This is a genomic window from Streptomyces sp. NPDC039480 (assembly GCF_055597165.1).
Genome location: NZ_JBVITX010000002.1, coordinates 699,669 through 930,354, shown reverse-complemented (window position 1 = coordinate 930,354; position 230,686 = coordinate 699,669). Strand labels below are relative to the sequence as shown.

General features: G+C 71.8%; 168 protein-coding genes, 3 tRNA genes, 1 pseudogene and 1 riboswitch (1 of these 173 running past the window's edge). Of the genes and pseudogenes, 75 read left to right on the top strand and 97 right to left on the bottom strand.

The window, feature by feature from the left end; translation table 11 throughout:
• A protein-coding gene (locus tag ACZ56E_RS10115) for a response regulator (protein WP_471212923.1) crosses the window boundary here: on the bottom strand, positions 1–441 show its 5' portion. Its footprint begins 87 nt before the window's first position; only the first 441 of its 528 coding nucleotides appear in the window; it begins with the start codon at positions 439–441; the stop codon falls past the left edge of the window.
• A 201-nt stretch (positions 442–642) separates the two neighbouring features.
• On the opposite strand from ACZ56E_RS10115, the gene ACZ56E_RS10110 reads away from it, so the two are divergent.
• The 5 genes from ACZ56E_RS10110 to ACZ56E_RS10090 all read left to right on the top strand — a co-directional run bounded on the left by ACZ56E_RS10110 (position 643) and on the right by ACZ56E_RS10090 (position 4,551).
• Positions 643–714 (top strand) — tRNA-Arg (locus ACZ56E_RS10110).
• A 120-nt stretch (positions 715–834) separates the two neighbouring features.
• Positions 835–1,536 carry a hypothetical protein gene (locus ACZ56E_RS10105; RefSeq protein WP_471212921.1) on the top strand — a complete coding sequence of 234 codons (702 nt, stop codon included), beginning with the start codon at positions 835–837 and terminating at the stop codon, positions 1,534–1,536.
• 95 nt (positions 1,537–1,631) lie between these two features.
• Positions 1,632–2,672: a helix-turn-helix domain-containing protein gene (locus tag ACZ56E_RS10100; RefSeq protein WP_471212919.1), complete on the top strand. Its 1,041-nt coding sequence runs from the start codon at positions 1,632–1,634 to the stop codon at positions 2,670–2,672.
• A 350-nt stretch (positions 2,673–3,022) separates the two neighbouring features.
• Positions 3,023–3,652, top strand: a complete 630-nt coding sequence (locus ACZ56E_RS10095) for a YceI family protein (protein WP_471212917.1) — start codon at positions 3,023–3,025, stop codon at positions 3,650–3,652.
• Between the two features lie 59 nt (positions 3,653–3,711).
• A complete protein-coding gene (locus ACZ56E_RS10090; protein WP_471212914.1) occupies positions 3,712–4,551 on the top strand; it encodes a thioesterase II family protein in 840 nt (279 codons plus the stop codon).
• Positions 4,552–4,590: 39 nt separating this feature from the next.
• On the opposite strand, the gene ACZ56E_RS10085 is transcribed toward ACZ56E_RS10090, so the two are convergent.
• The 9 genes from ACZ56E_RS10085 to ku form a co-directional block, all read right to left on the bottom strand.
• The gene (locus ACZ56E_RS10085; protein WP_471212912.1) at positions 4,591–6,759 is read right to left on the bottom strand and encodes a beta-ketoacyl synthase N-terminal-like domain-containing protein; all 2,169 of its coding nucleotides are present in this window, start codon (positions 6,757–6,759) and stop codon (positions 4,591–4,593) included.
• Entirely contained in the window at positions 6,756–10,181 is a 3,426-nt protein-coding gene (locus ACZ56E_RS10080) for a non-ribosomal peptide synthetase (protein ID WP_471212911.1), read from the bottom strand. Before ACZ56E_RS10080 ends, ACZ56E_RS10085 begins: the two co-directional genes overlap by 4 nt.
• Positions 10,182–10,185: 4 nt before the next feature.
• Positions 10,186–14,571 (bottom strand): non-ribosomal peptide synthetase, encoded by a 4,386-nt coding sequence (locus tag ACZ56E_RS10075; RefSeq protein ID WP_471212908.1) that lies wholly within the window; start codon positions 14,569–14,571, stop codon positions 10,186–10,188.
• Positions 14,572–14,597: 26 nt separating this feature from the next.
• Positions 14,598–19,427, bottom strand: coding sequence for an amino acid adenylation domain-containing protein (locus ACZ56E_RS10070; protein ID WP_471212906.1), 4,830 nt, complete (start codon positions 19,425–19,427; stop codon positions 14,598–14,600).
• Positions 19,424–20,512, bottom strand: a complete 1,089-nt coding sequence (locus tag ACZ56E_RS10065) for a MupA/Atu3671 family FMN-dependent luciferase-like monooxygenase (RefSeq protein WP_471212903.1) — start codon at positions 20,510–20,512, stop codon at positions 19,424–19,426. The genes ACZ56E_RS10070 and ACZ56E_RS10065 overlap by 4 nt, the downstream gene beginning before the upstream one ends.
• Positions 20,497–24,744, bottom strand: a complete 4,248-nt coding sequence (locus ACZ56E_RS10060; protein ID WP_471212901.1) for an amino acid adenylation domain-containing protein — start codon at positions 24,742–24,744, stop codon at positions 20,497–20,499. Before ACZ56E_RS10060 ends, ACZ56E_RS10065 begins: the two co-directional genes overlap by 16 nt.
• The gene (locus ACZ56E_RS10055; RefSeq protein ID WP_471212897.1) at positions 24,737–26,098 is read right to left on the bottom strand and encodes an MFS transporter; all 1,362 of its coding nucleotides are present in this window, start codon (positions 26,096–26,098) and stop codon (positions 24,737–24,739) included. Before ACZ56E_RS10055 ends, ACZ56E_RS10060 begins: the two co-directional genes overlap by 8 nt.
• 109 nt (positions 26,099–26,207) lie before the next feature.
• The gene (locus ACZ56E_RS10050) at positions 26,208–26,414 is read right to left on the bottom strand and encodes an MbtH family protein (protein ID WP_471212895.1); all 207 of its coding nucleotides are present in this window, start codon (positions 26,412–26,414) and stop codon (positions 26,208–26,210) included.
• Positions 26,415–26,636: 222 nt separating this feature from the next.
• The gene (ku, locus tag ACZ56E_RS10045; protein WP_471212892.1) at positions 26,637–27,668 is read right to left on the bottom strand and encodes a non-homologous end joining protein Ku; all 1,032 of its coding nucleotides are present in this window, start codon (positions 27,666–27,668) and stop codon (positions 26,637–26,639) included.
• Positions 27,669–27,764: 96 nt separating this feature from the next.
• Between ku and ligD the strand changes: the two genes are divergently transcribed.
• Both ligD and ACZ56E_RS10035 read left to right on the top strand, forming a co-directional pair.
• Positions 27,765–28,652, top strand: coding sequence for a non-homologous end-joining DNA ligase (gene ligD, locus ACZ56E_RS10040; RefSeq protein ID WP_471212890.1), 888 nt, complete (start codon positions 27,765–27,767; stop codon positions 28,650–28,652).
• A gap of 111 nt (positions 28,653–28,763) precedes the next feature.
• Positions 28,764–29,192 (top strand): nuclear transport factor 2 family protein, encoded by a 429-nt coding sequence (locus ACZ56E_RS10035; protein WP_471212888.1) that lies wholly within the window; start codon positions 28,764–28,766, stop codon positions 29,190–29,192.
• 60 nt (positions 29,193–29,252) lie between these two features.
• Here ACZ56E_RS10035 and ACZ56E_RS10030 read toward each other — a convergent pair whose 3' ends face one another.
• The gene (locus ACZ56E_RS10030) at positions 29,253–30,062 is read right to left on the bottom strand and encodes a nuclease-related domain-containing protein (protein ID WP_471212886.1); all 810 of its coding nucleotides are present in this window, start codon (positions 30,060–30,062) and stop codon (positions 29,253–29,255) included.
• Positions 30,063–30,325: 263 nt separating this feature from the next.
• Here ACZ56E_RS10030 and ACZ56E_RS10025 point away from each other — a divergent pair, with 263 nt between their 5' ends.
• From ACZ56E_RS10025 to ACZ56E_RS09995, 7 genes are all read left to right on the top strand, one after another.
• Complete coding sequence (locus ACZ56E_RS10025) at positions 30,326–30,844, top strand: hypothetical protein (protein WP_471212884.1); 519 nt, start codon at positions 30,326–30,328, stop codon at positions 30,842–30,844.
• A 32-nt stretch (positions 30,845–30,876) separates the two neighbouring features.
• Positions 30,877–31,527, top strand: coding sequence for a class F sortase (locus ACZ56E_RS10020; protein WP_471212882.1), 651 nt, complete (start codon positions 30,877–30,879; stop codon positions 31,525–31,527).
• Between the two features lie 71 nt (positions 31,528–31,598).
• Positions 31,599–32,363, top strand: a complete 765-nt coding sequence (locus ACZ56E_RS10015) for a hypothetical protein (RefSeq protein ID WP_468608903.1) — start codon at positions 31,599–31,601, stop codon at positions 32,361–32,363.
• Complete coding sequence (locus ACZ56E_RS10010) at positions 32,360–33,667, top strand: ATP-binding protein (RefSeq protein WP_471212880.1); 1,308 nt, start codon at positions 32,360–32,362, stop codon at positions 33,665–33,667. Before ACZ56E_RS10015 ends, ACZ56E_RS10010 begins: the two co-directional genes overlap by 4 nt.
• Positions 33,668–33,824: 157 nt before the next feature.
• Positions 33,825–34,310 carry an SH3 domain-containing protein gene (locus tag ACZ56E_RS10005; RefSeq protein WP_471212879.1) on the top strand — a complete coding sequence of 162 codons (486 nt, stop codon included), beginning with the start codon at positions 33,825–33,827 and terminating at the stop codon, positions 34,308–34,310.
• A gap of 62 nt (positions 34,311–34,372) precedes the next feature.
• A complete protein-coding gene (locus ACZ56E_RS10000) occupies positions 34,373–35,746 on the top strand; it encodes an FtsW/RodA/SpoVE family cell cycle protein (protein ID WP_471212878.1) in 1,374 nt (457 codons plus the stop codon).
• A complete protein-coding gene (locus ACZ56E_RS09995) occupies positions 35,743–37,203 on the top strand; it encodes a penicillin-binding transpeptidase domain-containing protein (RefSeq protein WP_471212876.1) in 1,461 nt (486 codons plus the stop codon). The genes ACZ56E_RS10000 and ACZ56E_RS09995 overlap by 4 nt, the downstream gene beginning before the upstream one ends.
• Positions 37,204–37,226: 23 nt before the next feature.
• On the opposite strand, the gene ACZ56E_RS09990 is transcribed toward ACZ56E_RS09995, so the two are convergent.
• Positions 37,227–38,330, bottom strand: coding sequence for a ferritin-like domain-containing protein (locus tag ACZ56E_RS09990; RefSeq protein ID WP_471212873.1), 1,104 nt, complete (start codon positions 38,328–38,330; stop codon positions 37,227–37,229).
• 124 nt (positions 38,331–38,454) lie between these two features.
• On the opposite strand from ACZ56E_RS09990, the gene ACZ56E_RS09985 reads away from it, so the two are divergent.
• The 4 genes from ACZ56E_RS09985 to ACZ56E_RS09970 all read left to right on the top strand — a co-directional run bounded on the left by ACZ56E_RS09985 (position 38,455) and on the right by ACZ56E_RS09970 (position 42,412).
• The gene (locus ACZ56E_RS09985; protein WP_471212871.1) at positions 38,455–39,393 is read left to right on the top strand and encodes an AurF N-oxygenase family protein; all 939 of its coding nucleotides are present in this window, start codon (positions 38,455–38,457) and stop codon (positions 39,391–39,393) included.
• Between the two features lie 162 nt (positions 39,394–39,555).
• Entirely contained in the window at positions 39,556–40,281 is a 726-nt protein-coding gene (locus ACZ56E_RS09980; RefSeq protein WP_468608916.1) for a TetR/AcrR family transcriptional regulator, read from the top strand.
• Between the two features lie 35 nt (positions 40,282–40,316).
• A complete protein-coding gene (locus ACZ56E_RS09975; RefSeq protein WP_471212868.1) occupies positions 40,317–40,589 on the top strand; it encodes a hypothetical protein in 273 nt (90 codons plus the stop codon).
• A gap of 644 nt (positions 40,590–41,233) precedes the next feature.
• A complete protein-coding gene (locus ACZ56E_RS09970) occupies positions 41,234–42,412 on the top strand; it encodes a C40 family peptidase (RefSeq protein ID WP_471212866.1) in 1,179 nt (392 codons plus the stop codon).
• On the opposite strand, the gene ACZ56E_RS09965 is transcribed toward ACZ56E_RS09970, so the two are convergent.
• From ACZ56E_RS09965 to ACZ56E_RS09945, 5 genes are read right to left on the bottom strand one after another with little or no spacing between them, the layout of a single operon-like run.
• A complete protein-coding gene (locus ACZ56E_RS09965; protein WP_471212864.1) occupies positions 42,382–43,620 on the bottom strand; it encodes a styrene monooxygenase/indole monooxygenase family protein in 1,239 nt (412 codons plus the stop codon). The two genes, ACZ56E_RS09970 and ACZ56E_RS09965, sit on opposite strands and share 31 nt — an antisense overlap.
• A gap of 13 nt (positions 43,621–43,633) precedes the next feature.
• Positions 43,634–44,251 carry a GTP-binding protein gene (locus ACZ56E_RS09960; RefSeq protein ID WP_468608923.1) on the bottom strand — a complete coding sequence of 206 codons (618 nt, stop codon included), beginning with the start codon at positions 44,249–44,251 and terminating at the stop codon, positions 43,634–43,636.
• On the bottom strand, positions 44,232–44,657 hold the full coding sequence (locus ACZ56E_RS09955) for a DUF742 domain-containing protein (RefSeq protein WP_471212862.1): 426 nt from the start codon (positions 44,655–44,657) through the stop codon (positions 44,232–44,234). Before ACZ56E_RS09955 ends, ACZ56E_RS09960 begins: the two co-directional genes overlap by 20 nt.
• Positions 44,654–45,253 (bottom strand): roadblock/LC7 domain-containing protein, encoded by a 600-nt coding sequence (locus tag ACZ56E_RS09950; protein ID WP_471212860.1) that lies wholly within the window; start codon positions 45,251–45,253, stop codon positions 44,654–44,656. Before ACZ56E_RS09950 ends, ACZ56E_RS09955 begins: the two co-directional genes overlap by 4 nt.
• Positions 45,254–45,261: 8 nt before the next feature.
• A complete protein-coding gene (locus ACZ56E_RS09945; protein WP_471212858.1) occupies positions 45,262–48,231 on the bottom strand; it encodes a sensor histidine kinase in 2,970 nt (989 codons plus the stop codon).
• A gap of 359 nt (positions 48,232–48,590) precedes the next feature.
• Between ACZ56E_RS09945 and ACZ56E_RS09940 the strand changes: the two genes are divergently transcribed.
• Positions 48,591–49,436 carry a hypothetical protein gene (locus tag ACZ56E_RS09940; RefSeq protein ID WP_471212856.1) on the top strand — a complete coding sequence of 282 codons (846 nt, stop codon included), beginning with the start codon at positions 48,591–48,593 and terminating at the stop codon, positions 49,434–49,436.
• A gap of 48 nt (positions 49,437–49,484) precedes the next feature.
• Here ACZ56E_RS09940 and ACZ56E_RS09935 read toward each other — a convergent pair whose 3' ends face one another.
• On the bottom strand, positions 49,485–50,000 hold the full coding sequence (locus ACZ56E_RS09935) for a MarR family winged helix-turn-helix transcriptional regulator (RefSeq protein ID WP_471212854.1): 516 nt from the start codon (positions 49,998–50,000) through the stop codon (positions 49,485–49,487).
• Positions 50,001–50,259: 259 nt separating this feature from the next.
• Between ACZ56E_RS09935 and ACZ56E_RS09930 the strand changes: the two genes are divergently transcribed.
• Positions 50,260–51,093: a lysozyme gene (locus ACZ56E_RS09930; protein ID WP_471212852.1), complete on the top strand. Its 834-nt coding sequence runs from the start codon at positions 50,260–50,262 to the stop codon at positions 51,091–51,093.
• Between the two features lie 57 nt (positions 51,094–51,150).
• Here the strand turns inward: ACZ56E_RS09930 and lon are convergent, their stop codons facing one another.
• Complete coding sequence (lon, locus tag ACZ56E_RS09925; protein ID WP_471212850.1) at positions 51,151–53,571, bottom strand: endopeptidase La; 2,421 nt, start codon at positions 53,569–53,571, stop codon at positions 51,151–51,153.
• A gap of 260 nt (positions 53,572–53,831) precedes the next feature.
• Between lon and ACZ56E_RS09920 the strand changes: the two genes are divergently transcribed.
• Together ACZ56E_RS09920 and ACZ56E_RS09915 are read left to right on the top strand one after the other, a co-directional pair.
• Positions 53,832–54,836, top strand: coding sequence for a methyltransferase (locus ACZ56E_RS09920; RefSeq protein ID WP_471213154.1), 1,005 nt, complete (start codon positions 53,832–53,834; stop codon positions 54,834–54,836).
• A gap of 478 nt (positions 54,837–55,314) precedes the next feature.
• On the top strand, positions 55,315–55,941 hold the full coding sequence (locus ACZ56E_RS09915) for a GNAT family N-acetyltransferase (protein WP_471212848.1): 627 nt from the start codon (positions 55,315–55,317) through the stop codon (positions 55,939–55,941).
• Here ACZ56E_RS09915 and ACZ56E_RS09910 read toward each other — a convergent pair.
• The gene (locus tag ACZ56E_RS09910) at positions 55,856–56,683 is read right to left on the bottom strand and encodes a rhomboid-like protein (protein ID WP_471212846.1); all 828 of its coding nucleotides are present in this window, start codon (positions 56,681–56,683) and stop codon (positions 55,856–55,858) included. The two genes, ACZ56E_RS09915 and ACZ56E_RS09910, sit on opposite strands and share 86 nt — an antisense overlap.
• Positions 56,684–56,889: 206 nt before the next feature.
• Between ACZ56E_RS09910 and ACZ56E_RS09905 the strand changes: the two genes are divergently transcribed.
• The 4 genes from ACZ56E_RS09905 (at position 56,890) to ACZ56E_RS09890 (ending at position 63,569) form a co-directional block, all read left to right on the top strand.
• Positions 56,890–57,567, top strand: a complete 678-nt coding sequence (locus ACZ56E_RS09905; RefSeq protein WP_471212843.1) for a spermidine synthase family protein — start codon at positions 56,890–56,892, stop codon at positions 57,565–57,567.
• A 65-nt stretch (positions 57,568–57,632) separates the two neighbouring features.
• Positions 57,633–58,373: a response regulator transcription factor gene (locus ACZ56E_RS09900; protein WP_398301110.1), complete on the top strand. Its 741-nt coding sequence runs from the start codon at positions 57,633–57,635 to the stop codon at positions 58,371–58,373.
• Between the two features lie 13 nt (positions 58,374–58,386).
• Complete coding sequence (locus ACZ56E_RS09895; protein ID WP_398301108.1) at positions 58,387–59,466, top strand: HAMP domain-containing sensor histidine kinase; 1,080 nt, start codon at positions 58,387–58,389, stop codon at positions 59,464–59,466.
• A 275-nt stretch (positions 59,467–59,741) separates the two neighbouring features.
• Complete coding sequence (locus ACZ56E_RS09890; RefSeq protein WP_471212841.1) at positions 59,742–63,569, top strand: multifunctional oxoglutarate decarboxylase/oxoglutarate dehydrogenase thiamine pyrophosphate-binding subunit/dihydrolipoyllysine-residue succinyltransferase subunit; 3,828 nt, start codon at positions 59,742–59,744, stop codon at positions 63,567–63,569.
• Between the two features lie 105 nt (positions 63,570–63,674).
• On the opposite strand, the gene ACZ56E_RS09885 is transcribed toward ACZ56E_RS09890, so the two are convergent.
• The 4 genes from ACZ56E_RS09885 to ACZ56E_RS09870 all read right to left on the bottom strand — a co-directional run bounded on the left by ACZ56E_RS09885 (position 63,675) and on the right by ACZ56E_RS09870 (position 71,177).
• On the bottom strand, positions 63,675–67,589 hold the full coding sequence (locus ACZ56E_RS09885) for an SAV_2336 N-terminal domain-related protein (protein WP_471212840.1): 3,915 nt from the start codon (positions 67,587–67,589) through the stop codon (positions 63,675–63,677).
• Positions 67,590–67,593: 4 nt separating this feature from the next.
• Positions 67,594–68,595 carry an AAA family ATPase gene (locus tag ACZ56E_RS09880; RefSeq protein WP_468608947.1) on the bottom strand — a complete coding sequence of 334 codons (1,002 nt, stop codon included), beginning with the start codon at positions 68,593–68,595 and terminating at the stop codon, positions 67,594–67,596.
• Between the two features lie 82 nt (positions 68,596–68,677).
• The gene (locus ACZ56E_RS09875) at positions 68,678–70,708 is read right to left on the bottom strand and encodes a VMAP-C domain-containing protein (protein ID WP_471212836.1); all 2,031 of its coding nucleotides are present in this window, start codon (positions 70,706–70,708) and stop codon (positions 68,678–68,680) included.
• Positions 70,701–71,177 carry a CU044_2847 family protein gene (locus ACZ56E_RS09870; protein ID WP_471212834.1) on the bottom strand — a complete coding sequence of 159 codons (477 nt, stop codon included), beginning with the start codon at positions 71,175–71,177 and terminating at the stop codon, positions 70,701–70,703. The genes ACZ56E_RS09875 and ACZ56E_RS09870 overlap by 8 nt, the downstream gene beginning before the upstream one ends.
• A 185-nt stretch (positions 71,178–71,362) precedes the next feature.
• On the opposite strand from ACZ56E_RS09870, the gene ACZ56E_RS09865 reads away from it, so the two are divergent.
• A complete protein-coding gene (locus ACZ56E_RS09865) occupies positions 71,363–71,545 on the top strand; it encodes a DUF6104 family protein (protein WP_003961784.1) in 183 nt (60 codons plus the stop codon).
• 21 nt (positions 71,546–71,566) lie between these two features.
• On the opposite strand, the gene ACZ56E_RS09860 is transcribed toward ACZ56E_RS09865, so the two are convergent.
• Positions 71,567–72,478: a TIGR03620 family F420-dependent LLM class oxidoreductase gene (locus ACZ56E_RS09860; protein ID WP_471213151.1), complete on the bottom strand. Its 912-nt coding sequence runs from the start codon at positions 72,476–72,478 to the stop codon at positions 71,567–71,569.
• A gap of 181 nt (positions 72,479–72,659) precedes the next feature.
• Between ACZ56E_RS09860 and ACZ56E_RS09855 the strand changes: the two genes are divergently transcribed.
• Complete coding sequence (locus ACZ56E_RS09855; protein ID WP_471212833.1) at positions 72,660–73,253, top strand: TetR/AcrR family transcriptional regulator; 594 nt, start codon at positions 72,660–72,662, stop codon at positions 73,251–73,253.
• 644 nt (positions 73,254–73,897) lie between these two features.
• Here the strand turns inward: ACZ56E_RS09855 and ACZ56E_RS09850 are convergent.
• The gene (locus tag ACZ56E_RS09850; protein ID WP_471212830.1) at positions 73,898–74,755 is read right to left on the bottom strand and encodes a hypothetical protein; all 858 of its coding nucleotides are present in this window, start codon (positions 74,753–74,755) and stop codon (positions 73,898–73,900) included.
• A 192-nt stretch (positions 74,756–74,947) separates the two neighbouring features.
• Here ACZ56E_RS09850 and ACZ56E_RS09845 point away from each other — a divergent pair, with 192 nt between their 5' ends.
• Positions 74,948–75,937 carry a DUF4097 family beta strand repeat-containing protein gene (locus tag ACZ56E_RS09845; protein WP_471212828.1) on the top strand — a complete coding sequence of 330 codons (990 nt, stop codon included), beginning with the start codon at positions 74,948–74,950 and terminating at the stop codon, positions 75,935–75,937.
• 1 nt (position 75,938) lies between these two features.
• Positions 75,939–77,021: a PadR family transcriptional regulator gene (locus ACZ56E_RS09840; RefSeq protein ID WP_471212826.1), complete on the top strand. Its 1,083-nt coding sequence runs from the start codon at positions 75,939–75,941 to the stop codon at positions 77,019–77,021.
• Positions 77,022–77,496: 475 nt separating this feature from the next.
• Here the strand turns inward: ACZ56E_RS09840 and ACZ56E_RS09835 are convergent, their stop codons facing one another.
• The 4 genes from ACZ56E_RS09835 to ACZ56E_RS09820 form a co-directional block, all read right to left on the bottom strand.
• Positions 77,497–78,078 carry a Clp protease N-terminal domain-containing protein gene (locus ACZ56E_RS09835; RefSeq protein WP_471212824.1) on the bottom strand — a complete coding sequence of 194 codons (582 nt, stop codon included), beginning with the start codon at positions 78,076–78,078 and terminating at the stop codon, positions 77,497–77,499.
• Complete coding sequence (locus tag ACZ56E_RS09830) at positions 78,078–78,287, bottom strand: sigma factor-like helix-turn-helix DNA-binding protein (protein WP_362990112.1); 210 nt, start codon at positions 78,285–78,287, stop codon at positions 78,078–78,080. Before ACZ56E_RS09830 ends, ACZ56E_RS09835 begins: the two co-directional genes overlap by 1 nt.
• 57 nt (positions 78,288–78,344) lie before the next feature.
• Complete coding sequence (locus ACZ56E_RS09825; RefSeq protein WP_471212821.1) at positions 78,345–79,307, bottom strand: zinc-binding dehydrogenase; 963 nt, start codon at positions 79,305–79,307, stop codon at positions 78,345–78,347.
• A gap of 153 nt (positions 79,308–79,460) precedes the next feature.
• Entirely contained in the window at positions 79,461–80,684 is a 1,224-nt protein-coding gene (locus tag ACZ56E_RS09820) for an NAD(P)-dependent malic enzyme (protein WP_468608964.1), read from the bottom strand.
• A 580-nt stretch (positions 80,685–81,264) separates the two neighbouring features.
• Here ACZ56E_RS09820 and ACZ56E_RS09815 point away from each other — a divergent pair.
• Genes ACZ56E_RS09815 through ACZ56E_RS09805 form a run of 3 tightly spaced genes read left to right on the top strand, consistent with a single transcriptional unit; the run spans position 81,265 to position 83,961 of the window.
• Entirely contained in the window at positions 81,265–82,221 is a 957-nt protein-coding gene (locus ACZ56E_RS09815; RefSeq protein ID WP_471212819.1) for an ABC transporter substrate-binding protein, read from the top strand.
• A 40-nt stretch (positions 82,222–82,261) separates the two neighbouring features.
• Entirely contained in the window at positions 82,262–83,203 is a 942-nt protein-coding gene (locus ACZ56E_RS09810) for an amino acid ABC transporter permease (protein WP_468608968.1), read from the top strand.
• Positions 83,200–83,961, top strand: coding sequence for an amino acid ABC transporter ATP-binding protein (locus ACZ56E_RS09805; protein ID WP_468608970.1), 762 nt, complete (start codon positions 83,200–83,202; stop codon positions 83,959–83,961). The genes ACZ56E_RS09810 and ACZ56E_RS09805 overlap by 4 nt, the downstream gene beginning before the upstream one ends.
• Positions 83,962–84,077: 116 nt before the next feature.
• Here ACZ56E_RS09805 and ACZ56E_RS09800 read toward each other — a convergent pair whose 3' ends face one another.
• A complete protein-coding gene (locus tag ACZ56E_RS09800) occupies positions 84,078–84,857 on the bottom strand; it encodes a methyltransferase (RefSeq protein WP_471212816.1) in 780 nt (259 codons plus the stop codon).
• Positions 84,858–84,958: 101 nt separating this feature from the next.
• Here ACZ56E_RS09800 and ACZ56E_RS09795 point away from each other — a divergent pair, with 101 nt between their 5' ends.
• Positions 84,959–85,609 (top strand): CGNR zinc finger domain-containing protein, encoded by a 651-nt coding sequence (locus ACZ56E_RS09795; RefSeq protein ID WP_471212813.1) that lies wholly within the window; start codon positions 84,959–84,961, stop codon positions 85,607–85,609.
• Here the strand turns inward: ACZ56E_RS09795 and sodX are convergent.
• Complete coding sequence (gene sodX, locus ACZ56E_RS09790; protein ID WP_471212810.1) at positions 85,492–85,926, bottom strand: nickel-type superoxide dismutase maturation protease; 435 nt, start codon at positions 85,924–85,926, stop codon at positions 85,492–85,494. The genes ACZ56E_RS09795 and sodX overlap by 118 nt on opposite strands.
• Before the next feature lie 144 nt (positions 85,927–86,070).
• Here sodX and sodN point away from each other — a divergent pair, with 144 nt between their 5' ends.
• Both sodN and ACZ56E_RS09780 read left to right on the top strand, forming a co-directional pair.
• Positions 86,071–86,466, top strand: coding sequence for a superoxide dismutase, Ni (gene sodN, locus ACZ56E_RS09785; protein ID WP_055699600.1), 396 nt, complete (start codon positions 86,071–86,073; stop codon positions 86,464–86,466).
• 249 nt (positions 86,467–86,715) lie between these two features.
• Positions 86,716–88,776 carry a GTP-binding protein gene (locus tag ACZ56E_RS09780; protein ID WP_471212805.1) on the top strand — a complete coding sequence of 687 codons (2,061 nt, stop codon included), beginning with the start codon at positions 86,716–86,718 and terminating at the stop codon, positions 88,774–88,776.
• 4 nt (positions 88,777–88,780) lie between these two features.
• Here the strand turns inward: ACZ56E_RS09780 and ACZ56E_RS09775 are convergent, their stop codons facing one another.
• The 11 genes and pseudogenes from ACZ56E_RS09775 to ACZ56E_RS09725 all read right to left on the bottom strand — a co-directional run bounded on the left by ACZ56E_RS09775 (position 88,781) and on the right by ACZ56E_RS09725 (position 127,873).
• On the bottom strand, positions 88,781–89,713 hold the full coding sequence (locus tag ACZ56E_RS09775; RefSeq protein ID WP_471212803.1) for a sigma-70 family RNA polymerase sigma factor: 933 nt from the start codon (positions 89,711–89,713) through the stop codon (positions 88,781–88,783).
• Between the two features lie 71 nt (positions 89,714–89,784).
• A complete protein-coding gene (locus tag ACZ56E_RS09770; RefSeq protein WP_471212800.1) occupies positions 89,785–91,224 on the bottom strand; it encodes an MFS transporter in 1,440 nt (479 codons plus the stop codon).
• Positions 91,208–92,311 carry an alpha/beta hydrolase gene (locus ACZ56E_RS09765; RefSeq protein WP_471212797.1) on the bottom strand — a complete coding sequence of 368 codons (1,104 nt, stop codon included), beginning with the start codon at positions 92,309–92,311 and terminating at the stop codon, positions 91,208–91,210. The genes ACZ56E_RS09770 and ACZ56E_RS09765 overlap by 17 nt, the downstream gene beginning before the upstream one ends.
• Complete coding sequence (locus tag ACZ56E_RS09760) at positions 92,308–95,178, bottom strand: thioester reductase domain-containing protein (protein WP_471212795.1); 2,871 nt, start codon at positions 95,176–95,178, stop codon at positions 92,308–92,310. The genes ACZ56E_RS09765 and ACZ56E_RS09760 overlap by 4 nt, the downstream gene beginning before the upstream one ends.
• Positions 95,171–103,336, bottom strand: a pseudogene (locus tag ACZ56E_RS09755) (HAD-IIIC family phosphatase); the annotation flags it as partial. The gene ACZ56E_RS09760 and the pseudogene ACZ56E_RS09755, both read right to left, overlap by 8 nt.
• A 106-nt stretch (positions 103,337–103,442) precedes the next feature.
• Positions 103,443–123,581, bottom strand: coding sequence for an SDR family NAD(P)-dependent oxidoreductase (locus ACZ56E_RS09750; RefSeq protein WP_471212792.1), 20,139 nt, complete (start codon positions 123,579–123,581; stop codon positions 103,443–103,445).
• A gap of 191 nt (positions 123,582–123,772) precedes the next feature.
• Positions 123,773–124,405 (bottom strand): response regulator transcription factor, encoded by a 633-nt coding sequence (locus tag ACZ56E_RS09745; RefSeq protein WP_471212790.1) that lies wholly within the window; start codon positions 124,403–124,405, stop codon positions 123,773–123,775.
• A gap of 117 nt (positions 124,406–124,522) precedes the next feature.
• The gene (locus ACZ56E_RS09740; RefSeq protein ID WP_223828508.1) at positions 124,523–124,741 is read right to left on the bottom strand and encodes a ferredoxin; all 219 of its coding nucleotides are present in this window, start codon (positions 124,739–124,741) and stop codon (positions 124,523–124,525) included.
• 4 nt (positions 124,742–124,745) lie between these two features.
• Positions 124,746–125,972 (bottom strand): cytochrome P450, encoded by a 1,227-nt coding sequence (locus ACZ56E_RS09735; protein ID WP_471212788.1) that lies wholly within the window; start codon positions 125,970–125,972, stop codon positions 124,746–124,748.
• A 144-nt stretch (positions 125,973–126,116) separates the two neighbouring features.
• Positions 126,117–126,884: a thioesterase II family protein gene (locus tag ACZ56E_RS09730; protein ID WP_471212785.1), complete on the bottom strand. Its 768-nt coding sequence runs from the start codon at positions 126,882–126,884 to the stop codon at positions 126,117–126,119.
• A gap of 53 nt (positions 126,885–126,937) precedes the next feature.
• Positions 126,938–127,873, bottom strand: coding sequence for an oxidoreductase (locus ACZ56E_RS09725; RefSeq protein WP_471212779.1), 936 nt, complete (start codon positions 127,871–127,873; stop codon positions 126,938–126,940).
• A gap of 86 nt (positions 127,874–127,959) precedes the next feature.
• Between ACZ56E_RS09725 and ACZ56E_RS09720 the strand changes: the two genes are divergently transcribed.
• Entirely contained in the window at positions 127,960–128,589 is a 630-nt protein-coding gene (locus tag ACZ56E_RS09720) for an acyl-CoA-like ligand-binding transcription factor (protein ID WP_471212778.1), read from the top strand.
• A 50-nt stretch (positions 128,590–128,639) separates the two neighbouring features.
• Here ACZ56E_RS09720 and ACZ56E_RS09715 read toward each other — a convergent pair whose 3' ends face one another.
• Positions 128,640–128,954 carry an HGxxPAAW family protein gene (locus ACZ56E_RS09715; RefSeq protein WP_471212775.1) on the bottom strand — a complete coding sequence of 105 codons (315 nt, stop codon included), beginning with the start codon at positions 128,952–128,954 and terminating at the stop codon, positions 128,640–128,642.
• 85 nt (positions 128,955–129,039) lie between these two features.
• Between ACZ56E_RS09715 and ACZ56E_RS09710 the strand changes: the two genes are divergently transcribed.
• Positions 129,040–129,546 carry a MarR family winged helix-turn-helix transcriptional regulator gene (locus ACZ56E_RS09710; RefSeq protein ID WP_471212773.1) on the top strand — a complete coding sequence of 169 codons (507 nt, stop codon included), beginning with the start codon at positions 129,040–129,042 and terminating at the stop codon, positions 129,544–129,546.
• Positions 129,547–129,568: 22 nt separating this feature from the next.
• Here the strand turns inward: ACZ56E_RS09710 and ACZ56E_RS09705 are convergent, their stop codons facing one another.
• The 5 genes from ACZ56E_RS09705 to ACZ56E_RS09685 form a co-directional block, all read right to left on the bottom strand.
• Positions 129,569–130,198 carry an HAD-IA family hydrolase gene (locus tag ACZ56E_RS09705; RefSeq protein WP_471212771.1) on the bottom strand — a complete coding sequence of 210 codons (630 nt, stop codon included), beginning with the start codon at positions 130,196–130,198 and terminating at the stop codon, positions 129,569–129,571.
• Between the two features lie 217 nt (positions 130,199–130,415).
• Complete coding sequence (locus ACZ56E_RS09700; protein WP_471212768.1) at positions 130,416–131,402, bottom strand: hypothetical protein; 987 nt, start codon at positions 131,400–131,402, stop codon at positions 130,416–130,418.
• Positions 131,403–131,871: 469 nt separating this feature from the next.
• A complete protein-coding gene (locus tag ACZ56E_RS09695) occupies positions 131,872–132,510 on the bottom strand; it encodes a GNAT family N-acetyltransferase (RefSeq protein ID WP_471212766.1) in 639 nt (212 codons plus the stop codon).
• 449 nt (positions 132,511–132,959) lie between these two features.
• A complete protein-coding gene (locus ACZ56E_RS09690; RefSeq protein ID WP_471212764.1) occupies positions 132,960–134,096 on the bottom strand; it encodes a family 2 encapsulin nanocompartment cargo protein polyprenyl transferase in 1,137 nt (378 codons plus the stop codon).
• A 102-nt stretch (positions 134,097–134,198) separates the two neighbouring features.
• Positions 134,199–135,605, bottom strand: a complete 1,407-nt coding sequence (locus ACZ56E_RS09685; protein WP_468608991.1) for a family 2B encapsulin nanocompartment shell protein — start codon at positions 135,603–135,605, stop codon at positions 134,199–134,201.
• Between the two features lie 245 nt (positions 135,606–135,850).
• Here ACZ56E_RS09685 and ACZ56E_RS09680 point away from each other — a divergent pair, with 245 nt between their 5' ends.
• The 3 genes from ACZ56E_RS09680 (at position 135,851) to ACZ56E_RS09670 (ending at position 137,882) form a co-directional block, all read left to right on the top strand.
• Positions 135,851–136,087 carry a hypothetical protein gene (locus tag ACZ56E_RS09680; protein ID WP_362996280.1) on the top strand — a complete coding sequence of 79 codons (237 nt, stop codon included), beginning with the start codon at positions 135,851–135,853 and terminating at the stop codon, positions 136,085–136,087.
• 138 nt (positions 136,088–136,225) lie between these two features.
• A complete protein-coding gene (locus ACZ56E_RS09675; protein WP_468608993.1) occupies positions 136,226–136,816 on the top strand; it encodes an N-acetylmuramoyl-L-alanine amidase in 591 nt (196 codons plus the stop codon).
• Positions 136,817–136,937: 121 nt separating this feature from the next.
• Positions 136,938–137,882, top strand: coding sequence for a 1-aminocyclopropane-1-carboxylate deaminase/D-cysteine desulfhydrase (locus ACZ56E_RS09670; protein WP_471212760.1), 945 nt, complete (start codon positions 136,938–136,940; stop codon positions 137,880–137,882).
• Positions 137,883–137,888: 6 nt separating this feature from the next.
• On the opposite strand, the gene ACZ56E_RS09665 is transcribed toward ACZ56E_RS09670, so the two are convergent.
• Positions 137,889–139,487, bottom strand: a complete 1,599-nt coding sequence (locus ACZ56E_RS09665; protein WP_471212758.1) for a Na+/H+ antiporter — start codon at positions 139,485–139,487, stop codon at positions 137,889–137,891.
• A 46-nt stretch (positions 139,488–139,533) separates the two neighbouring features.
• Between ACZ56E_RS09665 and ACZ56E_RS09660 the strand changes: the two genes are divergently transcribed.
• The 3 genes from ACZ56E_RS09660 (at position 139,534) to ACZ56E_RS09650 (ending at position 141,483) form a co-directional block, all read left to right on the top strand.
• Positions 139,534–139,794 carry a UBP-type zinc finger domain-containing protein gene (locus tag ACZ56E_RS09660; RefSeq protein WP_365358711.1) on the top strand — a complete coding sequence of 87 codons (261 nt, stop codon included), beginning with the start codon at positions 139,534–139,536 and terminating at the stop codon, positions 139,792–139,794.
• Positions 139,795–140,041: 247 nt separating this feature from the next.
• A complete protein-coding gene (locus ACZ56E_RS09655) occupies positions 140,042–140,455 on the top strand; it encodes an ATP-binding protein (RefSeq protein ID WP_030780840.1) in 414 nt (137 codons plus the stop codon).
• 17 nt (positions 140,456–140,472) lie between these two features.
• A complete protein-coding gene (locus ACZ56E_RS09650) occupies positions 140,473–141,483 on the top strand; it encodes an RNA polymerase sigma factor SigF (protein WP_398301042.1) in 1,011 nt (336 codons plus the stop codon).
• A gap of 64 nt (positions 141,484–141,547) precedes the next feature.
• Here ACZ56E_RS09650 and ACZ56E_RS09645 read toward each other — a convergent pair whose 3' ends face one another.
• Positions 141,548–142,006: a hypothetical protein gene (locus ACZ56E_RS09645; protein ID WP_468609002.1), complete on the bottom strand. Its 459-nt coding sequence runs from the start codon at positions 142,004–142,006 to the stop codon at positions 141,548–141,550.
• 80 nt (positions 142,007–142,086) lie between these two features.
• Here ACZ56E_RS09645 and ACZ56E_RS09640 point away from each other — a divergent pair, with 80 nt between their 5' ends.
• On the top strand, positions 142,087–143,055 hold the full coding sequence (locus tag ACZ56E_RS09640) for a diacylglycerol/lipid kinase family protein (protein WP_468609004.1): 969 nt from the start codon (positions 142,087–142,089) through the stop codon (positions 143,053–143,055).
• Between the two features lie 316 nt (positions 143,056–143,371).
• Positions 143,372–143,629: a WhiB family transcriptional regulator gene (locus tag ACZ56E_RS09635; protein ID WP_016639615.1), complete on the top strand. Its 258-nt coding sequence runs from the start codon at positions 143,372–143,374 to the stop codon at positions 143,627–143,629.
• Between the two features lie 166 nt (positions 143,630–143,795).
• On the opposite strand, the gene ACZ56E_RS09630 is transcribed toward ACZ56E_RS09635, so the two are convergent.
• Both ACZ56E_RS09630 and ACZ56E_RS09625 read right to left on the bottom strand, forming a co-directional pair.
• Positions 143,796–145,262 carry a sensor histidine kinase gene (locus ACZ56E_RS09630; RefSeq protein WP_471213149.1) on the bottom strand — a complete coding sequence of 489 codons (1,467 nt, stop codon included), beginning with the start codon at positions 145,260–145,262 and terminating at the stop codon, positions 143,796–143,798.
• A 336-nt stretch (positions 145,263–145,598) separates the two neighbouring features.
• Complete coding sequence (locus ACZ56E_RS09625; protein ID WP_471212754.1) at positions 145,599–146,216, bottom strand: TetR/AcrR family transcriptional regulator; 618 nt, start codon at positions 146,214–146,216, stop codon at positions 145,599–145,601.
• Between the two features lie 105 nt (positions 146,217–146,321).
• On the opposite strand from ACZ56E_RS09625, the gene ACZ56E_RS09620 reads away from it, so the two are divergent.
• Both ACZ56E_RS09620 and nagB read left to right on the top strand, forming a co-directional pair.
• Positions 146,322–147,116: an SDR family oxidoreductase gene (locus ACZ56E_RS09620; RefSeq protein ID WP_471212752.1), complete on the top strand. Its 795-nt coding sequence runs from the start codon at positions 146,322–146,324 to the stop codon at positions 147,114–147,116.
• 187 nt (positions 147,117–147,303) lie between these two features.
• A complete protein-coding gene (gene nagB, locus ACZ56E_RS09615) occupies positions 147,304–148,089 on the top strand; it encodes a glucosamine-6-phosphate deaminase (RefSeq protein ID WP_468609010.1) in 786 nt (261 codons plus the stop codon).
• Positions 148,090–148,578: 489 nt separating this feature from the next.
• On the opposite strand, the gene ACZ56E_RS09610 is transcribed toward nagB, so the two are convergent.
• The 4 genes from ACZ56E_RS09610 to ACZ56E_RS09595 all read right to left on the bottom strand — a co-directional run bounded on the left by ACZ56E_RS09610 (position 148,579) and on the right by ACZ56E_RS09595 (position 153,279).
• Complete coding sequence (locus ACZ56E_RS09610; RefSeq protein ID WP_471212749.1) at positions 148,579–150,087, bottom strand: glycoside hydrolase family 3 protein; 1,509 nt, start codon at positions 150,085–150,087, stop codon at positions 148,579–148,581.
• A 6-nt stretch (positions 150,088–150,093) separates the two neighbouring features.
• On the bottom strand, positions 150,094–150,924 hold the full coding sequence (locus tag ACZ56E_RS09605; protein ID WP_471212747.1) for a carbohydrate ABC transporter permease: 831 nt from the start codon (positions 150,922–150,924) through the stop codon (positions 150,094–150,096).
• Positions 150,921–151,910 carry a carbohydrate ABC transporter permease gene (locus tag ACZ56E_RS09600; protein WP_471212745.1) on the bottom strand — a complete coding sequence of 330 codons (990 nt, stop codon included), beginning with the start codon at positions 151,908–151,910 and terminating at the stop codon, positions 150,921–150,923. The genes ACZ56E_RS09605 and ACZ56E_RS09600 overlap by 4 nt, the downstream gene beginning before the upstream one ends.
• 94 nt (positions 151,911–152,004) lie before the next feature.
• Positions 152,005–153,279 (bottom strand): extracellular solute-binding protein, encoded by a 1,275-nt coding sequence (locus tag ACZ56E_RS09595; protein ID WP_471212742.1) that lies wholly within the window; start codon positions 153,277–153,279, stop codon positions 152,005–152,007.
• 325 nt (positions 153,280–153,604) lie between these two features.
• Between ACZ56E_RS09595 and ACZ56E_RS09590 the strand changes: the two genes are divergently transcribed.
• The 8 genes from ACZ56E_RS09590 (at position 153,605) to ACZ56E_RS09555 (ending at position 163,148) form a co-directional block, all read left to right on the top strand.
• A complete protein-coding gene (locus ACZ56E_RS09590; protein ID WP_398301448.1) occupies positions 153,605–154,387 on the top strand; it encodes a GntR family transcriptional regulator in 783 nt (260 codons plus the stop codon).
• A gap of 99 nt (positions 154,388–154,486) precedes the next feature.
• Positions 154,487–156,637 carry a carbon starvation CstA family protein gene (locus ACZ56E_RS09585; protein WP_471212730.1) on the top strand — a complete coding sequence of 717 codons (2,151 nt, stop codon included), beginning with the start codon at positions 154,487–154,489 and terminating at the stop codon, positions 156,635–156,637.
• Complete coding sequence (locus ACZ56E_RS09580) at positions 156,634–156,831, top strand: CstA-like transporter-associated (seleno)protein (protein WP_471149532.1); 198 nt, start codon at positions 156,634–156,636, stop codon at positions 156,829–156,831. Before ACZ56E_RS09585 ends, ACZ56E_RS09580 begins: the two co-directional genes overlap by 4 nt.
• Before the next feature lie 110 nt (positions 156,832–156,941).
• Positions 156,942–157,196, top strand: a complete 255-nt coding sequence (locus tag ACZ56E_RS09575; protein WP_398301018.1) for a DUF3311 domain-containing protein — start codon at positions 156,942–156,944, stop codon at positions 157,194–157,196.
• A complete protein-coding gene (mctP, locus tag ACZ56E_RS09570) occupies positions 157,193–158,821 on the top strand; it encodes a monocarboxylate uptake permease MctP (protein WP_471212727.1) in 1,629 nt (542 codons plus the stop codon). Before ACZ56E_RS09575 ends, mctP begins: the two co-directional genes overlap by 4 nt.
• Before the next feature lie 80 nt (positions 158,822–158,901).
• A complete protein-coding gene (locus tag ACZ56E_RS09565; RefSeq protein WP_471212724.1) occupies positions 158,902–159,402 on the top strand; it encodes a GNAT family N-acetyltransferase in 501 nt (166 codons plus the stop codon).
• 61 nt (positions 159,403–159,463) lie between these two features.
• Positions 159,464–159,586: riboswitch (cobalamin riboswitch) on the top strand.
• Between the two features lie 131 nt (positions 159,587–159,717).
• Complete coding sequence (locus ACZ56E_RS09560; protein ID WP_471212722.1) at positions 159,718–162,126, top strand: ribonucleoside-diphosphate reductase subunit alpha; 2,409 nt, start codon at positions 159,718–159,720, stop codon at positions 162,124–162,126.
• Positions 162,126–163,148, top strand: coding sequence for a ribonucleotide-diphosphate reductase subunit beta (locus tag ACZ56E_RS09555; protein WP_471212720.1), 1,023 nt, complete (start codon positions 162,126–162,128; stop codon positions 163,146–163,148). Before ACZ56E_RS09560 ends, ACZ56E_RS09555 begins: the two co-directional genes overlap by 1 nt.
• Before the next feature lie 89 nt (positions 163,149–163,237).
• On the opposite strand, the gene ACZ56E_RS09550 is transcribed toward ACZ56E_RS09555, so the two are convergent.
• The 10 genes from ACZ56E_RS09550 to ACZ56E_RS09505 all read right to left on the bottom strand — a co-directional run bounded on the left by ACZ56E_RS09550 (position 163,238) and on the right by ACZ56E_RS09505 (position 173,336).
• The gene (locus ACZ56E_RS09550; RefSeq protein WP_471212719.1) at positions 163,238–164,614 is read right to left on the bottom strand and encodes a bifunctional albaflavenone monooxygenase/terpene synthase; all 1,377 of its coding nucleotides are present in this window, start codon (positions 164,612–164,614) and stop codon (positions 163,238–163,240) included.
• Positions 164,611–165,735 carry an epi-isozizaene synthase gene (gene cyc1 / locus ACZ56E_RS09545; RefSeq protein ID WP_471212717.1) on the bottom strand — a complete coding sequence of 375 codons (1,125 nt, stop codon included), beginning with the start codon at positions 165,733–165,735 and terminating at the stop codon, positions 164,611–164,613. The genes ACZ56E_RS09550 and cyc1 overlap by 4 nt, the downstream gene beginning before the upstream one ends.
• Before the next feature lie 315 nt (positions 165,736–166,050).
• Entirely contained in the window at positions 166,051–166,701 is a 651-nt protein-coding gene (def, locus tag ACZ56E_RS09540; protein ID WP_471212714.1) for a peptide deformylase, read from the bottom strand.
• Positions 166,702–166,762: 61 nt separating this feature from the next.
• Entirely contained in the window at positions 166,763–167,743 is a 981-nt protein-coding gene (locus ACZ56E_RS09535; RefSeq protein ID WP_468609036.1) for a tetratricopeptide repeat protein, read from the bottom strand.
• A 138-nt stretch (positions 167,744–167,881) separates the two neighbouring features.
• On the bottom strand, positions 167,882–169,174 hold the full coding sequence (locus ACZ56E_RS09530) for an HD-GYP domain-containing protein (protein WP_471212711.1): 1,293 nt from the start codon (positions 169,172–169,174) through the stop codon (positions 167,882–167,884).
• Entirely contained in the window at positions 169,171–170,526 is a 1,356-nt protein-coding gene (locus tag ACZ56E_RS09525) for an HD-GYP domain-containing protein (protein ID WP_471212709.1), read from the bottom strand. The genes ACZ56E_RS09530 and ACZ56E_RS09525 overlap by 4 nt, the downstream gene beginning before the upstream one ends.
• A gap of 129 nt (positions 170,527–170,655) precedes the next feature.
• Entirely contained in the window at positions 170,656–170,964 is a 309-nt protein-coding gene (rsrA, locus tag ACZ56E_RS09520) for a mycothiol system anti-sigma-R factor (protein WP_362996335.1), read from the bottom strand.
• Positions 170,961–171,644 (bottom strand): sigma-70 family RNA polymerase sigma factor, encoded by a 684-nt coding sequence (locus tag ACZ56E_RS09515; protein ID WP_468609042.1) that lies wholly within the window; start codon positions 171,642–171,644, stop codon positions 170,961–170,963. Before ACZ56E_RS09515 ends, rsrA begins: the two co-directional genes overlap by 4 nt.
• Positions 171,645–171,874: 230 nt before the next feature.
• Positions 171,875–172,516 (bottom strand): alpha/beta hydrolase family protein, encoded by a 642-nt coding sequence (locus ACZ56E_RS09510; RefSeq protein ID WP_471212706.1) that lies wholly within the window; start codon positions 172,514–172,516, stop codon positions 171,875–171,877.
• A gap of 1 nt (position 172,517) precedes the next feature.
• Positions 172,518–173,336 carry an SOS response-associated peptidase gene (locus tag ACZ56E_RS09505; protein WP_468609046.1) on the bottom strand — a complete coding sequence of 273 codons (819 nt, stop codon included), beginning with the start codon at positions 173,334–173,336 and terminating at the stop codon, positions 172,518–172,520.
• A gap of 49 nt (positions 173,337–173,385) precedes the next feature.
• Between ACZ56E_RS09505 and ACZ56E_RS09500 the strand changes: the two genes are divergently transcribed.
• The 4 genes from ACZ56E_RS09500 to ACZ56E_RS09485 all read left to right on the top strand — a co-directional run bounded on the left by ACZ56E_RS09500 (position 173,386) and on the right by ACZ56E_RS09485 (position 176,952).
• A complete protein-coding gene (locus tag ACZ56E_RS09500) occupies positions 173,386–174,108 on the top strand; it encodes a M50 family metallopeptidase (protein WP_468609048.1) in 723 nt (240 codons plus the stop codon).
• A gap of 32 nt (positions 174,109–174,140) precedes the next feature.
• Positions 174,141–175,490, top strand: coding sequence for a 3-phosphoshikimate 1-carboxyvinyltransferase (gene aroA / locus ACZ56E_RS09495; protein ID WP_471212701.1), 1,350 nt, complete (start codon positions 174,141–174,143; stop codon positions 175,488–175,490).
• A gap of 16 nt (positions 175,491–175,506) precedes the next feature.
• A complete protein-coding gene (gene rsgA, locus ACZ56E_RS09490; protein ID WP_468609052.1) occupies positions 175,507–176,517 on the top strand; it encodes a ribosome small subunit-dependent GTPase A in 1,011 nt (336 codons plus the stop codon).
• Between the two features lie 111 nt (positions 176,518–176,628).
• Positions 176,629–176,952: a DMT family transporter gene (locus tag ACZ56E_RS09485; RefSeq protein WP_362996345.1), complete on the top strand. Its 324-nt coding sequence runs from the start codon at positions 176,629–176,631 to the stop codon at positions 176,950–176,952.
• Between the two features lie 8 nt (positions 176,953–176,960).
• On the opposite strand, the gene ACZ56E_RS09480 is transcribed toward ACZ56E_RS09485, so the two are convergent.
• The gene (locus tag ACZ56E_RS09480) at positions 176,961–177,566 is read right to left on the bottom strand and encodes a TetR/AcrR family transcriptional regulator (protein WP_471212697.1); all 606 of its coding nucleotides are present in this window, start codon (positions 177,564–177,566) and stop codon (positions 176,961–176,963) included.
• 159 nt (positions 177,567–177,725) lie between these two features.
• Here ACZ56E_RS09480 and hisN point away from each other — a divergent pair, with 159 nt between their 5' ends.
• Entirely contained in the window at positions 177,726–178,526 is an 801-nt protein-coding gene (gene hisN, locus ACZ56E_RS09475) for a histidinol-phosphatase (RefSeq protein WP_471212695.1), read from the top strand.
• Positions 178,527–178,751: 225 nt separating this feature from the next.
• On the top strand, positions 178,752–179,159 hold the full coding sequence (locus tag ACZ56E_RS09470; protein WP_468311304.1) for a CBS domain-containing protein: 408 nt from the start codon (positions 178,752–178,754) through the stop codon (positions 179,157–179,159).
• Positions 179,160–179,226: 67 nt separating this feature from the next.
• On the opposite strand, the gene ACZ56E_RS09465 is transcribed toward ACZ56E_RS09470, so the two are convergent.
• Positions 179,227–180,696, bottom strand: a complete 1,470-nt coding sequence (locus ACZ56E_RS09465) for a catalase (RefSeq protein WP_471212692.1) — start codon at positions 180,694–180,696, stop codon at positions 179,227–179,229.
• A 139-nt stretch (positions 180,697–180,835) separates the two neighbouring features.
• Here ACZ56E_RS09465 and ACZ56E_RS09460 point away from each other — a divergent pair, with 139 nt between their 5' ends.
• The 4 genes from ACZ56E_RS09460 to ACZ56E_RS09445 all read left to right on the top strand — a co-directional run bounded on the left by ACZ56E_RS09460 (position 180,836) and on the right by ACZ56E_RS09445 (position 184,267).
• Positions 180,836–181,252, top strand: a complete 417-nt coding sequence (locus ACZ56E_RS09460) for a Fur family transcriptional regulator (protein WP_362996355.1) — start codon at positions 180,836–180,838, stop codon at positions 181,250–181,252.
• Positions 181,253–181,434: 182 nt separating this feature from the next.
• Positions 181,435–182,214, top strand: coding sequence for an ABC transporter ATP-binding protein (locus tag ACZ56E_RS09455; RefSeq protein ID WP_471212690.1), 780 nt, complete (start codon positions 181,435–181,437; stop codon positions 182,212–182,214).
• Positions 182,211–183,107, top strand: a complete 897-nt coding sequence (locus ACZ56E_RS09450) for an ABC transporter permease (RefSeq protein ID WP_471212688.1) — start codon at positions 182,211–182,213, stop codon at positions 183,105–183,107. The genes ACZ56E_RS09455 and ACZ56E_RS09450 overlap by 4 nt, the downstream gene beginning before the upstream one ends.
• 20 nt (positions 183,108–183,127) lie before the next feature.
• Positions 183,128–184,267, top strand: coding sequence for an ABC transporter substrate-binding protein (locus tag ACZ56E_RS09445; protein WP_471213146.1), 1,140 nt, complete (start codon positions 183,128–183,130; stop codon positions 184,265–184,267).
• Positions 184,268–184,336: 69 nt separating this feature from the next.
• Here ACZ56E_RS09445 and ACZ56E_RS09440 read toward each other — a convergent pair.
• The 4 genes from ACZ56E_RS09440 to ACZ56E_RS09425 form a co-directional block, all read right to left on the bottom strand.
• Positions 184,337–184,410, bottom strand: a tRNA-Met gene (locus ACZ56E_RS09440).
• 79 nt (positions 184,411–184,489) lie between these two features.
• Positions 184,490–186,307: a tetratricopeptide repeat protein gene (locus tag ACZ56E_RS09435; RefSeq protein WP_471212685.1), complete on the bottom strand. Its 1,818-nt coding sequence runs from the start codon at positions 186,305–186,307 to the stop codon at positions 184,490–184,492.
• 233 nt (positions 186,308–186,540) lie between these two features.
• Positions 186,541–186,614 (bottom strand) — tRNA-Met (locus tag ACZ56E_RS09430).
• A 50-nt stretch (positions 186,615–186,664) separates the two neighbouring features.
• On the bottom strand, positions 186,665–189,634 hold the full coding sequence (locus ACZ56E_RS09425; RefSeq protein ID WP_471213144.1) for a UPF0182 family membrane protein: 2,970 nt from the start codon (positions 189,632–189,634) through the stop codon (positions 186,665–186,667).
• Positions 189,635–189,782: 148 nt separating this feature from the next.
• Between ACZ56E_RS09425 and ACZ56E_RS09420 the strand changes: the two genes are divergently transcribed.
• Complete coding sequence (locus ACZ56E_RS09420) at positions 189,783–190,322, top strand: PPA1309 family protein (RefSeq protein ID WP_362996365.1); 540 nt, start codon at positions 189,783–189,785, stop codon at positions 190,320–190,322.
• 79 nt (positions 190,323–190,401) lie between these two features.
• Here the strand turns inward: ACZ56E_RS09420 and ACZ56E_RS09415 are convergent, their stop codons facing one another.
• The 4 genes from ACZ56E_RS09415 to ACZ56E_RS09400 form a co-directional block, all read right to left on the bottom strand.
• Positions 190,402–191,493 carry a YlbL family protein gene (locus ACZ56E_RS09415; protein ID WP_471212683.1) on the bottom strand — a complete coding sequence of 364 codons (1,092 nt, stop codon included), beginning with the start codon at positions 191,491–191,493 and terminating at the stop codon, positions 190,402–190,404.
• Between the two features lie 62 nt (positions 191,494–191,555).
• Positions 191,556–191,726, bottom strand: a complete 171-nt coding sequence (locus ACZ56E_RS09410; RefSeq protein ID WP_468609067.1) for a hypothetical protein — start codon at positions 191,724–191,726, stop codon at positions 191,556–191,558.
• Between the two features lie 139 nt (positions 191,727–191,865).
• Positions 191,866–192,330 carry a molybdenum cofactor biosynthesis protein MoaE gene (locus ACZ56E_RS09405; protein ID WP_471212680.1) on the bottom strand — a complete coding sequence of 155 codons (465 nt, stop codon included), beginning with the start codon at positions 192,328–192,330 and terminating at the stop codon, positions 191,866–191,868.
• Between the two features lie 171 nt (positions 192,331–192,501).
• A complete protein-coding gene (locus tag ACZ56E_RS09400) occupies positions 192,502–193,614 on the bottom strand; it encodes an SDR family oxidoreductase (RefSeq protein ID WP_471212677.1) in 1,113 nt (370 codons plus the stop codon).
• A gap of 191 nt (positions 193,615–193,805) precedes the next feature.
• On the opposite strand from ACZ56E_RS09400, the gene ACZ56E_RS09395 reads away from it, so the two are divergent.
• Both ACZ56E_RS09395 and ACZ56E_RS09390 read left to right on the top strand, forming a co-directional pair.
• Positions 193,806–195,263, top strand: a complete 1,458-nt coding sequence (locus ACZ56E_RS09395) for a zinc-dependent metalloprotease (protein ID WP_468609073.1) — start codon at positions 193,806–193,808, stop codon at positions 195,261–195,263.
• The gene (locus tag ACZ56E_RS09390) at positions 195,260–195,784 is read left to right on the top strand and encodes an NUDIX hydrolase (RefSeq protein ID WP_471212673.1); all 525 of its coding nucleotides are present in this window, start codon (positions 195,260–195,262) and stop codon (positions 195,782–195,784) included. Before ACZ56E_RS09395 ends, ACZ56E_RS09390 begins: the two co-directional genes overlap by 4 nt.
• Positions 195,785–195,886: 102 nt before the next feature.
• On the opposite strand, the gene ACZ56E_RS09385 is transcribed toward ACZ56E_RS09390, so the two are convergent.
• The 4 genes from ACZ56E_RS09385 to ACZ56E_RS09370 form a co-directional block, all read right to left on the bottom strand.
• Positions 195,887–196,642, bottom strand: coding sequence for an AIM24 family protein (locus ACZ56E_RS09385; RefSeq protein ID WP_471212671.1), 756 nt, complete (start codon positions 196,640–196,642; stop codon positions 195,887–195,889).
• 16 nt (positions 196,643–196,658) lie between these two features.
• Positions 196,659–197,339 (bottom strand): AIM24 family protein, encoded by a 681-nt coding sequence (locus tag ACZ56E_RS09380; protein ID WP_384541677.1) that lies wholly within the window; start codon positions 197,337–197,339, stop codon positions 196,659–196,661.
• Between the two features lie 11 nt (positions 197,340–197,350).
• The gene (locus ACZ56E_RS09375; protein ID WP_471212669.1) at positions 197,351–199,027 is read right to left on the bottom strand and encodes a TerD family protein; all 1,677 of its coding nucleotides are present in this window, start codon (positions 199,025–199,027) and stop codon (positions 197,351–197,353) included.
• Positions 199,028–199,144: 117 nt separating this feature from the next.
• A complete protein-coding gene (locus ACZ56E_RS09370; RefSeq protein WP_468609083.1) occupies positions 199,145–199,768 on the bottom strand; it encodes a M48 metallopeptidase family protein in 624 nt (207 codons plus the stop codon).
• A 278-nt stretch (positions 199,769–200,046) separates the two neighbouring features.
• Here ACZ56E_RS09370 and ACZ56E_RS09365 point away from each other — a divergent pair, with 278 nt between their 5' ends.
• Together ACZ56E_RS09365 and ACZ56E_RS09360 are read left to right on the top strand one after the other, a co-directional pair.
• Entirely contained in the window at positions 200,047–201,180 is a 1,134-nt protein-coding gene (locus ACZ56E_RS09365) for a TOMM precursor leader peptide-binding protein (protein WP_471213141.1), read from the top strand.
• 41 nt (positions 201,181–201,221) lie between these two features.
• Positions 201,222–202,622: an ABC1 kinase family protein gene (locus tag ACZ56E_RS09360; protein ID WP_471212667.1), complete on the top strand. Its 1,401-nt coding sequence runs from the start codon at positions 201,222–201,224 to the stop codon at positions 202,620–202,622.
• Positions 202,623–202,634: 12 nt separating this feature from the next.
• Here ACZ56E_RS09360 and ACZ56E_RS09355 read toward each other — a convergent pair whose 3' ends face one another.
• From ACZ56E_RS09355 to ACZ56E_RS09335, 5 genes are all read right to left on the bottom strand, one after another.
• Positions 202,635–202,826, bottom strand: coding sequence for a hypothetical protein (locus ACZ56E_RS09355; protein ID WP_471212666.1), 192 nt, complete (start codon positions 202,824–202,826; stop codon positions 202,635–202,637).
• Positions 202,827–202,943: 117 nt separating this feature from the next.
• Positions 202,944–203,267: a hypothetical protein gene (locus tag ACZ56E_RS09350; protein ID WP_471212664.1), complete on the bottom strand. Its 324-nt coding sequence runs from the start codon at positions 203,265–203,267 to the stop codon at positions 202,944–202,946.
• Positions 203,264–203,632: a WhiB family transcriptional regulator gene (locus ACZ56E_RS09345; protein ID WP_055565619.1), complete on the bottom strand. Its 369-nt coding sequence runs from the start codon at positions 203,630–203,632 to the stop codon at positions 203,264–203,266. Before ACZ56E_RS09345 ends, ACZ56E_RS09350 begins: the two co-directional genes overlap by 4 nt.
• A 169-nt stretch (positions 203,633–203,801) precedes the next feature.
• A complete protein-coding gene (locus tag ACZ56E_RS09340) occupies positions 203,802–204,143 on the bottom strand; it encodes a hypothetical protein (RefSeq protein WP_471212662.1) in 342 nt (113 codons plus the stop codon).
• Between the two features lie 162 nt (positions 204,144–204,305).
• Complete coding sequence (locus ACZ56E_RS09335; RefSeq protein ID WP_471212659.1) at positions 204,306–206,579, bottom strand: ATP-dependent DNA helicase UvrD2; 2,274 nt, start codon at positions 206,577–206,579, stop codon at positions 204,306–204,308.
• A gap of 90 nt (positions 206,580–206,669) precedes the next feature.
• On the opposite strand from ACZ56E_RS09335, the gene ACZ56E_RS09330 reads away from it, so the two are divergent.
• Complete coding sequence (locus tag ACZ56E_RS09330; RefSeq protein WP_398300955.1) at positions 206,670–206,912, top strand: mycoredoxin; 243 nt, start codon at positions 206,670–206,672, stop codon at positions 206,910–206,912.
• 5 nt (positions 206,913–206,917) lie between these two features.
• On the opposite strand, the gene nudC is transcribed toward ACZ56E_RS09330, so the two are convergent.
• The 6 genes from nudC to ACZ56E_RS09300 all read right to left on the bottom strand — a co-directional run bounded on the left by nudC (position 206,918) and on the right by ACZ56E_RS09300 (position 218,006).
• On the bottom strand, positions 206,918–207,865 hold the full coding sequence (nudC, locus tag ACZ56E_RS09325; RefSeq protein WP_471212657.1) for an NAD(+) diphosphatase: 948 nt from the start codon (positions 207,863–207,865) through the stop codon (positions 206,918–206,920).
• A gap of 66 nt (positions 207,866–207,931) precedes the next feature.
• Positions 207,932–209,335, bottom strand: a complete 1,404-nt coding sequence (locus ACZ56E_RS09320; RefSeq protein WP_471212655.1) for a dipeptidase — start codon at positions 209,333–209,335, stop codon at positions 207,932–207,934.
• Between the two features lie 10 nt (positions 209,336–209,345).
• The gene (locus tag ACZ56E_RS09315) at positions 209,346–212,996 is read right to left on the bottom strand and encodes a UvrD-helicase domain-containing protein (protein ID WP_471212653.1); all 3,651 of its coding nucleotides are present in this window, start codon (positions 212,994–212,996) and stop codon (positions 209,346–209,348) included.
• 82 nt (positions 212,997–213,078) lie between these two features.
• Complete coding sequence (locus ACZ56E_RS09310) at positions 213,079–213,777, bottom strand: hypothetical protein (RefSeq protein ID WP_471212650.1); 699 nt, start codon at positions 213,775–213,777, stop codon at positions 213,079–213,081.
• Positions 213,778–213,912: 135 nt separating this feature from the next.
• The gene (locus ACZ56E_RS09305; protein ID WP_471212648.1) at positions 213,913–217,404 is read right to left on the bottom strand and encodes an ATP-dependent helicase; all 3,492 of its coding nucleotides are present in this window, start codon (positions 217,402–217,404) and stop codon (positions 213,913–213,915) included.
• Between the two features lie 167 nt (positions 217,405–217,571).
• Positions 217,572–218,006 (bottom strand): MGMT family protein, encoded by a 435-nt coding sequence (locus ACZ56E_RS09300; RefSeq protein WP_471213139.1) that lies wholly within the window; start codon positions 218,004–218,006, stop codon positions 217,572–217,574.
• A gap of 164 nt (positions 218,007–218,170) precedes the next feature.
• Here ACZ56E_RS09300 and ACZ56E_RS09295 point away from each other — a divergent pair, with 164 nt between their 5' ends.
• The 3 genes from ACZ56E_RS09295 to ACZ56E_RS09285 all read left to right on the top strand — a co-directional run bounded on the left by ACZ56E_RS09295 (position 218,171) and on the right by ACZ56E_RS09285 (position 224,286).
• Entirely contained in the window at positions 218,171–220,966 is a 2,796-nt protein-coding gene (locus tag ACZ56E_RS09295) for a lysylphosphatidylglycerol synthase domain-containing protein (protein WP_471212646.1), read from the top strand.
• Between the two features lie 104 nt (positions 220,967–221,070).
• On the top strand, positions 221,071–222,618 hold the full coding sequence (locus ACZ56E_RS09290) for an alpha/beta hydrolase (protein WP_471212644.1): 1,548 nt from the start codon (positions 221,071–221,073) through the stop codon (positions 222,616–222,618).
• 90 nt (positions 222,619–222,708) lie between these two features.
• Positions 222,709–224,286 (top strand): alpha/beta hydrolase, encoded by a 1,578-nt coding sequence (locus tag ACZ56E_RS09285; RefSeq protein WP_471212641.1) that lies wholly within the window; start codon positions 222,709–222,711, stop codon positions 224,284–224,286.
• A 45-nt stretch (positions 224,287–224,331) separates the two neighbouring features.
• On the opposite strand, the gene moeZ is transcribed toward ACZ56E_RS09285, so the two are convergent.
• The 5 genes from moeZ to ACZ56E_RS09260 form a co-directional block, all read right to left on the bottom strand.
• Positions 224,332–225,510 (bottom strand): adenylyltransferase/sulfurtransferase MoeZ, encoded by a 1,179-nt coding sequence (gene moeZ / locus ACZ56E_RS09280; RefSeq protein WP_471212639.1) that lies wholly within the window; start codon positions 225,508–225,510, stop codon positions 224,332–224,334.
• A gap of 63 nt (positions 225,511–225,573) precedes the next feature.
• Positions 225,574–226,323 (bottom strand): spherulation-specific family 4 protein, encoded by a 750-nt coding sequence (locus ACZ56E_RS09275; RefSeq protein WP_471212637.1) that lies wholly within the window; start codon positions 226,321–226,323, stop codon positions 225,574–225,576.
• The gene (locus tag ACZ56E_RS09270; RefSeq protein ID WP_471212634.1) at positions 226,311–227,270 is read right to left on the bottom strand and encodes an NAD-dependent epimerase/dehydratase family protein; all 960 of its coding nucleotides are present in this window, start codon (positions 227,268–227,270) and stop codon (positions 226,311–226,313) included. The genes ACZ56E_RS09275 and ACZ56E_RS09270 overlap by 13 nt, the downstream gene beginning before the upstream one ends.
• A 175-nt stretch (positions 227,271–227,445) precedes the next feature.
• Complete coding sequence (locus ACZ56E_RS09265) at positions 227,446–228,726, bottom strand: hypothetical protein (protein ID WP_471212631.1); 1,281 nt, start codon at positions 228,724–228,726, stop codon at positions 227,446–227,448.
• Positions 228,723–230,477 carry a DUF3492 domain-containing protein gene (locus ACZ56E_RS09260; RefSeq protein WP_471212629.1) on the bottom strand — a complete coding sequence of 585 codons (1,755 nt, stop codon included), beginning with the start codon at positions 230,475–230,477 and terminating at the stop codon, positions 228,723–228,725. Before ACZ56E_RS09260 ends, ACZ56E_RS09265 begins: the two co-directional genes overlap by 4 nt.
• Positions 230,478–230,686: the final 209 nt, after the last annotated feature.

Below are 230,686 nucleotides of genomic sequence, written 5' to 3'. Positions count from 1 at the left end.
GCACTCGGCCGCTTCCAGAGCCCCATGGTCACGCTCACGTCCGACCTCACCGCTCCCCTCCCCCCTCGCCCCGAACATCAACTGCCGGACTATCCCGACCAGTTCGTTCGGCTCGAAGGGCTTGGCGAGGAAGGCGTCGACGCCGACCTCCAGGCCGCTCTCGACCTCGTACTGCGTGCAGGCGCTGATGACGACGATGGGCACATCACGCATGCGCGCGTCGGCACGGAGCCGGGCGGCGGTCCGCAGTCCGTCGAGCCGGGGCATCACGACATCGAGGGTGATCACATCGGGCTGGACCTGGTGCACGATGTCCAGGCATTCGACACCATCGGCCGCGGTCACGACCTCGAAGCCCTCCAGCTCGAGGTTGACCCTGATCAGCTGCCGGATGACCTTGTTGTCGTCCACAACAAGCACGCGGCCGGGCACGCCTGGCACACCTCGAGAGTAGGTCCGCGCCCGCCACCGCGTCCCGGTTTTCCCTACTTCCGCCACCCGCGGACGAGCCGGCGCCGCCTCCCACCCCCACCCACGGGAGGCACCCACCACGCCCCCGCACGAGCACCGAAATACCTGTTCATGGGGAGCCCCGAAGAGCTGGTAGGGTTCTACCCGTCGCCGCGCAACCCGCGACGATACGCCCCCGTAGCTCAGGGGATAGAGCAACGGCCTCCGGAGCCGTGTGCGCAGGTTCGAATCCTGCCGGGGGCACACTGTGCGAGTGTGTCCAAGACCCCGTCACCAGCGGAAACGCTGAGGTCGGGGTCTTCGCGTATGTGCAGGCGTATGCGGGTCGAAGCGAGCCGACCTCCACTCCTTAGCCTGGCGGAGGTGATCCGGCGCCGCGGCCTTCAGCCGCTGGCTGCAGTCGGACGACTGGAGGAGTTGGAGGATCTCGTGGACGTCACCACGCTTGCCGTCGCGCTCATCACCGTCGGCGGAACGCTGGGGGGCACCCTCGGCGGGGCCGTGCTCAGCCGGCGCGCCAGCCAGGAGCAGAACGAGCGGGCCGACCGCGAACGAGAGCAGGAACGCCGCGAGCAGGCGATACAAGCCCGCCGGGATCTGTATGCCCGTCTGAACACCACTGCTCGCGCTTACCGGGTCGCCGCCCGGGACGCCTTCTTGGCAGCGAAACGCGGCGAAAGCATCGACCCGGCTCCGCTCGAAAGCGCGAAGGAGGCCTGGGCGGGCGAGTACTCCCAGGCGCAGATGGCGCTGGCCAAGGACGTCCTGGACGTCGCCTCGACACTCAACAGGTCTCTTGGGATCGGGTACGCGGTCGTCAAGCATCTACCGAGCAGCCCTGACCTCGACGTGGCGTACCAGCGGGCCGATACGTGGTTCAGCGGCCCGCTGTCCGACGGCGTGTACCTGCTACGGGTCACGCTGCGCCAAGACCTCGGAGTCGAGGTCGACCCCGATTTCGATGAGACCCGTGCGCAGCTGCTCGCCGCACTCGACAGCGCACGGGACAGCCTGGCGCGTCTGCTGGCCGCAGAAGGGGCCCGGACAAGCGACCCAGCTGCCTGAGCTCCGGCCCGACGGTCGTGGAACGGGTGCCGCGGGGTATGGCGTCGTAGGGGAAGGGAAGAGGGGAAGGGGAGGGGGGAGGGAGAGGGGCGAGGGTGATTCGGTCTTGGTTGAGTAGTGAGGGTGTGCCGCCCTCGGAGCGGTTCGGGTGGTGGGGTGGGCTCAAGTCTGCTTCGCCCATCGCCACGACTCTGCGGAGTGATCACACCGATGACTTTCCCGTTGCGGTCGACCATGTCGATCTCGGGGCCGCGACGGTCACCACCATGTCGTATCCCTCGGCCGAAGTGCGGCGTACGGAGCGGCATATCCGTCGAGGGGATCCCGGGAGTCTGCAGGTGTCGTTGACCCTGGCGGGGCTCAGTGGGTTCGAACAGGCCGGGCGCAACGTGAAGTTCGGGGCCGGGAACTTTCTGTTGTACGAGTCCTCCTCGCCCTTCGAGGGGTGGATGCGGCAAGGCGGTGGCGGGAGCGATCCGACGCGGAGCATCGTGGCCACGCTGCCCATGCACCTGTTGCCCTTCCCCGTCGACCGGCTCTCCGAGATCGTCTCCCGGCCGATCTCCAGCCAGGAGGGGTTCGGGGCTCTGCTCGCCCAGTTCATGCGGCAAGTCACCGAGGATGTGGGGCAGTTCGGGGAGTCGTGTGACGTGTCCGATCGGCTCAGTCAGACCCTCGTCGACCTTGTCGGGCATCTTGGGGCCCAGCACCTCGACCGCGTGGCGGAGTTGCCTGTCGAGAGTCGTAAGCGTGCCCTGTTGCTCCAAGTACAGAGTCACGTCCGGCGGCATCTGCGCGATCCCGGGCTGAATCCGGACAGCATCGCCGCCGCGCACCACATCTCCACCCGCTATCTGCACCGGCTCTTCCAGGAGCAGGGTCTGACCGTCTCCTCCTGGATCCGGCGGCTGCGTCTGGAGCGCTGCCGTCGGGCGCTCGCCAATCCGGCGTTCGCCGCCGTGCCCGTCGGCGCCATCGCGGCCCGGTGGGGCTTCACACAGCCCGCCGTCTTCACCCGCGCCTTCCGTGCCGCGTACGGGCTCACACCGAGCGACGTACGCGCGCGGGCGTTGGCGGGCTACGAGAGTGCGTTGGCGGTCAACGGGTGTGCGCCCATGGTCAATGACGTCGGGTGAGGGGCTGGGAAGACTGTTGCGCGGCGGCGAGCTCGGGGGCGCCGCCGGTGTCCGCCACTGCGCCCGTTGAACGGGGGATAACGGGGGAAACGGGGGAGGGTGCGGGGGCGGGCACCGGGGGGGGAAGCTGGGGGGAGGTAGCGGGGAGGGCGCGTGCGGTGGTTTTGGGTTTTGTGACCGTGCGTGATGCTTCTCCGGCCGTCCGTGCATCCACATCATGTCGATCCTGTGCATCTTTGCCGTCGGCACCATGGAAGCCGGACCAGGCGGTCCATCTTGCCGGGGGCTCCTTCGCATGCCGTGATAGCACGGGGTGATCACTTTCGAAGTTCGAAGGAGGGGACGACCTCGTGGGCATCTTCAGCCGTCGCCAGACCGGCACCACCGCCACCGTCGAGCCGACGCCGGCCGGCGGTGTCGCGCTCGACTCCGCGTTGCGGGAGCTGACGGGGCAGTGGACCATCGACCGGCCGCACAGCCGTGTCGGGTTCTCCGTGCGGCACGCGATGGTCACCACCGTGCGGGGTGCCTTCGCCGACTACGACAGCACGCTGTACTTCGACGGCGACCGGCCCTCCGAGTCGCGCGCCGAGATCGTCATCCGGGTCGGGAGCGTCGACACCGGTGTGGAGCAGCGGGACGCGCATCTCGTCGGCACCGACTTCTTCGACGCGCGGCGCTATCCGGAGATGGTGTTCCGCAGCACCTCCACCGTCCATGAGGGCGGGGAGAGCTTCCGCATGTACGGGGATCTGACCATCCGGGACGTCACCCGCCCCGTCGACCTGCAACTCGACTATCTGGGGTCGGTCGTGGATCCCTTCGGCTTCGAGCGGGTCGGGTTCGACGGCACCACCACCATCGACCGCACCGACTGGGGTCTGGTCTACAACCAGCGGCTCGCGGCGGGCGGCACGATGGTGAGCGAGAAGGTGCGGTTGCAGTTCGACATCTCTGCGATTCGGTTCGCCGCCGCATAGGCGTTTCGGTGTCGTCGGTGTGTCAGTGCGATGCTGGCGGGCGTCGTACGTAGAACGCCGTGATCGTCGTGATCACGGTGAACACCGCCGTGAACACCGCCGCCGTACGCGGCACGCGAAAGGAGGGCGCGCTCGTGGGCGACTGGATACGTTGCTTCCACCCCGCACCCCACGCCGGGACCCGTCTGCTCTTTTTCCCGCACGCGGGCGGTTCCGCCAGCGCCTACCACCCGCTGTCGGCCGCTGTCAGCGGGGTCGTCGACCCGCTGGTCGTGCAGTATCCGGGGCGCCAGGAGCGGTTCGGTGAGCCGTTCGCCGAGCGGGCCGACGACGTCGTGGACGCCGTGCTCGCCGCGCTCCCCCGGTGGGACGACGGGGTGCCGACGGCGCTGTTCGGGCACAGCATGGGCGCGGTCCTCGCGTTCGAGACCGCGCGGCGCATGACCGCGGCGGGGCATCCGCCCGCGGCCCTGTTCGTCTCCGGGCGGCAGGCCCCCTCGCTGCCCTGGCGGCCCGCGGCGGTGGTGCGGCCGGTGGCCGAGATGTCCGACGGCGAGCTCGTGGAGGAGATGCGGAAGCTCTCCGGCACCGCGAACGAGCTGCTGGCCTCCCCCGATCTGCTGCCGGTCATCCTGCCGCCGGTGCGCGCCGACTACCGCCTCCTGGACAACCACGTCCACCGGAGCGGTCCCCCGCTCGACTGCCCGGTCGTCGCCCTGACCGGCGACGCCGATCCCCGCGTCGCGGTCGAGAACGTACGGGCCTGGGAGAGCGAGACCCGCGGCGCCTTCTCCTGCCATGTGCTGGAGGGGGGCCACTTCTTCCTCGACCGTCATCGGGCGTACGTCACCGAAGTCGTCGCCTCCACGCTGGCGGGGCGCAACGCGTCGACCCGGTGACGTCCACGCGGTCCCCTCGCGGGACCGCGTGCCTCGCCGCTACTCCGCCTCGAACTCCGCGAGGAGCGCGTCCAGCGAGTCCTCCGCCTCGTCCGGCTCCTTCGACTCGACGATGCGGTCGGCCAGTTCCTGGAGGGTCAGCTCCTCCAGGAACAGCGTGATGGGGACCTCGATGCCGAAGTCGTCCCGGAGCCTGCCGACCAGGTGGACGGCGGTCAGCGAGTCGCCGCCCGCCGCGAAGTAGGTCATCTCCGGGGCGACGGGGGGCTCCAGGCCGAGGGCTTCGGCAAGGAGTTCGGAGATGGCCCCGGTTGGCTCCCTTGTCTCCGTCGCATCTGTCGGCGTCTGTTCCGTCTGTTCCGTTGGGGTGTGCGTCGTGGGGCGCGGCAGCGTCAGTGCTCCGTGCCTCTCCCCCGCGAACGGGTACGTCGGCAGGCTCACCCTGCGGCCACCGCCCGCCTCCTCCGGCCAGAGGACCGTCCCGCCCTTCAGCCACACTTCGCCGAGCTCCCTCAGCCCGTCGGTGTCCGGCTCCCCCTCCACATCGTCCGAGGAGCGGCCCTCCGCGAGTGCCGTCAGCCGCTCGGCGGCTTCCGCCGGGTCCGAGGCCAGGACGTACGCGCGTACGTCCATGGGGGTGCGGCCGGTCCGCAGGGTGTGCGCCACGTCCGCGAGGGGCGGGGCGCCGGGGGCGCGGAGTGCGGCGGCCAAGGTGCCCGCGAGCGTGGTGAGGGCCGACTCCGTGCGGGCGGAGAGAGGCAGGAGCTCGGGGCGGGGGTGGGGGCCGGATGGGGTGGTGGTGTCCGGGGGTGTGGGGCGGTCCGGGGCCTGTTCCACGACGACGTGGACGTTCGTGCCGCCGATGCCGAGCGAGCTCACTCCCGCGCGGCGCGGGCCCTCGGCCGGGCGCGGCCACGGGGCGGGGCGGTCCACCACGTGGAACGGGGTGGCGTCCAGGCGCAGTTCGGGGTGGGGGCGGGTGACGTTGACGGTGGGTGCCAGCGTGGCGTGTTCCAGCATGAGGACGACCTTGATGAGCGAGGCGACGCCCGCGGCCGCGTCCAGGTGGCCGATGTTGGACTTCACTGAGCCGATGCCGATGCCGATGCCGATGCCGATATCAGTCTCTGGCTTCGGTTCCGCCCTCGTGAACGCCTCCGTCGCCGCCGCCAGCTCGATGCGGTCGCCCAGTTCCGTCGCCGTTCCGTGGGTCTCCACGTACTGGGCCTCGGACGGTCGCAGGCCCGCCGCCGACCAGGCCTCTACGACGGCCGCCGTCTGCTGCTCGACTCCGGGGGCGGTGAAGCCGACCTTCGTGGCGCCGTCGTTGGTCAGCGCGGTGCCGCGGACGACCGCGCGGATCGGGTCGCCGTCGGCGAGGGCGTCGGAGAGGCGGCGCAGCACGACGACGCCCACACCGCTGCCCGGCACGGTGCCGGCCGCCCGTTCATCGAAGGGGCGGCAGCGGCCGTCGGGCGAGAAGATGCCGCCCGCGTAGTGGACGTAACCCTGTCTGCGTACGGTGTCGACGCTCACGCCGCCCGCGAGCGCGGTGTCGCACTCGCCGAGGAGCAGTGCCTGGGCGGCGAGGTGCACCGCCGTCAGTGAGGTCGAGCAGGCCGTCTGGACGGTCAGGCTCGGTCCTTCGAGGCCGAGGCGGTAGGAGATCCAGGGGGCGAGGAACTCGCGGTCGGTGAGGATGCGGATCTGCATCGCGCCGATCGAGGCGGCCAGGCGGCGGTCGGTGTGGGCGGCGAGCATGTGCTCGGTGGGGCTGCCGCCGACGTACACCCCGGTGCGGGCGGGTGTGGCGAGCGGGTCGTGGCCGGCGTCCTCCAGGGCGGCCCAGGCGGTCTCCAGGAGGAGCCGGTGCTGGGGGTCGAGCGCGGCGGCCTCGGTGCGGTTGAAGCCGAAGAGTTCGGCGTCGAAGCGGTCGGCGCCGGCGAGGTGGCCCTTGGCCGGTACGTGGTTCGGGTCGCGCAGCTCCGCCGGGTCCGCGCCGTCGGCCAGCAGCTCCTCCTCGGTGAAGTCGACGATGGAGCAGACGCCGTCACGGAGGTTCGCCCAGTAGGCGGCGAGGTCGGGGGCGCCGGGGAACCGTCCGCTCATGCCGACGATCGCGATGGCCGAGTCGAGGTCGCCGGAAGGGTCGGAGTCCGGACCGGAGTCCGGACCGGAGTCGCGGTCCCAGGGTGCTGGCTCGGTCATCGTGACGTGCCCTTTCTGGAGCGGAGCCGTTGTGCGGCGGCGTTCTGGCGTGCGCGGCGGTCGCTTCCACGGCGCTCGGCGGGGGTGGCGGGGACACCTTCCCGGTCGGATTCCGGTTCGGGGTCCGGTTCGGGACCCGGTCTGTACGAAGAACCGTGGGCGGCCCCGTCCAGGTGTGCCGCGACCGCCGCGACCGTGGGGTGGCGGAACAGGTCGACCAGCGTCAGGTCCTCCGCCGTCTCCCTGAGCGCTTCGAGGACCCCCAGCAGGCGTACGGAGTTGCCGCCCAGGTCGAAGAAGTTGTCGTGGACGCCGACCCGGTCCAGGGTCAGTACGCGGGCCCACACCTCCGCCACGCGCCGCTCGGTGGGAGTGCGCGCCTCGGCGTACGTACGGGCCGGCTCGCGCCGCTCCGTCGACGGTTCGGGCAGTCGCGCCCGGTCGATCTTGCCCGAGCGGTTGAGGGGCAGCTCGTCGAGGTGGACGTGGACCTCCGGCAGCATGTAGCCGGGCAGGCGTGCGGCGAGGTGGGCGCGGAGGGACTCGTCCGAGGGGGTCGCGCCGTCCCGGTGCACGACGTACGCGACGAGGCGCTGCTCGGCCCCGCTCCCCCGCACGGCGGCCGCGGCGACCGCGACGTCCGGGTGGCCGGCCAACAGCGCCTCGATCTCGCCGAGTTCGATACGGATGCCGCGCAGTTTGACCTGGGAGTCGGAGCGGCCGAGGTAGTGGAGGCGGCCGCAAGCGTCGGTGCGGGCGAGGTCGCCGGCGCGGTACATGCGGGAGCCGGGCGGGCCGTACGGGTCGGCGACGAAGCGTTCGGCGGTCATGCCGGGGCGGCCGATGTAGCCGCGGGCGAGCGAGGCACCCGCGATGTGGACCTCGCCGGTCACGCCGGTCGGCACGGTCCGCAGCCGGGCGTCGAGGACGTACACGCGCGAGCCGGGCACCGGGCGGCCGATCACCACGGGCTCGCCGGGTTCGAGGTCGGCGGTGGTGGCGTAGACCGTCGCCTCGCTCGGGCCGTACGCGTTGACGATGCGGCGGCCCGGCTCGCTGAGCCGCTCGACGAGTTCGGCGGGGCAGGCCTCGCCGCCGACGGCGAGCGTACGCAGATGGGGCAGGCGGCCCGTCACGTCGGGCAGCAGCATCGCGGCGGACGGCGGGAGGAACACGTAGGTGATGCGGGAGTCCCGCAGCCGGGCGTACAGGGCGTCGCCGAGCCGTTCGTCGTCGCCCGCGATGTGCAGCTCGGCGCCCGCGACCCAGGGGAAGAACAGGTCGGAGACGGCCACGTCGAAGCCGAACGACACGAACTGGAGCACGCGGTCGTCGGCGGTGACGGGGAACGCGGGCCGCACGCCCACGGTCAGGTTGAGCAGCGCGCGGTGCTCGACTGCCACGCCCTTCGGCACGCCCGTGGAACCGGAGGTGAAGAGGACGTAGGCGAGGTCTGTCGGGGACGGAGACGGCGACCGGTCGTCCGTCTGCTGCAGAGGGGTCACGGGTGGCGTCACGGGTGGCGTCACGGGTGGCGTCATTGGCGTGCCGGGGTCGTCCGCTCGCAGGCACGGCACTCCCAGCGCCGCCCCCTTGGCCGCGGTCTCCGCCGCCGTCACGAGCAGGCCCGTGCCCGACGCCTCGACCATGTGCGCGAGGCGCGCGTGCGGATGGGCCCGGTCCAGGGGTACGTACGCGCCGCCCGCGCGGAGCACGGCGAGGGCCGCGATGCCCATCTCGGGCGAGCGGGGCAGCAGCAGGCCGACCCGGGAGCCGGGCCGCACCCCGGCGGCGCGGAGCCGGGACGCCAACGCGTCGGCTGCGGCGAGTAGTTCGCGGTAGCTGAGCCGCACGTCACCGCAGACGAGGGCGGTGGCGTCGGGTCGGGCTGCGGCGACGTCCGCGATCAGGTCGGGGACCAGGCGGTCGGTGGGCGCGGCCTCGGCGGTGCGGTCGGCGGCGGCGAGGGCGCGGGCGCGTTCGTCGGCCGGGACGGGGTCGAGGGTGGAGAGTGGCACGTCGGGGCGGGCGAGGGCCGCGCCGAGGAGGGTCTCGAAGTTGCGCACCCAGCCGCGCACGGTGGCGGCGTCGAAGAGGTCGCTGCGGTAGATGAACTGTGCGGCCAGCTCGCCGTCGTCGGCGGCCGCGTGCCGGGTGCCGCTCCACCGCTCCACGTGCAGGTGGAAGTCGAACTTGGCGGTCGGCAGGGCGAGTTGTACGCGCTGCACGCGGGCGCCCGCGAGTGCGAGGGAGAGGTCGGTGTCGTCGTCGTACGCGAAGACCAGCTGCACCACCGGGTCGTGGCTGGTCTCGCGGGCCGGGGCGAGCGCGTCCACGACGGACTCGAAGGGGGCGTCCTGGTACGGCTGTCCGGCGAGCAGCTCGGACCGGATGCGTCCGATCAGTTCGGTGTACGACGGGTCGCCCGCGAGGTCGACGCGGAGGGCCAGGGTGTTGGTCAGCATGCCGACCATCTCCTGGAGCTCGGGCCTGTCGCGCCCGGAAACCGGATATCCGACGACCAGGTCGTCGCGGCCGCTGAGCCGTCCGAGGAACGCGGCGTACGCGGCGAACAGCGCCATGAAGGGGGTGGCGTCCCGGGTCCGGGCGGTCTCCGCGAGGCGGGCGCGGACCTCGCCGCCCAGCAGGAAGCGTTCGCTGCCGCCCGCCGCCGAGCGCACGGCGGGGCGCGGCCGGTCGAGGGGCGGCGAGACGACCTCGGGCGCGCCGCGCAGCCGGCCGGCCCAGTGCGCGACGGCCTCGGCGTAGGCGCCTGCGGCCTGGCGTTCGCGCTGCCAGACGGCGAAGTCGGGGTATTGGAGGGGGGGTTCGGGGGTGGTGGGGGGCGCGGCTTCGGGTGCGGGCGCGGGCTCGGTGTCGTACCCGGGCTCGGTCTCGTACCCGGGCTCGGTCTCGTACCCGGGCTCGGTCTCGTACCTGAGGTCGGCCTCGTCCGCGTACCCGGCGGACAGGTCGCGCAGGATGACGCCGAGGGACCAGCCGTCGCAGATCAGGTGGTGGGCGACGAGCAGGACGCGGTGGCTGCCGTCGTCGACGGCGTACACGGTGCACCGCAGCAGCGGTCCGGTCGCCGGGTCGAAGGGGCGGGCGGCGTCGGAGCGCAGCCGCGCGTCCGCCTCGTGTGCCCGCACGTCCTTCTCGACGGTGAGGTGCGCGCGGCCGGTGGCGGCGACGATCTGCGCCTGCGTGCCGTCGGCCGCGGTGCGGAAGACGGTACGCAGGGACTCGTGCCGGGCGACCAGGGCGTCGAGCGCGCGCGTGAACGCGCCCAGGTCGAAGGGGCCGTGCACGGCGAAGGCGGCGGGGACGTAGTACTGGGCGGTGCCGGGGTTCATCCGGTCGAGGACCAGGAGGCGGCTCTGGGCGTCGGAGACGGGGAACTCGTACTCCTCGATGTCCACTGGTTCACTCTCCCTGGAGGGTGTGTTCAAGGACGGCGGCGATGCGGGCCGCCTGTTCCGCGTCGAGCACCTCGGCGTGGGCGCAGGCGAGCTCGTGCACGTCGACTGCCGCGGCGGCGCGCCGCCAGCCCGCCGCCTTCACCTCGGTGGGGATGGCCTCGGGGTCGCGGGTGGCGGCGAAGAGGGTGACGATGCCGTCGTACGGGGACGGGGTCCAACTCCGTCCGAGGACGACGTGGTTGGCGACCGCGCGGGTCAGGGCGGCGAGGCGGTGCTCGCCGATGCCGTCGAGCGCGGCCCCTTCCTCCCGGATGATGCGCCGCGCCTCGTCCGCCACGACGTCGCCGGGGAGAGGCGTGCGGGCGGTCTCCGGCGGCTTCGGCATGGCGTCCACGACGGCGAGCAGGGCGACCCTCTCGCCGGCGGCCCGGAGCCGCACCGCCATCTCGTGGGCGACGGGCCCGCCGAAGGACCTGCCGAGGAGGAGGTAGGGGCCGTGCGCGCGGACGGTACGGATTCGCTCCACGTAGGCGTCCGCCAATTCGGCGATGGTGGCGTGGCGTTGGGGTCCGGCCCCGCCCCCCTCCCCCTCCGACAGGGCGGAGGCTTGGAGGGCGTAGACCGGGCGGTCGGGGTCGAGGTGGGGCAGCAGGGCCGTGTAGGCCCAGCTCACGCCGAGCCCGGGGTGCACGCAGAACAGCGGGGTGCGGTCGCCCGCCGCGCGCAGGGCGAGGAGGGGGGCCAGGCTGTCGGCGACGTCCGGCCCGGGTTCTGGGCCGGACGTCGCGTCCGATCCTGGTCCCGGTCCGTCGATGCGGGCGATGAGTGCGGCGGGCGTCGGCGCGGCGAAGAGCGTGGCGACCGGGACGCGTACGCCCCACTCCCCCTCGATGCGGCCCACGAGCCGCAGCGCGCTCAGCGAGTGCCCGCCGGCGGCGAAGAAGTCGATGTCGGTCCCGGTATCCGCGATCCCGAGCACCTCCCCGAACAGCGCGCACAGCTCCTTCTCGCGAGCGGTACGGGGAGCTTGCGGGGCCCGCGAGGGCGCCGTTCCGGCACCGGGTTCGGGCAGCGCGGCGCGGTCGGTCTTGCCGTGCGGGGTCAACGGCACGGCGTCGATACGGGCCCAGGCGGTGGGCAGGAGATGGGCGGGGAGAAGCCGGGCGGCGGCCGCGCGGACGCGGTCCAGGGGGTCGGGGGCATCGGGGTCGGGGACGGGCTCGGGGGCGGGGGCGGGCTGGGACTCGGGCGCAAGCTCAGGGCCAGGCTCGGGCTCGGGCGCCGGCCCGGTTTCGAGCGCAAGCCCATGCCCAGGCTCGGGTGCTGGCCCAGGCGCAGCCGCAGCCGCAGCCGCAGGCCTAGGCGCAGGGGCGGGCGCGGCTCCGCGTTCCAGTGCAGCCGCGGCCCCGGGTCCGAGTGCAACCGCGGGCCCGGACTCGGGCACAGCCGCAGGCCTAGCTTCAGGCGCAGGGGCGGGCGCGGCACCGGGTTCGAGTGCTGCCGCGAGCCCGGGGTTGAGTGCAGTCACGGGCCCGGGCCCGGGCCCGGGCCCGGGCGCGGGCGCGGGCGCAGCCGTGAGTGCAGGAGCCGGGGTAGCGGGGGCGGAGTCGGGCGGAGTTGTCGCGGTCTCCGACAGGACCACCCACGCCGCCAATCGCTTGCCGCCGTCCGGGGCCGGTACGGCTGCGACCACCGCGCGGGTCACCCCGGGGCAGGTGTTCAGGGCCGCCTCGACCTCCGCCGGTTCGATGCGGAAGCCTCGGATCTTCAGTTGGTCGTCGGCGCGGCCGGCGAAGACGAGGGTGCCCGAAGGGGTTCTGTGGGCCAGGTCGCCGGTGCGGTACATGCGGGTGCCCGGGGCTCCGTGTGGATCGGCGACGAAGCGTTCCGCCGTGGCGCCCGGTCGGCCGACGTACCCGTGGGCCAGGCCTGCCCCGGCGACGTACACCTCCCCCACACAGCCGTCCGGGACGGGCCGCAGCCGCGCGTCGAGTACGTGGACGTACGTGCCGTCGAGCGGCCGGCCGATCGGCACCGGGCGGCCGCTCCGCACGGGTCCCGTGACGCGGTGGGCCGTGGCGAACACGGTCGTCTCCGTGGGGCCGTAACCGTTGACGACGGTCGTGCCGGGGCAGTGCTCGCGGACCCTGCGTACCGCCTCCGGAGCCACGACGTCACCGCCGGTCCACACCTCTCGCGCCCCGCGCAACGCCTCCGGCGACAGTTCCGCGACCGCGCGGAACAGTTCGGCGGTGAGCCACAGCGCGGTGACACCGCGCTCGGGCAGCACCCGCGCCAGCAGGGCCGGCGTGACGGGCTCGTCCGGGCAGATCACCACCGTGCCGCCGGTCAGCAGCGGCACCCACACCTCGTAGGTGGCGGCGTCGAAGGTGTGCGGGCTGTGCAGCAGTACGCGGCGATGCGCCGGGCCCGCGAAGCGGCTGTCGGCGGCGAGCTCGACCACGGCCCGCTGCGGGACGGCGACCCCCTTCGGCGCGCCGCTCGACCCGGACGTGTACATCACACAGGCGGTGGACTCGGGGCGTGAGGCGTCAGCGGGGAACGGCACCTCTGGGGATGTTCCGCGTATACGCAAGTGGTGTATGTGGGGCGGTAGTTCGGCGACCGCAGGCTCTGCTGCCTGCCCGTCGCCTTCCACCACGACCAGCTCCGCCGATACCGCGTCGAGCAGCCGCGCCAACCGCTCCGGCGGGTGGGACGGGTCGAGCGGCAGCCAGCACGCGCCCGCCTTGAGCACCGCGAGCTGCGCGACGATCAGGGACGGCGAGCGGCGGAGCAGCAGGCCCACGGTGGAGCCCGGGGTGACGCCCGCCGCGGCGAGGCGACGGGCGACACGGTCGGACTCCGCGTCCAGTCGGGCGTACGTCATGACGTCACCGTCGGCCTCGACGGCGGGCGCGTCCGGGGTCCGGGCGGCCTGCCCGGCGAATCGCGCCGTGACGGTCGCCGGCTCGGCGGGCCCGCCCCCCGGCGCGCCCGCAGCCCGTGCCAGCAGCTCTCGGTGTTCTCTCTCCGGGAGTACGTCGATCCGGCCGACCGGGGCGGCGGAGTCGGCCGCCAGTTGTTCCAGGGCCCGCTCCATGCGGGCCGCGACAGCCGCCGCGGAGATGCCGAAGCGGCAGCTCACCGCTAGGAGCATGCGCTCACCCGCGACGACCGCGAGCGTCACCGGGTAGTGCGTGGCGTCGCGGACGTCGATCACCCGGACCGTGTCGGCCGGGGCCGGGCTGCCCTGTGTCCCTTGCGCTCCCTGTGCCGTTCGGGGGAAGTTCTCGAAGGCCAGGACCGAGTCGAACAGTTCACCTGCGCCCTCCCCAGTCCCCGCGCCCGCCGCCCTTTGCACCTCCGCAAGGCGCACATAGTGGTACGTGACCAGGCGCGACTGCTCGTCCTGGATGCGGGTGAGCAGTTCGGTGACGGACTCGCCGACGCGGAGGCGGACCCGTACGGGCAGCGTGTTGATGAACAGGCCCACCATCTCCCCGGCTCCGGGCAGATCGTGCGGGCGGCCCGACACGACGCCGCCGAAGACCACGTCCCGGGCGCCGGTCATCCGGGCGAGCACCAGGGACCAGGCGGCCTGCGTCAGGGTGTTGAGGGTGACGCCCGCGTCGGCGGCGCGGCGCACCAACGCGGCGGTCAGTTCGGCGGTGAGGTGGACTCGGACGGTGTCGGGCTCCGCCCTCGGCACGGGCTCCTCGCCGGAAGACAGTGCCGGGGGCGCCAACCGTGCCGGGCGTTCCAGGCCGGTGAGCGCCTCGCGCCAGGCCGCCTCGGCCCGGCCCTGGTCCTGGCGGCTGAGCCACAGGGCGTACTGGCGGTAGGGCACGGGAGGCGGCAGTGTCCCGCCGGTGACGAGTGCCGCCAGGTCGCGCTCAAGGATGGGGATCGACCAGCCGTCGAGAAGGATGTGGTGGAAGGAGAGGACGAGTTCGTGGCCCGCGTCGTGCCGCACGAGCGTGGCGCGGACGAGGGGCGGGCGCGCCGGGTCGAAGCGCCGCGTACGGTCCGTCGCGAGCAGCTCCGCCACGCCCGCCTCGACGTCGTCGGGCGCGCGACCGGTCAGATCGACGTCCGTCCACGGCACGGTGACGGCGTGCGGGATCACCTGCACGGGCCGTTCGAGGCGTTCGTGCCGGAAGCAGGCGCGCAGGTTGGGGTGGCGCTCCAAGAGGGCGCCGAGTGCGGCCCGTACCTGGTCGGGGGCGACCGCGGGGGCGATACGGAAGCGGGCCTGGACCACATAGGGGTCGGGGCCCTCGCTGTCCCGCACGGCGTGGAAGAGCAGGCCTTCCTGGACCGGGGTGAGCGGCAGGACGTCCGCGATGCGTCCGTTCGTCGGGCGGCCTCTCGTTGGGCGCCCGCTCATCGGTCGTCCACTCATCGGGCGCTCGCTCATCGGGCGTCCTCCACACCGGGCTCGCCGTCGAGGAAGCCAGCCATGTCGCCTTCAAGCATGGCGAGTTGGTCGGGCGAGAGGCTGACGAGCGGGAAGTCGGAGGGCGTCGCGCCGACCGGGCCGCCCCGCTCCGTCTCTCGTACGAGTGCGTCGAGCGTCTCGCGCCACAGCGCGACGAGCTGACGGATCTCCTCCTCCGACAGCACCCCTTCCGCGTACGAGAAGGTGGCTTCGAGGCGCAGCCCGTCCGCGCCCTCCCTGGCGAGGGCGTCGACCTCGACCGCGTGGCCGAGCGGCACCGCGTCGACGCCGCCGTCGAGCAGTTCACCGCCCGCCGCGTCACCGGCGGCGAGGCGGCCCAGGTAGTTGAACCGCACGTCGGGGGCGGGGAGTTCGGCGAGGGCGACGGACGTACGCGGGTTGAGGTGGCGGAGCAGACCCCAGCCGATGCCGCCGTTCGGCACGGCCCGCAGCTGCTCCTTGACGGACTTGAGCGCCTCACCCAGCGCGGCGCCACCCGTCACCGCGTCCTGCCCGATGTCGAGCAGCACCGGGTACTGGGTCGTGAACCAGCCGACCGTCCGGGACACGTCCGCGGGCCGGGACAGCGTCTCCCTGCCGTGACCCTCCAGGTGCACGAGGAGCCCGGTGCCCGCGCCCCGGTGACGTACGGCCGCGACCGTCAGGGCGGTGAGCAGGACCGCGTCGGGGCCGCAGTTGTAGGCGGCGGGCAGCGTGGTGAGCGCGGCCGCGGTGAGGTCGGCGGGCAGCTCGACGGTGAGGGTCGCGCGCCGCGCGCCCGCACTCGAAGCCGACCCCAAGCCCGACCGGCCGGCGGCCACTTGCCGCCGCCAATACGGGAGTTCGGCCTCAAGCTCCTCCCGTACCGCCTCCTCGGCGAGCAGTTCCGCCCACCGCCGGAAGGAGAGCCCGGCGCCGTGGTCCTCCTCCACCGCGAGCGCGGCCGCCAGTTCCGGGCCGATGATCCGCCACGAGACGCCGTCGACCGCCAGATGGTGCAGGGTCAGGAGCAGCACGCCGGACCGCTGCGGGCCCGCGTCGAACCAGACGGCCCGCATCATCTCGCCGTCCTCCGGGGCGAGCCGGGTCGCCGCCGCCCGTTCGCGCGCGGCGGCCATCGCCTCCGCCTCGCCCTCGACCCCGACGCGTACCGGGTGAGCGCCGGCCGGGACCTGGTCCGTGACCTCCGCCGCCAGGTCCTCCGGCAGGAGCCGCATCCGCAGCACCCCGTGCCGCTCGGCGAGGCCGCGGACGGCTTCCTCGATCCGTCGCCGGTCCGTGCCGGGCGGCACGGGGAAGGCCATCGACTGGGTGAACGCGCCCGCGTCACCGCCCTGTTCGAGCCACCACCGCATCACGGGGGTGAGCGGGAAACGCCCGGTACCGGTGTCGGGACCGGCACCCGTACCCGTACCCGTACCCGCACCCGTCTCGATGAGGTCTTCGGCCGACGACCTTGCGTGAAGGGCTAGTTGGGCGGGCGTACGGAGGGTGAAGACGTCGCGCGGAGCCAGTACGAGCCCGACGGCGGAGGCCTGTCCCGCCAGCTGGATGGCCATGATGCTGTCGCCGCCGAGCCGGAAGAAGTCGTCGTCGGCGCCGGCCTCCTCGACGCCGAGGATCCGTGCGAAGAGGGCGCACAGCTCCTTCTCGCGCACGGAGACGGGCGCCCGCGTCGCCGTGGCGTTCCGGGGTGCGGGCAGGGCCGCGCGGTCGAGCTTGCCGCTCGGGGTGAGGGGCAGTTCGGGGAGTTCGACGAGGTCGGAGGGGACCATGTGGGAGGGCAGCCGGGTGGCGGCGTACGCGAGGAGCGCGTTCGGGTCGACGGTGTGCCCCGGGGCGGGCACGGCGTACCCGATGAGCTGCGGCCCGGAGCGCAGCCCCATCCGTGGCCTGCCGGGGGCGTCACCGTCGTCGCGTACGGCAGCGGCGGCCGCGGCCACCGTCGGGTGCTCCGCGAGGACTGCCGCGACCTCGCCCGGTTCGATGCGCAGCCCGCGCAGTTTCACCTGCTCGTCGGTGCGGCCGAGGTAGTGCAGGGTGCCGTCGTCGGCGCGGTGCGCCAGGTCGCCCGTGCGGTACATGCGGGAGCCGGGAGCGCCGTACGGGTCGGCGACGAAGCGTTCGGCGGTGGCGCCGGGGCGGTTCAGGTAGCCGCGGGCCAGGCCCGCCGAGGAGAGGTAGAGCTCGCCCGCGACCCCGGTGGGCACCGGGCGCAGCCGCGCGTCCAGGACGTGGGCGGTGGTGCCCGCGACCGGGGTGCCGATGGGCGGGGGTGTGCCGTCGCCGGTCAGCGGCCCCGAGAGGGTGGTGGCGACGGTGGCCTCCGTGGGCCCGTACGCGTTGTGGAAGCGGCGGCCGCCGACGGCCCAGCGGGCCACGAGGGCGGGTGGGCAGGCCTCCGCGCCGACCGCGAGGGCGCGCAGCGCCGGGTACGCGCCGTCGGGCACGGTCGCGAGGACGGACGGCGGCACCATCGCGCAGGAGATCCGCCGCTCGGCGAGGACCCGGCCGAGCGCGTCGCCGACGAGCGGCCCCGGCGGGGGCACGACCAGTGTGGCGCCGGGCCCGAAGGCCATGCACATCTCGGCGACGGAGATGTCGAACGCGGGTGAGCCGAGTTGCAGGACCCGGGCGTCCGCGTCCAGCGCGAAGCGGTCCTGGAGGCTGCGGGCGAGCGCGGCGACGCCCGCGTGGGTGACCACGACTCCCTTGGGGGTGCCGGTGGATCCGGAGGTATGGATGACGTAGGCGGCGTGTGCCGGGTCGATGGGCCGGGCGGGGGCCGCGGGCTCGCCCGCGTACGTCGTATGCGTCGCGTACGTGTCGTCGTCCAGGACTATGCGGGGCACGCCGGTGTGCGGCAGGACGTCGGCCTCGGCCGTCCGCGCGTCGGTGACCAGGAGCGCCGGGGCCGCGTCGTCGAGCGTGCGGCGGACGCGCTCGGCCGGGTAGTCGGGGTCGACCGGCACATAGGCGGCACCGGCGCGCTGCACGGCGAGCGCGGCGACCGGGAGGTCCGCGCCGCGCCCGAGGGCGAGCGCGACGGTCCGCCCGGGCCCCGCCCCGTGGCGGGCGAACAGGCACGCCAACTGCTCGACGCGCTCGGACAGTTGGGCGTACGTTAGACGCACCCCCTCGCCTTCGAGAGCGACCGCGTCCGGGGTACGGGCCGCGTGCCGCGCCACCGTGTCCGGCAGCGTCTCGGGCGCGGGCGCGGCGGGGCCCGCCGACAGGGCGAGGACGCGGCGGCGCTCGGCGGCGGACAGGACGTCGAGGTCCCGTACGAGTGCCGTCGGATCGGCGGTGACCTGCTGGAGCAGCGTGAGGTAACTGTCGGCCCAGCGGGTCACCGCGGCGGCGGAGAACAGGTCGGTGCGGATCTCGAAGCTGCCGTCCATGCCGTCGCCGCTGTCCCGCACGACGCCGACGAGGTCGTGCTCGCCGCCGGTGTGGATGCGCTCGGGCTCGGCGAACTCGCGTACGGCCGACACGCTCGACTGCTCCGTGAGGTGCATGAACACCCACTGGAACAGCGGGGAGCGGCCCGCGCTGCGCTCGGGCGCGACGGCCGACACGATGCGGCCCACCGGCAGGTCGGCGTTGCCCATCAGCGCGGCGAAGTCGGTGCCGAAGCGGGCCAGGACGTCCGCGAAGGAGTCCCTTTCGGCGATGCGCCAGCGGGTCGGCACGGCATTCATGACGTAGCCGATGACCCGGTCGAGGCCCTTGGCGGAACGGTTGGCGACGGGGGTGCCGAGCACCAGGTCGTCGGCGCCGGTGACGCGGTGGGCGAGGACCGCGAAGGCGGTCATGAGGACGACGTACACGGAGGCGCCGCGCTCGCGGGCCAGCGCGCGGACGGCGTGGGCGGTGGGGGCGTCGACGCGGAAGCGGATCTGGACGATGCCGTCCGTGTCGGCTTCCCCCGCCTGCTCTCCCTCACCGGTGCTGGGGCTGCCGTGGCCCGGCACGGTCAGGGGGACCGGCGGCTCGGCCAGATAGCGGCGCCAGAAGTCGAGGCGGGCGTCGAAGACCCCGGCGGACTCCAACTCTCCCTGCCAGGATGCGAAGTCGGCGTACTGCACGGCGGGGCGGGTCAGCCGCGGCTCGACGCCGTCGCGCACGGACCGGTACGCCTCGGCGAACTCCGTCTGCAGGACGTCGAAGGACCACCAGTCGGTGATGATGTGGTGCAGGCTCAGCATCAGCGTCGAGCGCCGCTCGTCGACGCGCACGAAGCGGCCGCGGATCAGCCGCTCCGCGCCGAGGTCGAACGGGCGCCGGCGGAAGGCGCGAAAGGCCTCCTCGATGGTCGTGCCGGTGCCGCGCAGGTCGTCGCGCTCCAGTACGAAGGGGCCCTCGTCGGGGAAGTCGACGCGCAGGTCGTCCGCCGTGCCGGTGATCCGGCTGCGCAGGATGTCGTGGTGGCGCTGGAGGAGCGTGAGCGCGGCCTCCAGGTGGGCCGGGTCGACGAGGCCGGCTGAGCCGTCGGACCCGTCGGGCTCCTCGAAGTGGTAGGCGCAGCAGAGGTTGAGCGCCGGGGTGCCGGGATAGAGCGACTCGTACACCCACAGGTCCCGCTGCGCGGAGCTCAGCCGCACGGGCCCGGCGGTGGTGTCGCGGGGCGGCACGACCGCGGGGATCTCGCGGGCGCGGCCCGCCTCGACGAGGCGGCGCATGAGCCGGACCCGCTGCTCACCGGTGAGCGCGCTGAACCGGTCGGCCATGGAGGGGGTACTCGAAGTCTGCGGAGTCTTCGGGGTCTTCGGAGTCTGCGGGGTCTTCGGGGTCTTCGGGGTCACAGTGCGGCCTCTCTCAGTTCCGCGAGGCGGTGCAGTCCCGTGAGGACCTCGTCCCGTCCGATGCCGAAGTCGATGAAGCAGGCCACTTCGTCGCAGCCCAGGTCGCGCAGGTCGGCGAGCATCTTGGCGCAGGTGCCGGGCGAGCCGAGCAGACTGCCCCAGTTGAGGTACCGCTGGAACGCGAACTCGGCGAGCATGCCGGTCTGTTCCTCCGTCAGCGGCTCGCCGTCGCGGCCCTCGGCCGCGCGGTTGGCGGCGGTCTGGCCCAGGTACTTGGCGAGGTACGCCTTGAGGGGCGCGGCGGCCAGCCTGCGCACCTCCGCGTCGTCCGCGCCGACGTAGGTGTGCGCCATCAGCGTCACGCGGCCGTGGGCGTCGGTGCCCGCCTGGTCGGGGGCGGCGGCGCAGGCCGCGCGGTAGCGGGCGATCTTCTCGGCGAGCTCGTCCCTGCTCTGGCCGACGGTCGCACCCAGGACACCGGCGCGGAGCCGTCCCGCGGCCTCCCAGGTGGCCGGGTTCCCGGACGTGGTGACCCACAGGGGCAATTTCTCTTGTACGGGGCGGGGTTGGGGCACCACGCTGACGGGCTGCCCGGTGCCGTCCGGGTACTGGCCCGGCTCGCCCGCCCACAGCCGCCGCAGCTCGGGGATGGCGCTGAGGGTGCGTTCCCTGCGGTCCTCGTAGTGGCCGGGGGCGAGGGCGAAGTCGGCGGAGTGCCAGCCGGTGGCGACGGAGAGGCCGACCCGGCCGTGCGAGAGGTTGTCGACGACCGCCCAGTCCTCGGCGACCTTCAGCGGGTGGTGCAGGGGCAGGACGACGCTGCCCGCGCGGATCCCGATGCGCTCGGTCGCGACGGCGAGCGCCGCGCTGAGCACGGGCGGGCTGGGGAACACCTGGCCGACCTGCTGGAAGTGGCGTTCGGGCGTCCACACGGCGTGGAAGCCGAGCCGGTCGGCGGTACGGGCGACGGTGAGGATGTCGTCGTACGTGTCCGCGTGCCGGACGCCTCCTCCCGACGCACCGGAGCCGGCTCCCTGCGCGGGGGCGCCGCTGTCGGCGCCGAAGAACATCACGCTGAGGTCCACGGCTTCTCCTCCTGGGTCGGGCGGGGGCGGGGCGAGGGGGACTGGGGCGGGGGCGGCTCGGGCGGGTCCAGCCGGTTCTGACGGTCCTGACGGTTCTGACGGTCCGGCTGGCGGGGGACGCGGGGCACGCGTGGGCGGCGCGGGATGGGTGTCGGGGCCGGGCCGGCCTGGGCGGGTGCCCGCGCCAGTTCGGCGGCGAGGGCGGCGACGGTGGGCGCGGCGAAGAGCTGGGCGGCCGTGACGGGCCGGGACTCGGTGGTGAGGCGTGCGGCGACCCGCACCGCGCGCAACGAGTTGCCGCCGAGGGCGAAGAAGTTGTCGTGCCGGCTGATGGGCGGGCCGCCGTCGGACTCGGCACCGGGTTCGGCGGCCTGTCGGCCGAGTACGTCGCGCCAGACCGCGGCGATCTCACGCTCCAGCGCGTTGGCCGGGGCATCGTCCGTCGGCCCCGCGGGGGGCGGGGCGGACGGGGCGGGCGGTACGAGTACGTCCCGGTCGCCCGCGCGGCGCGGCGGCTCCATGGGGACGAGCCGCGAGAGCGGGGTGTCCGGCGCGGTGACCACGGCCTCCAGTGCCCGGGGCAGCGCGTCCGCGAGCCACGTCACGAAGCGCTTCTCCAGGGATTCGGTGCGGTACTCGAAGGTGAGGGTCAGTCCTTCCGGTACGCCGCCGGGGCCCGTCGCGTCGGTGACGTCCACGAGCAGTTCGAAGCGGGCGGCGCCGGTCCGGACCACCTCGACGCCCTGGTCGGCGCCGGGGAGGCCGACCTCGGCGCGCGCGTTGTTCTGCAGGGCGAGGACGACGTCGGCGAACGGCTGCCTGCCCGGGGTCCGTACGGGGTTGAGCGCGCCCACCACGTGCTCGAACGGCACGTCCTGGTGGGCGAAGGCGCCGAGGTCGGCGTCCCGGACCCGGGCGAGGAGCTCCCGTGCGCCGGGGTCGCCCGAGACGTCGGTGCGCAGCACGAGCATGTTCACGAAGAACCCGACGACGTCCTCGACGCCACCGTCCCCCGCGCGCCCGGCGACCGGCGCGCCGATGGCGAGGTCCTCACCCGCGCCCGCCCGCACGAGGGTCGCGGCGAGCGCGGCGTGCAGGGCCATGAAGAGGGTGGCGCCCTGGGCACGGGCGGCCTCGACGACCCGGGCGTGGGCCGCGGCGTCGAGGCGGCGCACGACCGTGGCGGCGGCCGCCCCGGGCACGGCGGGCCGTTCCGGCCGCCTGGGCAGCAGGGGCCCGACGGGGTCGAGTCCCGCCAAGGCGCCCCGCCAGTACGCGACTTGGCGGGCCAGAAGGGAACCCGGATCGTCGACGCGCCCGAGGCGGGCGGCCCGATGACGAGCGTGCTCGGCATAGGAGACGGGGAGGGCCGGCAACGCGGCAACGCCTACGCCACCACCTGCCCGCCCGCTTTCACCGACCCCACCTGGCCCTCCGGCCTCGCCGGTGACACCCGGCATCCCCGCCTCGCCGACCCTGCCCGCCCCGGCCTCACCGATCCCACTTGGCGCTCCGGCCTCGCCGGTAACGCCCGGCATCCCCGCCTCGCCGACCCTGCCCGGCACCCCTGCCTCACCGATCCCGCCTGGCGCTCCGGCCCCGCCAGTGACGCCCGGCATCCCCGCCTCGCCGACCCTGCCCGGCACCCCTGCCCCGCCAGTGACACCCAGCATCCCCACCTTGCCGGCCCTACCCGGCACCCCTACCTCGCCGGTCCCGCCTGGCACCCCTACCTCACCGATCCCACCTGGCGCTCCGGCCCCGCCGGTGACGCCCGGCACCCCGGCCTCACCGACCCTGCCCGGCACCCCTGCCTCACCGGTGACGCCCGGCGTCCCGGCCTCGCCGGTGACGCCCGCCGCACCCGTCCAACCCGCTCCGTCCCCCTCGCCGAGCCTGCCCGCGCCGGCAGCCCCGCCCGCCCTGCCCGCGCCGGCGGTCCCGTCCACCCTGGCCGCGTAAGCCCGCGACACATCGCGGAAGAGTGGCGCGAGCGACCAGCCGTCGCCCGCGATGTGGTGGACCAGTACGAGCAGTGCGGACTCGTCGGGTCGCTCGTGGGTGGTGAACAGGGTGCCGTGCACCGGAGGTTCGGCTCGGAGGTCGAAGTGGTGGCGGGCGGCCTCGTTGATTGCCCCCTCCAACTCCCCCTCGCCCACCATCACATGAAGGAAGGGGGCACGTGCTGCGGGCCCGCGCAGCACCCGCCGTACCGGTGCGCCGTCCACCTCGTCGAAGACGGTACGCAGCACCTCGTGGCGGGTCACGACATCCCCGAGCGCCTCCTCCAGTGCGCCCGCGTCGACCTCGCCCCGCAGCCGTACGAGCATGGGCAGGTTGTACGCGACTCCCGCGCCGAGCCGGTCCAGGAACCACAGGCGGTGCTGGGCGTCCGAGACGGGGAGGGGCGCCGAGGCGGCATCCGGCACGGGGCGGGCCAGGGCGGGCTCCCCCGCCGCACCCTCGACGTACGGTGCGAGCCGGGCCGGAGTGGGCGCCTCGAAGAGTGTCCGCAGGTCGACCGCCGCGCCCAGCGTCGCATGCACACGGCCGAGCACCCGCGCGGCCAGCAGCGAGTGCCCGCCCAGCGCGAAGAAGTCGTCGTGCGCGCCGACCCCCCCGACGCCGAGGACATCGGCGAACAGCCCGCACAGCGCACGCACGGTCCGGCCCTCGCTCCCGTTCCCGCCGTCGTGTGCGTCACCGTTCGCGCTCGCCCCCGTGCCGCCCGGCGCCGAGACGAGCCCGTCGGGGGCCGGCAGCGCCGCCCGGTCCAGTTTTCCGCCGGCGGTCAGCGGCAGCGCGGCCAGCGGCACGAAGACGGAGGGCACCAGGAAGTCGGCCAGGAGACTCGCCGCGTGGGCCCGCAACTCCGCCTCCGAGGGCACCTGTTCGCCGCCCCCGCCCTCCCCCGATACGACGTATGCGACAAGCCTCCGCTCCCCGTCCGGCCCCGCCGGCGTGGCGACCACGGCGGCCCGGTCGACGCCGGGATGGCGGATCAGTACGTTCTCGACCTCACCCGGCTCCACCCGGAAGCCCCGGATCTTCACCTGGCCGTCGGCACGCCCCCGGTACTCGAAGGTGCCGTCGGGCCGCCGCACCGCCAGGTCGCCGGTGCGGTACATGCGGTCGCCCGGTGCGCCGAACGGGTCGGCCACGAACCGTTCCGCCGTCAGCGGCCCCGCGCAGTAGCCCCGCGCGAGGCCCGCCCCCGCGGCGTACAGCTCACCCGTCGTGCCGTCCGCGACCGGCGCGAGCCGCTCGTCGAGCACGTACAGCCGCTTGCCGCGCAGCGGGCGGCCGATCGGCACAGGGCCTCCGCCCCGCACGTCCCGCGGCGTGATCGGGTGGACGGTGAGGAAGACCATGCACTCGACGGGACCGTAGCCGTTGCCGAGCCGCAGCTCGGGGCGGCGCTCCAGGGCGCGGGCCACGTGGGGCGGCGACAATGCCTCGCCGCCGACGATGAGTTCGCGCAGTCCGTCGAGGGCGCGCGGGTACTCGTCGACGATCACGTTGAAGAGGGAGCCCGACAGATACATGGACGTGACGCCGTGCGCGGCGACGAGCCGGGCGATCACCACCGGATCGGGGCGCCTGCCCGGGTGCAGGACGCAGGTGCCACCGTTCGTCAACGGCCCCCACAGCTCCATCGCGAACGCGTCCCACGACACGGGCGCGCACTGCAGCCACACCGCGCCCGGCCCGAAGGAGGCGAAGTCCTGCCCGGTCAGCGTGGCGGTGACGGCGCGGTGCGGTGCGACGATGCCCTTGGGGCGGCCGGTGGAACCGGACGTGAACATCACGCACGCGACGTCGTCGGGCTCCGCCCGCACCACCCCCCGCCCCAACGGCCGGGCCCCCGCGGCATCTTCCACGTGTAACACGGGGACCACCGCAGCCCCCGGCACCGTGTCGCCCCGCGACAGCAGCACGGCGATCCCCGCGTCCGCCGCCATCTCGCGCAGCCGCCCGGCCGGGAAGCCGGGGTCGAGCATCACGTATCCGGCGCCGGCCTTCAGCGTGCCGAGGACCGCGACGGCCAGTTCGGTGGTGCGCTCCAGATACACCCCGACGGTGTCGCCGCGGACCACGCCGCGCGCCACGAGGAGCCCGGCCAACCGGTCGGCCCGGGCGTCCAGTTCGGCGTAGGTCAGCCGTTCGTCCTCGTACACGAGAGCCGTCGCGCCGGGCGTCCGCGCCGCCTGCTCCTCGAACAGCTCATGCACGCACCGCGTCATCCTTCTCACCGCCCTCGTCCTCGGCCACGAGAGCAGAGCCAGTCCGACGCTCAGGCTCGGGCTCGGGCTCGTCGATGTCCGGCAGGAGTACGTCGATGTCCCGGATGGAGCGGCTCGCCAGGCCCCACAGCGCGACCACGACACCCGCCGCACCGGCGAGGAACAGCATCCCCGCCATGCCGCTGCCGGGCTCGTCGCCGAGGAGCGGGCCGAGAGCCACGAAGACACCGGACCCGTCGGCGGCCTGCGGCTCGAAGAGGCCGTCGGCGAGCGGCCCGGAGACCGCCATGGCCAGCGGCCCGGAGATCTGCGACAGGAACATCACCGCGCCGAAGACCCGGCCCTGCCACTCGCGGGGCACCTTGGTCTGCACGATGGCCTGCATCGAGGCGTTGACGACCGTCATGAGCAGCGCGCCGACCAGCATGGCCGCGCACCAGCCGACGACCCCGCCGACCAGGGACATGCCGATCTGCGCCGACAGGCACATGCCGAGGATGCCGAGCATCATGCCGCTGCCGCGGTTCTTCGGCCCGCCCCAGGCGGCCATCAGCAGGCCGCCGACGACCCCGCCGACACCGATCGCGCTGTTCACGGCGGCGAGCTCGCCGTTGCCCGACTTGAGCAGCACCATGGGCTGGACGACGGCGAAGCCGAAGACCATGACGAGGTTGACCGTGCAGAAGTTCACGGTCATGTCGCGCAGGCTCGCGTGCCGGAAGAGGTACCGGATGCCCTCGACGGCCTCCGCGGTGATCTTCGTGCGCGGGGCGCCGGCGCCCTCGGGGACCTTGTCGCCCTTCATGCGGACGATGCGTACGCCGATCAGTGCGAAGGCGTAGCTGACCAGGTCGATGACGAGGACGGCGCCGATCCCGGACAGGGCGATCATGATGCCGCCGAGCGCGGGACCGCAGATGCCGGCGGCGCTCCGGGCGCCCGCCAACAGGCCGTTGGCCCGGCCGAGTTGGTCCTTGCGCACCAGCAGCGGCACGGCGGCGGTGAGCGCGGGCAGCTGGAAGGCGGCGGAGATGCCGAGGAGGACGGTGGCGGGGTAGACCTGCCACGGCTCCAGGCCGCCGCCGAAGAAGTGCACGAGGGTGAGCAGCCCGACGGCCAGAATTCCGCCCGCGTCCGCGATCTGCAGGGCGGACCGTTTACGGATGCGGTCGATAATCGCGCCAGCAAATGGGCTGAACAGCGCCTGCGGAAGTACGGCACAGAGAGACAGCGCGGTGACGGCGGACGCCTGCTCGCCGGTGGACCACACCTCGATTATGAAAGCGAATCTGAGAACGGCGCTTCCGACCAGTGAGACGGCCTGTCCCGACCAGACGAGCATCAAGGGTCCGGTGCCGGCGAAGCGTCCCGGGGGCCGGCTCGCACCACTCTCCCCGCCCGTCGCGTCCCGTTTCCCCTGTTTTCCTTCTTCTCTTTTGCGGTCGGCCACGTCAGGAGCCGGATATCGGGCGCGCGGGGCTCAGGTCCGTCCAGTGCCGCTCCACATAGGCCAGGGAATCCGCCCGTGAGCTCGCCCCTTGCCCAATGCTCCAGCCGTCCGGAACGTCAAGGCCGACAGGCCAGAGGGAGTGCTGGTTCTCGCCGTTGACGAGCACCAGATATTCCGCACCCTCATCTTCGAATGGATTACTGGCCATTAACCTTAAACCCCCCGGAAATCTTAAAGAATCCCTTTGTGCCCGCAGGGATCATTGCGCGGAGGGTCTAATACCTTCAAGGATTTGTGACATTCATCACAGGGTCACAAAAGGGACGGGGTGCAATATGCCGTCGCTGCTTTGCAATGTGACCCGCCCTGTCAACATCGCCGCCGGGTCAGCCCGAAGCTCCGCGCTTGTCAGGCTGAAGCTCCGCGCTTGTCAGGCGGAGGCTCTGCGCTTTGCCGTCGACTTCTTCGCCGTGGTGGTCTTCTTCGCCGTCGCCTTCTTGGCGGCAGTCTTGCGAGCCGTCGTCTTGGTCGCCGTCGCCTTGGAGTCCGCCGTTTTGGGCGCCGTCGACTTCGTCGCGCTTTTCCTGGCCGTAGTGGCTTTCTTCTTGCCGCCCACCTCCTTGGGAGTGGCACGGGACGACTTGCGCGGCAACTGCGTCACCTCGGCGGGGGAATCGCCCTCCCCGCGAGCCGAACGCGCCTCACGGACGCTGTTCTCCAGCGCGGCGAGCAGGTCGATGACCTTGCCGCCGCCCTCGCCGGCCGGCGCCCGCTTCGCCGGTGCCGCCCCATCGGCCTTGGCGGCGATGAGCTCCTCGACCGCGTCGCGGTAGTCGTCGTGCAGGGAGTCGAGGTCGACCTCGCCGAGGGTGTCCATCAGGGCGTCCGCCAGGTCGAGTTCGGCGTCCCGGACCGTCACGTGCTCGTCGGGTGCCACTCCTTCGGGCGCGCGGATCTCGTCCGGCCACAGCAGCCCGTGCATGGCGATCACGTCGTCGACGACGCGCAGCATGCCGAGCCGCTCCCGGCCCCGGAGCGCGTACTTCGCGATGGCCACGCGCTGACTCCGCTTTAGCGCCTCGCGCAGCAGCGTGTACGGCTTGGCGGCGGGGACGCCGTTCGCCGAGAGGTAGTAGGCGGCGCCCATCTGGAGCGGGTCGATGCGGTCCGCGGGGACGAAGGCGACGATCTCGATCGTCCTGGCCGTCGGGATGGGCAGCGCCGCCAGGTCCTGGTCGGTGATCGGGATGATCGAGCCGTCCGCGTCCTCGTACCCCTTGCCGATCTCCGCCGTCGGCACCTCGCGCTCCTCCAGCTCGCAGACCTTGCGGTAGCGGATCCGGCCGCCGTCCTCGGTGTGGATCTGCCGGAAGGAGATGGAGTGGTTCTCGGTGGCGTTCACGAGCTTGATCGGGATGCTGACCAGACCGAAGGAGATCGCACCGTTCCATATGGATCGCACGTCCGGCACCTCACGGGAGTGGGAAGGGAGGGGGGTACGGTTTGGCCTTTTATGGCGTTGTGACCGTTTTATTGGACTTTATGGGACTCTCATCCTATGACGCCGATCACAGAGGTGGAGGGGCGACGGCTCGCGCTCAGCAATCTCGACAAGGTGCTGTATCCCGCGAGCGGCTTCACCAAGGGCGAGGTCCTGCACTACTACGCGAGCACCGCCGACGCCCTCCTCCCCCACCTCCGCGACCGGCCGGTCTCCTTCCTGCGCTACCCGGACGGGCCCGACGGCCAGCGGTTCTTCGCCAAGAACGTGCCGCCGGGCACCCCGGACTGGGTGCGGACCGCCGAGGTGCCCCGCTCCCGCTCCGAGGGGCGGGCGCGGCAGGTCATCGTCCAGGACCTGGCCACGCTGATGTGGGCGGCCAACCTGGTCACCGAGTTCCACGTGCCGCAGTGGCGGGCCGACGCCCCGGCGCGGGCCGACCGGATGGTCTTCGACCTCGATCCCGGCCCGCCGGCCTCGGTCGTCGAGTGCTGCCGGGCGGCGCTCTGGCTGCGGGAGCGGCTGTCCGCCGACGGCTTCCACGTGTACGCCAAGACGTCCGGCAGCAAGGGACTGCACCTGCTCGTACCGCTGGAGCCGACCCCCTCCGAACGGGTCACCGCGTACGCCAAAGGGCTGGCCGTCGAGGCGGAGCGCGAGCTGCCCGAGCTCGTCGTGCACCGCATGACGCGGAGCCTGCGCCCCGGCAAGGTCTTCGTCGACTTCAGCCAGAACGCCGCCGCCAAGACCACCGCCGCCCCCTACACCCTGCGGGCCCGCCCCGAGCCGACCGTCTCCGCCCCGGTGACCTGGGACGAGGTCGAGGAGTGCGACGAGCCGGGGCAGCTGGCCTTCACGGCGGACGAGGTGGGGCTTAGATTGCAGCGACTCGGGGATCTGTTCGAGCCCCTCGCCGACCCGGAACGGGCGCGCCCGCTGCCCTGACCCAGGAGGCTCCGACCACGCTGTGACCGGCATCACGCCTAATCAAGTTTGACTAGCGACGCTTCGCGGCATACCTTCTCCGTCACTAGCCAAAGTTGATGAGGAGACCGCGTGACCCTTCTTCCCGAGACCGGATACGTCCCGACCGCCGAGGACCGCGCGAGCCTGGACGCCTGGTTCGCCGAGTACGACGCGCACAGCGCGAAGCGCGACGTGGAGCGGATGGCCGACCTGGCCGTCTTCCCGCTCAACCTGGTCAGCGACGACTCCGCGGGCGACGGCCGGGCGGCGCAGTGGGACCGGGAGCAGTTCGTCGGGACCATGACGCACGTCATGGGGGACGGCAGCGAGGACATCACCTTCGAGTCCAAGCGCACGCCCGTCTTCCTCTCCCCCGCGATGGCCGTCGTCTTCACCGACTCGGTGATGACGGCGAACGGCGAGACGCAGCAGCTGCGCTACGCCGACATCCTGATCAGGCGCGGCGGTTCCTGGGCCTTCCAGACCATGATCCAGGGCGGCTGGGGGGACAACCTGTAACGGGCCGGCCGCTCGGCCGGACCCGCTCTCTCGGTCGAACCCGCTCCCAGATGTGGCGGGTCAGACCTGCTCCCAGGTGTGGCGGTCCCTGGCCAGGGCGTGCAGGGCCTCCACATCGGCCGGTTTCAGCACCCCGCCGAGCCGGGCAAGCGCCGGCAGGTCCGCCTCGCGCAGCACCCGCAGGTCGCGCGGCGGCGCCGCCACATCCAGGTCGGCGGCGCCGGTCCCGGCCAGCGCCAGGACGGGGCGGACCTCGGCCGTCAGCGCGAAGGAGGCCCGGCCCGCGTCCGAGCGGAGGGTGCGCAGCAGCGGGAACGGCTCGGCGCGGCCGACCGTGACCATCGGGTCGGCGATGCGCACCCGCTGCCTGCGGACGGCGAGGGTGCCCACGCAGAACAGGCCACCGGGGCCGATCAGCAGATGGTGGATGCGGGCGCCGCCGGGCAGCGGCAGCGAGTGCAGCACCCGCCAGCCCGCGCCCTCCAGACCGTCCAGGGCCTCTCCGACTGCCTGCTCGGCGGCGAGCGCGCGGTGCCGGGGGTCGGCGCGCAGCCTGCGGGCGGGCGCCGGGTCGCGGTCCAGGGAGATCTGCAGGGCCTCCCCCGGCCGGTTCGGGGCGAGGTCGTCGTCCGGGTGGAGGGCGAGGCGGGCCAGGTCTCCCGGGGTGGGCACGGGGGGCGGGCCGACCGTGACCTGACCGGTCAGGAAGGGCGCGAGGACGTCGAGCACGTCCCGCTCGTGGTCCTCGCTGAGCAGGTTGACGCGGGACGAGTCGCGGTCGTACCAAGCGATGTTCCTGCCGTCCGCGAGACATACGTACAACCGCTCCTGCCCGTGCCGCCAGGCCGGTACGACGCGCAGTCCTGTCATGCGCCATCACCCCCTGGACCATGGGACCAGCCCGCACGCTCCCGCGGCAAGAACCCGGCGGCGCGCGACGGAAGTCGGGGCGTCTTTGCGCCGAGTACGCCCGGTCCGGGCGGGAAATCCCTCCGGTCCCGTAACGGCACCGCCCGCACAGCTATGGCCCGCTGTTACGTAGCCGTCGAATCGCCGCAATGGCGGACATCTAGCGTCGTCACTGTCGCCCGATCCCACCGGAGCGATGAGCCGAGCGACCGAAGGAACGTCCCGTGAGCACCCAGCGCCGCCGCCCCCTCCTCCGTACCGCCGCCGTCTCCGCCCTCGTCGGCGGAGCGTTGCTCGTCCCGGCCGCGGGCGCCTTCGCGGACGCATCGGCGCCCAAGCCGAGGGGCGAGGCCTTCGAGGTCACCCTCGGCAACAGTGCGAAGGCGCGGATCCTGAATCGCGGCGGCTCGTACGCGGCGACGGTCTCCCTCGACGGCAAGGAGGTCGCGGCCCTCTCCGCCACGCATCCGACGGCCACCGAGGACGGTGTGAGGTACGAGCTGCACCCGTCCAACGGGCACATCGGCATCGCGTATCTGAACGGCAAGGACGACAAGGGCGGCGATAAGGAGAAGCGGGGGCAGGAGGGCACCCCGACGCCCGAGGGCGGTGTCGCGGCCGGTGCCCAGGGCGTGCGGGACGCCGGCGATCCGGCCTTCCTGGTCGCCGGGGGCGGCATGGCGGCGGCCGGCGCCGCGGGGCTCGGCTTCGCGATGCTGCGCCGCGGCCGCACGGACTCCTGACCCCCGCCTCTCCAGGAGAAGCCCGAACCCCCGTGCGTACCGCCACCGCCCCCGCCACCGACTCCGCTTCCCGCCACCGCCACACCACCCGCCTCGCGACCGCCGCCGCCCTGACCACCGCCGTCGGCATCGGCCTCATCGCCTGTGCCCAGGGCGGCGACGGCGCTCCGGCCCCCGACGTGCGGGTGCACCACGCGGTCGCCGCCCGGGGCGAGCGGGCCGTCGCCCCGCTGCGGCCGTCCGAGCCGACCGGCCTGCGCATCCCCTCGGCGGGCGTCGACGCGACGTCGATGCTGGGTCTGGGCGTCGGCGCCGACCGGAGGCTCGACGTGCCGCCGGTGGACAAGGCGGACGAGCCCGGCTGGTGGACCGGCGGGGTCACGCCCGGCGAGAAGGGCCCGGCCGTGATCGTCGCGCACTACGACACCGCGAACGGCCCGGCGCTGATGAAGGACGTGGCGAAGATCGGGGTCGGCGACACTGTCGAGGTGCCGCGCGCGGACGGCCGCACGGCGATGTTCGCGGTGCGGGAGATCCAGCAGGTCGACAAGAAGGACTTCCCCACCAATAAGGTGTACGGGGCGACCGACCGACCCGAGCTGCGCCTGCTGACCTGCGGCGGGCCGCTCGTGGACGGTCACCGCTCGGACAACATCATTCTCTATGCCGACCTCGTGTCCTGACAGCCGCCCCGGTGTCGTGACCGCGGGCCCGGTGTCACGACAGGCCGCGCCCCGCGGCAGGCAGGAGTGCAGTGAACCGCAGCCGGCTCGCGGCCGCCGCCCTCGCCGTCCTCGCCGTGGCGGCGGTGGGCGGCTGCGGCGATCCGGGCGGGCTGGAGGGCGCCGGCGCGACGCCGACCGCCCAGGGCCCCACCCACCTCTGGCCCGACCTGCCCTCTCCCTCGGTGCCCGCCGAGGACTATGGCGCCATAGAGAGCGTCAAGGTCGAGGGTGTCGAGGTGCCGGAGGGCGGGCTGCGCAAGGTGGACCCGGTCGACGTCGTCCGCGCGGACTTCGCCGAGAACCCGGGGACGTACGAACGTTCCGACTCCGCGTATCAGGAGACCCTCGAGCGGCTGGAGGACTGTGCCGAGGACGGTTCCGGCGAGAAGGGGCGGTGCCCCGTCCTCAAGGCGTACTACCGCGATCTGACCGGTGACGGCGACGACGACCTGATCGTCGGCGTCTCGACGCCCGAGGACAACCTCGACATCCGCGTCTACGCCGAGGCCGAGAAGGAGCGGCAGCTGACGCAGATCATGGAGATGAGCGACGCCGTGCTCGGCGTCGAGCTGGCCGGGCGCGATCTGATCATCCGTGCCGTCTCCAGCCTCGCGGGGTACGAGTACCACACCGTCTGGTCCTGGGACTCGCACCAGAAGGCGATGCTGCCGACGAGCGACGAGATCGTGCGCGCCGCGAACGCGCCGCGGCCGAAGACGCCCCGCCCCTCCCCCGCGCGACCCTCGGACGAGCCCTCGGCGAGCGCCTCCTCCTCCGCGGGCGGCGGGCGATGAGCCACCGGCAGCCGCGCGGGCCGCGGCTCCCCGCCTGGACGGCGACCCTCACCTGGAAGGCCGCGGTCTTCATCACCGTCATGTGCTGCGCGCTCGCCGCGCTGCTCGGCGCGCTCGTGCACGTCTCGGTGACCAACCAGACCGTGGGCCAGGCCCGCGAGCGCGCCCTCGCCCGCCTCACCGAGGTCACCGAGCGGTACGAGGCGGGTGACCGGCTCGGCCCCGGTGCGGGCGTCGACCCGGCGGGCCTGCCCGGCAGCCTGCGCGACCTCGCGCTGAGCGGGGAGCGCGGCACGATGGTCGCCGCCCACGAGTCCCGGCCGACGATGTGGGCCGCCGGACCCGCCGACGGGCACCGGGCCATCGCCGTCCAGGTCGACTACGCGCAGGGCGCCCGCACCATCGACGGGCTCGACCGGGCGATCCTCGGCTCCTCGGTGCTCGCGATCGGCGCGACGCTGCTGGTCGGCGCGTTCGCCGTGACGCGCGTGACGCGGCGGCTACACCAGACGGCACAGGTGGCGCGGCGGATCAGCGCGGGCGACCTGGACGCGCGGGTCAGGGACCCGCACTCCGGCCCGGACGCCACGGGGGTGCCCCGCCACCAGGACGAGGTGGCCGCGGTCGCCGGGGCGTTGGACACGATGGCGTCCACACTCCAGGGCAAGCTCCTGAGCGAGCAGCGGTTCACGGCGGACGTCGCGCACGAGTTGCGGACCCCGCTGACCGGGCTGCACGCGGCGGCCGAGCTGCTGCCGCCGGGCCGGCCGACCGAGCTGGTGCGGGACCGGGTCGCCGCGCTGCGCACGCTGACCGAGGACCTGCTGGAGATCTCCCGGCTCGACGCGAAGAGCGAGCGGGTGGACCTGGACGCGCACCAGCTCGCTCCACTGGCGGAGCGCGTGGTGCGGTCTTCGGGTGAGGGCACGGAGCTCGTCGTCGTACGCGATGTGTGCGTGGAGACCGACCGGCGGCGGCTTGAACGGGTCCTGGGAAACCTCGTGGTCAACGCGCTGAAGCACGGGCGGGCGCCGGTCCTGGTGACCGTCGACGGCCCCGTCGTCTCCGTGCGGGACCACGGCGACGGCTACCCGGACTACCTGGTCGAGCACGGGCCGCAGCGGTTCCGCACCGAGGGGACGAGCAAGGGGCACGGGCTCGGGCTGACCATCGCGCTCGGGCAGGCGGCGGTCCTCGGCGCGCGGCTGCGGTTCTCGAACGCGGCGGACGGCGGGGCGGTGGCGACTTTGCGGCTGCCGTTCGAGGAGGCGCCGGAGGGCGGCGAAGGGGACGAGCCGCGCTAGGCGGTTGCGCCGGGCGGTTGCGCCAGGTGGTTGCGCCACCCGTGGGATTCCCGGGGCCGCAGGTGAGGTTGTGCGCGCACACGGTGACGCTTCTAGTGAGAATCGCGGCCTTTGTGCAATAGCCGGGCCGTCCCACCCCCTCACCTGAGGAGTCCTCATGTCCCTGCGGACCACCGCCATCCGGCTCGGCACCGTCACCGCCGGCTGCGCCCTCGCCGCGCTCACGGTCACCGGCCCCGCCGCGGCCCTGGACGACCACGACAACGTCAGCAAGACCGGCAAGACCCAGAAGGTCGAGAAGACAGAGAAGAAGGACAAGATCCAGAAGGCGGAAAATCTCGGGAAGGTCGGGAAGGTCGGCAAGACGGACAAGACAGACAAGGTCGAGAAGGCCGAGAGTAAGCCGCCCGTCTACAAGGGGCGCGTCACCGCCAGATCCGGGCTCCTGCTCCGCACCTCCCCGACCCGCGGCGGCAAGGTGGTCCGCAGCGTGCCGTACGGCAAGGTCGTCACCATCTTCTGCAAGACCAAGGGCGACCGCGTCGTCAACAACAACGTCTGGTACCTGCTCACCGACGGGACCTGGGCCTGGGGGTCCGCGCACTACATCGCCAACATCGGCAAGGTGCCCCGCTGGTGCTGACGCCCCGGCCGACATAGTCGACATAAGCGGACTTCAGGGCGATTGCTTGCTACGTTCCGGGCATGGCCGGAACGAGCGCGGACCCCGCACCCCCAGCGGGCCCCGCTGTCCGGGTCGTCCACGTCCCCCGGCGCCGCGGCACCGAGCTCGCCCTGCTCGTCGTCGCCGTCCTGCTCTCGGTGTACGGCTACTGCGACGTCGGCCTCGCCCGACACGGCACCGTCCCGCCCGGCGCCGCCGGTTACGGCGCCGGGCTCGGCGTGCTCGCCCTCCTCGCGCACCTCGCCGTCCGCTTCCGCGCCCCGTACGCCGATCCGCTGCTGCTGCCCATCGCGGTGCTCCTCAACGGCCTGGGCCTCGTCCTCATCTACCGGCTCGACCTGGAGACCCCGAACGACGAGGCGGCGCCCGCCCAGCTGATCTGGTCGACGGTCGGCGTGGCCCTCTTCATCGTCGCCGTCCTCTTCCTCCGCGACCACCGCGTGCTCCAGCGCTACGCCTATCTCTCCGTCGTCACCGCGCTGATCCTGATGATCGTGCCGATCTTCTTCCCCGCCGTGAACGGCGCCCGGATCTGGATCAGGATCGGCGGCTTCTCCATCCAGCCCGGCGAGTTCGCGAAGATCCTGCTCGCGGTCTTCTTCGCCAGCTATCTCGCCGCCAACCGCAACGCCCTCGCCTACACCGGCCGCACCATCTGGCGGTTCAAGCGCCTCCAGCTGCCCACCGGGCGGGTCCTCGGCCCCATCGTCGCGATCTGGCTGCTCAGCGTCGGCGTCCTCGTCCTGGAGCGCGACCTCGGCACCTCGCTGCTCTTCTTCGGACTCTTCGTGATCCTGCTGTACGTCGCGACGGGCCGCATCGGCTGGATCGCGGTCGGCCTGCTGCTCGCCTCGTTCGGCGCATTCGCGGTCGGCTCGCTGGAGCCGCACGTCCACAGCCGTGTGGAGGACTGGCTGCACCCCTTCGCCTCCATCGACGCGGGGCGGGGGCCGAACCAACTCGCCCAGTCGCTCTTCGCGTTCGCGGCGGGCGGGATGCTCGGCACCGGACTCGGCCTCGGCCACTCCATCCTCATCGGCTTCGCCGCGAAGTCCGACTTCATCCTGGCCACGGCGGGCGAGGAGCTGGGGCTCGCGGGGCTCTGCGCGATCTTCCTGCTCTACGCGCTGCTCGTGGAGCGCGGTTTCCGGGCCGGGCTCGCGCTGCGCGACGCGTTCGGACGGCTGCTCGCGATCGGGCTCGCCTCGATCGTCGCGCTCCAGGTGTTCGTGATCGCGGGCGGCGTCATGGGGCTCATCCCGCTCACCGGCATGGCGATGCCGTTCCTCGCACAGGGCGGTTCGTCGGTCGTCACCAACTGGATCATCGTGGCGCTGCTGATCCGGGTCAGCGACTCGGCGCGCAGCCAGCCCGTCCCCGCGGAGACCGCGTGACACGGTACATCCGGCACGCCGCCGCGTTCTGCGCGCTGCTGCTCATCGCCCTGCTCGGCAACGCCACTCGCGTCCAGGTGGTCCAGTCCGACTCCCTCGACGCCAACCCCGCCAACCGCCGAAACGCCATCGTCCGCTTCGGCCAGCCGCGCGGCGACATCCTCGTCGACGGGCGGCCCGTCACCGGCTCCAGGGACACCGGCGAGCAGCTCCGCTACGAACGGACGTACCGCAACGGGCCGCTGTACGCACCCGTGACCGGCTTCGCCTCGCAGGTGTACGGCACGTCCTTCCTGGAGAACACCGAGGACGACATCCTCTCCGGCACCGATCCGATGCTCGCCCCGCTCCCCCTGTGGAACGACATCACGCGCACGCAGAACCCGGGCGGCAAGGTCGAGACCACCATCAAGGCGCCGGTGCAGCAGGCGGCGTACGCGGGCCTCGGCGGCAAGCGGGGGGCGGTCGTCGCGGTCGAGCCGTCGACCGGGAAGATCCTCGCGCTGGTCAGCGCCCCTTCGTACGATCCCGAACGGCTCTCCGGGACCCGCGGCTCGGTCGCGGACAGCTGGGCGGAGCTGAACGGCAGCCCGGCCAAGCCGATGCTGAACCGGGCGATCCGCCAGACCTATCCGCCCGGTTCGACGTTCAAGGTGGTGACGGCGGCGGCCGCGCTCGACTCGGGCACCGTGACGGACCTGGACGCGCCGACCAAGTCCCCGAGCCCGTACACCCTGCCCGGCACCAGCACCCGGCTGACCAACGAGGTGGAGGGCTGCGAGAACGCGAGCCTGCGCTACGCCTTCCGGTGGTCCTGCAACACGATGTTCGCGAAGCTCGGCGTCGACACGGGCCTCGGTCCGATGACGGAGACGGCGCGCGGCTTCGGCTTCAACGACGGCGGGCTGAGGATTCCCCCGTCCGTCGCGGCCAGCAACTTCGACATGTCGATGGACAAGGCGCAGCTCGCGCTCTCCGCCATCGGGCAGTACGACACCCGGGCGACGCCGCTGCAGATGGCGATGGTGGCGGCGGCCGTGGCGAACGGCGGCTCGGTCAAGTCCCCCCACCTCGTGGACCGCACGACGACCGACGACGGCGACGTGGTCGACACCACGGGGGCCAGGACGCTGCGGCAGGCGATGAGTCCGGGCACCGCGTCGCAGCTGCGGGAGATGATGACGCAGGTCGTCGAGGAGGGCACCGGCACGAACGCGGCGATCCGCGGGGTGACGGTCGGCGGCAAGACGGGCACGGCACAGCACGGCATCGACAACTCCGGTACGCCGTACGCCTGGTTCGTGTCCTGGGCGCAGGCGGCCGACGACCCGGAGCCGTCGGTGGCAGTCGCGGTGGTGGTCGAGGACGCGTCGGCGGACCGCGGGGACATCAGCGGGGGCGGCAGCGCGGCACCGATCGCGAAGGCGGTGATGGAGGCGGCGATCAGCGCCCGCTGAGCGGGCCGCCACCCCGTGTCCTGCTACTCCCCGCCGGACGCGATCGCGTCCCGCACCTCCGCCACCCGCTCCCGCTCCTCGGCCGCGAAGCGCTCCGCGTCCAGCTTCTCGGCGATCTCCTCGTCCTGCGCCATGAGCTGGTCGAGGTTGGCGTCGCCCATCTCGAAGACGCCCATGTCGACGTACGCCTCCTGGAGGCGCTTGCCCCACAGGCCGATGTCCTTGACGCAGGGCACGATGCGGGAGAACAGCAACTGGCGGAAGAGGGCGAGGAATTCGGACTGCTCGCTGTACTCCTCGGCCTGCACCTTGGGGATCCCGAAGTTCTCCAGGACCTCGACGCCGCGCAGCCTGTCGCGCATCAGATAGCAGCCCTCGATGACGAACTCCTCGCGCTCGCGCAGTTCGGCGTCCGTGAGCTGCTTGTAGTAGTCGCGCAGCGCCATCCTGCCGAAGGCCACGTGCCGGGCCTCGTCCTGCATGACGTAGGCGAGGATCTGCTTGGGCAGGGGCTTGTCCGTGGTGTCGCGGAGCATGCCGAACGCAGCGAGGGCGAGGCCTTCGATGAGCACCTGCATGCCGAGGTAGGGCATGTCCCAGCGGGAGTCGCGCAGGGTGTCGCCGAGGAGCGACTGGAGGTTGTCGTTGATCGGGTAGAGCATGCCGATCTTCTCGTGCAGGAAGCGGCCGTAGATCTCCGCGTGCCGCGCCTCGTCCATGGTCTGCGTCGCGGAGTAGAACTTGGCGTCCAGGTCGGGGACCGACTCGACGATGCGGGCCGCGCACACCATGGCACCCTGCTCGCCGTGGAGGAACTGGCTGAACTGCCAGGAGGCGTAGTGCTTGCGCAGCTCGCCCTTGTCCCGCCCGGTCATCTTCGCCCAGTGGGGCGTGCCGTAGAGCGACATCGACTCGTCGGGGGTGCCGAGGGGGTCGAGCGGGTCGACCTCGAGGTCCCATTCGATGCGCTTGGCGCCGTCCCACTGCTTGTCCTTGCCCTTCTGGTACAGGGCGAGGAGGCGGTCGCGGCCTTCGTCGTACTCCCAGCTGAAACGGGCCGAACCGGCGGACGGAACTTGCCAGTTGAGCCCAGCCGGCGGACTGGTGTAAAGCTCGTGCGTCGCCATGACGGCAGGCTCACACGCTACTGGACAAGGGGTCAACAAGTCGTGCGCAAGGGATTGACGGCCTTGCTGACAAGCAGTCTCATAAGAGATGACCGCCGGTAACCCGCGACAAGGCAGGAACAGCATGACGACCGTGACGGAAGACGTTTCGCTCGACGGCCTGCGGGACGCGCTCGGACTGCTCAAGGACCGCGAGCAGGTGGCCGCCCGGCTCCTGGAGTCGTCCGCCAAGCACTCCTTCGACCCCGACAAGGAACTCGACTGGGACGCCCCGGTCGAGGAGGGCAAGTGGTTCTGGCCGCCGGAGCTCGTCTCCCTCTACGACACCCCGATGTGGCGGCGGATGTCGCAGGAGCAGCAGCTCGACCTCGCCCGCCACGAGGCCGCCTCGCTGGCCTCGCTCGGCATCTGGTTCGAGATCATCCTGATGCAGCTGCTCGTCCGGCACATCTACGACAAGTCGGTGACCAGCGCCCATGTGCGGTACGCGCTCACCGAGATCGCCGACGAGTGCCGCCACTCGATGATGTTCGCCCGGATGATCCAGAAGGGCGGCGCCCCGACCTACCCGGTCACGCGCCTCAACCACAACCTCGCCCGCGTCCTGAAGACGGTCTCCACCACGCCCGGGTCCTTCGCCTGCACGCTGCTCGGCGAGGAGATCCTCGACTGGATGCAGCGCCTCACCTTCCCGGACGAGCGCGTCCAGACGCTGGTGCGCGGCGTGACCCGCATCCACGTCGTCGAGGAGGCGCGCCATGTCCGGTACGCCCGGGAGGAGTTGCGGCGCCAGATGGTGACCGCGCCCCGCTGGGAGCGCGAGCTCACCCGGCTCAGCTGCGGCGAGGCAGCGCGGGTCTTCTCCATCGCCTTCGTGAACCCCGAGGTCTACACGAACGTCGGCCTCGACCGGCGGGAGGCCGTGGCGCAGGTGAAGGCGAGCGGCCACCGCAGGGAGGTCATGCAGAGCGGGGCGAAGCGGTTGACGGACTTCCTGGACGACATCGGTGTTCTGCGGGGGGTCGGGCGACGGCTCTGGCGGTCTTCGGGGCTGCTGGCCTAGGTTCGTCGCTGCGGGTGGGTGGGGGCTGGTCGCGCAGTTCCCCGCGCCCCTGAAAGCGCCCCTGCGGGGCGCCCCTGGGGCCGGTCGCGCTCGCGCGGCGGAAGACGCACATGTCACTGTCCCGCGGCCCTGACGGGGCGCACCCCGAGTTACGCTGCGGGCATGACTTCGCCTGCCGCCACTCCCGCGTACCGCCGCATGAGCGTCGAGGCGCGGCGGCGGCAGCTCCTGGACTCCGCGCTCACCCTCTTCGCGCACCGCGCGCCCGAGGACGTCAACCTCGACGACGTCGCGGAGGCGGCCGGGGTCTCGCGCCCGCTCGTCTACCGCTACTTCCCCGGCGGGAAGCAGCAGCTGTACGAGGCCGCGCTGCGGTCCGCCGCCGCCGACCTCGAACAGTGCTTCGCCGAGCCGCCGGACGGGCCGCTCACCCGCCGGCTCTCCCGGGCCCTCGACCGGTACCTGGCCTTCGTCGACCAGCACGACACGGGGTTCAGCGCGCTCCTTCAGGGCGGCAGCGTCGTGGAGACCTCACGGACGACCGCCATCGTGGACGGCGTGCGCCGGGCCGCCGCCGAGCACATCCTCAGCCACCTGGGCGTGCCGGAGCCGGGTCCGCGGCTGCGGATGACCGTACGGATGTGGATCACGGCGGTGGAGGCGGCGTCGCTGATCTGGCTGGACGAGGAGAAGCAGCCGCCCCTCGACGACCTGCGGGACATGCTCGTGGAGCAGTTCATGGCGGTGCTCGTGGCGACGGCGGGGCGCGATCCGCAGACCGCGGACGTCGTGCGGTGGGCGCTGACCCTGGAGACACCGGAGGGGCCCGTCGGCGACCTCGCACGGGGCGTGCTGCCCGTGGTGGCCGACGCGGCGCATCTGCTCTGAGCCGCCTTTGACCTGCGGGGTGTGACACTGGGGGCGTGAAGAGCGAAGACACTCCGTTCGTGGGCGGTCCCCTGGACGGCCGGGTGCTTCCGGTCCTCGTCGGGCCGACGGGGCACCCCCCTAAGACGTACCGCGTCCCGGTCCCGGACGACGCGGGCGGTCCGCCGACGGTCCTGGTGTACCGCCGTGCCCCCGTGGCGGGGGGCAGCCGGATCTCGCTCGGGGCGAGGTGGCAGTACGAGTTCGACGCGGTCGGCGAGACAGGGGGCGGCTTGAAGTGGCCGTGGTCGAAACCGGGGCCGCGCTGACCGTGCGCCTCTGCGGCTAGTTCGTGGCCGACCGCGCAGTTCCCCGCGCCCCTAACCCCCGACCGTGCGCCTCTGCGGGTACATCGTGGCTGGCCGCGCAGTTCCCCGCGCCCCTAAACCCGAACCTTCGCCCCGCCCCCTGAAACGCCCCCCGCAGGGGATGTCCCAGTGGCGCGGGGAACTGCGCAACCAGCCCACGACCACCCGCAGGCGAGAACGGCGCGACGCAGGGACTTCAGGGGCGCGGGGAACTGCGCAACCAGCCCACGCGCGCCCGCAGGTGCAAACGGCGCGACGCGGAGATTCCAGGGGCGCGGGGAACTGCGCGGCCAGCCACCGCCCGCCCGCAGGTGCGAACGGCGGGACGCGGGGATCTCAGGGGCGCGGGGAACTGCGCGGCCAGCCGCCGTCCGCCCGCAGGTGCGAACGGCGGGACGTGGGGGTTTCAGGGGCGCGGGGAACTGCGCGGCCAGCCCCCACCCACCCGCAGGCGCGAACCGCGGGGCGCAACCCGCCACGCCGACGCCCCCTGCAAGGGTGACCCAGGTTGCGCCGACCGACCCCCGCCGGGAGGCGAACCCCGCGGCCGGGCCGGAAGCTCACCCTGCGCGCAGGAAAGCCCTCCGCGCCCCGGAGGTGATGACGTGTCAGGCACACTGCTGCGGTGGGTCTGCACAGGGGCCGCCCTCGGCACCCTGTGCACGACCGCTCCCCCGGCCCACGCGGCGCCAGAACCCGAAGACCGCTCCGTCGCCGCCCTCCTGACGGACCTTCATCGGATCTACCAATCGGCCGAGGAAGCCTCAGAGACGTACAACGCGACCGAGGAGAAGCTGAAGAAGCAGCGCGCCAGGGCCAAGGCCCTGGAAGACAAGCTGGCCAAGGCCCGCGCCGCCGTGCGCGCCGGCCGCAGCGACGCCGGCCTCTTCGCCCGCCGCCAGTACCAGGGCACCACCGACCTCTCCCCCTACCTGCGGCTGCTGCTCGCCCGCGACCCGCAGCGCGCCCTCGACCAGGGGCACGTCATCGGGCGGGTGGCCGCGGGCCGGGCCGCCACGGTGGAGCGGCTGGCCGAGGGTGAGAAAAAGGCGGACGACCTGGCGAGGGCGGCGAAGAAGGCCCTGGCATCCCAGGCCGCCCTCGCCGCGCGGCAGAAGAAGCAGCGGGACGAGGTCGACGGGCAGCTGCGGGAGGTCGAGGAGCTGCTCTCCTCGCTGAGCGTGGACCAGCTGGCCGCGCTGCGGCAGGCGGAGGAGGCGGGCACGGCCGAGGCGCAGGAGAGGTTCCTGGCGTCCGGCGCGCTCGGGACGCCAGGCGCACCCGGGGCACCCGGCGGAAGCCCCGCCACCCGGCCCCCCTCGCGGCAGGGCGACAAGGCCCTGGACTACGCGGTCCGGCAGATCGGGCGGCCCTACAAGTGGGGCGCCGAGGGCCCGAAGGCGTTCGACTGCTCGGGGCTCACCTCGCGGGCCTGGGCGCACGCGGGCCGGAAGATCCCGCGGACCAGCCAGGAGCAGTGGGCCGAGCTGCGCCGCATCCCGTTGTCGAAGCTGCGCCCCGGCGACCTCGTCGTCTACTTCCGCAAGGCCACGCACGTGGCGATGTACCTGGGCGACGGCAAGGTCGTCCAGGCGCCACGCCCCGGCGCCCGGGTCAAGGTCTCACCGATCGCGGCGAACCCCGTGCTCGGGGCCGTGCGGCCCGACCCCAAGGGCCGGACCATGCACGGGTACACGCCGCCGAAGCTGCCCGAGGGCGCCACCGCCGGCAGCGACCTCGGGTACGGCGCGGGTCAGGCGCCGGGCGCCACCGACTCCAGGTAGGCGGCCGCCTTCTCCGGGTCGAAGAAGAAGTTCTCGAAGTCGGCCGGGTCGTTGAAGCCGTTGGCGAACCGGTCGGCGACCGGCTGCAGCTGACCGGCCGCGCCGAGGATGTTCAGGACGTGCTCCGGCGGGGCGCCCAGCATGGCGTTGGTCCACTTGGTGACGTACTGCGCCGTCTCCCAGTAGCGGTCGAACGCCGACTGCATCCACTCCTCGTCGAACGGCTTGTCGCCGTGCTCGACGATGGAGGAAATGTACGAGGCGGCGCACTTGGACGCCGAGTTGGAGCCCTGGCCGGTGATCGGGTCGTTGGCGACGACGACGTCGGCGACGCCGAGGACCGCGCCTCCGCCGGGGAGCCGGCCGATGGGCTTGCGCACGGTGGGGGCGTACCGCCCGGCCAGCGTGCCGCCCGCGTCGGTCAGCTCGACCTTCGTGGCGCGCGCGTACTCCCAGGGCAGGAACTTCTCCAGGAGTTCGAGGGTGAGCGCCAAGTGCTCGCTCGGGTCCTTGATGCCCTGGAAGACGTCGAGCGGGCCGCCGGGGACGCCCTCCCAGAAGAGGATGTCCGCGCGGCCCGACGTGGTGAGCGTCGGCATGACGAAGAGCTCGCCGACACCGGGCACGAGGTTGCAGCGCACCGCGTCGAACTCGGGGTGCTCCGGGCGCGGGCCGAGCCCGTGGACGTACGCCACCGAGAGCGCGCGCTGCGGCTCGGCGAACGGGGAGCGGGCCGCGTCGCGCTCGAACATCGAGACGAGCTCGCCCTTGCCGGCGGAGACGAGCACCAGGTCGTAGGTGCGCGAGAAGTAGTCGAGGTCGCCGACCGCGGCGCCGTGGATGACCAGCTGGCCGCCGCGCTGGGCGAACGTCTCCATCCAGCCCGCCATCTTCACACGCTGGTCGACCGACTGGGCGTACCCGTCGAGCTTGCCGACCCAGTCGATGGCACGGGAGCCGTCGGGGCCGGCCACCGAGACGCCGACGCCCTCGATCTTCGGGGCCTGCGACTCCCAGAAGTTCGCCTGGATGTCGCGCTCGTGCTGGAGGGCGGTGTGGAACATGCACTGCGTGGACATGACCCGGCCCGACCGGATCTCGTCCGCGGTGCGGTTGGACATCAGGGTGACCTCGTACCCCTGCGCCTGGAGCCCGAGAGCGATCTGGAGCCCGGACTGCCCGGCTCCGACGACAAGTATCTTCCGCATGAGGGTCCTTCTCTTACTCAGGGGTTACGTCGAGCGCGTGGCCGACCAGGGCGAGCAGCGACTCGATGACCGAGATGCGCTGCCGTGCGTCCATGATCAGCACCGGTATGTGCGGTGGCACCGTCAGCGCCTCCCGCACGTCCGCGGGCTCGAACTTCTCGCTGCCGTCGAAGTGGTTGACGGCCACGATGTACGGCAGGCCGCAGCTCTCGAAGTAGTCGAGCGCCGGGAAGCAGTCGGACAGGCGGCGGGTGTCGGCCAGCACGACGGCGCCGATCGCGCCGCGCACCAGGTCGTCCCACATGAACCAGAAGCGCTGCTGGCCGGGCGTGCCGAAGAGGTAGAGCACCAGGTCGTCATCGAGCGTGATGCGGCCGAAGTCCATGGCGACCGTGGTGGTCGTCTTCTCCGGGGTCGCGCTCAGGTCGTCGGTGTCGGCGCTCGCCTGCGTCATCAGCGCCTCCGTCTGGAGGGGCGTGATCTCGGAGACGGCGGTCACCAACGTCGTCTTGCCGACGCCGAAACCGCCCGCCACCACTATCTTCGTGGCGATCGGGGCACGTGACCTGTCCGTCTGCCAGGCCTGCAACTGACCCTCGTTGTCGAGGAGTTCAGAGACGGCGGAGTCCACTCAGCACCCTTTCCAGCAGTGCGCGGTCGGGCTGTCCCGGGCCGTGGCCCGTTCCGTACACGCGGATCTTTCCCTGGTCGGCGAGGTCGCTGAGCAGTACGCGGACCACGCCGAGCGGCATCTTCAGGAGCGCCGCGATCTCCGCGACCGTACGCATGCGGCGGCAGATCTCGACGATCGCCCGCATCTCCGGCATGACCTTGGACAGCGTGCCCTTGGGCAGTTCGAGGCGCTCGTCGGGCGCTTCGAGCGCGGGGTTGCTGGCCACGAACGTCTCGACGAGCAGGACGTGGCCGAACCTGGTCCGCCCGCCGGTCAGCGAGTAGGGACGCACCCGGGCGGGTTTTCGGTCGCCGCCGCGCTGCGGCAGCTTCGGCGACTTGCTCCTGCTGCTTCTGCTGCTCATCGGGCGCTCTCCATCGACTGGCGCAGTTCGCTGCGGAGTTCGGGGGTGAGGACGTGCCCGGCGCGGCCGACGAAGAGCGCCATGTGGTACGCGACGACGCTCATGTCGCAGTCCGGTGTGGCGTGCACACCGAGCAGCGAGCCGTCGCTGATCGACATCACGAAGAGGCTGCCCTCCTCCATCGCCACGACGGTCTGCTTGACCGCTCCGCCGTCCATCAGCTTCGCGGCGCCGATGGTGAGGGAGCCGAGCCCGGAGACGATGGTGGCGAGGTCCGCGCTCGACCCCTTGGGCCCCGAGGTCTTCGCCGCGGGACGCTCGGCGTTGCGCCCGGGGTCGGAGGAGAGCAGCAGCAGCCCGTCGGAGGAGACGACCGCGACGGAGAGGAGCCCCGGCACCTCCTCCACCAGGTTGGTCAGGAGCCAGTGCAGATTGCGGGCTTCACTGCTCAGCCCTGCGGATCCGGTCGGTGCGGCAGGTCCGGTCTGTGCGGCGGATCCGGCGGCTGTGGCGGATCCGGCGGGTGTGGCGGATCCGGCGGGTGTGGCGGATGTGGCCGGTTTTGCGGATGTGGCGGACGAACTGGGCGTGCGCATGGGCGCAGTCAACTGCTTGCCTCCTCGACTGAGTCCCCCATTACGTCTGCGGCTCGTTCATTCTGGTCCGACGGCTTCGTCGTCTCTTCCCCCGCGTCTTCCCCGGCGATCTCGGCCTCCACGTCCCGTCGGCCGCTGATCGCGCCCTGGTGGAAGCCGCCGAGGCGGCGGCGGAGTGCTTCGGCGTCCACGGAGCCGGTGCGCGGCTTGGGCGCGGCGGCCGCGGGCGCGGTGATCTTCGGGGTGCGCTTGGGCAGTCCCTTGTCGGTGACGCGCTCCCACTTGGGGGGCGCGGGGGCCGCCGCGGACTCCGGTTCCGGCTGCGGGTCCGAGTCCGGGTCCGGCTCCAGGAGCTGGGGCGGCAGGAGCTCCATCGTGGTCTCCGCCGACGGCGAAGGCCCGGAGTCGGAGTCGGAGTCAGACTCATCAGAGGAAGGCTCCGGCTCCGGCTTCGGCTTCGCCTCGGAGGAAGGCGCGGGGAGCGCCGTCTCCAGGGTCCGCTCGGCCGCCGCGATCAGCGGATCCTCACCGGGTGCGCTGGTCAGTCGCCCGGGAAGGACATTGGAGTTGGCCTCGGCCTCGGAGCCGGGCAGATGCGTCAGGGGCTCGCCGGTGCGCGGCGGCGCGACCACCGCGGCGGGCGCGGCCGGTGCGGGCGCCTCCGCGAGGATGCCCTCGGGCAGCACCACGACCGCCGCGACACCGCCCTGCTTCTGCTCCCGCAGCCGCACCCGCGCCCCGTGCCGGGCCGCGAGCCGCGCGACGACGTAGAGGCCGAGCCCGAGCCCGTCCCCGCTCTCCTGGTCGTGCACGGCGTCGGGGTCGAAGTCCGCGAGGCGGGCGTTGAGCTCCCGCATCCGGTCCTGCGGAACGCCGATGCCCTCGTCCTGGACGGAGAGCATGACCTCGCCGTTCTCCAGGAGCCAGCCGGAGACCTCGACGGAGGCGTCCGGCGGCGAGAACGAGGTGGCGTTCTCCAGGAGCTCGGCGGTGAGGTGGCTGATGTCGTCGGCGGCGAACCCCGCCACGTGCGCGTGCGGCGGCAGCGTGGCGATGCGGACGCGTTCGTACCGCTCGATCTCGGAGACCGCCGCGCGCACGACGTCGACGAGCGGGACAGCGCCGGGGTGCTGGTGGCCGTGCTCGGCACCGGCGAGGACCAGGAGGTTCTCGCTGTGCCTGCGCATGACCGTGGCGAGGTGGTCGAGCTTGAAGAGGGTGGCGAGCCGGTCGGGGTCCTGCTCGCGGTCCTCCAGGTTCTCGATGACGGCGAGCTGGCGCTCGACCAGGCCGAGGGTGCGCAGGGCGAGGTTGACGAAGGTGCCGTGGATGGACTGGCGGACCTGCTCCAGGTGCGCGGAGGCCTCGGCGAGCTCCTCGCGCAGCGCCGCGCGCTCGTCGGCCATGGACTGCCGCTGCCCGATGAGGTGCTTGCGGTCCGATTCCAGGGTGGCGAGGCGCTCGGTGAGGGCGGCCGCGTGGCCGTGCAGCGCGTTGACGGAGCGGACGACCTGGGCGAACTCGTCGTCGCGACCGGTGAAGCGGATCGGTTCCTGCGGCGCGGGCTCGGTGGCGAGGCGGGCCGAGCCGAGGCGCAGGACGGCGAGCGGGCGGGTCAGCGAGCGGGCCGTGCCCATGGCGAAGCCGACCGCGACGAGCAGGCAGACGCCGACGAGCGCGATGCGGATCTCCAGAGCCGTGACGTCGTCGTCGCGCAGCTGGGCGAGGTGCTTGGTGCGCTCGACGCCGAGCGCGGACTCGGCGCCGCGCATCGTCTCGATGCGGGCGGAGAGCGCGGCGTCGACCTTCTTGCGGTCGGAGCGCCGCTCGTCGGCGGAGAGCGTCGGCTGGTCGGTGAGGCGCTCGAGGTACTTCTCCGCGGCGCTGACCTCGGCGCCGGTGACGGTCGAGTCGTACGTGGCGCGGGCCGGGTCGCCCGCCGCGTCGCGGAAGTCGGCGAGCGCGGCCAGCTCGCGGACGCGGGCCTGCTGGGCGGCGCCGCTGAGCTCGTCGCGGCGCTTCGCGTCGGCCGGGGCCTCGTCGGCGCCGGTGGTGGGCAGGCCGGTGACCGGGTCGACGGCGGAGGTGCCGGTGGGGCGCGGCAGGGAGAGGGCGGCGAGGAGCAGGCCGCGGGCGGCGGCGGCCTGTTCGACGGCGTGGTCGAGGTCGGCGAGGGCGAGGGCGCCCTTGTTCGCCTCGGGGGGCAGTTGTTCGGCGAGGTCGCGGGTGAGGCCGTGGAGTTCGGCGATGACCTTGGTGTACGCCTCGTGGGCTTCGAGAGCGGTGCTCTTGCCGGTGAGCGCCGCTCTGCGCACGGCCGCGATGTCGGCGAGGTCATCGCGGAGCTCGGCGGGTGCGTCGGCGCCGCGGAGCTCGTCGACCTGTCGGTCCACGCGGGCGCTGCGGCTCTCGGAGAGGCCCTTGCCCTGCGGGCGCCCGGCGGCGATGAAGGACGTGACCTCGTCCCGCTCGTCGGCGAGCGAGTGGCCGAGGGAGACCGCCTGCTGGGTCTGCTCGGCGAGCGTCACCAGGCTCTGGGTGTCGTTCAGCCGGTCGGACGCGGCGATGACGGCGGGCGCGCCCGCTCCCGCGATGGCGGCGGCCACGACGGCGACGGCGACAATCAGCCGATTGCGCACGCGGGCGGTGGGCGCCTTGTTGACCGCGAGCGCCGGGGGCATCGGAGCGGAGACATCGGGACCGGCGCCCTTACCGGCAGGAGTGGCGCCCTTGCCACCAGAGGCCGCGGGCTTGCCGCCGGCGGCTGCGGCCCCACCCGAGGCATCGGCCGTCTTCACGCCCGCCCCGGCGTCCGGGGAGGAAGCCGCTCCAGGAGGGGGAACCGCGCCCACGGAGACGTCCGCGGCCGTTCCCTCCGGCGCATGCTCGGTCGGAGTGGTCGCGCCCGGCGTGGCCCCTTCAGGGGCCGTCTGCTTGCCTTTGCGCCGAGGCCGCATCTTCTGCACCGGTGCTCGCATTCTCGTTTTCGTCTGCCCTTGGGCCCGGGTGACGACCTGTCAACACGAGCGCTCCCCCCGGTACGGCTCCTGACCCTTCCAGTGCCGGTGAGTGGCGGTCGCGCATCGCCTGGCCGGCCACCCGAAGGAGTGAACATCGGCGGGGAGTTGGCGGGCAAGTCCCGGCGGGGCCGTTGCGGGGCCCGTCCGGTGTGCCGGTTGGACGTCTCCCACCGGCTTTGGCAGGATGCGCCGCCACACCCGTGCCGGAGTTGATCATTCCGGTCGAATTCCGGCGCACGGCCCGCCCGTACGAGCCGGTCCGGTGCCCCTTTGCGGCTTCTGGAGGGCCTTGTGAAGGGCTCGTGCAGACTGGCCGGATGCGTATCGAACTCGCCACCGAGCCCGGCGACCCCGCACGCCCCAACGAGGACTACGCGGCGGTCGCGCTTCCCGCGTCCGGACAGGGTGGATCGCTCGTCCTCCTGGACGGCGTGACGCCGCCCGAGGGCTCGGTGGGCTGTCCGCATTCCGTCCCCTGGTTCACTTCCCGACTCGGCGGCGCGCTGGGCGAACTGTCCGTTTCACGCCCGGATATGACGCTCTCTGAGATCCTCGCGGCCGGCATCACGCGTACCGCCGAGTCACATGGTTCAACCTGTGACCTTTCTCACCCGCGTACTCCTCAGGCAACCGTCGTGCTCGTACGGTGGAACGCCGAACGCGTCGAGCACCTGGTCCTGTCCGACTCGGCGCTCCTCCTGGCGGGCCCGGGCGGCGAGGTGACCGCCGTGCTCGACCGCCGGCTGGCCGAACTGCCACCCGCGGTCCGGGCCCTGCGCGACGAGGTGCGCGCCCTGCCCCGGGGCTCGGCCGAGCGGGACGCGGCGGCCCGCGCCTACGGAGTCGCGGTCGAGGCGCTGCGCAACGCGGAGGACGGCTTCTTCACCGCCGCCGCCGACCCCTCGGCCGCCCTGCGCGCCGTGACGGGCGAGCTGCCGCGGGCGGAGGTCACGGCGGTCGCGGCGCTCACCGACGGGGCCGGGCGGTGGGTCGAGACGTTCCGCGAGGGGGGCTGGGCCGAGTGCTTCGCGTTGCTGCGCAAGGAGGGTCCGCAGCAGCTGATCGACCGGGTGCGGGAGTTGGAGCGCGCGGATCCGGACCGCCTCGCCTTCCCGCGCGGGAAGCGGCACGACGACGCGGCGGTCGTCTACGCGGAGCTGTGACCCGGGCCGTGCGGGCCCGAGGTCAGGAGCCGGGCGTCGGTGGACGGCTCACGAGTCCGCGCCCGCGTTCAGACGGCCGAGCAGCCGGGCCAGTTCGGCGACCTCCGCCCGGTCCCAGCTCGCGAGGCGGCGCACGTAACTGGCGCGGCGGGCGGCGCGCACCGTGCGGAAGCGGGTGCGGCCGTCGGGCGTGAGCCGGATGAGCCAGGCGCGCCCGTCGGCCGGGTCCGGCTCGCGGGAGACCAGGCCGAGCTCCTCAAGTGCCCGCAGCTGGCGGCTCATCGTGGCCTTGCCGACGCCGATGAAGGCCGCGAGCTCGGTGGCCCGCTGCGGGCCTGAGTCGTCCAGGCGGACGAGCAGTCCGTACGCGGCGGGTTCCAGGTCGGGGTGGACCTGGCGCGCCATCTCGCCCGACGAGGCCCGCGCGCGACGCAGCAGGACCGACAACTCCCGTTCGAGGGAGAGGAACTCGCGGTCCTCCCCCTGGGCCTCGCGCGCCGTCCCCTCCCCCTGTTCGTCAGCACCCCGCGCGCCGCGCTCCACACCCTCTTCTGCAGCACCCATGTCCGCTTTCCCGATTCTGAAAGTTATCGCCGGAAGGCCCTCGCGCCGCGGCCGTGGCGGCAGCGGCCTGACCAGTATTTCGCAAGGTGGAGAGGGTCCCGCCCGGCAGCCACCGCCACAGGAGTGGACCAACGGCAGCTCCCCGCCCCTCTTCCCTGGCAGTGGTCTACGTGCGTAGCTTTTCAAGTGACATGTTCACACCATTCGGCATGTCGCAAGGTCCCCCCAGCGCACCACCGAGGCCTTCGGAGGCATCCCCATGCCCGTGCACAGACCCGGACCGGCCCGCCGCTCGCGCTTGTCGCCGGCGGGAGTTCTCCTCGCAGTGCTCTCCGCCCTCTCCCTCCTCCTGACGCTCCCCACGGCGGCCCGGGCGGACGAGGTGCCGCCGCGCGGCTCCGCCCGCCTCGGCCAGGGCGTCATCGAGCACGACGGCCAGGGCGGCCTGCCCAGCGGCGGCGGCGCCACGCAGACCGAGGGCGTCGACGTCAGCAGCCACCAGGGCAACGTCGCCTGGTCCACGCTGTGGAACAGCGGTGTGAAGTGGGCCTACGTCAAGGCCACCGAGGGGACGTACTACAAGAACCCCTACTTCGCCCAGCAGTACAACGGTTCGTACAACGTGGGCATGATCCGCGGCGCGTACCACTTCGCGACGCCCGACACCGCGAGCGGCGCCGCCCAGGCCAACTACTTCGTGGACAACGGCGGCGGCTGGTCGCGCGACGGCAAGACGCTGCCGGGCGCCCTCGACATCGAGTGGAACCCGTACGGGGCGGCCTGCTTCGGCAAGACCCAGTCGGGCATGGTCAGCTGGATCCGGGACTTCCTGAACACCTACAAGGCGCGCACCGGGCGCGACGCCGTCATCTACACCGCCACCAGCTGGTGGAAGCAGTGCACCGGCAACTACAGCGGCTTCGGCGCCAGCAACCCGCTGTGGATCGCCCGCTACAACACCAGCCCGGGTGAGCTCCCGGCCGGCTGGGGCTTCCACACCATGTGGCAGTACACCTCGTCGGGGCCGACGGTCGGCGACCACAACAAGTTCAACGGCGCCCTCGACCGGGTGCAGGCGCTCGCCAACGGCTGAGCACACGTGAAGGTGGCCGGCCCGATACCGGGCCGGCCATCGTTCACCCCTGGCTCCCTATGCGGCGGCCGGGACCCTCACCTCTGCTTCGGTGAGGGCCAGTTCGAGCACCTGGCGCACGTCCGTCACCGCGTGCACGTCCAGCTTCTCCAGGACCTCGGCCGGCACGTCGTCGAGGTCCGCCTCGTTCCGCTTCGGGATGATCACGGTGGTGATCCCGGCGCGGTGCGCGGCGAGCAGCTTCTGCTTGACGCCGCCGATCGGCAGGACCCGGCCGGTCAGCGAGACCTCGCCGGTCATCGCCACGTCCGTGCGGACGAGCCGCCCGCTGAGCAGCGAGGCGAGGGCGGTGGTCAGCGTCACGCCCGCGCTCGGCCCGTCCTTGGGGACCGCGCCGGCCGGGAAGTGGACGTGCACGCCGCGCTCCTTCAGGTCGCCGACGGGCAGTTCCAGTTCGGCGCCGTGCGAGCGCAGGAAGCTCAGCGCGATCTGCGCGGACTCCTTCATCACGTCGCCCAGCTGACCGGTGAGCGTGAGCCCCGATGCCCCCGTCTCCGGGTCCGCGAGCGACGCCTCCACGAACAGCACGTCGCCACCGGCTCCGGTGACCGCGAGCCCGGTCGCCACGCCCGGCACCGCCGTGCGCCGCTCGGCCGGGTCCTGGGCGGACTCGGGCACGTGGCGCGGCCGCCCGATGAGACCGCGCAGGTCCTCGTCGGTGACGGTGAACGGCAGTTCCCTGTCGCCCAGTTCGTGCTGGGCCGCGACCTTGCGGAGCAGCCGTGCGACGGAGCGCTCCAGGTTGCGGACGCCCGCCTCGCGCGTGTACTCACCGGCGAGCTTGCGCAGCGCGCTCTCGTCGAGGGTGACCTCGTCCTCCGCCAGGCCGGCCCGCTCCAGCTGGCGCGGGAGCAGGTGGTCGCGGGCGATGACGACCTTCTCGTCCTCGGTGTAGCCGTCGAGGCGGACGAGCTCCATGCGGTCGAGCAGCGCCTCGGGGATGGCTTCGAGGACGTTCGCCGTGGCGAGGAAGACGACGTCGCTGAGGTCGAGTTCCACTTCCAGGTAGTGGTCGCGGAAGGTGTGGTTCTGCGCCGGGTCGAGGACTTCGAGGAGGGCGGCGGCCGGGTCGCCCCGGAAGTCCGAGCCCACCTTGTCGATCTCGTCGAGGAGCACCACCGGGTTCATGGACCCGGCCTCCTTGATGGCCCGCACGATGCGTCCGGGCAGCGCCCCGACGTACGTACGCCGGTGGCCGCGGATCTCCGCCTCGTCCCGTACGCCGCCGAGAGCGACCCGCACGAACTTGCGGCCCATGGCGTGCGCGACGGACTCGCCGAGCGAGGTCTTGCCGACGCCGGGCGGGCCGACGAGGGCGAGCACGGCGCCGCCGCGGCGCCCGCCGACGACGCCGAGGCCGCGGTCGGCGCGGCGCTTGCGCACCGCGAGGTACTCGGTGATGCGCTCCTTGACGTCCTGGAGCCCGGCGTGCTCGGCGTCCAGGATCTCCTGGGCGCCCTTGATGTCGTACTCGTCCTCGGTGCGTTCGTTCCAGGGCAGTTCGAGGACGGTGTCCAGCCAGGTCCTGATCCAGGAGCCCTCGGGCGACTGGTCGCTGGCGCGCTCCAGCTTGTCGACCTCCTTGAGGGCGGCCTCGCGGACCTTCTCGGGCAGGTCGGCGGCCTCGACGCGGGCGCGGTAGTCGTCGGACTCCTCGGCCGCGTCCTTGCTGTCGCCGTTGAGCTCGCGCAGCTCCTTGCGGACCGCGTCGAGCTGGCGGCGCAGCAGGAACTCGCGCTGCTGCTTGTCCACACCTTCCTGTACGTCCTTGGCGATGGACTCGGCGACGTCCTGCTCGGCGAGGTGCTCGCGCAGCTGCTCGGTGGCGAGCCTGAGGCGGGCGACCGCGTCCTCGGTCTCCAGGAGCCGGACCTTCTGCTGGGTGGTCAGGAACGGGGAGTATCCGGAGTTGTCGGCGAGCGCGGAGACGTCGTCGATCTGCGTGACGCGGTCGACGACCTGCCAGGCGCCGCGCTTCTTCAGCCAGCTGGTGGCGAGCGCCTTGTACTCCTTGACGAGCTCGGTGACGGCGCCGGGCAGGGGGTCGGGCACGGTGTCGTCGACCTTCGTGCCCTCGACCCAGAGGGCGGCGCCGGGGCCGGTCGTGCCAGCGCCGATGCGGACGCGGCTCCGGCCGCGGATGAGGGCGCCCGGGTCGCCGTCGGAGAGCCGCCCGACCTGCTCGACGGTGCCGAGGACACCGGTCGCGGCGTACGTCCCGTCGACGCGCGGAACAAGCAGCACCTTCGGCTTGCTGTCGCCACTGGAGCGGGCAGCGGCCTGGGCCGCCTCCACCGCGGCGCGCACATCGGCGTCGGACAGGTCGAACGGAACCACCATGCCGGGCAGGACCACCTCGTCGTCGAGCGGCAGCACGGGCAGAGTGAGCGGTGTGTACGAGGTGGACTCAGTAGCCATGATCTCCCCTTCGGCATTCAAGTTGAGCTGTATCGACTCAATGGTTATGAGCGCCGAGTTGTTCCCCGGGCCATGTTCGCTCTGAGCGATCAGGGAAAAGGCGGCTCGGAAGATGGCTCGTTTCCGGTCATCCGTCTCGCGCGTGCCGTTCCCTCCCGGCCGTCCCCTTGGGAGCGTGGACGCTCCGACTTCCACGGAGGGGATCCAAGGTGGACGCACCCGAGAACAAGGTGGACACACCCGAGAACGGTGACGGCGGCATGCGGGACGTGACCTGGCAGCTCGCGGAACACGCTCTGGGGCATCTCTTCTCGGCGGCGCTGCGCACGGCGGCGCTCTGCCGGGTGGCCGACCATCTGGCGGGGGGTCCGCGCACCGCCGAGCAGCTGGCCGAGCCGACCGGCACCCATGCCGGGCACCTCCGCCGCGTCCTGCGCTATCTCGCCACGCGCGGCGTCTTCCGCGAGGACGGGGCGGGCGCGTTCCACCTGACCCCGCTCGCGAGCGCGCTCCGCACCGACGTGCCCGACTCCCTGCACCCGGCGGTCGTGATGCTGACCGACCAGGCGTTCTGGCGGACCTCCGCGGGGCTGGAGGAGACGGTCCGCCAGGCCGGCCCGTCCTTCGAACGGGTCTTCGGCAAGCCGTTCTTCGCGCATCTGGCGGAGGACGCCGAGCTGCGGGAGCTCTTCGACAGCGGCATGGCGTCGCTCTCGGGGCCGGTCGACGCGGTGATCGCCGGGACGTACCCCTTCCCGGAGAAGGGCACCGTGGTGGACGTCGGCGGCGGCCGCGGCGGGCTGCTGCGCGCGGTCCTGCGCGGGCGGCCCGGTCTGACGGGTGTCCTCTACGACCAGGCTCCCGCGGTCAGCACGCACCTCCTGGGCGGCGACGAGAAGCTGCGCGGCAGATGGCGTGCCGAGTCCGGGGACTTCTTCGCCGGGGTCCCCGAGGGCGGCGACATCTACGTCCTCAAGCACGTCCTGCACGACTGGCCGGACGCGGACTGCGAGCGGATCCTGCGCAACTGCCGCGCGGCGATGGCGCCGGACGCGCGCCTCCTGATCGTCGACTGCGTCCTACCGTCCGGCAACGAACCGCACATCGCCAAGACCCTGGACGTGGCGATGGCGGCGATCGTGGACGGCCAGGAACGCACGGAGGACGAGTTCGCCGCGCTGCTCGTCGGGGCGGGGCTGCGCCTGACCCGAATCCTGCCGACCGACGCGTTCCCGTCGATCGTGGAGGCGGTGCCGGCGGCCTGAGCCCCGACGACGGAGCGAAGACGCCGCCCAGGGGCGCGGGAAACCGCACGCTCAGCCACATCGGGGCGACAGCCGTCGCCGTGACAGGTAGCGACTGACGGGGGGCGGCGCGGGGCACCGGCCGGGGCGGGGCGCCGCGGGGGCGCCGCTCAGGAGCTCGGGCGCGACGGCGTTGCTCATGCGCGAGGGCGCCGCGCGGGCGTCGCTCGGGTGCACGTGCACGGGCGTCGCTTAGGCGCTCTGGCGCGACGGCTCCGCTCTGGCATGCGGGCGTCACTCAGGCGCGAGGCGTCGCCAGGCGCGAAGGCGCGCGGGCTCCGTTCCGGCACGCGGGCGTCGCCCAGGCCCGAGGGCGCGCGGGTGTCGCCCAAACGCGCGGGCGTCACCCACGAAGTGGCGTGCGGACTCCGTCGGAGCACCCGCACGCGATCACCCCCCTGCCCCCGACCATGAAGATCAACAAGTGCAGAATGACCGCATGTCGACGACCCATGTTCCCGAGGCGGCCCGGCCCGCCCCGCAGCCCGCGACCATCGACGACGCCGTGACGATCGGCCGTACCCTGGCCCGCGCCTTCGGCGACGACCCGATGATGCGGTGGTTCTTCCCGGACGCGGCCACCCGCGAGGCGGGCCTCGGCCGGTACTTCGCCACGCTCCTCACTCGGCAGTACGGCCGCCACGGCGTCTGCGAGCAGACCGCCGCGGCGGCCTCCTTCTGGGTGCCGCCGGGCGCGCAGGACAAGGCCGTGCCCGACGCGGAGACCGTGGAGGAGCTCGCGGAGATACTCGGCGACCGGGCCCCGCTGTTCCGCGAGGCCACCGCGGCCGCCGCCGGACACGGCCCCCAGGAGCCGCACTGGTACCTGGCGGTGCTCGGCGCCGACCCCGCCGCCCAGGGCCAGGGCCACGGAGCCGCCCTCCTGCGCTCGGGTCTCGCCCGGGCCGACGAGGCCGGCCTGCCCGTCTACCTGGAGTCCTCCAAGCCGGAGAACCTCCCTTTCTACGAGCACTTCGGCTTCACGGTGCTCGGCGAGGTGCAGCTGCCGGGCGGCGGTCCGACCCTGTGGGCGATGCGCCGCGCGCCGCGCCTGGGCGACGCCTGAGCAACGGCCAGGTGGCGACGCCGACCAGCAGCGCGAGCAGGTGCCCCCAGTTCGTCATCGGGTCGGCGAACGCGATCAGGTCGTCGACCAGCATCCCGCCGAAGCCGACGAGGACGGGCCAGCGCAGCCATGGCGTGAGCAGCCCCGCCAGCGCGCCGACGCTGGCGGCCACGCCGAAGCTGATGCCGTAGTCCAGCCGGTGCAGCGAGCTGTCCGGCAGATGCCCCGCGAGGACCGAGAGGCCGACCGGGACCTCCGTCGCGAGCGTGGCGACGACGTGGCCGAGGAGGAAGACACCGGCGGTGCGCAGACCGCCGATGCGGCGCTCCAGCGCGGTGAGCACCAGCAGGAAGCCGATCGCGTACGGGGACGTGATGCCGCCCGCGATCCACAGGGCGCTCGCGACCAGGACGAGGACGGGGCTGTGCGCGAGGTGCGCCACGTCGGTGCTCGACCCGTGGAGGAGCGTTTCCACGAGGTCCGGGTCGGCGTGCTGCGCGAGCAGCGAGGTGGCCGCGAGCACGAGGGCGTACCCGAAGGTGAAGGGTGTGCCGGTGGGTGTGGGCAGGAGCAGCCAGGGGCGGAGGCGCCGGGTGGCCGCGCCGGGGGCACGTTCCTGCGCCGGCTGCTCGGGGCCTTCCCCCGGTGGGGGCCGACGCGTCGACTGCCGCGGTATGCCGCTCAGGGTGCCCGGCGTCGCCGCGTCGGACGCGGCCCCGACGGGCCGCACGCTCTGGTTCACGGGTGAGGCGCTCCTTCCGTCCCACCCCACCCTTTGCCCTCTTTTCGAGCGTGTCTATGACGGGCGCCACGTGAGGTGCGTCTCACACGGCAACCACACGGCAACCCGCGGGGCGGCTCCTGCGTCGCGCGGCTCGTCGGCCCGGAAGCCCGGAGGCCCGGATAACCGCCTGCGGACGGACGTCGCGGAAAAATACTCTGTGGGCCATGCACACCCACACCATCGCCCCCGTCGTGCTCGACCGGCGCGAGGGCCCTCACGGCGAGGTCGTCCTGCGGCGCCACGGTGAGCTGCTGCAGATCATCGCCAACGGCTGTTTCCTGATGGACACCAGCGACGGCCGCTCCGAGCGCCTGCTCGTCGACGCGGCCCGCGACGCCCTCGACGACCGCCCGTCCCCCGCCCTCCTCATCGGCGGCCTCGGCGTCGGCTTCTCCCTCGCGCACGCCGTCGCGGACCCCCGCTGGGGACGTATCGACGTCGTCGAACGCGAGGAGGCGATCATCGGCTGGCACCGCGAGGGACCCCTCGCCGAACTGTCCGGAGCCGCGCTCGCCGACCCACGTGCGCAAATTCTTCACACGGACCTCGTCGCGCACCTCTTCGGCACGACGGACACGTACGACGCGCTCTGTCTCGACATCGACAACGGCCCCGGCTGGACGGTGACGGAGGGCAACAACTCCCTTTACTCGCCTGCCGGTCTGGCCGCCTGCAAAGCCCGTCTCACCCCGGGCGGAGTGCTCGCCGTGTGGTCCGCGCAGCCCTCGTCCGCTTTCGACGACGCTCTACGGAATGCCGGATTCCAGAGGGTACGAACCGAAGAGATCCCCGTTGCCCGAGGCGTCCCCGACGTGGTCCACCTCGGCGTCCGGGCTGCGTAGCCGAGGTGCCTTCGCGCCCCGTACTCTGCTTGCCGAACACAAGCGATCAGTGTCAGGGGCGGGCGATGGAGCAGACACACACCTCCCAGAACGGCGCCACGGCGGCGACGCCGGGCGCCCAGCGCCGGGTGCTGGTGGTCGAGGACGACCCGACGATCGTCGACGCCATCGCAGCCCGGCTCCGTGCCGAGGGTTTTGTTGTGCAAACGGCCGGCGACGGCCCTTCGGCGGTCGACACCGCCCAGGCCTGGCAGCCCGACCTGCTCATCCTCGACATCATGCTGCCGGGCTTCGACGGCCTGGAGGTGTGCCGCCGGGTGCAGGCCCAGCGCCCCGTCCCGGTCCTCATGCTCACCGCGCGTGACGACGAGACGGACATGCTGGTCGGGCTGGGGGTCGGCGCCGACGACTACATGACCAAACCGTTCTCCATGCGGGAGCTCGCGGCCCGCGTGCACGTCCTGCTGCGCCGGGTCGAGCGGGCCGCGCTGGCCGCGACCACCCCCCGCAGCGGCATCCTGCGCCTCGGCGAGCTGGAGATCGACCACGCCCAGCGGCGTGTGCGGGTGCGCAGCGAGGACGTCCATCTGACGCCCACGGAGTTCGACCTGCTGGTCTGTCTGGCCAACACCCCGCGCGCCGTCCTCTCCCGCGAGCAGCTGCTCGCGGAGGTGTGGGACTGGGCCGACGCATCCGGCACCCGCACCGTCGACAGCCACATCAAGGCGCTGCGCCGGAAGATCGGGGCGGAGCGGATCCGCACGGTGCACGGCGTGGGCTACGCCCTCGAGACCCCGGCGCCGTGAGGCCGGTCCTGCCGTGAGCGGGCCCTTCGGAGAGCTGCGGCCGTTCTCCATCAAGACCAAGCTCGGCGCCCTCGTGGTCGTCTCGGTGTTCATCACCACGGGGCTGCTCCTCGTGGCCATGAAGACCAAGACCGAGCTGCGCTTCATCACCGTCTTCTCGGTGATCGCCACCCTCCTCATCACCCAGTTCGTGGCCCACAGCCTCACCGCCCCGCTGGACGAGATGAACGCGGTGGCCCGCGCCGTCTCGCACGGCGACTACACGCGCCGGGTGCGCGGCGCGGACCGGCGCGACGAGCTGGGCGACGTGGCCTCCACCATCAACGCCATGGCGGACGACCTGGAGGCGCAGGACACCCAGCGCAAGGAGCTCGTCGCCAACGTCTCGCACGAGCTGCGCACCCCCATCGCGGCGCTGCGCGCCGTCCTGGAGAACGTCGTCGACGGTGTCTCCGCCGCCGACCCCGAGACGATGCGCACGGCTCTGAAGCAGACCGAGCGCCTGGGGCGGCTCGTCGAGACGCTGCTCGACCTCTCCCGCCTGGACAACGGCGTGGTCCCCCTGAAGGCGCGCCGCTTCGAGGTGTGGCCGTATCTGTCGGGTGTCCTGAAGGAGGCCAACATGGTGGCCTCCGCGCGCGCGGGCATCGCGTCGGGCTCCGGCAGTCATACGCGTACGGACGTCCATCTGCACCTGGACGTGTCGCCGCCGGAGCTGACGGCCCACGCGGACGCGGAGCGGCTCCACCAGGTCGTGGCCAACCTCATCGACAACGCGGTCAAGCACAGCCCGCCGCACGGCCGCGTGACGGTGCGGGCCAGGCGCGGCCCCTACCCCGAGTCCCTGGACCTGGAGGTGCTCGACGAGGGCCCCGGCATCCCGGAGTCGGAGTGGCACCGCGTCTTCGAGCGGTTCAACCGCGGCAGCCACGCGGGCGCCCCCGTGAAGGGCTCGGGGAACGACGGCGGGACCGGTCTCGGCCTGGCCATCGCGCGCTGGGCGGTCGATCTGCACGGCGGCCACATCGGGGTGGCCGAATCCCCTCGCGGCTGCCGCATCCAGGTCACTCTTCCGGGCCTGCCCGAGGCGTGAAGTTGACGTAGGGTTCGAGTGAAAGCGATTCAAGGGTGCCGTTCCTGGGCACCCGGGGGCCGCCGCCGCGCGTAGACGTCCCACGGACGTACCCGCGCGGCCATCTGGCGTTGCGGAACCTCGCTTGTTTCCCGCCATTTACAGCGCCGAAACCACTGTTCCAGTGTGACTTACGCGACGGATGCCGGGCCCGGTCTGCACCTCGCGGCTTCGGAGGCGTAGCCTTTATTTCCGCTGTCCATCACCTTGTGAAGCGGAAGAGGGCGGTTACCGCCGTGTCGTCACAGTCCCCCAGTAGCTCGAGCACTTCGACCGACCAAGACGCGCAGGGCAAGGACCCTGCCGCCGCCTTCGGTCCCAATGAGTGGCTCGTAGACGAGATCTATCAGCAGTACCTCCAGGACCCGAATTCGGTCGACCGAGCCTGGTGGGACTTCTTCGCCGACTACAAGCCAGGGGCGGGCGCTTCCGTAGCCGCCGCCCCGGCGAAGCCGGCGGGTGACGCGGCCGCGGGGGCCGCGGCCACCACTCCCGCCGCGCCGCCGGCCGAGGCCGCTCCGGCCAAGGCCGCACCCGCCGCTCCCCAGGCGCAGGCACCGGCCGCTCCCGCGAAGCCCGCGGCCGCCGCTCCGGCTCCCGCCGCGAAGCCGGCCGCCGCCAAGCCCGCCGCTGCCGCGAAGCCCGCGGCCGCGAAGCCCGCCGCCAAGGCGGAGCCCGCGGCCGAGGCCCCGGCCGGTCCCGAGTACGTGACGCTGCGCGGCCCCGCCGCCGCGGTCGCGAAGAACATGAACGCCTCGATCGAGGTCCCGACGGCGACGTCGGTCCGCGCGGTCCCGGTGAAGCTGCTCTTCGACAACCGCATCGTCATCAACAACCACCTCAAGCGCGCCCGCGGCGGGAAGATCTCCTTCACGCACCTCATCGGGTACGCGATGGTGCAGGCCATCAAGGCCATGCCGTCGATGAACTACTCCTTCCAGGAGAAGGACGGCAAGCCCACCCTGGTCAAGCCGGAGCACATCAACTTCGGCCTCGCCATCGACCTGGTGAAGCCCAACGGCGACCGCCAGCTCGTGGTCGCGGGCATCAAGAAGGCCGAGACGCTGAACTTCTTCGAGTTCTGGCAGGCCTACGAGGACATCGTCCGCCGCGCCCGCGACGGCAAGCTGGGCATGGACGACTTCACCGGTGTGACGGTCTCCCTGACCAACCCCGGCGGCCTCGGCACCGTCCACTCGGTCCCGCGTCTGATGCCCGGCCAGTCGGTCATCATGGGCGTCGGCTCCATGGACTACCCCGCGGAGTTCCAGGGCACCTCCCAGGACACCCTGAACAAGCTCGGCATCTCGAAGGTCATGACGCTCACGTCGACCTACGACCACCGGGTCATCCAGGGCGCCGCCTCCGGCGAGTTCCTGCGGATCGTCGCGAACCTCCTCCTCGGTGAGCAGGACTTCTACGACGAGATCTTCAAGGCGCTCCGGATCCCCTACGAGCCGGTCCGCTGGCTCAAGGACATCGACGCCTCGCACGACGACGACGTCACGAAGGCCGCCCGCGTCTTCGAGCTGATCCACTCCTACCGCGTCCGCGGCCACGTCATGGCCGACACGGACCCGCTGGAGTACAAGCAGCGCAAGCACCCCGACCTGGACATCACCGAGCACGGCCTCACCCTGTGGGACCTGGAGCGGGAGTTCGCGGTCGGCGGCTTCGCCGGCAAGTCGATGATGAAGCTGCGCGACGTCCTCGGCGTGCTGCGCGACTCGTACTGCCGCACCACCGGCGTCGAGTTCATGCACATCCAGGACCCGAAGCAGCGCAAGTGGCTCCAGGACCGCATCGAGCGGACCCACGCCACCAAGCCCGAGCGCGAGGAGCAGCTGCGCATCCTGCGCCGCCTGAACTCCGCGGAGGCCTTCGAGACCTTCCTCCAGACGAAGTACGTCGGACAGAAGCGCTTCTCCCTGGAGGGCGGCGAGTCCGTCATCCCGCTGCTCGACGCCGTGCTCGACAGCGCCGCCGAGTCGCGTCTGGACGAGGTCGTCATCGGCATGGCCCACCGCGGCCGCCTGAACGTCCTCGCCAACATCGTCGGCAAGTCGTACGCCCAGATCTTCCGCGAGTTCGAGGGCAACATGGACCCCAAGTCCATGCACGGCTCCGGCGACGTGAAGTACCACCTGGGCGCCGAGGGCACCTTCACCGGCCTGGACGGCGAGCAGATCAAGGTCTCGCTGGCCGCCAACCCGTCCCACCTGGAGACGGTCGACCCGGTCATCGAGGGCATCGTCCGCGCCAAGCAGGACATCATCAACAAGGGCGGCACGGACTTCACCGTCCTGCCCGTCGCCCTGCACGGTGACGCGGCCTTCGCGGGCCAGGGTGTGGTCGCCGAGACGCTCAACATGTCGCAGCTCCGCGGCTACCGCACGGGCGGCACGGTCCACATCGTCATCAACAACCAGGTCGGCTTCACCGCCGCCCCGGAGTCGTCGCGCTCCTCCATGTACGCCACGGACGTGGCCCGCATGATCGAGGCGCCGATCTTCCACGTGAACGGCGACGACCCCGAGGCCGTCGTCCGCGTCGCCCGCCTCGCCTTCGAGTTCCGCCAGGCGTTCAACAAGGATGTGGTCATCGACCTCATCTGCTACCGCCGCCGCGGGCACAACGAGTCGGACAACCCGGCGTTCACGCAGCCGCTGATGTACGACCTGATCGACAAGAAGCGCTCGGTGCGCAAGCTCTACACCGAGTCCCTCATCGGTCGCGGCGACATCACCCTGGAAGAGGCCGAGCAGGCGCTGCAGGACTTCCAGGGCCAGCTGGAGAAGGTCTTCACCGAGGTCCGCGAGGCCGTCTCGCAGCCCGCGCAGGCCGACGTGCCGGCCCCGCAGGCCGAGTTCCCCGTGCACGTCGAGACCGCGATCTCCCAGGAGGTCGTCAAGCGGATCGCCGAGTCCCAGGTCAACATCCCCGACCGGGTCACCGTCCACCCGCGTCTGCAGCCGCAGCTGCAGCGCCGCGCGACGATGGTCGAAGAGGGCACGATCGACTGGGGCATGGGCGAGACCCTCGCCATCGGCTCGCTGCTCCTGGAGGGCACCCCGGTCCGCCTGTCGGGCCAGGACTCCCGCCGCGGCACGTTCGGCCAGCGCCACGCGGTCCTCATCGACCGCGCGACGGGCGAGGACTACACGCCGCTGATGTACCTCTCCGAGGACCAGGCTCGCTACAACGTCTACGACTCGCTGCTCTCCGAGTACGCGGTGATGGGCTTCGAGTACGGCTACTCCCTGGCCCGTCCCGAGTCCCTCGTCATGTGGGAAGCGCAGTTCGGCGACTTCGTCAACGGCGCGCAGACGGTGGTGGACGAGTACATCTCGGCCGCCGAGCAGAAGTGGAACCAGCACTCGGGCGTCACGCTGCTCCTGCCGCACGGTTACGAGGGCCAGGGACCGGACCACTCGTCCGCCCGCATCGAGCGCTTCCTCCAGCTGTGCGCGCAGAACAACATGACGGTCGCCATGCCGACCCTCCCGTCGAACTACTTCCACCTCCTGCGGTGGCAGGTGCACAACCCGCACCACAAGCCGCTGGTGGTCTTCACCCCGAAGTCGATGCTGCGCCTCAAGGCGGCGGCCTCGAAGACGGAGGAGTTCACGACGGGCGGCTTCCGCCCGGTCATCGGCGACAGCCACGTGGAGGCGTCGGCGGTCCGCAAGGTCGTCTTCTGCTCCGGCAAGCTGTACTACGACCTGGAGGCGGAGCGCCAGAAGCGCGGCGCCGACGACACGGCGATCATCCGCATCGAGCGCCTGTACCCGCTGCCGGGTGCGGAGCTCCAGGCGGAGATCGCCAAGTACCCGAACGCCGAGAAGTACCTGTGGGCGCAGGAGGAGCCGGCGAACCAGGGCGCATGGCCCTTCATCGCCCTCAACCTCATCGACCACCTGGACCTGGCGGTCGGCGCGGACATCCCGCACGGCGAGCGCCTGCGCCGCATTTCGCGGCCGCACAGCTCGTCCCCGGCGGTCGGCTCGGCCAAGCGCCACCAGGCCGAGCAGGACCAGCTGCTCAGCGAGGTCTTCGAGGCGTAAGCCACACGGCCGGTACGTGAGGCGGGCCCGGCCCCGAGTTCTACGGACTCGGGGCCGGGCCCGCCCGCGTTCGGTGCCGGTCGGCTGTGGCCCCCTGGCCGCCGGTCACGCTCCGCGGAGCAGGGTCTCCAGGCGGGTGACGGCGGCGCGGATCGCGTCGGCGCGGACATAGGTGGCGCGCGGCCCGTACTCGGGGAGCAGCCGTCGGGCCTTGCGGTACTCCGCGAGCGCCCGCTCGAACTCCCCGAGCTCTTCGAGGGCTTCGGCGTACGACTGGTGGGCCTCGGCGGCGAGCGACGGTTCCCCTGCTGCCACGGCTGTCTCGGCCGCCTCGCGGTAGTACTCGGCCGCCCACTGGAGCTGCGCCGAGAGGCCGGTGCGGGCGAAGATCTGCGCGGCCACCTCGCCGCGCCGCAGCCGGCAGTACGCGGCGAGCACGGGGTCCGTGACATTGCGGGCCACGGCGCCCAGGAGCCATTCGGCCTCGTACAGGTCGGTGAGCGTCTGCTGGACGTGGAAGCGGGCGATGTACGCGTTGGCCAGCTGCATCCGGCGCTCGTCCCGGCCCGGATCGCGCGGCGGTGTCGCGTCGACGGCGTCCCGCAGCTGGCGTACGGCGTCGTCGGTGTCCGCCACGGAGGCCGTCGCGACGCCGCGCTGGGCGAGGGCGGTGCCGAGCCGGGACATCAGCACGACCCGGCTCGGGTCGTCCCGCGACGTCAGGGGGAGGGCCTTCGTCCAGCCCTCGATGGCCAGTTGGCGGTGGACGGGCAGGCCCGTGGCCAGGTGCCGCGCCCAGTACACGTCCGCGCCGCGCACGTGACAGGCGAGGGTCAGCCCGTGGTCCCCGTCGGCCGCTTCGAGCGCCTCTTCCAGGGCGGTGTGGATGAGCCGCTGCCCGCCCTCGTCGGCGTCGTGACACCAGGCGAGCTGGAGGGCCTCCGCGAGGTCGAGCCAGGCGAGGCTGCGCTCGTCGGCGTCGAACGTGCCGCGCGCCAGGGCCTCCTGGAGGTCGTCGCAGGCGTCGGCGGCGATGGCGGTGCCGTCCGGCGCGCCCCGGTCGCCGCCCTCCCGCGCGATCTCGCCCCGCCCGGTGCAGTGCCGGGCCAGCCGCTTGCGCAGCCGCCCCCGCAGCAGGAATCCGTCGGCCGGGTCGGGGCCGAGGGCCAGCACGCCGGCGGTGTCGACGGCGCGGCGCATGAAGTCGACGTACACGTCCTGCGGGCGGGGGCCGTCGACTCCGTGGCGGGGCCGCCCCAGGGTGCTGCCGTGCAGGGCGGCGTCGCCGAGATCGAGGTGACCCGGGCGATGTTCAGTGCTCGGCGCGGCACCGGACGCGCCCGCACCCGCCCCCGCGCCACGTGCCGCCGGTCCGAGAAAGACCCCACCGCTGAAGTCGACCCGCGGCCCCCCGCCCGAAGCGCCCCCGAACGTGTCCGCAAGCCCCCCACGCCCGGGCCCGCCCTCCACGACCCGCCCCCCGAACACCCCACGACGCCCCGCCCCGCCCACCGCCCCGCCCAATAGGCCCTGCACCACCCCGGAGCCCTCACCCGACCCCGCCCGACCGCCCTGCCCGGCCTCGGGCCCCTGCCCACCGAAAACGGCACCGGGAACGGCACCGGAGGCCGAGCCGGAGCCCGAGGCATCATCGGGACCCGCCCCGGCGCCCCGCCCACCCGAAGCCTCACCCGGGTCCGAGGCAGCACCGGAGCCCGACGCAGCACCGGGACGCGAGCCGGTTTCCTGCCCCGCGCCCCCGACCCGCACGCCCCCCTCCACCAACCGCGCCGCCACCACCGCCAAGCGGCCCAGGGTCTCCGCCAGGGCGCGTTGGGCCGGCCAGCCGGGGTGGGACGGGTCGTCGCCGGCGTGGGCGGGGAGGGGGAGGAGTTCGGCTGTCGCGTCGTTCAGGAGGAGGTATTCGGCCCAGAGCGCCCCGCGTGTCCCTCGGGGGCCGCGCGGCGGGCCGCCGGCGAGGCGGGCCGCCCGCACCCGCACCTCGTCGGGCAGCGCGGCCGCCACCGTGCCCGCGCGTTCCACCTCCTCGGCGATCTCCATGAGCACCGCGCCGAGGAGAAGCCGGGTCTGCGGCGGCCGGTCCGCGACCGTGGCCGCGGCGCGCAGCGCCGCGCGCAGGTCCGCCACGCTCCGCCGCGCCGTCCACCGCAGGAACAGCGTCTCGCCCAGCTCGGCCAGGACGGCGTCGCGCCCCGCGCCGCCCTGCGCGGCCCTGACGGCCGCCTCCAACAGGTCGACCGCGCGGTCCAGTTCACGCGCCTGGCGTCCGTGCGCGTACCGTTCGCGGGCCGCGCGGGCCGCCGCCCTGAGCGCCGCCGCGTCGCCCCCGTCGGGGTGCTGGTCGACCTCCGTCCGCGTCCTCGGCAGGAACCGCCGCAGCACCTCCCCGGACACTTCGGCGAACGCCCGCAGGCCGGGGTGGTCCGCCTCGCCGCCGGTGCCCGGCGGCTGCACGGGCTCCCCCGCGTCGCCGAGCAGCGCGACCGCCGTGGCGGGGAAGTTGTGGACGCTGCGGCCGAACCGCCGCTCCAGGTAGTCCGAACAGTGCTTCTGCAGCAGCCGCGCGTCGTCCGGCGCGAGATGCCCGATGAGCTCTTCCTCGACGCCGTCGAGGAACTGGTAGGCGAGCACTTCGGGGTCGTCGTCCCGCTCGCTGCGTTTCAGGAGTCCGCCGAGCAGCACCTCGGCGAGGACTTCGGGCCCGCTGCCCGCCAGCATGGCGCGCTGCACGAGCTGCATCACCGGCAGGATCGTCGGCACCGCCGACAGATACACGGCGAGCTGCCAGGCCGCGGGTGACGCCGTGCGCCGGAACGCCCGCACCCGTTCCGGCGCGCCGACCTCCTGCCGGGCCCGCACGGGCGCGGAGGACGGTCCGTGCCCGGCCTCGGCCAGTCCCGCCGCCGCTTCCAGGGACTGCCCGGTGGCGCCCGACACGAGTCTGGCCCAGCCCTCCACGGAGGACCGGCGCAGGGCGAGCACCGGCACGGGGATGCCCCGCCGGGTCCGGGCCGGCGCGCCACTGCCGCCCGCGGGTTCGAACTCCAGGTGCCCGGCTGGCCCTTCCCAGCGGTGCAGGTGACCCCGCCGCGCGGGCAGGTGCGTACGCCGCCACATCCGCTGCGGCAGCGGCTGCACCACGGCGACGGGCGCGAGTGAGCCCCACCGGTACAGGAGCCGCTGCATCAGCCCGCCGCGCCACATCGGGCCCGCGCAGTCGCTGAGGACGAGGGTCAGCCGGCTGCCGGTGGGGTCGCTGAGGCGTCCGGGGTCCTGGAGCACGGCGCCGGGGCGGGCCGTCGCCGCGTACCCGGGGCGGCCGTCCGCACCCTCGTGCAGGAACTGCACCTGCACCTCGCGGAAGGCCCCGGACCGCTCGCACACGTGGCGTAACTCGCCGAGGGCCTGCTCCCACACGACCGTGGAGGTCGACAGGTCCATCACGAGGAGCAGCCGCGCCTCGCGCCGCCGCGCGTGCCGCAGCACGGGCACCACGAGCCCGGTGTCGGCGGCCCGCTCCGCCGTCGCCTGTTCGTCGAGGTCGCGCGGCACGGGCCGGACGGGCGGCCGGTACCGCTGCAGGGGCCGCAGCGCGCGCTGCAGGGCGAGCGGGTCGGGCAGCACCGCGGCGGCGGGCACCTGCACGGGGACGCCGCCGGGCCGTTCGGGGCCGCCGCCGTCGTCGACGGGCACGACGAGGCGGGAGCGGGGCGCGGGGCGGGGCGGCAGGTGGGGCGTGGGGGCCGGCGGGGCGGGCGTCCAGCGCGGGTCGGCCCCGCCGGGCGCGTGGCCGGACCGCGCGGGCCGTGCCCGGTCCGCTTCGGGGCGGCGCGCCCCGTCCGCATCGTCGCCCTCGTCGCACGCGGCGACCTGCGCAGCGAGCCACAGCGAGTCGGCCAGTTCCCGGGCGGTGGGGGCGATGTCGGCGTCCCGCAGGCGCGCGACGAGCACCGCGAGCGCGTCGCTCACGGCGTCGGTGCGGTGCGGGGCTCCGGTCATCGCGTCACCGCGGCCCGCGGTCCAGGGGCCGCATGAGCAGCCCGGCGATCTCCTCGCGCCGCTCCGGCTGCTGCCGGGCGGCGTGCTGGGCGAGGAAGATGGCGTTCAGGAGCTGGTCGGTGGGGCGCAGCGCGCCGTCGGCCTCGGCGTCCGTGAACTGGTCGACGAGGTCGATGTTCGTGTCGTACGCCCCCGTCCCGAAGTGCGCGAGGACCATCGCCGCGAGCCGCTGGTCGCGGGGCGGTTCGAGGTCGAGCGGCACGCAGCGGCGCAGCAGCGGCCCGGGGAACTCGCGCTCGCGGTTGCTGGTCAGGACGGTGACGGGGAAGGCGCGGCAGCGCACCCGGCCGCGGGTGACGGGCACGCGGCGCCCGTCGTCGGTGAGGACCTGCACGGTCTCCTGGCCTGGCCGGTCGGCGATGCGCTCCAGCTCGGGGATGCCGAACTCGCCCTCCTCCAGGACGTTCAGAAGGTCGTTGGGCAGGTCGATGTCGCTCTTGTCGAGCTCGTCGATGAGCAGGACGCGCGGCCGGTCGGAGGCGATGAGCGCGGTGCCGAGCGGGCCGAGCCGCAGATAGCGGCCGATGTCCTCGGCGTGGTCGCGGCCGAGCTGGTTGTCCTGGAGACGGCCGATCGCGTCGTACGTGTAGAGGCCGTCCTTCAGCTCACTCCGGCTGACGATGGCCCACTGCAGGACACGGCCGAGCCCCAGTTCGTACGCGAGGGAGTGCGCGAGGGTGCTCTTGCCGGAGCCCGGCTCGCCGGTGACGAGGAGGGGGCGCCGGAGGTAGAGGGCGGCGTTGATCAGTTCGAGTGCCTCGGTGCCCTGCACGGACATGGGGACGTTGCTGTCGCCGAGGCGCCGGCGCGTCGCGGAGTCGATGTCCGGGACGTCGTACGGCACCGGTTCCGCGTCGAAGGCGCGCCAGGGCGGCGGCCCGGGCAGCCGTCGGATCCTGTCCGGATCCGGACCACCGACTCCCTCGTAGATGAACCATCCGCTCACTGCGTGCCTCTCGTCGACAGTCGGTGGAAACGTACCCACGATCGCGCCCTCGCCACCGCGCGCGTGCCCGCGCGGGTCCCCCTCACGGCGAGTCCGCCGGCATCGTGTCCTCGGGCGGCAGCGGCCGCCGCGGGTCGTCGTACAGGAGGGCGAGGGGTTCCGCCCAGTGCCGGTCGTCCCTGCCGCTGCTGATGTCCTGCCGGATGTGCCGGATCCGGTCGGGGAGTTCGGCGACCGAGCCGAGCCGGCCGAGCAGCTGCTCCACGCCCGCGTGCAGGTCCTCGCAGGCGTCCTGGCAGCCGCGGGTGGCGTGCCCCTCGATGTGCCAGAGCACGACGCCGTGCCCGCTGCCGAGGGCCAGCCGCATGGCGTCGCGTCCGACGCCGCGCCCGGCGGGCCGGCACATCACGGGGATCACGGTGTGCGGCAGCTTCTGGAAGTGCCGGGCCTGCGGCCTGCTGTCCCGTTCGGGTACGCGCGCGGGCGCCAGTTCGCGAGCGGCGGCGACCGACCGCCAGCGGTCGTGCCAGTCGGGGTTGTCCGGATCGGCGCGGCGCGCCAGGTCGCGCAGGACGACGCGGCGCTGCGTGCCGAGCCGCTCGGTGGCGTACAGCTTCGCGATGTCGTCGAACTGCCAGCGGTGCACCTGGGTGTCGAAGTGCTCGGCGGGCAGGGCGAACTCGAGCGGTACGGGCGGTCCCTCGCCGTCGAGCCGGTGCAGGGTCCTGCCGAGGGGCGCGCGCAGCGCCTGGACGAGCTCACCGGGCAGGAAGCCCTCTCCGGAGTAGTCCTCCGCGGCCAGCTCCGTGTCGCCGTACGCGCCTTCGTACTCCCCCTCCCCCGGCTCCTCCCCGTGGTTGACCCAGATCTGCCAGTGGAAGCGGGTGGGCGCCACGCTGATCACCGGGTCGAGCAGGACGGTGACCGTGGGGCCTTCGCCGGGGCCCGGGTAGGGCACGGCCGCGCGGTCCGGGCCGCCGGGGTCGGGGAGCAGCCCGTCGGGCAGCCGGGCGTCGGTGACCAGGGCGTGCAGATGGACGCGGTCGTCCTCCCTGAGCCGCTCGGCGACCCACTCCTCGAGGCGCTCCGCGTCACCGCCGCGGCTGCGGACGTACGCGGCGACGAGCCGCAGATAGTGCAGGAACGTCAGCGCGTCCTCGGGCAGGGCGCTGTCGTAGAGCAGTCCGTGGCCGTCGCGCCAGGTGAGCAGCGCGGGCACGGCGCCGGGCGGCCTGCGCCCCCGCACCTTGCGCACGATCTTGGCGACGGACGGCGCGGCCCCCGGGTCGGGCAGCCGGGCGAGCAGGCCGAGCGCGGTGCGGCGGTCCTTGGGGGTCCACTGGTCGGGTCCGGGACGCCGCTCCGTCCCGGGCAGCCGCTGCTGTTCGTCGATCCAGTTGTCGCCGGTGATGACGCGCGGGGCCGTGCCGTGCCAGCGGTCGTGGGCGGCCGTCACCTTGCGGTAGGCGTCGCCGAACTGGCGCAGCGCGAGCGTCGCGACGGCCATGCCGCCGTCGCGCTCCCTGCGGCGCGACTTGATGACGCCGACGACGGCGCCGGTGCGCGGGTCGAGCAGCGGGCCGCCCGAGACGCCTTTGGGGAAGGCGATGTCGGGCTTGAAGCGCAGCCCCGCGCCGTCGTCGCGGACGTTGATCTCGGCGTCGGCGCTCCAGGGCTTGGCGCCCGCGCTGCTCTCGTTCTCGTCGGGCCGGTAGCCGTACGCGACGACGTCACCGAACGGGCGTACGGCACGGTCGGCGAGCCACACGCACTCGTGCTCCACGGTGTCGTCGAGGAGCCGGACCAGGGCGAGGTCCTCCTCGGGCGGCAGTACGGCCCGTTCGGGGTCGCCGATGAGCCAGTGCGCCAGGCGGGCCGTGACGGGGATGCCGTCGTTGAGGTCGGCGCCGCGCACGGCGAACGTCCGCCCGCGGTCCCTGGCGAGATACGGCCGCAGAACGTGCGCGCAGGTCAGCACCCACCCGGGAGCGACGAAAAACCCACTCCCCCACATGGCCGACTCCGCGCCGTGGGCACCGTCGTCGTCCGCCGCCATGAGATGGACGGTGGCGGCCTGCGCGAGGGCGTCGAGGCGGGGGGCGGGCTCAGGCATGGGGGGTGGTGGGGCTTGGTGGGGTGGTGGGGGGCGGAGGGGTGCTGGGGGTTGGTGGGGGGGCGGGGGTCTGCCGGGTGGCGGGGGCCTGCCGGGTGGCGGGGGCCTGCCGGGTGGCGGCGGCGTCGTCGCGCGGGGCGTTTCCGCCTCTGTCCAGCCGCCATGTGAGCGTGACCTGCACGGACGCCTTGGCCTCGCCCTCGGCGAGTACGGCGATCACCTTGCCGGGCTTGGCGCTGAGCTCCACGCCGAAGGTGACGCTGGCCTCGTCGGGCCGGGCCGCCGCCGCGGCGTCGAGCACGGAGCCGCCGACCCCGCGGATCAGCTCGCCGAGCTCCTCGACCCGGGCGACGGCGGTGTCGAGCACGCCGACGTCCTCGTCGTCCTCGCCGTGGCGGCCGGACGCGCCGATCCGCGCGTGCACGATCTTCCCGTCGGGCAGTTCGATCCGCTGGACATGTCCCGCCACTGTCCCCCGCTCTCCGCGCAGCTCACCCTTCGCCCTCGCCTACTCGGTCTGCGACGAGGACAGTGGCCCGCATGGTTGCAGGCGCCCCTCGAACGGCGCATGAAACCGGCCAGGTGGGAGCGGCCCGCGCACGGAATACCATGAAGCGGAAACAGCCGTCCGCCCGTGCGCAACAGGAGCATCAGTTGTACTTCACCGACCGTGGCATCGAGGAGCTGGAGAAGCGGCGCGGCGAGGAAGAGGTCACTTTCGAGTGGCTCGCCGAACAGCTCCGCACCTTCGTGGACCTCAACCCCGACTTCGAGGTCCCGGTGGAGCGCCTGGCGACGTGGCTGGCGCGTCTGGACGACGAGGACGAGGACGAGTAGTCACCCGCACCGCACCGGTGGTCATGCGCCGAGCAGGGCGGGGGCCAGCTCCCGCCACTGCGGCAGCGGCAGGGCGGCGGGATCGGCTGTGAGCACCTGTACGCAGACGTGGTCGGCGCCCGCGTCTAGATGGGCCCGCACGCGCGCGTGGAGCACGTCGACGTCTCCGTAGGCGACGATCGCGTCGACGAGGCGGCGGCTCGGGCGGCCGCCCGCGATGTCCTCGTCGCCGAATCCCATGCGGCGGACGTTCGCCGCCTGGTGGGGGGCGCTCATGACGTAGCCCGCCACGTGCCGTGCGGCCACCTCGCGCGCCCGGTCGACGTCGGTGTCGAGGACCACGGCCTGTTCGACGCCGAGGAACGCGTCCGGCCCCATGGTCTCGCGGGCCAGCGCGGTGTGTTCGACGGGAACGAAGTACGGGTGGGCGCCCCAGGTGCGCTCCGCGGCCAGCGCCAGCATCTTCGGGCCGAGCGCGGCCAGGACGCGGCGCGGGGCGGGGTCGGGGACGGGGCCGTGCGCGGGGGCGGCGTCCATGGAGTCCAGGTAGCCGCGCATGGTCGACAGGGCCCTTCCGCGCGCGGGCACGCGATAGCCGTCGACCTCGACGACGGTGTCGTCCACCCGGTGACCGCCGAGGCCGAGCAGATAGCGCCCCGGGAAGGCCTCACCGAGCGTGCGCTCCGCGGTCGCCATGGCCAGCGGGTCCCGGAAGGCGATGTTGGCGATGCCCGACGCGACGACGATGCGCCGGGTCGCGGAGAGCAGCAGCCACGCCTGCCCCACGGTGTCCCGCCCGAAGGCCTCCCCGAACCAGATGGCCCCGTAGCCCAGCTCCTCGATCTCCGCGGCGGCCTCCCGTACCCGCGGCGCGGGGTGCCCCTCGAAGGCGAAGGTCCACACCCCGACCCGCCCGAGCCCGTCCCGCCCCATGACGCCACTGCCCCTCACGCGCCACCCCCGCCTTTCCCATTCCCATTCGCCCCATACCGAGGCACCGCAAACGGAGAACCTCTCCACTTAACCCGGCCTACGATACGGAGAACCTCTCCGGATGACTAGCCCCCGGCGCCCCGGGGAGCGAGGATGATCCGATGACGATGAGGATGATCCGATGACGATGACGAACTCTCGGGAAGCCTCCGCAGACCGGCAGCCGCGTGCGGACGCGCGGCGCAACCGGGAGCGGATCGTCACGGCGGCACGGGACGCGTTCGCCGAGGCGGGCCCCGAGGCCTCCCTCAACGAGATCGCCCGCCGCGCGGGGGTGGGCCCCGGCACGCTCTACCGCCACTTCCCCACCCGCCCCGCGCTCCTGAGCGCGGTGCTCAAGGACCGCATCGACACCCTGTGCGCACGCGCGGAGGAACTCCTCACGGCCGCCTCTCCCGACGAGGCGCTGGCCGAGTGGCTGCACGCTTTCCTGGCCCACGCGCGCGTGCACCAGGGCCTGGGCAGCGCCCTGCTGATCGAGGAGGCGGAACAGCCGGACGCCCTGGGCTTCGACTGCCACCAGCGGATCCAGGACGCGGCACACCGGCTCCTCACCCGGGCCCAGCACTCCGGAACAGCCCGCCCCGACCTCACGGCCGCCGACCTGCTCCAGCTGGTGGTAGGCATCGCACTGTCAACGGCACACACCTCATCGGACCCATCCCAACCGACCCGCCTCCTGACCCTGACCTTGGACGCAGTCCACCGCCCCTGACCCCACACCGGGACGCCTCACTCAGCCCCACACTCGGGCGCCCACCTCGCCCCCGGACCCGCCCCGCTTTAGGGCCCCGTAGGGGCCTTTAAGGGGCGCGGGGAACTGCGCGACCAGCCCAAGGCAGCCCGCAGACGCCAACGAGCCCGAGGCAGGCAGACGCGCCTGCGGGGTTTCGGCTGGTCGACCCGCTGCGAGCCGCCTACGGCCAGCCGCGCAGCTCCCCGCCCCCCCGGTGGGGCACCGCCCCCGCTTCAGGGCCCCGCGAGGGGCCTTTTTCAGGGGCGCGGGGAACTGCGCGACCAGCCCAAGGCAACCCGCAGACGCCAACGAGCCCGAGGCAGGCAGACGCGCCTGCAGGGTTACGGCCGTCGACCCGCTGCGAGCCGCCTACGGCCAGCCGCGCAGCTCCCCGCCCCCCCCGGTGGGGCACCGCCCCCACTTCAGGGCCCCGCGAGGGGCCTTTTTCAGGGGCGCGGGGAACTGCGCGACCAGCCCAAGGCAACCCGCAGACGCCAACAAGCCCGAGGCAGGCAGACGCGCCTGCAGGGTTACGGCCGTCGACCCGCTACGGGCCGCCCACCTCACCCCGCGCCGGGGCACCTCGCCAGCCCCTGCACCACCCACGCCACGCGCCCCCCGCCTCAGCCGCGCGCCCGCACCCTGTCGTACGCGAGACCCCCGACCCCCTGCACCAGCAGCAGCGCGGCCGCCGCGGTCCACCCCGCACTGCGGCGCCGGAGCGCCCACACCGCCAGCGGTAGGCCGGCCGCGACCTGGGCCGCCGCCAGCGCCCGCGCCTTGGGCCCCCGCACCCAGGGCCCGAGCGGACCCTGCTCCACCACTCCGAACTCGGCCCGCACGGCGTCCCGCCACCCGGGCCACTCGACCTGCCGCACGCCCTGCTGGACGCGTGCCACCTCACGCAGCCGGTCGGCCGGTTCGCAGGGGCCGAGGCCCGGCGGGAGGGCGAGACCCGTGCGGGTGAGGACGGCGAGGAGCCCACGCATCCGAGCGCGCGCGTCGGCCTCCGTGTCGGGCCGGCCGAGCGCTTCGAGGGACTGCACATCGAGTACGGGATCGAGCCCGAGGCGCGCGGCGAACGTACGCATCGCCTCGTCCTCCCCGAGAGGCGTCCCGTTCGCCAGCCACTCGTACCCGACGGTCCGCCGGAAGCCCGCCGCGAGGGTGTAGCCGGAGCGGTCGTCGTCCCACCACAGGGCGAGCACGGGCCAGCCCGAACCGACGGCGAGCGCGGTGGCCCACCCGGTCAGCACCCGGTCGACGGGCTCCACACCTTCGGCGCCCCCGTCCCCCTGCAGCCACGGCTTGCCCTCGGGCACCAGCACGCTCCAGCCAGGACCGGCCTCCACGAGCAGCATCCGCTCGCGGAGCAGCTGGGCGACGGTCTCGACGGCGTCGGGCTCGGCCCGGCACAGCAGCAACGCTCCGGCGGCCGTGGCGAACCCGGCGGAATCGGGCGAAGAGACATGGGACGGCATGGCTCCACGCTAGGTCAGATCGGATGAATCGGCCCATAAACCCACACAGAAGCGCCGTGAGGCAGCTCGGACGGGCGGTTCACCCGTCGGGTGTCTTGACTTCGCGGAGCCGCGATATATCGTGAATGGCAGAGACGCGATATGGCGCGTCGCGTCAGGATGCGGCCACCGGTCCGCCAAGGAGGTCAGCCCATGCCCGAGTGGTCCGTCGCCGAGCCCCGGAAGCTCACGCTCGACGCCCCAGTGACAGCACTCCACGTCCGCGTGGTCAACGGCACGGTGAATGTGGTGGGCACGCACGAGGGCCCCGCCCGCCTGGAGGTCTCCGAGATCGAGGGCCCGCCCCTGCGGGTGACCCTGGAGGACGGCGTCCTCACCGTCGCCTATGACGACCTGCCGTGGAAGGGCTTCCTCAAGTGGCTCGACCCCAAGGGCTGGCGCCGCAGCGCGGTGGTCTCCCTTGCCGTGCCGTCCGCCACCGGCGTCGAGGTGGGAGTGGTCGGCGCGGGCGCCGTGATCTCGGGCATCGAGGGCCGCGCGGAGGTGAAGGGCGTCAGCGGTGACACGACACTGCTGGGCCTCGCGGGCCAGGTCCGCGCGGACACGGTCTCCGGGAGCGTGGAGGCGCAGGGCGTCACCGGCGCCCTCCGCTTCAACTCCGTGTCGGGGAGCCTCACCGTCGTCGAGGCCGCAGGCCCCTCCGTCCGGGCCGACTCGGTGAGCGGCTCGATGATCGTGGACCTCGACCCGGCGGCCACCCCGACGGACGTGGCCCTGACGAGCGTGTCGGGCGAGATAGCGATCCGTTTGCCGCACCCGGCGGACGCGGAGGTCGAGGTGGACACGGCGAGCGGCACGCTGTCGAACGCCTTCGAGGATCTACGGGCCCGCGGAGCTGGGGGGTTCCCCACCCCAGACTGCTCGGGAGCGTGGGGACTGGGGTCCAAGCGGATAGCGGGGCGCCTGGGCACCGGACGCGGCCGGCTCAAGGCGACGACGGTGTCCGGCCCCATCGCACTTCTGCGCAGGCCACAGAGAGAGGAAGAGCCGACGGCAAATCCGGCGGGAGGCCCGATGAAGGAAAATCGATACCACGAGGTCCCCCTGGACATGCCCTCGTCCGACCCCCACGGCTCGACTGACGGCCCGACCGATGGCCCGACCGACAAGAAGGTGCTCTGACATGCCCCCCGTGTTCGCCCACGGCCGCCTGCGCCTGTATCTGCTCAAGCTGCTCGACGAGGCCCCGCGCCACGGCTATGAGGTGATCCGCCTCCTCGAGGAGCGCTTCCAGGGGCTGTACGCACCTTCGGCAGGCACGGTCTACCCCCGCCTCGCCAAGCTGGAGGCGGAGGGCCTGGTCACCCACACCACCGAGGGCGGCCGGAAGGTGTACGCGATTACGGACGCGGGCCGCGCCGAGCTGGCCGGCCGCAGCGGTGAGCTGGCCGATCTGGAGCTGGAGATCCGCGAGTCGGTCGCCGAACTCGCCGCCGAGATCCGGGACGGCGTCCAGGGCGCGGCCGGTGACCTGCGCCGCGAGATGCGCGCCGCCGCCAAGGAGGCGCGGGCCTCGGGCGGTTCGGCCACCGGTAAGCCCTTCCCGGACCCGAGCGACTTCTTCGACGGCAGTTGGGGCGACAAGGAGGGCTGGCGCCAGGCGAAGGAGGAGTTCAAGCGCGCGAGGCAGGAGTGGAAGGAGCAGGCGCGGCGCGCGAAGGACGAGAGCCGCCGGGCCCGCGAGGAGGCCCAGCGGGCGCGCCGCCAGGCCAAGGACGCGCAGGAGGAGGTCGAGCGGATCGCCAGGCGCGTGCAGGAGCAGGTGCAGGACCACTTCGCGCGGGGCGACTGGCCGACGGGCGTGCGTGAGGGCTTCGCCGAACTGGCCAAGGAGTTCGGCGGTTTCGGCAAGGACTTCGCCAAGAACTTCGGCACAGGCACACCCCCCGGCACCGCCACGGACACCGAGCCCACCACCGACACCACCCCCACCGCCCCCGGCCCCGACTCCGGCGCTGACGCGGGACCCAAGTTCAGCGCCGCCCGCGAGGACATCCCCGTGGACTACGCCCCGGACTGGGCCCGCGAGGACCTCACCGGCAACCCCGGCAGAGACCTCGACCGCCTCCTGGACCGCTTCCGCGACGACATCCGTGACGCGGCCAGAGACCACGGGGTGACGGACGCCCAACTCCGCGAGGCCCGCCGCCACTTGTCACAGGCGGCGGCCCACATCGGAGCAACCCTGCGGGCGCCCAGCCACTGACATGGGCCACGAGAGCCTCAGCCCCCGGCTCGGGACCCGGGGCCTGGGCCCGGCGGCCCGCAGACCCGAGGGCGGGAGGCCCGAGGGTCCGGGGCCGAGAACCCTGTAGGCCGGGGGCCCGGGGCCGAGAACCCTGTGGGCCGGGGGCCCGGGGCCGAGAACCCTGTGGGCCGGGGGCCCGGGGCCGAGAACCCTGTGGGCCGGGGGCCGGGGGCCGGGGGCCGGGGGCCGGGGGCCGGAGGCCGGAGAACCCTGTGGGCCGGGAAGCCGAAGACCGGCCGGGGGGCTCGGTCCTAGGTCCTGCAACCTCGGGACCCCGGACCCCGGACCCCGGAACCCGCGATCCCAAGAGCTTCGGGACCCCGGACCCCGCGATCCCAAGAGCTTCGGGGCCCCGGACCCCGGTACCTCGCGAACCCAGGGCGGGCCCGACGGACCCCGGAACCCCGACCCCCGGCCCCGGCCCCTCCGGGTGTCAGGATGCGCCGGCGAAGAGGACCCGCTCCAGTTCCATGTGCGTCACCCCGTGGTCCGCGAGGACCTCCGCGGTCACCCCGGGGCGGGTCGTGAGGGCGAGGAGCATGTGGTGGGACCCGATGACCCGGTCGCGGCGCGCGGTCGCGATGCGGAGGGACTTGACGAGGACCTCTTTGGCGTCCCGTGTGAAGGGGAGGCGACCGAGCCAGGACTTCCGGCCCGGCCCCCGGCCGCCCGCGCGGGAGCCGGCCAGTACACCCACCCCGTGCGCCTCTTCCACGCGGGCGACGATCTCCTCGACGTCGATGCCGAGGCCGGCCAGCGCCTCCGTGTCGGCCTGTGAGAGCCCGCCCCTGCGCCGCGCCTCGGCGAGGGCCCGTTCGATCGACTCGCGCCGGTCCGCCGTCCCCAGGGCGATCAGCGCGAACGAGGCGCGGCCCGTGGTGGCCCCCTGGCCGAGCTGTGCGAGCAGGGCGAGCAGCATGTGCCCGTCGTCGACGCCGGAGGCCCCCGCCCGCTCGGCCTGTTCGACCGCGCCCAGGACCACGGCGCGGGACTCCTCGGTGAACCGCTCGAACATCACTGCCTCCCGTACTTCTTGTGCACGGCCTGCCTGCTCACTCCGAGCTCCGCGGCGATCTCCTGCCACGACCAGCCCTGCAGGCGCGCACTGCGCACCTGCACGGCCTCCAACTGCTCCACCAGCTTCCGCAGCGCGGTGACGGCCCGCAGACCGACCCGTGGGTCGTGATCGCCCGCGCGCTCGGCGAGATCCGTTGCTTCGGTCATGGTTGTCAACTTACGTTGACGAGCAGGAGACGTCAACTCAAGTTGACATCCCAGCCCTCAGACCTCCAGCACGATCTTTCCGAACAGGTCGCCGGACTCCAGGCGCTCGAAGCCCTCGCGGGCCCGGTCCAGGGGGAGCACCTGGTCGATCACCGGGCGAACCCCCGTGGCCGCGCAGAAGGCCAGCAAGTCCTCCAGCTCGTCCTTCGTGCCCATGGTCGAGCCGACGACCTTCAGTTCCAGGAAGAAGATGCGGGTGAGCTCGGCGTGCGAGGGCCGGTCGCCGCTCGTCGCGCCCGAGATGACCAGCGTGCCGCCGGGCTTCAGCGACTTCACGGAGTGGGACCAGGTCGCCGCGCCCACCGTCTCGATGACGGCGTCCACCCGCTGCGGGAGCCGCGCGCCCGACTCGACCGCCTCCACCGCGCCCAGCTCAAGAGCTCGCTTGCGCTTGGCCTCGTCCCGGCTCGTGGCGAAGACCCGAAGGCCTGCCGCCTTGCCGAGGACGATCGCGGCCGTGGCGACGCCGCCGCCCGCGCCCTGTACGAGGACCGAGTCCCCGGGACGTACACCGGCGTTGGTGAACAGCATGCGGTAGGCGGTCAGCCATGCGGTCGGCAGGCAGGCCGCCTCCGCGAAGGACAGTTCCTTCGGCTTGGGCAGCACGTTCCAGGTGGGGACGGCCACGCGCTCGGCGAAGGTCCCCTGGTACTTCTCCGTGAGGATGGAGCGGCCCTCGCGGGGCCCGACGCCGTGCCCCGTCTGTCCGATGACGGAGTGGAGGACGACCTCGTTGCCGTCCTCGTCGATCCCGGCGGCGTCACAGCCGAGGATCATCGGCAGCTTCTCCTCGGGCAGGCCGACCCCGCGCAGGGACCAGAGGTCGTGGTGGTTGAGGGAGGCGGCCCTGACGTTCACGGTCGACCAGCCGGAGCGCGCCTCGGGGGCGGGCCGCTCCCCCAACTCGAGGCCGTCGAGGGGCTGGTCACGGTCGATACGAGCAGCGTAGGCAGCGAACATGAGGTGACGATAGGCAGGCCGGGCGGCCCAGCGGAACCACGTACGCCTGTGACACGCGCCGCGCCCGGTACGCCTGGGACACGCGCCGCGCCCCCTGCCGTGCGACGAGGCACGACAGGGGGCGCGGAAGAGCTCGGCGGCCGGTGGCAGGTGTCAGCTGCGGGCGACGCCCTCCGCCCGGGCGGCAGCGGCGACCGCGGCCGTGACGGCCGGGGCGACCCGCTCGTCGAACGGCGACGGGATCACGTAGTCCGCGGAGAGCTCGTCCCCGACGACGTCCGCGAGGGCGTCGGCCGCGGCGATCTTCATGCCCTCGGTGATGCGGGAGGCCCGCACCTGGAGCGCGCCCGCGAAGATGCCGGGGAAGGCCAGCACGTTGTTGATCTGGTTCGGGTAGTCCGAGCGGCCGGTCGCCACCACGGCCGCGTACTTGTGCGCGACGTCCGGGTGGACCTCGGGGTTCGGGTTAGCCATGGCGAACACGAAGGAGTTGGGCGCCATGGAGGCGACGGCCGGCTCGGGGACGGTGCCGCCCGAGACACCGATGAACACGTCGGCGCCGTCGAGGGCGGTCTCCAGCGAACCGCTGATCCCGGCCTTGTTGGTCAGCTCGGCGAGCTCCCGCTTGACCGGGGTGAGGTCGTCCCGGTCGCGGCTCACGATGCCCTTGCGGTCGGCGACCGCCACATCGCCGAGCCCCGCCTCGAGCAGGAACTTGGCGATGGCGACACCGGCCGCGCCGGCGCCGGAGATCACGGCGCGAAGCTCACCGAGCGTGCGCCCGGTCAGCTTCGCCGCGTTCCGCAGCGCGGCGAGCGTCACGACGGCCGTGCCGTGCTGGTCGTCGTGGAAGACGGGGATGTCGAGCCGCTCCTGGAGCTTGCGCTCGATCTCGAAGCACCGCGGCGCCGAGATGTCCTCGAGGTTGACGCCACCGAAGGAGGGGGCGAGCCGCACCACCGTCTCGACGATCTCGTCGGCGTCGGTCGTCGCGAGCGCGATCGGCACCGCGTCCACGCCGCCGAACTGCTTGAACAGGATGGCCTTGCCCTCCATCACGGGGAGGGAGGCCTCGGCGCCGATGTCCCCGAGACCGAGCACCGCGGTCCCGTCGGTCACCACGGCGACGACATTCGATTTCCACGTGTAGTCGTGGACGAGCTCCGGCCGCTCGGCGATCGCGCTGCACACTTTCGCGACGCCGGGCGTGTAAGCCAGGGACAGGTCGTCCTTGTCGCGGACCGGCACGGTGGCCTGCACGGCCATCTTGCCGCCGCGGTGCAGCGCAAACGCCGGATCGAAGGGCTCGGCCGCACCCGCGGGGCCCTCATGATCCGTACTGCTGTCGCTGCGAGGATTGACGATCTCCGCTGCCACTTGTCTGACCCCTTAAGTCTTATTCATCAGTTGAGGGTGTCCACTCCCGGTTGAGAAGTGGGCGGGCACCGTGTCCGTTCCCCGCCTGTCGGCGGAGGGAGGTACGGACACGCGGGCGCGCCGCACACGCGCCCTGAGCCCCGGATGAGGGGTGTAGCCAACCTTTGTACCCGAAGGCGGCGGGCACGGGCGAGTGACATTGGTTGCAGCATGCTCCGCAGAGGTCCCTCGAGGCCGGGACGAGCGGCACTGGGAAATAGGGATCTTTCGGCGTCCACAAACAACCCGATGTCCGAATTCTCCGAATAGTGCGCTCCATAGCGCACCCAAGGAGCCGGAGAGTCCACATTCCGAGATTCACCGGATATTCATCGGTTGACGACGATTCGCTCCACCCCGTTACGCCCTTGCCGTACCGGGATGTTGGCTTTCGAGGCTCGCCCGTTATCCGATTTTGACATCTCCGGCACCCAGAATCGGACGGTCCGAATGGCAAGATGCCGTCATCACACGAGGTCGCGACACCCGAAGGTGTGTGCCCGACCCATCGGCAACTCCCTCATCCGCCGGAGGACCCACCATGACCGCACGCTCCATTTGTCGTAAGACCGCAGCGAAGTCCGCGAAGTCCCGGATTGCGGTGGTCGGCACGATCGCGGTCGTCGGTTCGCTGCTGCTTTCCGGCTGCGGCGACCAGACCAACGACAAGGAGAGCGACACGGTCAGCAACGCCCCGCTCGCCGACAAGCTGCCCAAGGAGTTCCGCGACAAGGGCGTCATCAAGGTCGGGTCCGACATCGCCTATCCGCCGGTCGAGTTCAAGGACAAGTCGGGCAACACCGTCGGCATCGACCCCGACCTGGGCGAGGCGCTGGGCAAGCAGCTCGGGGTGAAGTTCGAGTTCGAGAACGGCACCTTCGACACCCTCCTCGGCGGTCTGCGCTCCAAGCGCTACCAGATCGCGATGTCGGCCATGACCGACACCAAGAACCGCCAGGAGGGCATCGACGAGGAGACCGGCAAGAAGGTCGGTGACGGCGTCGACTTCGTCGACTACTTCACGGCGGGTGTCTCGATCTACACCAAGAAGGGCGACGACCAGGGCATCAAGACCTGGGCGGACCTCTGCGGCAAGAAGATCGTGGTCCAGCGCGGCACCGTCTCGCACGACCTCGCCAAGTCCGAGTCGAAGAAGTGCAAGGGCGGCAAGAAGATCGCCATCGAGCAGTTCGACAACGACCAGCAGGCCCAGACCCGGCTGCGCTCCGGCGGCGCCGACGCGGGTTCGTCCGACTTCCCGGTGGCCGCGTACGCGGTGAAGACCTCGGGCGGCGGCAAGGACTTCCAGCTGGTCGGCGAGCAGGTCGAGGCGGCTCCGTACGGCATCGCCGTCTCCAAGAAGAACCCCGAGCTGCGCGACGCGATCCAGGCCGCGCTCGACGCGATCATCAAGAACGGCGACTACGAAAAGATCATCAAGAAGTGGGGCGTCGAGGACGGCGCGGTCAAGGAAGCCAAGATCAACGGCGGCAAGTGACCCCGCCCCTCCCCCTCCCAGTCGCTGAAAGGCCACTCACGTGACCCCAGACATCTCCAAGAAGGGCCCGGCGGACGACGTCCCCACGGCCCGCCCGGCGGAGGCCATCAAGGCCATCCCGGTCCGGCACTTCGGCCGTTACATCGCCGCGGTCCTGGCGATCGGCGTCCTCGCCTCGATCGTCTTCGCCTTCTCGCAGGGCGATATCAACTGGGGCGCGATCCCCGACAACTTCTTCGACGAGCGCATCCTCAAGGGTGTCCGCGAGACGCTGATCCTCACCTTCCTGTCGATGCTCATCGGCGTGGTCGGCGGTGTGATCCTCTCGGTCATGCGTCTGTCGAAGAACCCGGTGACCTCGTCGATCGCCTGGTTCTACATCTGGTTCTTCCGCGGTACGCCGGTCCTGGTCCAGCTCTTCGTCTGGTTCAACCTCGGCTTCGTCTTCGACTACATCAACCTCGGCCCCGTCTACAAGGACGAGTGGTCGGACTTCATGACGCCGTTCCTGACGGCGCTGCTCGGCCTCGGCCTCAACGAAGCCGCGTACATGGCGGAGATCTGCCGCGCCGGCCTGCTCTCGGTCGACGAGGGCCAGACCGAGGCGTCGCACGCGCTCGGCATGAGCCACAACAAGACGCTGCGCCGCGTCGTGCTGCCGCAGGCGATGCGCGTCGTCGTGCCCCCGACGGGCAACGAGTTCATCAACATGCTGAAGACGACGTCGCTGGTCGCCGCCGTCCAGTACTACGAGCTCCTCAAGTACGCCCAGGACATCGGCACCTCGTCCGGCGCGACGGTGGAGACGCTGCTGCTCGCCGCCTGCTGGTACCTGATCATGACGTCGATCCTCAGCGTCGGACAGTTCTACCTGGAGCGTTACTACGCGCGCGGTTCGTCGCGCTCGCTGCCGGACACCCCCTGGCAGAAGATCAAGGCCAACATGCTGTCCCTCAACAGCCCGCGGGGAGGCACCGCATGACCGCCATGGTGAAGTCCGAAGGCGTCCACAAGTCCTTCGGCAACGTAGAGGTCCTCAAGGGCATCGACCTGGAGGTCGAGTCGGGTGAGGTCTTCTGCCTCATCGGCCCGTCCGGCTCCGGCAAGTCGACGTTCCTGCGCTGCATCAACCACCTGGAGAAGATCAACGCCGGTCGGTTGTACGTCGACGGGGAGCTGGTCGGCTATCGCCAGAAGGGCGACAAGCTGTACGAGCTGAAGGACAGCGAGGTCGCCCTGAAGCGCCGGGACATCGGCATGGTCTTCCAGCGCTTCAACCTCTTCCCGCACATGACGGCCCTCGAGAACGTCATGGAGGCGCCGGTCCAGGTCAAGGGCATCGCGAAGGCCGAGGCGCGGGAACGCGCGGGCCAGCTCCTTGAGCGCGTCGGCCTCGCCGACAAGGCGGGCAACTACCCGTCGCAGCTCTCCGGCGGCCAGCAGCAGCGCGTGGCGATCGCCCGTGCGCTGGCGATGGACCCGAAGCTGATGCTGTTCGACGAGCCGACGTCGGCGCTCGACCCCGAGCTGGTCGGTGACGTGCTCGACGTGATGCGCGACCTCGCGGAGTCCGGCATGACGATGATCGTCGTCACGCACGAGATGGGCTTCGCCCGCGAGGTCGGCGACAGCCTCGTCTTCATGGACGGCGGCGTGGTGGTCGAGTCCGGCAACCCGCGCGACGTCCTGACGAACCCGCAGCAGGAGCGCACACAGTCGTTCCTGTCGAAGGTGCTGTAACCGCGCCCTGTAAGGGGCGCGGGGAACTGCGCGAGCAACCACAGCGGACCCGCACGTGAGAACGCGCGGAAGGGGCGGTACGGATCAGCGATCCGTACCGCCCCTTCCTTTGCTGGTTACTTCAGGCCGAGAACCATCGCGTCGGAGGGCGAGGCCCACACCGTGCGCGCCTCGCCGAAACCCGCCTCGCGCAGCGTCCGCGCGTGCCACTCGGGCGGCGGGGTGTCGCCGTCCGCATGCTCGCCGTAGATCTCGAAGCGCTTGGCGGTGGGCTCGGCGAGCACCGGGTCCTTGGCGGCGAGCTGCCACCACTCCTTCCAGTCCACGGCGCCCTCGGCCTTGGCGCGGTCCATCCGGGCGTGGCGCTGGGCGCGGTCGGCCTCGTTCAGGCGGGGCGTCGCGGGGTCGGGCATGTGGTCGGCGTTCATGAAGACGCCGCCGTCGCGGACGAGTCCGGCGACCTGGCCGTAGAGCGCGGCGAGCGGTTCGCTGAACAGCCAGTGCAGCGCGGTCGCGGTGAGCACGGCGTCGTACGAGTCGTGCGGCAGCGCGGCGGTCCAGTCGGGGTCCTTCAGATCGGCGGTGACGAAGGTGACCCGGTCGTCCCCGGCGAAGGTGCCCTCGGCGATGGTGAGCAGCGCGGGGTCGAGGTCGACGCCGACGCTTGTCGCGTCCGGGAACCTCTTGAGCAGCCGGTCCGTAATACTTCCCGTACCGCACGCCAGATCGAGGACGCGCGGCGCGGTGCCGACCACGGCCTCGACCATGTCGAGCATGATCCGGAACCGCTCCTCGCGGTCCGGGAGGTACCACTGCTGCTGCCGGTCCCAGCTGTCCTGCCAGGCGCGCCAGTCGGTGCCGAGCGCGGCGCCGGCCTCGGTCCCCGTTTCCGTCATCAGAAACCCTCCACAACGTAAGACACGTAATACCCTAGTACCGCAGTCGGCCATTACCGGCCGATGGGAATGACCATAGCCCGCCCCCGTAAGGACTACAAGTGGAACTGGCCTATTACTCGGACTACGCCGTACGCCTGGTCAACAGCGAGGAGCCGGGCCGCAACAAGGACACGCTGACGTCCGTCGAGGCGATCAGGGAGCTGTTCGGGCCGAGCACGCAGATGGGGCGCCGCGCGACGGACTCCGACGTCACGCGCTTCCGTTCCGTGCGGGCCAGGCTTCGGGCGGTCTTCGAGGCGGCGGACGGCGGCGACGAGACGCTCGCGGTCGACCTGCTGAACTCACTGCTCCTGGAGTTCCCCGTCAGCCCGCAGATCTCGGGCCACGACCACCGGGACGACGACGGCCGCCCGCTGTGGCATCTGCATCTGGCGGACCATCCCTCGAACGCGACGGCGGGGTACGCCGCGATCGCCGCGATGGGCCTCGCCTTCCACCTCACCGAGCACGGCGTGGACCGCCTCGGCCTGTGCGAGGCGGCGCCGTGCCGCAACGCCTACCTCGACACGTCCACGAACCGCTCCCGGCGCTACTGCTCGGACCGCTGCGCGACCCGCGCCAACGTCGCCGCCTACCGCGCCCGGAAGCGCCTGGAGACGGAGCGGTCCGCCGCCACCGGCCGCACGGCGCCGAGCGCCCAGCGCACCAGCGCGAGCGGCGAGCGGCGGCCGGGCGCCGGCGGCCGATAGCGGAACCGCACCTTCCCCAGGACGAGCTCTTCAGGAACAACCCCGTAATCCGTGCTGTCCCCGCCCGCGAACGCGTTGTCGCCGAGCACCCACCAGCCGCCCCCGCGCCGCTCCTTGGCCCGCTTGACCACCAACAGGTCCTGCTGGAACGGATGGCACAGGATCACCACGTCACCCGGACGCACCCGTGCCCCCCACTGCACGAGCAGCCGGTCCCCGTGGTGCAGCGTCGGCACCATCGAAGGACCCGTCACCTCCGCGGCACCCCACGGCACGACGGCCCTCCCGCGCTCGCCCTCCTGCGACAGCTCCGGCATCCCCGGCACCTCCCCGGTCCTATCCTCCACCAGTCCCAGTCTGACCCTGGACTTTTGTCCTAAGCCCAAGGGGGCACTCGCGAAAACACGTCTCTCACGGAGTAATGTCCCACCTGAGAAGACGATCACGAGGAGGACAGCACCATGCTTTCCCGCCTGTTTGCCCCCAAGGTGAAGGTCAGCGCCCACTGCGACCTGCCCTGCGGCGTGTACGACCCGGCCCAGGCCCGTATCGAGGCGGAGTCGGTCAAGGCCGTGCAGGAGAAGATGGCCGCCAACGACGACGCGCACTTCCAGGCGCGCGCCGTGGTCATCAAGGAGCAGCGCGCCGAGCTCGCGAAGCACCACGTCTCGGTGCTCTGGAGCGACTACTTCAAGCCCCCGCACTTCGAGAAGTACCCGGAGCTGCACCAGCTGGTCAACGACACCCTCAAGGCCCTCTCGGCCGCGAAGGCCTCGACGGACCCGGCCACGGGCCAGAAGGCGCTGGACCACATCGCCCAGATCGACAAGATCTTCTGGGAGACGAAGAAGGCCTGACGCACCGCGTCGGACTTCTTCACGCTTCGTCCGACAGCACCCGGCATCCGCGCGGAGCCGGGTGCTGTCGGCGTTTCCGGGGCCGGCTGGGCCTTATTCGGTTGCCGCTCCGGGCCGGCCCCTGCTGCACTGGCGGGACCGGCAGAGGCCCGGTGGAGTCTGTGGAATCTGTGGAGGAGAAGGAAATGCGGCGTTCGTGCATGTCCCACGCGAAAGGAATCGCCACTTCCACAGAGGACATGACCGTACGTGCATTCAGCTGCCCCGAACACTCCCAGCCCGCGCATCCTGAACCTGGGCATTCTGGCTCACATCGACGCCGGTAAGACCAGCCTGACCGAGCGGCTTCTGTATGCCGCCGGGGTCATCGACGAGGTCGGTCGCGTCGATGACGGAAACACCCGGACCGACTCCCTCGCCCTGGAGCGGCAGCGCGGTATCACCATCAAGTCCGCGGTCGTCTCCTTCTCCATCGGCGGTACGACCGTCAATCTGATCGACACCCCCGGCCACCCGGACTTCATCGCCGAGGTGGAGCGGGTGCTCAGCGTGCTCGACGGTGCCGTGCTCGTGGTGTCCGCCGTGGAGGGGGTCCAGGCGCAGACCCGCGTTCTGCTGCGGACGCTGCGCCGGCTGCGCATCCCCACGCTGATCTTCGTGAACAAGGCGGACCGCCGCGGCGCCCGCTGCGAAGGCGTCCTGCGGCACATCGCCGACCGGCTGACCCCCGACGTCGTCCCGATGGGCACGGTCTCCGGGCTCGGTACGCGCGAGGCCGCCTTCACCCCGTACACCGGCGAGAGCGCCGGGGCCGGGGGCTTCACCGCTCGGCTGACCGAGGTGCTCGCCGAGCACGACGACACGCTTCTGTCCGCCTACGTCGACGACGCGGCGTCCCTCTCGTACGACCGTCTCCGCACCGAACTGGCCCGGCAGACCCGGAGCGCGCTCGTCCACCCGGTCTTCTTCGGGTCGGCCATGACGGGGATGGGTGTACGTGAACTCATTGACGGCGTCGTGGAGTTGTTGCCCTCATCGGCCGGGGACGCCGAAGGGCCGGTCTCCGGGAGCGTGTTCAAGGTCGAGCGGGGCGTGGCCGGGGAGAAGATCGCGTACGTACGCATGTTCTCGGGCACGGTCCGCACGCGGGACCGCCTTGACCTCGGCACGGAGGCCAAGGTCACCGCCGTCAGTGTCTTCGAGCGCGGCTCGGACGTGCGGTGCCAGGAGGTCCGTGCGGGGCAGATCGGCAAGCTGTGGGGGCTGGGGGACGTCAGGATCGGGGACGTGATCGGCGTGCCGCGGCAGGGTGTCGAGCCCGGTGGTCGCTTCTTTGCGCCGCCGACCCTGGAGACCGTCGTCTCCCCGCTCCGACCCGCCGACCGCGGCGCCCTCCACCTCGCGCTCACCCGGCTCGCCGAGCAGGACCCGCTGATCGACCTGCGGCAGGACGACATCCGCCAGGAGGTGTCCGTCTCGCTCTACGGCGAGGTGCAGAAGGAGGTCATCCAGGCGACGCTCGCCGAGGACTTCGGGCTCGACGTCTCCTTCCGGGAGACCACGACGATCTGCGTGGAGCGGGTCGTCGGCACCGGTGCGGCGTTCGAGATCATCGACAAGGAACCCAATCCGTTCCTCGCCACGGTCGGGCTGCGGGTGGCGCCCGCGCCGGTGGGCTCCGGGGTGGAGTTCCGGCTCGGGGTCGAGCTCGGGTCGATGCCGTACGCGTTCTTCAGGGCCGTCGAGGAGACCGTCAGGGAGACACTGCACCAGGGTTTGTACGGCTGGCGGGTGCCCGATTGCACCGTGACGATGACGCACGCCGGGTACTGGCCGCGTCAGAGCCATGCCCACGGCACGTTCGACAAGAGCATGTCCAGCACAGCCGGGGACTTCCGGAATCTGACGCCGCTGGTCCTGATGGACGCGCTGCGGGCGGCGGGCACGGTGGTGCACGAGCCGATGCACCACTTCCGGCTCGACGTGCCCGCCGACACGGTCGGGGCGGTCCTGCCCGTACTCGCCCGGCTGCGCGCCGTCCCCCGCTCCCCCACGGCGAACGGAGCGGCGTACCGCCTGGAAGGAGACATTCCCGCGCAGCAGGTGCACGCGCTGGAGCAGCTACTGCCCGGACTCACCCGCGGTGAGGGCGAGTTGGAGGCCTCCTTCGACCACTACGAACCGGTGCGCGGCGGGACGGTCCCGCGGCGCGAGCGGACGGACCACGATCCGCTCCACCGCAAGGAGTATCTGTTGCGGGTGGTCCGCAGGACCGGTGGTGGTGCCGGTACCGCGGGGGCCGTCCGGTGATGGCTCAGGCGTCCGTGAGGGGGCGGGTCAGGTGCCGCAGGCGTGCGCGGTCCGCGATGATGTTGATCTCGACGATCCTGCCGTCCACCACCGTGAAGGACCCGAGCGAGACCGCCTCGCCGCCCGGGAGTCCGACCAGGCCGGGGAGGCCGTTGACGAGCACCATGTGCTGGTCCGCGGCGCCCCGCGCGAACATCGCGGCCTGATCGGCCACCGCCGCCGCGCCGCGCACCAACTTCGAAAGGCCGGAGGACAGTTCCCCCGTGTCGGCGCGCAGCACGACGTCCGGGTCGAGGAGTTCGAGAAGCGCGTCGAAGTCGCCGGCGCGCGTGGCCGCCATCCACGCCTCGACGACCTCGCGCTGCTTGGCGACGTCGGTCTCCGCGGCCGGCGTCGCGTCCCGCACCCGGCGGCGGGCCCGGCTCGCCAGTTGCCTGGTCGTCGCCGCCGAGCGCTCGACGACGGGCGCGATCTCGTCGAAGGGCACGGCGAACATGTCGTGCAGCACGAACGCGAGGCGTTCGGCGGGCGCCAGGGTGTCGAGTACGACGAGGAGCGCGAGGCCCACCGAATCGGCGAGCAGCGCCTCCTGCTCGGGGTCGGCCGTGTCGACGCGCGCCACGACCGGGTCGGGGATGTGCGTCTCGCCGAAGGCCTGCAGGGACGCGTCCAGGGAGTCCTCGCGCCGGGACTGCCGGGAGCGCAGCAGGTCCAGGCAGATGCGGCCGACGACGGTGGTCAGCCAGCCGCCCAGGTTCCGCACCTCCCCCGCGTCCGGCCCCGCCTCGGTGCGGCTCAGCCGGAACCAGGCCTCCTGCACCGCGTCCTCGGACTCGCCCAGCGAGCCGAGCATGCGGTACGCCACTGCGTTCAGCCGGGGCCTGTGCTCCTCGAACCGTGCCGCGAGGGCGAGTTGGGCCGATCCGTTCTCGATCATCCCTCCATTGAACAGGAGACTCGGCCGAACAGGAGGGTCAGCTGAACAGGAGAGTCAGGCGAACAGGAGGGTCAGGCGATGGTGTCCGCCGGCCTGGGTTCCTCGGCGTGGGTCGCAGGGCGCGGCCGCCGCATGAGGAGGACCGAGACGATCCCGAGCACCGCCGCGCACAGCGTGGAGCCGATCGTGATGGCGGCGAAACCGCTGCGCGAGGCGTCGTCGGCGTCGCCCGCGAAGCTGGCGAAGAGCGAGCCGAAGAGCGAGACCGCGATGGCCTCGCTGCCGAGGCGGACCGTGTTGATCCAGCCCGCCCCCATGCCCGCCTCGTCCGCCGGTACGTGCGCGAGCGCCTCGCCGTCGACGAGCCCCGCCTGGAGCCCGAACCCGATGCCGACGACGACCATCGGCAGCGTCATCCAGGCCAGCCCGGGAGCGGCGGTCGCGCCCGCGAGGACGAGGCCCACGACCAGCAGCCCGATGCTCCACGTGAAGATGGTGTGGGCGGGGGTGCCGCGGGCGGTCAGGCGGGCGGCGATCAGCGGGGCGACCAGGACGGGCAGGGTCAGGAACATGAGGTACGCGCCGCTGGCACCGGCCGACGCCCCGTACGCGCCCTGGAAGAACACCGGCAGGTAGGCGACCGCGTTGGTGAAGGTGAACGACGCCACCGCGACGACCAGCGTGATGCCGGCGAAGCGCCTGCTGCGCAGGGTGCTCAGGCTGAGCAGCGGATTGGGCGCGGTGTTCTCGCGCCAGGCGAACAGGCCGTAGCAGCCGATGCCGAAGGCCGTGCAGAGCAGGAAGGGCGGTGAGGCCCAGCCCGTCGCCGAGCCGAGGGCGAGGCCGCCGAGGGTGACGGTGGTCGCCGTGCAGAACAGCACCGCTCCCGGCCAGTCGATGCGGGCCGCGCGCCGCTTCTCGTGGGCGGCGGCCCGGCGGATCAGCGGCATGCCCGCGCAGGCGACGACCAGGCAGGTCAGCTGGAAGCCGTAGACGAGGCGCCAGCCGGAGAGCTGGGTGAGCAGCCCGCACAGGGACGGGCCGAACGCGAGCGAGAGGCCCGCGACCGACCCGAGGAGGGCGAAGGCGCGGGTGCGCCGTTCGCCCTCGAAGTTCGACGAGACGACGGCCGAGCCCACCGAGAAGACCGCCCCGGCCCCCGCGCCGGCCAGCAGCCGGGCCCCGTCGAGGACCCAGTAGTTGCCGGCGACGAGGCTGAGCGCGGAGCCCGCGCCGAACGTGAGCAGCCCGAAGAGCAGCGCCTGCCAGCGCCCGATGATGTCGGCGACGGAGCCCCAGACGAGGGTCGAGCAGGCGAACGTCAGGTTGTAGCCGTTGAGGACCCACTGCTCGCCCACCGATGAGCTGCCCAGGTCGTCGGCGATGTCGCCGAGGGAGACGGCGGTGCCGGACACGGACAGCGGGACCGTGAAGATGGCGAGCAGGATGACGGGCATGAGCAGGCGCGTGCCGGGCGCCGGGGCGCCCGGCAGGTCAGGCGCGGACGTCATCGGTCACCCGGCACTCGTCGAGGAAGTCGACGATGTGGCCGAACACGTCGAGCGCGGCGTTGCGGCCGATGAACGCGTCGAGATGGCCGTAGCCCGGCACCTCCACGTACCGGACGTCCATCTCGGGGTAGCGGCGCTTCAGGACGTCGTGGCAGATCTCGTTCGAGTCGTACCAGAAGCGGTTGTCGCTGCCGGAGAGCAGCATCAGGGGCGCGTCGTACGAGCCCGCCTGGTCGAGGGCGTTCTTCGGCAGGGCATCGTAGCGGCCGTCGCTGTCGTTGTACCGCATCATCGTGTGCGCCAGTTCGATGCTGCGCAGGTGCGGCAGGATCCACATCGGCACCGTGCCGTACAGGTCGGCGAGGCGGTCGTGGGTGACGTCGTCGAGGTTGTCGTGCTCGAAGAGCGAACCGCCGACACCCCACGAGTCGTTGTGCAGGATCTGGCAGTTGGGGTCCTTGCACTCGGCGCCCAGCGACACCTCGGCGAAGATCAGGGAGTGCTTCGACCACATGCCGACCTTCTTGAAGTCGGTGGGGATGTTGACGAAGCGGGAGCGCAGCAGCTCTCCGCCGAAGTGCAGGCGGGCCCGCGTCTTCCAGGACATCTTCGGGGTGAGGAACACGCCCTGCGCGACGACGCCGGACAGGCCGGGCACCAGGCCCGCGGCCATGCTGAGGGACAGGCACATCGCGCCGATGCAGTGCGCCACGACGAGGAGTTCGCGTCCCTCGATACGTCCCCTGATCAGCGAAACGGCCTCGGGGATGTCGTAGAGCGCCACGTCGTCGAAGGTGTAGCGGACCCGGCCCTCGTTGTAGGGCAGCCGGCAGCTGCCGCGCCAGTCGAGGAGCCACGGTTCGTAGCCCGCGTCGAGCAGGACGTCCACGAGGTTGCGGGTCTCGGGCAGCGTGAACATGTCGGCCGACGCGGTCAGTCCGTGCAGGATCAGGACGACCGGGCGGTCGGTGGAGCCGTCCTCGGGGGCGACGCGGGTGAGGCCGAGCCGGGTGCCGTCGGAGGCGGTGAAGGGGATGTCCTCGACGCGGTCGCCGAGTGCGTGGTGGAGGGGCCTCAGCGGCGTCATCGGGTCTGCTCCCTTTTGATCATCAGCTTCCTGATCTTGCGTTGCAGCTTGTCCTGGTCCCGGTCGATGGCGTCCTTGCGCAGGTCGAGGAGTTCGGCGACGGCGCGCAGGGACGGTTCGGCGAGGCCCATGCCGACCTGGACGAAGAACCAGGAGAGCCAGGCGAGTTTGGCGAGGCGCTGCTCCTGGGAGGAGAGGCGCGGGTCGACCTCGATGCCGTCGATCTGGTCGGGGACGTAGCTCTTGCCGGGGACCTTGACGACACCGGTGAGGGTCGCGGGTTCGTTCTCGCGGCCGATGGTGACGTCGATGGTGCGGGTCTGCTTCCAGAAGTCGCGGCTGGCGCGGGCCGTCTTCCAGCCCTCCAGCCACCAGCGGCCGCCGTCGCGGTCCACGAGGACGAGGCGGTAGCGCAGCAGCGGATGGTCGCTGCCGTGCCGCAGCGGTACGCCCTCGTCCGGGCGGACCCAGATCTCGCCGGCCTCCACGGTCAGCGGCTCCGGGTGCAGCCGTTCGCAGAACACCTCACCGCGGACGTCGATCTTCCGGTGGCGTACGACCTGGTACATGCTGGCGATGGAGAGGGTGAGCGCCATCCTGCACTTGGCGTCGCGCTCCTCGCCGACGGGACCGATCCGGCCCTTGGTCCGCTCACGGAACTGCAGGTAGGGCGGGTCCTCGCGGCTGGGAAGCCGGGCGACACCGTCCTTCGCCATCCGCTCGAAGGCCTTCAACTGCGCCTGCGACCCGTACCGTTCGGCCTCGGGCAGGCGGTGCCGCGCGACGAAGCGGTCGGTGCGCTCCGAGCCGGCCTCCGGGCCGAACATCAGTGCCTCGAAGAGCTTCATGGCGGTGGGGCTGCGCAGGATGCGGATCAGGAAGTCGAGCTCGGGCACGGGGTCGGCGGCGTGCCGCTCCAGCAGATCGTCGCGCCACGCCCGCCAGTTGGCCACGCGGACGTTCATGCCGGCCAGCTTCATGTCCTTGACCAGCTGGGGCAGGGTCTCGGCGCGGCCCGTGACGTTGTAGTTCTGGCCCCACGCCGCGGGGTCGAAGACCACGGCGGCCGTCACCTTGCTGATCCAGTCGACCGGCGCGAGGTTCATGAACTTGAAGGCGGGCACGGTCCGGTACCGGGAGAACGCGCCGATCAGACCGGTGCTGAGGTCGCGCGGGTTGTACACGCCGGTGCGGGTGTGGCCGCCGATCGCGCCGGGCCGCAGGAACGTGACGGTGAGCCCGTGCTCGCGGGCGCGCCGCAGCACGGCTTCCGCCGCCCACTTCGACTTGTCGTAGCCGGCGAAGAGCCGGTCGATGTGGGCCACCGGGTCGTCCTCGCCCATCTTCTCGATGCCGACCTCGTTGAAGACGGCGACCGAGGAGATGTGGTGCAGCGGCTTGGCGCGGCCCGTCATCGCCAGTTCGGCGAGGGCCAGCGGGCCGAGCACGTTGGTCTGGCGCAGGGAGGGGTAGCCGCGCAGGAAGTCGACGGCGGCGGCGACGTTGACGATCGAGTCGAGGTCCTGGGCGAGCCCCTCCCACACGTCCTGTGCCAGTCCGAGGAACGGCTGCCTCAGGTCGGCCGCGAGGACGGTGACCCGGCGCCGCACCTCGGCGGTCCAGGGCTGGTCGAAGCCGGCCAGCGCGTCGGCGAGCCGCCGCTCCGCCGCGGCGTCGTCGGCGGCCCGCACGAGACACACGACGTGGGCGTCGCCCTGCCGCAGCAGGTCGAGCAGGAGGTGACTCCCGAGGTACCCGGTGGCGCCGGTGAGCAGAATCCGCCGGGGCGCCACGGGGTCGGCCTGCCGACTGAACGGCAGCCGATCGGCCAACGCGAGGTCGGCGAGGATCGCCTCGAGGTCTTCGTCGTGGGTGGAGCTGTGGGGGGCGGGGATGAGGACGGGGGGTATGGAGGGGGTGGGGGCGGAGACGGAGGTGGGGACGGGGACAGGGACGGCTGTGGGGGTCACGGCCGTGGGCGCGGGGGCCGTGGGCACGGGCGCCGTGGGAGTCGGGGCTGCCGTGGCTGCCGGGGCGGGGGTGGCCGACGCCGTCGTGGGCAGGCCCAGGGCCTTGGCCCAGCGCTGGGCCAGGCGCCGCGGACGGGCGTCGGCGAAGACGTCGTCGAGGGTCAGCTGTACGTCGAGTTCCCGCGCCATCAGCGCGACGAGCTCGACGGCGTCGACGGAGGAGAGCCCGGCGTCGAACAGGTCCGTCTCGGAGTCGGGCGCACCACCGGGGAGAAAGCGGGCGGCGCGGGCGGCAATGTCCGCGGCGACTTCGGCGACGGTCCGCACGGGTCCGGCGGCGCCGGGCTGCTCGGTGGACCCGGGGAGCCCGGTGGCCCCGGCGGGCCCTGCCGCTGACGTCGGCTCCGCCGAACCCGCACCACCCGTCAGGCCTACACCGCCACCCGTCGGGCCCGCACCGGCACCCTTCAAGTCCGCGCCGCCACCCGCCGGACCCGTGCCGGCGCCCGTCGCGCCCGCACCGCCACCCGTCAGACCGGCGCCGCCACCCGTCAGGCCCGCACCGGCACCCTTCAGATCCGCGCCGCCACCCGTCAGACCGGCGCTGCCACCCGTCGGGCCCGCGCCAGCACCCTGGACGCCTGCGCCGACACCCGTCGGGCCCGCGTCGGCGCCCTTCGAGTCCGCGGCACCAGCCGTCGGGCTCGCGCCCCCTGCGGAAGGGCTCGCGCCCCCCGCGGGCGGCTGCGTCGCGGCAGGGCCGGTCGGTGGTTTCCGGAAGTGGGCGAGGAGATTGGCCGCGGCACTTCTGCCGGGACCGCTCCGCTCGATCGCCTCCTCCTCGGGTCGCCGGTTGACACTGCGGTTGCGACTCGTGCCGCTTGCCGCCTCAGGCATTGCTGTCCTCCGCTGCATGATCGGATGCGGGGTCCCAGGAACGGAACTCCCGAAGTTGTGCGAGCCCCACCGCCGTCTCCAGGCGGGGTGCGTCGACGTCGCCGCCGCCCAGGCGGGACACGAGGCGTCGGGCGGGAATGTTGCGGGGTGTGTTGTCGGCGATCAGCCGCACCGTGGTGCAGCCATGGGCCTCGGCGCGGTCGGCGAGCCACTGCAGCAACCGGTCCTCGACGCCCCGGCCGAGCACGCGGCAGCTCATCATCCAGGCGACGACTTCGAGCGCGTCACCGTCGACGGTGACCGCCAGGACGCCGATCTGCCCGTACGCGCCGAAGCGGTCCCGTGCCGTCGCCGTCCACACCTCGCCGCTCTGCCGCAGTCGCGCCAGTTCGGCGTCGTCCAGAGGGCGGGGCCGCAGGTTGAACTGATTGGTGCGCCTGCTGAGCTGGACGGTGCGCTCGGCGGTCTCCTCGTTCACCGGTTCGATGTCGAGTTCGAGCCGGAGGTTCTCCAGGAACTCGGCGAAGCCGAGCTGGGCCCTGGCCTCGTCGCGCACCTGCTCCTGCCGGTAGAAGTCGGCCCGTGCGGAGTCCTCCGCCGTCGCGGCCCGCGGCACCATCGGCCACAGCCGGGTGACGAAGTCGGCGAGTTCGCCGGCGCTCGGGCAGGTGAGGCAGAGCACTTCCGGCAACTGGGCGCGGACCCCGGCGATTTCGACGGGGTTGTCGTCGAGGAAGAGGAAACTGTCGAGACCGAGCCGCAGCTCCTCAGCAATCCGGACGATCCGGGTCCACTTGGGTTCCCAGGCGGCGGAGATCGCGGCGAAGTGCTCACGGCGCAGCGGGCTGTCGGGGCGGTCGAGGATGCGGTGCACGGTCTCCTCGTCGTTGTTGGAGACCATGGCGAGCAGGACGCCGGCCTCCCGCCACTGGAGCAGCCGGGCGGCGAGCAGGGCGCGGGCTCCGGTGAAGTCGACGTTCTCGGGGCCGACTTCGCCCGCGATGCCGCTCCACAGCGTCTCGTCGCCGTCGACGACGATCACCTTGGGTGCCCGCCGGCGCACCTGCTGGAGTACGTCGGCGAGGCGCAGCGCCACCAGGGCCTGGAACTCGTCCTGGAACGGCAGGTGAGCCATCGCGTCGGTGTGGGCGTCGAACACGTCCGCCACCGGGTAGTCGTCGCCGGTCCAGGTGTCGGAGGGCAGGACGGCGATGCCGGGGACGTCCGCGAGGCGCAGCGTCACCTGCTGTTCCCAGTCCCGGAGGCGTCCGTCGTCGGCGCTGTCGGGCAGGAAGGCGACGACGAGCGGCTTGCGGGTGCGCTCGGCGAGGGAGCGCAGCGCGGCCGGGTACTCGTCGGCGAGCTGGTCGAGCAGCACGTGCTCCGACCCGCTTCCGGCGTCCGCGAAGCGGGTGAGGTCGCCGGGCCGCAACAGGACGAGCCCGACGGCCGTCGCCGCCTGCACGAACACGCTGCCCGGATCGAGCAGACTCGCCAGAACCTGGTGGTACGGCGCCTCCACCACATCGAAGGGCGCACCCTCGACCCCGGCGTCCTGCACGGCGAAGGACAACATGGCCGGCAGGTTGCCGAGCGCGAAGGTCGCGGCGAGGGCGAGTTGGGGCGTGGGGACGGGGGCGGGCGCGGGTTCGGTGGTGGGTGCGAGCTCGGTCGTAGGCGCGGGTTCGGTAGTGGGCGCCTCCCCTCGCGCCCGCGTCGACGCGTCCGTCGCGAACTGGGCGGCGAGGCTCAGGAAGTCCTCGGCGAGCGTCGCGCAGGACGCGTCGTCGAGTACGTCGGTGTTGTACTCCAGGCCGACCTTTCCGAGGCCCGGCATCACCGTGACCATCAGGTCGAGGTCGGAGTAGCCGGTGCCCGCCGGGACGATGTGGAGGCCCTCCGCCGCTCCGGCCTGCGGCGGCATGTAGTTGAAGTAGACCTCGACGAGCGGCGCGTCCTTGCGGTACAGGCCTTCCTGCACGAGTGCGGACATCGCGTCGAAGAACGTGACGCCGCGCTCCAGGACCCGGCTGAGCCGGCTGTCGGTGCGCCGGAGGACGTCCTCGGCGGTGTCGTCGGCGTCGACCTGTGCGGCGTACGGGATCGGCAGTCCGAAGTAGCCGACGGCGTCGAGCGCCGACACGTGCATGCGGGTGTCGACGGGCACCGCGAGGACGAACCTGTCCCGGTCGCGCAGCCGCGCGAGGTGCGCGGTCAGCGCGCCGAGCCAGAACGCGGCGGGCGTGATGCCGAGCCCCCTCGCCCCGCTCTCCACCCGCTCCTGGAGCTCCCGCGGCAGCTCCGCGAGGTGCATGGCGGAGCGGTACGACCGCTGCGTGGGACGCGGCGCGGCGAGTTCCAGGTCGAGCCGCCCCGCCCCGGCGAAGTCCGCACGCCAGTCACCCGCCCCCGAGGTCGCCCCCGAAGGCGCCCCGGACTGCGTGGCGGACCCGCTCTGGGCCTTCAGCAGCAGGTCGATGTCGCGGTTGGTGACCTCGGTGGGCGGTTCCGCCCCCGCGAGCCCCGCGCCCAGGCCGTGCGCCACGAGCATGAGCGAGGCGAGGTCGGAGACGGCGTGGTGCGCGCCGAAGACGAGGACCTGCTCGCCGGACGGGCGCGCGAGCAGCTCGAACCGCCACAGCGGGGCCGTGGCCAGGTCGAACGGCGGCTCCATCAGCGCGCACAGCCGCTCGTCCACGTCGGTGTCCTCGGCGACGTCGGACCACCGCAGCAGGTCGCCGTCGAGTGAGCGGCGTACCTCCAGCTGCTGTACGCCGTCGTCGTCCGGGACGATCGCGGTGCGCAGCGCGGCATGCCGGGCGGCCAGCGAGGCGATGACCTCGGCGAGCCGCTCCGGGGTCGTCGGCGTGGTGAGGCGCACGGCGAGTCCGACGTGGTGGGTGACGCCGGGCGTGCCGTGCTGTTCGGCACGGAGGAGGCGTACGACGTCGCGGGTGGCCGGGTGGCGTACGACGTCGGGGACGGTCTCGGCGCCCTCGACGGGCGCGCCCTCGGCGGGGCCGCCCTCCGGGGCGGACTCGACGGCCCCTTCCGCGCCCGCGATCAGCTGGTCGGCGATGGAGTCCACGCTGGCGCCGTTGAACAGCGAGGCGATCGGCAGGGACTGCCCGAAGTCGGCCTCGATCAGGCTGCGGATCTGCATGGCCATCACGGAGTCGAGGCCCTGTCCGACGAGTGCCGTACCGGCGTCGAGCTCCTCGGTGTCGAAGCCCATCGTCGTGGCGAACCGGTACCGCAGCCGGTCCACGACCGCGTCCCGCGAGTCGAGGGAGAGCCGTCCTCCGGCGTCCGCCGGGCGCCCCGTGCGGGATCCCGCGAGGCGGCGGCGCGGCGGGTACAGGCCGGCGAGGAGCGGGGGCAGCAGTGCCGGTTCGGTGGTGCGCAGGACCGGTTCGTTGAGGGCGGCCGCCAGGAGCAGCGCGTCGTCCGCGTCCCGGGTGAGCGCCGCGTCGAGGAGCCCGAGCCCCTGCTCGGTGGTGAGCGCGGCGATGCCGCCGCGGTTGATGCGCTCCAGATCGGCGTCGCCGAGGTGCCCGGTCATGCCGGTGGCCTCGGCCCACAGGCCCCAGGCCAGGGAGAGTCCGGGCAGTCCGGCCCTGCGGCGCTGCTGCATCAGCGCGTCGAGGAACGCGTTGGCCGCGGCGTAACCGGCCTGGCCCGCGCCGCCGAGGACGCCGGCGAGGGAGGAGAAGGCGATGAAGGCGGAGAGCTCGATGCCCTCGGTGAGCGTGTGCAGGTTCCAGACGGCGTCGGACTTCGGCCGCAGCACCGCGTTCAGGCCGTCCGTGTCCATGGACTCGACGACGGCGTCACGGAGTATGCCCGCCGCGTGGACGACGGCGGTCAGCGGATACTCCTCCGGCAGCCCGCGCAGTGCGCGGGCCAGCTGCTCGCGGTCGGCGGCGTCGCAGGCGATCACGGTGACCCGGGCTCCAGCGGCGGTGAGTTCGTCGCTCAGGGCCGCCACGCCTTCGCCCGCGGGGCCGCGACGGGACAGCAGGAGGAGGTGCCGGGCACCGAGCCGGGCGGCGTGCCGGGCGACCTGCGCGCCGAGGCCGCTCGTACCGCCGGTGATGAGGACGGTGCCCGTACCGAAGGCGGCGCCGGGGGTGGCTCCGGGGGCCGCTTGGGCGTCCTCGGCACGGAGGGACGGCACGTACAACTTGCCGTCGCGCAGAGCCAGTTCGGGCGCACCGGACCTCAGCACACTGGCCAACGCGTCCGGGTCGAGCCCGCCCGCGCCGGTACCGAGATCAGCGTCTACGAGGATCACGCGGCCGGGGTTCTCCGCGCGTGCGGCCCTCGCGAGGCCCCAGACGGGAGCCTGGGCGAGGTCGAGCGCGGCGTCGGGCGCCTCGGTTCCGGTGAGCACGGCGTGCCGGGTCAGCACGACCAGGCGGGCCGAGGCGGGCCGGTCCCGCGCCAGCCACTCCTGCACCTGGGTCAGGGTGCCCTGGAGGACGGCCCGCGCGCGGGCTGCGTCGGTGTCACCGACGGCGGGCGTGGCGGCGACGTCGAGCACCGTGACGTCCGAAGTGGTCTCCGCCCCCGAGGGCGTCTCTCCGTCACCCGCCGCGTACGGCGTCCATGCGAGGGACAGCAGCGACTGCGTGCTGCTGTCCGGGGTGGCGAGATCGCCGGCGGCCACCGGGCGTACGAGGAGGGAGTCGATGCGCGCGACCGGCGTACCGGACGGGTCGGCCGCCTCCACCGTGAACGTGTCGTCGCCGGTGGGCACGATACGTACGCGTACCTCGTCGGCGCCCCGGCTGTGCAGGGTGACCGAGCCGAAGGAGAACGGCAGCGGCGTGGCGCCTTCGAGCCCGTCCACGGCCGCGGCCTGCAACGCGGCGTCGAGGAGGGCGGGGTGCGCGCCGAAGCGCCGTGCCTCCTCCGCCTGCCGGCCGGGCAGGGCGACCTGCGCGAGGATCTCGCCGTCGAGCCGCCACACGTCGGACAGGCCCTGGAACGCCGGCCCGTACTCCAGGCCCGCGTCCGCCATCGTGTCGTAGTGCGCGGCGGCGTCCAGGCGTTCGGCGCCCGCGGGCGGCCAGGCGGCGCCGTACAGCGGGTTGCCGTTGGTGTCCGTCGCCGCGTCGGCGATGGTCGGACCAACGGTGGTCAGGACGGCGGACGCGTGGCGGGTCCACGGTTCGGAGCCGTCGGCCCTGCGGGGCCTCGCGTAGATGTCGAGGGGGCGCCCGGCGCCGTCCGCGCCGCCGATCCGCACCTGGACGTCGACATCACCCTGTTCGGGCAGCCGCAGCGGCGCGGTCAGCGTCAGCTCCCGCACCGTGTCGCAGCCGACCTCGTCGGCGGCGCGCAGGGCCAGCTCGACGAAGGCGGTGCCGGGCAGGATGACCGTGCCGAAGACCGCGTGGTCCGCGAGCCAGGGCTGGGCGGCGCGGGAGAGGCGGCCGGTGAGGACGACTTCGTCGCTGTCGGCGAGCCGGACGGCCGCGCCGAGCAGCGGATGCCGTACGGCTTCCAGGCCCGCGGAGCCGACGTCGGCGGAGGCGGCCGCGGCGGGCTGCCAGTACCGGCGGCGCTGGAAGGCGTACGTCGGCAGCTCGACGAGTGCGCCCCCGGCCAGCCACGGCGACCAGGACACGTCGAGACCGGCGACGAACACCTCGGCCAGACCGCGGAGCAGCTGGGCCTTCTCGTCCTCGTTGCGCCGAAGCGTGCCGACGGCGGTCACGCCCTTCGTACGAAGGTGATCGGCGTACTGCACGACGGCGCCGAGGAGCACGGGGTGCGGGCTGGCCTCGACGAAGATGCGGTGTCCGGACTCCAGGAGCTGGTGCAGGGCGGCATCGAAGCGGACGGTCTGACGCAGGTTGGTGAACCAGTACTCGGCGTCCATCACCGCCGTGTCGATCACATCGCCGGTGACCGTGGAGAACAGCGGGACCTGACCGCTGCGGGGCTCGATGGCCGCCAGTACGTCCAGCAGCTCATCGCGCAGGTCCTCGACCTGCGGCGAGTGCGAGGCGTAATCCACCGCGATCCGCCGCACCTGAACACCATCGGCCTCACAGGCGGCCATGAACGCATCCAGCTCGCCGGGAGAACCCGACACGACCACTTGCTCAGGACCGTTGACGACAGCCACCTGCAAGCCCTCGGTCAACCGGCCCACAACCTGCGCCTCCGGCGCCAGAACGGACACCATCCCGCCCTTACCCGCCAACCGCACAATCGCCCGCGACCGCAGCGCGACAACCCGAGCCGCATCGCTCAAGGACAGTGCGCCCGCGACACACGCGGCAGCGATCTCGCCCTGCGAGTGCCCGGCGACCGCGGCCGGCCGCACCCCCAGCGAACGCCACAGCTCCGCCAGCGACACCATCACCGCAAACAGCACCGGCTGCACCACGTCAACCCGACGCAGCGCCTCCTCATCCCCCTCCCGCACCACGTCCAGGAGAGACCAGCCGTCCACGAACGGCTCAAGGGCCGCACCACACTCAGCCATCCGCGACGCGAACACGGGAGAGAATTCGAGGAGCTCGCGGGCCATGCCGACCCACTGCGAGCCCTGCCCCGGGAACACGAACACCGCACCACCATCGGCGGCACCCGAGCCCGCGCGGCCCGACACCACACCAGCGGCCTCACGCCCGGCCGCCAACTCACCCAGCGCAGCCGTCAGTTCATCCACATCACTGCCGAGCACAACCGCCCGGTGCTCCAACACCGCACGCCCGACCGCCAGCGTGTGGCCCACATCCCGCAGATCCGGCAGCCCGCCCTCGTCGAGCCGGGCCAGCAGCCTCTCCGCCTGCTCTGCCAGTGCCGCCTCACTGCGCGCCGACAGCACCCACGGCACCACCGAAGCGGGCCCCTCAACCACAGGCACAGGCACAGGAACCGACACGTCGTCCTCAGGCGCCGCCTCAAGGATCACGTGCGCATTCGTCCCGCTGTAGCCGAAGGACGAGACCCCGGCGCGGCGCGGGCGGTCGTCCTCGGGCCACGGGCGGTTCTCCGTGAGGAGTCTGACCTGGCCCTCGGTCCAGTCGACGTGGCGCGACGGTTCGTCCACGTGGAGGGTGCGCGGCATGACGCCGTGCCGCATGGCCTGCACCATCTTGATGATGCCCGCGACACCCGCGGCGGCCTGCGTGTGGCCGATGTTGGACTTGACGGAGCCGAGCCACAACGGGCGTTCCAGGGCGCGTCCTTGGCCGTACGTGGCAAGGAGCGCCTGCGCCTCGATCGGGTCGCCGAGGGTCGTGCCGGTGCCGTGGCCCTCGACGACGTCGACGTCCGCGGTCGTCAGCCGGGCCGAGGCGAGGGCGTCCTGGATGACGCGCTGCTGGGCGGGGCCGTTGGGCGCGGTCTGGCCGTTGGACGCGCCGTCCTGGTTCACCGCGCTGCCCCGGACCACCGCGAGGACCCGGTGGCCGTTGCGCTGCGCGTCGGACAGGCGCTCCAGGGCCAGTACGGCCACGCCCTCGCCCCAGCCGGTGCCGTCGGCGGCGGTGGCGTAGGACTTGCAGCGGCCGTCGGCGGCGAGGCCGCGCTGGCGGGAGAACTCGACGAAGACGCCGGGCGTGGACAGCACGGTCACGCCGCCCGCGAGGGCGAGGGTGCACTCGCCGTCGCGCAGCGACTGCACGGCCTGGTGCAGGGCCACCAGCGACGACGAGCAGGCCGTGTCGACGGTGACGGCGGGGCCCTGGAGGCCGAGCGCGTAGGAGACGCGGCCGGACACGAGGCTGCCGACGCTGCCGCCGCCGGGGTCGTAGTCGTGGTGGAAGGACCCGGCGAAGACGCCGGTGGCGGTGTCCTTGAGGGTCTGCGGGTTGATGCCCGCGCTCTCCAGGGCCTGCCACGACGCCTCCAGCATGAGGCGGTGCTGCGGGTCCATGCCGTGGGCCTCGCGGGGCGTGATGCCGAAGAAGGCCGGGTCGAAGTCCGCCGCGTCGTGCAGGAATCCGCCGGAGCGGGTGTAGGTCTTGCCGGGGTTGCCGGGCTCCGGGTCGTAGAGGGCGTCGATGTCCCAGCCGCGGTCGGCGGGGAAGTTGCCGATCATGTCCTCGCCCTTGAGGACGACGTCCCACAGGTGGTCCGGCGAGGACACCCCGCCGGGCAGCCGGCAGCTCATCCCGACGATCGCCACGGGCTCGTTGCGACGGTCCTCGAGGCTCTGCAACTGCCCTCGTGTGGCGTGCAGTTCCTGCGAGACCGCCTTGAGGTATTGGAGCAGTTCGTTCTCGGTGGGCATGAACTCACTCTCAACTCTGGTCGGTGGCGTACGTGTCGGGGTCGGCGTGGCCCGTGATGGAGATGCCGAGGTTGTTGGTGACGAAGTCGAGGACTTCCGCCGCCGTGGCGGCCGCCAGGTCCGCGGCGGGGGCGGCGGGTGCCGGTTCGTCGTCGGCCGGGACGGGGTGTCCGTGCGCCGGCGGTTCGGTCAGGCAGCGGACGGTCTCGGCGAGGGCGGCGCGCTGGCCGCCGGTGAGCCGCAGCTCGTTCAGCCGGGCGCCGATCCTGGCGAGGTCGGCCATGATCCCTTCGTAGCCGGGCTGCTGTTCGGCGGCCGGTACCGGTGCGGGTGTCGGGGCCGGGGCGGGGGTGAGCCTCGTGGCGAGGTGGTCGACGAGGGCGCGCGGGCTCGGGTGGTCGAACACCGCGGTCGCGCTGAGCTTCACACCGACCCGGTTGGTGATCTTGTTGCGGAGCTCCACGGCGGTCAGCGAGTCGAACCCGAGGTCGCGGAACGCCCCGTCGGCGGAGATGCCGCGCGGATCGCCGTGCCCGAGCACCTGGGCGACGTCCGCCAGGACGAGGTCGAGCAGGAGGGCGGTGCGCTGTTCGGCCGGGAGGCCGCGCAGCTTGCTCTCCAGCGACTCGACGGGCGCCGCCGACGTGCCCGACGTACTCGCCGCGCTCGCCGCGCTCGCCGCGGTCCGGCGCCGCTGTGCGGGTACCAGGTCCCGGAGCAGCGGCGGCACGGCGTCGGCCGTCCGCAGCGCGGCGCTGTCGACGCGTACCGGAACGAGGTGCGGGGTGGCCGCGGTGAGCGCCACGTCGAAGGCGGCGAGGCCCTCCTCGGTGGTCGTGGGCAGCAGCCCGGTGCGGGCGATCCTGCCGAGGTCGGCGGCGCCGAGACCGGCCGTCATCGAGCTGGTCTCCTGCCACAGGCCCCAGGCGACGGAGACCTCCGGGGCGCCCGCCGCGTGCCTGCGGGCGGCGTACGCGTCCAGGTAGGCGTTGGCGGCGGCGTAGTTGGCCTGCCCCGCCGAGCCGAGGACTCCGGCGACCGAGGAGAACACCACGAAGGCGGCGAGGTCCGCGTCCGCGGTCGCCTCGTGCAGGGCCCGTACGGCGTCCGCCTTCGGGCGCAGCACGGTGGCGAGGCGTTCCGGGGTGAGGGACGCGAGGACCCCGTCGTCCAGGACGCCCGCGGTGTGCACCACCGCTGTCAGCGGGCGCTCCGCCGGGATGCCGGCGAGCGCCGCGGCGAGCTGCTCGCGGTCGGCCACGTCGCAGGCCACGGAACGGATCCGGAGCCCGTCCTCGCGTACGTCCACGGTGTCGAGGACGTCGAGGAGTTCGTTGGGGGCGTCGCTGCCGCTGCGGCTGAGCAGCAGGACGTCGCGTACGCCGTGTTCGGCGACCAGGCGGCGCAGGACGAGCCGGCCGAGGGTGCCGCTCGCGCCGGTGACGACGACCGTGCCTGCGGGGTCGATGGGGCGGGGGACGGTCAGGACGGCGCGGCCGTGCGTCGCGGTCTCCGTGGTGAGACGGCGGAACGCCTCGGGGGCCGAACGGATGTCGTACGCCGTGAACGGCAGCGCGTGCAGGGCGCCCGAGTCGAACAGCCCGGAGAGTACGGAGAGTTCGGAGGGCGCGGAGGGTGTGGAGGCTTCGGCGGGGGTCGCCTGTTGCCGTCCGACGTCCGGGACGGTGGCCGCGGCGCGTGCGTCGGCGGTGACGTACCGGCCTTCGGCGGTGAGCAGCAGGGCCGCCGACACCTCGGCGCCGGTGCTGCGGTGCGGGTCGAGGACGAGGTCGAGGCCGGCCGGGACGCGCTGTGCGATGTCGCCGGGCTCGGGTCCGGTGAGGTGGGTGCCGTCGAGGCCGAGACCGAGGCCGCGCAGGGTGTCGTGGTCGGCCGGCGGTGCGGCCGCGTACACCTCGGCGCCCAGGTGCCGGGCGATCCGTATGGCGGCGATGCCGACGGGGTCCGCGGCCGCGTGGATCAGTACCCGCTGCCCGGCCCGGAGTCCGCCCTCGTTGACGAGCGCGTGCCAGGCGGCGAGGTACGGGGTCGCCGCCGCCGCTGCCTCGGCGAAGGTCAGGGCCTTCGGCAGGGGGGCGACGGAGCGGTGGTCGGTGACGGCGGTCCGGGCGGCGGCGCCGCCCTCGGGGAAGACGCCCCAGACACGGTCGCCCACGGCCGGTGCCGTGACCTCCGCACCGACCTCGGTCACGACTCCGGCGCCTTCGATGCCGGGGGTGCGGTCGCCGTCGGCCAGGTCGTCGGCGCTGATGCCGACGGCGCGGATCGCGATCCGGATCTCGTGGGGGGCGAGGGGGGTGGTGGGGGCGAGGGGGACGAGGGCGAGGTGGGCGACGTCCTTGGGTGCGGTGCCCTCGGGGGCAGTGCCCGCGGGACTGGCGCCCACGGGGTTGGTGCCCTCGGGGTTGGCGCCCTCGGGGTCGGTGCCCTCGGGGTTAGCGCCCGCGGGACCGGCGCCCACGGCGCTGGCGCCCTTGGGAGCAGTGCCCGCAGGGCTGGCGCCCACGGGGTCGGTGCCCTCCGGGGCGGTGCCCCCACCCATCGTCTCCAGGCGCCACTCGGACGCATCGTCCGGCAGGGCGAGCAAGTCAGGAGCGGTGCGGCTCAGCCGGGGCACGTACGCCTGTCCGTCGCGCCACGCGATCTCGGGTTCGCCGGTGGCGACGGCCGCCGCGACGGCGTCGGCGGAACGGGCGGTGCTGACGTCGACGTCGACGAGCAGCAGACGCCCGGGGTGTTCGGCCCGAGCGGCCCGGATCAGACCCCATACGGCGGCGGTCGCCGGGTCGGGGCGGCCCATCATGTCGCCCCGGGTGACCACGGCGAGCCGTTCTTCGCCGCCGTCCGTGGCAGAGCCAGACATACCGGTCGCATCAGATGTCTCAGACATCTCCGATGTCTCCGCGAGGAAGCGCTGTACGCGGACGAGCACCTCGGAGAGCCGGGCATGTACGTCGTCGTCACCGCCGGGCCCGACCTCCGTGACCGTGACGCCGGGCACGAGGGCCCCGGCGGTCTCCGGGACGGACACCGGGCGCCAGCGCAGGTGGAGTCCGCTGTCACCGGCGGACGCCGTGTCCGCGGACATCGGCCGCAGCAGCAGCGCGTCCACGGTGACCACGGGCTGCCCCGCGGTGTCGACGGCCGTCAGGGAGACGGCACCGTCGGCGGTGGCGGTGAGCCGGACCCGTACCGCACCGGCCCCGGACGCGTGCAGGGTGACGCCCGTCCAGGAGAACGGGAGCAGCGGCCGCGGCCCGTCGGCGCCGGGCAGTGCCGGCACACCGAGCGTGACGGCGTGCAGGGCGGCGTCGAGGAGCGCGGGGTGGATGCCGAACGCGCCGGTCTGCGCGGGCAGTTCGGCCTCGGCGTAGAGGGCGTCGGCCGTACGCCATGCGGTGCGCAGGCCCTGGAAGACGGGCCCGTAGCCGTAGCCACGCGCGGCCAGGTCGGCGTAGAGGCCGTCGACGGGTATGCGGTCGGCGTCGGCGGGCACCGACTCCCCCATGTCGCCGGGGTGCGCGGGCGTGTCAGTCAGGGTGCCCGTCGCGTGCTGGACCTGCGGCTCGGTGCCGGAGGCCGGGGCGGCCGAGGAGTGGACGGCGACCGTACGGCGGCCTGTCGCGTCCGGGGCGCCGACGACCACCTGGAGGTAGACGGCGGCGTCGGCGGGCAGCGGCAGGGGTGCCTGGAGGGTCAGTTCCTCGACGACGGGGCAGCCCGTCTCGGCGCCGGCGTGCAGGACCAGGTCGAGGAAGGCGGTGCCGGGCAGGATGACCGTGCCGCCGATCGCGTGGTCGGCGAGCCACGGGTGGGCGCCGGGCAGGATGCGCCCGGTGAGCACCGTCTGTCCGTCGGGCAGGTGGACGGTGGCGCCGAGCAGCGGGTGCCGGGTGCCGGTGAGGCCGGCGGCCCGGATGCCGACGGTGGACGCGGAGGCGTCCTGCCAGTAGCGCTGCCCCTGGAAGGCGTAGCCGGGCAGTTCGGTGGGGCGGCCGCCCGGCAGCATCCGGTGCCACTGCACCGGCGTGCCGGTCACGTACGTCTCGGCGAGGGCCCGGGCCAGGGCCAGGGGCTCGTCCTGGCCGGACTTGAGGGTGGCCACGGCGACGTACCCGTCGTCCTCGAGGCAGTCGTCGAGCGTGGCGTGCGCCATCGGGGTCACGGCGGCGTCGGCGCCGACCTCCAGGAAGGCGCGGACGCCGTGCTCGGCGAGGGCGCGCACGCCGTCGGCGAAGCGGACGGCACCGCGGACGTGCTCCACCCAGTACTGGGGGGTGCACAGGCGCTCGGTGTCGACGGGGCCGCCGGTGACGTTCGAGATCAGGGGTATCCGCGGCACGTTGAAGGACAGCCCCGAGAGCACCTCGGCGAACTCGTCGAGCATGGCGTCCATGTGGTGCGAGTGGAACGCGTGCGAGACCGCGAGGCGGTGCACGCGGTGCCCCGCGGCCCGGAAGTGGTCGGCGACGCGGAGTGCGGCGGCCTCGTCGCCGGAGACGACGACGGACTGCGGGCCGTTGACGGCGGCGATCCCGACGGCGTCGGTCAGGCCCGCCTCCACGATGTAGCCGCGGGTCTCTTCCTCGTCCGCCGCGACGGCCACCATCGCCCCGCCCTTCGGCAGGGCCTGCATGAGGCGTCCGCGAGTCGCGACGAGGGCGCACGCGTCGGACAGTGATAGGACGTCCGCCGCGTAGGCCGCGGTGATCTCGCCGAGGGAGTGCCCCATCACGTGGCCGGGGGCCACCCCCCAGTCCCTGAGCAGTTCGAGGAGGCCGACCTCGAGTGCGAACAGGCCGGTCTGGGTGTACATGCTCTGCTGCAGCAGCGGGGCGAGCGGGGAGTCCTCGGGCGCGAACACGACGTCCCGCAGGGGGTGTTCGGCGTATCCGTCGAGGTGTGCGTCGACCGCGGCGCACACGGCGTCGAAGGCCTCGGCGAAGACGGGGTACCGCCCGTACAGCTCCTGTCCCATGCCGGCGCGCTGGGAGCCCTGCCCGGAGAAGACCAGGGCGAGCCCGCCCGCCCCGACGGCCGGGACGGCGCCGGTGACGGCGGCGGGGGCCTCCTCGCCGCGGGCGACGGCGGCGAGTGCCTCGGTCAGGCCCTCGCGTCCGGTGCCCAGGACGACGGCCCGGTGGTCCATCAGCGCACGGCCGGTGGCCAGGGTGTGGCCGACGTCGCGCGGGTCGACGGCGGTGTCCTCGGCGAGGTGGCCGAGCAGCCGCGCCGCCTGCCGCCGCAGCCCGTCGGCGGTCCTGGCCGAGAGGGGCCAGGGGATCATGGGGGTGCCCTCGGGCGCCGGGGCGTTCTCAGGCGCCGCTTCAGGTGCCGTCTGAGGGGCCGCTTCCGGTGCCGTCTCAGGGGCGTTCTCAGGCACCGCTGCAGGCGCCGCTTCGAGGATCACGTGCGCGTTCGTCCCGCTGATACCGAAGGACGACACCGCAGAGCGACGCGGACGCTCCAGCTCCGGCCACTCCTGCTCGGACGCCAGCACGCTCACCGCACCGGACTCCCAGTCGACGTGACGGGACGGCGTGTCGGCGTGGAGGGTGCGCGGCATGACGCCGTGCCGCATGGCCTGCACCATCTTGATGATGCCCGCGACACCAGCCGCCGCCTGCGTGTGACCGATGTTGGACTTCACGGAGCCGAGCCACAACGGCCGCTCCGCGTCCCGCCCTTGGCCATACGTGGCAAGCAGCGCCTGCGCCTCGATCGGGTCGCCCAGCGACGTACCCGTACCGTGCGCCTCCACCACATCCACATCCGCCGACGACAACCGCGCACTGGCCAGCGCGTCACGGATGACACGCTGCTGCGAGGGCCCGTTGGGGGCGGTCATGCCGTTGCTGCCGCCGTCCTGGTTCACCGCGGAACCTCGTACGACCGCGTGGACGTGATGCCCGTGGCGCCGCGCCTCGGAGAGCCGCTCGACGACCAACAGGCCCACACCCTCGGCCCATCCCGCACCATCGGCATCATCGGAGAACGCCTTGCAGCGGCCGTCCACGGACATCGCCCGCTGCCGCGAGAACTCCACGAACGTCGTGGGCGTCGACATCACCGTCACGCCACCAGCCAGAGCCAGCGAGCACTCACCGTTCCTGATCGCCTGCACCGCGAGATGCAGGGCCACCAGCGACGACGAGCAGGCCGTGTCGATGGTCATCGCCGGGCCTTCGAGGCCCAGTTGGTACGAGATGCGGCCCGACGCCACGCTGGAGGCGCTGCCCAGCATGCGGAAGCCGTCCATGCCTTCGACGGGCTCGTGCAGCGGCGGACCGTACTCCATCGGCATCAGTCCGGTGAAGACGCCGGTCCTGCTGCCGCGCAGGGAGTCCGGGGCGATGCCGGTCCGCTCCAGCGCCTCCCACGCGGTCTCCAGGAGGAGCCGCTGCTGCGGGTCCATCGCGGCTGCCTCGCGGGGGCTGATCCCGAAGAACTCGGGCTCGAACACGGCGGCGTCGTGCAGGAAGCCACCGCGTCGGGTGTACGTCTTGCCGGCCCGGTCGGGGTCGGGGTCGTACAGGTCGGCGATGTCCCAGCCGCGGTCGTCGGGGAAGTCGGTGATCGCGTCGACCCCGTCGAGGGTCGCCTGCCACAGCTCCTGCGGCGACCTGATCCCACCCGGGAAACGGCAGGCCATCCCGACGATCACGATCGGGTCGTCATCCGTGGTGGCTCCCCCGGCCGCCAGGACCGGCGCGACCGGAGTCGCGTCGTCCGCCCCTCCGACCTCCTCCTGGAGGAAACCGACCAGCGCGGTCGGCGTCGGGTAGTCGAAGACGAGAGTCGACGGCAGCTTGAGGCCCGTCACCGTCTGGAGCCGCTGCCGCAGTTCCAGGCCGGTGAGCGAGTCGAGGCCCAGTTCGCGGAAGGCGCGGTCCGCCTCGACGGAGGAACCCGAACCGAGACCGAGGACCAACGCCACCTGACTGCGCACGAGTTCGAGCAGCATGTCCTGCCGCTCGCCTTCCTCCAGCGCCGCCGTCTCGGCGACCCACGACGAGGCCTGGCCGGCCCCGACGGCGGCCGCGGCGCGACGCGCGGGAGCACGGACGAGCGACTTGAACACCGCGGGCAGCCGGTCCTGCGCCGCCTGGTTGCGCAGCGCGGGCAGGTCCAGGCGGGCCGGGAACAGGGTGGCACGGTCGGCGGCGAGGGCCGCGTCGAGCAGGGCGAGGCCCTGTGCGGGGGACATCGGGGTGAGCCCGCCCCGGGTGAGCCGGGCGATGTCGGTCTCGTCGAGGTGCGCGGTCATGGCGCTGTCGCCGCCGGCCCACAGGCCCCAGGCCAGCGAGGTCGCCGCGAGCCCTTCGGCACGGCGGGCGAGGGCGAGCGCGTCCAAGTAAGTGTTGGCAGCAGCGTAGTTGGCCTGCCCTGCCGTGCCCATCACGCCGGCGGCGGACGAGAACAGCACGAACGCGTCGAGGTCGGCGTCCCGCGTCAGCTCGTCGAGGTGGCGGGCTCCGTCGACCTTCGGCCGCATGACGGTGTCGATGCGGGCGGGGGTCAGGGCGGTGACGATGCCGTCGTCCAGTACGCCCGCCGCGTGGATCACGGCGGTGAGCGGGTGGCCGTCGGGGATGTCCGCCAGGGCGGCCGCGAGGCCTTCCCGGTCGGAGACGTCGCAGGCCGCGAAGGTCACGGCCGCACCGGCCTCCGTCAGCTCGGCGGCCAGCTCCTCCGACCCTTCGGCGCCGCGACGGCTGACGAGCAGCAGATGACGTACGCCGTACTCAGCCACGACATGCCGGGCGACGAGCCGGCCGAGGGAGCCGCCGGCACCGGTGATCAGGACCGTGCCGTTCGGGTTCCACTGGGGGGTGGTGGGCGCGGTGCCGGAATCGGCCTCGGCACTGACAGCCATCAGTCGCGGAGCACTCAACTGGCGATTGCTCCATGCGAGTTGCGGCTCGCCGGAAGCGAGTGCGGCGAGCAACGCCGACTGCGTCTCGCTGCCGACGGGCGCGTCCTCCGTGGCCACGTCGACGACCACGATCCGCCCCGGGTGCTCGGTCTGCGCCGAGCGCAGCAGGCCCCACACGGCCGCGGTGGCCGGGTCGGGCAGCGTCCCCGCGACGCCGCCACGGGTGACGACGGCGAGCCGGGCCCCCTCGTCGTCGGCCGATGCGGCGAGGAAGTCCTGGACCGTCTCCAGTACGCCGGCCACGCTCGTCCGGACGTCCCCGCCGGGCTCGACGTGGGTGACGACGACATCGGCCGGAAGCCCGCCACCGGAAACACCGGGAGCACCAGCCGTACCGGAACCCGTCGCCGGTACGGGCACATCGACCCACCGCACCTCGAACAAAGGGTCCCCGACCGAGACCGCCGCACCCAGCTGCTCCCGCGACATCTTCTGCAACCGCAGCTCATCCACCGACACCACCGGCAGACCCGCACCATCGAACGCCGCCAACCGCACAGCACCATCGGCACCCCGCGACAACCGCACCCGCAACGCCGAAGCGCCCACCGAATGCAGCCGCACCCCACTCCACGAGAACGGCACCCACAGGTCGCCCGAGGGGAGCGGATGCAGGGCCGCATCGAGGAGCGCCGGGTGAATCCCGAACTCGTCGCTGTCCACGGGCAACTGGACCTCGGCGAACAGGTCGTCGCCGTCGCGCCACAGTGCGCTCAGTCCCTGGAACACGGGCCCGTAGCCGTAGCCGAGGTCGGCCAGCGTCTCGTAGGCGTCCGCGACGTCCACGCGCTCGGCACCGGCCGGCGGCCACTGCCCCTCCAGCCGCTCCTCCGACCCGACGGAACCGGTGTCCGCGAGCACTCCGACGGCGTGCCGCACCCAGTCCGCTCCCCCGGTCGCTCCGGCGTCGGCGTCCTGGACCTGGGAGTGCACGGTGACGGTCCGGCGACCGGCGCCGTCCGGCGCCCCCACCGACACCTGCACCGACACCTGGGCGTCCTCGGCCAGTACGAGCGGCCGCTCCAGCGTCAACTCCTCGATGGCACCGCAGCCGACCTCGTCGGCGGCGCGGAGCGTCATCTCGATGAAGGCGGTACCCGGGAGGAGGACGGTGCCGAAGACACCGTGGTCGTCGAGCCACGGGTGCGTGGCACGGGACAGCCGCCCGGTGAGGACCACCTCGTCACCACCGGCGATCCGGACGGCGGCGCCGAGCAGCGGGTGCCCGGCAGGATGCAGCCCGAGCCCGGCCGCGTCCACCACGGACCGCCCGGCGGGCAGCCAGTGACGACGCCGCTGGAAGGCGTACGTAGGCAGCTCGACGAGCCGACCACCCGCCACCCACGGCGACCAGTCGACATCAACGCCCGCGACGAACACCTCGGCCAGACTCTGCGCGACCCGAGCCGAACCACCCTCGTTCCGCCGCAGCGTGCCGACCGCAGTCACACCCGCGACGCCATCGCCTTCAGCGGCCTGCGTCACGGCCCCCACAAGCACGGGGTGCGGACTCGACTCGACGAAGACACGGTGACCGGACTCCAGGAGCTGATGCAGAGCCGCATCGAAACGGACGGTCTGACGCAGATTGGTGAACCAGTACTCCGCGTCCATCACCGCCGTGTCGATCACATCACCCGTCACGGTGGAGAACAGCGGGACCTGACCGCTGCGGGGCTCGATGGCCGCCAGTACGTCCAGCAGCTCATCGCGCAAGTCCTCGACCTGCGGCGAATGCGAGGCGTAATCCACCGCGATCCGCCGCACCTGGACCCCATCGGCCTCACAGGCGGCCATGAACGCATCCAGCTCGTCGGGCGAACCCGACACGACTACTTGCTCAGGCCCGTTGACGACAGCCACCTGCAAGCCCGCGGTCAAACGGCCCACAACCTGCGCCTCCGGCGCCAAGACGGACACCATTCCGCCCTTGCCCGCCAGCCGCACGATCGCCCGCGACCGCAGGGCGACAACCCGAGCCGCGTCGCTCAACGACAGAGCACCGGCCACACACGCGGCAGCGATCTCGCCCTGTGAATGCCCCACCACCGCGGCAGGCCGCACCCCCAGCGAACGCCACAACTCCGCCAGCGACACCATCACCGCAAACAACACCGGCTGCACCACATCGACCCGACGCAGCAGCTCCTCATCCCCCTCCCGCACCACATCCAGGAGAGACCAGCCGTCCACAAACGGCTCCAACGCCGCACCACACTCCGCCATCCGCGACGCGAACACCGGCGAGAACTCCAACAGCTCCCGAGCCATGCCCACCCACTGCGAGCCCTGCCCCGGGAACACGAACACCGCACCACCCGAAGCATTCGCCCCGGCACGCCCGGACACCACACCCGAAGCCTCACGCCCGGCCGCCAACTCACTCAAAGCAGCGGTTAGTTCACCTACATCACTGCCGAGCACAACCGCCCGGTGCTCCAACACCGCACGTCCGGCTGCCAACGTGTGACCCACATCCCGCAGGCCCAGCAGCGGCAGCTCACCCTCACCGAGCCGAGCCACCAACCGCCCCGCCTGCTCCGCCAGCGCCCCCTCACTCCGCGCCGACAACACCCACGGCACCACCGAAGCAGGCGCCTCAACCACAGGCACAGGCACGTCGTCCTCAGGCGCCGCTTCGAGGATCACGTGCGCATTCGTGCCGCCGATACCGAAGGACGACACCCCGGAGCGGCGCGGCCGGTCGAGCTCAGGCCACTCCTGGTTCTCGGTGAGCAGCCTGACCTGCCCGGCCTCCCAGTCGACGTGGTGGGAGGGCGGGTCGGCGTGGAGGGTGCGCGGCATGACGCCGTGCCGCATGGCCTGCACCATCTTGATGATGCCCGCGACACCGGCCGCCGCCTGCGTGTGACCGATGTTCGACTTCACCGACCCCAGCCACAACGGCCGCTCCGCGTCCCGCCCTTGACCGTACGTGGCAAGCAGGGCCTGCGCCTCGATGGGATCGCCGAGTGCGGTGCCTGTGCCGTGCGCCTCGACGGCGTCGACGTCGGCCGTGGTCAGCCGTGCGCCGGCCAGCGCATCGCGGATGACACGCTGCTGCGAGGGGCCGTTGGGGGCGGTCAGGCCATTGCTGCCGCCGTCCTGGTTCACCGCGCTGCCCCGCACCACCGCGAGCACCTGATGCCCGAGCCGCCGCGCCTCCGAAAGCCGCTCGACGACCAAAAGGCCCACACCCTCGGCCCAGCCCGCACCATCGGCGTCGTCCGAGAACGCCTTGCAGCGGCCGTCCACCGACATCGCCCGCTGCCGCGAGAACTCCACGAACGTCGTGGGCGTCGACATCACCGTCACGCCACCAGCCAGAGCCAGCGAGCACTCACCGTTCCTGATCGCCTGCACCGCAAGATGCAGGGCCACCAGCGACGACGAGCAGGCCGTGTCGACCGTCATCGCCGGACCCTCAAGGCCCAGCTGGTACGAGATACGGCCCGAGGCCACACCACCGCTGTTGCCGGTGATCATCAGGCCTTCGACGTCCTCGGTCGCCTCGCCGAGCCAGGTCCCGTAGTCGTGGTACATGAGCCCGGTGAAGACACCGGTCCTGCTGCCACGCAGGGAGTCCGGGTCGATGCCGGTCCGCTCCAGGGCCTCCCACGCCGTCTCCAGGAGGAGCCGCTGCTGCGGGTCCATCGCCGAGGCCTCACGCGGACTGATCCCGAAGAACTCCGCGTCGAAGTCCCCGGCACCGGCCAGGAACCCGCCCCGGCGGGAGTAGCTCGTGCCGATGTGGCCCGGGTCCGGGTCGAAGAGGTTCGCCAGGTCCCAGTCGCGGTCCTCGGGGAAGTCGGTGATCGCGTCGACCCCGTCGAGAGTCGCCTGCCACAAGTCCTGTGGCGACCTGATCCCGCCCGGGAAACGGCAGGCCATGCCCACGATCACGATCGGGTCGTCGTCCGTGGTGACTGCCCCGGCCGTCAGGACCGGCGCGACCGGAGCCGCGTCCGCCCCTCCAACCTCCTCCTGGAGGTAACCGACCAGTGCGGTCGGCGTCGGGTAGTCGAAGACGAGCGTCGACGGCAGCCGCAGCCCCGTCGCCGTCTGGAGCCGCTGACGCAGCTCAAGGCCCGTCAGCGAGTCGAAGCCCAGATCACGGAAGGCGCGGTCCGCCTCCACCGACGCGCCCGAGCCGAGCCCGAGCACCAACGACACCTGGGCACGCACGAGTTCGAGCAGCGCCTCCCGCCGCTCGCCTTCCTCCAGCGCCGCCATTCCGGCGGCCCAGGACGAGGCCTCCTCCGCGGTGGGCGCGACGGCCCGGCGTACGGGCGCACGTACCACCGACTTGAACACCGCGGGCAGCCGGCCCTGCGCCGCCTGGTTGCGCAGCGCGGGCATGTCGAAGCGGGCCGGGACGATGGTCGCCCGGTCGGCCGCCAGAGCGGCGTCGAACAGGGCGAGGCCCTGGGACATCGACATGGACCCGAGGCCACTGCGGGAGAGCCGGGCGATGTCGGCCTCGTCGAGGTGCGCGGTCATCGCACTGTCGCCGGCCCACAGGCCCCAGGCCAGCGAGGTCGCCGCGAGCCCTTCGGCACGGCGGGCGAGGGCGAGAGCGTCCAAGTAGGCGTTGGCGGCAGCGTAGTTGGCCTGCCCTGCCGTGCCCATCACACCGGCGGCGGACGAGAACAGCACGAACGCGTCGAGGCCTGCCTCCCGCGTCAGCTCGTCCAGGAGCCTGGCTCCCTCGGCCTTCGGGCGCATGACGGTGTCGACCCGCTCGGCGGTCAGCGCGGTGACGATGCCGTCGTCCAGTACACCCGCCGCGTGGATCACGGCGGCCAGCGGATGGTCAGCCGAAACGCCCGCCAGGGCGGCCGCGAGGCCTTCCCGGTCGGCGACATCGCAGGCCGCGAAGGTCACGGTCGCGCCGGCCTCAGCCAGCTCGGCGGCCAGCTCCTCCGACCCTTCGGCACCGCGACGGCTGACGAGCAGCAGATGACGTACGCCGTACTCGGCCACGAGGTGCCGGGCGAAGAGCTGCCCCAGCGCGCCGCTCGCTCCCGTGATCAGGACCGTGCCGTCCGGCCCCCACGCCGGCGCGGTCCCTGCCTCCTCCTCGGAGACAGTCATCACCCGAGGGGCGACCACGCGGCCACCGTCGAGGGCGAGTTGCGGCTCTCCGCTGGCCAGCGCCGCCGCGACAACTGTCTCCGTGCCCGTGCCCGTGCCCGTGTCCATGCCCTCGGGCACGTCGACGACCACGATCCGCCCTGGCTGCTCGGCCTGCGCCGAACGCAGCAGGCCCCACACGGCGGCCGTCGCCGGGTCCGGCGTGTCCGTCATCCCGCCACTCGTGATCACGACAAGGCGGTCTTCCTCCGCCGACTCGGCCAGGAAGCGCTGAACCGTCTCCAGCACCTCCACGACCCGCGCCCCGGCATCCCCACCGGGCTCGACGTGGGCGACGACGACATCGGTCGGAAGCCCCCCACCGGAAGCACCGGCAACACCGGAAGCGCCGGAAACCGTCGACGGTACGGGTACGTCAACCCACCGCACCTCGAACAACGGGTCCCCGACCCCGACCGCCGCACCCAACTGCTCCCGCGACATCTTCTGCAACCGCAGCTCGTCCACCGAAACCACCGGCAGACCCGCACCATCGAACGCCGCCAACCGCACAGCACCATCGGCACCCCGCGACAACCGCACCCGCAACGCCGACGCACCCGCCGAATGCAGCCGCACCCCACTCCACGAGAAGGGGACCACGATCTCCCCGGCGAGCAGCGGATGCAGCGCGGCATCCAGCAGCGCGGGGTGAACGCCGAACTCATCGGCCTCCGTCGGAAGCCGCACGTCGGCGAACAGGTCGTCCCCCACACGCCACAGTGCGCTCAGTCCCTGGAACACGGGCCCGTAGCCGTAGCCGAGGTCCGCAAGCGTCTCGTAGGCGTCCGCGACGTCCACGCGCTCGGCACCGGCCGGCGGCCACTGCCCCTCCAGCCGCTCGGCCCCGGCCGACACCTCGTCGGCCAGCGAGCCCACGGCATGCCGGATCCACTCCGCCCCCGAGCCCAGAGCGGCGTCGGCGTCCTGGACGCGCGAGTGCACGGAGATGGTCCGGCGCCCCGTCTGATCCGGGGCCCCGACCGACACCTGCACGGACGTCGACACGCCCCGCGACAGCACGAGCGGCCGCTCCAGCGTCAGCTCTTCGACGGCACCGCAGCCGACCTCGCTCCCGGCGTGCAGCGCCAGCTCGACGAAGGCGGTACCGGGCAGGATGACGGTGCCGTAGACGGCGTGGTCCTCCAACCACGGGTACGTGTTCAGCGACAGCTGACCCGTGAGGACGAGGCCTTCCTGCGGCGCGAGAGCAACGGCGGCGCCGAGCAGCGGGTGCCCGGCGGGCCGCAGCCCGAGCCCGGCCGCGTCCACGACAGACCGCCCCGCAGGCAGCCAGTGCCGACGCCGCTGGAAGGCATACGTCGGCAGCTCGACGAGCCGACCACCCACCACCCACGGCGACCAGGACACATCAACACCCGCGACGAACACCTCGGCCAGACTCTGCGCAACCCGAGCCGCACCACCCTCATTGCGCCGCAGCGTCCCCACCGCAGTCACACCCGCAACACCATCGCCCTCAGCGGCCTGCGACACAGCCCCCACAAGCACGGGGTGCGGACTCGACTCAACGAAGACACGGTGGCCGGCCTCCAGAAGCTGATGCAGAGCCGCATCAAAACGGACGGTCTGACGCAGATTGGTGAACCAGTACTCCGCATCCATGACCGCCGTATCGATCACATCACCCGTGACCGTCGAGAACAGCGGAACCTGACCACTACGCGGCTCAATCTCCCCCAGCACGTCCAGCAGCTCATCGCGCAGATCCTCGACCTGCGGCGAATGCGAGGCGTAATCCACCGCGATCCGCCGCACCTGAACCCCATCGGCCTCACACGCGGCCATGAACGCATCCAGCTCGCCGGGAGAACCCGACACCACCACCTGCTCAGGACCGTTGACCACAGCCACCTGCAAGCCCTCGGTCAACCGCCCCACAACCTGCGCCTCAGGCGCCAAGACGGACACCATTCCGCCCTTACCCGCCAGCCGCACAATCGCCCGCGACCGCAGCGCAACAACCCGAGCCGCATCACTCAACGACAAAGCACCCGCCACACAAGCCGCAGCGATCTCACCCTGCGAATGCCCCACCACCGCGGCAGGCCGCACCCCCAGCGAACGCCACAACTCCGCCAGCGACACCATCACCGCAAACAACACCGGCTGCACCACATCAACCCGACGCAGCAGCTCCTCATCGCCCCCGCGGACCACATCCAGGAGAGACCAGCCGTCCACGAACGGCTCAAGGGCCGCACCACACTCAGCCATCCGCGACGCGAACACGGGAGAGAACTCCAACAGCTCCCGAGCCATGCCCACCCACTGCGAGCCCTGCCCCGGGAACACAAACACCGCACCACCATCGGCGGCACCCGAGCCCGCACGGCCCGACACCACACCCGAAGCCTCACGCCCGGCCGCCAACTCACCGAGCGCAGCCGTCAGTTCATCCACATCACTACCGAGTACGACCGCCCGGTGCTCCAACACCGCACGCCCACTCGCCAACGTGAAGCCCACATCCCGCAGCCCCAGCAGCGGCAGCTCACCCTCACCGAGCCGAGCCACCAACCGCCCCGCCTGCTCCGCCAGCGCCGCCTCACTGCGCGCCGACAACACCCACGGCACCACCGAAGCGGGCCCCTCAACCACAGGCACAGGCACAGGAACCGACACGTCGTCCTCAGGCGCCGCCTCAAGGATCACGTGCGCATTCGTCCCGCTGATGCCGAAGGACGACACGGCGGAACGACGCGGACGCTCCAGCTCCGGCCACTCCTGCTCGGACGCCAGCACGCTCACCGCACCGGACTCCCAGTCGACGTGACGGGACGGCGTGGAGACGTTCAGGGAGCGCGGCATGACGCCGTTGCGCATCGCCTGCACCATCTTGATGACGCCCGCGACACCCGCGGCCGCCTGCGTGTGCCCGATGTTCGACTTCACCGACCCCAGCCACAACGGCCGCTCCGCGTCCCGCCCCTGGCCATACGTGGCAAGCAGCGCCTGCGCCTCGATCGGGTCGCCCAGCGACGTACCCGTACCGTGTGCCTCCACCACGTCCACATCCGCCGACGACAGCCGCGCACTGGCCAGCGCATCGCGGATGACGCGCTGCTGCGAGGGGCCGTTCGGGGCGGTGAGACCGTTGCTGCCGCCGTCCTGGTTGACCGCGCTGCCCCGCACCACCGCGAGGACCTGGTGCCCGAGCCGCCGCGCCTCCGAGAGGCGCTCGACGACCAGCATGCCCACGCCCTCGGCCCAGCCGGTGCCGTCCGCGTCGTCGGAGAACGGCTTGCAGCGGCCGTCGGCGGCGAGGCCGCGCTGGCGGGAGAACTCGACGAACATGCCCGGCGTCGACAGCACCGTCACGCCGCCCGCCAGCGCCAGCGAGCTCTCACCGCTCGCGACCGACCGCACCGCAAGGTGCAGCGCCACCAGCGACGACGAGCAAGCCGTGTCGACCGTCATCGCCGGACCCTCGAGGCCCAGCTGGTACGAGATGCGGCCCGACGCCACACTGGACGTGTTGCCGGTGAGCCGGAAGCCCTCGGTGCCGTCGGTCGGGGCGTCGAGATGCGGGCCGTACTCCATGTTCGTGGCACCGACGAAGACGCCGGTCCTGCTGCGGCGCAGGGAGTCCGGGTCGATGCCGGTCCGCTCCAGCGCCTCCCACGCGGTCTCCAGGAGGAGCCGCTGCTGAGGGTCCATCGCGGCGGCCTCGCGAGGGCTGATCCCGAAGAACTCCGCGTCGAAGTCCGCGGCAGCGGACAGGAATCCGCCGCGGCGCGTGTACGTCGTGCCGGGGTTGGCCGGGTCCGGGTCGTACAGGTTCGCCAGGTCCCAGCCGCGGTCCTCGGGGAAGTCGGACGTGGCGTCCACGCCCGCGGCGAGCGCCTCCCACAGCTGCTGCGGCGAGTCGATGCCGCCGGGCAGCCGACAGGCCATGCCGACGATCGCAACGGGGTCGTCGTCGGCCGCCGCCACCGGGCCGGCGGCCGCCGGGGTGTCCGCCGGGGCGTCGAGCGCGCCGACGATGCGTTCGTGCAGGTGGTCGGCGAGGTCGCGGAGCGTCGGATAGTCGAAGAGGATGCTCGCGGGCATCCGCAGTCCGGTCGCCGAGACGAGGCGGTTGCGCAGCTCGACGGAGAGGACCGAGTCCAGGCCGAGGTCGCGGAAGGTCGCGTCCGGGTCGACGGCCGCGGTGCCGGTGAGGCGCGCCATGTGGTCGGCGAGCCAGCGGACCAGGAAGCCGTCGGGCTCGCTGCGGATGCTGTCGCGCAGGGCGAGCGTCGCGGAGCTGAGGTGTTCCTCGGCCTCCTCGGCGGCGGGCCGCTCGTCGAGCCAGTGGCGGCGGCGCTGGAAGGCGTACGTGGGCAGGTCCACCGTCCGTGCCGGGCCGACGGCCGCCGCCCAGTCGACGGGGGTGCCCGCGGTCCAGGCCGCGGCGAGGCCGGTCAGGAGGGCCTGCGGTTCGGGGTGGTCGCGGTGCTGGAGCGCCACCGCGATCTCCGTCTCGGTCGTCGCGACGAGCGGGGTGAGCACGCTGCCCGGGCCGAGTTCGACGAAGCGGGTCACGCCCTGTGCGCGGCATTCGGCGAGCGCGTCGTGGAAGCGGACGGTGGCACTGAGGTGCCCGATCCAGTACTCCTCGGTGAGCGCGGCGCCGGTCCGTCCGGTGACGGTGGAGACGATGGGGACGGCAGGCTCGGAGACGTCGAGGCCGTGGATGCGGCGGGCGAACTCGTCCAGCATGGGGGCCATCAGCGGCGAGTGGGCGGCGTTCTTGACCCGCAGGCGGCTCGTGCGGTGGCCGCGGGCGGCGAGCGCCTCGGCGATCCGGGTGACCGACTCGTCGGCGCCGGAGAGCACCACGGCACGCGGGCCGTTGATGACGCCGACCGAGACGTCGTCGACGCCGTCGAGGGCGGCGAGCAGCTCGTCCTCGGTCGCCTCGACCGCGATCATGGCGCCGCCGGGCGGCAGTTGCTCCATGAGTTCACCGCGGGCGGCGACGAGGGCGGCGGCGTGGGCGAGCGGCAGGGCGCCGGAGACGTGGGCGGCGACGATCTCGCCGAAGGAGTGGCCGACCAGCAGGTCCGGGGTGACGCCCCACGAGGTGACGAGGCGGTACAGGGCGACCTGGAAGGCGAACAGGGCGGGCTGCATGTACCGCATGCCGTCGAGCGCGTCGGCGGCCGCGGCGTCATCGTCGCCGAGCAGCACCGCGCGCAGGTCGAGGCCGGGGACGAAGTGGTCGAGCACCTCGTCGAGGGCGGCGGCGAACACGGGGTACGTCTCGTACAGTTCACGCCCCATGCCGACGCGGTGGGAGCCGACGCCGGAGAACAGGAACGCGGTCCGGCCCGGCTCGGCGACGCCGGTCACGGCCTGTTCGTGGAGGCGCGCCAGGCCCGCCGTGAAGTCGTCACGGTCGTTGCCGACGACGACGGCACGGTGCTCGAAGGTGGAGCGTCCTGCGGCGAGCGTGTGGGCGATGTCGGCGGTGGCAGTGTCCGGGTGCTGCTCGATGTGGGTGAGCAGGCGTGCGGCCTGCGCGTCGAGGGCTTCGCCGGTGCGGGCCGACAGGACCCAGGGAAGGGGGCGGCCGGCGGTGGGGCGGGAGGTGTCGCCCTGGGCTTCGGCGGGGCGGGAGGTGTCTCCCTGGGCTTCGGCGGGTCGGGGGATGTCGCCCTGGGCTTCGGCGGGGCGGGAGGTGTCGCCCTGGGCCTCGGCGGGGCGGGGCGCGTCGTCGTGGGCTGCGGCGGGCTCGGGTGCCTCGGTCAGGACGACGTGGCAGTTGGTGCCGCCGATCCCGAACGAGCTGACGCCCGCGACGAGTTGCTCGTCGGGCGCGGGCCAGCCGTCCGACCGGGTCTGCACCACGAGGTTCAGGTCGTCCAGGGGGATCGCCGGGTTGGGCGCGGTGAAGTGCAGGCTGGCCGGCAGCCTGCGGTGGCGCAGGGACAGTGCGGCCTTCAGCAGGCCGACGATGCCCGCGGCGGCTTCCAGGTGCCCGATGTTCGTCTTGACCGAGCCGACGCGCAGCGGCTCCCGGCCCGTACCCCCGTCCGCCCCGCCGTCCGCACCGCCGCGCGCGATGACGTCGGCGACGGCCGCCGCCTCGACGGGGTCGCCGACCGGCGTGCCGGTGCCGTGGAGTTCGACGTACTGGACGGTGTCAGGGCTGATCCCGGCGTCGGCGTAGGCGCGGCGCAGCACGTCGCGCTGGCCGTCGGCGTCGGGGTCGGTGAGGCGTTCGCCGCCGCCGTCGTTGTTGACGGCGCTGCCCTCGATGACGCAGTAGACGCGGTCGCCGTCCGCCAGCGCGCGGTCGAGCGGCTTGAGGAGGACGACTCCCCCGCCCTCCCCGCGTACGAACCCGTCGGCGTTCTCGTCGAAGGTGGCGCAGCGGCCCTTCGCGGAGAGCGCGCCGAGGCCGGCGGTGGAGCGCATGCTCTCCGGCGACAGGATGAGGTTCACGCCGGCCGCGAAGGCGAGGTCGGCGTCGCCGCTGCGGATGCTCTCGCAGGCCAGGTGGACGGCGACGAGTGACGAGGCCTGTGCGGCGTCGACGGCGAGGCTGGGGCCGCGCAGGCCCAGGTGCCAGGAGACGCGGTTGGCGATGACGGCGCGGTGGCGGCCCGTGAAGTCGTGCGGTCCGCCGGGGCCCGGCGTCTCGCCGCGGGCGGCGAGGCCCGCGTAGTCGTCGGAGGAGACGCCGACGAAGACACCGGTACGGGAGCCGCGCAGCCGGTCGTCGCGGACCCCGGCGTCCTCCAAGGCCTCCCACACCAGTTCCAGCGCGAGGCGCTGCTGGGGGTCCATCGCGGCCGCCTCGTCGGGGGCGATGCCGAAGAAGGAGGCGTCGAAGGAGGCGACGTCGTCGAGGAAACCGCCGCGCCAGGACGGGCTGCCGGTGCCGCGCTCCCGCGGCCAGGGCGAGACGGCGTCGGTGCCCTCCATGAGGAGGCTCCACAGCTCCGCCGGAGTCGACGCCGAGGGCACCCGGCAGGAGGCCCCGATCACTGCGATGGCGGTGCCGCGGGCCTCGCCCGTCCTCTGCTCGTCTGACCTCGATGCCTTCATACGGCGAGTATCTGTTCGGGACCCGGGTAAGGACTTCGGCCAGAGGACGGTGCTCGTCGGCCGGGCTTAGGGGCAGGTACGGGCCCGGGAACCTGGACTTTCGGCCAGGTCCGTACCCCGTACGACGACGGGGGTGCCCGCACGGCCGAACCGTGCGGCCACCCCCGTCGTCGCGTGCGTGCGCGCCGTCCTCACATGGCGGGCGCCAGGGCGATCAGCTGCGCCCGGGAAGCCACATGGGCCTTGGCGAGCACATTGGAGACATGGAATTTGATCGTCTTCTCACTCAGGCCGAGCCGCCGGGCGATCTCTTTGTTCGCGAGCCCCCTGCGCACCAGTTGCAGCACCTCGGACTCGCGGGAGGTGAGCGGCGCATGTGTGGGCACCGCCGAGAGGTGGCGCGGTGCCATGGCCCGGGTGAGCTTGAGCAGCGCCCCGCTGAGGCCGGGCGACACGTAACCGGTGCCGTCGACCGCCTTGCGGACCGCCACGGCGAGGTCCTCCACGGGGTCGTAGCAGTGCACGAGCGCACCCACGTTCACCTGCGTGAGGCCGATCCAGCGGGTGGCCGAATCCGTGTCCCCGACGACGACGAGAGCGGCGTCGACGCCGGCGAGTTCCCTGGCATGGTCGAGGTGCAGTTGTCCGTCCAGCACCACGGCATCCGGATCACACAATTCCGCCGCGGAAAGGAGCTCCGAGAGCTCGGCGACCTCGGCGACGACGGACAGCGCGGGATCCTTTTCCAGTGATCTTCGGATCCCGAGACGCGCATAGGGATGCGGATCACAGATAATGATTCGTGCCTGATTTCCCCGGTTCAATTGGACGACCCCCCGTTGATCGAGCCCTCTTTTTCGTTGCGCATATTTCGCACACCGAAAAAGAACGCACCGGCCTATTCAGATTTTTTGAGCGAGGAACGGCGCGGACGCCGTGCCTCATGACGACGCAGGCACACGCTCCTCGATCTCGATCGCGCCCACCGGGCACATCTGCGCGGCCGTCTCGACGAGTTCGTAGAGGTCCTGGGGCGGTTCCGCGATCTGCAGCAGCACGAGCCCCTCCTTCTCGTCCTGGTCGAACACTTCCGACACCGTCGCCACGCAGTTGCCCGCGCCCGCGCACAGCTCCCTGTCCACCGTGATCCGCATCGTCATCACGTCACCACGTCACCGGCAGCTCGGCCACGCCGAACGTCACCGCCATCGGGCGCTGCGGGACATCGGCGAGGGTGAGTTCGGAGCGCAGCTTCGGGAAGCGGCGGGCCAGCTCGACGAGTGCCACGCGCAGCTCGGCGCGGGCCAGCGGCTGGCCGATGCACTGGTGGAGGCCGAAGCCGAACGCCATGTGGCGGTGCGCCTCGCGCCGCTGCGGGTCGAACAGGTCCGGGTCGGAGAAGACCGACTGGTCGCGGTTGGACATCGCGAGCATCGCGACGACGCCCTCACCCGCGCGGATCTGCTGCCCGCCGATCTCCGCGTCCTCCATGGCGAGCCGCGGAAGACCGGTGCGTACGACGGTGAGGTAGCGCAGCAGCTCCTCGACCATGCCCGGTGCCAGAGCCGGGTCCTCGCGCAGGGCTTCCAGGTGCTCGGGGTGCTGCAGGAGCACGAGCGCCGAGAGGCCGATCATGTTCGCGGTGGTCTCGTGGCCGGCCACCAGCAGGAGCATGGCCAGGCTGACGAGCTCGTCCTTGCGCAGCTCGCCGGTGTCCACGCGCTCCAGCGTGAGCCGGCTGAGGAGGTCCTCGCCGGGGTCCTTCCGCTTGGCGTCGACGAGGTCGCCGAGCAGGCCGGCCAGGGCGCCGAGGGCCTCCTCGACCTCCGCGGGACCCGAGTTCCTGTCCATGATCACGCGACTGTGGTCCTGGAAGAAGTCGTGGTCGGCGTACGGCACACCGAGCAGATGACAGATCGTCATCGACGGGACGGGGAGCGCGAACTCCGCCATCAGATCGGCGGGCGCACCGAGCTCCCGCATCCGGTCGAGCGCCTCGACGACCGTCTCCTCGATGAGCGGCTCGATCCGCCGAATGTTCTTGATCATGAATTCGGCGGTCAGCATCTTGCGGAACCGGCTGTGCGCGTCGCCGTCCATGAAGATGAAGAGGCCCGACGCGTCGTCCTGCTTCGGCGGGATCGGATTCAGCACCGGGAACCCGGGCTTGTACTGATCGGAGCTGAAGCCCGGGTGCCGCAGCAGCTGTCGTACGTCCTCGTGGCGCGTGACGAGCCACGCCCACCCCCCGAACGGAAGCCTGACCTTCCCCACGGGCCCTTCGAGCCGTTCCAGGTCCGATCCCGTCACCGGGATGAACGGATTGTCGTCCGGACCAATGAACGGGTATGCCGGCAGGCCGGCAATGTCTATCTCGGCCACGTCCCCCATGTTTTCCAACACCTCGCCAGACTCGTATCCGAAAGAGGATTCAGCCTAACAAGGCGGTTGGCTCAAACAAGTCGGTTTACGTGAATACATTTTGCCGTGATCAAGGTCACACCATAAACATAATTGAGCAGGAGCGCCGCTGGATTACGAAAATAGTCTCGCTAGAATCCCGCTGGAGACCGTTTCGGCGACACTTGACATCTGTTCCGTGAGATAGAAATGCCCGCCAGGACGGGTCGCCATTTCGAAGCCGCCCGCCGTGTGCTCGGCCCAGGCGCGCGCCTCATCCGGCGTGACTCGGCCATCGTCGGCGCCGACGATCACATGGATGGGCGCCGACAGCGGGGGACGGGGTACGTACCGGTAGGTTTCGGCCGCCTTGTAGTCGCTGCGGATCGCGGGCAGCGCCCTGCGCAGCAGCTCCTCGTCCTCGAAGACCCGGGCGTCGGTGCCGCTGAGCGACCGCAGTTCGTCGATCAGTCCGCGGTCGTCCCGCAGATGGATGGGCGACGGGTTGTCGCGCAGCCGGGACGGCGCGCGCCTGCCGGAGGCGAACAGTGCCAGCGGCGGTGAACCCGCGTCTTCCAGGCGTACGGCCAGTTCGTAGCCGACCATCGCGCCCATGCTGTGCCCGAAGAGCGCAAGCGGCCGGTCGGCCCACGGCAGCACCTCGCCGAGCAGCGCGTCGGCGAGACCGGTGACGGAGTCCACGCACGGCTCGTGCCAGCGGTCCTGCCGCCCCGGGTACTGCACCGTCAGTACGTCGACCTCCGGCCCGAACGCGCGGGCGAACGGAAGGTAGAACGAGGCGGAGCCGCCGGCGTGCGGCAGACACAGCAGCCTCGCGCGCGCCTCCTCGGCCGGCCGGTACCGGCGGATCCAGGGGCTGCTCCCGGCGGTCTTCACGGTCATCCTCGCTCGCCCTTCCCAGTCATGTCCGTCGTTCTCCGTCCGCCCTGTGCCGGTCAGGCGGCGGCGCGGAACGCGAAGCGCACGGAGGTGAGTTCCTCCGAGAGGTCCCACAGCTTGCGGCCGGTCTCCGCCTCCGAGGCCCGCGGCGCCAGCTCCACCGTCTTCGGCGCGCCGCGCAGTTCGCCCATTCCGTCGGGGCCGATGAACTGACCACCCGTCACGCCGGGGTCGGTCGCCGCGAACAGCGTGGGCAGCGCGCCCTGGGCGGGGGTCTGGGCGAGCGGCAGCAGCAGCCGTCCGAACAGGAACTTCACCATGCCCGCGGGTGAGCTGGTCTGCAGGTTGGTCGAGGTGTAGCCGGGGTGGGCGAGCAGGCTGCGCACCGGGCTGCCCGCCGCGGTCAGCTTCTGGTGGAGCTGCCAGCCGAACACGGCGTTCGCCAGCTTCGACTGGTTGTAGTAGCCCATCGGCGAGTACTTGCGCTCGCCGTTGATGTCGTCGAAGAACAGCTTGCCCTGACGGTGGTTGGGCGAGCTCACAGTCACGACGCGGGGGTCGTCCCCGGCCTCCAGGAGGTCGAGCAGCAGCCCGGTGAGCGCGAAGTGGCCGAGGTGGTTCGCGGCGAACTGCACCTCGTGGCCCTGGGGGCTGAGCAGCCGGTTCGGCGGCGCCATCAGGCCGGCGTTGTTGACCAGCACGTCCAGGCGCGCGTGATCCGCGTGCAGCTTGTCGGAGAAGGCGCGGACGGAGTCCAGGTCCGCCAGGTCGACCCGGCGCACCTCCAGGGCGGCGCCCGGGATCTCGGCGTTGAGCTGCTCGGCCGCGGCCCGGCCCTTGGCCTCGTCGCGCACGGCGAGGATCACGCGCGCGCCCTTGCGCGCCAAGGCCCGGGTGGTCGCGAGACCCAGGCCGCTGTTGGCCCCGGTGACGACGATGACTCGGTTGCTCTGGTCAGGGATCTGCTCGGCGGTCCAGCCACGATTACTCATACGACACAAGCTGCCTCACGTGACACTCAGTGTCAAGACTTGCTTTGAATGCCGTCACGTACTCTTGATGTCGCGCAGGGCACGAAATGTACACTGAGGCAGTGAGTACCCACCCGGAAGTGAGCCTGGCCCAACGCAAGCGCCAACTCGTCTCGGACGAGCTGACGTCGGCCGCGCTGCGGCTGCTGGCCCGGAGGGGGTTCGACGCGGTCACGGCCGACGAGATCGCGGCCGTCGCGGGGGTGTCCAAGCGGACCTTTTTCCGGTACTTCGCATCCAAAGAGGACGTGGTGATCCATCTGCTGGCCGACGTGGGCACCGACATGCGCGCGGAGCTGGCGTCCCGCCCGGCGGACGAACCGCCGTCGGTGGCGCTGCGCCACACCGTCTGGGTCTCCGTGAACGCCTGCGCGGGTCCGAGCCAACAGGCCCTGCGCATCACCCAGTTGATTTTCGAGAGCCCCGCCCTGCACGCCCGCTTCCTGGAACGCCAGGCGCAGTGGGGCGACGAACTCGCCGAGGAACTCGCCCACCGCCTCGGCCTGGACCCGCGGACGGACCTCTATCCGCAACTGGCGGCCCGTATCGCCCTGTCCGCGTTCGGGGCCGTCCTGCAGAGGTGGAGCAAGGGGGACGGGGCGGAGGACCCGGCCGCACTGACGGACCGGGTCTTCGCCGTCATCGCACCGGCGCTGGACGCGGTGCGCCGGAGGTAGGCGGACCGGGCCACCGGCGCACCCTCCGCACCGGCGTACCCTCCGCACCGTCAGGACGCTTCGGCGCCCCGGGCCGCCCGGCCGGCCAGTCGGCACCCGAAGCAGTCCGCGTGCCCGGCACGCGCGGAGAGGTCCCGCGCCGAGAATCCCCGCAGGTCGTGGCTGCGCGGCGTCGGCGGCTTGCCCCAGCCCGCCAGGTGCAGGACCCACGAGGCGAGCAGCGCCACCACCATGAGCGCTACGCCCAGCCAGATACCGGGACGCCAGCTGACGACACCCACCCCTGCGGACAAGGCCCCGACCATCGCGATGAGGGAGCCCGTCCACCCCGCGACAGTGTGGCCTTCGTCGTGGAGTCCACTCACGTTCCTGCCTCCTTCTGGTACACGCACACACGCCGTAAGATGCCTTAGCAAGTAAGTAATTTATCTTAGGTGCTAAGGGAGTTCAATGGAGGGAAAGCTGGGACCGCAGGCGGGGATGCAGGCAGGTACGCAGGGGAAGCAGCGCCCCGCCGGCTCCGCGGTGGACGCCATCGGCGCGCTGGACGATCTCGTCGCCACCAACCTGATCGGCCGTCAGGAGCTGGCCCGCAACCTCGGATTGAGCGTCAAGGACCTGGTCTGCTTCGCCCACGTCCTGGAGGCGGACACACCGGTCACCGCGGGCGACCTGGCCGGCCGCGCCCAGGTCACGACGGGCGCCGTCACCGGCATCCTGAACCGCCTGGAGCGCGGCGGCTTCGTGGAGCGCAGACCCGACCCCAACGACCGGCGCCGGGTGCACGTCGCCCCGGTCCCGGCCGCCGCCGAGCGGGTGCAGGCCGTCTACGGCCCGTACACCAAGCTGCTCACCGAGCTCTGCGCGCAGTACTCGGCGGACGAGCTCGCGGTGATCACCGACTGGCTCACCGGCGCCGCGGCCCTGGCCCGCACCTATCTGGAGGACTCCTGCTGAGAGCCGCCCACGACCGCCTCGGTCAGACCAGCGGGGCCAACACCGCGTGCAGATCGGCCGGTTCGCGGTAGAGCAGGCCGGTCATGCCGAGCGCGACGGCGGCGTCCACGTTCTCCTGCCGGTCGTCCACGAAGAGGCAGCGGTCCGGCGCGACACCGGCGCGCTCGGCGGCCGTCTCGTAGATGCGCCGGTCCGGCTTGGCGATGCCGAGATCGGCGCTGCTGATCACGTCGTCGAGGCAGCCGTCAGGGCCGGTGAGACCGAGCAGCGCGAGATCGTCGGCGAGCCACGGCGTCGCGTTGGTGACGAGCAGGACGGACAGTCCTGCCGTACGCGCCCGCCGCAGCAGCCCCACCACGGCGTCGTCGGCCCGGAACTTGGTCTCGGCGAGCGTCGTCCCGAGCTCGTGCCCGCGCTCCCACGGGACCCGGTCGGCGAGGCCGTCCGCGATCGCCGCGATCCACAGATCCTTGGTGATCTCGCCGCGCATCAGCGGCATGTCGGTCTCGGGCCGGAAGGCGATCTCGGCGGTGCTGCCGGGCGCCAGGCCGGCCGTGCGCTCCAGTTCCTCCAGCTCCGCCATGTCGTAGAACCGGATCACGCCGTCGAGGTCACTCAACACGGCGTCGAACGCCCGACCGCAGCTCGTCATCCCATGTGTCTATCACGCGGGGGAGAAACGTCCGGGGGGCTGGGGCAGGGGCAGGGGCTGGGGCTGGGGCGGGCTCGCGGGGAGACGGGTAGTCGGGTAGTCGGGCAAGCCGAGCCGCCAGGCAGGCGGGCAGGCGGGCAGGCGGGCAGGCGGGCAGGCGGGCAGGCGGGCACACGGATACGCCGAACCGTCGCGCGGCTCGACCGCCACGTCGGCGTCACTTCTCGCCGAGCACCGCGCGGATCTCGGCCCGCACCCGGTCCTGGTCCTTGCGCACGGCCTCGTACCGGGACTTGTTGCGGCGCAGGTCCTCGCGCTGCTTCTCGTTGGTGACGCTCCACCACACACCGGCGGTGTTCAGCTTCCGGTTGCACTCGACGTCGGCGACCGCCGTACCCAACTCCCTTTCCGTACGCCAGGTGTTGCCGTCCTCACGCTCCTTCCGCCACGCCTCGTCGCCGAAAGCCCGCGCCGGGCTCCCGTACCGCTTGAAGCCCTTGTCCTCGACACAGCGCGACCAGTCCCGGAATGCCTTCCGCACCCGGCCGTCCTGGGCGACGGCCTTGTCGATCTTCTGGCTGCGCTGGGGCACGTAATCCCAGAGGCGCCCCGAATCGGCCACACCCCTCGTGGTCTGCCGCGTCGCCTCCGCGGCGCAGCCTCCCTCCGGCACCTTCCGGCCGTTGACCGAGCGGCCGCCCTTCTCCGTGTCGGGCCCTTGCAGCGCCTCGTACTCCCGTTGCGTCAGGTCCCGGCCCGTCGGTTGCAGCTCCGCTTCCAGCGCCTTCGCCCGGTCGGGGTCGAAGCCGTAGCCCCAGCGGCGGGCCTGGCCGAGGTCGAGCGTCCCGTACGGGGACACGTAGATCGCCGTCGAGGTGAAGGACTCCGACATTTGGACCCCCCGCAGAAGGCCGAACCCGGGATCGAGCGGGAAGTCATCGAACCCCAGGGCCCGCATGCACTCCCGCTGCAGCCGATTGCGCGCCTGCCCCATGCGCTTGTCGTCCTTGCTGCTGAACTCGTAACGCTCCAGCGGGAGTGCGGGCATATCGTCCTCACTCTCCACGCGCGGCACACCGGGCTCCCGCGCATACGCGGGCAGCGCATCGCCGTCCGCCCCCGTACCGGCACCGGCACCGAAACCCGAGCCGCACCCGGCCAACACCACGCCCGCCAGGGCGAGTACACCCCACCGCGCCTTCATCGCACCCCTCCCCCACCGGCCCCTTCACCGAACCAACGGGGACCCTACCGCCGCTGCCGCCACAACCGATCACACGGCCGGGCCGCCCAGGGGGAGTTGCGCCACTCGTTCTCACTACTTGTTCTCACCGTCACCGGACCCGGTCGGCCTCCTACCGTGCCGCGACCGGGAACGTCTCGCACTCGCGCGACCGCTCGCCCGGCCCCTCGCTCGACCGCCCGGCCGAGCCGACTCCGCGTCCACCTCGTCGACGCACGCCTCGCACTGCTCGTTGCGGCACGGCCCGGGGCCCCACACGGGGACGAACACCCCAAGCACCTTGCGCCGCCGGATCGCCGTACCCACCGGCCCTCCGCAGGCGTCGCACACCGGCTCGTCCTGCGGGGCGGGGCCGGGCCGTGGCCCTTCGCTGCCCATACCGCTCAGAGTATTCCGGTCCGGCCCGCCGGGGCAGCCCTCCGACCGCCCGCTACCCGGTGGGCTTCCCCGCCGTCTGCGGCTCACGCCACATGGGCCACATCCGGGGGCCGTCGGGCAGATCGAGCGTCGTCCCCATGAAGGTGAACCCCAGGCGCCCGTACAGGTCGCGGCTGCGGGTGTTGCTCGCCTCCAGGTACGCGTGCAGACCCTCGCGGTCACACCGGTCAAGGACTGCGGTGACGAGTGCCGTGCCGAGCCCTTCGCCCTGCCGGTCCGGATGTACGGCTATGAGATGGAGGTATTCGTGCGCGCGGTCGGTCGGATGGATCGCCTCGGTCAACCTGCCGACAGTCTCGACGCGTTCGTTGTCGGCGTCGACGGCCTGGCGCAGCTGGGCCGGCCCGTCGATGTCGCCGTCACCGTCACCGTCACCGTCGCTGTCGTGGTGCTCGCCCGCGGGAACGGACCACCACAAGGCCACGGCCGCGCCGTCCTCCGTGATGTCGACATACCCCTCGCCGAGCGCGAGATCGAAGAAGGCGCCCATCAACGCACCATGGGTGCGCAGACGGTACTCCTCGCCGGGGAAGATCCAGCTGCTCACCGGATCCTGCATGAACGCCGCGTCGAGCAGCCGGACCACGTCCTCCCGGTCCCCTTCTCCGGCCCGCCGTATCGCCACGCCCATAGCCCGCCCCTCACCACTCGCCCACGTCCGACGGCACGTCCACGCACTCACCAACTCCGAGCCGTCGACCACCGGTTGCAGCGTAAGCGATCACCCCCACTCCCCCCGAAGCCCCCCACACACCCCTTCACGACGTACCCCCCTTCACTCCGTGCCCCCCTCCACGGCGTCCCCCTGCACTCCGCGCACCCGTTCACTGCGCACGCCCCCTCAGTCCCCGCGCCCCCTCAGTCCGCGCCCCCCCCTTCACGGCGTCCTCCCCTTCACGCCGCACACCCGTTCACTGCGCACACCCCCTCAGTCCCCGCGCCCCCTCAGTCCGCGCCCCCCCTTCACGGCGTCCTCCCCTTCACGCCGCACACCCGTTCACTGCGCACACCCCCTAGTCCGCGCCCCTCAGTCCGCGCACCCCCTCAGTTCCCCGCACCCCCCTCAGTCCACCCGCCCCTTCAATGCGTACGCCGCGTCACGAACTCGGCGAGTGCCAGCAGACCCCCCGCCGCCTCCGGGTCCGGCACCGCTCTGGCGAGCAGGACTATCGCGCGGGACATCCGGTCGGCCGCGTGCACCTGCGCCCAGTCGCGGCCGCCCGCACTCTCCACGGCGCGGGCCGCGCGCACCGCACTCTCCCGATCACCCCCCGCCCCACCGGGCGGCCTCCGGTACAGCTCGGCCAGTTCGGCCGCGGCCGGCGTGCCCGACGCCAGCGCCGCGACGACCGGCAGGGACTTCTTGTGTACGGCGAGGTCGGCGCCCGCGGGTTTACCGGTGTGCTCGGGATCGCCCCAGATCCCGATGACGTCGTCGATGAGCTGGAACGCCAGCCCCGCCTCCCGGCCGAACCCGTCGAGCGCCTCGATCTCCTCCCGCCCCACCCCCGCGTACACCGCCCCCAGCGCACAGGCGCAGCCCAGCAACGCCCCCGTCTTGGCCTCGGCCATGGCGAGGCACTCCTCCAGCGTGACCTCGTCCGGGTCGCGGCGCTCCAGCTCGCAGTCCGCGTGCTGCCCGGCGCAGAGCTCCATGACGCAGGTGGCGAGGCGGGCGGCCGCCACCGCGGCCCCCGGGTGGGGGTCGTCGGCGAGCAGCCGCTGCGCCAGTGCCTGCATGGCGTCACCGGCGAGGATCGCGTCGGCGACGCCGAACACAGTCCAGGCGGTGGGCCGGTGCCTGCGCGTGGTGTCGCGGTCCATCACGTCGTCGTGCAGGAGCGTGAAGTTGTGGACCAACTCCACGGCGGCCGCCGCCCGCACCGCCAGTGCGGGCTCCCCGCCGAGCGCCCGCACCGCGGTGAGCACGAGGGCGGGCCTGATGGCCTTGCCCGCGTGCCCGGCGGCCGGTGTGCCGTCCGCGTGCTCCCACCCGAAGTGGTAGAGCGCGACCCGGCGCAACGACCCGGGCAGCGTGTCGATCGCCCTGCGCAGCTCCGGATCGACGTGCGCCCGCGTCGACGCCAGGATCTCCACGGCCTCGCACGCGTCGCCGGACTCGGGGTCGCTCCCCGCCACACCCACCGTGTCCGCCCCCGCACCCACCGTGCCCGCACTCGCCGCTGTGCCTGCCGTGTCCGTCGTCGTGTCCGTCATGGACTCACCCCGCGAAGGATGCGGACGGTGGCTGTTCCTCGGCCTGTGGGCGCGTACGGAGGGGGTGTACCCCGTGCCGCGCCCGGGGACACGGCCACGGGGTCACGTCCGGCGGCCGATCTCGACGTTCTCCAGGACGCCGAGCGCGTCGGGCACGAGCACCGCGGCGGAGTAGTAGGTCGACACCAGGTAGGAGATGATCGCCTGCTCGCTGATGCCCATGAACCGTACGGAAAGGCTTGGTTCGATCTCGTCCGGGATGCCGGTCTGACGCAGACCGATGACGCCCTGCTCCTCCTCGCCCGTACGCATGCAGATGATGGAGGTGGTGCGGGCCTCGGTGATCGGGATCTTGTTGCACGGGAAGATCGGCACCCCGCGCCAGGTGGGAATCCTGTTGCCTGCCATGTCGATGGTCTCGGGGACGAGTCCGCGCTTGTTGAGCTCGCGGCCGAACGCGGCGATCGCACGCGGGTGCGCGAGGAAGAGCTTGGACCCGCGCCTGCGGCTGAGCAGTTCGTCCAGGTCGTCGGGGCCGGGCACGCCGTCGTGCGGCTGGATCCGCTGGTCGTACTCGCAGTTGTTCAGGAGGCCGAACTCGCGGTTGTTGATGAGCTCGTGCTCCTGGCGCTCCTTCAGCGCCTCGACGGTCAGCCGCAACTGCTGCTCGGTCTGGTTCATCGGCTGGTTGTAGAGGTCGGCCACGCGCGTGTGGACGCGAAGCACGGTCTGGGCGACGCTCAGCTCGTACTCACGCGGCGCCGATTCGTAGTCCACGAAGGTGCCCGGCAGCACGGCCTCGCCGACATGGCCGGCGGACAGGTCGATAGGCGCTTCACCGAACCTGTTGGTGCGCTGCGCCGGGATGGACCGCAGCCGCTGGAGGTGGCCGCGGAGCGACTCGCTGCGCTCCGCGATCTGCTCGAGGTCCTGGCGGGGCAGGATGAGGACCGTGCACGCGGTCACCGCACGCGCGGTGTACTCCCAGATGGTCTCGGGGTCGATGAGGGCCCGCTCGCCGAAGTAGGAGCCGTCGGCGAGCGTCTCCAGCACGGTGTCGTCGCCGTAGGGGCCCGTGCCGACCTTCTCGACGCGGCCGTGCGCGAGCAGGAACACCTCGTCCGCCGGGCTGCCGAAGGACGTCAGGATCTCGCCCGCGGCGAACTCCCGCTGCTGGCAGCGCTGCGCCAGCTCCCCCAGCACGTCGTGGTCGTCGAAGTCCCGCAGCACCGGCAGCTCGCCGAGCTCCGCCGGGATGACCTGCACCTGGTCGCCCGTCTTCACGAACGTCACCCGGCCGTCACCGACCGAGTAGCTCAGCCTTCGGTTCACCCGGTACGTGCCGCCCTGCACCTGGACCCAGGGCAGCATCCGCAGCAGCCAGCGGGAGCTGATCTCCTGCATCTGCGGCGCGGATTTGGTGGTGGTGGCCAGATTCCGTGCGGCGGATGTGCCGAGACTCTGCTGCGGCTTCTCCGACTCGGTCCGGATCTCTTCGCCTACCGACATGGCTTTGCCCTCCCGAAATACCTGCGGTGATCTGCTGCCTGCGGTGATCTGCTGCGGTGATGTGCGCGCCCAAGCCTTCCAGCACGGAACGTGGCGGCGCCATTACACAAACGAGCGGGAATGGATCACGCTCCCGCGGGGCAGTAGGGGCGTTTCCACCCGTTCGGCGCAACTCGGGAGGTGTCGCGCCGGGCATCCTGATGGGCTCGGAGATCACCGTCCGCACCAACCGGCAGGAGACAGCAATGGCAGGCTTCCTGGATCGCGCGAAGGAACAGGCCCAGCGGGGCCTCACGCAGGGCAAGCAGAAGATCGACGAGGTCCAGGAGAAGCGGGCCGGCGACGCCCTCCTGAAGAAGCTCGGCGCCGCGTACTTCGCGGAGCGCCGGGGCACCGGCTCCTCGCAGGCCACCCAGCAGGCGCTGCAGGCCGTCGAGTCCCATGTCGCGACGCACGGGGACGGCTTCCTGCACGGCAACTGACCGGATCGGCTCGCACGGTGCCCGAACAGCACTTGGATCAATTCCGAACAACTGGTCCGGGCACCGGAGTTCCGGTACAAGCAGGGCATACGAGACGGCCCGCGACCGGCGGCCGTCCCGCCTTGCAAAGGAGGGGTCATGGCCCCACCCATGTCCGCGGGCACGTTCCTCGAGGCCCTGCGGGACGAAGGCGTGACCGTCGTCGAGGTCGGCGACTGGGAGCACCACAACCGCAACCACAAAGGCCCCTGGGGCCCGGTGCACGGTGTGGTGATCCACCACACCGTGACCTCGGGCAGCGAGCGCACGGTGGAGATCTGCCGCGACGGTTTCGCCTCGCTCCCCGGGCCGCTCTGCCACGGCGTCATCACCAAGGACGGCCGTGTCCACCTCGTCGGCTACGGCCGCGCCAACCACGCGGGCCTCGGCGACGACGACGTGCTCCGCGCGGTCATCGCCGAGAAGCGGCTGCCTCCGGACAACGAGGCGAACACCGACGGCAACCGCCACTTCTACGGCTTCGAGTGCGAGAACCTCGGCGACGGCGAGGACCCGTGGCCCGAGGCCCAGCTGGATGCCATCGAGAGGGCCTCGGCGGCGGTCTGCCGTGTGCACGGCTGGACGGAACGCTCGGTGATCGGCCACCTGGAGTGGCAGCCGGGCAAGGTCGACCCGCGCGGCTTCACGATGGACTCGATGCGGGCCCGCATCGAGGAACGCCTCAAGTAACCCCCACAGGCGCCGCAGTCCCCGCGCGTCACGCGGGCCCCGGCGCCGAGGAACGCCCGGGGAGCCCACCCGGCGAAGGGCTCCCCCTGTGGGACCCCGTGCCACGGGAGACAATGGCGGGGTGTGTCCCACCCCGCCCGCCGGTCTGCGCCCCCGGCTGCCGTCCCCGCTGCAGTCCATAGCGGACGACCGCTTCACCCGTCGCGGAGTCCAGCTGCTCCTCAAGCGGGACGACCTGATCCACCGTGACCTGCCGGGCAACAAGTACCGCAAGCTCGCCCTGAACCTGCGGGCCGCCGCCGACGCCGGTCACGACACTCTCCTCACCTTCGGCGGCGCCTACTCGAACCATCTGCGCGCCACCGCCGCGGCGGGCCGCCTCCTGGGCTTCGCCACGATCGGCGTCGTCCGTGGCGACGAACTCGCCGGGCGCCCCCTCAACCCGTCGCTGACGCGCTGCGCGGCCGACGGCATGCGCCTGCACTTCGTCGACCGGAGCACGTACCGGCGGAAGGCCGAGCCGGAGACCCTGGCGGCGATCCTTCGCGCGACGGACGCCCCGGCCGCGTACGTGATCCCCGAGGGCGGCAGCAACACCCTCGCCGTGCGGGGCTGCATGGCCCTCGGCGAGGAGCTGCGTGGGCACACCGACGTGGCGGCCGTCGCATGCGGCACCGGCGGCACGCTCGCGGGTATGGCCGCCGGACTCGGCCCCGACCTGCGGGCCCTCGGCATACCGGTGCTCAAGGGCGGCTTCCTGGGCGACGACATAACAGCCCTCCAGCAGCGGACCTTCGGCGAGCCGACCGCCAACTGGCGCCTGGACGACCGCTTCCACTGGGGCGGTTACGCCCGCACCCCACCGGAGCTCATCGCCTTCGCCGAGGACTTCGAGGACCGGCACGGCCACGAAATCGGCCTCTCCGTAGAACACCTCTACGTCGCGAAGCTCCTGTACGCCCTGACCGTCCTCTCCGAAGAGGGCGCCTTCCGGCCCGGCACGCGCCTCACCGCGGTGATCACCGGCACCCGCGAGGAGCCCGCCGCCGCGTCCGGCGCCGAGTAGGCCGCCTCACTCCTCGATCTCCCGGTGGGCGGCCGCCTCCTCCAAGTCCAGCTTGCGCAGCAGCGTCCGCATCATCTCGTCGTCGATGCGCCGCTCGTCCCGCATCTTCACGAAGACCTCGCGCTCCGCAGCGATCGCCTCGCGCGCCAGCCGGCGGTAGGTGTCGTCCGCGGACTCCCCCGTCACCGGGTTGGCCTGGCCGAGCCGCTCCCACACCGAGTTGCGCCGCCGCTCCAGGACGGTGCGCAGACGGTCCTGGAGGGGCTGTGGCAGGCCATTGCGCTCGTCCTGCATGAGTTCCGCCAGGCGTGCCTCCGCGGCCTCTGAGGCGGCGTTCTGCGCCTGCGCCTCGGCGAGCGTCTGTGCCTGCGCGTCACGGCCGGGCAGTTTCAGGACACGGATCAGCCAGGGCAGCGAGAGGCCCTGCACGACGAGCGTTCCGATGACCGTGGTGAACGTAAGAAACAAGACAAGGTTGCGCGCCGGGAAGGGTTCACCGTCCTCCATGGTGAGCGGGATGGAGAAGGCGATGGCCAGCGACACCACACCGCGCATCCCGGCCCAGCTGACGATCAGCGGACGCCGCCAGTCCATGTCTCCCTCGCGCTCCCTGATCCGCGCCGAAAGCCCGCGCGGGAGATACGTCGCCGGATACGACCACACGAAGCGCATCACGACGACGAAGACGAAGACCCCGACGGCGTACCAGACCGCCTGCGCCACGCTGTACTCGCCGAGTCCCCTGAGCACCACGGGCAGCTGCAGGCCGATGAGTGCGAAGACCGCCGACTCCAGGATGAACGCGACGACCTTCCACACCGCGGCCTCCTGCAGCCGCGTCTCGAAGTCGACCTGCCAGGAGCGGTGGCCCAGGTAGAGGGCGACGACGACCACGGCGAGCACTCCGGAGGCGCCGACCTGTTCCGCGGCGGCGTACGCGACGAAGGGGATGAGCAGGGACAGCGTGTTCTGCAGCATCGTCTCCTTCAGGTGGGTGCGCAGCCAGTGGATCGGCACCATGAGGAGCAGCCCGACGCCGACCCCGCCGACCGCGGCCACCAGGAACTCCCGGACCCCGCCCGACCAGCTCGCACCCTCGCCGACCGCCGCTGCGAGGGCCACCTTGTAGGCGGTGATCGCGGTCGCGTCGTTCACCAGGGACTCGCCCTGCAGGATCGTGGTGATCCGTGAGGGCAGCCCCACCTTGCGTGCGATGGCGGTCGCGGCGACCGCGTCCGGGGGCGCGATGACGGCGCCGAGGACGAGCGCGGCGGTCAGCGGCAGGTCGGGGACGAGCAGATAGGCGAGCCAGCCGACGGCGACCGTGGCGAACAGGACGTATCCGACCGAGAGCAGCGCGACGGGCCTGATGTTGGCGCGCAGGTCCAGATAGGAGCTCTCCAGGGCGGCCGTGTGCAGCAGTGGCGGCAGGATCAGCGGCAGCACGATGTGCGGATCGAGGTGGTAGTCGGGCACTCCGGGCACGTACGAGGCGACGAGCCCCACCCCGACGAGGAGCAGCGGTGCCGGCGCCGGGGTCCTGCGCGCCGCCCCGGCCACCACGGCGCTCGCCGCGATCAGTCCCACCAGGGGCAATACATCCATCGGCAGACCCCTCCGCCCTCCGTGTTCCCGTCGTAACCTGGCAATCATGAACGAGTGCCCGCATGTCGCAGCGCTGCCGCACCCCGAGGTGTCCCCGCTGAGCGATACGTGTCTCGAGTGCCGGGCGGCCGGCAGCCACCCGGTCCAGTTGCGGCTGTGCCTGGAGTGCGGTCATGTGGGCTGCTGCGACTCGTCGCCCTTCCAGCACGCGACGGCGCATTTCAAGGAGACCTCACACCCTGTGATGAGGACCTTCGAGCCGGGGGAGAGCTGGCGCTGGTGCTTTGTGGACGGTTCGATCGTCTGACGCCTGGGTACGTCAACCCGGCGCTTGTTGTTTCCAATTGGGCTTGCGCGACCCCTAGCCACTGTCCGTACTCATATGCTTACTATGAGTGACAGCATCAAGGCGGGGTCCCCGGGACACGGAGCTGGGGAGCGCGGTAGCGTCACCGCAGAACGACGTGGTGCGTTACCCGTGTGACGCAGTCCGGACCACCGCTGGGCGGCGGTCCCGGAACCCCGAAAGTGCTTGTACCACCTTGGAGGTGAGGGTGTCCCAGATCGCAGGCGAGCCCGGGAATCAGGACTTCGTGGAAGTCCGCCTTCCTGCTGCGGGTGCCTACCTGTCGGTGCTGCGGACGGCGACTGCCGGCCTCGCGGCGCGTTTGGACTTCACTCTCGACGAGATCGAGGACCTCCGCATCGCGGTCGACGAGGCCTGCGCGATCCTGCTCCAGCAGGCCGTGCCCGGCTCGGTGCTCAGCTGCGTCTTCCGGCTCGTCGACGACTCGTTGGAGGTGACGGTCTCGGCGCCCACGACCGACGGCCGGGCCCCGGAGCGGGACACCTTCGCCTGGACTGTGCTGTCGGCCCTCGCGGGCCAGGTGGACTCGACGGTCGCCGAGGACAACACCGTCTCGATCAGCCTCTACAAGAAGCGCGGCGCGGGACCCGGGCCGGCGTGAGGGACGGGGACGGGCCGGTGCGGGACGAAGAGCGCGGCACACAGGGTCTGCCCGCCGCCGGCAGGGAGGGGTTGCGCCGTATGACCACCGGAATCCCCGAGCAGCAGGCCAAGCCGCACCCGGAGGAGCCGGACCAGCCGGGTCCGCTGAGGGTGGCCGATGTGTCGGAGCAGGCAGAGCCGACCGCCAAGGACGAGCTCAAGCAGCTCTCCGGCCGGGGCGGCGGGCGACGGGCGGGAAACATGAGCGAGCACCAGCACGGCCGGCACGATCCGCAGGACCGCAGCGGCGCACGCGCGATGTTCATCGAGCTGCGCACCCTGGACGGCGGCAGTCGGGAGTACGCGGAGCTGCGCAACCAGCTGGTCCGCATGCACCTGCCGCTCGTCGAGCACCTGGCCCGCCGCTTCCGCAACCGCGGCGAGCCCCTCGACGACCTCACCCAGGTCGCCACGATCGGCCTGATCAAGTCCGTGGACCGCTTCGACCCGGAGCGCGGCGTCGAGTTCTCCACGTACGCGACACCGACGGTCGTCGGCGAGATCAAGCGGCACTTCCGCGACAAGGGATGGGCGGTCCGCGTCCCGCGTCGCCTCCAGGAGCTGCGGCTCGCGCTGACGACGGCGACGGCCGAGCTGTCCCAGCTGCACGGCCGCTCCCCCACCGTGCACGAGCTGGCCGAGAAGCTGGCCATCTCCGAAGAGGAGGTCCTCGAAGGCCTGGAGTCGGCCAATGCCTACTCCACGCTGTCCCTGGACGTCCCCGACACGGACGACGAGTCCCCGGCCGTCGCGGACACCCTGGGCGCCGAGGACGAGGCCCTGGAGGGCGTCGAGTACCGCGAGTCGCTCAAGCCCCTCCTGGAGGACCTGCCCCCGCGCGAGAAGCGCATTCTGCTGCTGCGCTTCTTCGGCAACATGACGCAGTCGCAGATCGCGCAGGAGGTCGGCATCTCGCAGATGCACGTCTCCCGACTGCTGGCGCGCACGCTCGCACAGCTGCGGGAGAAGCTTCTCGTCGAGGAGTAGTCACTCTCCGTAGCGCCGCATTTTCCAGATCCCGAGCGGCGCCTCGAAAGGCGTTCCGAGCGTCTTACTTCTGATCTTGTACGTTGCCGGGGCCCTGGATGCCGAGGGCCTCGGTCGTCGCCGGGTTGATCAGGCAGACGAGCGAGGCGACGGCCGTGATCGCGAGGACGATGCCGGCCGGGATGGCCACGCTGTCGGCCTGCAGCATCTGCCACGACACCGGCAGCGCCATGATCTGGGTGATGATCGCGGGTCCGCGGCTCCACCGGCGCAGCTTCAGCAGCCCGCGCGCGGCGAGCAGCGGGAGCAGCGCGAGGACGATCAGCGTGATGCCGCCGGTCTCGGCCGACCGCGGATCGTCGGGCGATCCCGCGAGCCCCATCACGAGCATGTAGACGCCCCCGGCGAGGAGGGCGACGCCCTCCAGCGCGACCAGGGCCGCGGCGGCGGTCACCCGCGCGGGTCGCTGGCCCGGCTCGGGCGACTCCGGGGCTTCGGGGGTGGACTTCCGCTCAGTACTCACCCCAGCAGGGTAGCTCTGGGCCCCTCCGCCCCGGCACCTCGGTCTAGGCCGTCCCGAGACCGCTAGGTAGTCTGCTTCGCATGCGTGCACTCCTCGTGGTCAACCCGGCGGCTACCACCACCAGTGCGCGTACGCGTGATGTGCTGGTGCACGCACTGGCGAGCGAGATGAAACTGGACGCGGTCACCACGGAGTACCGCGGCCACGCCAGAGACCTCGGCCGGCAGGCCGCGGAGAGCAAGGACATCGAGCTGGTCGTCGCCCTCGGCGGGGACGGCACCGTCAACGAAGTCGTCAACGGCCTGCTGCACCACGGCCCCGATCCGGACCGCCTCCCCCGTCTGGCCGTCGTCCCCGGCGGTTCCACCAACGTCTTCGCGCGCGCCCTCGGGCTGCCCAACGACGCCGTGGAGGCCACCGGCGCCCTTCTGGACGCCCTGCGCGAGGGCAGTGAGCGCACGGTGGGCCTCGGCATCGCGGGCGGCACTCCGGGTACGGAGGACGAGGCCGTGCCGTCGCGCTGGTTCACGTTCTGTGCGGGTCTCGGCTTCGACGGTGGAGTGGTCGGCAGAGTCGAACAGCAGCGCGAGCTCGGGCGGCGCTCGACGCACGCCCTCTATGTGCGCCAGGTGCTCCGCCAGTTCATCGACGAGCCCCACCGCAGGCACGGAATGATCACCTTGGAGCGGCCCGGCGAGGACCCGGTGACCGACCTGGTGCTGTCGATAGTCTGCAACACCTCTCCGTACTCCTACCTGGGCAATCGCCCCCTGTACGCGTCCCCGCAGGCCTCCTTCGACACGGGCCTGGACGTGCTCGGTCTGAAGAAGCTCTCGACGGCCGCGGTGGCCCGGTACGGCACCCAGCTGCTGACCTCGACGCCGGATCGCGGACCGCACGGTAAGCACGCGGTTACGCTCCACGACCTCACCGACTTCACCTTGCATTCGAAGGTGCCCCTGCCCCTTCAGATGGACGGTGACCACTTGGGACTCCGGACGAGCGTGACGTTCACAGGCGTACGCCGTGCACTGCGTGTGATTGTGTGAGCAGAAGGGGCTAAAGTCCTTTCACTCGAACGTTTAGACCAGGGTCCACCCCATAGAAGTACGGCTGTGACCCAGCCGACACTGAGGAATCAAAAAAAACTTTCCTGAAGGGGTTGTATCCGCAGCCGAGGTTTGCGAATCTCTACATGGCGATCGGGACGGCCCGCAACATCGGCCCCACAGATAGCCAGAACCCCTCCTCCACCACAGGTCCACACCAGGCAACTGGGCGTCGGCCCTTCCCGTGCGGGGGGATTCGTGAAAGCGTTCACATTCACAAGCAACCCGCATGTAATACCAAGGAGAGGTAGCAGCCATGGACTGGCGTCACAACGCCGTTTGCCGCGAGGAAGACCCCGAGCTCTTCTTCCCCATCGGCAACACCGGTCCTGCGCTGCTGCAGATCGAGGAAGCCAAGGCCGTCTGCCGCCGCTGCCCCGTCATGGAGCAGTGCCTGCAGTGGGCGCTCGAGTCCGGCCAGGACTCCGGCGTCTGGGGTGGCCTCAGCGAGGACGAGCGCCGTGCAATGAAGCGCCGCGCCGCTCGCAACCGTGCACGCCAGGCCAGCGCCTGACGCCCACGCCCCCCACGAGCCTGAGCTTGGCGGCGCGTACAGCGAGTACGCAACTCCCGCCCCCGAGCCGCAGCCGCGCAGTACCCCCGATGCGCATCGCAACGTGAGCAGTGAGCCCCGGACCACTCAGGTCCGGGGCTCACTGCTTTCACGTGTGGGCGCGTCGCTACTTGTCGCCGCGCACCGGAATGTCCAGGACGACCCGCGTGCCGCGCTCCGGAGCGCGGACCATGTCGAAGGTGCCGCCCAGCTCCCCCTCGACCAGAGTGCGGACGATCTGCAGGCCGAGATTGCCGGAGCGGTGCGGGTCGAAGCCCTCGGGCAGACCGATGCCGTCGTCCTGGACGGTGATCAGCAGCCGCGCTTCCTTGCTGGTGCCGCCCCGCACGGCGGACACCTCGACCGTGCCGGTGTCCCCCTCACGGAAACCGTGCTCCAGAGCGTTCTGCAGGATCTCCGTGAGCACCATCGACAGCGGCGTCGCGACCTCCGCGTCCAGGATGCCGAAGCGGCCGGTGCGCCGGCCCGCCACCTTGCCGGGCGAGATCTCGGCGACCATCGCGAGCACCCGGTCGGCGATCTCGTCGAACTCCACGCGCTCGTCGAGATTCTGGGAGAGCGTCTCGTGGACGATCGCGATGGAGCCCACCCGGCGCACGGCCTCCTCCAGCGCCTCGCGGCCCTTGGCGGAGTCGATGCGACGGGCCTGCAGCCGCAGCAGCGCGGCGACCGTCTGGAGGTTGTTCTTCACCCGGTGGTGGATCTCCCGGATGGTCGCGTCCTTGGTGATCAACTCGCGCTCGCGGCGGCGGAGTTCCGTGACGTCCCGCACGAGGACGAGCGAACCGATGCGGGGGCCCTTGGGTTTGAGGGGGATGGCGCGCAGCTGGATCACGCCGTCGCCGCCCTCGATCTCGAACTCGCGCGGCGCCCAGCCGCTCGCCAGCTTGGCCAGGGCCTCGTCCACCGGCCCGCGGGACGGGGCGAGTTCGGCCGTCGCCCTGCCCAAGTGGTGGCCGACGAGATCCGACGCGAGGCCGAGGCGGTGGTACGCGGAGAGCGCGTTCGGCGACGCGTACTGCACGACGCCCTCGGCGTCGAGCCGCAGCAGACCGTCACCCACGCGCGGGGAGGCGTCCATGTCGACCTGCTGCCCCTGGAAGGGGAACGACCCTGCGGCGATCATCTGTGCGAGATCGGACGCCGACTGGAGGTAGGTCAGCTCCAGCCGTGAAGGGGTGCGCACGGTCAGCAGGTTGGTGTTGCGGGCGATGACGCCCAGGACGCGCCCTTCCCTGCGTACGGGAATGGACTCGACGCGCACCGGCACCTCTTCGCGCCACTCCGGGTCGCCCTCGCGCACGATGCGGCCCTCGTCCAGGGCGGCGTCGAGGAGGGGGCGGCGGCCGCGCGGGACGAGGTGGCCGACCATGTCGTCCTGGTAGGAGGTGGGGCCGGTGTTGGGCCGCATCTGTGCCACGGAGACATAGCGGGTGCCGTCGCGCGTGGGGACCCAGAGGACCAGGTCGGCGAAGGAGAGGTCGGAGAGCAGCTGCCACTCCGAGACCAGCAGATGCAGCCACTCGAGGTCGGAGTCACCGAGGGCGGTGTGCTGGCGTACGAGGTCGTTCATGGAGGGCACGTGTGCGAGCGTACCTTTCACGTCCGGTGGGCCCGCGCCCCGAAGGCTCCGGCATACCCGCCGAGCTCCGGACGTGTCCGACAAGGGGCCTACGCGACAACCTCTGGACGTACCCGACGAGCCGCGGCGCCAGGGTGGGACCCTCAACCCACCCACGGCACCGCAGCCCTTCAGGTGCATCGGCCGCCAGAATGTGCGGTCCTGAACAGCCGATCGTGAGGATCCGACGCGGTCAGGGCAGAGAGCGCCGGCTCCTCGATCCGCTCTCCTGTGCGGGAAGAGCGGAGGCTTTACCCACGCATTGTGGACTAGACCATTCTCTTATGTCTATGCGTCGGCGGATGTTTGTTGGCGGTCCGGCCACGCCCGCATGGCGAGATCGGCCACCGCCTCCAGGTCCTCCCTGGTGGCGCCGTCCCTGGCCTGTTGCGACATTCCCTGGAAGACCGCCGCGGTGTAACGGGCGAGGGCCGCGGGGTCGGTGTGGTCCGGCAGCTCCCCCACCGCGACGGCCTCGCGGATACGGGACTCGATGCCCGCCATGTTGGAGTTGCGCCGCTCGCGCAGGGTCTGCTCCACCTCCGGCGTCGTGCAGTTGGTGGCGGCGGTGATGACGAGGCAGCCGCGGGGGTGGTCCGGGTCGGTGAACTGGGCCGCGGCCTCGTGCAACAGCCGCGAGACGGCGGCGCGTGCGGTCGGCTCCTCGTCGAAGGCCCGGCCGCCGAAGGCGCCGTGCGTCGCTCCGTACCGCACGACGACCTCGTCGAAGAGCTTCCGCTTGTCCCCGAACGCGGCGTAGAGGCTGGGCGCCCCGATCCCCATGACGCGCGTGAGGTCCGAGACGGACGTCGCCTCGTAGCCGTTCTCCCAGAAAGTACGGACCGCCTGCTCCAGGGCCGTCTCGCGGTCGAAGGAGCGGGGGCGTCCGCGCTGTTTCGTCGCCATGGGGTGAATTGTATAGCGGGCACTAGAAAAAGGGGCCGGGCGTGGGGTAGCGTTCTTTCTGTAACGACCGCTAGATAAATTCCACCAGGGAAGGGGGCGCCCGCCATGGGTGCGTTCGAGGGGATCGAGCACGGGGACGAGCAGGGCAACCAGCGGGGCCGGCTCGCGGGGAAGACGGCACTGGTCACCGGGGCCAGCCGGGGCATCGGGCGGGGCATCGCCGAGCGCCTCGGCCGGGACGGGGCGCGGGTCGCCGTGCACTACGGCAGCAACGAGGTGGCGGCGAAGGAGACCGTGGCGGCGATCGAGGCGGCGGGCGGCTCCGCCTTCGCGTTCGGTGCGGAGCTGGGGGTGCCCGGTGACGCCGAGGCGCTCTGGACGGAATTCGACCGGCACGCGGACGGCCTGGACATCCTGGTGAACAACGCGGGCATCGGCCTGTACAGCCACGTGGCCGAGGTCCAGGAGGCGGATTACGACCGTGTGTTCGCGGTCAACACCAAGGCGCTGTTCTTCGTCGTCCAGAAGGGCCTCGGCCGGCTGCGCGACGGCGGCCGGATCATCAACATCTCGTCGGGCGTCACACGCATCGCCTTCCCGATCACCGTGGCCTACTCGATGACGAAGGGCGCGGTGAATGTGCTGACGCACACCCTGGCCCAGGAGCTCGGCCCGCGAGGAATCACGGTCAACGCGGTGGCGCCCGGCATCATCCAGACGGAGATGATGGACGGCATCCCGGAGGCACAGCGGACGGAGATGGCGGGGTACTCGGCCTTCGACCGCATAGGCCAGCCCGCCGACGTGGCGGACATCGTCTCCTTCGTGGCCTCGGACGACGCGCGCTGGATCACCGGGCAGTACATCGACGCGACGGGAGGTTCGGTGCTGGGGGTGTGACCGGGCGCTTCCGGCCTCCGCGCGCGGTTCGACGGGCGGAGGCGGGGCGGAGAGCCGAGCATGGATCGAAGAGCGGCGGAATCGGCCGTTCTGGCGATGCTGCACTGCTGTTCCAGTAGCGCAGCTCTGCTAGATTGGTCTATACCACCAGTACTTTCGAGCCCCTCTCCAGATCGGCAGGCCCAGCGTGGAAGTTGTCATCGTCCCGGACGCCACGGCAGGCGGCGAGCTCATCGCGGAGGCCATGGCCGCTCTGGTGCGCCGTAAGCCTGACGCCCTGCTCGGTGTCGCCACCGGCTCCACCCCGCTGCCCATCTACGAGGCGCTGGCCGCCAAGGTCGCGGCCGGTTCCGTGGACGCCTCGCGGGCGCGCATCTGCCAGCTCGACGAGTACGTGGGGCTGCCGCCCGGGCACCCCGAGTCGTACCGCTCCGTGGTGCTCCGCGAGGTCGTCGAGCCGCTCGGGCTGAGCGAGGCCTCCTTCATGGGGCCGGACGGCAGTGCCGAGGACGTGCAGGCGGCGTGCGTGGCGTACGACAAGGCGCTGGCCGAGGCCGGTGGTGTGGATCTCCAGCTGCTCGGGATCGGTACGGACGGGCACATCGGATTCAACGAACCGTGCTCGTCGCTCGCCTCCCGGACGCGCATCAAGACGCTGACGGAGCAGACGCGGGTGGACAACGCGCGCTTCTTCGACGGGGACATAGACCAAGTCCCGCACCACGTCATCACCCAGGGGATCGGGACCATCCTGGAGGCGCGGCACCTGGTGCTGCTCGCGACGGGTGAGGGCAAGGCGGACGCGGTGGCCGCGACGGTGGAGGGACCGGTCGCCTCGGTCGTGCCCGCCTCCGCACTCCAGCTGCACCCGCACGCCACGGTCGTGGTGGACGAGGCAGCGGCGTCGAAGCTGAAGCTCGCGGAGTACTTCCGGCACACGTACGCGAACAAGCCGGAGTGGCAGGGCTTGTAGAAACGACGGCGGCAACACACGAAAAGGGGCGCCCCGTCGGGGGCGCCCCTTTCGCGTAGTGGGCGGACCGGCTACGTGGGCAGACAGGCCGGCTCCGTCGGCGGGCAGACCAGCTCCGCGTGCGGGGCAGACCAGCTCCCCCGCGGACAGGCCGACTCCGCGTGCGGGCAAGCCAGCCCTGCGTGCGGGGCAGACCAGCTCCACCTGGCGGACAGACCGGCCCCGCCTGCGGGACCGGCTCCGCGCGCGGCCAGACCAGCTCCGCCTGCGGACAGGCCAGCCCCGCGAGCGGGCAAACCAGCTCCACCTGCCGGACAGACCGGCCCCGCCTGCGGACAGGCCAGCCCCGCGAGCGGGCAAACCAGCTCCACCTGCCGGACAGACCGGCCCCGCCTGCGGACAGGCCAGCCCCGCGTGCGGGCAGACCGGCCCCGCCCGCGGACAGACCCGCCCCGCCCGCGGACACGCCGGCCCCGCCAGCCGCGTAAGTCAGCCCCCCACGATGACCTCTGCCGCTGCCTCGCCGCATACGCGGGAGGCGCCGCGGGTTGCGATGTGGAGGGCGCCGGTCGGGGCGGACTGGGGGACGCCCATCTCGACGACGACCGTGTCGGGCCGGGCCGTGACGAGGGTCCGCAGGGCCTCGGCCATCCAGGTGTGGCGGTGTGCGTCGCGGACGACGGCCACGATGCGGCGCGGGCCCGCCGCCGCGAGGGCCTCGTTGCCCGAGCCTTCGCCGGAGTAGGTGGCGGACTCGGTGCCGGGGAAGCGGCGCTCCAGTTCGGCGGTGACGCCCCAGGGGGTTTCGTTGCCGACGGCGATGTTGGGGAGGGGGGAGAAGGTGGCGACGTAGGGGGCCTCGGTGACCGGGGCCGCGTACGTCTCGCCGCGGGTGACCGTCAGCGCGCGGCGGGCCGCGACCAGGCCGATGCCGGTGTCGGTCACGGCCCCCGAACGCTCGGCCGCGCCCGGCACCTTCGACGACGCGGCCCAGCCCGCGAGTGCCCGCACGCGGTCCGCCGCGTCGGCGAGCCGTTCCTCGGACAGTTCGCCGGAGCGCACCGCAGCGACGAAGGCGTCCCGCAGCCGCAGCACGGTTCCCTCGTCGGAGGGGCCGCCGCCCGTGCAGATCGCGTCGGCTCCGGCGGCGATGGCGAGGACGCAGCCGCGCTCGAAGCCGTACGTCCCGGCGATCGCCTGCATGTCCATGCCGTCGGTGACGATGAGGCCGTCGTAGCCGAACTCCTCGCGGAGGAGGCCGGTCAGGATGCGGCGCGAGAGCGTGCCGGGGTTGTCCGGGTCCAGGGCCGGGGCAAGGACGTGGGCGCTCATCACGGCCCGGGTGCCGGCGGCGATGGCGGCGCGGAAGGGGGCGAGGTCGCGGGAGTTCAGCACGTCCCGGTCGACGTCGATGACCGGCACGGAGTGGTGCGAGTCGATCGCCGTGTCGCCGTGCCCCGGGAAGTGCTTGGCGGAGGTGGCGACGCCGGCCGACTGCAGGCCCTCGACATAGGCGGCGGTGTGCCGGGCCACGAGGTCGGGGTCCGAGCCGAAGGAGCGTACGCCGATGACGGGGTTGTCGGGGTTGGCGTTGACGTCGGCCGACGGCGCCCAGTTGAGGTTGATGCCGCAGGCGGCGAGGCGCCGGCCGAGGTCGGCGGCGACCTCGCGGGTCAGCGTCGTGTCGTCGACGGCGCCGAGTGCGTGGTTGCCCGGGTAGGAGGAGCCGGTGCGCACTTCGAGGCGGGTGACGTCGCCGCTCTCCTCGTCGATGGCGATCAGCAGGTCGTCGCGCTCGGCGCGCAGCTGCGCGGTGAGGTCGGCCACCTGTTCGGCGGTGCGTACGTTCCGGCCGAAGAGGCTGACGGAGGCGAGGCCTTCGTCGATCCGGCGGCGCAGCCAGTCCGGTGCGGCGGTGGTGCCGTCGAAGCCGGGCTGCAGGACGGCGAGGGCGTTGCGGGTGAGGGTGTCACCGGCGTGCGTCGTGAGTGTCGTCATCAGGCGTTATCCCTTCACTGCGCCGTCGGTCAGGCCGCTGACGGCCCTGCGCTGCAGGAAGACGAAGAGGATCAGGATCGGGATGGCGAAGAGGGAGGCCGCGGCCATGGTGGCGCCCCAGTCGTCGCCGAAGGCGGTCTGGAAGCTGGACAGCCACACCGGCAGGGTCTTGGCCTCGGCTTCCTTGTTGAGCACGAGGACCAGCGGGAACTCGTTCCAGGCGGTGATGAAGCCGAAGAGCGAGGTCGACATCAGGCCCGGCGCGAGCAGCGGCAGGATCACGCGGCGGAAGGCCTGCATGCGCGTGCAGCCGTCGACCATGGCGGACTCCTCCAGCTCCTTGGGCACGGCGGCGACGAAGCCGCGGAGCGTGAGGAGCGTGAAGGGCAGGATCATCACCATGTAGAACAGGGTCAGCGGGATCAGGCTGTTCAGCATGTCGGCGTCGCGCACGATGATGTAGATCGCGATGACCATGACTTCCCAGGGCGCCATCTGCGCCAGCATGAAGCCGATGATGAAGCCGCGCCGCCCCTTGAAGCGCATCCGGGCGAGGGCGAATGCCGCGGTCACGCCGATGATGAGGGAGAAGACGACCGCGAGGAGCGTCACGATGAGGGAGTTGCCGACCATGGTCCAGAAGTGGTCGGCGTCCATCGCCGTCTTGAAGTGCTCGAGAGTGGCGTCGGTCGGGAACCAGACCGGGTCCTCGGCGATGATGTCGCCGGTCGGCTTGAAGGCCGTCGCGAACATCCAGTACACGGGGAAGACGCAGAGGATGAAGATGACGACTGCGGTCAGGTTGGGCCACAGGCGGCCCATCAGCGAGCGCTTCACAGCTCGTCCTCCTCTTGCTTGAGCACGATCCGCAGGTAGAACGAAGTGATGGCCAGCAGGATGACGATGGTGAGCAGCGCGATCGCGGCACCCATGCCGAAGTGCTGGTTGCCCATGCCCTCGATGTAGGCGTAGACGGGCAGGATCTCGGTGAGCCGGTCGGGGCCGCCCTCGTTGATCGTGAAGACCTGGACGAACGCCTTGAAGACCCAGATGATCTCCAGGAACGTCGTGGCGTAGAGGAAGGGCCGCAGATACGGCAGCGTCACCTGGGTGAACTGCTTCCAGGCCCCCGCGCCGTCCAGCGCCGCGGCCTCGTACAGCTCCTTGGGGATGGTGGTCGTGGCGGCGTACAGGTTGATCGCCACGAAGGGGATGGACATCCAGACGATCAGCAGCAGGACGACGAAGAAGGTCGAGTACTGCGTGGCCAGCCAGTCGTGGTCGGCCATCGACTCGAAGCCGATCTTGGCGAGCACCCAGTTGACGACGCCGAAGCGCTGCGCGAACAGCCACTGGTAGACCGTGCTCGCCGCGACGACGGGCATCGCCCAGGTGAGCACGAGGCCGAGCAGGAGGAACGTGCGCATCTTCCGGCCGAGGCGCGCGAGCAGCAGTCCCACCAGCGTGCCGAGCAGCATGATGAGGACGACGTTGACGGCGGTGAAGACGACCGAGCGTCCCGCGACCCGCCAGAAGTCCTCGCCGGTGAGGACGTCCTTGTAGTTGTCGAATCCGTTCCACTCGGTCAAGTGCAGAATGAACTGCCGCATGTTGAGGTTCTGGAACGACAGGATCCCGTTGTTGACCAGTGGCCAGCCGAGCAGCAGCAGGGTGACGATGATCGCGGGGGCAAGAAGCAGATAGGGCGTCAGGCCGGCGAGACGACCGGTCCCCTTGCGCGGGGCACCAGGCCGTGGCCCGCCTGCCGGTGTCTGCACCTCCGTCGGGCCGGAGGGCGGCCGTTCGGTCTTCTGCACGGTCATGCTCGCCATCTCTTTCGTGGGCATAGCGGTACGCAGAGGTATGCCGGGGGCGGCGAGGGCGTGTCACCCGCCGCCCCCGGCAAGAGGGGGGTTGTTACTGCTTCTGCGACAGGCGCTTGTTGAGCTCGCCCTCGACCTGCTTGGCGGCGTCGGCAGGCGACTTACCGTTGAGCACCGCGGTCATGTAGTTCTTGATCGGGTTCGGCGGGTTCTCCACCGCGCCCCACTCCGGGATCAGCGGGGTGGTGCCGCCGCCGGCGGTGGCGGGGGCTGCGGCCTCGGCGGCCGGGTTGCCCTTGAGGTTGGACTCCAGGGCCTTCTTGTTCGGGATCACGCCGCCTTCCTTGGCGAGCTGGCCCTCGAACTTGTCGGACAGCGCGATCTTCAGGAACTCCTTGGCGAGCTCCTGCTTCTTGCTGGTCGCGGCGACGGCGAGGTTGGAGCCGCCGAGGAAGACGCCCTCGGGCTTGTCGGCCGTGGCGCCGGGGATCGTGAAGTAGCCGATGTCCTTCTCGATCTTCTTGTTGGCCTTGATCGCGGTCGCGGCCTCCCAGCTCATCCCGATGAAGGCGCCGGTCTTGCCCTTGGCGAAGACCTCGGCCTGCTGCGGGGTGGCCTCGTCCTTGTTCTTGGGGGCCTTGGAGAGGTCCGCGAACTGCTTGTACGTCTTCATGGCCTTGCCGACCTTGGGGTCGTCGAGGTTGGAGACGTACTTGTCGCCGTCCTTCTTGACCAGCTCGGCGCCCTCACCGATGGTCAGGCCGACGAAGTGGTACCAGTTCTGGCCGGGCAGGTAGATCGGCTCGGCGTCGGTCTTCTCGCCGATCTGCTTGAGGTTCTTGAGGAACTCGGCGCGGGTCTTGGGGGTCTCCTTGATGCCCGCGTCGGCCCAGACCTTCTTGTTGTAGATGACGACGCGGTTGAGGACGAAGAGGGGGGCGGCGTACTGCTTGCCGTCCACGACCGACGACTTGTTCATCGAGTCGGTCCAGTCGGAGCCGATGGACTCCTTGAGGTCGTCGAGCTCGGCGAGACCGCCGGTCTTGGCGTACGCCGGGGTCTGCGTGTTGCCGATCTCGAAGACGTCCGGGGGGTTTTCCTCGGAGAGGGCGGTGGTCAGCTTCTGCTGGATGCCGTTCCACTGCTGGACTTCGAACTTCAGCTTCGCGCCGGTCTTCTTCTCGAAGGCCGCCGTGACGTCCTTCTGCCACTGGTCCGGCGTCGAACCGTCCATCGCCCAGAGCGTCAGGGTCTCACCCTTGAAGCTGTCGGCTCCCCCGGCCTTCTTCTCGTCGTCGTCGCTGCCGCAGGCCGCGACCGAGACCAACATGCCCGCGACACCGATGGCCGCTATGAGCTTGCGCTTCACGTTCACCCTCCTCAAGGGATGCCAGTCAACCCCCCACCCGCAGCGACCGAATGGACCGAGATCTGCCCGTGGGACTGGAACCTGGTCTTTAATGGTGTAGACCAGTACGGGGAGCTTGGCCTAGACCTTTAGGGGTGTCAAGGGTGTATAAGAAGGGCAGTCGCGTCCGTTATCGGACCGACACCTGAGGAGGCGGAGTCTTCCCCCAACCTGTCGACTTCGCTCGACCAGGGGGCGCCCCATGGCCCGGTACGTGCCACGATGTGAGCCGCGACAGACGGAGGAGCCGGTGACGGCAGCAGCACAGGAGCCGGAGAGGCAGCAGATGGGCACTGAGGCCGGCAGCACCGGGACCGATGTGAGCGCGCCCTCGGAGGGTCCGAGCGTCGGCCGCACCGCGCGCGTGCCCAAGTACTACCGCCTCAAGCGGCACTTGCTGGACATGACGGAGACGCTGCCGCCCGGCACCCCCGTCCCCCCGGAGCGCACCCTCGCCGCCGAGTTCGACACCTCCCGCACGACGGTCCGCCAGGCCCTCCAGGAGCTGGTCGTCGAGGGCCGGCTCGAACGGATCCAGGGCAAGGGCACGTTCGTCGCCAAGCCGAAGGTGTCGCAGGCCCTGCAACTCACCTCGTACACGGAGGACATGCGGGCCCAGGGCCTTGAGCCCACCTCGCAGCTCCTCGACATCGGCTACATCACCGCCGACGACACCCTCGCGGGGCTCCTCGACATAAGCGCGGGCGGCCGCGTCCTGCGCATCGAGCGGCTCCGGCTCGCCAACGGCGAGGCGATGGCCATCGAGACCACCCACCTCTCGGCGAAGCGCTTCCCCGCTCTGCGCCGCTCCCTGGTCAAGTACACCTCGCTCTACACGGCGCTCGCCGAGGTGTACGACGTGCACCTCGCGGAGGCCGAGGAGACCATCGAGACCTCGCTCGCGACCCCGCGCGAGGCCGGGCTGCTCGGCACCGACGTCGGCCTGCCGATGCTGCTCCTGTCCCGCCACTCCCAGGACGGCGACGGCCGGCCGGTGGAGTGGGTGCGCTCCGTCTACCGCGGCGACCGGTACAAGTTCGTCGCCCGCCTCAAGAGACCCACGGACTGACACCCGTCCGAGGTCTGGCGCCGGACGGCTCCGCTGCTCTACGTTCCTCCCGTCACCGCACGATGAACGTCATCGCCTGATGAGCGGGAGGACGACCCGGTGCGCAGAGCGACCCCTCGATCCATCGTCATCTGGTCTCTCGTCGCGCTGGTCGGCGCCGCGGGCTGGACCGTCCTGGCGCTCGCGCGCGACGAGGAGGTGTCGGCCGCCTGGATGGTGGCGGCGGCCCTCGGCACGTACGCCATCGCGTACCGCTTCTACGCGAAGTTCATCGCCTACAAGGTCCTCAAGGTCGACAGGGACCGGGCGACCCCGGCCGAGCGGCTCGACAACGGCATCGACTTCCACCCGACCGACCGGCGCGTGCTGCTCGGCCACCACTTCGCGGCGATCGCGGGCGCCGGACCGCTGGTCGGACCGGTCCTCGCCGCCCAGATGGGGTACCTGCCAGGCACCATCTGGATCATCGTCGGCGTGATCTTCGCGGGCGCCGTGCAGGACATGGTCGTGCTGTTCTTCTCGACGCGGCGCGACGGCAAGTCGCTCGGGCAGATGGCGCGCGAGGAGATCGGCCCGTTCGGGGGCGCCGCCGCGCTGCTCGCCACCTTCGCCATCATGATCATCCTGCTCGGGGTGCTCGCGCTCGTCATCGTCAACGCGCTCGCCGAGTCCCCGTGGGGCACCTTCTCCATCGCGATGACCATCCCGATCGCCCTGCTGATGGGGTTCTATCTGCGGGTCCTGCGCCCCGGCCGGGTCAGCGAGGTCTCGCTGATCGGCATCGCCCTGCTGCTGCTCGCGCTCGTCGCCGGGCGCTGGGTCGCCGAGTCGTCGCTCGCCGACACCTTCACGCTCGCGCCCTCGACACTGGTGATCTGGCTGGTGGCGTACGGCTTCGTCGCCTCGATCCTGCCGGTGTGGATGCTGCTCGCGCCGCGCGACTACCTCTCCACCTTCATGAAGATCGGCACCATCGTCCTGCTCGCGCTTGGCGTCGTGATCAGCCTGCCCACGCTTCAGATGGACCCGGTGACCGACTTCGCCTCACGCGGCGACGGGCCCGTCTTCGCGGGCTCCCTCTTCCCCTTCGTCTTCATCACCATCGCCTGCGGGGCGCTCTCCGGCTTCCACGCGCTGATCTCCTCGGGCACGACGCCGAAGATGATCCAGAAGGAGACGCAGGTCCGGATGATCGGCTACGGCTCCATGCTGATGGAGTCGTCCGTCGCGGTCATGGCGCTGGTCGCCGCCTCGATCATCGACCCGGGTCTCTACTTCGCGATGAACGCGCCGGCGGGCGTCGTCGGCGACACCGTCCAGGAGGCGTCGAAGGCCGTCGCGGGGTTCGGGTACTCCATCTCGCCGGCCGATCTGGCGCAGGCCGCGAAGAACGTCGAGGAGTCCTCGCTGCTCTCCCGCACCGGCGGCGCGCCCACGCTCGCGGTCGGCGTCTCGGAGATCTTCTCCAAGGTCACCGGCGACTCCATGCGGGCCTTCTGGTACCACTTCGCGATCATGTTTGAGGCGCTGTTCATCCTGACCGCGCTCGACGCGGGCACCCGCGTGGGCCGCTTCATGCTGCAGGACATGCTCGGGAACGTCTACAAGCCGTTCAGGAAGGTGAGTTGGAAGCCCGGACTCATCATCACCAGCGCGCTCGTCACCGGCCTGTGGGGATACTTCCTGTGGGTGGGCGTGCACGAGCCGCTCGGCGGGATCAACCAGCTCTTCCCGATCTTCGGCATCGCCAACCAGCTCCTCGCCGCCGTCGCCCTCGCCGTCTGCACCACGCTGCTCGTGAAGTCCGGGCGCCTCAAGTGGGCGTGGATCACCGGCATTCCACTCGCCTGGGACGCGACGGTGACGCTCACCGCGAGCTGGCAGAAGGTGTTCTCCAGCGATCCGCGCGTCGGCTTCTTCCAGCAGCGCGCGAACTACCAGGACGCCATCGACGAGGGCAAGATCCTGGCGCCCGCCAAGACGATGGACGACATGCACACCGTCGTCACCAACGCGACGGTGAACGGCGTCCTTTCGGCGGCGCTCGCCCTGCTCATCGTCATCGTGATCGTCGACGCGGCACGCGTCTGCGTCCGGCACGTCCGCGACCCCGCCGCCTCGCGGCTGAGCGAAGCGCCGTACGTGGAGTCGAAGTTGACCGCCCCGGCCGGGCTCTTCGCGACCGCGGAGGAGAAGCGGGAGCTCGCGGAGAAGCGGGAACTCGCGGAGACCCCGGAGCCCGCCCCATGACATGGGTGCTGCGCGGGCTGCGGTGGGTCCGCTGGTACGCACGGGAGCTGACGGACGAGTCGGCGTACGACCGCTATGTGGCTCATTTACGAAGGGACCATCCGACCGCAACCGTCCCCAGCCGCCGCGCATTTGAGCGCATGCGGACAGACCAGCAGGAGTCGGACCCCCGAAAGGGCTTCCGCTGCTGCTGAACAGGCACATTGACTCGTCCGTTATCCGGACAGGGGTTCCATAGATCAAGACTCTCGCTTAGATTTCCCGCACGTTAAGCATGGGATAAGTGAGGGAACGGAGCCGCGATATGTCAGATGCACCTGAAGTGAACAGACCGGTCGTCACGCCGGTCCGCGTGGTCATCGCCGTCTGCCTTGTCGCGCCGTTCGTGGCGATGCTGTGGGTGAGCTCCTACGCCAAGATCGAGCCCACCTTCATCGGTATCCCCTTCTTCTACTGGTACCAGATGCTGTGGGTGCTCATCTCCACGGTGCTCACGATGATCGCTTACAAGCTGTGGCAGCGTGACCAGCGCGCCCGCAAGGAAGGGGCGCGGTCATGAAGGACGGAGTCAACGGCGTCGCCCTCGCGGTCTTCATCTTCTTCTTCCTCGCGGTCACGGTCATGGGCTTCCTCGCGGCCCGCTGGCGCAAGGCCGAGAACGACCAGAGCCTGGACGAATGGGGCCTCGGCGGACGGTCGTTCGGCACCTGGGTCACCTGGTTCCTGCTCGGCGGCGACCTCTACACCGCCTACACCTTCGTGGCCGTCCCCGCGGCGATCTACGCGGCGGGCGCGGCCGGCTTCTTCGCCGTGCCGTACACGATCCTCGTCTACCCGCTGATCTTCACCTTCCTGCCGCGCCTGTGGTCGGTCTCGCACAAGCACGGCTATGTGACCACCTCCGACTTCGTGCGCGGACGCTTCGGCTCCAAGGGGCTCTCGCTGGCCGTCGCGGTCACCGGCATCCTCGCCACGATGCCGTACATCGCGCTCCAGCTGGTCGGCATCCAGGCCGTCCTCGACGTCATGGGGATCGGCGGCGGTCCCGACACCAACTGGTTCATCAAGGACCTGCCGCTCCTGATCGCGTTCGCCGTGCTCGCCGCGTACACGTACTCGTCGGGGCTGCGCGCGCCCGCGCTGATCGCGTTCGTGAAGGACGGTCTGATCTACCTCGTCATCGTCGTCGCGATCATCTACATACCGATCAAGCTCGGCGGCTTCGACGACATCTTCGCCAAGGCGGGCGAGGCGTTCTCGCAGACCAACCCGGCGACCGACAAGCCGCGCGGCGCGCTCGCACCGCCCGAGGCCGGTCAGTGGACGTACGCGACCCTGGCGCTCGGCTCGGCCCTCGCGCTCTTCATGTACCCGCACTCGATCACGGCGACGCTCTCCTCCAAGAGCCGGAACGTGATCCGCCGCAACACCACGATCCTGCCCCTGTACTCCCTGATGCTGGGCCTGCTCGCGCTGCTCGGCTTCATGGCGATCGCGGCCGGGGTGAAGGTCGAGAACGGCCAGCTGGCGATCCCGCAGCTCTTCGAGAACATGTTCCCCGACTGGTTCACGGGCGTCGCCTTCGCCGCGATCGGCATCGGCGCGCTCGTGCCTGCCGCCATCATGTCCATCGCAGCCGCGAACCTCTTCACCCGCAACATCTACAAGGACTTCATCAAGCCGGACGCGACGCCCGCGCAGGAGACCAAGGTCTCCAAGCTCGTCTCGCTCATGGTGAAGGTGGGCGCCCTCGTCTTCGTCCTCGGCATGGACAAGACCGTCGCGATCAACTTCCAGCTCCTGGGCGGCATCTGGATCCTGCAGACGATGCCCGCGCTGGTCGGCGGCCTGTTCACCCGGTGGTTCCACCGCTGGGCGCTGCTCGCGGGCTGGGCGGTCGGCATGGTCTACGGCACGCTCGCCGCGTACGGCGTCGCCTCGCCCACGCAGAAACACTTCGGCGGCTCGTCCGACACGATCCCGGGCATCGGCGAGATCGGCTACATCGGCCTCACCGCGTTCGTCCTGAACGTGGTCGTGACCGTCGTCCTCACCTTCGTCCTGAAGGCGCTGAAGGCGCCCGAGGGCATCGACGAGACGTCGCCGGAGGACTACACGGCGGACGCCGGCGACCCCGGCGTCGTCCAGGAACTGCCGAAGGCGACAGCGGGCGCCGGGCACTGATCCGCACCACCGCGCACGCGACTCGGGCCGCCGGAAAAAACCGGCGGCCCTTTGTCGTACCCGTGTTGCACACTGCGCCCATGGATTTCACGATCAGCATCAGAGAGGCACGACCCGAGGACTACGAGACCATCGGCGAGCTCACCGCGCAGGCCTATCTCTCCGAGGGGCACCTGGACTTCGGCGCGGAGGACCCCTATCTCACGGTGCTGCGCGACGTGCCGGCGCGGGCGGCGGCGGCCGAGGTCCTGGTGGCCGCGGCGGACGGGCAGGTGCTCGGCTGCGTCACCTACGTGCCGGCCGGCGGCCCGATGGCCGACATCGCGCGGGACAACGAGGCGGAGATCCGCATGCTGGCCGTCTCCCCCGAGACGCGGGGCCGGGGCGTGGGCGAGACGCTCGTACGGGAGTGCGTGCGACGCGCCGAGGAGGCGGGCCGCGGCGCGCTCGTCCTGTCCACGCAGAGGTCCATGCACGCCGCCCACCGGCTGTACGAGCGCCTCGGCTTCGTGCGGACGCCCGAGCGCGACTGGAGGCCGATCGAGACGGTGCCACTGCTGACGTACGCATTGAAACTCTAGTCACCGCCCCCGCAAGCCGACACAAGATGTGGGCCTGCTTCAAGAGCGCGGCACAAGATGTATGCTCATGCTCGCTGTCGCCGCAGGGGAATCCGGTGCAAGTCCGGAACTGTCCCGCAACGGTAGACGTGTACGCATTTGTCGTACGCGGAGTCCGAAGACCTGCCGGCAGTGCACCCGTGCCGTCCGGCCCGGGTGCCGACCGTCCGGGCCTCGTGGAATGGGCCGGTGGACGCGGTACGCCGCCCTGCCCGGGTGCGCCCGTGTGTGCCGTCCTCTCCCCCAGGCCCAGAGCCGAGCGAGGGAGAGCTCCACGTGACCATCGCGCCTGCCGAACCTGCGTCAGCGCTGTCACAGTCGACCGCCGAGGGTACCGAAGGCACCGACGGACCGGGGGCCGCGCTGCTGCGGACCCTGACCGACCTCACCGCCGACCTCCCCGACACCGACCCCGGCCGGGTCGCCGCCGCCGCGCTGCGCGGCCGGTCGGCCAGAGCCGACGAGTCGGAGCTGCGCGAGCTGGCGACCGAGGCGGCCGCGGGGCTCATCTCGGAGGACCCGGCCTACTCCCGGCTCGCCGCCCGGCTGCTCACCCTCTCCATCACCGCCGAGGCCGCGTCGCAGGGCGTGCGCTCCTTCACCGAGTCGATCGCCGTCGGCCACCGCGAGGGCCTGATCGCCGACCGCACGGCGTCCTTCGTCACCGAACACGCGGCCCGGCTCGACGCGCTCGTGGAGGCCGCGCTCGCCGACGGCGCCGACCTCCGCTTCGAGTACTTCGGCCTGCGCACCCTGCACAGCCGCTATCTGCTGCGCCACCCCATCACCCGGCAGGTCATCGAGACGCCGCAGCACTTCATGCTGCGCGTGGCGAGCGGCCTCGCGGAGGACGGCAGCGCACGCGCGCTCGACGAAGTGGCCGCGCTGTACCGCCTGATGAGCCGCCTGGACTACCTGCCGTCCTCGCCGACGCTCTTCAACTCCGGCACCCGCCACCCGCAGATGTCGTCCTGCTACCTCCTCGACTCCCCGCTGGACGAGCTCGACTCGATCTACGACCGCTACCACCAGGTCGCGCGGCTCTCCAAGCACGCGGGCGGCATCGGCCTCTCGTACTCCCGCATCCGCTCCCGGGGTTCGCTGATCCGCGGGACGAACGGGCACTCGAACGGCATCGTGCCGTTCCTGAAGACCCTGGACGCCTCGGTCGCCGCCGTGAACCAGGGCGGCCGGCGCAAGGGCGCGGCCGCGGTCTACCTGGAGACCTGGCACTCCGACATCGAGGAGTTCCTGGAGCTGCGCGACAACACGGGTGAGGACCAGCGGCGCACGCACAACCTCAACCTCGCGCACTGGATCCCCGACGAGTTCATGCGCCGGGTCGCCGCCGACCAGCAGTGGTCGCTGTTCTCGCCGTCCGACGTGCCCGAGCTCGTCGACCTGTGGGGCGAGGAGTTCGACGCCGCCTACCGCGCCGCCGAGGCCGCCGGGCTCGCGAAGAAGACCATGTCGGCCCGTGACCTGTACGGCCGCATGATGCGCACCCTCGCGCAGACCGGCAACGGCTGGATGACGTTCAAGGACGCCGCCAACCGCACCGCCAACCAGACGGCGGAGCCCGGCCACACCGTGCACTCCTCGAACCTCTGCACGGAGATCCTGGAGGTGACGGACGACGGGGAGACGGCCGTCTGCAACCTCGGCTCGGTGAACCTCGGCGCGTTCGTGGACCAGGAGGCGGGTGACATCGACTGGGAGCGGCTCGACGAGACCGTCCGCACCGCCGTCACCTTCCTCGACCGCGTCGTCGACATCAACTTCTACCCGACCGAGCAGGCCGGCCGCTCCAACGCCAAGTGGCGCCCGGTGGGCCTCGGCGCGATGGGCCTCCAGGACGTCTTCTTCCAGCTGAAGCTGCCCTTCGACTCCCCCGAGGCCCGCGCCCTCTCCACCCGCATCGCCGAGCGGATCATGCTCGCCGCGTACGAGGCCTCCGCGGACCTCGCCGAGCGCAACGGCCCCCTCCCCGCCTGGGAGAAGACCCGCACGGCCCGCGGTGTCCTGCACCCCGACCACTACGGCGTCGAGCTGACCTGGCCCGAGCGCTGGGCGGCCCTGCGGGAACGTATCGCCACCACCGGCATGCGCAACTCGCTGCTGCTCGCCATCGCGCCGACCGCGACCATCGCGTCCATCGCGGGCGTCTACGAGTGCATCGAGCCGCAGGTCTCCAACCTCTTCAAGCGCGAGACGCTGTCCGGCGAGTTCCTCCAGGTCAACGCCTATCTGGTGGAGGAGCTGAAGCGGCTCGGCGTCTGGGACGCGCAGACCCGCGAGGCGCTGCGCGAGGCCAACGGCTCGGTGCAGGGCTTCAGCTGGATCCCCGCGGACGTGCGGGCGCTGTACCGCACGGCGTGGGAGATCCCGCAGCGCGGCCTGATCGACATGGCCGCGGCCCGCACCCCGTTCCTCGACCAGGCGCAGTCCCTGAACCTGTTCCTGGAGACGCCGACCATCGGCAAGCTCTCCTCGATGTACGCGTACGCCTGGCAGTCGGGCCTGAAGACCACGTACTACCTGCGCTCGCGCCCCGCCACCCGCATCGCCCGCGCCGCCGGCGGCTCCCAGACCGCCACCGCCGCCCCCGTCCCCGCGCAGGCCACGGCCGAGGAAGCCGTCGCCTGCTCCCTGGAAAACCCCGAGTCCTGCGAGGCCTGCCAGTAATGAGCTCCACCACCAACGCCGAGAAGAACCTCCTCGACCCGGGCTTCGAGCTGACCCTGCGCCCCATGCGCTACCCGGACTTCTACGAGCGCTACCGGGACGCGATCAAGAACACCTGGACCGTCGAGGAGGTCGACCTCCACTCGGACGTCGCCGACCTGGCGAAGATGACGCCCGAGGAGCAGCACCTGATCGGCCGGCTCGTCGCGTTCTTCGCGACCGGCGACTCGATCGTCTCCAACAACCTCGTGCTCACGCTCTACAAGCACATCAACTCCCCCGAGGCCCGTCTTTACTTGAGCCGTCAGCTCTTCGAGGAGGCCGTGCACGTCCAGTTCTATCTGACGCTGCTCGACACCTATCTGCCCGACCCCGAGGACCGGGCCGCCGCGTTCGACGCGGTGGAGGAGATCCCCTCCATCCGGGAGAAGGCGCAGTTCTGCTTCAAGTGGATGGACTCGGTCGAGAAGCTGGACCGGCTGGAGACGCAGGCCGACCGCCGCCGCTTCCTGCTCAACCTCATCTGCTTCGCGGCGTGCATCGAGGGCCTCTTCTTCTACGGTGCCTTCGCGTACGTCTACTGGTTCCGCAGCCGGGGTCTGCTGCACGGCCTGGCGACGGGCACCAACTGGGTGTTCCGTGACGAGACGATGCACATGAGCTTCGCCTTCGACGTCGTCGACACCGTCCGCAAGGAGGAGCCCGAGCTCTTCGACGACGCGCTGCAGACGCAGGTGACGGACATGCTCAAGGAGGCCGTCGAGGCGGAGCTGCAGTTCGCGCGCGACCTGTGCGGCGAGGGTCTGCCGGGCATGAACACCGACTCGATGCGCGAGTACCTGGAGTGCGTCGCCGACCAGCGCCTCCAGCGCCTCGGCTTCGCGCCGGTCTACGGCTCCGAGAACCCCTTCTCCTTCATGGAGCTGCAGGGCGTCCAGGAGCTGACCAACTTCTTCGAGCGGCGGCCTTCGGCGTACCAGGTCGCGGTCGAGGGTTCGGTCTCGTTCGACGACGAGTTCTAGACGAGTTCTGGACGAGTTCTGGACGCGTTCCGTCCTGACGCGGTGTGCCCGCCCCGCCCGTTCACCGGGTGGGGCGGGCACGTGTGCGTTCAGCGCGGCCTGGCCCGCAGGACGAGCCGCTTGGGGTGCAGGGTGATGCCGACCTGGGTGCGTGCGTCGGTCTCCTCGACCGGCTCCAGGCGCCACTTGGGAGCCACCGTCCCCAGGATCAGGGCGAGTTCGGCCAGGCTGAAGTGGTCGCCGGGGCACTTCCGGTTGCCGACGCTGAACGGCATCATCGCGAACTCCGGTACGTCACCGGCGCGTTCCGGATTCCAGCGGTCGGGGTCGAAGTCGAGGTGCCGCTCGAAGGAACGCGGGTCGCGCTGCATCGCGTACACGCTGTAGACGATGTCCGCGTCGGCCGGAATCGAATAGCCGCCCAGTTCGGTTTCGGCCACGGACCGGCGCGTGAATATCCAGGCGGCCGGTCGTATACGCATCGCCTCGGTGACGACATTGCGGGTGTGCGGCAGGGCCTTGAGATCGGCGAATGTGATCGCTCGATCCGGGGCCACGGAATTTACCTCTTCAACCAACCGCCATTCCTGCTCGGGGTGTTCGGTCAGCAGCTGGAACGTCCACGCCAGCGTCGACGCCACATTCTCCGCACCCGCCACGACGAGCGATACCACGTTGTCGTGGATCTCCTGGTCGGCTATGGGCTCCCCGGCCTCGTCCGTGGCCCGGAGCAATTGCGCGAGCAGGTCGTCGGGGCCGCCCGGACCCGCCGCGCGGCGCTCCGCGACGATCTCGTCGACGAGCGCGTGCAGGTCGGCGAGCGCGCTCTCGAACCGCCGGTTGGCGGGGGTCGGCACGCGGTAGAGCGGTCCGACCGAGAGCACCATCCGGCGGTAGAGGCCCTCAAAGACGGTGTGCAGCGAGTCGGCGATGCGGTCCGCCTTCTCCCGGATCGAGTCGACCTCCAGGAGGGAGCGCGAGACGATGCGCACGGCGGTGCGGAACATCTCCGCGCTCACGTCGACCGTGGCGCCCGGCTGCCAGCGGGCCGCCGTGGCGCGCGCCTCCTCCTCCATCACCTTGGCGTAGTCGGCGATCCGCTCGGGGCGGAAGGCGGGCTGCATCATGCGCCGCTGGCGCCGGTGCAGCTTGCCGTTGCTGGTCGCCACGCCCTTGCCGAGGAGCACCTCGAGGGTGTCCCAGAGCGGCCCGCCGACGATGTACTCGGGGTTCTTCAGCATGGCCCCGACCAGGCGCGGATCGCACACCACGTACGCCGTCCGGGGTCCCAGCCTGATCCGTACGAGATCGCCGTGGTCGCGCAGCGCCGAGAGGAAGCCGAGCGGGTCGCGCACCAGGTTCCAAGCGTGGCCGAGGACCGGGGCCCCGCCCCTGACGAGGGGCGGGGTGCGCAGCGGCCCGGAGCCGGCAGCGGGCGGCGCGGGTATCGCGGAATCGACGCTCATTCCTCACCTACCAGTTCGTTTTCCGCCAGGGCTTCTTCCGTCACATACGGGGGCATGGACCTGTCGTCCCAGCTGTCCACCCGATAGCGGCCGGATTCGTGATGGAACCAGTACACGGAAGAGAACCAGTTCCGCATGTTGAAGACGCACGATTTCACCGCGTCCGCGAGTTCCCTGCCGCTCTCGCTGCCGTCGGCCAATTCTTCGGCATACAGAAGAACTTCGCGTTCGGCTTCGATGAATTCTGTGACGCATTGACTGACGCGCCTGTGAACTTCCCGTACCGCCTCTTCCAGCGTCATTCCCTCGTGCTGGATGAGGCTGATTCCGAGATTGTGCAGTTCGTCTCCCGCGAGTTCTTTCGGGAGTGAGCACAGGTCGTTGTACCAGGCCGAGAAGTCCTGGGTCGCCAGTGCCGCCCGCCGGTACGCGGGGTGTCTGCGCACGGCGCTCGGCAGCTCGTACCGGGCGGTGGGTTCGAGGAGGTCGATCCACGCCCAGTGCGCGAACGTGAGGCGGCGCAGCTCTATGTACGCCTCGACGGTGGGCGCGGTGCCGAACCGGCGGTTCCTGAACTCCTGGTCGTACGCCTCGATCACCGGGTGGAAGTGCCGGGCGAACCTGGCGTTCCAGCTGGGGCTCAGGGCGGAGTACAGGCGGAGCACGCAGTCCGCGAACCCCGCGACCAGCGGGTCCTTGTGGTGCACGTACTGCCGGGGTTCGTCGAGAGTGCCGTGCAGGCCCCGGCAGAGCCGCCGCCACTGGACCGTCCTGCCGTGCACCGAGTCCCGGTCGTGCCGGTCGTCCCAGGCGAAGAACCAGCTGCTGAGGTCCGCTATCGCGGTGAGCAACTCGTCCGGCGCGCCGATGTAGTAGCCGGCGACCAGATCGGTGTAGCAGAGGCTGTCCGCGTACCGCTCGACCTTGTCCGGGGGCATGAGCCGCATTTCGCGCAGCCATGCCCTGGACTTCTCCTGAAGCTTTGGCCAATACGGGTGCAGACGGCGAGGGAAGGTTGCTTCGATCACCGGAAGAGCCAGTGCCTGCGGCACCGTTACCACCGATGCCCGTGGCCGTGTGTGTGGTTGTGTCTGTGAAGTGCTTCCGGAATATGCAGGCACGAACAAACCCCTTTCAGCCGCGCTGAGGACACACGCCCCTCCCGCCGTGCCGGGCGCGCGCCGTTGCGTATCCCCGCGCTTTCCATTCAGCACCACAACTGACCGTTCAGGGAACAGATTTGCGCCATTCACTACCCCCCAGTGCCGAGAACCTCCCCGTACGTGACTGAATATGGATCACTGGCAGCCTGTTCTGCTCGCACAAGCGAGCGGCTCATGCCACGCGCATGCCAACGGCCCCTGGTCAGGGAGGAGTTCCCGGACCAGGGGCCGCTCGTGTCACGCGGTTCCCGCGCCGCTCAGGCGGCGCGTGCGTCAGGCATTCGCCACCACGGGGTAGCGCGGGGTGCCTTCTTCCATCTGGCGCAGCGCGTCCTTGCGCTCCCGCTTGGAGAGGCGGTCGATGTACAGGTACCCGTACAGGTGGTCGGTCTCGTGCTGCAGGCAGCGCGCGAAGTAGCCCGTGCCGCGCACCTTGATCGGGTTGCCCTTCTCGTCCTGCCCGGTCACCTCGGCGTAGTCCGGGCGGGCCAGCGGGGCGTAGGCGGTCGGGACGGAGAGGCAGCCCTCGCCCGAGTCGTCGAGCCGGCGGCGGTCGGCGGGCAGCTCCTGGAGCACCGGGTTGCAGACCACGCCGACGTGCCGCACGCCTTCGTCGTCCATGCAGTCGTAGACGAAGACCTTCAGGTCGACACCGACCTGGTTGGCGGCCACGCCCACGCCCTGCGCGACGCGCTGGGTCGCGAACATGTCGTCGATCAGCTTCGCGAGGTCGTCGTCGAAGGCCGTGACGTCCTTGCACTCCTTGTGCAGCACCGGGTTGCCGACGACGGTGATCGGCCGCGACGTACCGCGCTCGCGGTAGGCCGTCTCCCGCTCCTCGCAGTCCTCCGTGTCGATGACGAAGCCCTCGTCGTCGACGGGGAGCACCCCGCCCGAAGCCTGCTGCTCAGTGTCCTGCGCCATGTCCGCCGTACGCCTTCCTTGGAACCCTCAAGAGTTTGTGCCGGTACAGCCTACGGCGAAGTCAGCAGACCTCTTCGAGATCCCGCCAGTCACGGGAGTCCGGACTGTCCGCCACCCAGCCGTCGAGCAGCCCGCGCACCAGGCCCGCGGGCGCCGCCAGGCCGCACTCGCGCTCCGGCACCCAGAGGGCGCCCGGGCTGCGGTGGCCGAGCGGGCCCGGGTGGCCGGGCTCGCTGTGGTCGTGCGGATCCAGGTGCTCGCCGTCGCCCTCGTCGCTCGGCATCCGGGACTCGGAGCACATCCGGCAGAGCAGCCGCACGGAGGACGACCAGTCCTCGGCGGCGAAGCCCGCGTCGGCCGCGAGCCGCTCCAGGGCGTCCCTGTCGTCCTCGGTGGCGGCCTCCAGGAGGACCACCCAGGTCGGCACGGGCGAGGGCGCCCAGAGCTCGATCTCGTCGAACACGGGGAACGAGTGCCCGGCCGCCGTCGTCCGCTCGCCGTGCGGGACGCCGTCGTGCAGCACGACCTCGCCCCAGCGGCGCCCGGAGGAGGGCAGCGGAATGGACAGGACCTCCATACGGGCCGGGTCGAGGCGCCGGCCCCACACGACCTCGGCCTCCCCCTCCGGGGAGAGCCGCACGGCCGCGCTGCCGAGCTCCATGCCCGTGGGCTCGCCGGAGGCGGCCACCCCGCCGGGCACCCGCAGGCCGTACGCCTGCCAGGCGCGGCGGGCCAGCGGCCAGTCCTGCAGCGCGGTGGCCGCGATGCCGACGTTCCACCAGTCGGGGGCGCCCGCGGACCGGTCGAGCAGCGCGACGGCCCGCAGTCCGGCCGCCCGCGCCTGCTCCCAGTCGTGCCGGAACTTGTGCAGCAGCGCCAGGTTGAACCAGGACTCGGACAGCCAGGGTTCGAGATCCGCCGCGCGCGTGAGCAGTGCCCCCGCGTCCTCGTACCGGCCGTCGCCGATCAGCGTGAACGCGCGGTCGGTCGCCTGCCGCCATGAGGCGGAGGGCCGGTGCCGTCCCTTGCCGAAGATCCTCACGATTCCCGCCTGATTCCCGCCTGCCACGTCATGCGTAGGTCTTGTCTCGTCCGGGCACAGCGTCGGGTCCTTGCCCCCGTGCACCCTCTTCTTCGCATCCAACCACGTACGGTCGGACGGCCGCTCATTACCCATGGGTTACCCAGCCGGGCTCGAGGTAAGACCGTCCCTGGACAGCACCCTCGCCAGCGACTCCACGACCTCCGGCTGGTAGTCGTGGCCCGTGGCCAGGCGCAGCCTCTCCAGGGCGTGGAGCGGGCCGCCCAGCGCCCCTGAGGGTCCTTCTCCCCGCGCCATCTCGTCGTACGCGTTCGCCGTCCGCACAATTCGTGCGGTGAGCGGCTGCTCGCGGTACGGATCGGCCTGCCGCTCCACGACGACGGCGACCGCGGCGGCCACCCCCGTCTGCCGGACGACCGCTCCGCCGAGCAGGGCTATTCGGCGCTGTTCCGCCGCGGAGAGCGTCGCGGTGGCGCCCGCGGGGACCGGGTCGACGAGGGAGAGCTGTCCGATGTCGTGCATCAGCGCCGCGTGCTCCAGGACGGTGAGGTCCGACTCGGACAGGCCGAGGTCCCGGCCCACGGCCCGGCTGAGACCGGCCACCCGGTGGGCGTGGCCCTGCGGGGTGTATCCGGCGATCTCGGTGGCCCTGGCCAGTGAGGCGATGGTCTGCCGGTAGGTCGCGCGGACCGCCGCGTACCGCCGGAAGGACAGCTGGGTGAGCAGCAGCGGGAGGCTGAGGACGGGCAGCGCCCACAGTCCGGCCACGGCCACCGCGAGCGCCATGACGGCGCCCGTCGCGCACACCGCGGAGCCGATGCCGGGCATCGCCCGCAGCTCCTCCCGCAGCAGCGGCCCGAACGGCCACCGGGTGCGCGCGTGAGCCGTCACGGCGGCGAGGACGGCGTCGCAGAGCGCGGTGAGGACGAGCAGGGCGACGAGGACGAGCGCGAAGTACGGCCCGTGCCCCACCCTCCCCCACAGCCCCAAGGACATCGGCGATTCCTCCGCCCCGAGCCTGCCCGAGTTGTAGAGGGGCTGGAAGCAGGCGGCGGCGAACCCGACGGTCAGCACCCGGCGCGCCATGTGGTCGAGCGAGGGCCCGCGGCCGAGCGCCACGTTCGGTACCGCTCCGACCAGAACCGCCGCGACGACCACGGCGATCACCTGCGGCACCCCGTGGTGCGTGGCCTGCCCGGAGCTCTCGCCGAGCAGGGCGTACGCGAGCGCTCCCGCGGCGCCCAGCGGCGCGGGCTCCCGGTCCGCCCCGCTCCCCCACCGGGCCAGCTCGCCGAGGGCGATGAGCACTCCGAAGGCGAGGGCGGCCCGGCCTTCGGTGATGCCGTGCCAGAGGGTCCAGGCGAGGGAGCCGAGGGCGAGCAGTCCGGCCAGACAGGTGACCGTGTGAGGCAGCCGGGAGGGGGCCTTCACCGGGCCACCGTGCGGAACACCGCAGGCCGGGCGGGCGGGGCGGGCGCGGGGCCCTGCGGTCCGCCGCCGCCCTGCTCGGGGACGTCCGCCGTGACCTCGGGGTGCCAGCCGTGCCGGTCCAGGGCCCGGGCGAGCGCCCCGACCATCTCGGGGTCGAACTGCGCGCCCGCGCACCGGGTGAGTTCGGCGACGGCCGCCTCGACGGGCCGGGCCCGCCGGTACGACCGGGTCGACGTCATGGCGTCGAAGGCGTCGGCCACCGCCACCACCCGCGCGCACTCCGGGATCTGCGGCCCGGTGAGCCCGTACGGGTAGCCGCTGCCGTCGATCCGCTCGTGGTGGTGCAGGATCGCCGCCCTGGCCTCGCCGAGGAAGCCGATGCCGCGGACCATCTCGTGCCCGTACTCGGGGTGCAGTTCGATGACGCGGCGCTCCTCCGGCGTCAGCGGCCCGTCCTTGCGCAACAGCCGGGTGGGTACGCCGAGTTTGCCGACGTCGTGCAGGATCCCGGCGAACCGCAGGACCTCGACGCGCTCGTCGTCCATGCCCAGCTCACGCGCGATCATCACGGAGGCGCGGCCGACGCGCTCACTGTGCCCGCGGGTGTACTTGTCCTTGATGTCGACGGCCTGGACGAGCGCGCGGATGGTGGCCTGGTGGGCGGCGCGCTCCCGGTGGTACTGCGCGAAGACCCAGCAGGAGACGCCCATCGGGAGCAGGACGAGCAGGGCGGCGGCGGGCCCGTACGGGCTGGTCCAGAGCACCGCCATCATCAGTCCGGCCAGGCCGTGCACGGCGACGGGCGCGAGCGCCCGCGGGAAGAGCCCGCGCCAGGCGGTGCGCGCCGGGACGCGCTCGGCGGTCAGGAGGACGCCGCCGTCCAGCACGGTGAGCACGGCGGCGAAGGCCAGCACGGCGGCTCCGGCGGGCCCGAGGACGTACGGGAAGTCGGGTGCGGCACTGGCGGCGGGACCGCCGAGGGCGGCATAGACCCGCGCGGACACCCAGGCGGCCAGGGCGAGTTGGGCGGCGCGCCAGACGCGGCGCAGCCGGCGGGGGTGCCGGTCGACGCGGGCGAGCAGCGCGCCGGGGACGGCGACGAGCGCGGCGGCCGACGGCGGCAGCAGGAAGACCCCGGCGAGCAGGACGGGAAAGAAGGTGCCGAGTCCGCGCGGGGCCCGGCGGCCGACGAAGCGGCACCTGGTGATCTGCTCGCAGCCGGCGTAGAGCACGGAGAGGAGGGCGACGGCCGGCCACGACGGACGCTCACCGGCCGCGGGGACGGCACAGGCGACGCCTGCCAGGGCGACGCACAGGATGTAGACGCGGGCCCGCACCGGCACCGACCGCATGGAGGTCTCCTCCCCGTTTCCGGTCCGGAGACTAGAACGGCGGTCCGCCGGTCAGCGCGCGGCTGCCGGTAATTAGCACGTTCGAGTGACGGGAGAGGAGAGCGGGGCCCGTGCGCGGACCCCGCGTGTTCAGGCCTCCGAGGGGGCCGCGTCCTGGGTGACGTCCTGCTCGGGGACGGCCTGCCCGGAGCGGATCAGGTCGATGCGGCCCATCACCTTGGCCCGCAGGTCGACGGGCACGTCGTCCTGGCCGCAGCAGCGCTTCACCAGCTTCTTGACCGCCTGCTCGAGGCCGTACTTCTCCAGGCACGGAGAGCACTCCTCGAAGTGCGTCTCGAACTTGGTGCAGTCGCTGTCCGGCATCTCGTGGTCGAGGAACTCATAGAGATGGTCCAGGACTTCACTGCAGTCAGTCTCGTGCGGCTCTCCGCAGCTCATGAGCCCGAGCCTTTCGTTCCGTTCGACTCCCCGGCACCTGCCGGGACGAGCCCGCGCTCACGGGCGTAGTCCTCCAGCATGCCGCGCAGCTGGCGGCGGCCCCGGTGCAGTCGGGACATCACCGTACCGATGGGTGTCCCCATAATGTCCGCGATCTCCTTGTACGCAAAGCCCTCTACGTCGGCCAGATAGACGGCGATGCGGAATTCCTCGGGGATCGCCTGCAGCGCCCGCTTCACGTCCGAGTCGGGCAGGTGGTCCAGCGCCTGCGACTCGGCGGAGCGCAGACCGGTGGACATGTGCGACTCGGCGCGCGCGAGCTGCCAGTCCTCGATCTCCTCGGCGGCGCTGCGCTGGGGCTCGCGCTGCTTCTTGCGGTACGAGTTGATGAACGTGTTGGTGAGGATGCGGTACAGCCACGCCTTGAGGTTGGTGCCCTCACGGAACTGGTGGAACGACGCGTACGCCTTGGCGTAGGTCTCCTGCACCAGGTCCTCGGCGTCCGCCGGGTTGCGCGTCATGCGCAGCGCCGCCGAGTACATCTGGTCGAGGAACGTCAGCGCGTCCCGCTCGAAGCGGGCCGTGCGCTCCGCGGCCGTCTCGGGGTTCTCCGAACTCTCTCGGGGCTGCTCCGCCTGGCCGTGCTCGGTCCCTGCGTCGGTCCCAGTGACCGGACCCACCTCCTCCAACGACGTGGTGAGGCCGAAAGCAGCCCCACTCGAATCGGAGGATAGACGACGACCCGCTCCCCGCGCCGCCCGAATAGATGCGGTTTTGGGTGCGCTCAGCACCGTCCACTCCAGGTCAGAGGCGCTGGAGCGGTTCGGGCAGATGGTCGAACCCATGCGGCGGACTCCCTCTCGTACGAACACTGCTGACGGCGTTCACCGTCTGTCCGCAACAACAGAGGTCACCCGTCCAACATTCCCGCCCACCGGGTGACGCCGTCCGTGATGCGTTTCACTGCCTCGTCCTGCCCGATGTCCGCCCGCTTCGGCACGGCGAACCCGTGGTCGCCGTAGGGGATTTCCACCAGCTCGTACGGCCCCTCGGGGAACTCGGCGGGCTTTCCGAAGGGGTCATTGCCGCCTTGGACGACGAGGGTGGGCACGCCCGCGCCGAGGAGTTCGTCCGCGCGGGACTTCTCCGGCTTGCCCGGAGGGTGCAGGGGGAAGCTGAGGGCGAGCGCGGCGGCGGCGCCCAGCTCGGTGGCGGTGCGGCAGGCGACGCGGGCGCCGGCGCTGCGGCCGCCCGAGATCACGGGCAGCCCCTTCTTCTCCAGCGCGGGCCAGATGCCGCGCCACCCCACGTCCAGCGTCTTCGGCGCGGGCGCGAGCTTCTTGCCCGCGACCCGCCAGGGCTGCTCGACGAGGGCGACGGTCACACCGTGGGCGGGCAGCTCGGCGGCGAGGGCCTGAAGGTCACGGGCCTCGATGCCACCACCGGCGCCGTGGCTGACGGCGAGGACGAGGCGGGCGCTCTTCTTCGGGGCCGGGTGCCAGGTGATGCGTGCCTCACCGGCGTCGGTCTGGATGATCTCGCTCTGGGTCACGTCAGAAGAGTGTGCCCTCTTCGGGTCCGTCGAGCTCCTTCAGCAGCTCCGGTCCGTTGTTGCGTACGTTGCTGACGGCGGTGGACACCGGATAGGCCCGCATCAGGCCGTGCGGCGGCGGCTCCAGGAGGGTGCGCAGGTCCTCGGCGTCCGTGCGGGACGGGTCGAGCCAGGCGTCCCAGCGGTCCGGGGTGAGCATCAGCGGCATGCGCGGGTGGATGTCCGCGAGCGAGCGCGGGCCCTCCTCGGGGGCGACGGCGAGGGGTGCGGTCTCCGCCTCCGTGGTGATCACCGTGCACGTCACCCACCAGGCGAGAGGGTGCTCGTCGGGCAGGGTCTTGTCCCGCCAGAATTCGTAGAGCCCCGCCATGGCGAAGACGGAGCCGTCGGCGGGCGTCACGAAGTAGGGCTGCTTGCGCGGCCGCTTCTTCTTGCCCTCGACCTCCAGCTGCCGCTCCTCGGGCGCGGTCACCCACTCGTAATACCCGTCGGCGGGGATGACGCAGCGGCGGGAGGTGAAGGCCCGGCGGTAGGACGGCTTCTCGTGGACGGTCTCCGCGCGCGCGTTGATCATCCGGGCGCCGCCCTCGGGCGTCTTGGACCAGGAGGGGACGAGCCCCCACTTGAGCGTGCGCAGCTGGCGAACCGGACGCGGGTCCTCGGCGTCTTTCAGAGGACGGTCCAGGACGGCGTAGACCTCTTTGGTGGGGGCCACGTTGAAATCGGGGGCGAACTCCTCCTGGGGCTCCTCCCACTTCTCGATCTCAAAGGTCGCCGCGAGATCCTCGGGCCTACGACTGGATGCAAACCGTCCGCACATACGTGCCAGACTGCCAGACCGCGTACGACCATAGGAGTCACTCCCCGCAATGGAAAGCACCGCCAACGCAAGCCTGACCGACCTCTGGGACCGCGTCTTCGGCACGCAGGCGGCGCCCGAGCAGTGGCTGGTGATCGCGACCGGTGTCGTCGCCCTCGCCGTCGTCGTGCCGCACGCCGTATGGCGCCTCGCCCGCAACGCCATCACCATCGCGCACGAGGGCGGCCACGGCCTGGTCGCCCTCCTCACCGGGCGCCGCCTCGACGGCATCCGGCTGCACTCCGACACCTCGGGCCTGACCGTCTCGCGCGGCAGGCCCACCGGCATCGGCATGATCCTCACCGCGGCCGCGGGCTACACCGCTCCCCCGCTGCTCGGCCTCGGCGGCGCGGCGCTGCTCTCCTCCGGGCGCATCACCGCGCTGCTGTGGATCGCCACCGCGCTGCTCGTCGTGATGCTGGTGATGATCCGCAACGCGTACGGCGCGCTGACCGTGGTCCTCACCGGCGGCACGTTCCTGCTCGTGTCGTGGCTGGCCGACACCGACGTGCAAGCGGCGTTCGCGTACGCGGTGGTGTGGTTCCTGCTCCTTGGAGGCGTACGTCCCGCCTTCGAACTGCAGGCCAAGCGCAGGCGCGGGGGCGCGGGCGACTCGGACGCGGACCAGCTGTCGCGGCTCACGCACGTACCGGCGGGGCTGTGGCTCTTCCTCTTCCACGCCGTCTCGCTCTGTTCCCTGATGGGCGGGGGTCGCTGGCTCCTCGACGTCTGAGCAGGGTCACCGGCAGCCACTAAAGTGAGGGCATGACCGAAACCCCGGCGAACACCGCCCTCTGGCCCGCCCCGCACGCAAGCGGAGCCGTCACCGCGACGGTCCACGTCCCCGGTTCGAAGTCGGTCACCAACCGCGCGTTGGTCCTGGCCTCGCTGGCCGCCGAGCCGGGCTGGCTGCGCCGTCCGCTGCGCTCCCGCGACACCCTGCTGATGGCGGGCGCGCTGCGGGCCATGGGCGTCGGCATCGAGGAGACGGTGTCGTCGAGCTCGTCGGTCGCGGGCGGCAAGGAGGGTTCCGGCGAGGCCTGGCGTGTGATCCCCTCGGGCCTGCACGGCCCGGCCACGGTCGACGTGGGCAACGCCGGCACGGTCATGCGCTTCCTGCCCCCGGTCGCCACCCTCGCCGACGGACCGATCAGGTTCGACGGCGACCCCCGTTCGTACGAGCGGCCCCTGCACGGCGTGATCGACGCCCTGCGCGCACTCGGCGCCCGCATCGACGACGCGTCGCAGGGCAGCCCGGGCGCGCTGCCGCTGACCGTGCACGGCGGCGGTGCCCTGGAGGGCGGCCGGGTCGAGATCGACGCCTCGTCGTCCTCGCAGTTCGTCAGCGCCCTGCTGCTGTCGGGCCCCCGCTTCAACCAGGGCGTCGAGGTGCAGCACGTGGGCGGTGCCCTGCCGTCGATGCCGCACATCCGGATGACCGTGGACATGCTCCGTGCCGTCGGCGCCCAGGTGGACACTCCCGAGGCGGGCGGCGAGCCGGACGTGTGGCGGGTCGCCCCCGGCGCCCTCCTCGGCCGCGACCTGACCATCGAGCCCGACCTGTCGAACGCCCAGCCGTTCCTGGCCGCGGCCCTGGTCACCGGCGGCACGGTCACCGTCCCCGACTGGCCGGCCCGCACCACGCAGCCCGGCGACGCGCTGCGCGAGATCTTCACGCAGATGGGCGGCTCCTGCGAACTGACCGAGCAGGGCCTGGTGTTCACCGGCTCCGGCTCGATCCACGGCATCGACGTGGACCTGAGCGAGGTCGGCGAGCTCACCCCCGGCATCGCGGCGGTCGCGGCCCTCGCCGACTCGCCCTCGACCCTGCGCGGCGTCGCCCACCTCCGTCTGCACGAGACGGACCGGCTCGCCGCGCTCACCAAGGAGATCAACGAACTGGGCGGTGACGTCACCGAGACCGCCGACGGCCTGCACATCAGGCCGCGCCGGCTGCACGGCGGCATCTTCCACACCTACGACGACCACCGCATGGCGACCGCGGGCGCGATCATCGGCCTCGCGGTGGACGGCGTACAGATCGAGAACGTCGCGACGACGGCGAAGACGCTCCCGGACTTCCCCGACCTCTGGACCGGGATGCTCGGGAACTGACGGGCGGAACGAGAACATGCGCCGCTACGGCAAGAACCCCGACGAGGACGACATCCGCGTCCGCCCCAACCGCAAGGGCAACCGCCCCCGCACCCACATCAGGCCCAAGCACGAGGACGCGGCCGAGGGCATGGTCCTCACCGTCGACCGGGGGCGTCTCACCGTCCTGGTCGACGACCGGATCGTGATGGCGATGAAGGCCCGCGAGCTGGGCCGCAAGGCCGCCGTGGTGGGCGACAGGGTCGCCGTGGTCGGGGACCTGTCAGGCAAGAAGGACACGCTCGCGCGGATCGTACGGATCGCGGAGCGCACCTCCGTCCTGCGGCGCACCGCCGACGACGACGACCCGTACGAGCGCGTGGTCGTCGCCAACGCCGACCAGCTCGCCATCGTCACGGCCCTCGCCGACCCCGAGCCGCGTCCGCGGCTGATCGACCGGTGCGTCGTGGCGGCGTACGACGGCGGTCTGGAGCCCATCCTCGTCCTGACCAAGTCGGATCTGGCGTCCGCCGACAAGATCCTGGAGACGTACGCCACCCTCGACATCCCCTATGTCGTCACCAGCCGCGAGGAGTTCACCGACGGCGCGGAGCTCGCGCGGGTCCACGAACTGCTCGACGGCAAGGTGACCGCCTTCGTCGGGCACTCCGGGGTCGGCAAGACGACGCTCGTCAACGCGCTCGTCCCGGAGGAGCGGCGGCGCACGACCGGGCACGTCAACGCGGTCACGGGCCGCGGCAGGCACACCACCACGTCCGCGCTGGCACTGCCGCTCGCGGACGTGGGCGGCTGGGTCATCGACACTCCGGGCGTGCGGTCGTTCGGCCTCAACCACGTCGACCCGTCCCGCGTCATCCTCGCCTTTCCCGACCTGGAGCCGGGGACGGTGGACTGCCCGCGCGGCTGCAGCCACGACGAGAAGGACTGCGCCCTGGACGCCTGGGTGGCCGCCGGGCACGCGGACCCGCAGCGCCTCTACTCCCTGCGCAGGCTGCTCGCGACACGGGAACGGCGCGACGACGACTGACCTCCCCGTTGTTTGCACCGCGCGGGCGAAGGTAAATGCATAATCGCACCGAGCCGGATTCCGGGCGGACGAAGCGGCCGCACATCGTGGACGAGTACGGGAGGCAAGGACATGGCGTGGCTGCTGGTCATCGTCGCCGGGATTCTCGAGACCGGCTTCGCGGTCTGTCTCAAGCTGTCGCACGGCTTCACCCGGCTCTGGCCCACGATCGCGTTCGCCTGCTTCGCCCTGGGCAGCTTCGGGCTGCTGACCCTGGCGCTGAAGAAGCTGGACGTGGGGCCGGCCTACGCGGTCTGGACGGGCATCGGCGCCGCGGGCACCGCCATCTACGGCATGATCTTCCTCGACGACCTGGTCTCCACGCTCAAGATCGTGTCGATCTCCTTCGTCATCATCGGCGTGATCGGCCTCCAGCTGTCCGGCTCCGCGCACTAGCCCGGCAGCTACCTGGGCGCCACCCAGCGCCCTATGGCCCCGCGGACCACTTCCGCGGGGTCGTCGTCGTTCCCGGCCGGGGCTATGACGTACGACAGGGCGAGGCGGACGGCGCTCTCGCAGGCGCGGGCCAGCTCGGGGTCGCGGCTCCTGGCCCGGCCGCCGAGCGCGAGCACCGCCCGGTCCCGCACCAGCGTGAGCAGCTCCGCGGCGGTGGGCACCCCCGCGTCCGCGCGGCGCTGCGCGGGCACCGACGAGGTGGAACCGGCGTTCCGGCTCGGCGCGGGCAGCCGCTCGCTCCAGCAGCCGGTGAGCGCGGCCCGCACCAGCGCGTTGCCTCTGGCGGCGCCGACCGTCCACGCGGCCACGGCGGCGAGCCGGTCGGCGGGTTCGCGCTCCTCGGCGAGGGCCCGCTCGACACCGTGCAGATAGCCGTCCGTCTCGCGCCGCAGCAAGGCGCGGGCCAGGCCGTCCTTGCTGCCGAATTCGTTGTAGAGGGTCTGCCGGGACACCCCGGCGGTGGCCGCGACGTCGACCATGCGGACGCCGGGCCACGGCCGCCGTGCGAGCGCCGTGTACGCCGCGTCCAGTAAGGATTCCCGTGCTGCGGGCATCGTCGCCTCCCCGGGCCCAGGGCCGGACAGGCCCATAGGGGCTCCCGTGCCAGAGTTGACGGGCTCGGCAGCACTGTCAATAGCCCCGGCGCAAGCGCCGTGAAGCGCCTCGTACCTGGCGCTGTGGATCGTGCCGAACGAGATCGATACTGTTCACCCATGCCCGACTACCACGATGATCTGCGTCTCGCCCACGTCCTCGCGGACACCGCCGACGCCGCGACCATGGCCCGGTTCAAGGCCCTCGACCTCAAGGTCGAGACCAAGCCGGACATGACGCCGGTGAGCGAGGCCGACAAGGCCGCCGAGGAGCTGATCCGTGGCAACCTCCAGCGGGCCAGGCCGCGCGACGCGATCCTCGGCGAGGAGTACGGCGTCGAGGGCACGGGCCCGCGCCGCTGGGTGATCGACCCGATCGACGGCACCAAGAACTACGTGCGCGGCGTCCCGGTGTGGGCCACCCTGATCTCCCTGATGGAAGCGGGCGAGGGCGGGTACCAGCCGGTGGTCGGCGTGGTCTCCGCGCCCGCGCTCGGCCGCCGCTGGTGGGCGGCGAAGGGCGGCGGCGCGTACACGGGCCGCTCCCTCACCTCGGCGACCCGGCTGCACGTCTCCAAGGTCTCGCGGCTCTCGGACGCCTCGCTGGCGTACTCCTCGCTCTCCGGATGGGAGGAGCAGGGCCGCCTCGACGGCTTCCTGGACCTGACGCGTTCGGTCTGGCGCACCCGTGGCTACGGCGACTTCTGGCCGTACATGATGGTCGCCGAGGGGTCGGTCGACCTCTGCGCGGAGCCGGAGCTCTCGCTCTGGGACATGGCGGCGACCGCGATCGTGGTGACCGAGGCGGGCGGCAGCTTCACCGGCCTCGACGGCAGGCCGGGCCCGCACAGCGGCAACGCCGCCGCGTCGAACGGCCTGCTCCACGACGAGCTGCTGGGCTATCTCAACCAGCGCTACTGAGTCGTACGACCGAGTCGAACCGACCGCGGACCGGCTGAGGCGAATCGGCCGCGGACCGGCCTGGTCGAACTGACCGCGCACGCCCCCTTGCTCGCCCCCGGCGTGGCTGCAACTCTGAGAGTCCCCCCACTTGTGAACTTGTGAATCCGTTCTCCAAGCAGGTGGCGGAGGCAATCCTTCGCCCACCGGGAGACCGCGGTTTCACCAAGGAGGTGGCTCACGCCCATGCTCGTCCGCGACGCCATGAGCTCGATGGTCCTCACCATCGGCCCCGCCCACACTCTCCGTCAGGCCGCCCACCTGATGGCGGCCCGCCGCGTCGGCGCGGCCGTCGTCCTGGACCCCGACACCTGTGGCCTCGGCATCCTCACCGAGCGGGACATCCTCATCTCCCTGGGCCTCGGCCAGGACCCGGACCAGGAGGTCGCCGGCACCCACACGACCACCGAGATCGTCTTCGCCTGCCCCTCGTGGACCCTGGAGGACGCCGCGGACGCCATGTCGCACGGCGGCTTCCGACACCTGATCGTCATGGACGGGAACGAACCGACCGGGATCGTCTCGGTCCGCGACATCATCCGCTGCTGGGCGCCGGGCCGGCGCGCGGCGGCCACCGCCTCGATGGCGGGGTGAACGCGGCGGCGGGCCGGCCCCCATGAGGGAACCGGCCCGCCGCACTGCCCACGGCAAGTGGTGCTGGTCAGCCGCGCAGGGCCTGGACCGCGGCCTCCAGCCGCTTGCCGAAGTCACCGTCGGCCTGACGGAAGTTGTCGATCGCGCGCTCGGCGATGTCGTCGCGCGAGACCTTGGAGATGAAGCCCGCCAGATTCTCGACCAGGCGGACCTTCTCGTCCTCGGACATCAGCCGGTAGAGGTTGCCCGCCTGCACGAAGTCGTTGTCCTCGGCGTGCCTGACCGGCTCGTGGTTGCCGGTGCCGCCCGTGACCGGGACGGACTGCCACAGCGGCCGGTCCGTCTGGAACGGTCCGCCGAAGCTGTTCGGCTCGTAGTTCTTCGCGCCCTTGTGACGGCCGTCGTAGAGGAAGCCGTCGCGGGAGTGGGTGCGCGCCTCGGTGGCGTGCGGACGGTTCACCGGCAGGTGGTCGGCGTTGATGCCGACGCGGTAGCGGTGGGCGTCGCCGTACGCGAAGAGGCGGCCCTGGAGCATCTTGTCGGGGGACGGGCCGATGCCGGGCACGAAGTGCGCGGGGCTGAAGATGGCCTGCTCGACCTCGGCGAAGACGTTCTCCGGGTTGCGGTTGAGCTCCAGCTTGCCGATCTCGATCGGCGGGTAGTCCGCGTGCGGCCACACCTTCGTGAGGTCGAACGGGTTGAAGCGGTAGTTCGCCGCGTCGGCCGCCGGCATGATCTGCACCTGCACGGACCAGGACGGGAAGTCGCCGCGCTCGATGGCCTCGCGCAGGTCGCGCTGGTGCGAGTCGGGGTCCTTGCCCGCGAGGACCTCGGCCTCCTGAGCGGTGAGGTTCTTGATCCCCTGGTCGGTCTTGAAGTGGTACTTGACCCAGAAGACCTCACCGGCTTCGTTGTTCCACTGGAACGTGTGCGAGCCGAAGCCGTCCATGTGGCGGTACGAAGCGGGGATGCCGCGGTCGCCGAAGAGCCAGGTCACCTGGTGGGTGCTCTCCGGGGAGAGGCCCCAGAAGTCCCAGACGTTGTCCGCCTCCTGCGAGCCCGTGTAGGGGTCGCGCTTCTGGGTGTGGATGAAGTCGGGGAACTTGATGGCGTCCCTGATGAAAAAGACCGGGGTGTTGTTGCCGACGAGGTCGTAGTTGCCCTCTTCGGTGTAGAACTTCAGCGCCCAGCCGCGCGGGTCGCGCACGGCGTCGGCCGAGCCGAGGTTGCCGGCCACGGTGGAGAACCGCAGGAACGTCTCGGTCTCCTTGCCGACCTCGGAGAGGAACTTCGCACGCGTCCACTGCGAGACGTCCCGGGTCAGCGTGAAGGTGCCGTACGCACCCGAGCCGCGGGCGTGCACGACCCGCTCCGGGATCCGCTCGCGGTTGAAGTGGGCGAGCTTCTCCAGAAGCAGCTGGTCCTGGACCAGAACCGGTCCGCCGACGCCCGCGGTCTCACTGTTCTGATTGTCGGCGACCGGCGCCCCGGCCTCCGTGGTGAGCGATCCCTGCGTCACGTGCGCCTCCTGCGTCATTCCTGCAAGTCCTGTCCGTCGACCCTGTCCCTTGGCGTTTGCCGTACTCGATCCTACGATGGACTTTGTCTAAGTCAAGCGAGAATCCAAATTCACACCCGTTCGGGACTGAGGTCCCCCGCCTGTTAGGCTGGCTCCCATGAGTGACCTGTTGGAACGACTGCGCGGCCGCGGCTGGCGCATGACGGCGCAGCGACGCGTCGTGGCCGAGGTCCTCGACGGGGACCATGTCCACCTCACAGCCGACGAGGTGCACGCCCGCGCCACGGACAAGCTGCCCGAGATCTCCCGCGCCACCGTGTACAACACCCTGGGCGAGCTCGTGAGCCTCGGCGAGATCCTCGAGGTCTCGACCGACCGCCGCGCCAAGCGGTACGACCCGAACGCGCACCGGCCCCACCAGCACCTGGTCTGCGCCCGCTGCGGCGCCATCCGCGACGTCCACCCCACGGGCAACCCCCTGGCGAGCCTCCCCGACTCGGAGCGCTTCGGCTTCACGGTCGAGGACGTGGAGGTCACGTACCGGGGCGTCTGCCCGAGCTGCGCGGCGGCGTAGCACTTTTCCGTACGACTTTTCGTACGACTGCGAAGGCCCCCGGCACCGCACGGTGCCGGGGGCCTTCGTCGTGCGCCTTCGTCGTGCGCCTCCCGACCGGTGCCGACCCCCTTCCAGAATCTGACGCCCCGTCATATTCTCTGCGGCGCCCGACATCCGCCTGCCCTCCGCGAGGAGAAGCCGTGGAAGAAGATCCGCACCCCAAACTCCGCGCCCACGCGGTGACCAGGAGCTTCGGCCGAGCCGCCAAGGCGGTGCACGCCCTGGGCCCCGTCGACCTGGAGATCGCCCCCGGTGAGTTCACCTGCCTCGTCGGCCCCTCGGGCTGCGGGAAGTCGACCCTCCTCCGCATCGCCGCCGGCCTCCTGCGCCCCGGCTCCGGCGAACTGAGCATCCGCACGGCAGCCCGCCACCCCGTCGCGATGATCTTCCAGGACTACGGCATCTACGACTGGAAGACCGTCCGGGCCAACGTCCGCTTCGGCCTGGACATCCAGAAGGTCCCCCGCCGCGAGGCGAACGCGCGCGTCACCGACTGGCTGACCCGCATGGGCCTCGCCGACTTCGCCGACGCCTATCCCGCCGCCCTCTCCGGAGGCATGCGCCAGCGTGTGGCGATCGCCCGCGCGCTGGCAGTGGAGCCCGAGATCCTCCTGATGGATGAGCCCTTCGCCGCCCTCGACGCCCAGCTCCGCATCCTCCTGCAGGATGAGCTCCTCGCCCTCACGCAGGCCACTCGGACCACGACGCTGTTCGTCACGCACAGCCTCGAAGAGGCGATCGTCCTGGGGGACCGCGTCCTGGTGATGTCGGCCCGGCCCGGCCGCGTCATCGCCGAGCGCCGCCCGCCGTTCCCGCGCCCTCGCGGCGGCGAGATCCGTACCGCGCCCGAGTTCACCGCCCTGAAGGGCGAGCTGTGGGAGCTGCTGCGGGCCGAGGTCGGCACGGCGGCCGCGGCATGACCAGGACCACGAGCAGGACCACGACCACGACCGCCGGCAAGGGTCCCGCCTCTCAAGAGGACCTGCTGGTCCGGAAGCCCGGTCCGCGGGAGCTGCACCCCGTCCGCACCCATCGCCGCCGCCGCGCCCTGGAGCTGTCACTCGCCGTGGGCGTCCCCGCGGCCCTGATCCTGCTCTGGCAGCTGGCCGCCGTCCGCGGCTGGATCGACGACCGCGTCTACCCGGCGCCGCAGACCATCCTGGAGGACGGCTGGCACCGCGCCGCGGACGGCCAGCTGTGGCCGGACGTGTGGGCCACGCTGAAGCGCGTGCTCGCCGGGTACGCGATCGGCACGGTCGCCGGGTACGCGCTGGGCCTCCTGATGGGCACGCTCTCCGTGGTACGGGCCGCGCTGGAGCCCACACTCGACGCGCTGTACGTCGTCCCGAAGCTGGCGCTCCTGCCGGTCTTCCTCAACATGTTCGGGCTCGGCGAGGGCCCGCAGATCGCACTCGTCGCCGCCACGGTCTTCTTCTTCGTCTGGATCTCGACGATGGCGGCGGTCCTCGCCGTCCCGTCGGGACACCGCGACGCGGGGCAGGTCTTCGGCGCCTCGCCCTGGCAGATGTTCCGCCACGTCCTGCTGCCCGCGTCCCTGCCGGCCGTCCTTGTCGGCGCGCGGATCGCCGCGGGCGTCGCCGTCCTGGTGATCGTCGCATCGGAGCAGATCGCGGCGGCCGACGGCCTCGGCCACCTGATCTTCGACTCGCGCGCCCTCTTCCAGAACGACGTGATGTTCGTCGGCATCGTCTGCGTCGCCCTGCTCGGCGTCGTCTTCTCCGAGCTGGTGCGGATCGCGGGCCGCCTGCTCGCTCCCTGGGCCCCGCGCGACCGCGGACGGAGCCAGTCGTGACACGCATCCGCACCACCGCCATGACAAGTATCCGCACCACCGCGCTCACCCTGCTCGTGGCGGGCTCGCTGCTCGCCGCCGCGGGCTGCGCGGAGAACGACGACGGCCGGCAGACCGCCGCGCCCACCGGGCCCCGCACGGTCACCCCCGTGTCCGGCTGCGGCAAGGGCAGCTGGACCGACCCCGCCGACCTCTCCCCCGACCGCGAGCCGGCCCGCTGCGCCCCGAACACGCCCGCGCCCGAGCCGCTCGCCGAGGAGCGCCGCCTGACCATCGCGACCGGCACCCTGAGCGCCGAATACGTCGGCCCCCTCCAGATGGCCGTGGAGAAGGGCGAGTTCAAGAAGGAGGGCCTGAACGTCGAACTGAAGGTGCTGCCCACTCCCGACGCGCTCCCCCTCCTCGCCAAGGGCGACGTCGACGCCCAGTGGGCGGCCCCGGAAGCCGCCGTGATGAACGGCATCTCCAGCGGGTTCGACATCAAGTGGACGGCCGGCAACTTCTCCCCCGACCCCCGCTCGAAGAGCGGCCTGTGGGTACGCCTCAAGAAGGACGAGACCGCGGCCCATGTCCCCATGGCGGGCCGGAAGCTCGGCACGATGATCGGCAAGGGGTCCGTCATCGCGTACCCCATGAACAAGGCCCTGAAGAAGCACGGCGGCGGCCTCGACAAGATCCGGTTCCAGCAGTTGGGCTCGGCCGACATCCTCACCGCCCTCCAGAACGGCGGCACCGACTCGGCCTGGCTGCTCGACCCGGTCTGGCGCAAGGTCGACGGCGACAAGAGGTACGCGTTCCTGGGCGGCCAGCCCCAAGGTGAACCGCTGGGCGGCCTCCTCTTCGGCCCGAACCTCCTCAAGGAGGACCCGGACGCGGGCGTCGCGCTGCTTCGCGCGTACATCCGCACGGTGAACACGTACTTCGCGGGTGACTACAAGACCGACAAGGCCTTCGCGGCGAAGCTCGCACAGCTCCTGGAGACGGACGAGGAGGTGCTGCTCGCCACGCCGTCCCTCCGCATGGACTGGGAGATCCGCGCGGGCACGACGGACCGCCTGCAGGACGCGTACCGCGCGGCGGGCGTCTCGGAGGGCGCCAAGGTGCCGGAGGAGAAGGTGGTGGACCGCACGCTGTACGAGGAGGCGGTGGGCCACAAGTGACGAGGAGGCGGTGGGCCACAAATGAATCGAGGGCCGGAAGCCAATCGGCTTCCGGCCCTCGACCGTCAGTAGCGGGGACAGGATTTGAACCTGCGACCTCTGGGTTATGAGCCCAGCGAGCTACCGAGCTGCTCCACCCCGCGTCGGTAAACACAACAGTACGTCAACGCTACGACCAGCGCAAATCTGTTCTGCCATGCTCCGACCCGCCCGGGGCGGGACCTACGCGGAGAGCTCCTGGCGCAGCGCCTCACGCAGGCGGCCCGCCCGCTCCGAGACCTCCGCGGGGCCGAGGTCGACGGCTCTCGTGGCCCAGCGCTGCCCCTGCGCCAGCTGCCCGCGCCGGGCGTAGAGGAGGGCGAGGCGGAGTGCCGCGCGGCCGTGGCCCGCGTCGGCGGCCCGGGTCCACCACAGGGCGGCCTCCGGCTCGCTGCCCTCGCGGGCGAGCAGCAGCCCGAGGTTGAACGCGCCGTTCCGGCTGCCGGCCTCCGCGGCCTTGCGGTACCACTTGGCGGCCTCGACGACGTCTCCCCGGCCCGAGGCGAGCATGCCCACCCGGACCTGGGCGCGCCGGTGGCCCTGCTGGGCGGCCCGCTCGTACCACTCCTCGCACTCGGTCTTCTCCGCGGCGGGCTCGCCGAGCGCCGGCGGCCCCGCGGGGGGACGGCGCGCGTCGAGCAGCATCCCGAGCCGGTACGCCGCCTCGGCGCTGCCGCCTCCCGCCGCGCACCGCAGGTGCCGCTCGGCCTCTTGGTCGTCGCCCTCGCGCAGCCGCGCGGTGCCGACCTGGAGCGCGGCGTCGGTGTGCCCGGCGGCGGCCGCGCGCTCGTACCACCGCAGGGCGGCGGCCTCGTCGTCCCGGCTCGCGTACAGGATCCCGAGGTTGAACGCGGCGTCCACGCTGCCCGCCTCCGCGGCCTTGGAGAACCACGGCTCGGCCCCGGCCGCGTCGCCGCCCTGGAGCAGCAGCACGGCGAGCGCGTTGGCCGCCTCGCGGTGTCCCGCGTACGCGGCGCGGCGGTACCACTGGTCGGCGTGCGCGGTGCGGCCCTGCTCGGCGCAGAGCAGCCCGAGGTTGTACGCGCCGTTCACATCGCCCGCGTCCATGGCGGCGCGGTACCAGCGCTCGGCGGTCTGCGTCTCGCCGCGCTCGGCGTGCAGCGCGCCCAGCGCGTTCGCGGCGTTCCCGTCGCCGTCCTGGGCGGCCTTGAGCCACCACACGGCGGCGCTCTCCTCGTCGCCCGCGTCCCGCAGCAGGAAGCCCAGCGCGCAGGCCGCCCTGGCCTCGCCGTCCTTGGCGGAGTTGAGGTACCAGCGGCCCGCTTCCTTCAGCTCGCCGCGCCGCTCCAGGATGGAGCCGAGGTGCAGCGCGGCGCGCCGGTGACCGCGGGCGGCCGCCTGGCGGTACCACTGCTCGGCCTCGTCGGCGGGCGTGCGCGCGGCGTCGGGGCGCCCCCCGCGCGCGGGCTGGTCGGTGCTCTCCGTGTCGGCCCGCCGGTCGAGCGCGCGGGCCAGGCGGTACGCGGCCTCCCGGTGGCCGCGCTCGGCGGCGACCCGCAGCCAGCGCTCGGCGCCGACGTCACCGCGGTGCTCCAGGAGGTCCGCGAGCGCGTACGCCCCGAGGGTGTGGCCCTGCTCGGCGGACTGGCGCAGCCAGTACTCGGCGGCGGGCTCGTCGCCGCGCTCGCGGTGGTGGCGGCCGAGCGCGTGCGCGGCCGCGGCGGATCCCGCGACGGCGGCGACGCGCCACCAGCCGGCCGCCTCGTCCGCGTACCCACGCTGGTGGAGGAGGACTCCGAGGTTGTTGGCGGCGGCGCGGTCGCCCTCGGCGGTCGCCGCGCGCAGCAGAGATTCGGCGCCGTCGAGATCACCGCGGCGCAGGAGAAGACTTCCGAGAACGCTCATCGCGTCCACGTCGCCGGCCTCGGCGGCCAGCCGGTGGCGCATCTCCTCGGCGGCCGCCCCGGGATCCTCCCGGTCGGCCGGCTGCACAAACCGCCCTGTCTCCAACAGAGTTGCCTTGTCCCCCATAACGTCCATCGTCGCACCACCTGCAACCTGGGTACACCTGGTATACCGCAGCCAGTGAGGTCACTTCAGCGTTTTGTCGACATGCCCACAGAGAGATAAGTCAAACACAGATCTCCCAACTCTCCCCCTACCGGGCACCGTTCGCATGTCTTGGCATAGGCCACCCGCACACGACGGGCACCGGCACCCGGCACACACGACAAAGGCCCGGATCCGTAAGGATCCGGGCCTTCACCTTGCAGTAGCGGGGACAGGATTTGAACCTGCGACCTCTGGGTTATGAGCCCAGCGAGCTACCGAGCTGCTCCACCCCGCGCCGTTGTGTTGAAACCGTACCACGGCGCGGGAGGGCTGCTTGACCACCCACTACTCGGTCTTCTCGGGCTCCGGCTTGTCCGCGTTCTTGTCCGCGTTCTTGTCGGCGGCCTGGTCAGCGTCCTTGTCGGCGTTCTTGTCGGCGGCCTTGTCGTCCTTCTCCTTGGCCTTCGCCGAGGCCTCCTCGGCCCGCTCCAGAGCCTCCTGGAGCCGCTCCTGCGCCTCGCCGTACGCCTTCCAGTCGTTCTCCTTCATGGCCGCCTCGCCGTCCTCGAAGGCCCTCTGGGCGTCGTCGAGCGCGTCCTGGACCGTCGGGTCGTTCGTCTTCGGCGGCTTGGTCGGCTCGTCCTCGCCAGGATCGTCGGCCGGCGGCTTGGTGGTCCCTTCAGTACTGAAGACCTGGTTGAGGCCCTCGCTGAGGGTGTCCGCGAAGGCGGTCTCCGTGCCGTACGACACAGCGACCTTCTTCAGAAGGGGATACGCCGACTTGCGTCCCTGTACGTAGACGGGCTCGACGTACAGGAAGCCGTCGTCCAGTGGCACGGTCAGCAGATTGCCGTAGAGGACGTCGGAGTCGGCGCCCTTCATGTCACGGACGAAGTTGCCGACTTCCGTCATGGAGTTCAGCTTGTTCTGCACCTGTTCGGGGCCGTCGACGTCACCCCGGACTCTGAGCAGCTGCATCTTGCCGTAGTTCGCACTTCTGGCATCGGCGTCGACCGTCATGAAGGCCCGTAGGTTGGGCCGCTCACTCGGGGTGAACGTCGTCGTCAGGGAGAACTGCTGCTGCGTCTTGCCCGGCGACTTCAGAGACAGGTAGTACGGCGGGACCGCACTGTCGTCCTTCTTCGTCGGGTCGTTCGGGACCTGCCACGCGTCACTCGCGTTGTAGAACTGGCCGGGGTCCGTGACGTGGTACTTCGTGAGCAGTTCGCGCTGGACCTTGAACATGTCCTGCGGGTAGCGCAGGTGGTCCATCAGCTTCGGCGGGATCTCGCTCTTGTCCTTGACGGTGCCCGGGAACGCCTTCTTCCAGGTCTTCAGGACCGGGTCCTCGTCGTCCCAGGTGTAGAGCTTGACGTCGCCGGTGTACGCGTCGACGGTGGCCTTCACCGAGTTCCGGATGTAGTTGACCTGGTTCTGCTGGGCGATCACCGTGCGCTGGCTGTCGGCCTGCGACAGGGAGTCGGCGGTGGTGTCGCCGAGCGTCGTCCGCGAGGCGTACGGGTAGCCGTTGCTGGTCGTGTAGGCGTCGACGACCCACTGGATACGGCCGTCCACAACCGTCGGGTAGACGTCGCCGTCGATGGTCAGCCACGGGGCGACGGCCTCCACGCGCTCCTTCGGAGTGCGGTTGTAGAGGATCCGCGAGCCCTCGCCGATGGCTCCGGAGTACAGGATCTGCGGCTCTCCGAAGGACACCGCGTACGCGGCGCGGTTGATCGGGTTGGAGAGGTTGACTCCGCTGTCGCCCTTGTAGCTGTACGTCTTCTGACCGCCGCCGTCCTCTTCGTAGTCGAGCTCCTTCTGGGGCCCGCCCACGATCGAGTACTGGGACGTCTTCTCGCCGTAGTAGATCCGCTGCTCGTACTCACCGAGGTTGCCGGTGGTGGGCAGGCCCGCCTCGGTGAACGCCGGGGCGCCCTTGGAGCCGGGCTTGGTCTCCGTGCCCTTGGCGGCGACCACTCCGTAGCCGTGGGTGTAGGCGAAGTGGTCGTTGATCCAGTTCCGCTTGTCGAGCTTGTTCACGTTCAGCTCGCGGAGGCCGATGATGGTGTCCTGGCCGTTGTAGCGGTCCACGTCCAGCGTCTTCGGGAACTGGTAGTAGCTGCGCTCCTGCTCCAGCTGCTGGAAGGTCGGCGAGACGATGTTCGGGTCGTTCAGCCGGTAGTTGGCCGCCGTGTCCGCGTCCTCGCGCTTCTTCTTGGGATCCTCGTCGACCTTGCCCGCGCCCTTGTAGTCCTCGGGCTTCACCCCGCTGATGCCGTAGGCGTGGCGGGTGGCCTCGATGTTCTTCTCGATGTACGGCGCTTCCTTGGCCTGCTCGTTCGGCTGGACCTGGAACTTCTGGACGATCGCGGGGTAGAGCCCGCCGATGAGGATCGCCGAGAGCACCATCAGGCCGAAGCCGATGACCGGCAGCTGCCAGGTGCGCCGCCACAGCGTGGCGAAGAAGAGGATGGCGCAGATGACGGCGATGCAGAACAGGATCGTCTTCGCCGGCAGGTACGCGTTCGCGTCGACGTACTTCAGGCCGGTCCAGTTGTCCGTCGCCTTGAAGTCACTGGACTTCACCGCGAGGCCGTACCGGTCGAGCCAGTACGCGATGGCCTTGAGCGACACGAAGACACCGAGCAGCACCGAGAGGTGACCGGTGGCCGCGGCGGTGGCGCGGGCGCCGGGGCTGGTGATCCGCAGCCCGCCGTACAGGTAGTGCGTCAGGGCGGCGGCGACCAGGGAGAGCACCGTGGCCGCGAAGCCGAAGCCCAGCAGGAAGCGGTACCAGGGCAGGTCGAACGCGAAGAACGACACGTCCATGTGGAACTGCGGGTCCTTCTGGCCGAAGGACACGCCGTTGACCCACAGGAGCCAGGTGCGCCACTGACCGGCGGCGGACGCGCCCGCGATCAGACCCACCAGGGCGGTGACCCCGATGAGCAGCCACTTCTTGTACGGGGCGATGCCCATGCGGTACCGGTCGAGGCTCTGCTGCTCCATCGACATGGCACTCAGCGGCGGGCGCAGCCGGTGCGCCAGCCAGATGTTCACGCCGACTGCGGCCGCCATGAGGAGGCCGAAGACGAAGAACAGGCCGATCTTGGTCCACAGGGTCGTCGTGAAGACCGATGAGTAGTTGACCGAGCGGTACCACAACCAGTCCGTCCAGAACCCCGAGAACATGACGAAGGCCATGGCCAGTACGGCCAGCACCCCCAGTGTCATGAGCAGGGTCCGGACACGCCGGGAGGGTCGGCCCACTCTGATCCGTGGCCCCGTCGGGCCTCCGCCGCGGTCCGGCATCTGGAAAGCCAAGGTGCGCACCTCGAAGTTCGCTGTTGATTCGCTGTTGGTCCGTCAGGCCCCGGAGATCGTGGAGCCACACCTATGCAACTTACCTACGCTTTACTCGGTTCCCGTTTCTCGGGACTAACGAGGCAGGATTGTGACCATGTCCAACACTCCCATGGCAGCGAGCCCCCTCACCCGGGCGGTACTCGAGATCGACGAGTACGTATCCGGCCTCGGCTGGGACCGGCCCGCCCGCCTCTTCGCGCTGGTCGACACGGCGCGACTGCGTACCCAAGAACCCGGCCTCGCCTCCCAGCTCGGCCTCGACGACGGCGTGGAGCACGCCGGCCTGACCCCCATCGAGCAGGAGGAGATCCCCGCGGACAAGCCGCTGGACGAATTCCTCGGCACCATCGCCTGGCCGGACGCGGTGGCGGGCTGCGCTCTCACCGTGGAGCGCCTGATGCTGCCGCCGTCCGCCGAGGCGTCCGTCCCGGACGGTCTCGGTGAGGCGCAGCTCGCGAAGTGGGTGGCCGAGCACCCGGACCGCCAGGAGGTCCGGATGACGGTCGCGGTGCTCCGTGACGGTGCGCGCGAGTCCGCGCTGCGGCTGCGCGAGAAGGACTCGCCGACCGAGGTCCTCACCGGTTCGGATCTGGTGCCCGGCCTTGCGGAGGCGCTCGCGGCGACGTTCGCGTAGCGGTAGGTCATATTCCGTTCTGTACGCGGGTGGGGCGCCCCCACCCGCGTACAGCTGTGTCAGGGCCCGGTCGGACCGGTCAGCCGGTGGTGCACTTCGGCAGGTCGGCGGTCTTTCCCTTGCGGATCTTCTCCAGGGACTTCACGGCGTCGGCGATGGTGTCCACCTTGACGAGCGTGAGGCCGTCGGGGACGTCCTCGGCGGCGGCCGCGCAGTTGCCCTTCGGCGTGAGGAAGTACTCGGCGCCCTTGTCACGCGCGCCGACGGTCTTCATCTCGATGCCGCCGATCGGGCCCACCTTGCCGTCGGCCTCGATGGTGCCGGTGCCGGCCACGAACTTGCCGCCGGTGAGGTCGTCCGGAGTCAGCTTGTCGACGATGCCGAGGGCGAACATCAGTCCGGCGCTCGGTCCGCCCACGTCGGCCAGCTTGATGTCGATCGTGAACGGGAAGGTGTGGTCGGTGCCCGCCTTGATGCCGACGACCGCGCGGTCCGCGTCGTCCTCAGCGCCCTTCGTCTTGATCTTGATTTCCTCGGTCTCGGTCGGCGCCTTGCCCGCCTTCTCGGCGGCGGCCGCGACCTTGACCGGGACGACGGTGAAGCTGACCGTCTCGCCCGGCTTGTGAGCGGTGACGAGCTTCGCGACGTCCGTCATCTCCTTGACGGGCTTGCCGTCCACCTTGCGGATGACGTCGCCCGCGTGCAGCTTGCCCTCCGCCGGGTCGCCCTTGAAGACGGTGGAGACGATCACCTGGGACTTCACCGGGATGTCCAGCTGCCTGAGCGCCGCGACCTTGGCGCTCTCCTGGGACTGGCTGAACTCCTCGGCGTTCTCCTGGGTGGACTGCTGCTCGGTCTTGCCGTTCGGGTAGAGCGTGTCGTGCGGCACCACGATGTTGTCGTGTGCCAGCCAGCCGTACACGGCCTCCGCGAGGTTCATGTCGTAGTCGGCGCTGGTGACCCTGACCGTCGTCATGTTCAGGTTGCCGGTCGTGGGATAGGTCTTGCGTCCGGAGATCTGCAGCACTGGCTCGCCGTCGTGGTCGCCGAGGGTGTTCACCGTGGGCCCGGGGGACATCTCCGAGTACGGCACTTTGATGAGTACTCCGGCGCAGAGCAGCGCGATCAGCATCAAGGTGGAGGCGAGCATCGTCGCAGTGCGGCGTGGCATGGAACGACAGTACGGGACCTGCCTGTGAGGACACCCCCGGGGCCGGTCCGTACGGGGCGCTTTCAGCTCCCGGTGCGGGACTTCTCCATGGCCTCACGGAAGGCCGCGTAGCCGTTGAGCTCGTGGGCGTCACCCGTGCGGCCGGACTTGCGGTTGCGGGCCGCCCAGCTGCCCCACAGACCCGCTCCGACGGCCGCCAGGAGCGGAATGAGCAACCAGGCAAGTGATGCCATACCGACCTCCCGAGCCTGTGAGCCACCGCAACTGACTGATCAGCAGATTAACCATCCGCAGGGTCAACGCTCACGGCAGGGGTCGGGTTACGCAACCGGAGCGCCCGTCACGCGGTCGGAGCCACCGGGGCCGGGCGACTCAACACGCGCCGACCCACTCTTCCTTGCCGTCCGAGAAACGCTGGTGCTTCCAGATCGGCACCTCGTGCTTGAGGTCGTCGATCAGCCGGCGGCAGGCGTCGAAGGCTTCGGCGCGGTGCGGGCAGGAGACGGCCACGACCACCGCGAGGTCGCCGACGGCGAGGTCCCCGACGCGGTGCACCGCGGCAAGGGCGCGCACCGGGAACTCGGCGACGACCTTCTCGGCCACCCGGCGCATCTCGGCCTCGGCGGTGGGGTGGGTCGAGTACCCCAGCTCGTCGACGTCCGCGCCGCCGTCGTGGTTGCGCACGGTCCCCACGAAGAGCGCCGTGCCGCCCGCCGCGTCGTCGCCGACGGCCCGGAAGACCTCGTCCAGAGAGAGCGGGGTGTCACGGATCGCGAGCAGGCGGATCGGGTCCTGCGCGGCCTGCTCGCCGGGGTGGTCCATCGTGGTGCGTGCCATGCGGCCATGGTGCCGCACGGCACGGGCATCACGGAATAGACCTTTCGCCCGGCACGCACGCGTGTCGCCTTGGAGTTCCCTACAGGGCCCTACAGGGCCCTACAGAGGCTGCCCGCTCGGCGCTTCCCCACAGGAGCTGCCCACGGACGGCGGACGGCGCCCCGACGGGCCTCAGATCCTCCGCCGCGCCTTCCGCGCCCTGCGCACCACCGCCGCGGCGCCCAGCAGCGCGACCGTCGCACCCGCCGCACCCGCGGCCGTGGCGTCCTTGCGCCCGAGCCGCCGGCCTGCCACGGTGCGCCGCCCGGCGACCTCTTCGAGCAGCTCCGCGAGAACTTCCTCGTTCGTCCACTGGGGCCGCCACCCGGCGTCGTGCAGGCCGCTGACGCTGACCACCCACGGGTACATCGTGTACGCGAGGTCACCGGCCGGCGACGGTGTGAGGCCGATGCGGTGCAGCCGTGCGGCGGCGCCGAGCGCGACCGTCGACGGCAGCTCCATGCGCCGGATCCCGCTGAGCTCCTCGACCTCCTCCTGCTCCAGCCAGCCGTCGCAGCCGACGGCCAGCTCGCCGTCGACCTTCTCCAGGACGGCGTACTCCAGAGCGCTGCACAGGTCCTCGACGTGGCAGAACTGCCAGGCGGGGCGCGATCCCGCCACGACCAGGAGCCGGGGCGACTCGAAATAGCGCGTGAGGGCCGTGTCCGTGCCGCCGACCAGCGTCGCGGGCCGCACGACGGTGACGTTGAGGCCGGGGTGCGCGCGGGGCGCCCGGCGGGCGAGCCGCTCGACCTCCAGGAGGTCACCGACACCGGTGGCCTCCGCGGTGGCACGCAATTCGGCGTCTTCGGAGAGGGGCAGTTCGTTGTCGGGCAGCGCTCCGTAGACCATCGCCGACGTACAGAGCACGACACGGTGCACACCGGCCGCCGCGGCCGCGGTCAGCACGGTCTGGGTGCCGCGCACGTTGTACGCGGTGCGGGCCGCGGCGTCGGTCTCCAGGTCGAGATCGAGCGCCAGGTGCACCACGACGTCCGCGCCGCGCAGCTTCTCCGCGATGGCCGGATCCCGCACGTCCAGGATGTGCCACTGCGCCTGCGTGCAGTCGCCCCGGCGCTCGTCGATGGCGATGACCTGCTTGATCGCCTCCGATGCGGCGAGGCGCTCGGTCAGGAGCGCGCCCACTCCGGAGGCGGCGCCGGTCACGGCGACCACCGGCCCTCGGACGGGCGCCGAGGTTGAGGGGTTTCGCGCTGCGCGAACCTGTGGATCTGGGGAACTCACCGGGCGTCTCCAGCGGTTGTCTTCAGTACGTACGCGTATGACGCGTACGTACCAGGTGGCATCCATCCTGCCGCAGGCCAAGAGTCGGCGAAGCACCGAGGCCCGAACCCGTCACGGTGTCTACGCTGGGTGGTGTTGTAGGGCAGCCGCCGCCGGAACGATACCGGCGGCCTGACGAGCCGAGGAATCCCGTGAGTGACACCCCATTCGGATTCGGCCTTCCGCCGGAGGAGCCGGAAGACGGCGACGAGGGCAAGAAGAAGGGATCCCCTGGAGAGGGACAGAGCGGGGGCCAGGGCGGGCAGGGCGCCGGTGGCCCCGCGAACCCGTTCGGTTTCGGGGGGTTCCCCGGAGCCGGCGGCGGTGACAACCCGTTCGCCGCGATGTTCGGTTCCATGAATCCGAACGACCTGGGCGCCGCGTTCCAGCAGCTCGGCCAGATGCTCTCGTACGAGGGCGGCCCGGTGAACTGGGACATGGCCAAGGACATCGCCCGCCAGACCGTGTCCCAGGGCACGGCGGACGGCACCAAGGACGCCAGCGTCGGCCCCGCCGAGCGCTCCGCCGTCGAGGAGGCAGTGCGCCTGGCCGACCTGTGGCTGGACGACGCGACGTCGCTGCCGTCCGGGTCGGGCTCGGCCGTCGCGTGGAGCCGCGCCGAGTGGGTCGAGGCGACCCTGCCGGTGTGGAAGGAGCTCGTCGACCCCGTCGCCGAGCGCGTCGGCCTGGCCATGGGCGACGTGCTGCCCGAGGAGATGCAGGCCATGGCGGGCCCGCTGATCGGCATGATGCGCTCCATGGGCGGCGCCATGTTCGGCCAGCAGATCGGCCAGGCCGTCGGCGTGCTCGCGGGCGAGGTCGTCGGCTCCACCGACATCGGCCTCCCGCTCGGCCCGGCCGGCAAGGCCGCGCTCCTCCCGGTGAACATCGAGGCCTTCGGCAAGGACCTGGGCATCGACAAGAACGAGGTGCGGCTCTATCTGGCGCTCCGCGAGGCCGCCCACCAGCGGCTCTTCGCCCACGTCCCGTGGCTGCGCTCGCACCTGTTCGGCGCCGTCGAGGGTTACGCCCGCGGGATCAAGGTCGACACGGCCAAGCTGGAGGACGTGGTCGGCCAGCTCGACCCGCAGAATCCGGAGCAGCTGCAGGAGGCTCTCCAGCAGGGCATGTTCCAGCCGGAGGACACCCCGGCCCAGAAGGCCGCTCTGGCCCGCCTGGAGACGGCTCTGGCGCTCGTGGAGGGCTGGGTGGACGCGGTGGTCCACGCCGCCGCGAAGCCCCGCCTGTCGTCCGCCGACGCCCTCCGGGAGACGCTGCGCCGCCGCCGTGCGACGGGCGGCCCCGCGGAGCAGACGTTCGCCACGCTGATCGGCCTCGAACTGCGCCCGCGCCGGCTGCGGGACGCCTCGCGCCTGTGGGCCTCGCTCACGGACGCGCGCGGTGTCGACGGCCGCGACGGCCTGTGGGAGCACCCGGACATGCTGCCGACGGCCTCCGACCTGGACGACCCTGACGGCTTCGTGCACCGCGAGCAGCTGGACTTCTCCGAGCTGGACAAGATGCTCGGCGAGGCGGCGGGCGGCGGCTCCGCGAAGCCCGACCTCACGAAGGACGAGGGCGACGACACCAAGGACGACGACGGCAAGTGAGCCTGTACGACGACACGGTCCTCGTACTGAAGGGCTACGAGGACCAGCCCGAGCTGCGCCAGTACTACCTGGACCACCTGTCCGCGCACCCCGCGGACGGTATGTGGAAGGCCTGCACGGACGGGCACGTGACGGCCAGCGCCCTGGTCATCGACCCCTCACGCGGGCGCGTGCTGCTCACCCTGCACAAGAAGCTGCGGATGTGGCTCCAGATGGGCGGTCACTGCGAGCCGGGCGATCCGACGCTGGCCGCGGCGGCGCTGCGCGAGGCGACGGAGGAGTCCGGCGTGCCGGGCCTGACGCTGCTGGCGGGCGGCCCGGTCCGCCTGGACCGCCACCCGATCCCGGGCCCGTGCACCCAGCACCTCGACGTGCAGTACGCCGCGCTCGCCCCGTCCGACGCGGTCGAGGCGATCAGCGACGAATCACTGGACCTGCGCTGGTTCGCGTACGACGAGGTGGCGAATGTCGCCGACGAGTCGGTCGTACGCCTGGTGGAAGCGACGAGGGCGCGCCTCTAGCGGGGCGCCCCCTATAGGGGGCGCGGGGAACTGCGCGACCAGCCACATACGGCCCGCACGTGCTCCCCGCGCCCTGTCCGCTGCTTCACCGAAGCGGAGCGCTCAGCTCCAGACGTTGCCCTGGTTCTGCCCCCGGGTCCCTTGCTGGCCCATCCCGAACTGCGCCTGGGCGCCCCGCCCGATGTCCGCGTTCTGGGGCGGCAGCATCTCGCTCGGCTGGACGAGCGCGTAGCCCTGGCCCATGAAGCTGAGCTCCCAGCCCTCGCCGGTGTTGCCGCGACGGCGCCAGACGCCCGAGGAGTGGGTCTGGGCCTGCATCTGGACGCGCAGGCCGTTGGACCAGGCGACGATCGCGTCGGCGTCCGCGTTGACGTACCGGTCGGGCGTGACCTGCAGCATCAGGGGCTGGCCCGACGTCATCAGGGCGACCTTGCCGCGCCCGCTGATGTTGAGCTGGTACTTGCCGGAGCCGGAGATGCCGTACTGGCTGTCGACGGCGATGACCTGGTGGGTCAGCGACGAGTCCATCGCGAGGACATAGCTGCTGTCCACGGTCAGGCCGTCCTGGTCGACATCCACCACATGGATGTACTGGGCGAGGTTGGCGAAGTAGATCGTGCCCTGACCGTGGCAGCGCATCAGGTCCAGGCCCTCGCCGGTGTGCGCGCGGGCCCGCTGGTTGCCCTGGCTCTGGTACTCGGCGTCGAACTCGATCAGCCCCTGGTAGGCGACCATCGCGCCCTTGCGGGCCAGGACGTCGTCGTGGCCTTCCAGGGCGACCCGCAACAGCTGTGGGTTCTGGACGGAGTAGCGCTCCTGGGTCTGCTGCTCGGCGTGCGCGAAAAGTGGGCTCTGCATGGTGTCCTGCTCCCCCTCAGCCCCGTGCTCGGAGACGGTCGGTGCTGTCCTCGCTGGGCTGTACGACGACGATGCCCTCTCCGGAGAAGCCCATCTGATAGGCCTCGCCGCTGCCGCGCCCGATGAGGGAGCCGGCCTTGAAGCTGCGCTTGCCCTTCACCTTGAGGTTCGGGGACCAGGCGATCAGGGCGTCCGGGTCGACGTACGTCTCGTCGTCGCCACGGCCGCAGTCGACGACGATCGGGGTGCCCCGGGACGTCAGCGCCACCCAGCCCTGGCCGGAGATCTTGATGTTCCACAGGCCCTGCCCGGCGAACTTGGCCATGCCCTTGACCCGCTCGACGCCCCACTGGAGGGACGCGTCGAAGGCGAGGAGGTTGGTGCCGTTCACCGAGAGGGAGTCGCCCGCCAGGTTGATGACGACGACGTCCGCTCCGTAGTCGGCGAGGTAGAGGAGGCCGTCTCCGGAGCACTTCATCAAGGGCGCGCCCTCGCCGGTCATCCACTCGCGCGCGACCTGCCGGACGGCGGGCGGATTCGGCTCGTACTGCACGAACCCTTCGTAGGCGACCATCGAGCCCACGCGCGCGAAGAGGTCGTTGCCGGTCTGCATGGCGACCTTGACCATGTGGTGGCCGTGGTTCTCCATGCGGGCGGCGACGGGTGCGGGAGCAAAGCCCGCGAGCTGCTGATTCATGACGGGCTCCCTCAGACCTCGTACGGCTGGACGACGATGAAATTGCCGGGCGCGCCACGGAACTGGAGGTTCACGCTCTCGCCCGTGGATCCCGCGTACGCGTTGCTGCGCATCCGGACCTGGCTGGAAACGATCGCCTGAGCGGCGGCCGACCAGGCGACGACGGCGTGGCAGTCGGCGAAGGTCGTCGGCGTGACGGGCAGGACGACGGGCACGCCGTGGGTCTTCAGGATGACGGTGCCGGTGCCCTGGAACTGCATGACGAACAGAGCGCCGCCGGGGATGCCGTGGCCCTCGATCCTGCGCACTTCGTGCTGGAGGGTCTCGTCGAAGGCGAGGACGTTCTCCGCCGAGACGCAGATCGCGTCGCCCTGGAGCTCGATGGGGTGCAGGTGGGTGCCTTCCTCGGCGAGGAAGACCTGCCCCCGGCCGGAGCAGCGCATCAGCTGCATCTCCTGGCCGGTGGAGTTGCCCACGATGCGTCCGGCGAAGCCCGCGCCCTTGTAGCTGAACTCGACCTTGCCCTGGTAGAGCACCATGCTGCCCTGACGGGCGAGGATCGGCTGGTCGGCGACGCCGAGGTCGACGCGTATGAGCTTCTCGTTCTGCTGCGTCCAGCGCTGGCCGGTGGGGGCTTCGCGGTACTTCTGGAGGGCCGCGGCCACACCGGCGCCCTGGGGTGCCGCACCCTGCGGGGCGGCGGCCTGTCCGGGGAACTGGCCGCTGGGGGGCTGCTGGCCGTAGCCGGGCGGGGGCATGGGGGCGGCGGGCTGCTGGCCGTATCCGGGTGGCGGGGGTGCGGTCTGGCCCGGGGCCTGGGCGAACTGCGGGGGCTGCTGGCCCGGCTGGCCGTACGGCGAGGGGGCCGACGGCGGCGGCACGGCTCCGCCCGGCGGCTGGTGCATGGGGGCCACGACGGTCTGCGCGGCGTGCACCGGAGGGTTCACGGGAGCGGGAGCCGGGGGCGGGGTGGCGCCCTGCGGCGGCGCGAAGTTCTGCACGGGAGCGGGGGCGGGCGCGGGCGCCGGGATGGGAGCGGGCGCGGGTGCCTGCGGCGGCGCTGCGGCTGCCGGGGCGCCGAACGCGGGCGGCGCCGCGGCCTGCGCGGGCGGTGCGAAGGAGGGCGCGGCGGCCTGCGGCTGCGGGGCGGCGGGCTCCTCCTCGGCGACCTCGCCGCCGAAGTTCCTCAGGAGGGCGTCGAGCCCGCCGTCGAAGCCCTGGCCGATCGCGGCGAAGCGCCAGACGTCCTTCATGTAGAAGTCGCCCAGCATGACGGCGCGCTCTGTGGAGAACTCCGCGCCGTTGAAGGCGTAGCGCGCCACTTCCTCGCCGCCCGCGACGATGCGGATGTACCCGGAGGCGACCTGCGACATCTGCCCGGCGCCGTCGATCGTCGCCGTGAACGACAGCCGCTGGATCTGCTGCGGGATGCGGTCGAGCGTGACCCGGAAGGACTCGGTGTCGCCCGCCTGGGCGCCCAGGAGCTGGATCGACTCCTCGGGGGACTTCGGCTGGTTGAAGAAGATGAAGTAACGGTCGTCCGAGAGCCGCTCGCTCGCGTCGAGGCCGAAGCAGCTGATGTCGAACGTCAGCCCCGGTGCGGAGATCTGCACGCCGACGTACAGATCGGTTCCCGCGGTGAGGTCACTGACCTTGGCCTTGTGGCCGCGTTGGAATTCCCTGGCCATACGTAACGACCGTCCCCCATCCCGAATGTGAATGCGTCGCGTCAGGCTAACCGCAAAGTCCGACAGCGGGCGAAGCCGGTACAGACCCGCTACACAACCGCGAGATCCGGCGGACGTTCACTCCTCGCGGGCGGCGGGAAGGTGGGGCAGCCGACCGGCCGCGACCACCCCTTCGAGGTAGCCTCGCGCCCGCTCGGTGCGGGGATAGGCCTCCAGGAGCCGCCAGAAACGGGGTCCGTGGCCGGGGACGAGAAGGTGGGCGAGCTCGTGGACGAGCACGTAGTCCACGACGTATTCGGGCATGCCCTGCAGCCGGTGCGAAAGGCGGATGCTGCCCTCGGCCGGGGTGCAGGAGCCCCAGCGCGTGTTCTGGTTCGTGACCCAGCGAACGGAGGCCGGCCTGGCGCGGCCGCCGAAGTACTGCTCGGACAGCCGTCCTGCGCGCTCGGCGAGCTCCGCGTCGCCGAGCAGCCGCTTGCTCTCCTGGGCGGCGAGCTTGTCGAGCATCACGTTGACCCAGCGCTGCTCTTCCGCCTCGGACATCCGGGCCGGGATGAGGACGACGGTGCGGTCGCCCTCCCGGTACGCGGAGACCGTTCTGCGGCGGCGGGCGCTCCGTCTGACCTCGACCGCGCTGGCCACCGCACCGGACGGTGACGGGCTGGTCGTGCTGCGCTGTGGAGCTCCGGCGCGACGCGCTGAGGTCTCCCCAGCGACGCGAGGGGACGGGTCGGCGGGCACGCCCCGACGTTACCCGCTGGGCATGGGGGAAGTCCCGCCTCCGGGACGGTTCGGCGCTGTTCCGCTCCCTGTGCGTTTGATTAGTACGACTGATTAGTACGACTAACACCCACCGCCTGTGGACAACGCGACGCGGGCATCCGGTGAGGCGGGCATTCTGGCATTCGATCGGCGCGGCGGACGGGACCGCGACGACCGGCCGACGGGGGACGACCATGACGACAGCGACGACGACCGTGACGGGCACAACGGCAGCGGCAGCAGCAGCGGCGACGGCCATGCACCCGATCCTGAAGCCCGCCCTGCGGCGCGGCTGGCGGGACCTGAGCACCGTGCAGTTCGGGGTGGCGCCCGCGCACGCCCTGGTACTCGGCCCGATGGACACGGCGACGAGCAGCTTTCTGACTCTTCTGGACGGCACTCGCGGGGTGCCGCTCCTGCGCGAGGAGGCCCGGCGGATGGGGCTGCCGGACGGGCATGTGGACAGACTCCTGGGCGAGCTCTCGCGGGCCGGCCTTCTCGACGACTCGACGGGCGGCGGCCCCGCGGCGGACGCGCTGCGTGAGCGGGGCGAGGTCATGGACCGGCTGCGGGCCGATCTGGCCTCGTTGTCGCTCCTCTCCCCCGAGCCGGGTGACGCGATGGCCAAGGCCGCGGCGCGGCGTGCCATGCGGGTCCAGGTGCGGGGCGCCGGGCGGGTCGGCGCCGTGGTGGCCTCCGTGCTTGCGGGCGCGGGCGTCGGCCGGGTCGATGTGCTGGACGGCGGGCATGTGCAGCCGTGGGACGTCGCGCCGGGCGGCCTGCCCGCCGAGTCCGTCGGGGAGCGCAGGGACACGACCGCGCGCCGGATCGTGCGTCGGTCGGCACCCGGCCGACCACCCCGGCGGTCCACCGAGCCCGAGGGGGCGGGGGGCCTGTCCCTGGTGATCATCGCCCCGAGGGACGGCCTGGACGCATACGCTCCCGCGCCCGCCGCCGCCGAGGAACTGCTCGCCTCCGGCACCCCCCATCTCTACGCGGGAGTGATCGAGGGGACGGGCGTGGTGGGCCCCCTGGTCCTGCCGGGGACGACCGCGTGTGCCGAGTGTCTGTTCCGGCAGCGCGCGGACCGCGATCCCACCTGGCCCCGGATGCTGGCCCAGTGGCGCTCCGGGCCCGCGCGACAGGTGCCGGCGTGCGACCTGGCCCTGTCGACCTCGGTCGCCGGGCTGGCGGCGGGGCACGCCCTCGCCTTCCTGGACAGCGGTTCGTCGGCCGGTGCGGGGGTGCGGTGGACGGCCTCCGTCCCAGGATTCGAGTGGCACTCGAGCCCGATTTGGCCGCATCCATCATGCTCTTGTGGGGCCGGTGTGTCCGTTAAGGGGGATCGGCCCACCGCTGACACGAAGCCGCACGCAACAATGGCGGGGTAACCGCCTGACAAGGCGCGGCTGTCTGGGACTTGGAGGGGCGCATGTCTGATCTTCCCCGGAAGGCAGTCACCCGTACTGCCAAACTGGCCGCGCTGCCACTCGGCTTCGCGGGGCGCGCGACCTGGGGGCTCGGCAAGCGGATCGGGGGCAAGTCGGCGGAGATCGTGGGGCGCGAGCTGCAGCAGCGCACGGCGGAGCAGCTCTTCAAGGTCCTCGGCGAGCTGAAGGGCGGCGCCATGAAGTTCGGGCAGGCGCTGTCCGTCTTCGAGTCCGCGCTGCCGGAGGAGGTCGCCGGGCCGTATCGGGCGGCGCTGACGAAGCTCCAGGAGGCGGCGCCCCCGATGCCGACCCGCACCGTGCACTCCGTTCTCGAGGAGCGGCTCGGCGAGGACTGGCGGGAGCTGTTCCTGGAGTTCGAGGACAAGCCGGCGGCCGCGGCGTCGATCGGGCAGGTCCACCGGGCCGTGTGGGCGGACGGCCGTGAGGTGGCGGTCAAGGTCCAGTACCCAGGAGCGGGCGAGGCGCTGCTCTCCGACCTCAACCAACTCAGCCGGTTCGCCCGCCTCCTGGGGCCGCTGATTCCGGGAATGGACATCAAGCCGCTCATCGCGGAGCTGCGCGACCGTGTCTCGGAGGAGCTCGACTACGCCTTGGAGGCGCAGGCCCAGCAGGCGCATGCCGTCGAGTTCGCGGACGACCCCGACGTGGTGGTGCCGCAGGTGGTGCACCAGAGCGAGGAGGTCCTGGTGACCGAGTGGATGGACGGGACGCCCCTCTCGGAGGTGATCGCCGACGGCACGAAGGAGCAGCGCGACCGGGCGGGCCAGCTGCTGGCCCGCTTCCTCTTCTCCGGCCCGACGCGCACGGGGCTGCTGCACGCCGACCCGCACCCCGGCAACTTCCGCCTGCTCCCCGACGAGAAGGACGGTTACCGCCTCGGTGTCCTCGACTTCGGCACGGTCGACCGGCTGCCCGACGGGCTGCCCCCGACCATCGGCAGGTCGCTGCGGATGACGCTGGAGGGCGAGGCCGACGCCGTCTACGACATGTTGCGCGAGGAGAACTTCGTCAAGGAGTCCGTCGACCTGGAACCGCAGGCGGTGCTCGACTATCTGCTGCCGATCATCGAGCCCCTGGCGGTGGACGAGTACACCTTCACCCGTGCCTGGATGCGCAAGCACGCGGCCCGGCTGGCCGATGTCCGCTCCCCCGCCTACCAGTTGGGCCGCTATCTGAACCTGCCCCCGGCGTATCTGCTGATACACCGCGTGACGGTGAGCACGATCGGGGTCCTGTGCCAGCTGGGTGCGACGGTGCGGATGCGGGACGAGCTGGAGGAGTGGCTGCCCGGCTTCGTGGAGGAGTCCGCGGAGATCGGGGAGGACGGGGAGATCGAGGAGTCCGAGGAGATCGAGGAGGGCAGCGCGGCGGTGGAGGCCTGAGCCGCGGGGGGTTCACCACCAGTCGGAGTCGAGGCGTCCTTCGATTGCTCTGATGTTCTCCCGTGCGCAGGCGTCGCAGAGGTAGTGGCGGGCGCCGTTCTCCACGGAGCAGGTCCAGGTCGGTGGCGTGCCTTCGGCGACCGTGCCGCAGCGGGAGCAGACGACGTTCACTGTCTCCTCGGGCCGGGAGTTCTGCTGTTCCACCGGGCGACCATATCGCCGCTTCCGGACGTTCGGTGAGTACAACGCACTGCGGGGGCCGGTCCGTTCGGACCGGCCCCCGTGAGTATCTGCCAGCGCGCCGAAGCGCCTTCGTGGCTCTTACTGCATAACCGCCAGGGCGAGCGCGCGCCGGGCACGCAGCGAGGCGCGCTCCGCGCGGCGCTGCATACGGCGGGCCGCCATCAGACGCGCGGCCGGGCGTTGAGCCTCGGCCTCACGCATCCGTTCGTGCATATGCGCACGAGCCATGGCTTCTGGGATGAGTTGCATCTCTCGGGTCCTGTTCTGGCGCGAGACGTGCGCGCCGGTGGTGGTGAAGTCCGGGGTCGCGGAGCCTGCGGGCTCGCGGGTGGCTGCCTTCATCGGGGCCTGCTTCTTGGGGTCGTGCGTGAGGGGACGGTCGATGGTTCCGGCGGTGTTCATGCGACGACCGGGTTCTTGCGCGGGCGGCCACGGGGCCGCTTCCGGGCGACGACGACGCCCTGGACGAACAGCTCGCCGCCCCAGACGCCCCACGGCTCACGCCGCTCCTTGGCGCCGGCGAGGCAGGCCTCCATCAGCGGGCAGGTGCGGCAGAGAGACTTGGCGTACTCGACGTCGGCCGGGGACTCGGCGAAGAAGACCTCAGGGTCGTAGGCCCGGCAGGGAACGGGTACGCCGAGGTTCTCGATGGCGTCGTCGAGCGCGGTGAGCGCGGTGAGGGGAGTCAAGGTCGGGTCCTCCGTGGGTGCGGGCGGGGGGAGCGTCTGTGAAGGCGGTACGGACGGGGCGTGCGCTTCGAGTTGCACGGTGGTGTTTTCCTCGTCTGGTCGTGCCGGCCTGGGTCGGCCGGTTGGCGGCTGGTACCGGGTCTTGCTGTCGGCCCCTTCGCTCTGTCTCCCTGTTTTGGGGAAAACAGAAGGGCCGCGGATCCCGGGTGGGGTTCCGCGGCCCTGAAGGCGCCGGTCTGATCGAGGATCAGACTGGATCACTCCAGGGTTCGAGCCCACGGAAGGCCCACATCATGTGGTGCTGCGTCGTCTGCTTCCGGAATCCGGCACCGGCTGCCGCAAAGGCATAGGCCTGGGCCTGCGCCTCCGCTACTGCTGCTTCCGGTGCCTTGGTCGGTCGCTCATTGCCTTCATTGGCCACGCTGACGCGAAGGCCGGCGAGAGGCATGGAGGCGGACAGCGGACGCACGGCGGGGATGCCGCCGGACAGACCGGTGCCCTGGTTCGAGAAGCCGAGCAGGCAGGAAGCGACGACCGAGCGATCGGTCATTTTCGCGGTGCTGATGAAGCTCTCGTTGATGCTGATCACTGGAAATCGCCTCCTCTCGGCGTCTAGGGGATCGACCGGAACCGATCCTGCGGACTGTCAAGTACAGCACGGAACCGGGCTTCGGAGAAGCCGCCGTTTCCGTGTTAAGAACCTATGGGTCTTCGTCGCGCATGCGCAAACTATTTTTTCGACGAGTTTGAATCATTCGCCATCGGCGCCCCTTACAAGCTCCTGACCTGCACAGATGGCGAGGACGTCGGCTCCGAAGCGGTGAAACTTACGGACCCCGACTCCGGGGATGCGGGCCAGCTCGCCCTCGTCTTCCGGCACGGCCTCCGCGATCGCGATCAAGGTCTTGTCCGTGAAGACGCAGTAGGCGGGCTGTCCCAGCTCCCTCGCCTGGCCGGACCGCCACTCCCGCAACCGCTCGTAGAGCCCCTCGTCCATGTCGGACGGGCAGTCCTCGCACCGCAGGAGCTTCAGCTCGCCCGCGTCGGTCAGGGTCCGGCCGCAGACCCGGCAGCGGGCCGGGGTGCGGCTCCTGCGCTGCCGACGCCCGACCGCGGTACCGGTCCCCTCGCCGCCGCCGCTGCCGCGCTCGACGCCACCGGGGCCGCCGCCCGCGGCCCGGGCCGCAGCGCCCGCTCCGGAGCCCGGGCGCAGGCCGTCCAGGAAGCGGCTGGGCCGGCGGTTCGGACGGCCGCCCGGCGAGCGGGAGAGCGCCCAGGAGAGGGAGAGGTGGACGCGGGCGCGGGTCACCCCCACATAGAGGAGGCGGCGCTCCTCCTCAATCTGCTCGTCCGTCTTGGCGTACGTGATCGGCATCATGCCCTCGGCGAGGCCCACCAGGAACACGGCGTCCCACTCCAGGCCCTTGGCCGCGTGCAGCGAGGCGAGGGTGACGCCCTCGACGGTGGGCGCGTGCTGGGCGTTCGCCCGCTCGTCGAGCTCGGCCACCAGGTCGGCGAGGGTGGCCTCCGGTCTGGCCCGTGAGAAGTCCTCGGCGAGCCGCACCAGCGCGGCCAGGGACTCCCAGCGGTCGCGGACCGCCCCGGAGCCGGCGGGCGCCTCGGTCGTCCAGCCCTTGGTGGAGAGCACGGCACGCACCTGCGAGGGCAGGTCGACGACGTCGTCCAGCAGCGCGTCGTTGCCCCCGAAGCGGGCCGCGCCGCGCAGGGCCGCGCCCGCTTCGCGCACCTCGGTGCGCTCGAAGAACCGCTCGGCACCGCGGAGCTGATAGGGCACGCCCGCGTCGGCGAGGGCCTGTTCGTAGATCTCCGACTGCGAGTTCGTACGGAAGAGGATCGCGATCTCGCTGGCGGGGACGCCGTCGGCGAGGAGGGCGCGGATGCGGCGGGCGGCGCCTTCGGCTTCGGCCGGCTCGTCCGCGTACTCCACATAGACCGGCTCGGTGCCGGGGTCGCGCTGGGAGATCAGCTCCAGGCGGTGGTCGGCGGCGCGGCCGCGGGCCTGGGAGAGAAGGCCGTTGGCCAGGTGGACCACCTGGGGGGTGGAGCGGTAGTCACGGACCAGCTTGACGACCGTCGCCCCTGGGTGGCGGGCGCGGAAGTTCAGCAGGTGGTCGGGGGTCGCGCCGGTGAAGGAGTAGATGGTCTGGCTGGCGTCGCCGACGACGCAGAGGTTGTCCCGCTCGCCGAGCCACAGCTCCAGGAGGCGCTGCTGGAGCGGGCTCACGTCCTGGTACTCGTCGACGACGAAGTGCTGGTACTGGGAGCGGACCTGTTCTGCGATGTCGTGGCGGTCCTGGAGGATGCCGACGGCGAGCAGCAGCACGTCCTCGAAGTCGATCACGGCGCGGTCGCGCTTGAGGTCCTCGTACGCGGCGTAGAGCTGGGCGATCTCTGCGGGGTCGCGCGGGATGTCGCGGCCCGACTTGGCGGCGGCCGCCGCATAGTCCGAGGGGACGGTCTGGGTGACCTTGGACCACTCGATCTCGCTGGTGAGGTCGCGCAGCTCATTGCGGTCGAGGCGGATGCGGCAGGCGGCGGCCGCGTCCGCGACGAGCTTGATCTTGCGGTCGACGATCCGGGGCAGCGGGCCACCGACTGCTTTCGGCCAGAAGAACTGGAGCTGGCGCAGGGCCGCGGAGTGGAACGTCCGGGCCTGGACGCCAGAGGCGCCGAGCTGGCGGAGGCGGCCGCGCATCTCGCCCGCGGCGCGGTTGGTGAAGGTGACGGCCAGCACACTGGCGGGCTGGAGCATTCCGGCGCGCACCCCATAGGCGATCCGGTGCGTGATCGCCCGCGTCTTGCCGGTGCCCGCGCCCGCCAGGACGCACACCGGCCCGTGCAGGGCGGTGGCGACCTCGCGCTGCTCCGGGTCGAGCCCGTCGAGCACCGCGTCAGGGGAGTCCGGGACCTGCGGGAAGAGGGTGGAGTGCGTTGCTGATGTCACCCAGCCAGCTTGCCAGGTCGCAGGGGGCGGGTGAGCCGGTTGTCCACAGGGATGCGTCACCGGTCGTACTAATGCGGGAATGGTGGCCGTGTCGCGTACGTTCGATCCATTGCGATGACGCACCCCGAGCAACGAAGGAGCACACGAGACATGCCGGGCACTGTGACGATGTACAGCACGACGTGGTGCGGCTACTGCCGCCGCCTCAAGGGCCAGATGGACCGAGAGGGCATTGCGTACACCGAGGTCAACATCGAGCACGACCCGGACTCCGCGGCCTTCGTCGAGAAGGCGAACGACGGGAACCAGACGGTTCCCACCGTTCTCTTCCCGGACGGCTCGACGCTCACGAACCCGTCGCTGGCGCAGGTCAAGCAGAAGCTGGCCGTCTGAGCGCTTTAGCCGACGGTCCCCGGCTTCGGCAGGGGCTTGCCGTACCAGAGCTCGATCAGCCGGGCCGCAATCGAGATTCCGTAGGGAGGCAGGACCTCCCCGGACTCGAATGCGGCCCGCAGGTCTTCCCGGGAGAACCAGCGGGCCTCGTGGATCTCCTCGCCGTCGACGTTGATCTCCGAGGAGGTGGCGTCGGCCATGAAGCCCAGCATCAGGCTGGAGGGGAACGGCCAGGGCTGGCTCGCGACGTACTCCACGTCGCCGACCGTGACGCCCGCCTCTTCGAAGACCTCGCGCCGCACCGACTGCTCGATGGACTCCCCCGGCTCGACGAAGCCCGCGAGGGTGGAGAAGCGTCCTTCGGGCCAGTGCATCTGGCGGCCGAGGAGGATGCGGTCCTCGCTGTCCCTGACCGCCATGATCACGGCGGGGTCGGTGCGCGGGTAGTGCTCGGCGCCGCAGGCCTGGCAGCGGCGGATGTGGCCCGCCGCCGCGATGATGGTGCGCTCACCGCAGCGTGAGCAGAAGCGGTGCAGCCGCTGCCAGTTCTCCAGGGCGACGGCGTGCACCATCAGGCCCGCGTCCCGGGGGGAGAGCAGGAGCCCCGCCTCACGCAGTCCTGCGGGGCGCGCCGACTGGTCCATGCGGCCCGGCAGGGTGTCCTTCTGGAGCGCGAAATAGCTGACGCCGTCGTCGCCCGTGCCCAGGAAGTAGCGGTGCTCCTCGGTGAGCGGCGCTTCGAAGGACGGCGTCATCACCAGTTCGGTGTCGCCCTCGGGCGTCTCGTCGATGAGCACCTGGCCGCCGGAGACCACGAAGACCCGGGTCGTGGGGTGGCTCCAGGCGGCGGCCAGCCACGCCTCGTCCATGCGGTGGTGCGCCGCGCGGTCGATGCCGCTCTGCGCGGTCAGCGAGATGGGCCGGTCTGCGGTGCGGTCGGTCCAGGTGGTCACAGGTGCTTCCAACTCCCCCGATGGAATGGGTTGTTCGGCGGGACGGGTCCGGCGGTCGGGCGGCTCTCAGTGTGCATCGCGCCAGTTCTCCGCGAGGTCGCCCCACAGGTAGGCGGTGGTTTCGACGCCCTTCAGGAGCAGATCGATCTCGACCTTCTCGTTCGGCGCGTGCCAGCCGTCGGAGGGGACGGAGATGCCCAGGAAGAGCACGGGCGCGCCGAGGACGTCCTGGAGGTCGGCGGCCGGTCCCGAGCCGCCCTCGCGCGTGAAGCGGATCTTCTGCTCGAAGGCACGGCCCATCGCCCGCACGACGGACTGCAGGGCGGGGTGGTCGAGCGGGGTCAGGCACGGGCGCGTGGCGGCGCTGAAGGTGACCGTGTGGCGGATGCCGGCGGGGACGCGGTCGGCGGCCCAGGCGCGCACGGCCTTCTCCACGTGGTCGGGGTCCTGGCCCGCGACCAGCCGGAAGGACAGCTTCACCAGGGCGGACGACGGGATGATCGTCTTGCTGCCCACGCCCTGATAGCCGCCTCCGATGCCGTTGACCTCGGCGGTGGGGCGGGCCCAGATGCGCTCCAGGGTGGTGTGCCCTGTCTCGCCGCGGGTGCCGTGGGACTTGGCCGTGCTCAGCCAGCGTCCCTCGTCGAAGGGCAGCTCGGCGAAGAGTTCCCGCTCACGGTCGGTGAGCTCGACGATGCCTTCGTAGAAGCCGGGGATCGCCACGCGCGCGTGCTCGTCGTGGAGGGCGGCGACGAGGCGGGCGACCTCGGTGGCGGGGTTCGGCACGGCGCCGCCGAAGGAGCCGGAGTGGATGTCCTGGTCGGGCCCGTGCAGCTGGATCTCGCACTCGGCGAGGCCGCGCATGCCCGTGCAGACGGTCGGGGTGTCCTCCGACCACATGCCGGTGTCCGAGACGATCACCGCGTCGGCGGCGATGCGGTCCTTGTGGGCCTCGATGAGCGCGCGGAAGTGCGGGGAGCCGGACTCCTCCTCGCCCTCGACGAGCAGCTTGAGGTTGACCGCGGGCGCCGTGCGGCCGGTGGCGGCGAGGTGGGCGCGGACGCCGAGGGTGTGGAAGAAGACCTGGCCCTTGTCGTCGGCCGCCCCGCGCGCGTAGAGACGCTTCCCCTGGACGACGGGCTCGAAGGGGTCGGTGTGCCAGCCGTCCTCGCGGGCCGCGGGCTGCACGTCGTGGTGGCCGTAGACGAGGACGGTGGGGGCCTGCGGGTCGTCGGAGGGCCACTCGGCGAAGACGGCGGGGGCCCCGGGCGTCTCCCAGACCTCCGCGGTCGGGAAGCCGGTCTCCTTGAGCGCGGCGGCGAGCCAGTCCGCGCTGCGGCGCACGTCCCCGGCGTGGTCGGGCTGCGCCGACACGGACGGGATGCGCAGCCACTCGGCGAGGTCGTCGAGGAAGGCGGCACGGTGGTTCTCGATGTACGTGCGGACGGCGCTGTCCGGTGTCTCGCTCATGGTCACGAGCCTATCCGCCATCCGGGGCGGGCTCGTCCGGCGGTTCGTCACCCGGGACGCCGGCCGGCTCCTCCTGGAGGAGGCGCTCCAGCCGGGCGCGGCCCGGGAGGTCCCTCGGGCGGGCGACCTCTCCGCTGCGCACGTAGAGGAAGGCGGCCTTGACCGACTCCAGGGGGACGCCCTGCTGCTCGGCCCAGGCCAGGCGGTACACGGCGAGCTGGAGGGGGTCGGCGGTGCGGGTGCGGCTGGTCTTCCAGTCGACGATCTCGTACGTCGTGTCGGCGCCGTCACCTTCCTTGTAGACGGCGTCGATGCGGCCCCTGATGACGCGGCCCGCGATCACGAACTGGAAGGGGACCTCGACGCGGTAGGGCGCGCGCCGGGCGTACTCGGTGCGCTCGAATGCCTCCTTGAGGGCCTCGAGGTCCCGCTCGTCGGCGATCTCGGCCTCGTCCGGGGCGCCGCCCGGCAGGTCTTCCGGAAAGTGCATGGGCAGGGTGAGCTCTTCGAAGCGGGACTCGATCCAGGCGTGGAAGCGGGTGCCGCGGCGGGCGGCGGGCTGCGGCGGGCGCGGCATGGGGCGGGCGAGGTCCCGTGCGAAGCCCTCGGGGTCGGCGGCCAGGCGCATCAGCTCGGACGCGGTGAGCGAGGGCGGCACAGGGATGTCCCTGACGGTTTCGCGGGCGCGCAGGAGCTCTCCGGCCAGGGCGTCCAGGTCGCGGTCCCAGGAGGCGAGGGTGCGGGCTTCCTCCGGGGTGAGCTCCGGGGCGGGGCGGGTTGCGGGCTCCTCCTCCGGGGCGGGGTGCGGGCGGGCGTCGTGGCGGGGTGCGGGGAGCGTTACGTGCGGGTGGCCGCCCTCGTCCGGGGCGTGGGGGTGCGTGGCTTCGGCGCCCGGTATGTCCGCGGGGTGCGGGACCGTGGGGCGTTCCGTCGCCAGGGAATCCCAGTCCGCCGGGTCGACGTCGGGGAAATCCGCTTCTCCGTAGGCGGCTTCTCCGTAGGAGGCTTCTCCGTAGACCCCTTCTTCGTAGGTGCCTTCTTCGTCCTCCGGAGGGGGTGGCCAGTCGGGGTGTTCGGCCAGGGGTACGTCGTCGTGCGCCGACGGGTGGGTCTCTTCGTGGGAGCGGGCGGGCTCGGGGGTGCCCTCTCCTGTGAGGCGGTCCAGGTGGGCGAGGACCGTCTGTGCGGCGGCGCGGCGGCGGGTCAGGGAGGCGTCGTCCAGCGGGAGGGGCCATGCCTGGTCGGCCGTCGCCTCGTGGAGCGCGGGGTTCTCCTCGTACTCGGCCGGCGCGTCCGCCCAGGCCTCGATCTCGCCGTGGCCGGCCGCGCAGTGGTCGTGCAGGGCCTGGAGGAAGTCCGAGGGGCCGCGCGGCTTCTTCTGGGACGGCCCCCACCAGTGGCCCGAGCCGAGCAGCAGGGAGCGGGGGCGGGTGAAGGTCACGTAGCCGAGGCGGAGCTCCTCGGTGCGCTGGTGGTCCTTCATCGCTTCGTGGAAGGCCTTCATGCCCTTGGCGTCCCACGCGTCGATGTCGGGCAGCGTGGCCGCGTCGCCGCGCAGTTCGTGGGGCACCACCTTGGCCTGCGCGGTCCACTTCTCGCGGCCCTGGGCGCTCGGGAAGGTGCCGCTGACCAGGCCGGGGACGGCGACGACGTCCCACTCCAGGCCTTTGGACTTGTGAGCGGTGAGCACCTTGACGGTGTTCTCGCCGCCCGGCAGGGCGTTGTCCAAGCCCTTCTCGTACTGCGCGGCGGTGCGCAGGAAACCGAGGAAGGCGAGGAGTGACGCACCGCTGTCGTTCGCCGCGAAGGAGGCGGCGACGTCCAGGAAGTTGGACAGGGTCTCGCGGCGGCGGGCCGCCAGGGCGCCCGGTGACGCGGAGAGCTCGACCTCGAGGCCGGTCACGGCGAGCACGCGGTGCAGCACGTCCATCAGCGGGTCGGCCAGTGACCGGCGCAGCTCGCGCAGTTCCGCGGCGAGCCGGGCGAAGCGCACTCTGGCCTCCGCCGAGAAGGGCAGTCCGTCGTCCCGTCCGGAGGTGTCGTCCGGGTCGAGGGGGGACTCCAGGAACGTGTCCAGCGCGTCCGCGAGCGATATGACCTCGGCCGGGTCGACTCCCTCGACGGCTTCGGCGAGGCGGCGGTCCGGGTCGTCCGGAGCGGTGTGTCCGGGGCGGACGAGGAGGCGGGCCCTGCGGCCGAGGAGGGCGAGGTCGCGGGCGCCGATGCGCCAGCGCGGGCCGGTCAGGAGCCGCACCAGGGAGGCGTTCGCCCCCGGGTCCTGGAGGACTTCGCAGACGGCGACGAGGTCGGCGACCTCGGGGAGGTGCAGCAGTCCGGAGAGGCCGACGACCTCCACCGGGATGTCGCGGGCGACCAGCGCGGACTGGATCTCGGCGAAGTCCGTGGCCGTGCGGCACAGGACGGCGATCTCGCCGGGCGCCTTGCCGGTGCGGACGAGGTGGCCGATCGAGTCGGCGAGCCAGTCGATCTCCTCGGCGTGCGTGCGCAGCAGGGCGCAGCGCACCACGCCGTCGCGCTCGGCGCCGGGCGCGGGCCGGAGGGCCTCCACGCCCGCGTGCATGGCGCGCAGGGGCTCCGCGAGGCCGTTGGCGAGGTCGAGGAGGCGGCCGCCGCTGCGGCGGTTCTCGCTGAGCGCGTGGCGGGTGGCGGGGCGGCCGTCGGCGTACGCGAAGTGGTCGGGGAAGTCGTCGAGGTTCGCCACGGAGGCGCCGCGCCAGCCGTAGATGGCCTGGCAGGGGTCGCCGACGGCGGTCACCGGGTGGCCCGTGCCGCCGCCGAACAGGCCGGACAGGAGGATGCGCTGGGCGACGGACGTGTCCTGGTACTCGTCGAGGAGGACGACGCGGAATTCGTCCCGAAGGATCTCGCCGACCTCGGGGCGGGTGCGGGCCAGCGTCGCGGAGAGGGCGATCTGGTCGCCGAAGTCGAGGAGGTCGCGGGAGCGCTTGGCCGCGCGGTAGTGGCCGACGAGCTCGGCCAGCTCGAGGCGGGCCGCGGCCGTCTCGGGGACCTTGCGCAGGTCGGCGTTGGTGAGCTTGGCGCCTTCCAGGGCCCGCAGCAGTTCGCTGTCGTACGCCCGGAGGCGCTCGGGCCGCACGAGGTGCTCGGCGAGCTCGCTGTCGAGGGCGAGGAGGTCGCTGACGAGGTCCGGGAAGGAGCGGGTCAGCGCGGGGTAGGGCCCGGGGGCCTCGCGCAGCACGCGCGCGGCGAGCTGGAAGCGGGTGGCGTCGGCGAGGAGGCGGGAGGTCGGCTCCAGGCCGATGCGGAGGCCGTGGTCGGTCAGGAGGCGGCCGGCGAAGGCGTGGTACGTCGAGATGACCGGCTCGCCCGGCGGGTTGTCCGGGTCGACCGCGTCGGGGTCGGTGACGCCCGCTCTGATCAGCGCCTGGCGCACGCGCTCGGCGAGCTCCCCCGCCGCCTTGTTCGTGAACGTCAGGCCGAGGACCTGCTCGGGGGCGACCTGGCCGGTGCCGACGAGCCACACGACGCGGGCCGCCATCACCGTCGTCTTTCCCGACCCCGCTCCGGCCACGATCACCTGCGGGGCGGGCGGCGCGGTGATGCAGGCCGTCTGCTCCGGGGTGAACGGGATGCCGAGGAGCTCTTTGAGCTGCTCGGGGTCGGTGATGCGAGGTGACACGTCAGAGAGGCTAGCGGTGGCCACTGACATCCGGGGCGGACCCGGACGCGGGTGGCCACCGCCCGCTCATGGGGTGTGCGGGTCAGGAACCGGCGGAGAGCTTCTTCGGGTCGACGACGTCCTTGGCCGGCGGGGCCTTGACGTCGACGGGCTTGCCGTAGCCGCCGAAGGTGACCGAGCCCGGGTCGTCGCTGCCCTTGTTCTCGACCTTCAGGAAGTAGGGCTTGCCCTCCATGGCGACGAAGAAGGTGGTGGTCTCCTTGCCCTTCTTCTGGGTGAGGACGGCGGCCTTCTTGCCGTCGACCTCGGCGTCGTCCTCACGCTTCAGGTTCTTGAGCTTGTCGGACTTGAACATGTCGTCCGGGTTGCAGACGCTGTCGTCCTCGCCGGGCGACTTCACCCAGCGGCCCTTGAGGAGTTCGGCCGTGCTGCCGCCGCCCTTGGCCTCCCAGAACTTGTCGTCGGCCTTGACGTACGAGGTCGTGCCGATCGAGAGGAACTCGGCGGTGCCCGACTTCGGCGAGCCCATCGTGCCCTTGCAGTCGCCGGACTCGGCGACGGCGAACTCGATGTTGTTCACCTGGCCGTCCTGCTTCGCGTGGCCCTTCATCGTGAAGGAACCGGCGTCCTTGGAGGCCTTGGAGGCCTCGTCGGCGATCTTGTCGGCGCTCATCCCGTCGAAGGGGTCCTTGTCGCCGCTGTCGCTGCTGCAGCCGGTGACGCCGATGACGGCGGCGGCACACGCCGCGGCCACGGCCAGGAGCTTCCGGTTGGCTGCCATATACGTGCATCTCCTCGAAAAGGTGCACCCTCAGCCGGTGCACAGCATGTCTTTACGGAGACTTTAGATTGCTTCCGGGGCTGCTATGTCCTCGGGTGACGCGACGTGACAATGACCACGGGTGCGACGGCCGGGTCACTCCACCACATGGCGGCCTTCCGGGCGTGCGCTGCACGAGGCGCGGAAGGCGCAGTGGGTGCAGTGCTGGCCCGTGGTGGGCGTGAAGCGTTCGTCGAGGACCTTGCCCGCGGCCGTCGCGAGGAGGTCACCGATCCACTCTCCGGAAAGGGCCTCCTGCGCCTGCACCTTGGGGAGGGCGTCACCGCCGTTCTTCTTGGCGGCGGCCTGGCGCAGCTGCACCAGTTCGGCGCCGCCCGGTTCGGGGCGTACTCCTTCGAAGAGCTCGTCCGCGGCGCCCTCGCGGACTGCCAGCTGGTAGACGGCGAGCTGCGGGTGGCGGGCGACCTCGGCGGCGGTCGGGGACTGCTTGCCGGTCTTGAAGTCGACTACGTAGGCACGGCCTTCGGCGTCCTGTTCGACACGGTCCATGGAGCCCCGCACGCGTACTTCGTAGGGACCGGCTTCCAGAGTGACGTCGAAGTCGTGCTCGCTGGCGACGGGGGTGCGGCTCGCGCGGTCCATCACATGCCACTGGAGGAAGCGCTCCAGCGCCACGCGCGCGTGCTCCTTCTCCTGCGCCGACTTCCAGGGGGCGTCGAACGCGAGCGCGTCCCACACGGAGTCGAGGCGTTCCATGAGGACGTCGAGGTCGGCCGGGGTGCGCCCGGAGGCCACCTCGTCGGCCAGGACATGCACCACATTGCCGAAGCCCTGGGCGGCGGTCGCGGGGGCGTCCGCCTTCACCTCGCGGCCGAGGAACCACTGCAGGGAGCAGGTGTTGGCGAGCTGGTCGAGTGCGCTGCCGGAGAGCACGACGGGCTTGTCGCGGTCCCTCAAGGGGACCTCGCTCGCCGTCGGTTCGTACATGCCCCACCAGCGGTAGGGGTGCGCGGCCGGCACCAGGGGGCGGCCGTCGGCGTCGCTGAGCGCCGCGAGGCGGGCCAGGCGCTGGGCCGCCGCCTCGCGCAGGCTCTCGGAGACCCGCGGGTCGACCGTGGTGGCGCGCAGCTCCGCGACGAGCGCGGCGACGGACAGGGGGCGGCGCGGACGGCCCGTTATGTCCTTCGGCTCGACGCCGAGTTCGGTGAGGAAGCGGGACGGCTGGTCGCCGTCGTCCGCCGGTGCCTTCACCGCGGTCACGACGAGGCGTTCACGCGCGCGCGTGGCGGCCACGTAGAACAAACGGCGCTCTTCGGAGAGGAGCGCCCCGGGCGTCAGCGGTTCGGCGAGGCCGTCGCGGCCGATGCGGTCGGCCTCCAGGAGCGAGCCGCGGCGGCGCAGGTCGGGCCAGAGGCCTTCCTGGACACCCGCGACCACGACGAGGCGCCACTCCAGGCCCTTGGAGCGGTGCGCCGTCATCAGCCGTACGGCGTCGGGGCGGGCCGCCCGGCGCGTGAGGGTGTCCGCGGCGATGTCCTGCGCCTCGGTCTCCTCCAGGAAGTTGAGGGCGCCGCGTCCGCCCGTGCGCTCCTCCGCGCGGGCCGCCGCGGCGAACAGGGCGCACACCGCGTCGAGGTCGCGGTCGGCGTTGCGTCCTGCCGCGCCGCCGCGGCGCGCGGTGCGCTCCAGGCGCGTGGGCCACGGCGTGCCGTCCCACAGCTCCCACAGCGCCTCCTCGGCGGTGCCGCCGCCCGCGAGGCGCTCACGGGCCTTGCGGAGCAGCGCGCCGAGCCGCTGGGCCCCTCGGGCGTACGTCGGGTCGTGCGCGACGAGCCGCTCCGGCTCGGCGAGGGCACGGGCGAGGAGTTCGTCGGAGGGCGGCGGCAGGTGATTGCCCGCCGCACGCTCCTCCTCGCGCAGGGCGCGCCCCAGACGCCGCAGGTCGGCGGCGTCCATGCCGGCCAGCGGGGAGGTGAGCAGATCGAGAGCGGTCTCGGTGTCGAGCCAGGCGGGGGTGGTGGTTTCCGTGGCGGCTTCCACGCCGGCTTCCGCGCCGGCTCCCGCGCCCGGGGGTGCTGCTTCCACACCGGAGGCGGCGGCGTCCGTGCTCTCCGGAGAGGCCGTCTCCGTATCGGCATCAGCCGTCGCCGTATCAGCCGTCTCCGGAGTGGCCGCCGAAGCAGCCGCCTCCGCATCGGCCGTCTCCCCGTCAGCCGTCTCCGAAACGACCGCCGTCGCCACCACCCGCAGCGCCGTCAGCAGCGGCGTCACCGCCGGCTCGTGGCGCAGGGCGATGTCGTCGCCGTCGATCTCCAGGGGGACACCGGCCGCGCTGAGGCTGCGCCGGACCGCGGGGATCGTGCGGGCGCCCGCACGGACCAGGACCGCCATCTCGCCCCAGGGGACACCGTCCTCGAGGTGCGCGCGGCGCAGGATGTCCGCGATGTTGTCGAGCTCCGTGCCGGCCGTCGGATACGTGTACACCTCGACGCGGCCGCCGCCCCTGACCGGTGCAAGCTCCCGGTGGGCCCGCACCTTCTCCGCGGGCAGCCTGGTCAGCGGCATGCGCCGGGTGAGCAGCCGGGTGGCCGCGAGGAGCTGCGCGCCCGACCTGCGGGACGTCGTCAGGACCTCGACCGGCGCCGGGCGGCCGTCCGCGCGCGGGAAGTCGTGCGGGAACTCCAGGATGCCGTTCACATCGGCGCCCCGGAAGGTGTAGATCGACTGGTCCGGGTCGCCGAAGGCGACGAGGGTGCGTCCGCCGCCGGCCAGCGCGTGCAGCAGCCGTACCTGGGCCGGGTCGGTGTCCTGGTACTCGTCCACGAAGACCGCGTCGTACTGCGCGCCGAGCGCCCGCGCCACCTCGGGACGGCGCGCGAGCAGCACCGCGCGGTGCACCAGTTCCGCGTAGTCGAGCACTCCTTGCAGGTCCAGTACGTCCAGGTACTCGGCGAGGAAGGCCGCCGCCGCGCCCCAGTCGGGCCGTCCGCTGCGGCGGGCGAAGGCGTCCAGGGCGTCCGGGCCGAGGCCAAGCTCACGGCTGCGGGCGAGGACCGCGCGGACCTCGTCGGCGAAGCCGCGGGTGGTGAGGCAGGCACGCAGCTCGTCCGGCCAGCGGATGTGACCGTGGCCCTTCTGCGCGAGGTCGATCTGGCCCGCGAGCAGTTCGCGTACCGCCACGTCCTGTTCGGGTCCCGACAGGAGCCGCAGGGGCTCCACGAACAGCTCGGCGTCCTGGTGGGCGCGGACGAGGGCGTAGCAGAAGGAGTGGAACGTGGTGGCCTGTGGGGCGTTCGCCGCCCCTATGCGCAGCGCCATGCGGTCGCGCAGCTCCACAGCGGCCTTGCGGCTGAAGGTGAGCACCAGGATCCGCGCGGGGTCGCCGCCCTCGGCGACACGCGCGGCGACGGCCTCCACGAGGGTGGTCGTCTTGCCCGTGCCGGGCCCGGCCAGGACCAGCAGCGGTCCGTTCCTATGGTCAACCACACCCCGCTGACCTGCGTCCAAGCGAGGGGGAGCCAACGGTTCCAGCGGTGTGCGCACCAGTCGGTAGACGTCCCGGGTCCCCTGTCGTACCGGGTGGTGCGACGGGTGCCGGATGTGCCGAGTGGAAGAGGGGGAGCTCACGTGGGTCGCCGGTCCTGGTGGGTGTGCTGGTCGATGAGCGGCCGCGCGGTGGCCGCGGGGTGAGGGGGACGCGTGCTGTCGACGCTACGCCAGTGGGCGCGGAGGACGCGTGGCTTCCCCCGTACGGACCACCGGTCCCCCGCCGGGCCACCGGATGCCGGAAGCTGTCAGGTGTGAGCCTCCGGAGCCGGCGGACCTTGCGGGCCCGTGCGACCCACAGCGTCCCCACCACCCGCAGCGCCGTCAGCCGCGCCGTCGGCCGCACCTTCCGGCCCGCCGTCCCACCGGGCCCGCCGCATGTCGAGCTTCGGGACGTGCCCCTGGGCGGCGCGCGACGCCTGCCGCAGCGGCGTGCCCTCCTCGTGATAACGCTCCAGGGCCCGCAGTTCGTGCCCGGGCAGCAGCACGCCGTCCGAGCGCACCACGCGCCACCACGGAACGCCTCCTCCGTAGAGGGCCATCACGCGTCCGACCTGTCGCGGGCCGCCCTCCTCCAGCCACTCGGCCACGTCTCCGTAGGTCATCACCCGACCCGGAGGGATCAGTTCCGCGACCTCGAGGACCCGTTCCGCGTACTCCGGCAACTCGCTCATCCGGACCATCCTGCCGTACCCCACCGACACGGTGACGGGCCCGGCACAGAGCGTGCCGCGACCTGCTCGGCAGGGCGCAAAGTGTCGTTTCGTGACCACTTCGCAGCCTCGCGTTGCCCCCTGATGCCTCCCTCCACGAGCAGGACATGCCACCATCGTGCGGGCGGTGACTGGTGATACGAGATCAAGAAGAGACGACGGAGCAGCAGGGCGTGCATCCCGATGAGAAGGCGGGCACCTCTGCGTCCGAGTCACACCCGGACCCCGGTGAGCCCGCCCTGACCAGCGAGAACGACGAGAAGCAGAGCGTCGGACACGACGCAGGACACGACCCCGGCCAGGGGTCCGACTGCGCCGAATCCGGGGCGCACACCGACCGCGTCGCCGGTGACGAACCGCTCCTCGCCGCGCGCGTGCACCGCCCCTCCGACCTCATGCGGCTCCTCGTCGGCGTGCTCGCCATCGCGGTGCTCCTGGCCATCGCGGCGTTCGCACACGGCACGACGTCCGGGCTCGAACAGGACATCGACAAGGGCACGGAGCAGGCGCCCGATCTGCTGATCAAGGTCGCAGGCCTGGTCGCCAGCATCGGTGTGCTGCTCGTCCCCGTGGCGTTCGCGATCGAGCGGCTGATCAAACGGGACGGGCTGCGCATCGCGGACGGCGTGCTGGCCGCCGTGCTCGCGCACGGTGTGACGCTGGCCACCGACCTCTGGGTCGCGAAGGCCGCCCCCGGCTCCATCCAGGACGCGCTGACCAAGCCGTCCCCTGCCGACCTGCATGCGTTCACCGATCCGGTGCACGGCTATCTCGCGCCCGTCATCGCGTACATGACGGCCGTGGGCATGTCCCGCAGGCCGCGCTGGCGCCTGGTGCTGTTCGTGGTGCTGCTGCTCGACGCGTTCACGATGCTCGTGACCGGCTACACGACGCCGTTCTCGATCATCCTGACGGTGCTCATCGGCTGGGCCGTGGCCTACGGAACGCTCTACGCGGTCGGCTCGCCGAACGTACGGCCGACCGGACAGACCCTGCTCGTCGGCCTGCGGCACGTCGGCTTCCGCCCCGTGAGCGCCGCCCGCGAGGAGGCACCGGACAGCGAGCACGGCGACCGCGGCCGACGCTATTTCGTCACCCTGGAGGACGGCCCGCCCCTCGACGTCACGGTCATCGACCGCGAGCAGCAGGCGCAGGGCTTCTTCTACCGCGTCTGGCGCAGACTCACCCTGCGGGGCATCACCCAGCGACGCAGCCTGCAGTCGCTGCGCCAGGCCCTCGAACAGGAGGCTCTGCTCGCGTACGCGGCCATCGCGGCCGGTGCGAACGCGCCCAAGCTGATCGCCACCTCCGAGCTCGGCCCCGACGCCGTGATGCTCGTCTACGAGCACACGGGCGGCCGTTCCCTGGACTCCCTGCCGGACGAGACCATCACCGACGAACTGCTGTGCGACACCTGGCGGCAGGTGCAGGCGCTGCAGTCCCGCCGTATCGCGCACCGCAGACTCGCGGGCGACGCGATTCTGGTGGATCGTTCCGGCACCGTGATCCTCACGGACCTGCGCGGCGGCGAGATCGCCGCGGGCGACCTGGTCCTGCGCATCGACATCGCCCAGCTCCTGACCGCCCTCGGCCTGCGGGTGGGCGCCGAGCGCGCGGTCGCCGCCGCCGTCGAGATCCTCGGCCCGGACGCGGTGGCCGACTGCCTGCCGCTGCTCCAGCCCATCGCTCTCACCCGTTCCACCCGCTCCACGCTGGCCAGGCTGGCCCGGGAACGGTCCCAGCGCGAGCGTGACGCCGTCCTGGAGGCCTCCCGCAAGTCCCGGCAGAGCGTGCGCGCGCAGGTGGCCGCGGACGGCCGGACGGACAAGCAGGCGCAGAAGCAGGAGAAGCAGGCGGCCAAGCAGGAGCGGCAGGCCGAGAAGCAGGCCATAGACGATGCCCTGGAGCAGGCCCGCGAGGAGGATCTGCTCACCCAGATCCGGCACCAGGTGCTGCTCATCCGCCCGACAGCGCCGGTGGAGCCCGCGCAGCTGGAGCGGATCAGGCCGCGCACGCTGATCAGCTTCATCGCCGGTGCCATCGGCGCGTACTTCCTGCTGTCGCAGCTCACGCACGTCGAATTCGGCACCCTCTTCCAGGAGGCGGAGTGGGGCTGGGTGGCGGCGGCCGTGGGCTTCTCCGCGCTGAGCTACTTCGCGGCGGCGATGAGTCTGCTCGGGTTCGTGCCGGAGCGGGTGCCGTTCCTGCGGGCGGTGGCGGCGCAGGTCGCCGGCTCGTTCGTGAAGATCGTGGCGCCCGCGGCGGTCGGCGGTGTCGCGCTGAACACCCGGTTCCTGCAGCGCTCCGGAGTGCGCTCGGGGCTCGCGGTGGCGAGCGTCGGCGCCTCGCAGCTCTTCGGGCTCGGTTCGCACATCCTGCTGCTGCTGATCTTCGGCTATCTGACGGGGACGGAGAAGACGCCGTCGTTCACGCCGTCCCGCACCGTCATCGCCGGGCTCCTGTCGGTCGCGGTGCTGGTGCTCGTGGTGACGGCCATCCCGTTCCTGCGGAAATTCGTCGTCACGCGCGTGCGGTCGCTTTTCGCCGGTGTCGTGCCGCGCATGCTGGACGTGCTGCAGCGGCCGCAGAAGCTGCTCACGGGCATCGGCGGGATGCTGCTGCTCACCCTGATGTTCGTGCTCTGTCTGGACGCTTCGGTGCGGGCCTTCGGCAACGAAGAGATGACGTCGCTGAGCCTCGCGAGCGTCGCGGTCGTCTTCCTCGCGGGCAACGCCCTGGGATCGGCGGCGCCGACGCCCGGCGGTGTGGGCGCGGTCGAGGCGACGCTGACCCTCGGCCTGATCGCGGTGGGTGTCCCCAAGGACGTGGCGGCGCCCGCGGTGCTGCTCTACCGGCTTCTGACGCTGTGGCTGCCGGTGCTTCCGGGGTGGCTGTTCTTCAACCACCTGACGAGGAAGGGACTGCTCTGAGGCGTCGCTGAGGCATGTCGGGGGCTCCGAGTCCTGTGGCCGGTTTCTCACCCACACGGCTCGCGCCCCGAGCGTCCTGCCGGGTCCCCCTTCAGGATGAGCACATGCCCACACAGTCCCAGCCGCGCGCCACCGCTCTGGCCGCCGCCACCCTGCTTCTGTCCGCCACGCTCGCGGCGTGCGGCGGCAGCGACTCCAAGGACGAGGACCTGTCGGCTCAGAAGCTGAGCTGGAAGGACTGCCCCGCACCCGCCGCCTCCGAAGGCGGCGGTGACGCCCCGTCGCCGCTGCCGGGCGGCGCCGAGTGGCAGTGCGCCACCATGAAGGCACCCCTCGACTGGGCGAAGCCCAAGGGCGACACGATCGACATCGCGCTGATCAAGGCGGCGACGAGCGGCGACAAGGGGGACCGCATCGGGTCCCTCGTCTTCAACTTCGGTGGTCCGGGCGGCTCGGGCATCACCACGCTGCCGGCCTTCGGTGAGGAGTACGCCAAGCTGCGCACCCGCTACGACCTGGTGAGCTTCGACCCGCGCGGCGTCGGCCGCAGCGCGGGCATCGAGTGCGAGGACGACGAGGCGCTCGACAGGTACTTCCAGCAGGACTCCACGCCGGACGACGAGGCCGAGAAGAAGAAGCTCATCGACGACGTGAAGGCCTTCAACAGCGGCTGCGAGAAGAACGCGGGCAACACCCTCCCGCACGTCCGCACCACCGACGCGGCCCGCGACATGGACCTGATGCGCCAGGTGCTCGGCGACGACAAGCTGCACTACTTCGGCGTCTCGTACGGCACCGAACTGGGCGGCGTCTACGCACACTTGTTCCCGAAGAAGGTGGGCCGGGCCGTCTTCGACGCGGTCGTCGACCCCACGCAGACCGCCGAGCAGGGCTCGCTCGGCCAGGCCGAGGGGTTCCAGCTGGCGCTCGACAACTTCGCGAAGGACTGCACCTCCCAGGAGGCGGACTGCCCGGTCGGCGACACCGAGAAGGACGTCAAGGACCGGATCGCGAAGCTCCTGAAGGACCTGGACAGCAAGCCGATCACCGGCCTGCCGCCCCGCGAACTGACGCAGACCGCCGCGACCAACGGCATCGCGCAGTCCCTGTACTCCAAAGACTTCTGGCCATACCTCACCCAGGGCCTCGAAGAGGCCTACGAGGGTGACGGCAAGATCCTGATGGCACTCTCCGACTCGATGAACGGACGCAACGAGGACGGCGAGTACAACAACATCCAGTCCGCCAACGTCTCCATCAACTGCGCGGACGACAAGGCGCGTTACTCCACGGAGTACGTCGAGAAGAGGCTCCCCGAGTTCCGCAAGGCCTCTCCGCTGTTCGGCGACTACCTGGCCTGGGGCATGGTCGGCTGCACCGACTGGGCGGTCGAGGGCCAGGCCGACCACCCCGACGTGAGCGCCGCCGGCGCGCCGCCCGTCGTCGTCATCGGCAACACCGGCGACCCGGCCACGCCGTACGAGGGCGCCCGCAAGATGGCGCAGGCGCTCGGCAAGGGCGTCGGTGTCGAGCTGACGTACAAGGGCCAGGGACACGGGGCGTACGACAGCAAGAACAAGTGCGTGCGGGACGCCGTGGACGGCTATCTGCTGAAGGGGACGGTCCCGAAGGCGGGGACGGTCTGCTCCTGACCGGTCGGGACGGTCGGCGGGCGGGCGGAGCGTTGTCAGAGGCCCCGCCTACTATGGCCTGAACTGTCTTCCGAGGGGGGAAGCGCTTCTATGCAGCGTTTTGTACGGTCCGCGGCGCTGGCCGCCGCCGGAGTGCTGGTGGCGGGCCTGGCCGCCGGCTGTGGCTCGTCCGACGACGGCGACGGTGACGGGGGCCGAAGTGATGGAAAGGGCCCCTCGGCGACCGCTCCCGAGCCGCGGCCGAAGCCGGATGCGTCCTCGACCCTGCCCGCCTCGCTGACCACCCAGAAGCTGGATTGGGACCGCTGCGAGGCGCCCGAGGGAGGCAGCGCGCCGGGAGCCGAGTGGCAGTGCTCGACGCTCAAGGTCCCGCTGGACTACGGCAAACCGGACGGCGAGACCATCGGCATCGCCCTGATCCGCGCCAGGAGCACGGGCAAGGGCGACCGCATCGGCTCCCTCCTCTTCAACTTCGGCGGCCCCGGCGGTTCGGGCGTCTCCGGGCTCCCGTCCTTCGCCGACTCGTACGACGAGCTGCGCAAGCGGTACGACCTGGTGAGCTTCGACCCGCGCGGCGTCGCGGCGAGCGAGGGCGTGCGCTGCCGTGACGACAAGGCGACGCAGGCGGCCGAGAAGAAGGTCGACCTCACCCCGGACACCGCGGCCGAGGAGAAGGCCTACTTCAAGGACGCGGCGGACTTCGGTGCGGGCTGCGCGCAGCGCTCGAAGAAGCTCATCGAGCACATCTCCACGGAGGACGCGGCCCGTGACATGGACGTCATGCGCCAGGTCCTCGGCGACGACAAGCTGCACTACTTCGGCGTCTCGTACGGCACCGAACTCGGCGGGGTCTACGCACACTTGTTCCCGAAGAAGGTGGGCCGGGCCGTCTTCGACGCGGTCGTCGACCCGAGCGCGGACTCGATCGGCCACGCGGAGAACCAGGCGAGGGGCTTCCAGCGCGCCCTCGACAACTACTTCAAGTCCCGCGGCCAGGACCCGAAGGCGGGCTCCGCGAAGATAGGGAAGCTGTTCGAGCGCCTGGACGCCGAGCCGATGCGGACCTCGGGCGACCGGAAGCTCACCGAGTCCCTCGCGCACACCGGCATTCTGGTCACGCTCTACAGCAAGCAGACCTGGCCCGCGCTCACCCGCGGCCTGGAGGACGCCGAGAAGGGCGACGGTTCGGCGCTGCTCCAGCTCGCCGACGCGTACAACGAACGCGACGCCTCCGGCCGCTACAGCACGCAGGGCCACTCGCAGCGGGCGATCTCCTGCCTGGACGCCAAGGCGCGGACCACTCCGGAGGAGGCCAAGAAGCGCCTGGACCGGTTCCGCGGGATATCGCCGGTCTTCGGGGAGTTCCTGGGCTGGGACACCGCGGGCTGGTGCCACCAGTGGCCGGTGGCCGGGCTGCACGACTCCCCCGAGGTGAGCGCGCCCGGCGCCGCCCCGATCCTCGTCGTCGGCAACACCGGCGACCCGGCGACCCCCTACGAAGGCGCCCGCAAGATGGCGGACGAGCTCGGCAAGGGCGTCGGCGTCCACCTCACCTGGAAGGGCGAGGGCCACGGGGCGTACGGGAACGGCAGTTCCTGCGTGGACGGCGCGATCGACACGTATCTGCTGGACGGCGAGGCACCGAAGGACGGCAAGGTCTGCTCATGAGAGAAGGCCCCGCTCACCGAGGGTGAGCGGGGCCTTCTCAGCAGGTCAGTAGACCGGCTTCTCGGGCTCGATCTGGTGGACCCAGCCGATCACGCCGCCGCCCACGTGCACCGCGTCCGCGAAGCCCGCGGACTTCAGCACCGCGAGGACTTCCGCACTGCGGACACCCGTCTTGCAATGCAGGACGATCTTCTTGTCCTGGGGCAGGTCCTGGAGGGCGGTGCCCATCAGGAACTCGTTCTTCGGGATCAGCTTGGCGCCGGGGATCGAGACGATCTCGTACTCGTTCTGCTCGCGGACGTCGATGATCTCGATCTTCTCGTCCGCGTCGATCCACTCCTTGAGCTGCTTGGGAGTGATCGTCGAACCGGCCGCCGCCTCCTGGGCCTCCTCGGAGACGACGCCGCAGAAGGCCTCGTAGTCGATGAGCTCGGTGACGGTGGGGTTCTCGCCGCAGACCGCGCAGTCGGGGTCCTTGCGGACCTTGACCTGGCGGTACTGCATCTCCAGGGCGTCGTAGATCATCAGGCGGCCGACGAGCGGCTCGCCGATGCCCGCGAGGAGCTTGATGGCTTCGTTGACCTGGATGGAGCCGATCGACGCGCACAGCACGCCGAGCACGCCGCCCTCGGCGCAGGAGGGGACCATGCCGGGCGGCGGGGGCTCCGGGTAGAGGCAGCGGTAGCACGGGCCGTGCTCGCTCCAGAAGACGGACGCCTGGCCGTCGAAGCGGTAGATGGAACCCCACACGTACGGCTTGTTGAGGAGCACGCACGCGTCGTTGACCAGGTAGCGGGTCGCGAAGTTGTCCGTGCCGTCGACGATCAGGTCGTACTGACCGAAGATGTCCATCACGTTGTCGGCCTCGAGCCGCTCTTCGTGCAGGACCACGTTCACGTACGGGTTGATGCCGAGGACCGAGTCCTTCGCGGACTCCGCCTTGGAGCGGCCGATGTCCGCCTGGCTGTGGATGATCTGGCGCTGCAGGTTGGACTCGTCGACCTCGTCGAACTCGACGATGCCGAGCGTGCCGACACCGGCCGCGGCCAGGTACATCAGCGCCGGCGACCCGAGGCCGCCGGCGCCGACACACAGCACCTTGGCGTTCTTCAGCCGCTTCTGCCCGTCCATCCCGACGTCGGGGATGATCAGGTGGCGGGAGTACCTGCGAACCTCATCGACGGTGAGCTCGGATGCGGGCTCGACCAGGGGTGGCAGCGACACGGGGACTCCGTTGGTCGGTAATGCGGAACGGTTGTTCTGCAAGTAACACTGCCACGCCCTTCTTCATTCCGAGACACCTGTTCCGATACGCGAGACGATTTCGTCCCAGTAACCGGGCATGGACTCCCAGGGGTCGCCCGGGCAGCCGGCGTCCACGCGGTCCGTGAAGTAGATCGTCGAGGCGCCCTGCCAGCGCGCGATGCGCAGCGCCTCGTCGAGGTGGCCGCGCGGCATGCCGTGCACGAAGTGGCAGAAGTGCTCGGGCGGATAGTCGGCGGTCCACTCGGCCACCTGCGACCAGCGGTAGTCGCTCCACGGGCCGGAGAAGGTCACCAACTGGTCGCCCGTCTCGGCGTATCCGGGGTACGGATGGGTGCCGTGGCCGAGCACGATGTGCGCGTCGTCGATCATCGCGCGCAGGGTCGTGACCGTCCTGCGCACCTCCGGGAGCGCGGCCCGTTCGGTCGGGCAGCGGTCCAGGGAGAAGCCGTCGACCTGGTACCAGTCGAGGTAGCGGTGCGCGTCGGAGACCAGCTCTCCGAAGGAGCGGGCTCCATACGTCGTGTCGAGGTGGCCGAGGACCCGGACGCCCGCGTTCCGCAGTCGGCCCGCCGCCTCCAGGCAGTGCGGGTCGGGCCGCTCACCGGGACCGTTCGCCACATTCAGGACAACCCACTTCAAAGGGGTGCCCGGGCGGGCGAGCCGGGACCATTCGCGGGGGGCGACGAGCGGGTGGGCGAAGCCGGGGATGCCGAAGCCGACGCGTACCTCGGTGCTCGCGGTGCCCCTGCTGGTCCTGGTCAGATGCGGCATGCGGCCTCCATCCAGATGTCGGCGAGCGACTCTTCGAGGTTGATGCGGGGCCGCCAGCCGAGCCGGTCGCGCGCGGTGCGCACGTCGGCCTGCTGCCAGCTGCCGCACCCGTCCGGGTAGGGGTACGCGGCGGCGGCAGGCAGCCCGTGCTCCGATTCGCCGCGGGGGTGGCCGATGGTTGCCCGCATGGGCACTTGGTCGAGCTCGTGCAGCGCCCCGCCGTACCCGGCGACGCGGGCCAGCACGGCGGCCGCGTCCCGCAGGCGCACGGCCCGGCCCGCGCCGATGTTCACGACGCCCTGCGCGGCGGAGAGCGAGGCGGCGTGCACGGCGCGCGCCACGTCGCGTACGTCGACGAAGTCGCGCTGCACGCCGAGCCCACCGAGTTTCAGCTCGCCGTCCCCCGCCTGCATCGCGCGCCGCATGGCCTCCGCGAGCCGGCCGAGCGGCGACCCGGCGGGCGTGCCGGGGCCGGCGGGCGAGAAGACCCGCAGGACGACGGCGTCGAGCCCGGAGCCGAGCACCAGCTCGGTCGCCGCCAGCTTGCTGACGCCGTAGGGCCCGCCGGGGCGCGGCACCGCGTCCTCGGCCGTCGACGATCCCGGCTGGCTCGGCCCGTACTCCGCGCCGCAGCCCAGCTGCACGAGGCGCGCCCCGCAGCCGCTGCGCCGCAGGGCCTCGCAGATGGTGGCGACGGCGACGGTGTTGTGCCGGGTCAGGTCGCGGGCGCCGCCCCTGGTCGCGCCGGCGCAGTTGATGACGACGCCCGGGTGCACGGCGTCCAGGAAGCGCGTGAGCGCGCCGGGGCTTCCGCTGGCGAGGTCGAACCGTACGTCCGAGTCGTCGCCGCGGCCGAGTGCGGTGAGCTGCACCGCGGGGTCGGCGAGCAGCCGGTCGGCTACGAACCGGCCGAGGTATCCGTTGGCTCCGATCAGCAGCACCCTCATCGGGCGCCTCCCGGGGTGGCCGCTCGGCGGCGGAGACGGCTGCGGGTGGTCATCTGTCTTTCTCCTTCGGGAGGGTTGCCGTGGTGCACGGGATCGGGCCCGCGGTGTCGGCCCCGCGGGAGAGTGGTCCTGGTTCTGGTGGTCTCGCCGGTCGTGCCGGTCTGTGGGCGGCGGCTCACGGCGCATCACGGGAGCCGGCGTGCGCGGAGGCCAGGGTCAGGGTCCTGGCCGCGTGGACCAGGAGGACGAGGGCGGCGACACCGCAGGCGGCGGCCGGTACGACGCCGGGTCCCCAGGCGTCGACGGCGCGCGTGACCGGCACGGCCAGGGCGTCGCAGCCGGGGAGCCGGCCCGCGAACACCAGGGCCAGGGCGGCCGCTTCGGAGGCACCGGCGGCGCCGAGCAGCAGGGCGGGGGCGCGGCGGAAGCCGTACACGCCGAGCAGCCGCGCGAGCAGCAGCAGCGCTCCGAGGGCGGCGACCCCGACGAGGGCCACTGCTCCGCCGTCCGGGCCGGCACCCAATTTCGCGCCCGCCTCCGCCTCGCCGAGCAGCGCGTACGCCAGCGTGAGCAGTGCCACGAGCGCCCCCAGGAAGAGTGCGAACACGCCGCACAGCAGCGGTCGTACGGAGGCGGCGAACTCGTCGAGCCCGCGGCTGGCGGCGAGCCGCCCAGCGGCCCGTACCGCGAAGAGGCGGGCGCACCAGATCGCGGGCGCGACGGCCAGCGCGAGGCCGAGGAGCGCGGCGACCGCCGGGTCCCAGAGGTCGCCGGGCCCGTCCGGCCCGCCTGGCCCATCCGACCCGCCCGGACCGTCCGCGACGACACCCGCGAGCAGGCCGTCGCCGAGCAGGGCGTACGCGAGGAGCCAGCACACCCACGCGTGCGTGGCGCGCGGTTGGCGGACGGCGGCTCGCAACGGTCCGTGCCGCAGGGCAATGCGCAGGGCCACAGCTACGGCGAGTGCGCCGAGGGACGCGGTCACGAACCGTGCGCTTCCCTCGCTGACGACGAGTGCGACCACGGCTGCCGCGCACGCGGCGCCGGGCAGAAGGGCGTAGAGGGCCCAGCCGGGCGGCACTTCGGGTACATGGCGCGTGCCGCTGCCCGTACCCGCGCCCCCTGGGGCCGCACCCTCGGTGTCCACGTCAGGCACGCGCGCGTACATCTCCTCGGCCAGCGCGAACACGTCCCGATGCCGGAAGCGTGCGGCGGCCCGGTCGGTGATGCCGTGCGCCTCCAGTCCCGCGGCGAGCTCCAGCGGGTCGACGGCGCGCTCGCACAGCTCGCGATGACGTTGCATGAGAGCCTTCACGGGGTCGGCGGTGGCGCCGCGCGGGGGCTTGCCGCGCGCGTCCCAGCCGCTGTCGCCGTCATCACCACCGAAGGCGCCCGCGGAACCGGCTGCGCTGTCGCCGAAGGTCCCCACACCCTCTTGCGGCTGTATGCGACTCATACGGCGGCCTCCCTCAACTCCGCGTGTGTTGCCGCCTCTTCCGTGGCGGCCCAACTCGGCACCCCGCCGCCCTCGGCCCCCGGCTCCGCACCGGCCGCCCGGTCCACCGCCGCCGCCCACCGCCCTGGGAGGCACGCCTCCGCCGGGTGCGCGAACGGCACGGGCTCGCCCGCCTCGTCCACCGCGTCCCTGCGCACCGGGCAGTGCGAGACGATCTCCAGGTAAATGCTTCGAAATGCTGTGACGTTCTGCTCGACGGTGAAGAGTTCGAGGGCGCGCGCCCGCGCCGCCGCGCCCAGGCGCGCACAGCGCTCGGGGTCGCGCAGCAGCGTCACGCACGCCTCCGCGAGCGCCCGGGGGTCGCGCGGCGGTGCGACGAGCCCCGTGCCGCCGATGACCTCCAGCACCGCTCCGACGTCCGTCGAGACGGTCGCGCGCCCGCAGAACATGGCCTCTACCAGGCTGGTCGGGAAGCCCTCGACGACGCTCGACAGGACAACGACGCCCGCGGAGGCGTACGCGTCCGTGAGGCCGACCGCCTCCGGTCCGCCGGCCTCCTCGAAGGAAACCGGGTTGTCGCCCACGGGGTGCGCGCCCGCCGCCTCGTCGGGGAAGAGCTGCGCGGCGAGGGCCCGGCAGTGTTCGAGATACGCCTGGGCGTCGGGCCCTTCCGCAGGGGTCCCGATGATCCGCAGGCGCGTTCCGGGCACCTCGTCGCGGATCTGCCGGAAGGCGTGGAGCAGCGAGATCAGGTCCTTGGCGGGCTCGATACGGCCGGCCCACAGGAGGGTGTCGGGACCGGCAGCGAAGTCTTCGTAACCCCTCTCCCCGATCTCCGAGAAGCGGTCGGCCGCCACTCCGGGGTGAACGGTGCGCAGCTTGGCGCGGTCGGCACCGCAGCGCTCCTGCCAGCGCCGGGCGTGGCTGTCGCCGGGGGTGACGAGCGCGGCCCTGCGGTACACCTCGGCGGCGAGGAGGCCGTGGAAGGAGGCGAGCAGCGCCCGGGCCGGCGCGCCGAGGTCCATGTCGTCCGCGGCGAGGCAGCGCGCCCGGAGCTGCACGCCGTACTCGGTGACGAGTAATGGCACACCGGCGAAGTGCCCGGCCAGCAGTCCCGGCAGCGCCGCGGGGCCGCCGGACGTGGCGTGGCAGAGGTCGACGGCGCCGAGGCCGTCCGCCCCGTACCAGTCGAGGGAGAGCGGCCGCAGCGCGCGCTCCATCAGGGCCGCGACGGTGAGCAGGTCGGACACCCGCGCGGCGTGGGCGTCGCGCAGCGCGCCGGGCGCGCGGCAGGCGCTCTCCAGCGTGCGGACGGCGGACTCGGAACGCAGTGCGCCGGCCAGTCCGCCCTCGTCGCGGGCGAGTTCGGCGAGCCCGTACAGAGCGTTGCCGAAACGGTCCGCCACATCGCCGGGGCCGTCTTCCGAGCCGCCCGTTTGTCCACAGCACACCGCCCCCGCCAGCTCCCCGAAGCACTCGGCGAACCTGCGCCGTGCGCGCCTCCCGCGCCCCCCGCGCGGCCCCGCCGCACGGAGCGCCTCGTCGTCGGCGGTCCACAGCGGTGCCGTGCGCACCCGGCCGACCTGGGGCGGGAGTTCGACCCAGCCCTGCGCCTCCTGCCGCTCGCTGCGGCTGAGCGCATAGATGTCGAACTCGTGCTGCCCGAGCCCCCGTACGAGCCGGTCGCACCAGAGCCTCGCCTCACCGCTCACATACGGATAGCCACCCTCCGTAAGCAGTCCGACGCGCACGAGCGCACCCCCGATCTCCCGTTCGGTGAGCCGCCGTTGGACCGGCGGCTTGCAGCGGGACGAACGTATGCGGTCATGCAGGTGGCGGGGGGGGAGGGGTTGCGCGGGGGCACCAAAAAAGGGGGGAAAAAAGGAACTCTTCTTCCCCGGGGAGGTTCTTTGCGCTGCGGGGGGGAGAAAAGACCCCCCCCTTCCGCAGAGGTCCAGCT

Excerpts from the sequence above, each read along its gene's own strand:
- ACZ56E_RS10085 (WP_471212912.1), bottom strand. The coding sequence starts at position 6,759 with ATGACCGAGCCAGCACCCTGGGACCGCGACTCCGGTCCGGACTCCGGT.
- ACZ56E_RS10075 (WP_471212908.1), bottom strand. The coding sequence starts at position 14,571 with ATGAGCGGGCGCCCAACGAGAGGCCGCCCGACGAACGGACGCATCGCG.
- ACZ56E_RS10055 (WP_471212897.1), bottom strand. The coding sequence starts at position 26,098 with ATGCTCGTCTGGTCGGGACAGGCCGTCTCACTGGTCGGAAGCGCCGTT.
- ACZ56E_RS10050 (WP_471212895.1), bottom strand. The coding sequence starts at position 26,414 with ATGGCCAGTAATCCATTCGAAGATGAGGGTGCGGAATATCTGGTGCTC.
- ligD (WP_471212890.1), top strand. The coding sequence starts at position 27,765 with ATGACGCCGATCACAGAGGTGGAGGGGCGACGGCTCGCGCTCAGCAAT.
- ACZ56E_RS10030 (WP_471212886.1), bottom strand. The coding sequence starts at position 30,062 with ATGACAGGACTGCGCGTCGTACCGGCCTGGCGGCACGGGCAGGAGCGG.
- ACZ56E_RS10010 (WP_471212880.1), top strand. The coding sequence starts at position 32,360 with ATGAGCCACCGGCAGCCGCGCGGGCCGCGGCTCCCCGCCTGGACGGCG.
- ACZ56E_RS10005 (WP_471212879.1), top strand. The coding sequence starts at position 33,825 with ATGTCCCTGCGGACCACCGCCATCCGGCTCGGCACCGTCACCGCCGGC.
- ACZ56E_RS10000 (WP_471212878.1), top strand. The coding sequence starts at position 34,373 with ATGGCCGGAACGAGCGCGGACCCCGCACCCCCAGCGGGCCCCGCTGTC.
- ACZ56E_RS09990 (WP_471212873.1), bottom strand. The coding sequence starts at position 38,330 with ATGGCGACGCACGAGCTTTACACCAGTCCGCCGGCTGGGCTCAACTGG.
- ACZ56E_RS09985 (WP_471212871.1), top strand. The coding sequence starts at position 38,455 with ATGACGACCGTGACGGAAGACGTTTCGCTCGACGGCCTGCGGGACGCG.
- ACZ56E_RS09980 (WP_468608916.1), top strand. The coding sequence starts at position 39,556 with ATGACTTCGCCTGCCGCCACTCCCGCGTACCGCCGCATGAGCGTCGAG.
- ACZ56E_RS09965 (WP_471212864.1), bottom strand. The coding sequence starts at position 43,620 with ATGCGGAAGATACTTGTCGTCGGAGCCGGGCAGTCCGGGCTCCAGATC.
- ACZ56E_RS09955 (WP_471212862.1), bottom strand. The coding sequence starts at position 44,657 with ATGAGCAGCAGAAGCAGCAGGAGCAAGTCGCCGAAGCTGCCGCAGCGC.
- ACZ56E_RS09950 (WP_471212860.1), bottom strand. The coding sequence starts at position 45,253 with ATGCGCACGCCCAGTTCGTCCGCCACATCCGCAAAACCGGCCACATCC.
- ACZ56E_RS09945 (WP_471212858.1), bottom strand. The coding sequence starts at position 48,231 with ATGCGAGCACCGGTGCAGAAGATGCGGCCTCGGCGCAAAGGCAAGCAG.
- ACZ56E_RS09940 (WP_471212856.1), top strand. The coding sequence starts at position 48,591 with ATGCGTATCGAACTCGCCACCGAGCCCGGCGACCCCGCACGCCCCAAC.
- ACZ56E_RS09935 (WP_471212854.1), bottom strand. The coding sequence starts at position 50,000 with ATGGGTGCTGCAGAAGAGGGTGTGGAGCGCGGCGCGCGGGGTGCTGAC.
- ACZ56E_RS09930 (WP_471212852.1), top strand. The coding sequence starts at position 50,260 with ATGCCCGTGCACAGACCCGGACCGGCCCGCCGCTCGCGCTTGTCGCCG.
- lon (WP_471212850.1), bottom strand. The coding sequence starts at position 53,571 with ATGGCTACTGAGTCCACCTCGTACACACCGCTCACTCTGCCCGTGCTG.
- ACZ56E_RS09920 (WP_471213154.1), top strand. The coding sequence starts at position 53,832 with ATGCGGGACGTGACCTGGCAGCTCGCGGAACACGCTCTGGGGCATCTC.
- ACZ56E_RS09915 (WP_471212848.1), top strand. The coding sequence starts at position 55,315 with ATGTCGACGACCCATGTTCCCGAGGCGGCCCGGCCCGCCCCGCAGCCC.
- ACZ56E_RS09905 (WP_471212843.1), top strand. The coding sequence starts at position 56,890 with ATGCACACCCACACCATCGCCCCCGTCGTGCTCGACCGGCGCGAGGGC.
- ACZ56E_RS09900 (WP_398301110.1), top strand. The coding sequence starts at position 57,633 with ATGGAGCAGACACACACCTCCCAGAACGGCGCCACGGCGGCGACGCCG.
- ACZ56E_RS09885 (WP_471212840.1), bottom strand. The coding sequence starts at position 67,589 with ATGACCGGAGCCCCGCACCGCACCGACGCCGTGAGCGACGCGCTCGCG.
- ACZ56E_RS09875 (WP_471212836.1), bottom strand. The coding sequence starts at position 70,708 with ATGCCTGAGCCCGCCCCCCGCCTCGACGCCCTCGCGCAGGCCGCCACC.
- ACZ56E_RS09860 (WP_471213151.1), bottom strand. The coding sequence starts at position 72,478 with ATGGGGCGGGACGGGCTCGGGCGGGTCGGGGTGTGGACCTTCGCCTTC.
- ACZ56E_RS09855 (WP_471212833.1), top strand. The coding sequence starts at position 72,660 with ATGACGATGACGAACTCTCGGGAAGCCTCCGCAGACCGGCAGCCGCGT.
- ACZ56E_RS09850 (WP_471212830.1), bottom strand. The coding sequence starts at position 74,755 with ATGCCGTCCCATGTCTCTTCGCCCGATTCCGCCGGGTTCGCCACGGCC.
- ACZ56E_RS09845 (WP_471212828.1), top strand. The coding sequence starts at position 74,948 with ATGCCCGAGTGGTCCGTCGCCGAGCCCCGGAAGCTCACGCTCGACGCC.
- ACZ56E_RS09840 (WP_471212826.1), top strand. The coding sequence starts at position 75,939 with ATGCCCCCCGTGTTCGCCCACGGCCGCCTGCGCCTGTATCTGCTCAAG.
- ACZ56E_RS09835 (WP_471212824.1), bottom strand. The coding sequence starts at position 78,078 with ATGTTCGAGCGGTTCACCGAGGAGTCCCGCGCCGTGGTCCTGGGCGCG.
- ACZ56E_RS09830 (WP_362990112.1), bottom strand. The coding sequence starts at position 78,287 with ATGACCGAAGCAACGGATCTCGCCGAGCGCGCGGGCGATCACGACCCA.
- ACZ56E_RS09825 (WP_471212821.1), bottom strand. The coding sequence starts at position 79,307 with ATGTTCGCTGCCTACGCTGCTCGTATCGACCGTGACCAGCCCCTCGAC.
- ACZ56E_RS09815 (WP_471212819.1), top strand. The coding sequence starts at position 81,265 with ATGACCGCACGCTCCATTTGTCGTAAGACCGCAGCGAAGTCCGCGAAG.
- ACZ56E_RS09805 (WP_468608970.1), top strand. The coding sequence starts at position 83,200 with ATGACCGCCATGGTGAAGTCCGAAGGCGTCCACAAGTCCTTCGGCAAC.
- ACZ56E_RS09800 (WP_471212816.1), bottom strand. The coding sequence starts at position 84,857 with ATGACGGAAACGGGGACCGAGGCCGGCGCCGCGCTCGGCACCGACTGG.
- sodX (WP_471212810.1), bottom strand. The coding sequence starts at position 85,926 with ATGCCGGAGCTGTCGCAGGAGGGCGAGCGCGGGAGGGCCGTCGTGCCG.
- sodN (WP_055699600.1), top strand. The coding sequence starts at position 86,071 with ATGCTTTCCCGCCTGTTTGCCCCCAAGGTGAAGGTCAGCGCCCACTGC.
- ACZ56E_RS09775 (WP_471212803.1), bottom strand. The coding sequence starts at position 89,713 with ATGATCGAGAACGGATCGGCCCAACTCGCCCTCGCGGCACGGTTCGAG.
- ACZ56E_RS09770 (WP_471212800.1), bottom strand. The coding sequence starts at position 91,224 with ATGACGTCCGCGCCTGACCTGCCGGGCGCCCCGGCGCCCGGCACGCGC.
- ACZ56E_RS09765 (WP_471212797.1), bottom strand. The coding sequence starts at position 92,311 with ATGACGCCGCTGAGGCCCCTCCACCACGCACTCGGCGACCGCGTCGAG.
- ACZ56E_RS09760 (WP_471212795.1), bottom strand. The coding sequence starts at position 95,178 with ATGCCTGAGGCGGCAAGCGGCACGAGTCGCAACCGCAGTGTCAACCGG.
- ACZ56E_RS09750 (WP_471212792.1), bottom strand. The coding sequence starts at position 123,581 with ATGAAGGCATCGAGGTCAGACGAGCAGAGGACGGGCGAGGCCCGCGGC.
- ACZ56E_RS09740 (WP_223828508.1), bottom strand. The coding sequence starts at position 124,741 with ATGACGATGCGGATCACGGTGGACAGGGAGCTGTGCGCGGGCGCGGGC.
- ACZ56E_RS09735 (WP_471212788.1), bottom strand. The coding sequence starts at position 125,972 with ATGGGGGACGTGGCCGAGATAGACATTGCCGGCCTGCCGGCATACCCG.
- ACZ56E_RS09730 (WP_471212785.1), bottom strand. The coding sequence starts at position 126,884 with ATGACCGTGAAGACCGCCGGGAGCAGCCCCTGGATCCGCCGGTACCGG.
- ACZ56E_RS09725 (WP_471212779.1), bottom strand. The coding sequence starts at position 127,873 with ATGAGTAATCGTGGCTGGACCGCCGAGCAGATCCCTGACCAGAGCAAC.
- ACZ56E_RS09720 (WP_471212778.1), top strand. The coding sequence starts at position 127,960 with ATGTACACTGAGGCAGTGAGTACCCACCCGGAAGTGAGCCTGGCCCAA.
- ACZ56E_RS09710 (WP_471212773.1), top strand. The coding sequence starts at position 129,040 with ATGGAGGGAAAGCTGGGACCGCAGGCGGGGATGCAGGCAGGTACGCAG.
- ACZ56E_RS09705 (WP_471212771.1), bottom strand. The coding sequence starts at position 130,198 with ATGACGAGCTGCGGTCGGGCGTTCGACGCCGTGTTGAGTGACCTCGAC.
- ACZ56E_RS09700 (WP_471212768.1), bottom strand. The coding sequence starts at position 131,402 with ATGAAGGCGCGGTGGGGTGTACTCGCCCTGGCGGGCGTGGTGTTGGCC.
- ACZ56E_RS09695 (WP_471212766.1), bottom strand. The coding sequence starts at position 132,510 with ATGGGCGTGGCGATACGGCGGGCCGGAGAAGGGGACCGGGAGGACGTG.
- ACZ56E_RS09690 (WP_471212764.1), bottom strand. The coding sequence starts at position 134,096 with ATGACGGACACGACGACGGACACGGCAGGCACAGCGGCGAGTGCGGGC.
- ACZ56E_RS09685 (WP_468608991.1), bottom strand. The coding sequence starts at position 135,605 with ATGTCGGTAGGCGAAGAGATCCGGACCGAGTCGGAGAAGCCGCAGCAG.
- ACZ56E_RS09680 (WP_362996280.1), top strand. The coding sequence starts at position 135,851 with ATGGCAGGCTTCCTGGATCGCGCGAAGGAACAGGCCCAGCGGGGCCTC.
- ACZ56E_RS09675 (WP_468608993.1), top strand. The coding sequence starts at position 136,226 with ATGGCCCCACCCATGTCCGCGGGCACGTTCCTCGAGGCCCTGCGGGAC.
- ACZ56E_RS09665 (WP_471212758.1), bottom strand. The coding sequence starts at position 139,487 with ATGGATGTATTGCCCCTGGTGGGACTGATCGCGGCGAGCGCCGTGGTG.
- ACZ56E_RS09660 (WP_365358711.1), top strand. The coding sequence starts at position 139,534 with ATGAACGAGTGCCCGCATGTCGCAGCGCTGCCGCACCCCGAGGTGTCC.
- ACZ56E_RS09640 (WP_468609004.1), top strand. The coding sequence starts at position 142,087 with ATGCGTGCACTCCTCGTGGTCAACCCGGCGGCTACCACCACCAGTGCG.
- ACZ56E_RS09635 (WP_016639615.1), top strand. The coding sequence starts at position 143,372 with ATGGACTGGCGTCACAACGCCGTTTGCCGCGAGGAAGACCCCGAGCTC.
- ACZ56E_RS09630 (WP_471213149.1), bottom strand. The coding sequence starts at position 145,262 with ATGAACGACCTCGTACGCCAGCACACCGCCCTCGGTGACTCCGACCTC.
- ACZ56E_RS09625 (WP_471212754.1), bottom strand. The coding sequence starts at position 146,216 with ATGGCGACGAAACAGCGCGGACGCCCCCGCTCCTTCGACCGCGAGACG.
- ACZ56E_RS09620 (WP_471212752.1), top strand. The coding sequence starts at position 146,322 with ATGGGTGCGTTCGAGGGGATCGAGCACGGGGACGAGCAGGGCAACCAG.
- ACZ56E_RS09610 (WP_471212749.1), bottom strand. The coding sequence starts at position 150,087 with ATGACGACACTCACGACGCACGCCGGTGACACCCTCACCCGCAACGCC.
- ACZ56E_RS09600 (WP_471212745.1), bottom strand. The coding sequence starts at position 151,910 with ATGACCGTGCAGAAGACCGAACGGCCGCCCTCCGGCCCGACGGAGGTG.
- ACZ56E_RS09590 (WP_398301448.1), top strand. The coding sequence starts at position 153,605 with ATGGGCACTGAGGCCGGCAGCACCGGGACCGATGTGAGCGCGCCCTCG.
- ACZ56E_RS09580 (WP_471149532.1), top strand. The coding sequence starts at position 156,634 with ATGACATGGGTGCTGCGCGGGCTGCGGTGGGTCCGCTGGTACGCACGG.
- ACZ56E_RS09575 (WP_398301018.1), top strand. The coding sequence starts at position 156,942 with ATGTCAGATGCACCTGAAGTGAACAGACCGGTCGTCACGCCGGTCCGC.
- mctP (WP_471212727.1), top strand. The coding sequence starts at position 157,193 with ATGAAGGACGGAGTCAACGGCGTCGCCCTCGCGGTCTTCATCTTCTTC.
- ACZ56E_RS09565 (WP_471212724.1), top strand. The coding sequence starts at position 158,902 with ATGGATTTCACGATCAGCATCAGAGAGGCACGACCCGAGGACTACGAG.
- ACZ56E_RS09555 (WP_471212720.1), top strand. The coding sequence starts at position 162,126 with ATGAGCTCCACCACCAACGCCGAGAAGAACCTCCTCGACCCGGGCTTC.
- ACZ56E_RS09550 (WP_471212719.1), bottom strand. The coding sequence starts at position 164,614 with ATGAGCGTCGATTCCGCGATACCCGCGCCGCCCGCTGCCGGCTCCGGG.
- def (WP_471212714.1), bottom strand. The coding sequence starts at position 166,701 with ATGGCGCAGGACACTGAGCAGCAGGCTTCGGGCGGGGTGCTCCCCGTC.
- ACZ56E_RS09525 (WP_471212709.1), bottom strand. The coding sequence starts at position 170,526 with ATGCGGTCGGTGCCGGTGCGGGCCCGCGTCTACATCCTGTGCGTCGCC.
- rsrA (WP_362996335.1), bottom strand. The coding sequence starts at position 170,964 with ATGAGCTGCGGAGAGCCGCACGAGACTGACTGCAGTGAAGTCCTGGAC.
- ACZ56E_RS09505 (WP_468609046.1), bottom strand. The coding sequence starts at position 173,336 with ATGTGCGGACGGTTTGCATCCAGTCGTAGGCCCGAGGATCTCGCGGCG.
- ACZ56E_RS09500 (WP_468609048.1), top strand. The coding sequence starts at position 173,386 with ATGGAAAGCACCGCCAACGCAAGCCTGACCGACCTCTGGGACCGCGTC.
- aroA (WP_471212701.1), top strand. The coding sequence starts at position 174,141 with ATGACCGAAACCCCGGCGAACACCGCCCTCTGGCCCGCCCCGCACGCA.
- rsgA (WP_468609052.1), top strand. The coding sequence starts at position 175,507 with ATGCGCCGCTACGGCAAGAACCCCGACGAGGACGACATCCGCGTCCGC.
- ACZ56E_RS09485 (WP_362996345.1), top strand. The coding sequence starts at position 176,629 with ATGGCGTGGCTGCTGGTCATCGTCGCCGGGATTCTCGAGACCGGCTTC.
- ACZ56E_RS09480 (WP_471212697.1), bottom strand. The coding sequence starts at position 177,566 with ATGCCCGCAGCACGGGAATCCTTACTGGACGCGGCGTACACGGCGCTC.
- hisN (WP_471212695.1), top strand. The coding sequence starts at position 177,726 with ATGCCCGACTACCACGATGATCTGCGTCTCGCCCACGTCCTCGCGGAC.
- ACZ56E_RS09470 (WP_468311304.1), top strand. The coding sequence starts at position 178,752 with ATGCTCGTCCGCGACGCCATGAGCTCGATGGTCCTCACCATCGGCCCC.
- ACZ56E_RS09465 (WP_471212692.1), bottom strand. The coding sequence starts at position 180,696 with ATGACGCAGGAGGCGCACGTGACGCAGGGATCGCTCACCACGGAGGCC.
- ACZ56E_RS09460 (WP_362996355.1), top strand. The coding sequence starts at position 180,836 with ATGAGTGACCTGTTGGAACGACTGCGCGGCCGCGGCTGGCGCATGACG.
- ACZ56E_RS09450 (WP_471212688.1), top strand. The coding sequence starts at position 182,211 with ATGACCAGGACCACGAGCAGGACCACGACCACGACCGCCGGCAAGGGT.
- ACZ56E_RS09445 (WP_471213146.1), top strand. The coding sequence starts at position 183,128 with ATGACAAGTATCCGCACCACCGCGCTCACCCTGCTCGTGGCGGGCTCG.
- ACZ56E_RS09435 (WP_471212685.1), bottom strand. The coding sequence starts at position 186,307 with ATGGACGTTATGGGGGACAAGGCAACTCTGTTGGAGACAGGGCGGTTT.
- ACZ56E_RS09425 (WP_471213144.1), bottom strand. The coding sequence starts at position 189,634 with ATGCCGGACCGCGGCGGAGGCCCGACGGGGCCACGGATCAGAGTGGGC.
- ACZ56E_RS09420 (WP_362996365.1), top strand. The coding sequence starts at position 189,783 with ATGTCCAACACTCCCATGGCAGCGAGCCCCCTCACCCGGGCGGTACTC.
- ACZ56E_RS09415 (WP_471212683.1), bottom strand. The coding sequence starts at position 191,493 with ATGCCACGCCGCACTGCGACGATGCTCGCCTCCACCTTGATGCTGATC.
- ACZ56E_RS09410 (WP_468609067.1), bottom strand. The coding sequence starts at position 191,726 with ATGGCATCACTTGCCTGGTTGCTCATTCCGCTCCTGGCGGCCGTCGGA.
- ACZ56E_RS09405 (WP_471212680.1), bottom strand. The coding sequence starts at position 192,330 with ATGGCACGCACCACGATGGACCACCCCGGCGAGCAGGCCGCGCAGGAC.
- ACZ56E_RS09385 (WP_471212671.1), bottom strand. The coding sequence starts at position 196,642 with ATGCAGAGCCCACTTTTCGCGCACGCCGAGCAGCAGACCCAGGAGCGC.
- ACZ56E_RS09380 (WP_384541677.1), bottom strand. The coding sequence starts at position 197,339 with ATGAATCAGCAGCTCGCGGGCTTTGCTCCCGCACCCGTCGCCGCCCGC.
- ACZ56E_RS09375 (WP_471212669.1), bottom strand. The coding sequence starts at position 199,027 with ATGGCCAGGGAATTCCAACGCGGCCACAAGGCCAAGGTCAGTGACCTC.
- ACZ56E_RS09365 (WP_471213141.1), top strand. The coding sequence starts at position 200,047 with ATGCACCCGATCCTGAAGCCCGCCCTGCGGCGCGGCTGGCGGGACCTG.
- ACZ56E_RS09360 (WP_471212667.1), top strand. The coding sequence starts at position 201,222 with ATGTCTGATCTTCCCCGGAAGGCAGTCACCCGTACTGCCAAACTGGCC.
- ACZ56E_RS09350 (WP_471212664.1), bottom strand. The coding sequence starts at position 203,267 with ATGAACACCGCCGGAACCATCGACCGTCCCCTCACGCACGACCCCAAG.
- ACZ56E_RS09330 (WP_398300955.1), top strand. The coding sequence starts at position 206,670 with ATGCCGGGCACTGTGACGATGTACAGCACGACGTGGTGCGGCTACTGC.
- ACZ56E_RS09320 (WP_471212655.1), bottom strand. The coding sequence starts at position 209,335 with ATGAGCGAGACACCGGACAGCGCCGTCCGCACGTACATCGAGAACCAC.
- ACZ56E_RS09310 (WP_471212650.1), bottom strand. The coding sequence starts at position 213,777 with ATGGCAGCCAACCGGAAGCTCCTGGCCGTGGCCGCGGCGTGTGCCGCC.
- ACZ56E_RS09300 (WP_471213139.1), bottom strand. The coding sequence starts at position 218,006 with ATGGTCCGGATGAGCGAGTTGCCGGAGTACGCGGAACGGGTCCTCGAG.
- ACZ56E_RS09290 (WP_471212644.1), top strand. The coding sequence starts at position 221,071 with ATGCCCACACAGTCCCAGCCGCGCGCCACCGCTCTGGCCGCCGCCACC.
- ACZ56E_RS09285 (WP_471212641.1), top strand. The coding sequence starts at position 222,709 with ATGCAGCGTTTTGTACGGTCCGCGGCGCTGGCCGCCGCCGGAGTGCTG.
- ACZ56E_RS09275 (WP_471212637.1), bottom strand. The coding sequence starts at position 226,323 with ATGCCGCATCTGACCAGGACCAGCAGGGGCACCGCGAGCACCGAGGTA.
- ACZ56E_RS09270 (WP_471212634.1), bottom strand. The coding sequence starts at position 227,270 with ATGAGGGTGCTGCTGATCGGAGCCAACGGATACCTCGGCCGGTTCGTA.
- ACZ56E_RS09265 (WP_471212631.1), bottom strand. The coding sequence starts at position 228,726 with ATGAGTCGCATACAGCCGCAAGAGGGTGTGGGGACCTTCGGCGACAGC.